Genomic DNA, 227,237 nt, shown 5'->3' on the forward strand with positions numbered 1-227,237 from the left:
CAGATCCGTGGCGTACCGGAGCTCCAGGCGGATCGCGCCGTCGTCGTCGCGCGCCACCAGCGTGAGTTCGAACTTCTCGGTGGCCTCGTCGAGGTCGACCGGCTCGGTGGTGATACCCGGAAGGTCCCACCAGTCCTCGTGGTCGTCCAGGTATTGGAACAACACCTGGAACAGCGGGTTGCGATCCGGCGCGCGTCGCACGTTCAGCGCGCGGACCACCTCCTCGATGCTGACATCGGCATGGTCCAGCGCCCCGGCCACGGTCCGGCGCAGGCGGATCATGAGGTCACGCAGCTCCGGCCCGTCAGCCAGATCGACCGGAACGGCGACGGTGTTGACGAAGAGCCCGACAGTCTCGTCGGTGCCGGCCGTGCCACGGCGCGACATGGGCGTCCCCACCGCGAAACGCGTTTGCCCGCTGTAGCCACCAAGGGTGGCCGCGAGCCCCGCCAGCACCGCGACGAAGGGCGTCACGCCGGCCTCGGCAGCGACCTGCCGTAGCCGGTTCGCCGTGTTCGGGGGCACGGTCATCACGACCCCGTCGCCGCGGTATGTCGGTTCGGGCGGGTGCGGCCGGTCGATGGGAAGTTCCAGGTACGGGTCGACATCCGAGAGGGCCCGGCGCCAATGGTCCAGGTGGGTCTGCCGGCCGTCGGCAGCGCCTTCGAGGGCCCGGCGCGCGTAGTCGGTGTAGCGACCCGGCGCCGCGACGTCCGCGACGCCGCGATAGAGCCGGCTGAGGTCGGTGGCCAGGATCTGGCAGGACCATTCGTCGGCGATCAGGTGGTGCAGGTGCAGCACCAGGAGGTGATCGCCGTCCGCCTCGACGAGAGCAGCGCGGAACAGCGGTCCCGCCTCGAGGTCGAAGCGCCGCGCCAGCTTGGCCCGGACCGAGGCCATCGGGTCGCCTCCGTGCTCGGTCCGGTCCACCACGGTGAAGGCGGCCGGCCCCGGGGCGCGGACGATTTGCATCGGTCCGTCCTCGGTCTCGACGACGACGGTACGTAACGCCTCGTGCCGGGCCACCAGACGATCCAGCGCGGTCCGCAATCTGCTGACCTCTACGGCCCCGTGCAGTCGCACGACCTCATGCACGCTGTAGAGCCCCTCGTGTGCGCCGAGCATCTCTCCGACGAGCCACAGAGAATGCTGCTCCGGCGACAGCGGGACGGGCTCCTCGGGCGACCGTGCGGCGTCCGGTGTCTGCACCGGGCTCGCGGTCGGCGCGGCTCCGCGCAGCAGCCGTTCCGTGACACTGCGCCGTGCCGCGGCCAGCAGATCCTCGCGCTCGTCAGGAGTGATGGTCATGGGCCGACTCTCGGCCGGTCGCCTATCGGCCCGCTGTCCCGCCGTTACCGGTTGGAGGCGCCGGTCCGGGATACGTGGACGATAGGGGGTGTCCACCGCGCTCAGGCCGTAGACTCTGGTCGATGCTCGCGACTCTGCTCCCGGCCGCCGTACGCACCGCTGAGGCGTTCTCCGACATACCCGGCGAGCCGGTGTTCCCTGGCGAGGAGGACCTGGTGGCGAACGTCGTCGACCTCCGGCGCCGGGAGTTCGTCACCGCCCGCCGCTGCGCGCGCGAAGCCCTGCGGCGGCTCGGTGTGGCTCCGGCACCGATCCGGATCGGTGCCGAACGGGCGCCGGTCTGGCTGACCGGGGTGGTCGGCAGCATCACGCACTGCACCGGCTACCGAGCGGCCGCCGTCGCGCGCTCGGCCGACCTGATGTCGGTTGGCATCGACGCCGAGCCGCACCAGACACTGCTGGCCGGAACCCAGGACTACATCGTCGCGCCCGGCGAGGCCGACATGCTGCGCGACCTGCGCAGTGCCCATCCTCGGACGCATTGGGACCGGCTGCTGTTCAGCGCGAAGGAAGCGGTGTACAAGGCGTGGTTTCCGCTGACCGGACGGTGGCTCGGACTGCCGGACGCCCGGCTGACCATCGACCCCACTGCGGGCCGGTTCAGCGCGCAACTGCTCGTCGACGGACCGCGGTCCCGGTTCTCCGGACGCTTCCTGGCGACCGACCGGTTGATCCTGACCGCGGTGGCGGTCGGGTCAGGCGATTGACAAGCCCACCCCGCCCGCTCGACGGACGCCCCGAACGGGCGGCCGGTCGACCTCTGAACGCTCCGGTACGCAGTGATCGACAGTGGGCGCCGGCGGCGGACGTCCGTTGAACAGACACCTGGGCCGACCCGGCGGCTGCCCGTGACACGGCCCTCGCGGCAGGTGACCTGGCGGCGGCCGAGGTGCCGCCGGGCGGCCACCCGAGCGGTCGGTCGCACCTCGGTCGGCGGTGTCGCTGTCGTGCAGCATGCGCGGACCGTCGAGGTACGAAGAGTGGGTCACGACCCGCCTATGGGACTCGGCAACCGATGAACTCGGCTCAGAGCCGCTCCGCGTCGACGGCGGCCAGTCCCGCGGTGTGGTTCGCGTGCCTCTCCACGCACCGCAGCGCGTCCTCCGTGGTGCCGGTCACCGAGCAGAGCGAGCCGAGGTCGGGATCGGTGAAGCCCCAGTCGGTCAGCTCCTGCGCCATTCCGAGGAACCGATCCCAGAACCCGTCGGTGTTGACCAGCACGATCGGCTTGGTCAACACTTTCAGCTGGTTGAGGCTTATCACCTCCAGCACCTCGTCGAGAGTCCCGAACCCGCCGGGCAGGGCGACGAACGCGTCGGCCTGGGTGAGGAACGCCACCTTGCGCTCGCCCAGCGTCGAGGTGACCACCGTCTGCTGCGGTGGTGCCGCGATGCCTCGCTCCTTCTCGACCAGGAACGTGGGAATGACCCCGGTCACGGGCGCACCGTGCCGCTGCGCGGACCACGCCACCTCGCCCATGAGCCCCGAACCACCACCGCCGTAGAGCAACCGGTGACCGCGTCGGCCGATCAGCAGACCCAGGTGCCGGGCCGCCTCGGTGTCGGCCGCCCGCCGGCCCGGCCGGGCGCCGCAGAAGACACAGATGGTCAGGGGACGCGCCGCAGCGCCTCGGGGATCAGGCTCGGTCGGCGCCGCCGACATGACTCGCAGGCTCATGACACTGCATTGGGGACGCCGCGTCTATCACGAAGATATCGACGGCGAGCAGGACGACAAGAGATCGCCGATAGGGCGGCGACAGGTCAGCGGTGGACGGTGATCCCACGATGAAGGAAACCCGACGTCCACGAGCCCCGTCCCTCTCGGGCGCGGTGGAGATCCACTTGGGGATCGCCTCGACTCCTACGCGTTGGCCCTGCCTCGTTGCCGTCGGCATCAGCACGAGACGGGATCCGGCGGCTCGCACCCGATCCGCGCCCCGGGTGGGGAGCTGATCGGGGACGGCCACCGGCTGGACGGCCACCGGCTGGACGGCCACCACGATGCGGACATCGACAGGACGACCGACCGACACGTAGGAGGGACGTCATGGGTACCGTGCTCAGCTTCGACCAGTACGGCAAGGCCGAGAACCGCGTCGTGCGCATCTACCGGGACAACCCGCGACACGAGATCTGGGATCTGAACGTCTCCACGGCGTTACGCGGTGACTTCGCCGCGGCGCACGTCGAGGGAGACCAGCGGGATGTGCTACCGACCGACACCCAGAAGAACACCGCCTTCGTGTACGCCAAGAAGCACGGCGTCACGTCTCCCGAGGACTACGCGATCGCGGTCGGCCAACGGCTGATCGAGGCGTCCCCCAAGGCGTCCGGCGCCCAGGTCCGCGTCGAGCAGTACGCCTGGGACCGAATCGACGTCGACGGGGCCGGCCACGACCACGCGTTCCTCCGCCGCGGCGGAGCCGTCCGGACGACCGTGGTCACGCTCTCCGGGCGGAACGCCGAGCAGCTGGTCCGCGTGGTTTCCGGCCTACGTGACCTGGTCCTGCTCAAGTCGACCGGTTCGGAGTTCAAGGGTTTCCTCCGGGACGAATACACGACGTTGCAGGAGACCGACGACCGCATCCTCGCCACCTCGCTCGTCGCGAGGTGGCGGTACGCGGGTACCGAGGTCGACTGGAACTCGACGTACGGCGCCATCAGTGCGTCGCTGCTGGAGACCTTCGCCACCACCTACAGCCGGGCGCTACAGGAGACCCTCTATCTGATGGGAGCGCACGTGCTCAAGGCTCACGAAGAGGTGGCCGAGATCCGCTTCTCCGCACCCAACAAGCATCACTTCCCCGTTGACCTCGCCCGATTCGGCCTGGAGAACAGCGGCGAGGTGTTCACCGCCACCGACCGGCCGTACGGGCTCATCGAGGCCGCCGTGACCCGCGACGACGCGCCCGAGCCGGGCGACGCCTGGCTCGCCGTGCCGTCCTTCCTGTGAACTGACGAGCGACATGGCCGACTCCGGGCGTCACCGCCTCGCCATCTGTTGTCCGCTGATCGCCGGACGGCCCGACGAGGCGCGATCATGATGCTGGATCTCGTCCTTCGCAGTCGACGCGTGGTCATCGAGGGCACCGAGACCGCGGGTGTGATCGGTGTGCGTGACGGGCGCATCGCCGTCGTGGCACCACTCGACGCGAAGCTGGAAGCCCAGGAGTCGATCACTCTCGCTGATGACGAGGTGCTTCTGCCGGGCCTGGTCGACACCCATGTGCACGTCAACGAGCCCGGTCGTACCGAGTGGGAAGGCTATGCCAGCGCGACCCGGGCAGCCGCAGCCGGCGGAGTGACCACCATCGTGGACATGCCGCTCAACAGCATTCCACCGACGACCACGCCCACCGCGCTGGCCACCAAGCAGGGCTGCGCCCGCGGCCAGACCTACGTCGACGTGGGCTTCTGGGGCGGGGCAGTGCCGGGCAACATCACCGATCTGGCGGCCCTGCACGACGGCGGAGTCTTCGGCTTCAAGTGCTTCCTGCTCGACTCCGGGGTGCCGGAGTTTCCACCGCTGGACGCTGCGGAGTTCGTCGCGACGATGGCAGAGACGGCTCGCCTCGGTGCGATGCTGATCGTGCACGCCGAGGACGCCGAGGTGGTCGCACTGGCGCCACGCCCCACCGGGCCGGAGTACGCGGCCTTCCTGCGTTCCCGCCCGCACCGGGCCGAGGATCGCGCGATCGACCAGGTGATCAACGCCGCGCGCGCGACCGGTGGCCGGGCCCACGTCCTGCACCTGTCCAGCGCCCACGCGCTGTCAGGGCTCACCGCAGCCAGGGCTGCCGGTGTCGATGTCTCGGTGGAGACCTGCCCGCACTACCTGACGTTGTCCGATACCGATATCCCGGATGGAGCGACCCAGTTCAAGTGCTGCCCGCCGATCCGCGACGGCGGCAACCAGGACCGGTTGTGGCAGGCGCTCGCCGCCGGAGACATCGACATGGTCGTCTCGGACCACTCACCCTGTACGCCCGAGCTCAAGCTGCTCGAACACGGCGACTTCGGCAAAGCGTGGGGTGGCATCGCGGGCCTGCAGCTGGGACTGCCGGTGGTATGGACGGCGGCCCGCTCGCGCGGGCACTCGCTGGCCGACGTGACGCGTTGGATGGCGCAGCGCCCAGCCGAGCGCGTCGGGCTGCCGTACAAGGGTCGCATCGCCGCCGGCGCCGACGCGGATCTGTGTGTTTTCGCCCCGGACGCCGATTTCGTGGTCGATCCGGCGAGCCTACTGCACCGTCACCAGCTGACGGCGTACTCGGGTCGACGGCTGGCCGGCATCGTCCGGCAGACCTGGCTTCGCGGGCGGCGCGTACGTACGGAGGGACAGCCGCTCGGGAAGCTGTTGATGAGGGGAAGAAGATGACCGGGACGCACCATGCATTCCGACCGGACCTACCCGGTCGGCAGGAGCCGACCGCGGGCCGAGCGGTGTCGACCGACACGCCCCCGCTGCCTGACGACACCACGCGGAGCGGCGGCGACATCACGGTCAACGGCCGGATCACTCCACTCGGGGATGTCACGCCACACACCACGGCGCTGGAATGGCTGCGTGGACGAGGCCTCACCGGCTGCAAGGAGGGTTGCGGAGAGGGTGAGTGCGGCGCTTGCGCGGTGCTCGTCGCCCGACCCGGCTTTGATTCGCCCACCGAATGGGTGGCGGTCAACGCATGCCTGTTGCCGGTCGCCGCCCTGGATGCCCAGGAGATCCGCACTGCCGAGGGGCTGGGCAGCCCCGACCGCCTGCACCCGGTCCAGCACGAGATGGCCGTCCGCGGTGGATCGCAGTGTGGCTACTGCACACCCGGCTTCGTCTGCAGCATGGCTGCCGAGTACTACCGGGCCGGAAGACGGGCGTCCCCGGACGGCGACGTGACCGGACACGACAAGGGGCCCAACGGCTTCGACCTGGACGCCCTCAGCGGCAACCTGTGCCGCTGCACCGGATACCGGCCGATTCGCGACGCCGCGTTCGCACTCGGTCCACCGGTGCCCGACGACCAGCTTGTGCAACGCCAGCAGGCGCCCACGGCGCCGCCCCGGCCCGTTCGGCTGCGGCACGGGGGCCGGGAGTTCGTCCGGCCGGCCTCGCTGCCCGACGCCCTGCGACGGCTTCGCGAGCAGCCCACTGCCACCGTGGTGGCCGGCTCCACCGATTGGGGTGTGCAGGTGAACCTGCAGGGCGCCCGGGCCGAGTCGGTCCTCGCGATCGACCGCCTCGCGGAGCTGCGGAAGCTGATGATCACGCCGGAGAGCATCGAGGTCGGTGCCGGACTGACCCTCAGCGAGATCGAGCGCCGCCTCGCGGGCCGGGTGCCGCTGCTCGCCCACATGTTCCCCCTCTTCGCCTCCAGGCTCATCCGCAACAGAGCCACCATTGGCGGCAACCTGGGCACCGGATCCCCGGTGGGCGACACCGCGCCGGTGTTGCTCGCGCTTGCCGCCGAGGTCATCCTGGTCAGCGTCGACGGCGAACGCAGGGTGCCGCTGGCGGACTACTTCACCGGGTATCGGCGCAGCGTTCGTCGCTCCGACGAGCTGATCCGGGCAGTGCGGATCCCACGCCCGCTCGCCGGCCTCGTCGCCTTCCACAAGATTGCGAAGCGGCGGTTCGACGACGTCACCAGCGTCGCCGTCGGCTTCGCCCTCGACGTCGTCGGTGGAACGGTCACCCGCGCACGCATCGGCCTGGGTGGGGTGGCGGCCACACCGATCCGGGCCCGGGCGACCGAGGCGGCGCTGGAGGGCAACCCCTGGTCCGCAGCCACCGTCGCTGCCGCCGCTCGGTCTTTGCGCCGCGAGGGCACACCGCAGGACGACCACCGGTCCAGCGCCGAGTATCGAGCCGCGATGCTCGGCCAGAGCCTACTCAAGCTCTACGCCGAGAACCCGGCCCCGTACGAGATCACCGCAGTCCCCGGCGGACGGATCGCCGCGGCCACCGAGCACCAGGCCGAGAGGAGGCCACGGAATGAGCGCGCTGTCTGAGAGGCCGGAGAGTCCCGCGGTGGGTGCAGCGGTCCCGCACGAGAGTGCGCGGCTGCACGTCACCGGTGCGGCACAGTTCACCGACGACCTGATCCCTCGTACCAAGGATGTGCTGCACGCCCACCCGGTACAGGTGCCCCAGGCGCACGCCCGGGTCACCGCGCTGCGAGTCGCCCCGGCGCTCCGCGTGCCAGGTGTCGTCCGGGTGCTCACGGCCGCCGATGTGCCCGGAGTGAACGACGCCGGGATCAAGCAGGACGAGCCATTGTTCCCCGAGGAAGTCATGTTCTTCGGCCACGCCGTCTGTTGGGTGCTCGCCGAGACGTACGAGGCGGCACGTGTGGGCGCGGCCGCCGTGGAGGTCGAGACGGAGCCGTTGCCCTCCTACGTGACCGTGCGGGAGGCGATCGCCGCCGACAGTTTCCAGGGCGCCATGCCGCAACTGGTGCGGGGCGACGTCGAGACCGGTCTGGCCGACGCCGTGCACGTCTTCGGTGGGGAACTCGAAATCGCCGGGCAGGAGCACTTCTACCTGGAGACGCACAGCTCGCTGGCCCACGTCGACGAAGCCGGGCAGGTCTTCGTGCAGAGCAGTACCCAGCACCCCTCGGAGACCCAGGAGATAGTCGCCCACGTGCTGGGCCGGGCCAGCAACGAGGTGACCGTCCAGTGCCTGCGCATGGGCGGCGGCTTCGGCGGCAAGGAGATGCAGCCACACGGCCTCGCTGCCATCGCCGCGCTGGGCGCGACGTGCACCGGCCGCCCGGTACGGGTGCGCCTGACCCGCGCCCAGGACCTGACCATGTCGGGCAAGAGGCACGGGTTTCTCGTCGAGTGGCGGGTCGGGTTCGATGCGGCGGGCCGGCTGCTCGCGCTCGAAGCGACCCTGACCTCGGACGGCGGCTGGAGCCTCGACCTGTCCGAGCCGGTGCTGGCCCGCGCGCTGTGCCACGTTGACAACGCGTACTGGTTGCCACATGTACGACTCAACGGCCGCATCGTGCGCACCCACAAGACATCCAGCACTGCCTTCCGGGGCTTCGGGGGCCCGCAGGGGATGCTGGTCATCGAGGACATCCTCGGCCGCTGCGCCCCACTGCTCGGCATCGACCCGATGGAACTGCGCCGACGCAACTTCTACCGCCGCGGGCAGACCACGCCGTACGGCCAGTTGGTCCGGCACCCGGAACGGCTGGACAGGCTCTGGCGTCAGGTCGTCGACACCGGTGACATTGCCGCCCGGCAGCGGGAGGTCGCGGCCTTCAACGCCGCACATCCGCATGCCAAACGTGGCCTGGCCGTCACGCCGGTCAAGTTCGGCATCTCGTTCAACCTCACCGCGTTCAACCAGGCCGGCGCACTCGTGCACGTGTACCGGGACGGGTCGGTGCTGATCAACCATGGCGGCACCGAGATGGGTCAGGGCCTGCACACCAAGATGCTGCAGGTAGCAGCAACCGAGCTGGGCATTCCACTGGGCCGGGTGCGGCTGGCGCCCACACGTACCGACAAGGTGCCCAACACCTCGGCGACCGCAGCGAGCTGCGGTGCCGACCTCAACGGTGGCGCGGTCAGGCAGGCCTGCGAACAGCTTCGCGAGCGGCTGACCCGGGTGGCCGCCACCATGCTGGGGCTGAACGCCGCCGACATCAGCATCGTCGACGGTGTGGCGCGGGGTACCGGGGCCCCTACCGGCGTCGAGTGGAACGATCTGGTGCGGACCGCGTACTTCCAGCGGGTGCAACTGTTCGCGGCGGGTTTCTACCGCACCGAGGGGCTGTACTGGGACTCAGCGGCGATGCAGGGCTCGCCGTTCAAGTACTTCGCGTACGGGGTGGCCGCCGCCGAGGTCGAAGTCGACGGGTTCACGGGCACGTACCGAACGCGACGGGTGGACATCGTGCACGACGTCGGGGACAGCCTGTCACCGCTCATCGACATCGGACAGATCGAGGGCGGGTTCGTACAGGGCGCGGGCTGGTTGACCCTGGAGGACCTCCGTTGGAACACCGGCACGGGAGCCGCGCGCGGCCAGCTGGCCACGCGAGGGGCCAGCTCGTACAAGCTGCCCAGCTTCTCGGAGATGCCGGAGGTCTTCAATGTGACGATGTTGGCCGACGCGGCCGAGGAGGGGGCGGTCTACGGCGCCAAGGCGGTGGGCGAGCCGCCGCTGATGCTCGCCTTCTCCGTGCGCGAGGCCCTGCGCCAGGCGGCGGCCGCGTTCGGGCCCGCCGGCATCAGCATCGACCTCGCCTCGCCGGCCACCCCCGAGGTGGTCTTCTGGGCGATCGAGCGGGCCCGGGCGTGCGGCGGGCACGGCCCCACGGCGGACGCGGACCTCGCTCCGGGTGGGGCGGCGAACGCCGGGCACCCGACGCCGGAGCGGGCCCTGCGGACGGTGAGTCATGTCTGAGGGAACCTGGCTGGCAGCGGTGGCGCACCTGCGCAGCGTCCGTGAGCCCGGTGTACTCGTCACGCTCGTGACGGTCCGCGGCCATGCCCCTCGCGCGGCCGGCGCGAAGCTCGTGGTGAGCGAAACGCAGACGTGGGGCTCGATCGGCGGCGGCAAGCTGGAAGCGGTCGCGATCGACCGGGCCCGTACGCTGCTGGCCGCAGGCGGCCCGACGCCCGAGCTGTTCACGCTCGCGCTGTCCGACAAAGCGCCCTACGAGCACGGGGTGCAGTGCTGCGGAGGGACCGTCACGGTGTTGCTCGAATCGCTACCCGTGGCGCCGGTGGTGGCTGTCTTCGGCGTAGGGCACGTGGGCCTGGAGCTGGCTCGTGTCCTGGCTCGGCATGATATCGACCTACATCTCATCGACACCCGCCCGGAGCAGCTCACCGAGGACCGGTTGGCGGTCTTCTCCGATGCGGTGGCCCGGGTGCACGTCCACCGGGTGGCAGTGCTGCCGGAGACCGTGCTCGGCGAGCTGCCCACAGGCACCTACGCGTTGATCATGACGCACGACCATGCGGAGGACCTCTCCCTCTGCGACGCGATGCTGCGCGGCGGTGAATTCGGCACCATCGGCCTCATCGGTTCGGCGGGCAAGTGGGCCCGGTTCCGCACCGAACTCGCCGCACAGGGCCACGACGCCACGGCCATCGCCCGCATCACCACGCCCATCGGGCTCGCCGACATCCACGGCAAGGAGCCCGCGACGATCGCCGTCAGCGTCGCCGCCGATCTCCTGGGCAGGATGGAACATCACCAGGCGATGGCCGACGACCGCGCTCCCTCGGCGGCCCGGCCATGACCCTCTACCGCGCTCAGGTCGTCGACACTCCCGACGACCCGTTCCGCGGCGGCGCGCTCCGCTGTGACGGCGATGCGGGGCTGCTCGTCGAGGACGGGCGGATCGTCGAGCGGGATGCCTTTGCCACGCTGCGCTCCCGACACCCGGAGGCACAGCTGGTCGAGCTCTCCGATGGAGTCCTGCTACCCGGCCTGGTGGACGCCCATGTGCACTTCCCGCAGGTCCGCGTCATCGGTGCGCTCGGGATGCCGTTGCTGGAATGGTTGGAACGCTGCGCGCTGCCCGAGGAGGCACGGATCGCCGAGATCGACTACGCGCGCGTGGTAGCCGGCGAGTTCGTCTCGGCCCTCACCTCGGCAGGCACGACCACCGCTCTGGTTTTCGGCTCGCACTTCGCGCCGGCGGTGGACGCACTGTTCCAGGCGGCCGCGGGGCACGGCCTACGGATCACCAGCGGCCTGGTCGTCGGTGACCGGATGCTGCGGCCGGAGCTGCACACGTCCGCAGAGCGCAGTTACGACGAAGGCCGCGAGCTGGCACGGCGCTGGCACGGCGTCGGACGCAGTCGGTACGCGGTGACCCCCCGGTTCGCGTTGTCGTGCAGCGACGAACTGCTCGCGTCATGCGGGGAGTTGCACCGGGATGTGGTGGGCAGCTGGTTCACGTCGCACCTGAACGAGAACCTCGACGAGGTCGCCACGGTCCGGCGACTGTCCGGCACCACCAACTACCTGGACTGCTACGACCGGCACGGACTGGTCGGCCGACAGAGCGTCTTCGCACACAACGTGCATTCGACTGACACCGAGCTGACCCGGCTGGCCGAGGCCCAGGCCAGCGTGGCGCACTGCCCGACGAGCAACGCGGCGCTGGGCAGCGGCATGTTCCCGCTCAACCGCCACCTCGCCCACGGCGTCCTTGTGGCACTCGGCTGCGACGTGGGTGCGGGCACCGGCTTCTCGCTTCTCAAAGAAGGGCTGCAGACGTACCTCCTGCAACGTTTGCGCGGCGCGGACGGCGTGCCACTCACTGCTGCCCATCTGTTGCACATGGCCACGGCGGCGGGGGCACAGGCCCTGGGCCTGCGGGACCAAATCGGCGACCTGAGCGCCGGCAGGCGGTTCGACGCGATCTGGATACGACCCCGTCCGGGCACGGTCCTGGAGATTGGCATACGCCACTCGAACGGACCAGAGGATGCACTTGCGAAGGTATTTGCGCTGGCCACGGCGGACGACCTGGGGCAGGTGTGGATAGACGGAGCACCGGTCAGGGCCAAAGCCATCGACGCTCGCACCCTACGCCCTCGCCCCGTCGGCAACCTGACCATTTTTGCGGCGAACAAGGCAGCCCAGCGCACCGACAGCGACGAGCGGACGCGTCATCGCAGTCGAGCCGGCACCGACGGTGGCGTGAGCCGATGACGACCTGGAGTCTGGATCGGTTAAACACCGCGCCCGAAGACGAGCGCCTCCGGTCGGCCCTACGCCGGTGCTGCTCGGCAGAGGCATGGGTGACCGAGGTCATCGTCGGGCGGCCCTACGCCAATGAGGACGAGCTCTGTGCGGCCTCCGACGCCGGCACCGCCATGCTCGACGAGGCCGGCTTTGCCGAGGCGTTGGCCGGTCACCCACAGATCGGCAAGCCAACGAGCGGCAGCGGTGGACAGTGGTCGCGGCGAGAGCAGGCAGGAGTCGGCACCGCGGACGAGGAGCTGCTGACGAGTCTCGGCCAGGCCAACGCGGCCTACGAAGAGCGCTTCGGGCACCTGTACCTGGTTTACGCGAACGGACGATCAGCGGCGGAGCTGCTCGCCATCTGCCGCTCCCGGTTAGCGAACGACCCGGCGACCGAGCGCCGGGTAGCGCTCACAGACCTGGCCGCGATCAACCGCCTCCGGCTGGGCAAACTCCTGCGATCGGAGGGCTGATGAGTCTCTCGACTCACGTATTGGACATCACCACCGGCCTCCCCGCGCCGGAACTCGCGGTCGTCGTCGAGCGCTGTCATGGCGACGCGTGGCAGCACCTCGCCCGGGCTTGTACCGACGCCGACGGGCGCGTCCGCGAGCTGTACGCACCCCAAGCGGGCGTACACCGACTCCGGTTCGACACTGGGCGGTACTTCGTCGATCGCGGCGTCCATACCTTCTACCCCGAGATCGTGGTCACCTTCCAGGTCGTCAACAAAGGGGCGCACCATCACGTACCACTGCTGCTCGGGCCGTTCGGCTACTCGACCTACCGGGGGAGCTGATGGGCGCGGATGGTCGTCATGAACGACACCTACAACTCAGGAGGTTCCGTGGGCTTCACGACTACTCCGGTGCGATCGTTCTGGCTGACATGGCCAGCAGGAATAATTGCTGCGATCAGCTGGGCCCTCGGCCACTTCACACGAGTTGCGACCTTTGATCTCGCGTTCGTCGCGGGTCTGTCGTGGATGCTCGGCGTGCTCCTAAGCGACGGCGCAAGTCGCTACCTCGTCGCGGGCGACGAGCGTCCTCGCGGCGACACCGACCGTCAGCCGGAGACCGAGCAGTCACCCTGAGCGATCTGGCAGCGCCTGCGGCGGCCGCCCAACAAGTGCCTGTGGGTGGCACCAAGTAGCACGTTGCTCGGCGTGACGCAGCGGACGGCACCCGCACGACCTCGTGAAGCTGTACGCCCGCGAACAGCGGGTCTTGCCGCCTCGATGAGGTAGCTGTGCTCCTCGAGGGCTTCGGGTCGTGGCGCGTAGGCGAGATGGGCGAGATGGGCGAGACCAGCGATGGTGGCCATGTCGGCAGAGGCAACCCAGGCGCCGGCGTTGTGGTCCTGGTCGGCGGCCGCAAATAGTGCGATCGGGATCCAGTGGCAGTGATCGGGATCTTGGCTGGTCTTGGCGAGCGCGGCGAGAAACCCAGGCAGAACGGCAACGCGCCGAGCAACGCCACCAAGCGCCAGCCGAAGAAGAACCCCGCATACCCGCTCGCCTCAACGAGGATCAGATCATCGCCATTGTCGAGGAGCTCGGAGACCTCGTGGACGCCCTGCGGGACGCCGAGCCGGAACACAAGCTGGAGGTCTACCGCAGCCTCGGGTTGCACCTGACCTACGACCCGGAATCACAAACGGTGCGGGCAAATGTCGATCTTGCCACGCACCGTTGGGATTCGGTTCGTGTCCGAGGGGCAACACGAACCGTTACCCCACCGCCGATGACGCTCAGCACAACTCTGAAGCTCGCGCCCCCGCTGCTCAACGAGCGGCCGGTGCCTGACGGCACCGGCCGCTTTTTCACGCCCGCCGGAGCAACCGGCACCGACCAACCCGAGGGACATCTCCCTTGACAACCAACCCATCTGCCACGACAGCGAGTCACCACCCTGGGTCTGATCGGCAGAGTCGACACGCCTGGCAGGGTCCTCGTCGCCGGTCGTGCGGGCGTCGAGGACCCTGCGCTCAGCTTCCCTCTACCGGTGGTGGCTGGCCGGCGGTGGCGGCGACGAGCAGGGACAGCTCCCGGACCAGGTCGTCCATGGACTGGCCGCTGCCCGCGCGGACCAGCCCGAGGGCCAGGTCGGCGAGCAGGTAGAACCCGAGGGTGCAGGCCTGCTCGCCGGGGAACGCGGCGAGCAGCTCCTCGGCGCCGGCGAGGTCACCGCGGTGCTTCGCAGCGATGACCCCGGCGGCGCGTTGGAGGAGTTCCGCCGCGGCGGGGGTGGTCTGATCCACCAGGTCAGATCTTCGGGCTCGTGGCGCGGGCGGCGTCGAAGCGGGCGATCACGTCGGACCAGTTGACCAGGTTCCACAGCCGGTCGACGTAGTCGGGGCGGACGTTGCGGTACTGCAGGTAGTAGGCGTGTTCCCAGGCGTCGAAGACCAGCAGCGGCGTGGTGCCCTGGCCGACGTTGCCGTGGTGGTCGTAGACCTGCTCGACGATCAGTCGCCGCCCGAGCGGTTCCCAGGCGAGGACGCCCCAGCCGGAGCCCTGCACGCCCTTGGTGGCCGCGGAGAGTTGGCCGGCGAACGCGTCGAAGGAGCCGAAGTGCTCGTCGATCGCGGCGGCGAGTTCGCCGTCGGGGCGGTCGCCGCCGTCCGGGGACAGGTTGCCCCAGAAGATCGAGTGGAGCACGTGGCCGGAGAGGTTGAACGCGAATGTCTTCTCCAGGCCGACCAGCGTGCCGAAGTCGCCCTTCTCGCGGGCCTCGGCGAGCTTCTCCAGGCCGTCGTTGGCGCCCTTGACGTACGCGGCGTGGTGCTTGCTGTGGTGCAGTTCCAGGATCTCGCCGGACATGGCCGGTTCCAGCGCGCCGTAGTCGTAGGGCATGTCGGGCAGGGTGTAGAGCGCCATCAGGGATCCCTTTCGGTGATGCTGCCGTAGTTTTGTTGTTGCCAGTATCTTGCAACAAGGTGCCGGTTGTCGTGAGGAGCGGGGATTGATCACATCGCCTGTCGACCGGGTGAGCGCCGTGCTGGATCGGCTCCGCCGTGCCGGTCTCCGCACGACACTCGCGCGTCGCGGCGTCGTCGACGCGCTTGGCGAGGCCGCTGAGGAGCGCCGGCATCTCAGCGCCACGGAGGTGCATCTCCGGCTCACCGGCCGGGGACTGGTGGTGGAGCTGTCCACCGTGCACCGCGTACTCACCCACCTGGTGGACCTCGGCGTGGCCCACGTCGTGCCGGTGGGTGGCGCGGCGACGTTCGGGTTGGCCGACCTGCCGCACCATCACGCGGTGTGTCAGGGCTGCGGCGGCATGCGCCAGCTGACCGCCTCGGCGGTGGCGGGAACGGTCACGGCCGCCCGTGCGGTCGGCGTCGAGGTGGATCCGGACGGGGGTAACGGCGGGGTGGTCGTGTACGGGCGGTGCGCGCCGTGCCGCAGCAGGACCACCTGACCGCGCTGGCCGGTCGCACGGCCGCGCCCCTCCCCCGCAGGCACCGGACGGATCTCACCGACCGCGGTGAGCTGACGGCGCTGGCGGTGTGCCTGGCCAACACGCGGTGGGACGACACCACGCAGATGTGCGCCGCGGTGACCCGGTGGCCGGGCCTGGGCGATGGGCTCACGTCGACCGGCCTCGCGGTGTTGGGGGCGGCGGGCCGGCAGCTTCGCGCGGTCTTCGTCGACGCCGCCGCGGGCCGGGACCGGGAGGCTGTCGGCCGGCTCAACCGGCTGCTCACCCGGCACCGGCTGCGGCCGGTCATCTCCGGCACCGGCCCGTCGGATCGCCATCTGCACGTCGCCGCGGTGGGCAGCGACCCGGCGGTGGAGTATGTGGCGGCGGCGGTGTGGGCGCTCGCGGTGTTCCTCTGCGAGCAGGGCGTCGACCGGTTCAAGGTGTGCGCCGAGCCGGGGTGTGGCGCGGTGTTCCTGGACGGGAGCACGAACCGGCGTCGCCGGTTCTGCTCGCCGCGCTGCGCGACCCGCACGCACGTGCGGGCGCATCGCGCGCGGCGGCGTGTCACCTGACGGCGGTCAGATGATCGCGGTGAGCGCGGTGAGGATCTCCTCGGCGGTGCGACCCGAGGCTCCGCCTTGCGCCAGGCGGGCGGTGCCGCCGCCGCGCCCGTCGAGGGTGGCCTTGACCAGGTGTACGGCGCCGAGCGGGTCCGGCGTCGCCGCGGTGGTGGCAACGACCAGTCGGGTGTTGCGTGACGCGGACGCGGACGCGGCGACCGCGACCACGCCGGGCTGGTCCTGGGGTAGCGCGGCGCGGATCAGCTCGGCGAGCTGCCGTGGGTCCTCGCCGTCGGCGGCGACGACGGCGACGTGGCGGGTGCCGTTGATGCGTACCGCGTCGGCGGCGAGGCGTCGGGCGCGCTGCGCGGTGAGTTCGCGGGTGAGCTGGTCGGCGCGGCGTTCTGCGGTCTTGGCGCGGCCGAGCAGCGCGCCGATGCGTTCGGGTAGGTCCTCGCGCGGTGCCTGCAGCTGCGCGGCGAGCTGGGTGACGAGGTCCCGTTCCCGGGTGAGGTAGCGCAGCCCGTCGAGGCCGACGACCGCCTCGACGCGGCGGTGACCGGCGCCGACGGACGACTCGCCGGTCAGCGCGAGCAGGCCGATCTGGCTGGAGTGGGTCACGTGGGTGCCGCCGCACAGCTCACGGGACCAGGCGCCGCCGATCTCGACGACCCGGACCTGCTCGTCGTAGGTCTCCCCGAACAGGGCCAGGGCACCGAGGTCCCGGGCCCGGGTCAGCGGCATGACCTGCGCGGTGACCGGCAGGTCGTCGCGCAGCGCCTGGTTCGCGACGTCCTCGACCTCGCTGCGCGTGGCCGGGGAAAGGCCGCCGGGCCAGGCGAAGTCCAGCCGCAGGTAGCCGGGCCGGTTGTAGGAGCCGGACTGCAACGCGGTCGGGCCGAGGACCTGCCGCAGCGCGGCGTGCAGCACGTGGGTGCCGGAGTGCGCCTGTCGGGCACCGAGGCGCCAGCTCGCGTCGACGCGCGCGGTGAGGCGGGCGCCGACCGTCAGGTGCCCGGCGGTGACGCGGACCTGGTGGGCGACGAGTCCCTTGACCGGGCGCTGCACGTCGATCACCTCGCCCGCGCCGTCGGGGCCGGTGAGGTGCCCGGCGTCGGCCGCCTGTCCGCCGGACTCGGCGTAGAACGGGGTGACGTCGAGCACCACGGTGACGATCTGCCCCTCGGTCGCGGCGGGCACCGGTTCGCCGTCGGTCAGGATCGCCACGATCGTCGATTCGGTCGTCAGGTCGGTGTAGGCGCGCCAGTGCGTCGGGCCCGTCGTGTCGACGATCCGCCGGTAGGCCGACAGGTCGGTGTGCCCGGTCTTGCGGGCCTGCGCGTCGGCCTTGGCCCGGCTGCGCTGGTCGGCCATCAGCCGGCGGAAGCCGTCCGCGTCGACCTGCAGGCCCTGCTCGGCGGCGATCTCCAGGGTCAGGTCGATCGGGAAGCCGTACGTGTCGTGCAGCTGGAACGCCTTGTCACCCGACAACGCCGGCTGCCCCGCCGACTTCGTCTCGGCGATCGCGGTGTCCAGGATCGTGGTGCCGGCGCGCAGCGTGGCGAGGAACGCGTCCTCCTCGGCGTACGCGTACTGGGAGATCCGGCCGAACTCCTCGGCCAGCTCCGGGTACGACGGGGCCATGCAGTCCCGCGCCACCGGCAGCAGCTCCGGCAGGGCCCGGTCCTGGTAACCCAGCAGCCGCACCGACCGGATCGCCCGGCGCATGATCCGCCGCAGCACGTAGCCACGGCCCTCGTTCGACGGGGTCACGCCGTCGCCGATCAGCATCAGCGCGGTGCGCACGTGGTCGGCGACCACCCGCAGCCGCACGTCGTCCGGGTGCGACTGGTTGGCCGCGTGACCCGAGTGCACGCCGTAGCGCTTGCCGGTCAGCTCAGCCGCCCGGTCCAGGATCGGCTTGACCTCGTCGATCTCGTAGAGGTTGTCCACGCCCTGCAGCAGCGAGGCCATCCGCTCCAGGCCCATGCCGGTGTCGATGTTGCGCGCCGGCAGGTCGCCGAGGATCGGGAAGTCCTCCTTGCCGACGCCCGGGCCGCGCTCGAACTGCATGAAGACGAGGTTCCAGAACTCCAGGTAGCGGTCCTCGTCGACCTCCGGACCGCCCTCCCGGCCGTACTCCGGGCCGCGGTCGTAGTAGAGCTCCGAGCACGGGCCGCACGGGCCGGGGATGCCCATCGACCAGAAGTTGTCGGCCTTGCCCCGGCGCACGATCCGCTCGGTGGGCACGCCGGTGGCCCGCCAGATGTCGTACGCCTCGTCGTCGTCCAGGTAGACCGTCGCCCAGATCCGCTCCGGGTCCAGCCCGAAGCCGCCCGCCTCGACCGACGTGGTGGCCAGGTCCCAGGCGAGCGGGATCGCCCCGTCCTTGAAGTAGTCACCGAAGGAGAAGTTGCCGTTCATCTGGAAGAACGTGCCGTGCCGGCTGGTCTTGCCGACCTCGTCGATGTCCGGCGTCCGGATGCACTTCTGCACGCTCGTCGCCCGCGCGTACGGCGGGCTCTGCTGTCCCAGGAAGTAGGGCACGAACTGCACCATGCCCGCGTTGATGAACAACAGGTTCGGGTCGCTGATGGCGGGCAGCGGAGCGGACGGCACCACGGCGTGCCCGTTCGCCTCGAAGTGGGCGAGGAACCGCCGCTTGATCTCCGCCGTCCGCATACCACCCATCCCTTACTGCAACTGTTTGGCAATTGCATAGTATGGGCAACTGTGCAGACCTCGACCGGCACCCCACGACCCATCACCCGATACGGCACCCCGGTGCTGCACCGCCGCTGCGCCGAGGTGACCGTCTTCGACGACGCCCTCACGCAGCTCGTCGCGGACATGTTCGCCAGCATGTACGCCGCGCACGGCGTCGGCCTGGCCGCCAACCAGATCGGCGTCGACGCCCGGATCTTCGTCCTCGACTGCCCCGACGCCACCGGCGCCCACACCGTCGCCCACGTGATCAACCCGGTCCTGCACCTGCCCGAGCAGCGGGATCTCGTCACCGACAGCGAGGGCTGCCTGTCCGTGCCCGGCCAGTACGCCGAGGTCACCCGCCCGGCCACCGCCGCCGTTTCCGGCCTTGACCTGCACGGCCGGCCGGTGCGCATCGACAGCACCGGCACCCTCGCCCGCTGCCTGCAACACGAGGTCGACCACCTCGACGGCCTCGCCTACGTCGACCGGCTGCCCGCCCGCACCCGCAAACGCCTCCTTGCCGCCGCGGCCGAACACCCCGGCGTCGGCGTCGGACAGGACTGAGCGGTGCCGGTCGTCCTCGGCATCGAAACGTCCTGCGACGAGACCGGCGTCGGCATCGTCGCCGACGGTGTCCTGCTCGGCGACGCCCTCGCCACCAGCATGGACGAACACGCCCGCTTCGGCGGCGTCGTGCCCGAGATCGCCGCCCGCGCCCACCTGCACGCCATCACCCCGATGGTCCGCCACGCCCTCGACCGCGCCGGCCTCGGCTTCGCCGACATCGATGCCGTCGCCGCCACCGCCGGCCCTGGCCTCGCCACCGCCGTACAGGTGGGCCTCGCCGCCGGCAAGGCCTATGCCCTCACCCTCGGCGTCCCCCTCTACGGCGTGCACCACCTGGCCGGCCACGCCGCCGTCGACGTCCTCGACCACGGCCCCCTCCCCGCGCGCAGCGTCGCGTTGATCGTCTCCGGCGGCCACACCAGCCTCCTACTTCTCGGCGACCTCGCCCGCGACCCCGTCGTCCACCTCGGCGACACCGCCGACGACGCCGCCGGCGAAGCCTTCGACAAGGTCGCCCGGCTGCTCGGCCTGCCGTACCCCGGCGGCCCGGCAATCGACGCCGCCGCCCGCCACGGCGACCCCACCGCGATCGCCTTCCCCCGCCCCATGACCGCACCCGGCGACCTGCCCTACCGGTTCTCGTTCTCCGGCCTGAAAACCGCCGTCGCCCGCTGGACCGAACGCCACCACGGCCCGTTGCCCGTCGCCGACATCGCCGCCTCCTTCCAGGAAGCCGTCGCCGACACGCTCACCCGCAAAGCCGTCGCCGCCTGCCGCGGCCACGACATCGACACCCTGCTGCTCGTCGGCGGCGTCGCCGCCAACAGCCGCGTGCGCGCCCTCGCCCAACAGCGCTGTCACGCCGCCGGCATCACCCTGCGCGTGCCCGCACCCCGACTCTGCACCGACAACGGCGCCATGATCGCCGCCGTCGGCGACCTCCTCGTCCGCGCAGGTGTGGGCCCGTCAGCGCTGACTCTCGGCGCCGACCCCAACGCCGTCCTGACCCGCGCCACGATTCCCGGCGCCGCCTTGCAAGGGTGAGAACGACGCCCAGGTCGCCGGCCTGCACGCCACCCTGTCCGGCGGCGTGTCAGCCCAGGGCGAGGCGGACGCCGAGGGCCACGAACGCGACCGCGCAGAGCCTGTTGATCCGCCGCGACCACCGCCGGTCCGCCAGCCTGCCGGCGAGCCGGCCGGCGCCCACGCCGAGAGTGATGTCCACGGCGAGCTGCACGGCGACGAACAGGGCGCCGAGCAGGACGAGCTGCGCCGTCGCGTCGCCGGCACCCGGATCGACGAACTGCGGCAGGAACGCCACGCTGAACAGGATCATCTTGGGGTTGAGCAGGTTCGTCACCAGTCCACGCAGGAAGGCCCGCCCGGGCGACGCGCCGCGGTCCGGATCGTCGGCGGTGACCGGATCGCGCCGACACGCGGCCCGGACCCCCAGGACGATCAGATACGCGGCGCCGGCCCATCGGATGGCGGTGAACAGGACCGGTGACGCGCTGATCACCGTGGCCAGTCCTCCGACCACCGCGGCGACGTGCACGGCTTCCACGGCGGCGACGCCAAGCGCGGCGACGACCCCGGATCGGGCGCCGTAGCGGGTGGCGTTGGCCAGCACGAACATCATGTCCGGGCCGGGCGTGACCATGAGGACGACGATCGCGGCGAGATAGCCGGCGAGCACCGCAACGGACAGTCCGAGCACCGTTCAGCCCTCCCCGGCGCCGTTGAGCAGGGCCCGGCGCAGCGCCAGCCGGTGCTCCCGTCGGATCTGCGCCTCCCGGTAGCGTCGCCGGTCCCCGTCGGTCTGCGGCAGCAGCGGCGGGACGGCGCGGGGATCGCCGTGATCGTCGACGGCCACCATCACCAGGTGTGCCGTGGCCACGTCGACCGGGGGCACCGCGCGGTCCCAGCGGTCCGCGCTGACCCTCACCGCCACCTCCATCGAGCTGCGGCCGGCCCAGGTGATCCGCGCGTCGACGTGGACCACGTCACCGACGCGGACCGCGCGTAGGAAGGCGGTCTCGTCGATGGCTGCGGTGACCGCCGGGCCGTCGGAGTGGCGGGCGGCGACGACCCCGGCGACCGAGTCGATCAGGTTGAGGATCCGGCCGCCGTGCACCGTACCCATCAGGTTGGTGTGGTGCTGGTCCATGATCTGCGACAGGGTCAGGTGCGAGGCCGACGGTGGTCGGCCGGCGAGTGTGATGGTGTCGGGCACTGTGCGGGTCCGTCCTCGATGCAGCGGACCGCCGACCGGAGGGCGCGCGTCGAGGGCACGCCGACGGATCGCGTACGGCGTGTCACCCGCCCGGACCCACCCGCGAGGTCGACGGCAGCGCGCACCGGTGGTGCGCGCGACGCGGGCAGGTCTTCGGACTCGCGGGCCGGACCGGGTTCGGTCGCCTACTGGCCGTCGCTTCCCAGGCCGGTGGCCCAGTGCTGATGACGGCGGTCGTTCCCACTCACCGCTGCGGGGCAGTCCCGGACTTCCACCGGGTTCCCTCTTACGACACCCGGCCGTCGCCGACCGGGTGAACCAGCGCTGCGACCATTTTAGCCAGTCGTCAGGGTGTCGGCGACGCGCCAGGTCGGGGCGGGTGACGTCGGTCTCTCGCGTCCTGATCGGTGCCGTCGACGTGTCCCGCGACTCGGACACGGCCACTCACGCACCGCACCGTCGTCGTACGATCGTGCGCGGTGCTGGTTCGCCTCCCCGCTTCGGCGGGTGGGCGTCGTAAGAGGGAACCCGGTGCGAGACCGGACTGCCCCGCAGCGGTGAGTGGGAACGACCGCCGTCATCGAAGCACTGGACCGGAAAGGTCCGGGAAGCGACGGCCAGTAGGCGACCTCGTGTCATGCCCGCGAGTCCGAAGACCTGCCAGCGCTGCGTGCGCCGTCCGGTGCGCGCCGTCGACGGCCTCTCGGGAGGGCCAGGGCGGAAAGCCGGTACGCCCGCCGTATCCGCTTCTCCCTCCCGGTGGCCGCCAGGCACCTCGAGGGAAGGACCATCAGTGACCACTCCATTCGGCCAGAGCACCGTGCTCGGCTATCCACGCATCGGCGCGCACCGCGAACTGAAGAAGGCGGTCGAGGCCTACTGGGCCGGCACGCTCGACGCCGCCGGCCTGCACGAGACCGCCGCCGGGCTGCGGGCGCAGGTGTGGCGGACGCTGCGCGACGCCCGCCTCGACGCCATCCCGTCGAACACCTTCTCCTACTACGACCAGATGCTCGACACCGCCGTCGCCGTCGGCGCGATCCCCCACCGGTTCACCCGCCTCGGCCTCGACGACCTCGACACGTACTTCGCCATGGCCCGCGGCGTCGACGCCGAACCGGCGCTGGAGCTGACCAAGTGGTTCGACACCAACTACCACTACCTGGTCCCGGAGATCGACGCCGACACCCGCTTCGCCGCCCACCCCGTCAAGGCGCTGAGCGAGTACGCCGAGGCCCGCGCCCTCGGCATCACCACCCGCCCGGTGCTGATCGGCCCGGCCACGTTCCTGCTGCTGGCCAAGGGCGCCGACCCGTTCGCCCGGCTCGACGACCTGGTCGACGCCTACGCCGGCATCCTCACCGCGCTCGCCGGGGCGGGTGTGCCGTGGGTGCAGCTCGACGAACCCGCCTACGTCGCCGACCGCACCGCGGCCGAGATCGATGGTCTCCACCGCGCCTACCGGCGCCTCGGTGACCTGCCGAACCGGCCGCGGATCTTCGTCGCCACCTACTTCGGTGAGCTCGCCGACGCCCTCCCGGCGCTGCTCGACGCCCCGGTCGAGGCCGTCGGGGTCGACCTCGTCGCCGGTCCGGGGAACCTCGAACGGCTGACCGGTGCCGGCCCCTTGGGCGGGAAGACGATCGTCGCCGGCCTCGTCGACGGCCGCAACATCTGGCGTACCGATCTGCGGGCCGCCGTCGCCGCCGGAGCCACCGTCGCCGCGCTGGCCGACCACGTCGCGGTGTCCACGTCCTGCTCCCTGCTGCACGTCCCGGTCGACCTGAGCGCGGAGACCCGCCTGGACCCTCGGCTGTCCGAACGGCTCGCGTTCGCCCGGCAGAAGCTCGACGAGGTCGTCCTGCTCGGGCGCGCATTGCGCGACGGCACCACCGCCCTGCCGGCACCACTGCCGGCCACACCGGCGTCCTGGCGGCGCGACGAGATCCGCGGACGCCTCGCCGCGCTGCGCCCCGAGCACCGGCGACGCGGCGACTACTCCGACCGGGCCGCCCGCCAGCAGCGCCGCCTCGGCCTGCCCGCGCTGCCCACCACCACGATCGGCTCGTTCCCGCAGACCCCCGAGCTGCGCGCGGCCCGCGCCGCCCACCGGGCCGGCACCCTCGACGACGCCGGCTACACCGCGCGGATGCGCGCCGAGGTCGCCCACGTCATCCGCCTGCAGGAGAACCTGGGCCTGGACGTGCTCGTGCACGGCGAGCCGGAACGCAACGACATGGTCCACTACTTCGCCGAGCAGCTCGACGGGTTCGCCGCCACCGACCACGGCTGGGTGCAGTCCTACGGCACCCGCTGCGTACGCCCACCCGTCATCCACGGCGACGTCGCCCGCCGGGCGCCGATGACCGTCGCCTGGTCCACCTACGCCCAATCCCTGACCAGCAAACCCGTCAAGGGCATGCTCACCGGACCGGTCACCATCCTCGCCTGGTCCTTCGTCCGCGACGACCAACCACTCGCCGACACCGCCGACCAGGTCGCCCTCGCCCTACGCGACGAGTGCCGCGACCTGGAGACCGCCGGCATCCGCGTCATCCAGGTCGACGAACCCGCACTGCGGGAAACCCTGCCGCTACGCCGCGCCCACCAGCAGACCTACCTGGACTGGGCGGTCGGTGCGTTCCGGCTGGCCATCAGCGGCGTCGCCGACGACACGCAGATCCACACCCACCTGTGCTACTCCGAGTTCGGAGAGGTCATCGCCGCCATCGACGCCCTTGACGCCGACGTCACCAGCATCGAGGCGTCCCGCTCCAAGATGGAGATCCTCGACGACCTCGCCACCATCGGCTACCACCGCGGCATCGGACCCGGCGTCTGGGACATCCACTCCCCCCGCGTACCGCCGCACGACGAGGTCGCCGACGCGCTGCGGCGCGCCGTCGCCGCGGTGCCCGCCCACCGGCTCTGGGTCAACCCCGACTGTGGCCTGAAGACCCGCGGCTACCCCGAGGTCGAAGCGTCCCTGCGGCGCCTCGTCGCGGCGGCGGCCGAGGTAGGGCAGGGCTGACGTCGTCGCCGGGTGGCCACGCGACAACGGTCACCCGGCCCGGCCGGTGGGCGGCGTCCGGGCTCAACCCGCGAACCCCGCGCCCTGCCCGCACATCCTCACGAAGTCGCGGGAACCACGATCGGGTGGCGTCCGACTACCGGGATGTCGGGTGAGCGCCGTGGCGCGACACGGGGAGGGCCACGCGTGGAGGTTCAGGTGAGGGGCGAAGCCCGGCACGACGCGACGGCCGAATGGGCGGGCGCGCGAGGAAGCTGCGGGCCACCCATTGGGCGCAGCGCGCCACGGCCAGTCGAGTGAGCGCCGCCGCGGTGACATTCCGGGCCGTCACCTGCCGGTACGGCCGCAGGACCGCGGTGGACGCGGTGGATCTGGTCGTCGACCCGGGTGAGCACGTGGCGTTGACCGGCGCCAACGGCTCCGGCAAGACGACCCTGCTGCGCGCGGCGCTCGGCCTGCATCCCCTGGCCGGCGGCGGTGTCGGCGTGGACGGGTTCGAGGCGCGGCGCGGCGCGGAGTGGGCTCGACGCCGGCGGGAGGTGGCCTGGGTGCCGCAGCGCCTCACCGCGGGCCGGTTCCCGCTGCTGGTCGACGAGTTGCTCGACAGCGGCGGCGGGCCCGGGGCCGCGCGGGACGCCGCCGCCGATCTCGGTGTCGCGGGGCTGGGCCGCCGCCCGCTGCACACCCTCTCCGGAGGGCAGTTGCAGCGGGTTTTCCTGGCCCGTGCCCTCGGCGCGGTCGCGGCCGGCGCGCGGGTGCTGTTCGCCGACGAGCCGACCGCCGCTCTCGACTTCGACGGGCAGGAGCAGGTCGCCGCGCTGCTGGCCGCGTTGCCGGTGACGGTGGTCGTGGTGTCCCACGACCGGGCGATGTCCCGTGTCTGTGACCGGGTGGCCGAGATGGCCGCCGGCCGGCTGCGGGTGATCTGAGCCGTGGGCCAGATGCTCGATCTGCTCAGTCTGCCCGCCGTGCAGCGCTCCGGGATCGGCCTGCTGATCGCCGCCGTCGGCCTGCCGGTCGTCGGGGTGTTCATCATCGGCTTGGACATCATCGCCGTTCGCTTCGCGATGATGCACGTGGCGTTGCTCGGCATCGCCGTCGGCCTGCTCACCGGCCTGGACCCGATGCTGTGTGGCCTGGTCGCCTGCGCGCTCGCCGGAGCGGGTGTCGCGCCGCTGGCCCGACGGCCCACCGGACTGCCGGGGGCGATGGGGCTGCTGATGACCTTCGCCATCGCCGCCGCCCTGCTCGTGCTGTCGGTGTCCGGCGTCAACGCCACCGGCGCGTTCGAGCTGTTGTGGGGGTCCATCCTCGCCACCCGCGAGATCGACCTGGTGGTGCTCGGCGGTCTGACGGTGGTCGTCCACGTCCTGTTCTGGCGGTGGCGGCGACACCTCGCACTGCTGCTGTTCGACCGGGAGTTGGCCCTGTGCTCCGGAGTCGCCGCCGGACCGCTGTTGCTCGCCCTGCTCGTGGTCGTCGCCGTGGCCATCGGCGCGTCGATCCGGCTGACCGGGGCGCTGCTGGTCGACGCCCTGACCATCCTTCCCGCCCTGGGCGCCCGCAACCTCGGCCGGTCCCTGCGCTCGATGGTGGTGTGGGCCGTCGCGCTCGGCGTGGTCGGCAACGGCGCCGGGTTCGCCGCCGCGCTGCTGCTCGACCAGCCACCCGGGCCCGTCCTCGTCATCGTCGCCGGGACCCTGACCCTGCTCACCTACCTGATTCCCGAAGGAGCACGTGATGCGATCGATCCGGGCCGCCGCGCTGAGCGCGGTGGCGACCCTGTCCCTGCTGGCCAGCGGATGTGGCAGCACTGACGACCCGGCGCCGGCCGGCAGCGGCGGCGCGTCGACGGCGGTGAAGGGGCCGAGGGTGGTCGCGTCCACCACCTGGGTCGGCGCGCTGGCCAAGGCCGCCGGCGCCACCGACATCACCGTCGTCGCGCCGGCCAGCGTGCAGCACCCGCCGGACTACGACCCGAAGCCGTCCGACCTGACCGCGGTCGCCGGCGCCGACTACATCCTGTTCGCCGAGTTCGACGGCTTCGCCGCCCGGCTCAAGGACGCCGCGGGCGGCGGGGGCAAACTGGTGCCCGTGCAGTTGGAGAACACACCGGCGTCGATCACCTCGGAGGTGAAGCGACTCGCCGCGATGTTCGGCACCGACGCGGCCGCGAGCGCCTGGACCTCCTCGTTCACCGCCGAATACCAGACCCTGTCCAATCAGGCCAAGGCGGCGGCTGCCGGCCGGGCGAGCGCGGTGTCGCACGTGTTCATGGCCTACTGGGGCGACTTCGCCGGCATCCCGGTCGTGGGCACCTACGGACCACAGCCGGTCACGCCCGGCCAACTGGCCGACCTGACCGGAAAGAAGCCGACGCTGGTGCTGGCCAACGCGCACCTACCCGGCGCGAACCCCGACATCGCCGGCGCCGCACGCGTCGACATCGTCAACTATCCCGGCGCCGACCTCGACCTGCTTGCCGTCTTCCGGACCAACACCGAGCGGCTGACCGTGGCGCTCAAGCCCTGAGGGGCCGGCCCGGCAGGGGCTGGTGAGGGGCATCGCGGACGCCCTCACCAGCCCCTGCGCAGGCGGTGGAACGCGCACGCGTCCCGCGACGCCCCGGACCGCTGGGTCCGCCAGCGGCTGCGGAGCGCTCGGTGTGACGTCAGCCGGCGCCGACGAACCGGTTCGGTGCTTCCTTGAACTGCCGCTCGCACCAGGATCCGCAGAAGTACCAGGTGACGCCGTCGTGCTCGGCCGCGAGGGAGGTGTCGGGTGAGACCGCCATCTCGCACACCGGGCACAGCGGCCGGCCCGGTGAGCTTTCCGGGCGCTCGGCGAACTGGCCGTTGCTGCTCGGGTGCATCCAGCCGGTGCCCTGGTATTCGAGTTCGGTGGCGGTCTGCCGTGCGACGTCCCGGCCGAAGTATCGTTCGACGATCCGCAGTGCGAGGTCGATGCCACTGGTGAGCCCGCCGGCGGTGGCGATCCTGCCGTCCTCGACGTAGCGGCGACCTCGGACGACGGTGACGTCCGGGAAGGTGGCCCGGAGCGCGGCGTAGCCGCCGTGGTGGGCGGTCGCGGTCCGGCCGTCGAGCAGGCCGGCCTGCGCGAGCACGAACGAGCCGTTGCAGACGGACATGGTGACCGCGGTGCCGTGGTGGACACGTCGCAGCCACTCCAGCATCCCGGGGGCCAGTTTCCCGGTGTCCATGGCGGGCACCACCACGATGTCCGGCGTCGGCGCACTGTCGAGATCGTGGCCGGGCACCAGGACCATGCCGGCGGAGATGCGGACCGGCTCGGTCGTGGCAGCTACCGTGTGGAGCGTGAACGGGTTGCGCCCGTCGGCGAGGTGGACGTACTCGAAGACGCCCCACGGCCCGGCGAGGTCGACGAGTTCCGTTCCGGGAGAGATGAGGAACGCGACCGTGATGTCACCCGTCGCGGGAGGGTCGAGCGGTGCGGTGAACCGGCCGTCGGGTACGGGCTGATCGTCGGCCCGGTCGGAATCGTCGAACGTCGTACTCATGGTGGTGCCTCCGTTCGCGGATGGAAGGCCGCGCGTCCACTGGGTGCACTTCGTTGACCTCTGGCCAGGCGTTCCGGGCCGAGCCGCCGCTGTCGCCGGCCCGGCCCGGAACCCCGGAATACCGGTGTCGTCTCCGCTCAGCCGGCGGCCTGGACGGCGTCGCTGATCCGCTTGACCGCGACCGCGTTCAGCGGCCCGAGATAGAAGCTGTCGGACACCGACGTGTAGGTCTTCGTCTTCGACGCCGGCCACTGCGGGAACTGCTTGAACAACTGCTCCGCGTACGTCTTGGCGTCGTCGCTCGGCTGGTAGAGGCCGATCACCAGGACGTCCGCGTTCGCGGCGGCGAGGGCCTCGGCGTTGATCGCGGCGAGTTGCTGGTCGGTGCGGCCGGCGAACACGTTGACGCCGCCGGCCCGGTTGACGATGTCGTCGAAGATCCCGCCGGCGAACACCGTCGGCACCTTGAGGCCCATGGCCGCTGACATGCCCGGGTAGACGACCAGCACCCGCTTGCGCTCGCCGTCCGGCGCCGGGAGCGCGGCGAGCGCGGCGCGGGTGTCCTGCACGATCTGCGCCGCCTTGCCCTGGACGTCGAAGATCAGCCCGAGCTGGGTGAGCAGGTCGAACGACGACTCGACCGACCGCTTCGCGTACGTCGTGACGTCCTGCGGTCGCGGTGCGGTGGCACCGTTGGCGCAGTTGGACGGCGTCACGAAGCTGTTGACACCGGCCTTGCCCAACTCGTCCCGGGAGATCGAACCGATCTTGGTGTCGAACCCGCCCGCCCAGGTGGAGATGACCAGGTCCGGAGACTGGGCCAGGACCTGCTCGCGGGGCACCTCGAAGTTCTGGTTGATCTTCACACCACCGGTCGGGATGGCATCGATCTTGGCCACCATCGCCGGGTCGTCGGACACGCCGTACCGCTGGCTGTTCGCCACGATCCGGTCCTGCACGCCGAGTGCGATCAGCGACTCGACCTCCGCGACCGACGCCCCGTTGAGCAGCACGACCCGGCGCGGCGCCTGGGTGAAGGTGACCTCACGGCCGCAGTTGTCGATGGTCAGCGGATAGGTTGTCCGCGCCCCGGTGGGCGCGGTCGCGCCGGACGACGCCGCAGGCGCATCCGGCACCTCCGTCGCGGAGCAGGCCGCGAGCGCGAGCACGCCGCACAGGGCCAGCACCGCCCGGGAGGAACGAGGAATCAGGGATTGGACGGCTCGTAGCATGGGTGGACTCTTGCTCCTCTGTCGTGGGCACATCATGGATCCGGCTGGGCGCTCGTCAGGTCAGACGGTGCCGAAGAAGCTCCGCAGCGCAGGGAGCCGGCGGATCAGGAACTGGTCCAGGGCAAGGACGATCAGCAGGGACAGACCGAACAGGGGCAGGAAGACACCGAGTACGACCATCGCGCCGAGCAGGGTCCAGTTGCCCCAGACCGGAAGTTTCGCCCGGGGCGCGGCAAGGCCGGAGGCGGTACGGCGACGGGTCCACCACATCATCGGACCGGTGACGCACATGAAGATCACCGCGAGGCAGAAGAACGTGGACAGGACCGTGTTGAGCGTGCCGAGGCGTCGCCCCTCGTGCAGCGCGATGCCCTGGGAGACGACCTTCGCCGCGGCGCTGTAGTCGGCGTAGCCGTACTGGCCGACCACGTCGCCGCTGTACTGGTCGACGTGGATGGTCCGCTCCTTGCTGACGTCGGACTCGGCCGGGTTGCCGACGTTGTACCACTGGCTGCTCATCACGCTGAACACGCCTTTGTCGCCCTCGGGGTACATGATCAGGTACGGGCCGGGGGCGCCCTGGGTCTGCGCGGCCGTGACCGCCCGGTCGATGGAGATCGGGGTGCCGGCGCCGGTGCTGGTGCCCTGCGGGGCGTTGCCGGCGGCCCATCCGGCGGGAGCCGACTGGCCGTCGGTGTCCTCGATCTGCTGGCGGATGGTGGACTCCGCGCCGGGATCCTCACCCCAGAGCCCGGAGCCGCCCTGGACCGCCACCTGCTGGGCCTTCGCGCCCCAGAAACCGGTCCACGGAAGGCCGGAGATCACCAACAGCAGGATGCCGAGGCCGACGGGGAGGCCGACGAGGGCGTGCCAGCCGCGCAGCCGGGCTCCCCGCTTGCCCTTGGCCTGCGCGCCGTTGCGCGCGCGTCGACCGAGGAAGAAGATGATGAACCCGGTGATGGTCAGCACGATCGCCCAGGAGGCGCCGAGCTCGACGATGCGGTCACCGACGCCGTCCTCGCCGATGAGCAGGTCGCCGTGGATGCGCTCGGCCCAGGTGGAGACGAGCTGGTCCTGGCGTAGCTCGCCGGTCACGGTGGAGGTGTAGGGATTGACGTAGATGTTCGTGCTGCCGCCGTCCCCGAGCCCGGCGACGAAGAGGGTCGACCGGTCATCGGTGCCGTCCTGCACAGACAGGATGGGGCGGTCCGGGAACGCCGCGCGGACGGCCGCCTCCTGGGCCGACAGCGCCGCGCGTTCGGCGCCGTCGGGCGCCGACACCTTCAGCACTCCGGGGTGGGTCAGGGAGTCCACCTCGTCGCGGAACATGTAGGTCATGCCGGTGACGGCGAGACAGAAGAGCACTGGGATGACGATCAGCGATCCGTAGAAGTGCCAGCGCCAGAACGCGGCGAACCAGTTGGTCCTCCTGGGCCTGGCCGGTGACGACGGCGCCTCGGCGGGGGGCGGCGTGGCGGTTTCGGTGGCGGTCAAGGGGGTCGCCCCTCTCGGTCGGCGTCGTTTTCTTTTTCCAGATCGGCTGGCTAGGTTGTAGTCGTGCTAGAGGCCCCGTGGGTTCCCGTGCTGACGGCTGTGTTCCTGGCGACAGGCCTGGTCTGTGCCGCCGGTCTCCTGATTCGCAGGCGGGGATCCGCCGGCGACCGGGAACTCACCGATGTCGATCTGGTTGACATCAGTCACGGCGTGATGAGCGCGGCGATGATCCTCATGCTGTGGGTGATTGTCGAGGGCGTGGTCGCCTGGGCGCAGGTCGCCATCTTCGCGATCCTCGCCCTCTCGCTGCTGCCCGCCTACCGGCGGGCGCGCGCCACGTCGGGCCGCGTCGACCTGCTCGGCCACATGGCGATGGGCGTGGCGATGATGTGGATGCTCGCGGCGATGCCGACGCTGATGTCGGAGATGGCCGCCGGCGGCTCCGGCTCCGGACACTCGCACGGCGGGGGCAACGCCGCGGCGGGGCCGACGGCGACACCGATGTGGGCGGACGTGGTGAACGTCGTGTTCGTAGTGCTCGCCGCCGGTACGGCGCTGTGGTGGCTGTACCGCGCCGCGACGGTGGCCGGCCACCGGCTGCACCTGACCGGTTACGCGGCCATGGCCGGGGGCATGGCGACCATGCTGGTGCTGATGAACGGTTGACGCGCCCCGCTCACATGAGCAGCGTCCGCCAGTAGAACCAGAACTCGACGCCGATCAGCACCGCGATGACCAGGTACCACACGGCGAGCCCGACGGTGTGCAGCCGCACCAGCGCGGTCGACGCCGCCGGCGCGGGCAGGTGCCGGTGGTGCAGGTTGTGCAGCGTGACGTACCAGAAGATGGCGATCGTGACGACCCAGACCACCATGCAGTACGGGCACAGCGCGCCGATGCGGTAGACGCTCTGGTAGATCAGCCAGTGCACGAACAGCACCCCGAACGTGGCACCCACCTGCAGGCCGAGCCAGCACCAGCGGGGCAGCGTGACGCGGGCCAGGAGCAGCACCCCGATGGTGGTGACCACGCTGAAGCCGACGATGCCGAGCAGCGGGTTGGGGAAGCCGAAGGCCGACGCCTGCGGCGTGACCATGACCGAGCCGCAGGACAGGATCGGGTTGATGCTGCACGACGGGCGGTACGCCGGGTCGGTCAGCAGGTTGACCTTCTCGATGGTCAGCGTCAGCGCGGCCAGCAGCCCGACGCCCCCACCGACGGCCAGGATCCACGGCACGATACGGGCGGCGAACGGCTCCCCGCCTCCGACCGGCCGGTCACCCAGGTCCGGCGCGACGCGGGTGTCGGCGCTCACTCGCTCAGCGCCGCGTCGACGGCGCTCTTGAGCGCGGCGTACGTCGCCGGGCCGTCGAAGCGTTCACCGTTGAGGAAGAACGTCGGGGTGCTCTGGACCCCGGCCGCGGTGCCGTCCTGCTGGTCCTGCCGGATGCGGTCGGCCGTCGACTCGTCGGACACGTCGGCGCGGTAGCGGTTCATGTCGAGTCCGAGTTGCTCGGCGTAGCCGGCGAAGACCGCCGACTGGTCCTGCTGCTGGTTGCCCCAACTGCTCTGGGTCTGGAACAGCTTGACGTACATCTGCTCGAACTTGTCCTGCTTGCCGGCGGCCTCGGCGGCCCGGGCGGCGTTCTCCGCGTTGGCGTGCACCGACAGCGGGAAGTTGCGCACCACGTAGGTGATCCGTCCCGCGTACTCCGTGCGTAGCCGCTCGACCTGGGGGAACGCCTGCCCGCAGGCGGGGCACTCGAAGTCGAGGAACTCGACCACTGTGACTCGGCCATCACCGGCGGTGCTGAGCCGGTGGCTGTCCGCGCGCACCAGGCGCTCGGCGGAGACCTGCCCGGCGTTGCCCGACTGGCGCTGCACGACCACGAACAGCGCGGTGAGGCCGATCAGCACCACCGCGAGCAGACCCAACGTCACCTTGGTGTTGGTGCTCATCCCACGCTTCTGCATCGCGCGCGCCGCTTTGCCACCGGCCCGCCGGTCGCGCTGGGTTCGACGCTCCGGCGCGGCGGCGGATCGCTGGTTGTTCGGGCGGGTCTTCGGCATCGTCCCAACCTTCTCGACGGTCGTCAGTCCGTGCCGGAGTCCGGGTGCGGCACGCCACCGTACGATTGGTCGCTCGGCGACAGTCGTCAGTTCCCGCGGCCGGTCAGGTCCGGACCGTGGTCGTCATCAGCGAGCGACCCCCGTTCCGGGTGCTCACCTCGAAGCGCAGCGTCCAGGTCCGGCCGGCGGCGAGACTGGCGTTACCGAGCGCGGTGCGGCCGGTCAGGGGCACCACCGCCACCCCGGTGGGACTGTCGGTGGTCCTGTCCTGCGCGGTGGCCGCCCACCGCAGCACCTCGTCGTCGCCGCCCGCGCCGCGCCAGCAGAGATGGAGGAACAGGCCGCTGGTGTCGCGCCGGAGCCAGGCGTCCAGGGTCTGTCCCCGGTCGCTGATCGTCACCGACGTACGGCGGGGACAGAAGTCGCGGTCGGCGGTCGGACTCGCCGCGGCGGCGGGCAGCGCGATCACGGCCATCGCGGCGAGCAGGGCCACGCCCGTGCCGATGATCAGCGGCCGGGAGCGGCGCCCGGGTGCAGGAATCGCCTCGCCCGTGCGGGTCGGACGCGGTACGGGGTGTAGGACGTGCTGGAGCCGTCCACCCGTCTCTCGATGGCGCACGGTGAGCCCGGGGGCTGTCCGACGCCCGGCTGGTCGCGCCCGCTCCCGGACGACCGTCGTCGTCGCGCGGGTCCGGCTCCGGCCGGCGGCGAGGGGCACGATCCGGCATTGCAGAGCCACCGTGCCGCTCAGGGCGACGACGTCGGCGTCGACGGCCCGCGGTTCGAGGCCGTCGTCCGGTGATTCGTCGTCCGGTCCGCTCCGGTCCACCGTCCGCACCAGCACGGCGGCGAGGACGATCATGGTTAGGAAGATCGCGAGGCTGGTCACGACAGCCGCCGGGCCGCCGTGACGAGATCGTGCGTAGGGGTCATGCCTGTCCGATCGGAGCAGCCGGCCCGCCCATCGCGGCCGGAGGGACGTCTCTGCTCGGTTAGTCCGCGTTGGGTGGGTGATAGTTCCCGGCAGTCGGCGTCCGGCGGCGGTGTGCGTACCGTTCAGAGCAGGGTGAGTGTCGCGGCGGCCATACCGGCGGACATGAGCAGGTGACTGCCCGCGACGCCGGCCCGGCCGAGCAAAGCCCGAGAGTGCGGCACCCGGAGCGCGGCGACCAGCCGGATCGACCAGACGGCAGCGGCAGCGGCGAGCGACACGAGGAGCACGACCGTCAGCGCGTCCGGCAGGCCGGTGCTCTCCCACCCGCCACCGCCCACGTGTGACTGGTGCGGGCCGTGGTGACCGGGGTGGTCGGCCATCCGCAGCAGCATCCAGGTCATGCCCCCGGCCATCACCGCCTCGTGGACGAGTTCCGACCGCGTGCCCCGGACCGCCGGGCCCAGCGCGGCGCGGGCCGCAAACCCACCGCCGAGCAGGAGGAACAGCGCGGCCTGCACGCCGGCACGGTCCCAGCCGGTGCCGACCCACACCATGGCGATCATCGCGGCGCTCATCGCGAGGTGGGCCGCCTCCACCAGCCAGGCCGTCGCACCCCGAAGCGCACGCCGACGCACCCCCTCGACCCAGCACCGGGCCAGGCAGTGGGCGCCGGTCGCGACGAAGGGCACCGTCAGTGCCCACCGAAGCCAGAGCACGTCGACCATCGGCTCCGCCCTTCCCTGTCGACGGGTTCGCCAGAGAGGTCGGTCACGCGGTCGGTCCGGTTCCCGGCGGCCGGCGCCGGTCAGATAGCCGATACCCCGCAGGCGTCGGTTCCGGGCGCGCTGATCCGGTGCAGTGCCAGGTCACGGGGCAGCGGCGCGACGCCGGGTCCGCCCTCGGCCACCCAGTCGCGGATCCGCGCTGCGGCCTGCTCATCGGTGCAGCCGAACCAGACGGGCCGGCCGCCGCGCCGACGCCCGGTGGGCGAGGGTTGGACGACGACCACGTCGGAGTAGTCGCACCGGCCGAGGCAGGAACTGGTGCGCATCCGGGCGAGGTCGGGTGACGCCTGGCAGAGGGCGCGCAGCGGCGCGGCGCTCTCCGGGTCGGTGCGGCCGCAGCAGCATCCCGCGCAGAGCACGATCCCGACGCGGGTGTCGGTCGTGGAGGTGGTGGGTGGCATCGGCGCGTCCCTCTCACTCGCGGTGACTGCCTCGGCGTCGGACGATGCCCGGCAGCCCGGCGTGGTGATGGTCGCGAAGGACCCGCCGCGGGTTCCACGCGGATCGCGATTTCCCTCGTCCCGGTGACTACCAGCGGTTTCACCCCCGATCTGGTCGCGGTGCGTGCTCACGCCGTCGACAGTTCGTCAACCTCCAAGAGACTGCCACGCTGCGTCACGTTGACGCTGTCGACCGACGACGGCGACAACCCGCAGTCGGGGCACCACGATCGGCGATCATGTCCGGGGAACTCGCACGGCCGGCGGGACGACTAACGGGCAGGGACGGGCATGAGGGTGAATGCCGCCGTCACCGGGCGTCGACGGGAGGAGAGATGACCCTGCTGCTCGGCGGCCGAACGGTGCGGGACTGCTTCCCGGCCCTCGCCGCCAACCCCGGAGTGGCCTACCTGGACTCCGCCTCCACCACACAGAAGCCGGCCGCCGTGATCGAGGCCGCGCGGCGTTACCTCGGTGACCGCACCGCCAACGCCGGCCGGGGCGCCTACCCGTGGGCCACCCGCGCCGCAAGGCAGGTGGAGGACGTCCGGACCCGCCTCGCCGAGATGATCGGCGCCGCCGGCCCGGACGAGGTCGTCTTCACCTCCGGCGCGACGGCGTCATTGAACGCGGTGGCGCTGTGCTGGGGTCTGGCCAACCTCGACGACGGCGACGAGATCCTCTACAACCCGCTCGACCACGCGTCGAACGTGGCGCCGTGGCGCAACCTGCAACGGCACCTCGGACGGCGCGGCGTCACCGTCCACCTCGTCCCCTACACGGTCACCGCGGTCGGCGAGGTCGACATCGCCGACGTCGAGGCCAGGATCGGCCCCCGGACCCGGCTGATCACGACCAGCCACCTGCACAACGTCTTCGGCTCGCTGACCACCCTGGAGGAACTCGACCGACCGGTGCCGCGCTGCTTCGACTGCAGCCAGAGCGCCGGACACGTGCGGGTCGACGTCGGCGCGCTGCGGGCCGACTTCGCGGCGTTCAGCGGGCACAAGATGTTCGCCGCCCCCGGCATCGGCGCGCTCTACGTCGCCCGCCGGCACCACGACACGCTGGCGCCGTTCCTGCCCGGCGGTGACGGCGGCGCGGCCATGCCCGGGCTGCTGGAGGGCGGCACCCCGAACCTGGTGGGCATCGCGACGCTGGGCGCTGCCGTCGACGTCGTCACCGACATCGGCGTCGAGGCGATCGCCGCGCACGACCGGGCGCTGACCCGCCGCCTCGTCGACCGGCTGGCCACCGTCCGCGGGGTCGAGTTCCTGCCCGGGGTGGCCGCGGCGGGGTGCGACGTCGGGTACGGGATCGTCTCGTTCCGCATCGCCGGGATCGAGGCCGCCGACGTGGGGTTCGTGGCCGCCTCGCACGGCCTGTACGTGCGCACCGGCACCCACTGCCTGCCGGGCGCCCCGGCTCACTTGGACTCCGTGCGGGTCAGCACCCACGCCTACACCAGCCCGGACGAGGTCGACCGCCTGGCCGACCTGGTCCGGGACATCGCGAAGGAGGTCCACCGCCCATGACCACCCCTCGTTACGACCGCGCGGGCGCGTCCCGGATCCTGGCGGACCTCGCCGGATCCGATCTGTTCCCGACGGTGCCGTGGGCGGCGCCGCCGCCGGTGTCCTTCCGGTCGCACCGGCTGGCCACCGAGCCGGGCAGTCACTTGACGCTGTCCCAGCGGCTCTACCTGGAACGGTTCATGCGGCCGTGCACCCCGGCCGAGGTCACCAGCGCCACCCACCGGATCACCTGGACCGACTCCGCGGGCGTACCGAACACCGGGCACTTTGTCGACGGCGGGCTCGGTCCGGTCGTGCCGATCGCGGTCCGGGAGACCACGCTCGCGCTGTGGCGGCGCCTGGACGCCAACCCGGGCTTCGCCGCGCGCGTCGCGGCCCTCGGGGACGGCGACCGGGCGGTGTTGGACGGCACCACGACCGACCGGGACCCGCGGGACATCGTCCGCATCGGCGTGGAGGCGGCCGGGCGGGCACTCGCCCAGCACGCCCTGCTGGCGGGGCAGACACCCCACGACGACGCCGGGACCTTCGCCCGGGCGATGGCCCGCGGTGGGCTGTTCACGGCGGTGGCCAGCCAGTGGTACTGGGAGTTGCAGGCCTCCACCTACCGGCGCGGGATGATCCCGGTGCGGCTGGAGGCCACCCCGGATGGCACGCTGCGCTACACCGCAGGCAGCGTCGAGACGCTGCGGCGGATGAAGGAGGCGACCATCGCGCAGGCGCACTCGGTGATGGCGCGGGCCACCGGCGAGGAGGGGCTGAGCGTGGAGGCCGCGGTGCACCGCTACCACGACCAGCTCGACCTGATCTCCCGGCAGTACGCGCTGCTCGACCCGCGCACGCGGCCCCGCTGCCTGGCGCTGCCGACCGTGCTGCCGGCGGTGGTGGACGCCTACGTCGAGACGTTCGTCGCCGTCGTCGCCTGCCTCGACGTCGTCGAGGAGCCGCACGACACATCGGGCGTCGACGGTGACACCGGCGGGGTGTTCCACGTGCCGGACATGAACTGCAAGCACTGCCAGATGACTATCCGCAGTGTGCTCGAAGGCATGGACGTCACCGTCCACGAGGTCGACCTGGAGTCCAAGCGCGTCGTCGCCGACTTCCGCAGCCCCCGCAACCGGCGGCGGGCGCTCGCGGCGATCCGCGACTCCGGCTACACCGTGCTGGCGGACTAGTGGCCGGACTCCGGCCCCGCCTCACCGCTCCGACGAGTGCGCTGCTCGACCGGCCCGACGTGCTGTTCGACCTGACCGCCCGGCACGGCACCCCGGCCAACGTCGTGTTCCCCCAGGTGCTGTCCGACAACGTCGAGGCGTTCCGCCACGCCCTCGACGGCTACCGTCTGCCGTACCGGATCTTCTACGCGCACAAGGCCAACCAGTCGCGGACGCTGGTGCGGGCGGCCCACGACGCGGGGATCGACATCGACGTCGCCTCCGCCGGTGAACTCGCGCACGCGCGGGAGTGCGGCTTCCCCGACGACCGCATCGAGGTCACCGGGCCGAAGGGCGAGCGGTTGCTGCGGCGGCTGGTCGACCCGGCCGGCCCGGTGGTCAACATCGACAACCTGTGGGAGCTGCACCGGGTCACCGAGTTGGCGGCGCGGCCGGTGCCGGTCCTGCTGCGCCTGTCCGGCGGCCGGCGCGTCAGCCGGTTCGGGATGACCCCGGAGCAGTTCGACGACGCGTTCACCCTGATCCGCTCCCGCCTCGACGCGGTTGACCTGCGCGGCGTCTCGTTCCACCTGGACACCGCCGACGTCGACGAGAAGCTGCACACCGTCGACGTCGCCCTGCGTCTGGTCGAGCGCGCCCACACCTACGGGCTGACCCCGCGGGTGGTGAACATCGGCGGGGGGTTCCGGCAGGCGTACCTGGCCGCGCCAGACGAGTTCGACGCCTACGTCGGCGAGCTGCGACGCGGGCTGCTCGGGCGCGGACCCCGGCTCGGGTGGGGCGACTACACCTTCGGCTACCAGGTCGACCGGATCGGCGCGCTGCGCGGCACCCCGGTCTTCCACCGCTACGCCAACGCCACGCCCGGGGTGCGGCAACTGCGCGAGCTGCTGGACCGGCCGCTCACCGGCGGCCGCACCGTCGCGGAGACCATCGGCGAGAGCATGCTGGAGCTGTGGACCGAGCCGGGTAAGGCGCTTGTCGACGGCGCAGGCCTCACCGTCGCCGCGGTCGAGTTCACCAAGCGGGCACCCGACGGCAGCATCCTGGTGACGCTGGACCTGAGCCGCGACATGCTCACCCCGGCCGACCAGGAGGTGATGCTGGATCCGATCGTGCTATACCGGGGCACGCCGGACAACGGTCCCTGTGAGGTGTTCCTCGCCGGCAACCTGTGCCTGGAACGCGACATGGTCAGCAACCACCTCGTCCGGCTGCCCGCGCTGCCCCGCCCCGGAGACCTGATGGTCTTCGTCAACACCGCCGCCTACCAGATGGACCTGTCGGCCGCGCCGGCCCTCATGCACCCCCGCCCACCCAAGGTCGCGGTACGGGTCACCGGCGACGATTTCACGGTCTCGACGGACGGAGACGAGGAATGCTCTACCACGACGTGACCGAACTCATCGGCGACACCCCGCTGCTGCGCCTCGACCCGGCCCGCCACGGGCTGCCCCACGTCGAGCTCTACGCCAAGCTGGAATCCCACAACCCGTTCGGGTCGGTCAAGGACCGGGTCGCCTGGGGCATGCTGCGCGACGAACTCCCCACCGCCGTCGCGCAACGCCGCACCCTGATCGAGGCGTCCAGCGGCAACACCGCCAAGGCGCTGCGGATCCTCGCCGCCATGCACGGGCTCGCCGTACGCGCCTACACCAACCGGGTCCGCGTCGACGAGATCCGCGACCTGCTGCGCTGGCTCGGCACCGACGTCCACGAGCTGCCCGGCCTGTCCGAATGCCCCGACCCGACCGCCCCCGACGACGTGTTCAGCGTCATCGAGAAGCAACTCGCCGCCGACCCCGACGCCTACCTGCACCTGTCGCAGTACACCAACGAACGCAACATCGAGGCCCACCACCACGGCACCGGCGCCGAGATCGCCGCCGACCTCGGCCACGTCGACTACCTCGTCGGCGGTCTCGGCACCACCGGGTCCACCCGCGGCGCCGCCACCGCGCTGCGCGAGATGAACCCCGACCTGCGTACGGTCGGGGTGGTGGCCCGACGCGGCGACTTCATCCCGGGCATCCGCTCCGAGACGGAGCTGTGGGACGTCGGGCTGTTCCAGCCGGAGTTCTACCACGAGATCGTCCCGGTCGATGCCGGCGTCGCCGTCGACGCCACCGTCGAGCTCGCCACCCGCCACGGCGTCCTGGCCGGGCCGACCAGCGGGGCCAGCTACGCGGCCACGCTCGACGTCCTGCGCCGCCGACCGCCGGGCGACGGACCGGTCCGGGCGGTGTTCATCGTCTGCGACCGTATCGAGTCGTACCTGTCCTACCTGCGCAAACGCCGACCCGAACGCTTCGGCGCGACGGCCCGGCACCCGACGGCGGCCGACCTGGACGCGGTGCCCCGGTGGGAACCCGAGGAGCTGCACGCCCGCCGGGAACGGGTCGTCGTGGTGGACACGCGCGGGGGCATGGCCTACCGCATCGGGCACGTGCCCGGCTCGCTGAACATCCGCGACGACCAACTCGAGGACTCACTCGAGCAGGGCTCACCGTTCCCGCCCGACGCCACGGTCGTCCTGGTCTGCCCGGTCGGGGACCGCTCCGTACGGATCGCGGCGCTGGCCCGCCGGCACGGCCAGGACGCGGTGAGCCTCGCCGGCGGCATCGTGGCCTGGCGCGACGCGGGCCTGCCGCTGGCGGTTCGCGGCGCCCGGTGAGCGCGGTGCTGGTCGCAGTGCGGTGCCACCGTGTGCCGGATGCGGGAAAAGTGCCGGGAACCGCCGCCGGGGACGCGCCGACTAACCAGGTGCCGACCCCTTGAGACGCACCGCAGAACGGTGATGCCGGCACGGGCACGGCGCCACCTCGACCTCCGCCGCGGCGGAGGTGACCCGGAAGGCCGAACCTCACATGCTGCGACCGAGCGATCCCGTCGGGCCGCCCCACCCAGTCTCGGTGACACGGATCAGCGATGCCGTCCGCGCCGCCGGTTGAGCGTGCCGGCCGCCGCACCGATCGCCGAGGTCGGGACGCCGCCGTCCGCGCGCCCTATCCCATCTCGGACCGGGCTCTACCGTTCCTGATCGGAGGGCTGCTGGCCGGGCTCGTCCTGGCCACCAGCGTGGCGATCGCGATCGGCACCGTCGCGGTGCCGCTGGCCGACGTCTTCGCGGTCACCTGGGCGCACCTGACCCCCGGCAACAGCGAACAGAACCTGTTGTACGACCAGATCGTCTGGGACTTCCGGACCCCGCGGGTGCTGCTGTCCGCGGTCAGCGGCGCCGGGCTGAGCGTGGCCGGTGTCTGCCTGCAGGCGTTGGTGCGTAACCCGCTCGCCGACCCCTACCTGCTCGGCGTCTCCTCCGGCGCGTCGCTGGGGGCCGTGGTGGCGCTCACCACCGTCACCGCGCTCACCACGACCGTCGGGGTGTCCGGCGCTGCCTTCCTGGGCGCGCTGGCCACCGTCGTCGTGGTGCTCGGCCTGGCACAGCGCTCCGGCCGGGTGTCCGCGACCCGGCTCATCCTCGCCGGTGTCGCGGTCGCCTACCTGGGTTCCGCGCTCACCAGCTACGTCCAGTTGCAGGCCGACCCGACCGAACTGCGGGGCACCATGTTCTGGCTGCTCGGCTCGGTCGCCGGCGCGTCCTGGACAGACCTGCCGGCGCCCACCGTCGCCCTGGTGGCCTGTGCGCTCTGGCTGGCCACCCAGGGTCGACGCCTCAACGCGCTCACCATGGGCGAGGACTCCGCGACCGGCCTCGGCATCGACGTCAACCGGCTGCGGATCGGCCTGCTCCTGGTCGCGTCGCTGCTCACCGCGACCGTCGTCAGCGTCGCCGGTGGCATCGGCTTCGTCGGGCTGATGGTGCCGCACGCGGTGCGGCTGCTCGTCGGCCCCGACCACCGCCGCGTCGTCCCCGTGTCGTTACTGCTCGGCGCGCTGTTCCTGGTGCTGGTCGACCTCTTGTCACGGACCCTCGACCGGCCCAACGAGATGCCGATCGGCATCTTCACGGCCGTGCTCGGCGCCCCGTTCTTCCTGTGGCTGATGCGGCGACGGGCAGGTGCCCTCCGATGAGAGTGACCGCCACGGACCTCCGGGTGACCATCGACGGTCATGTCATCCTCGACGACGCCGCGCTGACCGCCGAGACCGGCGCCGTCATCGGCCTGGTCGGGCCGAACGGATCCGGCAAGAGCACGCTGCTGCGCAGCATCTACCGCGCGATCCGCCCGGATCGCGGCGCGATCCTGATCGGGCAGACCGACGTGTGGCACCTATCCGCCCGCAAGGCCGGCCAACTACGCGCCGTGGTGACCCAGGACCAGGAGCTGCACAACGACTTCAGCGTCCGGGACGTCGTCGCCCTGGGCCGGGTGCCACACCAGGGCCTGCTCGACCGGGAGACCGCGGACGACCGTGCGCTCGTGGCACGCTCGCTCGAACGCGTCGGCATGACCTGGTCGCAGTCCCGGCTGTTCGCCACGCTCTCCGGCGGCGAACGGCAGCGGGTGCTGCTCGCCCGGGCGCTCGCCCAGCAGACGCCTGTCCTCCTGCTCGACGAGCCCACCAACCACCTGGACATCGGCGCCCAACTCGAACTGCTCGACCTGGTCCGCGACCTCGGCCTCACCACCGTCTGCGCCCTGCACGACCTCGACCACGCGCTGGCCTACTGCGACGAACTGGTGCTCCTGCACGGCGGGCGGGTCGTCGCCGCCGGCGGTCCGGCCGACGTGCTGACTCCCCAGCGGCTGACGGACGTCTTCGGCGTCCGGGGGGCGTTCACCACCCACCCGCTGACCGGCCGGCCCCATCTGGTCGTCGCCGCCCTGAACCCGGCCGGCCCGCCCAGCCGCCGCGTCGGCACCGACGCGGGCAGCACGGCCGCCTCGACGGCATGACCCACCAACGGAAGCGCCCGCCGGATGGCCCCGGAACCACCGAGCGCCGCACCTACCGCAGGGCGCGCAGCCCCCACCACCGATGCCGCCTGGGCCCGGCGGCCAACGCGGCCAGGACGACCTCAGTGACATCGACGCTGTCGCGGACCAGCGTCATCCGCGTGCGACGAGTGATCGCCGCGGCATCGTCGTACCACCGACGGCAGGGTTCACACGACGTCAGGTGCCGCTGCGCGACGTCCCACTGCCCGGGCGCGTCCTCGCCGTCGAGCTGGCTCGACAACACCTCACGCCACCGGACACACCCCACATGTCGGTAGTCGCCGCCGACCTCATGATGGTTCCCACCCGCGCCGGCCAATGCCGAGCGCGGTCAGCCCGCCGCGCCTCCGTCGCCCCGCCGCTTCCCCGGCGACCCGGTGGCGAGAACCTCGATGAGGTCCTCGCGGGCCCGGGCGACCCGCGACCGGATCGTGCCCACCGGGCAGCCGCAGACCTCGGCGGCCTCCTCGTACGACATGCCCAGCAACTGGGTGGCCACGAACGCCACCCGCCGCTCGGGGCGCAGCGCGGCGACGAGCTGCTCCACCGCGATCGCCCGGTCGAAGCCGCCGTTGACGTCGACCAGGTCCTCCGGCAGGGTCATCGCCACGGTACGCGGGCGGGTGGCGGCCATCCGCACGTTGTCGACGGCGACCCGGCGGGCGATGCTCAACAGCCACGTCCGCGCCGACGACCGCCCGGCGAACGACGGCAGGGACCGCCACGCCCGCAGGTAGGTCTCCTGGGCCAGGTCGTCGGCCTCCGCCGCCGACGTCAGCGCGGCGAGGAACCGCCACACCGACGTCTGGGTGGCCCGGACGAACGCCGCCGCGGCCTCCCGGTCACCCCGGCCGGCTGCGAGCGCCCACGCGGTGACCTGCGCGTCGTCCATCACCCTCGGCACCTCCGCACGCCCCACACGACAACGTGTAGTAGTAGCTGCTCCGCAGACTACGGCATGAGCCGCGTGCACTGTCCCGTCGCGGCGAGAACCCTGCCGGCCACCGACCGGCCGGCCCGTCGGCACGGTGCGGCATCCACACCAGCCCACCACGACCGACGTGGACCGACTGAAAGGCGAACCAATGGCAGGTCGCACGGCACGCGGCATCGTCCTTCTCCTGGCCGGCCTGGCCGGCGCCGCGGCGGCGGCCGGACCGGCGTACGCGCACGTGTCGGTCAGCCCCGCGCAGGCCGCCCCGGGCACGACCACCACGTTGACGTTCCGGGTGCCCAACGAACGCGCGGACGCCACCACGGTCGGACTGCGTCTCGTCCTGCCCGCCTCGACGCCGATCGACTCCGCCGCCGTGCACGAGTTGGCCGGCTGGCGTGCGGTGGTCGAGCGGACCCAGCCGGGCGGCGGCGGCCGCGTCAGCGCGGTCACGTGGACCGCGCTCACCCCGGACGCGGCGATCGACGGTGACCAGTTCCAGGAGTTCCGGGTCTCGCTCGGCCCGCTGCCCGACGGCGGCGACCGGGTGGTGTTCAAGGCGCTGCAGACCTACTCCGACGGGCAGGTCGCCCGATGGATCGAGGAACCCGAGACGGGGAAGCCCGAGCCGGAGAACCCGGCGGTGGTCCTGCGGCTGGACCGCGACGCCGGCGGCGCGGTGGACGAGCACGGCATGCCGATCGCCAGCGGCACCGCCGCACGCGACAGCGCCCCGCCGGCGGCCGTGTCGCTGGCCGTGGGTGTCGCGGCGCTCGTGCTCGCCGCAGCCGCGCTGCTGCTGGCGCTGGTCAACCGGGCTACCGCCACCGCGGGTCGACGCTGACCGGTGGACTTTCACGCGGGACGGGTGCCGCCGATGACCGACCAGCGAACCGGTCCGCCGCGCGGCCGGTGTCACGTCCACGTCCACCGTCCCCGCACGTCGCCCGAGGTCGGCGCCGGCGCCGACGAGACGGTGATCCTGGACCCCGTCTCCGGCCGCCCGTGGCTGTCCGGGCGGTGGCCGCGCTGGACCGTCCGACAGATCGACACCGACGCGCTGCGGGTGGTGCTGATCGGCGCCTGCGGGTTGCCCGAACGCGCGCTCGCCGAGCAGGTGATCCGATCCGCCGACCGCTACGATCCGGGTGCCCTCGCCCGCCTGCCCGGCAGCTTCCTCACGTTCGTCCGCACGCCGTACGGCAGCTACGCCGCCGGAGACGTCGCCGGCCTGCATCGGCTGCGGCTCACCGCCGGTGAGCTGACCTCATATCCCCACGGCGACGGCGCCGTGCCCAAGGCGAGCGGCGTGCACCTCTACGACGACGGCGCCCACCGGCTCGAACCGTACTGGGCGCCGCCGCGGGCCGACACGCCGGCGACGGTGACCGGCCCGCTGCTCGCGCAACGGCTGCGCACGGCCGTGCGCAGCCGCGTGTCGACGCTCGGCGCCACGATCGACGCCGACGACGCGGCCCGCCGGCTCCTCGACGGTCACCCCGTGCCGATGGACTCACCGCGGGGCCCGCTCACGCTGCTGCCGACCGGCATCGAATCCCTGCTGCCACCCGGCCGGCAGACGCGCCGCCGGATGGGCGTCGACCGCCGCCTACGCGCGCTGCGCGCGAGTGCTGCAGCAGCCGCCGCGGATCCCGACCCGGGCTGGTTGCTGCATCTGCCGATGCTCGACGCGCACGTGCTCCAGGTAGCGCTGGCGACCCGACCGTCCGACCTGTCCCGGGGTCATCTCCGCGCCGAGGCCGCCCAGGCATTGGGCCAATGACAGGCGGCACACAAAATGGCGCACCATTCGGTAATCCGTAGCGCGCCGCAGTCCGTACCATATTCGTGAGCCGGGACACGTCACGCGCGCCGCGAAGGGCTACCGCGGCGCGGCGCTCACCCACGGCGCGAGGGCACGCCGCCGCCCGCCCGATGCTCGGGATCCATCCACCGAAGATGAGGTCTGTCGTGGAGTCCACCTACCACGTGCTCGGCATGAGCTGCGACCACTGCGTCCAGTCCGTCACCGCTGCGCTGAGCGCGCTGCCCGGCGTCCGCGAGGTCACCGTCGGCCTCGCCGCCGCCCTGGTCACCGTCCGCAGCGACACCCTGCCGCCTGCGGACGCGGTGCGCCGCGCCGTGGACGAGGCCGGGTTCGAGCTGACCGCGGCCCGGCCGTGACCGCCCCGGCGCAGCTGACGCTGACCCCGCTCAGTGTCGGCGGGATGACCTGCGCGGCCTGCGCGAACCGGATCGAACGCAAACTGAACCGCATCGACGGCGTACGGGCCACTGTCAACTTCGCCACCGCCACGGCCACCGTCACCCACCCGACCTCCGTGCCCGTCACGGACCTCGTCGCGGTCGTCACCGCGCTGGGCTACACCGCCCAACCGCCGAGCACGCACGCCCCAGACACCGACCAGGACCGCCCGCTGCGCCTGCGGCTCGCCGGCGCGGTGGCGCTCGGCGTCCCCGTCATGGCGATGTCCATGGCGCCCGCGCTGCAGTTCACCGGCTGGCAGTGGGTCGTCGCGGCGCTGAGCGCCCCGGTGGTCGCGTGGGCGGGCTGGCCGTTCCACCGCGCCGCGCTGGCCAACGCCCGCCAGGGCGCCGCCACCATGGACACGCTTGTCAGTCTCGGCGCGCTGGTGTCGTACCTGTGGAGCCTGTGGGCGCTGCTCGCCACCGACGCCGGGCGGCCGGGCCTGACGATGACCTTCTCCCTCACCGGCGGCCACGGCCACGCCCTCTACTTCGAGGTCGGCGCCGGCCTGGTCACCTTCCTGCTCGTCGGGCGCTGGCTCGAGGCCCGAGCCCGCCGGCGCGCCGGTTCCGCGCTGCGCGGCCTGGCCGAACTCGGCGTCCGGGACGTCGCGGTCCTCGACGCCGACGGCGGGGAACACCGGCGGCCGGTGACCGTCCTGCACGTCGGGGACCGCTTCGTGGTCCGGCCCGGGGAGCGGATCGCCACCGACGGTGTCGTGGAGACCGGTGCCGGCGCGGTCGACGCCTCGCTGCTGACCGGCGAGAGCGTACCGGTCGAGGTCGGCCCCGACTCCCCGGTCGCCGGCGGCACTGTCAACACCGGCGGCCGGCTGGTGGTGCGGGCCACCCGTGTCGGCGAGGACACCCGCCTGGCCCAGATCACCCGGCTGGTCGCCGAGGCCCAGGCCGGCAAAGCCCGGGTGCAACGCCTCGCCGACACCATCGCCGGCATCTTCGTCCCGTTCGTGCTGGTGATCGCCGTGGCGACGGCCGCGGCATGGCTGGTCCTCGCCCCCGCCGCCACCGCGGTCGGGGTGGCGGTCGCGGTGCTCATTGTGGCCTGCCCGTGCGCCCTCGGCCTGGCCACCCCGACCGCGTTGCTGGTCGGCACCGGCCGCGGCGCTCAACTCGGCGTGCTCATCCGGGGCGCCGCCGCGCTGGAGTCCGCCCACCGCATCGACACCGTGGTGTTCGACAAGACCGGAACGCTGACCACCGGCCGGATGCGGGTCACCGCGCTGCACCCCGCCACCGGGGTCGACGAGGTGGAGTTGCTCCGCGCCGCCGCGGCGGTTGAGTCCTGCTCCGAGCATCCGCTCGCGCAGGCCGTCGTGATCGCCGCCGGGCAGCGCTGCGGCACCGGCCTGCCGGTCGCGACCGACTTCCACGCCACGCCCGGACGCGGTGCCGCCGGCACGCTCGACGGCGCCCGGATCATCGTCGGCAGCGCCCGGCACCTCGCCGACGCCGGCGTCACCGTGCCCGAGACCACCGGCGCCGACAGTGTCGTGTACGTGGCCCGCGACGGTCACCTGCTCGGATGGGTCACCGTCGCCGACGGCCTGCGCGACACCGCCGCCGCGACCGTGGCCCGGCTGCGCGACGCGGGCCTGCGGCCCGTCCTGCTGACCGGCGACACCCCCGCCGCCGCCGAGGCGGTGGCCGCGCTGGTCGGGCCGATCGAGGTGTACGCCGGGGTCAGCCCGGAGGAGAAGGCCGCCACCGTACGCCGGCTGCGCGCCGAGGGCCGGGCCGTGGCCATGGTCGGCGACGGCGTCAACGACGCGGCGGCGCTGGCCGAGGCCGACCTCGGCATCGCGGTCGCCACCGGCAGCGACATCACCATCGAGGCCAGCGACGTCACCCTGGTGCGCGCCGACGCCGGGACCGTGGACCTGACCGCCGCCGTGGACGCGCTCGCGCTGGCCCGGGCCACCCTGCGCACCATCAAGGGCAACCTGTTCTGGGCGTTCGCCTACAACACGCTCATGATCCCGTTGGCGGCGACCGGGCTGGTCAACCCGATGGTGGCGGGGGCGGCGATGGCCGCGTCCAGCCTCCTGGTGGTGCTCAACAGCCTCCGGCTGACCCGGTGGCAGCCTGCGTTGATCCGTTCGGGCCTGTGAACCGTACGTCTGGAAGACGGTCACACACGATGCCGTAGGCTTCCCGACGGCCTCTACTACAAGCTGTCGTTATCAGTGATCCGGCAGGACACCACCGGGACGGAAGGGAACGGACGTGACGGACGAAGCGCAGGTCACCGCCTGGGCGCTGGCGGCCGGTCAGGGTGACCACGAGGCGGCCACCCAGTTCGTCCGGGCGACGCAGACCTCCGTGTGGCGCTACCTCGCCGCGATCGCCTCCCCCGCCGAGGCCGACGACCTCACCCAGGAGACCTACCTGCGCGCCGTGCGGTCGCTGCCGTCGTTCGCCGGCCGGTCCTCCGCCCGGACCTGGCTGCTGACGATCGCCCAACGGGTCGCGGTCGACCGGGTACGGACCATCACGGCGCGGCCCCGCACGGTGCCGCTGCCCGAGACGCACGAGGTCGCCGACCGTCACCACAGCGGCTTCGACCAACGGGTCGCCCTGGAACACCTGATCGCGGCGCTGCCCGCCGACCGGCGGGAGGCGTTCGTCGCCACCCAACTGCTCGGCATGTCCTACGCCGAGACCGCCGAGCTGTGCGGATGCCCCGTCGGCACCGTCCGCTCCCGCGTCGCCCGCGCTCGGGAGGACCTTGTCGCCGCGATGCGGGCCCGCCCCGGCCGGGGCGACGCCGTCGGATGACCCGCAGGTCACCAGCAGGACGCGGGAACCAGCGACGCCCTCGCGACGACTACCCGACCATGGGGTGTGCGCAGTGGCGTGAGGTGTTGTCAGCTCAACTCGACGGCGAGGAGACCGCCGCCGAGCGGTCGGCCGTCGAGCAACACCTGGCCGACTGTGGGCCCTGCCGCACCTGGTACGACCGCGCCGCCGCGGTGTCCCGCCGCGCCCGGCTCACCCTCACCGACGCCGCGGTGGACCGCACCGACGCGATCCTGGCCGCCCTGCCCGAGCGGCCCCGGCGACCGTGGCGGCAGCGGATCACGCTGGGCCTGCGGGCCACGCTGGGATTGGTGGGCACACTGCAACTGGTGCTCGGTCTCGCCCAGGTCGGGCGCGGGCCGACCGGCGGCCACCAGCACGACGTGGGTGGGGCCCTGACGTCCGGCCACCTCTGGCACGAGTCGGCGGCCTGGAACGTGGCGGTCGGTGCCGGGTTCCTGTTCGTCGCCGCCCGGCGCACCCCGCCCACCGGGCTGGTGCCGATGCTGTCCGCGTTCGTCGGCACGCTGGTGCTGCTGTCGGTCAACGACCTGGCCACCGGCCGGGTCGACCCGGGGCGGCTGGTCAGCCACGCGTTCCTGCTGGCCGGCTACGCCATCGTGGTCGCCCTGACCCGCGTCCGGGTGGAACCGGGTGGCCCCGCCGACCACGGCGCCCGGGAGCACGGTCGGTGGCGGCTGTCCGAGGAGACCGCGGCGGCACCGGGATTGCGGCTGGTGCCCGCGCCCTTTCAGGGCTCGGCGCACCACCGGGGCGACGCGGCGGCGTGACCGCGCTGCCGGGTGAGGTGGCCGATCCCACCGGCTGGAACTTTCCGCCTCCCGGCCCCGACCAACGACAGGAGTACCGATCTTCGAGGGGACACTGTCATGCCCAGCACCACCACCAGCCGGTTCCTGCGTCCGGCGGCCCTGATCGGCGCGGCCCTGCTTGCCGTGTCCGTCGCCGCCTGCGGTTCCGACGAGGGATCGTCGGCCACCACGCCGTCGGCGTCGGCGACCGCTTCGGCGAGCGCGGCGGCCGGCGTGCTCGGCATCAGCGACCCGTGGGTGAAGGCCGCCGACAAAGGCATGACCGCGGCGTTCGGCACGCTGGTCAACGACGGCGACGCCGATGTGACGATCACGAAGGCGGCCACCGAGGTGTCGCCGATGGAGCTGCACGAGATGACCATGAAGGACGGGAAGATGGTCATGCAGCCCAAGGAGGGCGGCATCGTGGTCAAGGCGCACTCCCGCGCCACGCTGGAGCCCGGCGGCGACCACCTGATGCTGATGAACATCGCCAAGCCGGTGAAGGCCGGCGACGAACTCAGCTTCACGCTCACCTTCGCCGACGGCCGCACCCAGACCTTCACCGCCGTGGCGAAGCCGTTCACCGGCGCCCAGGAGTCCTACGCCCCCGGCCACGGCGAATCCCCGATGCCGGAGATGAGCATGAGCCCGGCCTCATGACCGCAAGTTCCCCCACGGGCCGCCGGGTGAGCAGGCGCGGCCTGCTCACCGGCGGCGCCGCCGCCGGGGGCGCGCTGGCCGGCGGCGCCGCGGTCGCCGCGGCCCGCCCCGACGACCCGGGGGTACGCCCCGAGGCGGTGCCGGTGGCGCAGGTCGGCGACGCGATCGAGCCGTTCCACGGCGCCCGGCAGTCCGGCGTCACCACCGAGCCGCAGGCGCACGCCGCGTTCGTCGCCCTCACCCTGAAACCCGGCGTCGACCGGGCCGCGATCGGCCGGATGCTGCGCCTGCTCTCCGACGACGCCGCCCGACTCACCCAGGGCCGCCCGTCGCTCGCCGACACCGAGCCGGAACTCGGCCTGCTGCCCGCCCGGCTCACCGTCACCTTCGGCTTCGGCCCCGGCCTGTACGCCGCCGCCGGACGCGCCGACCGCCGGCCGGCGTCGGTGGCCGAGTTGCCGGCGTTCCGCGTCGACCGGCTGCAACCGCGCTGGTCGGGCGGGGACCTGCTGTTGCAGATCTGCGCCGACGACCCGCTCACGGTCGCCCACGCCCAGCGCGTCCTGGTGAAGGACAGCCGGCCGTTCGCCGCCGTCCGCTGGGTGCAGCAGGGCTTCCGCCGTGCCGCCGGCGCCGAACCGGGACATACCCAGCGCAACCTGTTCGGGCAGCTCGACGGCACCGCCAACCCGAAACCCGGCACCCCGCTGGACACCGCGGTGTGGGTCACCGACGGACCGGACTGGCTACGCGACTCCACCACCCTCGTGCTGCGGCGGATCAGCATGAACCTGGAAACCTGGGACCTGCTCGGCCGCACCGACCGGGAACTCGCCGTCGGCCGGCGCCTCGACACCGGCGCGCCGCTGACCGGCGCCGCCGAGCACGACGAACCGGACTTCGCCGCGCTCGGGCCGGACGGGCTCACCGTCATCCCGGACTTCTCCCACCTGACCCGGGCGCACGTCACCGACGACCGGCAGAAGATCCTGCGCCGCCCCTACAACTACGACGGCGCCCCGACCGCGGAAGGCCACGCCGACAGCGGCCTGGTCTTCGCCGCCTACCAGGCCGACATCACCCGCCAATACCTGCCCATCCAACGCCGGCTCGCCGAACGGGACCTGCTCAACGAGTGGACCACCCCGATCGGCTCGGCCGTGTTCGCCGTACCACCCGGCTGCCCCGACGGCGGCTGGATCGGCCAGCAGGTCCTCACGTGACCACGACCAGGAAGGCCGCTCGCACCATGCGCACCCGTGCCGCCGCAGCGCTCCTCGCCGCGCTGCTCGCCGCCGCCGCGCTGCTGCTGGCGCCGGCCGCGCCCGCCGCGGCGCACAACTCGTTGCAGGCGGCCACGCCGGCCCAGGACGCCCGGCTCACCGCCGCGCCGACCTCGGTGACGCTGCGGTTCCTGCAACGGCTGAACCCGGAGTTCACCACCATCGTGCTCAGCGACGCCGGCCAACAGAAGATCGCGACCGGCGCGCCCGCCGTCGACGGCGCCACCGGCACGATCACCATCGACCAACCGCTGCCCAACGGCACCTACACCGTCGCCTACCGGGTGGTCTCCGCCGACGGTCACCCCGTGCAGGGCTCCTACCGCTTCACCGTCGCCGACCCGACCGCGCCCACGGCGTCGGCCGCAGCCGGGACGGCTGGGACTCCGGTCGGCGCCGACGCGGCAAGCCCCGCATCCGCTGGCGGTAACGGCGACACCGGCCCGCCGGTGGCCCTGATCGCGGGGGGCCTGGTCGCCGCCTTGGCCGTGGCGGGTACGGCCCTGCTCCTCCTGCGGCGTCGTCGCGCCGCCTGATCGCGGGCGAGCGGCCCGCCGGCCAACCGACCCGATGCCAGGCTCCACGTCGTGCACCAGACCGCATCCGGCGTTACTGCCTCCCGACCACAAGCGCACGGCCGCAAGCCACTCCTGCACGCGCCCGCGGGCAGCAGCTCGGTCGATGCCACCGCACCCCGACGGCCTGCGCCGGTCTGAACGACCCGCTGATCGGGCGACACCCATCGCAGCGTTCATCGCGCCGGCGGCGCAAGCGGGCTGGCAGAACCGGGTGCCTCACCGAGACATTCAGTTCAGGATGGACGTGCACGTAGCCGAGGTCGCTCTCCCGGATGACCACCAGGTGTCCGTACGCGCCGAGGTAGCGCTGTAGCGCCACCTCGCCGCCGCCGGCACGGCGGACGGCGAACGCCACCGGCACCGTGGTGCCGGCCATGGTCGCCGTGCACGGCCCCGCCGTCGCCTGCGGTGGCGGTGGCGGCAGGGTGGCCGGGGCATACGCGCCCGGGATGTGGTGGTCGACGCCGAGCACCAGCGGTGTCGCAGCGCCGCCCGGGGCGAGGACGGAGAAGTCCGCGTAGACGCGGTAGGCGCCGGCGCGGAGGAGTCTCAGCGGCACGCTCCAGGTGCCGTCGGGCGCTATGGTGGGGTGCAGGTGCTGGTAGCCGGTGAGGTCGCGGGCCACCACGACGAGATGCAGGGCTTGTCATGCACGACCGCGGAGCGCGTCGCCGGCCGCCCGTCGGTTCCCAGGACGCGGAAGCGGTAGTCCTCGCTCCGGCCGGCGGGCTGCAAGCGCCGCTCGGGCAGCCCGTCCCGTTGGCGGTAGCCGCGCGAGCGTCTGCGACGCGGCCGGTCGCTGTCGTAGGGCGCGGAGAACGAGGTCCTCGGCAGCTCGGGCACCGTGGTCCAAGCCGCGCAGAATCGCATCCGCTGATGCCGGTGGCGCGACAGCACCGGTGAGGAGGCCGTCACGCCACCGCAGGGAGCGTCGTCGCCGGAGGTACCAGTACCGACTGACGTCCGATGCGACGTTAACGGATCTAGTTGCCGTTTGCACCAGCGGCAGACGTCCGGCTTCACCGGATGCCGCAGGCGCAAGAGGCCGGCCGACGTGCGACCCCCGCAGAGGACGCCGCGCCGGCCGGGTCCGCCTCACCTGAGGTACCCCCTACCTCGCGGACGTCTTTACGATAATGATTTCCGCTTCAGATGTCATCGCCTGTTCGTTCCGGCGCAGGAAGCCCAAGCGGAACCCTGGAGCCATCTACGCCTGTTGACTCACCAGGCGACTACGTGGTGTGCTCGCACGGTAACGGTAACGGTAACGATGGTCGTTTCGAGTTCTGAGGAGGATCATGTCTCTCACCGTTCCGCCAACTCTGCTCCAAGCCGCCGAAGCGGGCCCCGTGGACGACGCTGACTTCGTCGCCTGCGTACGCGACTCCCTGCCGTACGCCTGGGAGACCGTCTCCCGGGTGGTCGAGAAGTTGGGGTCCTCCACCGTCGACTTCGCCGACAACGTCGTACCACCGCCCACCGAGACCGAACGCGGTCAGCTGTTGCGGGCGCTGGCCAGCGATGCGATCCGCTCCGGCCTGGAGCGCCACTTCGGGGTGAAGCTGGCCTTCCAGAACTGCCACCGGGTGGCGGCGTTCCGGTTGAGTGCCGTCGACTCCGATACCTACCGCAGGTTCGTCTCGACCCGCGGGCAGTTGCTCAACCAGTCACCCGAGCTGCGCAACTGTTGACCACCACACTGCCGAACGTCCCGGCGGGCAGGTCCAGGCTCACCTGTTCCTGCGCGCCGGGCACGCCGATCCCTGTGGAATGAGCTACTCGCACGGTCCGCCCGACATCGACACCGACGTGCGGGAGCGGGTAGCTCCGCACTCGGTCGATTCGCCGCAACGGTGCCGGGCGGCTGTGGAGGTGGCCGCCGCGCTTGCGGCGTACGCCATCTGCTGTGACTCGTCGAGGCGGCCGGGGACCACCCTGCGCACCAAGAACCGGCTCAGCAGCGAAATGCTGAACGGCCGGTAGGAGGATGCCCTCCGCGCGGGCGTTCCGGCGGCGGCGAGCGCATCCACCGCAGGACGGCGATCAGGCGGCACAGGCGCCGCAGACTCCGAAGATCTCCATGGTGTGGCCGACGTCGGTGAACCCGTGTTGGCTGGCGACCCGGTCGGCCCACCGCTCCACGGCCGGTCCGGCGACCTCGACCGTGCGACCGCACTCGCGGCACACCAGGTGGTGGTGGTGGCGGCTCTGGCTGCACCGCCGGTACAGCTGCTCTCCGCCCGGCAGCTTGGTGGAGTCGAGTTCGCCGGTGTCGACCAGCAGCTGCAGGGTGCGGTAGACGGTGGTCAGGCCCACACGCGCCTGACGATCCAGCAGCATCTGGTGCAGCTGTTGGGCGCTGTGGAAGCCGTCGACCTCGCGCAGCAGCGCCAGCACCTCGGCACGTTGGCGGGTGTTGCGGGTCATGCCGGTCGTCGCCTCGCTCACCGTTCACCGTCTCCGTTCCGTGGCTGACCCGCTGCGGCTGGTTGGTGGCGCGCCTTCTCGTGCCTCGCCGTGGATCATTTGGCACCCGTACCCATTATGCATTGCGCATATATCCAATGGTCTCGCTGACTTTAGCAGTGCTGCGCCGATGCGACCCGGGTGTCCGATGTGGCCTGGGCTGGCATCCCGCACACCCGTTGCACCTCTTCCCGGTCGCCTGTGTAACGCCGAAACGCAGGATGGTCACGGCCTGGTCACAACGTCTCGTGCACTTAGTGACAATGGCTTTCGATGGGCGGAGGATCCCCTTCAGTCGCGCCCGTCACCGGGCGCTTGCTCTGGGAGGAATCCGCCCGTGAGACATCCATCCCCGTGGGGTAGGCGCGGTTTCGCCGCCCTGCTCGCCTCCACCGTCGCCACCAGCGCGGTCGCACTGACCGGCACAAACCCGGCAGCGGCCGAGCCGGCGGCACCGCCGGCACCGGCGGCGGAGGCACCGAAGGAAGCGCCGGCCGAGGCGCTGAGCAGCCACGACGCCGGGCTGCTCGCCGACGCCCAGGCACAGCGCAAGCCGGCGGTCACCGTCATCGTCGCCACCGACAAGGGCAAGGCCGGCCAGGTCACCGCCGAGATCCGCAAGCTCGGCGGCACGGTCACCCACCGGGTCGACCAGGTCGGTTACGTGTTGGCACAGGTCCCGACGGACAAGGTCGTCAAGGCCGCCAAGCTACCCGGTGTCTCGGCGCTGGACCTGAACGAGTCGATCACGCTGCCCGACCCGCGCGCGGAGTCGCTGCCCGGCCGGCGGGTCGCCGCGCAGGCCGCTCCGTCGGGTCCGGGAGCGGCGACTCCGGCGGACAACCCCTACATGCCGACCGGCGAGACCGGCGCGGTGGCGTTCAAGAAGGCGCACCCGACGTGGGACGGCCGCAGCGTGACCATCGGCATCATGGACTCCGGCGTCGACCTGGACAACCCCGCTCTGCAGACCACCTCCACGGGCGAGCGGAAGATCGTCGACTGGGTTACCGCCACCGACCCGCTGCTGGAGGGCGACCTGACCTGGCGCGCCATGCGCACGGAGGTCACCGGCCCGTCGTTCACCGCCGCCGGACGCCAGTGGACCGCACCGGCCGGCACCTGGCTGTTCAACGTGTTCAACGAGAAGATCACCGAAGGCAGTGAGCCCGGTGGTGACGTCAACCGCGACGGCGACACCTCGGACAGCTTCGGCATCCTCTACGACCCGGCCAGCCACGACATCCGGGTGGACTCCGACCAGGACGGTGACTTCACCGACAACCCGGTGATGCGCCCCTACAAGGAGCGCTTCGACGTCGGGCACTTCGGCGCCGACGATCCCGCCACCGCGGTGCGTGAGCAGATGCCGTTCGTGGTCGAGTACCGCGAGGACGTCGACCTCGCACCGGCGGGCCTGCCCGGTCAGACCGCGGACTTCGTCAACATCGGCATCATCGAGGACGCGCACGGGTCGCACGTCGCGGGCATCACCGCGGCCAACGACATGCTCGGCAACACCCGCTTCGACGGCGCCGCGCCGGGCGCGAAGCTGGTCTCCTCCCGGGCCTGCACCTGGGGCGGAGGCTGCACCGCGGCGGCGTTGACCACCGGCATGGTGGACCTCGTGGTCAACCGCAAGGTGGATGTGGTGAACATGTCCATCGGCGGCCTGCCGGCGCTCAACGACGCCAACAATGCCCGCGCCGAACTGTACGACCGGCTGATCAACGACTACGGCGTGCAGATGTTCATCTCTGCCGGCAACTCCGGCCCGGGCGTCAACACCGTGGGTGACCCGTCCGTCGCCGACAACGTGGTCAGCGTCGCCTCGAGCATCAGCCAGGAGACCTGGCTGGCGAACTACGGCTCGGTCACCCGCCGGCCGTACCAGCTGCACCCGTTCTCCTCGCGTGGGCCGCGTGAGGACGGCGGCTTCAAGCCGACCATCAGCGCGCCCGGATCGGCGATCTCCACCATCCCGCTGTGGCAGGCCGGCTCGCCGGCCGCCGAGGCCGGCTACTCGCTGCCGCCGGGCTACGCCATGTTCAACGGCACCTCGATGGCCTCTCCGCAGGCCACCGGCGGCGCCGCGTTGCTGCTGTCGGCCGCGAGGGCGACCGACATCGGGGTCACCCCGGCCGCGTTGCGTCGGGCCGTCGTCAGCTCGGCCTCCTGGATCAGGGGCGAGCCGGCGTACGCGCAGGGTAACGGCCTGCTCGACGTGCCGGGTGCCTGGAAGCTGCTGGCCAAGCCCGTCACCCCGCGCAGCTACACCGCGAGCGCGCCGGTTTGCACCCCGATCTCCGACTTCCTCGCCACCCCCGGCCGGGGCACCGGCGTCTACAACCGCTGCGCCCCCGGGCAGGGCGGCCAGAAGGCTGGTCAGGCGCGCACCTACCAGGTAAAGGTCACCCGCACCAGCGGTCCGGCCGGCGTGATCCGCCACAAGCTGCAGTGGCGGGGCAACGACGGGACGTTCCGCGCCCCGACGTCGGTGGACCTGCCGTTGAACAAGGCCGTCTCCATCCCGGTGACGGCGACCCCGAAGGCTGGCGCCCACGGAGCCATCCTGCGCATCGACGATCCGAAGACCAAGGTGGTCGACTTCGAGGTCCTGAACACCGTCGTCGCCGCCGAGCGGCCCACCAAGCCGGCGTACGCGTTCTCCGGCTCGGGCAGCGTGGACCGCAACTCGACGACCAGTTTCTTCGTCTCGGTCCCCGAGGGGGCGGCGGCACTGCAGGTGAACCTGTCCGGCATCGCCACCGGTTCCCAGACCCGGTTCATCGCCGTCAACCCCTGGGGTGTGCCGGTGGAGAGCACCGCCAGCACCGCCTGCTACACCAACTACTCCGACGCAGCGGCGTGCAAGCCGCAGGAGCGGGACTACGCCAACCCGATGCCCGGAATCTGGGAGATCGAGGTGGAGGCCCGGCGTACCTCGCCGTCGCTGAACAACCCCTTCCAGCTCACGGCGCGCGTGCAGGGTGTGCAGGTGGAGCCGGCCGTGGTGACGCTGCCGAGCGTGACCGCCGGTGAGTCCACGCCGGTCACCTGGACTGTCACGAACATGTTCGGCCCGGTGGTGATCACGGGTCAGGGCGGTCCGTTGGGCAGCTCGGCCTCCTCCCGGGACGGCATCGCCGACGGTGAGCGCAAGACCTACACCGTCGAGGTGCCCGCGGGCGCCACCCGGCTGGACGTCGCCATCGGCAACACCAGCGACCTGGCCGCCGACCTGGACCTGACCGTCCTGCGTGACGGCGTCGAGGTCGGCCAGTCCGCCGACGGCGACTCCGAGGAGTCGGTTTCGATCCCGAACCCCGAGCCCGGCACCTACACGGTGCAGGTCGACGGGTACGCGGTGCCGGCCGGAACCACGCAGTTCGACTACCGGGACGTGTTCTACTCCCCCGCCCTGGGCCAGGTCACCGCACCCGGCACCACGGTGTCCCTGCCCAATGGCGCCAGCGCCACCATCACCGGCGCCGTGACCGTCAACGCGGCGCCGGCCGAGGGTCGGCAGTTGTTCGGTGAGCTGAACCTGGTCACCGACGAGGGCGCGGTCGTCGGCCGCGGCGCGGTGTCCATCGGCACCGTGAACTGATTGATGCGCGCGATGCCCGTCCCCGTCGCCGACGAGGGCGGGCATCGCCGCACCATAGGCGCAATGTAATCGGGCGATCACTGTAGGATACGGCCGTTGAAACTGGGAGGTGATTCGCCTGAGCACCACCGATCCTGCCGCGCCCGTGCGGTCCGAGCCGCAGGCTCCCACCGCGCCGGCCGCTGAACCGGCGGCGCCCGACCGCGAGCGGTGGGTCGGCTCGACCGAGGTGCTGTGCTTCCTGCTCATCCTCGTCGGCGTGCTGCACCGGCAGATCGGTGCGCTGGTCACCGATCCGCGCTTGCAGACCTGGCTGACCGTCTTCGTGTCGGTGATGGTGCAGGCGGTGCCGTTCCTCGTCTTCGGCGTGGTGCTCTCCGCCGTCATCGCGGTGTTCGTGCCCCGCTCGTTCTGGGCGCGGGCCCTGCCCCGTCACCCCGCGCTCGCGGTGCCGGTGGCCGGCATGGCCGGAGTGGTGCTGCCGGGCTGCGAATGCGGGTCGGTGCCGATCGCCGGGTCGCTGATCCGCCGCGGCGTCACCCCCGCCGCGGCGCTGGCGTTCCTGCTCGCCGCGCCGGCGATCAACCCGATCGTGCTCACCGCCACCGCCGTCGCGTTTCCGCGCAACCCGGAGATGGTCGCCGCCCGCGGCGGCGCCAGCCTCCTGGTCGCCCTGCTGATGGGCTGGATGTGGCTGCGGCTGGGCCGCACCGACTGGATCCGCCTGCCGCACCGCGCCCACCTCGACGGGCTGCCCCGGATGGCCGCGTTCTGGACCGCCTGCCGACACGACGTCATTCACGCAGGTGGTTTCCTCGTCGTCGGGGCAATGGCCGCGGCGACGATCAACGTGGTCGTACCTCAGCAGTTCCTGCACGACCTCGCGGCCCGGCCGGTGTTGTCGGTCCTCGCCCTCGCCACTTTGGCGGTGCTGCTGTCCATCTGCTCCGAGGCCGACGCGTTCGTCGCCGCCTCGCTGTCCCAGTTCTCCCTGACCGCCCGGCTGGCCTTCCTCGTGGTCGGTCCGATGGTCGACCTCAAGCTGATATCCATGCAGGCCGGCATCTTCGGCCGGCGGTTCGCCGTCCGGTTCGCCCCGGCCACCTTCGCCCTCGCCGTGCTCGTCGCGGCCGGACTCGGGACGGTGATCTGGTGAGTCGCGGAACGCAGGCGGTGGTGCTGGTCTTCCTCGGCGGCGCGATCCTGCGCGCCAGCCTGACCGATCTCTACCTGCGCTACGTCAAACAGGGACTGCGCCCGTTCCTCATCGCCGCCGGCCTGCTGCTGGTCGTCACCGCGCTGGTGGCGCTCGTGCAGGAGCTGCGCCACCTGAACCGGCCCGAGGACCAGCCGGACGACGACGGGCACGGTCACGGCCGTTCCGGTCCCGCCGTCGGCTGGTTGCTGCTGCTCCCGGCGCTCGCCCTTCTCTTCGTCGTCCCGCCGGCGCTGGGCGCCGACACCGTGGCCCGCGCCGGTTCCGCCCTGACCGACGACCGGGATGTCGCCTATCCTCCGCTGCGTCCCGGAGACCCGGCCGAGTTGTCTCTGCTCGAGTACGGCTACCGCGCCGTCTACGACCACGGTCGCACGTTGCAGGGCCGACGCATCCAGCTGACCGGGTTCCTCGCCCCCGGCCCAGACGGCGAACCGATGCTCGCCCGCATCATGCTGTCCTGCTGCGCCGCCGACGGCATCCCCGTCAAGGTCGGCCTGCGCGGCGACGTTCCCGAAGGCCCGGCGAACACCTGGGTGCGATCCACCGGCCGGTGGATCCCGCACACCGCCAAGGACCCCGTCAACGACGCCGACCTCCCCTACTTCCAGGTGAAGACCTGGGAGAAGATCCCCGCGCCCGCCGAGCCGTACGAGTAGCCGCGACGGTTGCACGAGTGCTGATATCAACATCTGACAGCTAGACGACGCTATTGCACATGACTACCGTTGCGCTCACTTCGAGGAGCGCAAGGAGCGGTCGAGCATGCGCAGAGTTCCACGCCACCCCGTTCCGGCGGTGTCGTGACCCCCGGATCCGGCAGCGTCGAGGAGATCAGTGACCTCCTGCGCGCCATCGCCCACCCGACACGCCTTCGGATCCTGAGGCGCCTCACGGAGGGCGATGCCTGCGTCACGGAGCTGAGCGCCACGTTGGAGGTTCCCATGCCCAACGTGTCACACCAGTTGCGGCTGCTCCGCAACGCCCACCTGGTGCGCCGATACCGCGGCGGCGGCCGCATGTACTACGGACTCACCGGCGTACCGGCCGTCGCTCTCGTGCTGGAGGTCCTGAGGTTCTGCCCCTGACGACGGCGAGGCGCCCGCACGCGCCGAACGCCGCTCCCGGCGGTGCGCCGAGTCCCGTCGGCGGCCGGCGCGGAGCCGGGTGGGCGGGGCTCCGCGCCGGCCGGGATCACTGTTCGGTGGCGCCTCTACCGCAGGAAACTGCCGAACAGTGACGGACATCAGGCGCGTCGATCAGGGCAGCACCTCGAACGTGAACGTCTTCGGTCCCGAGGTGACGGTGCTGCCGGTGGCGGCGAGCTTGCCGGTCACCTCGAAGGTGACGGCATAGGTGCCAGCGGCGTCGAAGCCCCAGTTGGCGTGCGCGTGGGTGTTGCGGTTGACGTTCAGGCTGTCCGGCAGCCCGTTGCCGCTGTCGAACAGCACGCTCGGGGCGCCACCGGAGACGGTGTAGATGCTGAAGCCCGCCGGCCCGGACACGCCGGTGAGCTTGAAGGTGACGCGGTTGTTCTGGAAGACGCCGGTGGGCACCTCAGTGGTGTTCCAGCCGGCCCAGAGCAGCCCGGCGGTGTTGGACTGCGGCAGCACCCAGGCCTGGCCACCGGTGCCGAGGAAGGCCCAGGACGATCCGCCGGGCACGCTGACCTTGGCCGTGTTCGGCACCCGGAAGAGCACGTCGGCGGGGTTGCGCTCGACGTCGGTGGGGCCGGTGCCGTCCAGGACGTTGACGGTGAGCGCGCCGGCGGCGTAGTCGACGTCGATGACGTCGACGTGGCCGCTGGTGAGCACGAGCGGCGCCGCGGCGACGGGCGTGGTGGTGCCGGCGAGCAGTGCGGCGGTCAGGACCAGACCGGCGAGAAGACGGTTGCGGATACGCATCGCGCTCAGGCCTTCACGACGAAACGCAGCGTGGTGAGGGCGGAGGTGACCTGCTGGCCGGTGGCGGCCAGGGTGCCGGTGGCGCGGAAGGTCACGCAGTAGGTGCCGGCCTTGTCGAACGCCCAGTTGGCGTGCGTGTGGTCGCCTGCGTCCACGGTCAGGGCGTCGGGGAGCCCGTCGCCGCTGTCGGCGAGGACGTTCGGCTGACCCACGGCGTTCTCGGTGTAGATGGCGAGCTGACCCGGGCCGGCGACCGACTGGAGGGAGAGCGTCAACGAATCGCCGGTGAAGACGCCGGCCTCGATCTCCTCGGCGGCGATGCCCGGCCAGATCAGATTGTCGTTCTGGATTTCCGGCAGGATCCAGACCTTGGACACGCCCGGCGTGCCGAGGAACGTGAAGGCGGGGTCGGCGGGGACGGTGACCTTGGCCTGGCGCTTGACGACCAGCTTGACCTCGTCGGCGCCGTACTCGACGTCGTTGTCCTCGTCGTGGACGCCGATCTCCAGCGAGCCGTCCTCGTAGGCCACGTCGACGAGGTCGAGGTGGCCGGCGTTGAACGTCACGACCGAGGCGGTGGCGGCCTGCGCGGGCAGTGCCGTCGCGACCAGCGCTACGCCCAGGACACCCGACGCCAGCAGATGACGCACGGTGCTACGCACGTAAAGACTCCTCTCATGACAGTCCTCGGTGGACCGTCAGTTATTGGAAATGATAGTCGTTTTGCTTTGGTGGGGGAAGGCGTCGCGTCCGACTGATCGGCGGCCCCTGGTCACCAGGCCATGTCGGGGGGCGAACAGCCATGCGGTGAGGAAGACGGCGGTGGCGACCAGGACGATGGTGCCGCCGACCGGGGTGTCGTAGCTCCAGGACAGGTACAGCCCGACCAGCGCCGAGGCGCCGCCGATCAGCGGAGCGAGCAGCATCATCACGGCAAGCCGGTCGGTGAGCAGGCGGGCGGCCGCGGCGGGGGTGATCAGCAGCGCCAGGACGAGAATGTTGCCGATGGTCTGCAGGGAGATCACCACGGCCAGCGTCACCAGGACGTAGAGCGCGATGTCGAGCCAGAAGACCGGAAGCCCCATGGAGCGCGACATCTCCCGGTCCAGGCAGACCGCGACGAACTCCTTGTGCAGCGCCAGCACCAGGCCGAGGATGACCAGACCTGTCCCCCCGACGACATACAGGTCCCGGTCCGGGATGCCGGTGATCGAGCCGAACAGGAACTGCTGCAACGATCCGGCGTAGCCGGGCGCCCGCGAGATGATCACGATGCCGAGAGCGAACGCGGCGACCAGGAAGACACCGATCAACGAGTCCTCCTTGACGCGCCGGTTCTGCGAGAAGATCGCGATCAGCAGAGCGGTGGCGACGCCGGCGACGGCGCCACCGAGCACCAGGCTGCCCTGCAGCACGAAGGCGACCGCGATGCCGGGAAAGACCGCGTGGGCCACGGCGTCGCCGATGAAGGCCATCCCGCGCAGCACCACATAGCAGCCGACGACGCCGCAGACGATGCTGGACATCACCGCGATCGCCAGTGCCTTGGGCAGGAACGCGAGGTCGGGATTGAGCAGGTCGGTGAGGAAATCGGTGATCGACATCAGGCCGCCCGCACGAGCTTCAGCAGTGGAGAGGTCGCGCTCACGCCGAAGGTCTCCGTCCACAGCGCGGGGTCTTGGAGATCCGCAGGTCGACCGTCGGCGACGACCCGCCCGTTGAGCAGGACCAGCCGGGTGCAGGAGTCCACCGCGGCGACCAGATCGTGGGTGGTCATCAGCACCGCGTGATCCTCCCGGGCCAGGCTGGTGAACAGCTCGCCCAACAGTTCCTGGGTGGGCATGTCGAGTCCGGTGAACGGCTCGTCGAGCAGCAGGATGCTCGGCGCGAGCGCGAGCGCCCGCGCGACCAGGACGCGTTGGCGTTGCCCACCGGACAGTTCACCGGCGGGCCGGCGGCGCAGGCCGGTGAGCTGCACCCGGTCGAGCGCGTCGCCGACCGCACGCCAGTCGGCCACGCCGGGACGGCGGAGCGGACCGATCCGTCCGGTGCGACCACTCATCACGGCCTGTTCCACCGAGATCGGGAAGTCCCAGTTGAACTCGTGACGCTGGGGGACGTACCCGATCCCCGACCGGCCGGGGCGGGTCGGTTCACCCTCCACCAGCACCCGCCCGCCGCGCTTACGGATCAGGGCCAGGACGGCACGCAACAAGGTGGTCTTGCCGGCGCCGTTGGGCCCGAGCAGCCCCACCAGCTCACCGCGATCCAGCCGCAGCGTCACGTCCCGCAGGACCGGCCGGCCGCCGAGATCCACGTCCAGCCCTTCGATCTCCAGTGCTCTCACCGCCGGCCCTCCGACGAGGCGACGGGGCGTTCCCGCTCGGCCCGCCGTCGGGCGCCACGTCCGCGCAGCAACAGGACGACCAGGCCGACAGCGAGCGCGACCGCCGTCCCGGCCAACGCCGCGATCAGCAGCGTCGGCGAGCCGCCGGCCCGATCGCCGGCTCCGGCCGGGCCCTCGGCGGGCTGCTCCTGACCGGCGGGTACGGGCGTGTCCGCCTTGGCGGCGAAGGCGTCGTCGGCGCTGGTGGCGTCGCCCACCGCGAAACGCAGCGTGCCGGTCGCCGACACCTTCTTCCCGTCGACAAGGTCGGCCGACACCTGCACCGCCAGCAGATAGACACCCGGGGCGGAAAAGACCCAGTTGGCGTGGGTGTGGGTGTTGACCTCCACCCAGAAGGGTTGGGCCTTCGACTCGGCGGATCGCCAGAGCGGCTGCGGCGCCGCGAAGTTGCCCGACTGGAGGTACGTCGTGAGGGTCCCCGGACCGCGCACACCGAGCAGGGTCAGGGTGACGCCGCGGTCGATGGTCCGCAACACCCGCGGGTCCTGGGTGTTCCACCCCAGCCAGACGACGTTCCGGTCCTGGACCTGCGGCACCACGTACGCCCGCGCACCGGCCTCGATGCCGAGAAAGGCGTACGCCGGGTCGTCCGGAACGGTCTGCAGCGCGGCGTCGGACACCCGCAACAGGGTCTCGTCGGGGTCACGCCACACCGGTCGCGCCTGCGTGCCGTCGTGGATCAGCAGCGTCCACCGGTTGTCGACGTAGCGGGGGCCGATGTCGACGTGCCCGGTGGTGAGCGTCGTCCGCCCGGTGGCGAGGGGCTGGTCGGCTGCGATCGACTGGCTGAGGTTCGGCGTCGGCTCGGCCGCCCGCGCCGGGGTCGGTGCCGTCGCCAGCACGAGCAGCGCCGCGAGGGCCCCGCGCAGGATGACTGTGGTCGTGCGGGTGCGGCGGCGCGCCCGTCCTGCCGTCACTGGTTCCTCCATCACTTCTCCGTGGTCAGGCAGTCGCGCAGCGATTCGGCGTTGAACCGCATCATCTCCGCGTAGGTGGTGACGTCGCGGTCGAACGCGTCGCCGTAGATCGGGCACACCCGCAGGTTCTCCTCCCGGGCCACCTCGGTCAGCGTGGCGGACCGAGCCGCCAGGTTCGGCTCCAGAAAGACAGCAGGTATGCGCAGGTTGCGGATCGTCTCGGTGAGCTTGCGGCGGTCGGCGAGGCTCGGCTCGGTGGCCGGGTTGGGTGTGACGAAGCCGGATATCTGTATCCCGTACGCCTGGCCCAGGTAGCCGAACGCGTCGTGCGTGGTGACGAGGTGGCGCCGGGACGGCGGGATCTGCGCGATGGTGCCCCGCACGTACGTGTCGAGCGCCTCCAGTTGCCGGAGGTAGGACGAGGCGTTCGCCCGGTAGGTCGCCGCCCCCTCGGGGTCCACGCCGATCAGCGTGTCCCGGATGAGCTCCGTGTAGGCCATCGCGTTGCGGACGTTCTGCCACAGGTGCGGGTCGATCTCACCGTGCACGTGCTTGCCGAGGACCGCCTGCGGCAACTGGTGGACCTGGGTGCCGGGCCGGCCGAGGAACCGGAAACGCCGGTCGCCGGGCACCTCCAGCAGTGCCTTGTTCGGCACCTCGATCACGGTGTGCGCCGGGTCGTACACCCGTTGGGTCGCCTCGCCGCCACCCTCGGGGTCGGCGAGCAGGTAGAGCCGCCGCTGGTCGAGATCGACGGTGACATCGGCGTGCCCTCCGCTCAGCACCTCCGACGTCCCCGGCACCGAGTGCGGGTCCACCCCGACGGCGAAGGTGAACACCTGCTCACCCATCGGGACGGGCGCCGTCCGCGGGTCGACGGCCAGCCGCGCCCGCATGGTCAGCCGGTAGACACCCGGCTTGGTGAACGCCCAGCTCATGTGGGTGTGCGCGTCCGGCGGCAGCGTCGCCGTGTCGTCCCGGTAGCCGTTGGCGGGGTCGAACCCGTCGCTCGAGTCGACGGAGAACGACGGGTTGCCGAACGACTCGGTGAGGTACGCGAACATCCGCCCCGGCCCGTCCACGGCGGTCGCGCTGAGCAGTACCTCCGAGGACCGGTCCGCTCCCTGCTCCGCACCGGCGCCGCGCACCCGCATGCCCAGCCAGATGGTGTCCAGCGAGACGTCCTCGACCAGCGGGATGATCTCCGCCGCGTACTTCACCGCTCCCTCGGCCAGCGAGATGTTCGGCACGCCGTCGCGCAGGTTCGCGTCCAGCGCCTTGATGACGGCCTGTTCCTCCAGGAGCAGGTAGTTGCTGAAGGCCACGTCGGCGTAGACGACGTCGCGGATGTCCCGCAGCGACGGCTCGTAGCTGTGCGGGTCGGCGCCGTCGGGCACGAGCGAGGTGACGGTCACCCGTTCGCCGCCGACGTTGCGCGCCAGGTCCCGCAGGATCCCGGTGGTCGTCAACACCTGGATCCGCTGGTCGTGCGCGCTGAGCGCCACGTCCGACCGGCAGCCCCCGGCGAGCATCGCGGCCAGTAGCGGCAGCACGGCAAGCCACCGCGGCGGCGCGCGGTGGCTTGCCGTGTTCGGCACGGCCGTCACCGGGTCCGGAGCGCGGCGCGCCGACGGGCCAGCACCATCAGCAGAGCGCCGACCGCCACCAGGACGACGCCGACCGCCAGCGCCGGCAGCACCCAGCCCGCGCCGGTGCGCGGAAGCGGACCGGCGCCGCCCTGGTCGGCGTCGCCGTCGCCGTTCCCACCAGCTCCGGAGCCGGTTCCGGCGCCGGAGGCGAACCCGGTGTTCGGATCGGTGCTGTCGCCGACGGCGATCGTGAGCGTCTTCGTGGCGCTGACCGCCCTGCCCGCCGTGGTGGTGCCGCTCATCTGCACCGCGAGGCGGTACAGACCGGGCTTGCCGAACGCCCAGTTGCCGTGGGTGTGGGTGTTGAGCGGGACGTCCAGCTTCTGCGGGAACGGCTTGGTAGAGTCGAACAGCACGTTCTCGCTGCCGAACGAGCCGGTCAGGAAGAGAGCGAACCGGCCGGGCCCGTTGACCCCCTTCAGCGTCCAGGTGACGTTGCCCTTGACCCCCGACACGACGGACTCGTGCTGGGTGTTCCACCCCGGCCAGACGAGACCCGCCTGCTGGGTCTGCGGCAGCAGCCACACCGTGTCGCCCTGCTTGCCGAGGAAGTCGGCGCCGGCGGGCACCGTGATCTTCGCCTTGTCCTTCACGTGCAGCACCACGTCGGCGGTCTCCCGCCAGACCGGAGGGCTGCTGCGGTCGTCCTTGATCCGGATGGTCCAGGTATCGCCGTTGAGCTGCGGACCCATGTCGACATGCCCGTCACTGATCACCTGACGACCCGTCGCGGGGCCGGCCGCCGCCTGCGGCGCTGCTAGGGGTTTCGGCGCGGCGGCGGCGGGTTTCGGCGCGGCGGCCACTTTCGGCGCGACGAGCGCCCGCGCGGTCGCCCCCACGGCCGGCTCCAGCGGCGCGGGCGCCGACACGCCGGCCGGGGCGATCGTCGGCACCCTCACCCGGTACGTCGCCTCGGCCCGCGCCGTCCCGCCCGAACGCAGGACGGCCGACGCGGTCAGCGTGAGCCGGTAGTCACCGGCGGCGTCGAAGGCCCAGACCACACCACCGGTACGCGTGCCGGCCGGCAGCCGCGTCGAGCCCGGCACGCCCGGACCGTTGCCGAACAGCGGGGTCGCGGCACCCAGGCCGTACAGGGTGTAGGCGGTGAACGTTCCCGGTCCGTCGACCGAGCGCAGCGCGAGGGTCACTCGGTCGTCGACGGCGACGCCGGGACGTACCCCGGTGGTGTCCAGGGCCGGGAAACCGGTGTCACCGGCGGACAGTGCCCACACCGCGTGGCCGGCCCGTCCGAGGAAGGCGAAGGCCGGTCCGTCCGACACCCGGCCGGCCAAGCCGCCCTCCGGCCCGAGCACCACCTCGGCCGGGTCGCGCCCGGCCGCTCGCGCGTCACCGCGGAAGCGCAGCGACATCGTGTCACCGTCGAGCGCCACGGAGACCAGGTCGGCGCCGGCGGAGGTGACGGCGGTGGGTTCGGCAGAGGCCGGCGTTGCCGCGGGAGCCAGCGCCAGCACGACGGCGGCCAGGCTCGCGGCGCCGGCACGCATGCTTCTCATCCTCATTGGTCGCTCCCCCAGGCGTAGCCGATTCACGTGTCGTCCTTCCCCGTGCGGTCGATGGCAGGTTGTCGGTTGTCGTGGCCCGGGCCCGAACGGTCGGCGTCCGGGGCCCGGCCGGCCTCCGCGCGGCCCTCCTCCCGGGCGGCGGCCACCGCCCGGGCGTGCTGGGCCGCCCGGCGGCGCCGGGTCGCGATCAGCGCCCACCCGGCGAGGGCGAGCAGGGCGAGCAGGGCCAGCTGCGGCCAGGGCACGGCCCAGACCGCGGCCTGGGCCGTGCTGGCCCGCGGTGGTGGGTCGAGGACCTGGTCGCCCACGGCGACCGGTGTGACGGTCGCGTCCGCGGTGAGCCGGAACAGCGGCGGGACACCCGACATGCGTACGGTGGTGGCCAGCTCGCCGCCGGGCAGGATCTCCGGCAGGGCCGTACCCGTCACGGACCGCCGGGCCAGGCCGAACGGCCCGGCCACACCGAGCACGGGCTGTCCGGCGAGCCGTACGTTGCCGGTGTTGCGGACGGTGAACGTGGCGGTGACCGTGCCACCGGTCAGCGGATCGACCGACCCGGTGTGCCGCACCCGGAGGTCCTGGATGGTCAGCGTCGGTTGCAGCTCACCGGTCACCCGCAGGTAGATGCGCGCGCCGACCCGGTGGTCGACGGCGACCCGGTTGCCCCGCGCGTCGCTCCCCACGTCGGTCAGCGAGGCGACGATCCCTCCGGCGTGGTCTCCCGGGGTGGCGTTGCGCGGCACGGTGAGCGTGAACGGCACGTCCAGGCGGGACGCCGAGGGGATGGTCACCGTGCGGCGCGGGAGGCGGACCCAGGAGCCCACGTCGGTGGGCTTCTGACCGGCGGCCAGCAGGTCGAACCCGCCCCGGGTCGTGGTGACCGCGTCGCTGGCGTAGAGGTCGAGGGTGAGCGGGCGGCTGGAGTGGTTCGTGACGCCGACGTAGTCGGTCAGGGTGGCGCCCGGGTCGAGCTTGTAGCCGAACGCCGTCCGGCCGTTCGGTCCACGCGCGGTCGACGGAGCCACGCCCCAGGTCGCGGCGGCGGGCGACGGTGCCGGCGACGGCGACGTCCGTTGCGTTGCCGGCGGGCTGGAGGGGGCGGGTGCGGCCAGCGCGGAGGCAGGTGGTGCGGGGACCACGCCGAGCAGGCCGATCCCGACGGCGATGGTGGCGAGCAGGCGCATTGCGGGGACGGGTCCATTCCTGGAGGTGCGAGGGGAGGTGCGGGGTGGGCGGGTCGCGGCAACGACGCACCCACCCCGCGCGGTCGTCCGGTGGCCAGGCTCACGGCCCGGCCACCGGACGGGTTGGTGCGATCAGATGGCGGTGAGGGTCAGGGTCGCGGTGTAGGTCCCCGCCGCCGTCTCGGTGGGCAGACTCAGCCGCAGGTCCGCGCCGAGCTGTGCGGTACCCCGCCCGGTGCCGTCCGGAGCCGAGCCCAGCACCGCGCTGTTGCCGAGACCGCCGCCGACTCCGACGACGTACGGCGCCACCGCCGCGCCGGGCACCACGCCCTGCCCGTCGGCCTGGGCCAGGACACGCGGGGTCCAGCCGAGGTAGCCGGCGCTGAACGTCGCCCCGTCCGGCCCGGCGAAGTCCGCCGGGATCTGCCCGGAGGCGCTCCACCCCGGCTGGCCGGCGCGGGTGTCGGTCACCGTGACCGGCCGCAGCTCACCGTTGCTCTCCCACCGGTCACCGGCGGCGTTGAGCTGCGCGGGCGGCAGCACCACGGCCCGGTCGTCGGCGTTGACGCTGATCACCAGCGAGCCCTGCCTCTCGGCGATCGACGCGGTGATCGTCTGCGAGGCGCCCGGCTCCTGCGGCGGGAACGCCACCCACAGGGTCACCGGCTCACTGGTCGCCACGACCTCGTGGTCGTCGTCGTAGAGCTTGGCCACGTACTCGCAGGCGTTCAGCTCCCGGGTCGCGGTGAACGAGTAACTCGCGCCCGCCTCGCCCGGGATGATGCTCCAGTCGGCCGCGTCCGGGCACTTGCTGAACCAGTGGTAGTGGTCCAGCTCGGTCTGCGGCGTCTGCACCGCGCTGAGCGTGACCGTGTCGTTGGGCTGGTACTCGTCGGCCATCCCGCTGACCGACAGGCTGACCTCCGGTCCGCCGCCGGACAGCTCGCCGACGACGAAGGAGTAGTCGACCGGCCCGGTGCTGACCGTGGTGCCGTTGGTCAGCGTCGCGTCGGCCTGGAACTTCAGCGTGTAGTTGCCCAACGCGCTGAACGCCCAGTTCGAGTGCGCGTGGGTGTGCACCGGCACGTCGATCGCGTCCGGCAGCCCGTCGTCGGAGCGGAACTTGATGATCGGTCCGCCGAACGAGTCCTGGGTGAACAGCGTGACGTTGCCGGGGCCCTCCACGTCGACCAGGCTCAGGCGCACCTTGTCGCCCTCGAACACGCCGGAGTCGAGCGTCGTGGTGTTCCAGCCCGGCCAGAGCAGATCCGGATCCTGCGTCATCGGCAGCAACCACACCTGCGATCCGGCCGGACCGAGAAACGCGAACCTCGAATCGGCCGGCACGGTCATGGCCGACTCCGGCGACGCCTGGAACGTGACGTCCGCCGGGTCCCGCGTCACCGACGGACTGACCGTGTCGTCGTGCACCTTCAACGACAACGCACCACCTTCGTAGTGCACATCGACCGCGTCGGTGTGGCCCTTGGACAGCACCACCTTCTCGGCCGCCGAAGCGGCGGTGGGCGCCAGCGCCGTGCCGGTGACCACCACCGCCCCGGCGAGCAGGGCCGCGAAACCGCGAGCCCTCAATGTCGCATTCATACCTCCCCTTTCCACGCCGCGCGGGTCTGCGCGCGGTGGTACACGACGCCCGGTGCGGGCGGCGGTCGGCGCGCGGCGGTGGCCCACACCCGACCGGTGATGGCAACCGTCACCAGGACGCCTTGCGGACACCCGGCAGCTCACCGCGCAGGGCCAACTCCCGGAACCGGACCCGAGAAAGCCCGAAGCGGGTCAGCACACCTCGCGGACGGCCGTCGATCTGATCCCGCGAACGCAGCCGGACCGGGCTGGAGTCGCGCGGGAGCCGGCTGAGCCAGCGGACCGCGTCAGCGCGTACGACCGGATCGGTGTCCGGGTGGGCGATCAGCCGCTTCAGCTCCGCCCGGCGGTCGGCATGCCGGGCGACCAGGTCCTCCCGGCGGGCCTGCCGGTTGCTCAGGCTCTTCTTCGCCATCAGCGGGCCTCGCGGAACTCGACGTGCCGGCGCACGACCGGGTCGTACTTGCGCAGCACCAGGCGGTCCGGGTCGTTGCGGCGGTTCTTGCGGGTGACGTACGTGTAGCCGGTGCCGGCGGTGCTGCGCAGCCGCACGATCGGACGGACGTCGGTCTGCTTGGCCATCAGAGCTTCACTCCCCGGGCGCGCATCTCGGCGACGACCTTCTCGATGCCCTTGCGGTCCACCGTCTTCAGCGCCTTGGCGGTCAGGGTCAACCGCACCCAGCGACCCTCCGATGGCAACCAGTAGCGGTGGCTCTGCAGGTTCGGGTTCCACCGGCGACGGGTGCGCCGGTGCGAATGGGAAACGGCGTTGCCGAAGCTCGGCTCCGCCCCGGTGACGTCACAGCGTCGGGACACGACTCAACTCCTCCTGGTTCGATCAAACGGTAACGACAACGGTTTTCGTTTCTACATCAGCCAATCGGACATCGTTCAGCCGGGGTCGTTCACCACCTCGACCGACATGGCGGAACCGAGCCGGTAGCCGACGCCGCGCACCGTGGCGATCACCGGCAGGTCGGCGCCGAGCTTCACCCGCAGGCGCCGCACGTGGACGTCGACGCTCCGGGTGCCGGTGAAGGGGTGCCCCCACACCCGATCGAGCAGCTGATCCCGGGTGAACACCCGTCGGGGATGATCGGCGAGGTGCCGGAGCAGGTCGAACTCGCGCCGGGTGAGGAGAATCTCGCGGCCGTCGCAGTAGACCGTGCGCGCGTGCGGGACGACTCGCAGGAGGTGCACGTCCCGCGCGGGCGCGGGCTCCGTCCCGCCATCGGCCTGGCGGGCGGCGATGCGACTCACCAGCCGCAGCAGGCGGGTCGCGTCGGCATCGGGAGGTCCCGCCGAGCCCTCCAGCCGGATGGTGACCACCACGCCACCGTCGTCCTCCATCGACACCCCCACCCGCCGGTCGTCCATCACGTGCCTATAATGACAACCGTTTTCAACTCGTGTCGAGAGGATTGTGATGTCGACGTCACCGCTCGCACCCGCCGATCCCGGCGCTACGACGGCCGATACCGGGCCGTCGTTGACCGTGCTCAGCGGCTTCTGGCCGTCCGCGACGTACGCCGTCGCCCGCACTCTGCTGGCGGCGGACCCGGCGCTGCTGCTGGTCCGGCACGACCTCGCCGACCTGGCCGCCGGCACCGTGCACCGGATCGTGCGCGACGCCGCCGGCGTGCTCGAGGACGAGCGGATCACCCTGGCGCACGGATGTGTCTCCTGCACGCTGCGGGAGGACGTGCTGCCCACCCTCGCCCGGCTGGCCCGCGCCCACCCGCACCGTGACCTGCTGCTGATGCTTCCCGAGGTGGTCGAGCCCGAGGCGGTCGCCGCCGTCTGCGCGCACTGTCTCGTCGACGGCGCCCCGATCACCGATCTGATCCGGGTCGACTCCTACGTCACCGTGGTCGACGCCGAGCACCTGCTCGACGGCCTGGCCAGCACCGACGACCTGAAGACCCTCGGCATCGCGGCGGCGAACAACGACGACCGGGCGCTGGCCGACGTCGTGGTCCGGCAGATCGAGTTCGCCGACACCCTCGTCCTGTGGGGCGAGTCCCGCGAGGGCGCGTACGACACCAGTCGCCTGTCGGTGCTTCTGGAACGGATGGCGCCGTGGGCGGCGCAGGTCCGCGTCGACGGTGACCTCGTCGACGCCGGTACGCTGACCCAGCAACTTCGCCACACCCACCGGCACCGGCCGGAAACCCCGGGGATCCTGAACCACGGCCTGCAGGGCTACACCCTCGGCGCGCACGAGCCGGAGTCCGACTGCGGAGTCGTCTCCGCCGTCTTCCGTGCCCGCCGGCCGTTCCACCCGCAGCGCCTGCACGACGTCCTCGAAGAGGTCAACGCCGAGATGATCCGCTCGCGCGGGTACTTCTGGCTGGCCAGCCAACCCGACACCGTGGTGGCCTGGGAGTTCGCCGGCGGCGGCCTGGCCATGGGTTCTCTCGGCTACTGGCTGGTGAGCCTGCCGGAGCAGCACTGGGAGCACGTCGAGGACCAGCGTCGCCTGGCCGCCGCCCTCGACTGGGATCCCTACTACGGCGACCGGCATCAGCACCTGGTCTTCATCGGCCTCGACATCGACCCCGTCGACCTGCACCGAACTCTCGCCGGATGTCTGCTCACCGACGCCGAACTCGCCGACGGAGAACAGACCTGGCGCACCTACCCCGACCCGTTCGCCGGCTGCTTCCCCCTCGGGGCGGAGGAGCTGACCGACACCGACACCGACACCGACACCGAAGGAGCGCAGCCCGCATGAAACCCGGCATCCACCCCGAGTACCGCCCCGTCGTCTTCCGCGACAAGGGCGCCGACTTTGCCTTCCTCACCCGCTCCACCGCCACCAGCGACCAGACGATCGAGTGGAGCGACGGCAACACCTATCCGGTGATCGACGTTCAGATCTCGTCCGCCAGCCACCCCTTCTGGACCGGGAAGCAACGCCTGCTCGACACCGCCGGCCGCGTCGAGAAGTTCCGCCAGAAGTACGCCCGCCGGGGCCCTCAGCAGTCATGACGACCGAGGCGCGTATCGACTGGGCGGCGCACACGACCCGCCTCGTCGACGCCGCCACGGCCGATCGGGCCTGGTACCAGGCTGTCGCCCGCGAGCTGGTCGCCCCCGGCGACCGGCTCGCGGTCGACGTCGGCTGCGGTGGCGCCGGCATGGCCCTCGCCCTGGCCCGACACATGACCTGTGGCCGGGTCCTCGCCGTCGACGCCGAACCGGCGATCGTGGACGTTGCCCGCGCGCGGATCCACGACGAGTGGGCGGACCCGCGCATCCGTGTCGACGTCGCACTCGTCGACATCGATGACGTCGACAGCCTCGCGGAGACGGTCGGTGGACACGCCGATCTCGTGTGGGCCTCGGGCGTGGTGCACCACCTCGGTGACCAGCAACGCGGCATCGATGCCCTGGCGGCTCTGCTGGCTCGGGGCGGGCGGCTGGCACTCGCCGAGGGTGGTCTTCCCACCCGCCACCTACCCTGGGACCTCGGAGTCGGTGACCCCGGGCTGGAGCTGCGCCTGCACACCGCCGAGGACCGCTGGTTCGCCCGGATGCGCGCCGCGCTCCCCGGCGGCCGGCCCATGCCGTACGGCTGGGACGAGGCGCTGCGCCGTGCCGGCCTGGATCCGGTCACGACCGCCACCACCCTCGCCGAGCTGCCCCCGCCCCTTCCGTCACCCGAGCGGCGCGCCGTCGTGAACCGCCTCGCCAACCGTGTCGGCCGGCTCCGCGACACCGGTCTGCTCACAGCCTCCGACCTGGACACCTGGGCGCGGCTACTCGACCCGGGGGATCCCCGCTGGCTGGGCGGACGTCGGGACCTGTTCCTCCTCGAGGCGCGTAGCATCCACGTCGGCCGGCGCGGGTGACCGGCCATGTCCGAGACCACGCCGCCCGCCGTCACGCCCCTGCGGGCGATCGGCGTACGCACCACCCGGCAGCGGCAGGCCATCCTCGCCGCGCTGACCGGTCGGACCCACCCGATGACCGCCCAAGCCGTGCACACCGCGCTGACCGGCGCCGGTCACCGGATCGGCCTGAGCACCGTGTACCGCGCGCTGCACCGGCTCACCGAGGTCGGCCTGCTGCACTCCTTCGAGGTGGGCGGGGAACGCGCCTACCGGCGCTGCCCGGACACGCCGCACCAACACCTGCTCTGCGACGACTGCGGCCTGGTCACCGAATGCCCGCCGCACCTGGTGGAGGCGTGGCTCCGTGAGCTACGGGAGGCCACCGGCTTCACTCCGCACGCTGACCGGATCGATCTGCACGGGCACTGCGCGGCCTGCCCCACGTCACCGGAGTCGCCGTAGGCCCGCCCGGATCACCGGGCGCAGGCCGCGCAGGTGCCCATGATCTCCAGAGTGTGGTTGACGTCGGTGAACCCGTGCTCGCCGGCTGTGCGGCGGGCCCAGTCCTCCACCGCCGGTCCGGTGACCTCGACGGTGCGCCCGCAGTGCCGGCACACCAGGTGGTGGTGATGGGTGCGGCTGCACCGCCGGAACAGTTGCTCTCCGGTGGGCAGGCGCAGGATGTCCACCTCACCCGCGTCCGCCAGAGCCTGCAGGGTGCGGTACACGGTGGTGAGGCCCACCCCCGCTCCCCTCGCGCGCAGCTCCGCGTGCAGGCGTTGCGCGCTGCGGAACTCGTCCGAGCGGGCGAGTAGTTCGACCACCTCCGCCCGCTGCCGAGTGTTGCGGACCGCCCCGGGAATCGGATTCGTCGTCATCGGCTGTCAACTCCTCACTGCACCGCCGCCCGTGCCGGGCCATCCACCCGGAGCATCGCGACGGTGATGGTAACCGGCCGGATCGCCGTGCCCGCGATCCGCGTGACGGCAGGTCAGCGGGGCGGTCCGTCGGCCTCTCGGATGGCGTCGACGACCGCCTGCCAACGGCGCGCTGTCTCGATCGGCCCGATCAGCGCCGGCCGCCCACCCGTTGCCACGCCGGTGAGCAGGACAGTGGGCGCCCGGTGGCAGGCGCCGAGACAGTCCGCCCTGATGAGCACCGCGTTACGGCTGGACCGTACGGCTGCACGGAGGGCCTCGATGTGGTCCGGTGGGTCCTCCGGGCCCTCGTGCCGTCCCCGTTCGCGAAGCGCGTGGCAGCGATGGCCGTCGCAGTAGACGACGGTGACACCGCTGGGCGGGGTGGCACTCACCGGTGCTCCTCAGGGCGACGGAACGCCATCAGGACGTGGTCCGCCCGCTGGTGGAGCACCCTAGCGTCGCAGAGCCCGCCTCGCCGCGCGGTGTCGCGGTGCCAGCCGATCGGCGCCACGAACTCCGCGCAGGTGGGGCTGGCCAGGGCGGCCGCCCGCGCGCGCCGCAGCGACGCCATCGCCGGTTCGCCGGCCAGCCTGGTCCACCACTCGGCCCAGGGATCGGTCCCCCCGGTCGCCGGTTGCGCCGGCACCACGGACGGAGCGTCCCGCATCGCGTCAGCGACGAGCAACAACCCGCCCGGTCGCAGCAGCTGCCGGGCCTCGGCGTACCACGCACGGACCCGGTCTCCGGGCAGGTAGTGCAGGGTCATCATCGCCAACATCACGTCGTACGGGCCACCGGCCGGCGCCCGCCACCGCTCGGTGGCGATGTCGGCCCGGACAGTACGCACGTGCGGCAACGCGGTGTCGGTCAACGCCAGCAGGACCGGGTCGACGTCCAGCACGGTGACGTGGGCGCCGGGCCACCGCCGCAGCATCGCCTCGGCGGTGGTTCCCGGTCCGCCACCGATGTCGAGGACCCGCTCCGGCGTCCGCCCGTGTGCCTCCTCGACCGCGGCGAGGCCGGTGGCGAGCATCTCGTCCCGGCCCGGTTGGTAGTGCCGCATTGCCGCCTCCCAGTCCCGCCGCCACCGGGCGACGTCGACGCAAGCGGGCATCCTCGACATGGTCAGAGCCGTACCGTCTCGGCGTGGTCGTGTTCGTGCAGGTCGCCGAGGTCCCACTCGGGGAAGGGATCGGGCAGGAGCCGCCACCCGGACTCCCCGAGGGCGACCTCCGCGTCGGTGAGCAGGCAGCCGGTCAGGGCCGCCCGCAGCCCGTCGCCGTCGAGCCCGACGCCGATGAGGACCAGTTCCTGCTGGCGGTCCCCGAAGACCGGGTGCCACCGGGACTCCACCTCCGCCCGCTCGGCGGGATCCTCCGGCCACTCCCCCGACACCGCGACCGGCACGCCGGCCGGGTCGCACCGCCCGGACGGGCCCGCCTGCGACCACAGGGCCACCACGTCCGGGCGGCTCGCCAGCCAGAGGAACCCCTTCGACCGCACCACACCGAAGGCGTCCAGGCCGCCGGCGAGCAGCTCCCACAGGCGCCGGGGATGGAAAGGCCGATGGTCGCGGAACACGATGCTGGAGATGCCGTACTCCTCGGTCTCCGGCACGTGCTCACCGTTGAGTTCGGCCACCCACCCGGGCGCCGTCTCCGCCCGCTCCAGGTCGAACCGGCCGGTGTGCAGGATCTCCGCCGCGTCGACCCGCCCGTGGACCGCCCGGACCTGCCGGGCGGCCGGGTTGAGGCGGGTCAGCAGTGCCTCCACCACCGCCAGGTCCTCCGGGGACACCAGGTCGGTCTTGTTGACCACCAGCACGTCGGCGAACTCGATCTGGTCGACCAGCAGGTCGGCGACGCTCCGGTCGTCCCCCTCGTACGCGGCCACGCCGCGCGCCTCGAGTGTCTCGCCCGCCTCGATCCGGGCCAGCAACCCCGCCGCGTCGACCACGGTGACCGTGGTGTCCAGCCGGGCCAGGTCGTCCAGGACCTGACCGTCCTCGACCCCGAAGGCGAACGTGGCGGCCACCGGCATCGGCTCGGAAATCCCGCTGGACTCGATCAGCAGGTAGTCGAAGCGGCCCAGTCGCGCCAGCCGGGCCACCTCGTCGAGCAGGTCGTCGCGCAGCGTGCAGCAGATGCAGCCGTTGGTCAGTTCGACCAGTCGCTCCTCGGTCCGCGACATCGCGCCGCCGTCGCGGACCAGCGCGGCGTCGATGTTGACCTCGCTCATGTCGTTGACGATCACCGCCACCCGCAGCCCGTCCCGGTTGGCCAGGACATGGTTGAGCAGGGTGGTCTTGCCGGCGCCGAGGAAGCCCGACAGCACCGTCACCGGCAGCCGACCGGTCACGGCTGGTCCACCACCTGACGTCCCTTGTACAGGCCGCAGTGCGTGCAGGCCCGGTGCGGCACCACCATCTCCTTGCGCGGACAGGGGCAGGGGGTCAGCTGCGGTACGGCCGCCTTCCACTGCGCCCGCCGGTGCCGGGTGTTCGACCGCGACATCTTCCGCTTCGGAACGGCCATGGAAACTCCTTCTGCTGGGTGTCACGCCAGACTAGCGGCATCGGTTTTCGTTTTCATAATCGCACCGACGGCTGCGGGCACGTGTCGGTCCCGCACGACGGCCACACCGACTACCTGCACGACGGGCACGTGCACCACGCCCACGACGACCACTACGACGAGTGCGCGTCGAGCGAGCACGTGATCGCCGAGGACCACGTCCACGGGGACGGGTGCGGCCACTCCCCCGTGCTGCACGGCGACCACCTTGACTACGTGCACGACGGCCACCGGCACGCCGCACACGGCGGACACTACGGAGAGCACTGATCCCGTTCCGACCGGTCTCACCCGCCGGTCCGCAGCCGCGGCGCCCAGGTGACCGCCCGGACGACGGTCGCTCGTTGCCGCCACGCCGATCGTGAGCGCGAGGGCCGGCCACCCGGGTGGCCGGCCCTCGCGCTCACGATCAGTGCCCCGCAGCGTCGGTGACGGAGCAGCCCTCGACGCCGGCGAGTCGCACCGTGCGATCGGCGAGGGTGGCGTCGGCGGCGTCGTGGCTGGCGTAGACCACCGCCGCGCCGGCACGGACCCGTTCGGCGAGCAGGTCGTGGACGTTTCGCCGGCTCGTCGCGTCGAGGGCGACCGTGGGTTCGTCCAGCACGTAGATGTCGGCGACCTGGACCAGGGCCTGGGCGATGAGCGTGCGCTGGCGTTGCCCACCGGACAGTTCCCGCAGCCGCCGCCGCGCCAGGTGGGCGAGGTCGAGTCGTTCCATGATCGTGCTCGCGGCGGCGCGGTCGTCGCGGCTCAGGCGTCGGCGCGGCCGGAACCGGCCGATCTGCACGCACTCCGCGACGGTCAGCGGGAGCGCGTCGATGCCGCTGGTGCGCTGCGGGAGCAGGGCCAGCCGGCAGCCGGCCCGCCGCCGGACGCTGCCCTCGGCCGGCTGCTCGACACCGGCCAGCAGGTGCAGCAGCGTGCTCTTGCCGGAGCCGTTCGCACCGGTCACGGCGACCGTGGAGGCGGCCGCCACGCGCAGGCTCACGTTCCGCAGGACAGGGACACCGGCGTATCGAAACGCCACGTGCTCGACGGTCAGAACCTCGGCGCCCACCACTCCCCCTAAATGATAGTGATTGTCAGTTGCACTATAGTCGACCCGGTGATGGCGTCACTCCTCGAACCGTTCACCGTGTCCTTCGTCGTCCGCTCCCTGATCGGCGGCGTCCTGCTGGCCGCGGTGTGCGCCCTGGTCGGCGTGTGGGTGATCGCCCGCGGCATGACCTTCCTCGGCGAGGCGATGAGCCACGGCATGCTGCCCGGTGTCGCCATCGCGTCGATCCTCGGCGGCAACCTCGTCGTCGGGGCCGCCGCGAGCGCGTTCGCCATGGCGGTCGGCGTCAACGCCCTGCGGCACAACCGCGAGTTCGGGCGCGACACCAGCATCGGGCTGCTGTTCGTGGGGATGCTGTCGGTCGGGGTGATCGTCGTCTCGCACTCGCGGTCCTTCGCCACCGACCTCACCGCGTTCCTGTTCGGCGACGTGCTGGCGATCCGGTGGCCCGACCTGCTGCTGCTCGCCGGCGCGGCCGTCGTGGTCGCGCTGGCCTCCGCGGTCTGCTACCGACCGTTCCTGGCGCTCACCTTCGACCCGCGCAAGGCCCGGACCCTCGGCCTCCGCCCCGAGATCGCCAACGCCGTCATGCTGGCCCTGCTCACCATCACGATGGCGGTCGCCTTCAGCGTCGTCGGCACCCTGCTCGCCTTCGGCATGCTGATCGCGCCCTCGGCGGCGGCGATGCTCGTCGCGCGGCGGCTCCCGGCGGTGATGCTCACCAGCTTCGGCATCGGCTCGGCCGCGACCGTGATCGGCCTGTGGATCTCGTGGTACGCGGCGACCGCCGCCGGCGCCACCATCGCCGCCGTCGCCGTACTGATGTTCTTCGTGATTCTCGGCGTGCGCCGGCTCACGACCGCGGTGCGACGCCGCCGGTCGCCGGCCCCCACGCCCAGCCCCAACCCACTACCGGAAGGGAAGTTGTGATCATCGGCACCACCAGACGATTCCTCGGCGTGGCCGCCCTCGGCCTCACGCTCGCGATCTCCGCGTGCGGCGCGCCCAGACAACAACCACAGGACGTCGAGAAGACGCCACACGGCTACGTGGAAGGCGCCGAGGAACTGGCCGAGCCGCAGTCGGCCATCGCGTACGCGGCCCGCGGCGCTCAGCGGTTGCGCCTGCTCGACCTGACCACCGGATCCGAGAAGGAGGTGGGCCTGGCGGTCGGCGCCGAGCGGCTCACCGAGGACGGCCGCTTCGTCTACGTCGACGACGGTGACCGCACCCTGGAGATCGTCGACGCCGGCGTGTGGACCGTCGACCACACCGACCACGTCCACTACTACCGGGCACCGTCCCGGTCGATCGGCACGCTGCCGCTCGACGCACCGGTCCGGACGGTCGCCGGCTTCGGAGCCCACACCACGGTCGGCACCGCCGACGGCAGGGTGACGGTCCTCGACCGACGCGAACTCGAGGCCGGCAAGGTCGCCGAGCTGACCACGATCGACTCGAAGAGCTCCACGCCGCTGGCCGTACCGTACGCGGAGCAGCTTCTCGTCGCCGTGGGCGACGACCCCGGGCGTCCGGCCGACCGGATCGTCGCCATGGACGCGAAGGGCCGGCCGACCGGTGCCTTCCAGGCGCCCTGCGCGGCGCCGCGGGGCTGGGCCGTCCTGCGGGGCGGCGCCGTCATCGCGTGTCAGAACAGTCTCGTCCGGGTCAAGCAGGAGGGCGACAAACTGACCGCCAAGGTGCTGCCCTCGCCACGCACGCCGGTCCCGTCGGACGGGTTCGGCTACCGGCCGCGCAGCAACGAGGCCGCGGTGGCGGATCGCACCGGCATCTGGTCGGTGAACGCCGCCAAGGCCACCCTGCGGTACGTACCGGCCACCGGCCGCGAACTGGTGGCCGCCGCGTCCCCGGCGGACGGCAGCACCGTGCTCGCCCTCGACGCCTCCGACCAGCTGATCAGTTACGACCTCGGAACCGGGAAGGTCCTCGCCGAGAAGCCGCTGCGTGCCGCCGGTCTGACGCTGGACACCGACCGCGCCTACCTCGCCGATCCCGGGAACCGGGTCATCCACGAGATCGACTACCGCGACGGGCTGCGCACCGCCCGCACGCTGAAGGTCGCCGAGCGACCGGATCTGACCGTGCAGGTCGGCCGATGAGGCGACCCAGGCTCCTCGCTGCGCTCGTCGTGGCTGCCCTGCTGACCGGCGCTACCGCCTGCACCTCCCCCGCCCACTCGCGCATCGTGGTCACCACGAACATCCTCGGCGACGTCGTCAACGAGATCGTCGGCGACGAGGCCGGGGTCAGCGTGCTGATGAAGCCGAACGCCGACCCGCACTCGTTCGCCATCTCGGCCCGGGAGGCGCACACGATGCAGACCGCCGACCTGGTGGTCTACAACGGACTGGGGCTCGAAGAGGGCGTTCTGCGCCACGTCGAGGCGGCGAAGGCCGAGGGCGTCCACACCGTCGAGGTGGGGACCAGGATCGACTCGATGGAGTACCGGGACGGCGACGCCGCCGGTCTGCCGGATCCGCACTTCTGGACCGATCCGGCGCGGGTGGCCACGGCGGTACGGGTGCTCGCCGACGAGATCGTCGACCACGTCGACGGAGTGGACACCCGCGTGGTGCGCGAGCGCGCGGACGCGTACGCGAAGAAGCTCGGTGAGCTGGACGCGGACCTCACCCGGCGGTTCGCCGCCATCCCGGCGGAGCGCCGGGTCCTGGTCACCAACCACCACGTGTTCGGCTATCTCGCCGACCGCTACGACTTCCGGGTCGTCGGCGCGATCATCCCGAGCGGCACGACGCTCGCGTCGCCGAGTTCGTCGGATCTCGCCTCGCTGGTCACCGCGATCCGGACCCACCGGGTGCCGGCGATCTTCGTCGACACCTCACAACCGGCCAGACTGGCCGAGGTGCTCGTCTCCGAGGCCGGCATCAGCGTCAAGGTGATCGCCCTGTACTCGGAGTCGCTCAGTGCGGCCGACGGCGGCGCCCCCAGCTATCTGGGCATGATGCGCTCCAACTCCGAAGCGATCATCGGCGGCCTCTCCGCCTGAGACACCCCGCCTGAGACCCCCGGCGTCAGGCCGGGAGGTACCTCCGGTACAGTGAATGAAAATGATTGTCAGTATCAATTGGAGGAAAAGTTCGTGAGGCATCGTGCAATCAGCGGCGCGGCCGCCCTGGTGGCGGCCACACTGGCGCTCACCGCGTGCGGTTCCGGTTCGGACGAGGGCACCGCACCGGCGGCCGGATCGTCCGCAGCGGCCTCGGTGAAGGAGCCGGTGGCGATCACCTACGACGGCGGCGTCCTCGTGCTCGACGGTGAGGCGCTGAAGGTGGCGCACAACGTCACCCTGCCCGGCTTCAACCGGGTGAACCCGGCCGGCAACGACACGGGCGTGTTCGTCTCCACCGAGTCCGGGTTCCAGGTCCTCGACGCGGCCGCCGGCAAGATGACCGACATCAGCTACCCGGGCGCCAAGCCGGGCCACGTGGTGCGGCACGGCGACCGCACCATCCTGTTCACCGACGGCACCGGCGAGGTGCACAGCTTCGACCCGAAGAAGCTCGCCGACGGCAAGCCGGAGGGCCGCCAGTACAAGACCGCGCAGCCGCACCACGGCGTGGCCGTGGAACTCGCCGACGGCACCATGGTGGTGACCCTCGGCACCGAGGAGTCCCGCCCGGGAGCCATCGCGCTGGACAAGGACGGCAAGGAGATCGCCCGCAGCGAGGAATGCCCCGGCGTCCACGGCGAGGCAGTCGCGCAGGGTGAGATCGTGGGGCTCGGCTGCACGGACGGCGTGCTGCTGTTCAAGAACGGCGCCTTCGTCAAGGTCAAGAGCGCGGGTGCGTACGGCGCCGTCGCCACCCAGGTCGGCAGCGAGAAGTCCCCGGTCCTGCTCGGCGACTACAAGATCGAGCCGGACGCGGAGCGCGAGTTCCCCGAGCAGTTCGCGCTCGTCGACACGGCGGCCCAGAAGCTCCAGGTCGTGCCGATGCCCAAGGGTGTCAGCTACAGCTTCCGCTCGCTGGCCCGCGGCCCGCAGGGCGAGGGCCTGATCCTCGGCACCGACGGCAAGCTGCACGTGGTCGACCCCACCTCCGGCAAGCTGACCAGCTCGTGGCCGGTGGTCGGCGCGTGGAAGGAGCCGATGGAGTGGCAGGAGCCACGCCCGGCCCTGTTCGTCCGCGGCGACGACGCCTACGTCACCGAGCCCGCGACCAAGAAGGTGCACCGGCTCGACCTCACCACCGGCAAGGTCGTCGGGTCGGTGACGCTCGACGCGGTCCCGAACGAGATCAGCGGCACGCTCTCGGCGCACTGACGCACCGGTCACCGGCGGTGGAGGCGAACCTCGTCTCCACCGCCGGTGCCGTCACCGGCGCCGTGGCCGGCTCCGGCTACGGTGGCGAACCGGCGCTGGTGGAACACGAGCGGGTCGGCCCGCCGCAGCACCCGTGCCCGGCGCACGCCGGCCACCACGATCCGGTGGTCGCCGGCCGAATGCTCGGCGACCAGGGTGCACTCCAGGCAGGCGAGCGCGTCGTCGATGACCGGCACCCCGTCGCTCGCCCGCCAGGCGACACCGGCGAACTTGGCGGCGCCGGGGCGGGACAGCGCCGCCGCCACGTCCTGCTGCCCGGCGGCCAGCACGTTGACCGCGAAACACGGCGCGGCGCGCACGAGCGGCCAGCTGGTGGAGCTGATCCCGACACAGAAGCCGACCTGGGCGGGGTCCAGCGACACGGAGAAGAACGAGCCGACCACCAGACCCACCGGGCGCTGTCCGGCGAGAGCGGTGACTGCGACGACACGCCGGGCATCCAGTGGTGCACACATCGTCATATCACGACGCAACAATAATAATGGAAATCACTTCCAATAGGCTTGTGACACGCGCGCCCCACCACTACCGTCCTGCTGGTAATGAACCTCTTTTTCAGCTGACCGGACGTGGAAAGGCGGCGGTTCCGGTGTTCGATAAGCGCGCAGGTCTTCTCAGCGCAGCCCTGATCTCGGTGGCGATGCTCGGTGCGGGTTGCGGATCGTCCTCCGACGGCGACGCGGCGACGCCCTCCTCCGGGGCGTCAGGATCGACAGGCGTCTCGGTGGTCGCGTCCACCAACGTCTACGGTGACATCGTGCGGCAGATCGCCGGCGACAAGGCGACGATCACGTCGATCATCAGCGACCCGTCTGCCGATCCGCACTCCTACGAAGCGAACACCCGCACCCAACTCGAGCTGTCGAAGGCCGACCTGGTGATCGAGAACGGCGGCGGCTACGACGACTTCGTCGACACGATGCTCAAGGCCGCCGACAGTGACGCCAAGGTGCTCAACGCCGTCGAGATCTCCGGCAAGGCGGCGACCGGCGGCGAGGAGCTCAACGAGCACGTCTGGTACGACCTGCCGTCGATGGGCAAGCTGGCCGACCAGATCGTCGGCGCGCTGTCCACCGCGGCGCCCGACGACGCCGCGACGTTCACCGCCAACGCGACGACCTTCAAGCAGAAGCTCAAGGATCTGGAAGCCACCGCAGGCGAGATCAAGGCGGCGCACGGCGGCGCCGGGGTAGCGATCACCGAGCCGGTGCCGGGCTACCTGCTGGACGCGTGCGGCCTGGTCAACAAGACTCCGGAAGAGTTCAGCGAGGCCATCGAGGAGGGCACCGACGTCTCCGCCGGCACCCTGAACGAGACCCTCGCCCTGTTCACCCGCAAGCAGGTCAAGCTGCTGGCCTACAACGAGCAGACGACCGGACCGGAGACCGAGAAGGTGCTCCAGGCGGCCAAGGACAACACGGTCGGCGTGGTCCCGGTCACCGAGACGCTGCCGGCCGGCAAGGACTACGTCTCGTGGATGAGCGGGAACCTCGCCGCCGTCAAGACCGCACTGGGCTGATGCCGGACGACCACCGCTCGGTCCCGGTGCTGGAGTTCGAGGATGCCGGGCTGAGTTTCGGCCCGCGGCGGCTCTGGTCGGGGCTCTCCCTGCGCGTCGAGGCCGGCGAGTTCATCGCCGTCCTCGGCGCCAACGGGTCGGGCAAGACCAGTCTGGTCCGCGCGATCCTCGGGCTCCAGCGTCTCAGCGCGGGTCGGCTGCGCGTGTCCGGCCGGCCACCGCGCCGCGGCGCGGACGACATCGGATACGTGCCGCAGCAGCGGCGCATCGATCCGCTGACGCCGCTGCGCGCCCGCGACGTGGTCGGGCAGGGCCTCGACGGACACCGTTGGGGCCTGGGCCGGCGCCCGGGGCGGGACGCGCGGATCACGGCGGCGCTCGGCTCGGTCGACGCCGCAGCGTTCGCCGACATGCCGGTCGGACTGCTCTCCGGCGGCGAACAACAGCGGATCCGCGTCGCGCAGGCACTGGTGGCCGACCCGCGCCTGCTGCTCTGCGACGAACCGCTGCTCTCACTGGACCTGCGCAGCCAGCAGACCATCACCGCGTTGGTCGACCGGCGACGCCGGGAGAAGGGAACCGCCGTCGTGTTCGTCACGCACGAGATCAACCCTGTGCTGCCCTACGTGGACCGCGTTCTCTACCTGGCCGACGGCGGGTTCCGCAGCGGAACGGTGCAGGAGGTGTTCACCTCGGCGACGCTCTCCGACCTGTACGGGGTGCCGATCGAGGTGCTTCGCGTCAACGGACGGATCCTCGTCGCGGGCATTCCGCCGGCCGACGAGTCGCACCATCACCACGACGGCGCCGAGGTCGGGGCGGAGCATGTCTGACCCCGGGCTGTGGGACCGCGTCTTCAACTTCGCCGACTACGGCGAGTTGCTCGGTCTCGTCCACAACTCGATCATCGCCGGCGCGGTGCTGGGTCTCGTCGGTGGGTTGATCAGCACGTTCGTGATGATGCGCGACATGCCGTTCGCCGTGCACGGCATCAGTGAGCTGTCGTTCGCCGGCGCGTCCGGAGCGCTGCTGCTCGGCGCGAACGTCGTGCTCGGATCCCTGATCGGCTCCGTCCTCGCCGCCCTGGTGATCGGGATGCTGGGCAGCCGGGCCCGGGACCGTAACTCCATCATCGGCGTTCTCATGCCCTTCGGTCTGGGTCTCGGCGTGTTGTTCCTCGCGCTCTACCAGGGCCGTTCGGCGAACAAGTTCGGGCTGCTGACCGGTCAGATCGTCGCCGTGGACACACCACAGCTGTCCTGGATGCTGGTGACCTCGACGGTGGTCCTGATCGGCCTGCTGGTGATCTGGCGCCCGCTCGCCTTCGCCAGCGTCGATCCGGAGCTGGCCGCCGGGCGCGGCGTACCGGTCGCGGCGCTGTCGTCGGTGTTCATGCTGCTGCTGGGTCTGACCGTCGCCATGTCGGTGCAGATCGTCGGTGCGCTGCTGGTGCTGAGCGTCGTCGTCACGCCCGCCGCGGCCGCGATGCGGGTCACGGCGTCCCCGCCGCTCGTCACGCTGCTCAGCGTTGTGTTCGCGGTCGGCTCCGTCGTCGGCGGCATCCTGCTCGCCCTGGGCAGCAGCATTCCCATCAGCCCCTACGTCACCACGATCTCGTTCACGATCTACATCGTCTGCCGGATCCTCGGCGCACGACGTCACCGGCGCGGTTGGGCCACCCTCGGGCGCGCCGAGGTCCCGCTGTCCGCGGCGGCGCGCTGAGGTCGGGACCGGCCGCATGGCAGAGAGCGACCGCAGCACCGGGAAGGAGCCGATAGAGACCGCCGCCGCCGTTCTTCAGGCCCTCGCCTCGCCCATCCGCCTGCGGGTGGTCCTGGAGGTCATCGATCGGGAGGCGACGGCCGGCGAACTGGCCGGACGGCTCGGCGTCGGATACACCACGGTCGCCAAACACCTACGGCACCTCCGGGTCGCCGGTCTCGTCCGCCGTCACCGGAGCGCAAACCACGTCCGGTACGTCGCGACCCCGTCGGCCGTCCTGCTGGTGCGCGCCATCCTCGTCACGACCGGGACCGGCGGCGAACCGGGGCACCAGGTCCGCGGAGCCCTGCCACGGCACTGATCCCGCCGACGACCCACCGGGGGTGGGCCCCCGGTGAAGTCGAAACCGCCCGTGACGGGGCCGGGCCGCCGTAGAGACTGTCCCGGAACTCGCATCGATCCGGTTCGCGGCGCTCGTCGGGCGGACGCCTCGTGACCGATCGGACCCTGTCGGGCGACGACGTCACGGTCGCAGGGTCAGCGTCTGGGTCGCCGCATCCGTGACGGCGGCCCGGTCCCAGCGCATCGGCAGGGTCTGGCCGGCGCGCCACAGCGGCAACTGATCGTCGTAGTTGCGGTGGAACGCGTGCCCGGAGTTGCCGGTCAGCTGGATCCACCGGGAGGCGTCGAGGTCGGCCAGGTCGACGATCATCCGCATGGACGGCACGGCGTCGACCTCGTAGCCCGCGGCGGCATTCCAACCCGTCGCGTTGACGATCGCGTCGCCGCCCGACACCCCGACCGGGTCGGCGTTGAACAGCCATTCGACGGGCCCGACACCCGACGAGCCGAAGGTCTGGTTGCGTGCGGTCAGGATGTGCATCCGACCCCACCGCCAGTCGGCGGGCCGGTCGCCCTGATCGCGGCGGAGCTCCGCGGCTGCCTCGGCCGCCGCCGAGCGCAGGATGTCGTCGCGCCGCTCGACGGCCGGGGTGTCCTGGCGATCCCACCACGGGGACCCGGGCTGGGCGAGCAGTCCCCGCACCACTTCGAACCACCGGTCGCCGCCGTCGGGCCGGTAGCTCGCGGGCAGCTCGTCGAAGATGCCGGCGAGCAGGTGGCGCCAGGTCGCGTTGTAGTACGCGGCCGCGGCGGACCGGCGCGCGTCGGCGCTGCCGGAGGGGCCGTCGGCAGGCTGCTGGAAGTCCCAGTCCTTCCACAGACCGGTGGCGGTGACGCGGGCGTCGTCGGACGGGTCGGTCGCCGTGCCGAGAGCGTCGACAACCGCCGGTACGAGGGTCGGCGCGAAGCCGTTGCGGTTGTCGAACTGCATGCGCTGCACGTCCGCCACGGTGATCGCGCCGGGCGCTGACGTGATCATGTCGCGGATGCGCTGGCTGCGGTAGCCGTACGACCAGTCGCTGGTCAGCAGGCGCGGGTAGCCGGGGCCGACGACGGCCTGATTGGCGGTGACCAGGTAGCCGCCGGACGGGTTGAGGACGCTCGGCAGCTCGGCGAAGGGAATGAAACCCTTCCAGTCGTACGCCGAATCCCAGCCCGGGCTCATCCACCTCCCGTCGCCCTTGCCGCGCACCGGGATCCGACCGGGGGACTGGTAGCCGATGTTGCCGGCCACGTCGGCGTACACGATGTTCTGTGCGGGCACCTCGAACAACGCGGCGGCGGCGCGGAACTCGGTCCAGTTCGCCGCGGTGTTGAGGGCGAAGAGAGCCTCCGCGGTCCGACCCGGCCGCAGCGCCGTCCAGCTCAGGGCGATGGCGTAGCCGTCGCCCCGAGTCCCGCTGTCCGGTGCCGGACGCCCGGGAACGAGCTGCGGGCTGGCGGCCACGCCGGCCGGCGAGCCGGCCGGGTCGACCGGAGGCCGGCGGCCGATGTCCCGCAGCGACGCCGACGCGTCCGACAGCAGCGGACCGTGCCGGGACGTGCGTACCGTGATCGACACCGGCTTGCCGCCCGCGACCTCGATGGTCTCGGTGCGGGTCTGAAGGGGCAGCCATTCGCCGTCGACCTGCACCCGGTCGCCGTCCACCCGCTCGAGATACAGGTCGGTCACGTCGGGGTCGAGGTTGGTGAAGCCCCAGGCGATACGGGCGTTGTGGCCGATGACCACGCCGGGGACGCCGGCGAACGTGAACCCGGCGACGTCGAACGCGCACTCGCAGTGCAGACCCATCTGGTACCAGATGCCGGGCATGCTCGGGCTCAGGTGTGGGTCGTTGGCCAGGATCGGCTTGCCGGTGGCGGTCAGCCGTCCACCGATGACCCACGAGTTCGAGCCGATGCCCGAGCCGCCGTTGCCGAGCATGACCGGCAGCCGGGACAGGCCGTCGGCCAGCTCGGTGACGGTCCGCGCGGCGACGGTGCCACCGCCGCCGGTCCCGGCTTCGTCCGGGCCGCCGCCGCCCTGGCCGCCGCCGCTGGTGGGCGCCGTCGAGGCCCCGGACGGGACGGGCCCGGCGTCCTGGTCGAAGACGCCACCTACGACGGCTCCCCCGTCGACGATGGGTGAGTTCCGGTCGTACGGGTAGGCCGGGTAGAGCTGTTCGACCTGCGGACGCGTCAGTCCGGCGGCGAACAGCGCCGCGCGAGCGATCTCGGTGTCCATGTTGCCCCGCAGGTCCCACGCCATCGCCTTGAGCCAGGCGAGACTGTCCACCGGGCTCCACCGCTCGATCGTGTAGCCGGAGTTCTGCAGCCCGAGCACCGTGTACTCCAGGCTCGCCCGACCCCCGTCGTGGTCGGCGAGCCAGGCGTTCACGCCGTCGGCGTACGACTGCAGATGCCGCCGCGCGTCCGGAGACAGGAGCTGCCACTCCTGCTCGGCGACCCGGCGCCAGCCCATCGTGCGCAGGTAGCTGTCGGTCTCGACCTGGCTCTCCCCGAACAGCTCGGCGAGTCGGCCACCGGTGACGTGGCGGCGGAAGTCCATCTCCCAGAACCTGTCCTGCGCGTGCAGGTAGCCCTGGGCGCGGAACAGGTCGTCGCTGGTCTTCGCGTACACCTGGGGAATGCCGTGGCCGTCGCGGTACACGGTGACGGGCGAGGTCAGTCCGGGGAGCCGCAGCGCGCCGTCCTGCTGCGGGAACGAGCGGCGGACCGCCCAGACCGCGGTGAGGGCGAGCACGAGGCACAGCACCAGGAGGACTGCCACCACCCAGAGGGCGACCTTGCGCACCCGGGCCCAGGAAAGGTGTACGGCACTCATGTCGCGAGATGCTAGTGCCCAGCCCCAGCCCCTGCGCCCGACGATCAGGTCGCCCGCGGCGACCGCCCCGATCAGCAGATCGGGGCGGATACCGCGTCGGGGACGCTCGACCGGACCGGGCCGAGCTGGAAGTCGGGGTCGATCTGGGCGGTGAGGTCGACACCGGTGCGGTCGTTGGCCCACGCGGCGGCGTTGCGGCGGTGGAACTCGTGGGGCATGGCGGGTGAAGGCATCCCAGTTCTGCACGGTGCCGTCCACCGCGTCGGCGAGCTGGGCCAGGACCGCCCGGTTGGCCGGCTCCAGCTGTGACAGCGGCTCGACCGCGCCGCGCTCGGCCCGCCGCACGTATGCCGACCGGCTCACCCAGGTGAGGAGATCGGCGCCGACGTGCTCGCGGAGGAAGTCCACGTCCGAGGCGTCCTCGACCTTGTTGCCGACCACGGACAGGGCGACACCGTAGTCGCGGGCGTAGCCGGCGTACTGCCGGTAGACACCGACGCTGCGCAGGGTCGGCTCGCAGACCAGGAAGGTGCGGTCGAAGCGGGTGAACAAGCCGGAGGCGAACGAGTCGGCCCCGGCGGTCATGTCCACCACCACGTACTCCCCCGGCCCGTCGAGCAGGTGGTTGAGCAGCAACTCCACCGCACCGACCTTGGAGTGGTAGCAGGAGACACCGAGGTCCTCCGCGGTGAAGGCCCCGGTCGCCGCGACGCGCACGCCGCCGACGTCTCGGACGCACGCGGCGTAGACGGGGTTGTCCTCCGCCACCCGCAGCAGCCGGGATCCGGCGCCGGGCGGGGTCGTCTTCACCATCTCGGCGGCGGAGCCGATCCGCGGGTTCGTCCCCCGCAGGTACTCCTTGATCTCGGGCAGGTGCTCTCCGAGCGGCGGCAGCTGCGCGGCGACGGAGGCAGGCGCGCCGAGGGCCACCGCCAGATGCTGGTTGATGTCGGCATCGATGGCCAGCACGGGGCCGCGGCCCACGAGGTGGCGGGTGACCATGGCGGCGAGCGTCGTCTTGCCGCTGCCACCCTTGCCGACGAAGGCGACCTTCACCGCTGACCCTCCGGGCACACCCTAGTGATTGCCGTTTTCATGAGCGTTACTGTAGCCGTGGGCCCGCTCGCGGCGGCGGAAGTGGACGCAATGCCATCCGAGCGGCGACACGGAGCCGGCGAGAGCCGGTCCCGGCGCTGATGGCACGCGACGGCGCGGCCGGTGCCCGCCATACCCTCGAAATATCCATCATTTGCTATGTACCTGGAGGGAAAACGACTCCTATGATCGTCACCAATCGGTGTCGGTCGATCGGACTGCTACCGCAGCGCGACGACCCGGCTCCGGCTGGAGGAGGAATGCGATGCGTCCATCGTGCAAGTCCGCACTCGTCGGGGCGGCGGCCCTGACGATGCTGATGGCGGCCACCCCCGCCATGGCGGCCGACCGGGTCGGCGTAGTCCGGGAGGCGGGCGGCGCCACCGCCGTCGCCGACAGCTACCTCGTCGTGTTCAAGGACGCCTCGGTCACCCGGGCCCGCGTCGGAGACACCGCTCGGCGGTTGACCGGCCGGCACGGTGGGGCGGTCGCCCGGACCTGGGGTGCCGCGCTGCGCGGCTTCGAGGTACGGGTCGACGCGCGCGCCGCCGCGCGGATCGCCGCCGACCCGGCCGTGGCGTACGTGCAGCAGAACCACACCGTGTCGATCAGCGCCACCCAGACCAACCCGCCGTCCTGGGGCCTGGACCGGATCGACCAGCGCAACCTGCCGCTGGACAGCTCCTACACCTACCCGAACACGGCCAGCAACGTGCACGCCTACATCATCGACACCGGCATCCGCACCACGCACGGCACCTTCGGCGGGCGGGCCGCCTGGGGCACCAACACCGTCGACAGCAACAACACCGACTGCAACGGCCACGGCACGCACGTCGCCGGCACCGTCGGTGGCTCCGCGTACGGCGTGGCCAAGGGGGTGCAGCTGGTCGCGGTCAAGGTGCTCAACTGCTCCGGCAGCGGCACCACCGCCGGCGTCGTCTCCGGCGTCGACTGGGTCACCGCCAACGCGGTCAAGCCCGCGGTGGCCAACATGAGCCTCGGCGGCGGCGTCGACACCACCCTGGACGCCGCCGTGCGCAACTCCATCGCCTCCGGCGTCACCTACGGCCTGGCCGCCGGCAACGACTCCGGCGCGAACGCCTGCAACACCTCACCCGCCCGGGTGGGCGAAGGGATCACGGTCGGCTCCACCACCAGCAGCGACGCCCGATCGTCCTTCTCCAACATCGGCACCTGCCTGGACATCTTCGCGCCCGGCTCGTCGATCACCTCGGCCTGGAACAGCAGCGACACGGCCACCAACACGATCAGCGGCACCTCGATGGCGACCCCGCACGTGGTCGGCGCGGCCGCACTGGTCGCCAGCGCCAACCCCTCCTGGACCCCGCAGCAGGTCCGCGACTACCTGGTGACCAACGCCACCAGCAGTGTGGTGACCAACCCCGGCAGCGGCTCACCCAACAAGCTGCTCTACGTCGTCAACGGCAGCACCCCGCCGCCCCCGCCCCCGCCGACCGGCTGCACCGGCACCAACGGCACCGACGTGGCGATCCCCGACGCCGGCTCGGCCGTGACCAGCGCCGTCACCATCTCCGGCTGCGGACGCGCCGCCTCCGCGACCGCCACCGTCGCGGTCAGCATCGTCCACACCTACCGTGGTGACCTGGTGATCGACCTGCTCGCCCCGGACGGCACCAGCTACCGGCTGAAGAACAGCAGCGGCTCCGACAGCGCCGACAACGTCAACGCCACCTACACCGTCAACCTCTCCTCCGAGGCGGCGGACGGCACCTGGCGACTTCAGGTGCGCGACGTCTACTCCGCCGACACCGGCTACCTCAACACCTGGACCCTCACCGTCTGACCATCCGCTCACGCCTCACGGAGCGGACACTGTGACGGTGCGGCCGGCTCGCTGCCACGCGAGCCGGCCGCACCTGTCGTTATCTGGCTGTCCGCTCCGCCTCCCGTTCACTCCTTGCGACGGTCGGGTTGTCCTTACTTCCTGCGGTGGTCCAGTCGGACGGCGCGCAGCACGACGTCGTTGACGTGGTGTGTGCTGATCGCCCCCGGGGGGCGCGGGCGACTCTCGTTCACGTCGATGCGCCAGTCGCCCGAAGCCGTGAGGGCGGCGGCGATCTCGTCGATGCCGACGTACGCCTCCGGGTCGTACATGCGGGTCTGCTCGCCGGGGTCCGACGGCTGCTGGAGCCAGGACAGATCGTGGCCGACGACGAGCAGCGTCCCACCGACGGCCACGGCGTCGAGCAGGTTGCGCAGTCCGCGCTGCTCGGGGGTGCGCTGGAACGACCCGTACTGCAGGGAGACGAGGTCGTAGGTCTCGTCTGTGTACGCGGCGGGGTCGTTGGCGTCGCGGTGCAACGTGCGCACGTCGAGCCCGCGACGTTCCGCTTCGGCCCGGATGCGGTCGAGTGCCCTGGCGGAGACGTCGGAGGCGGTCACCTTCCAACCTCGTTCGGCCAACCAGAGCGCGTCGGCTCCCTCACCCGCGCCGACGTCGAGCGCCCGCCCGGGGGGCAGATCCGCCACCTCCGCCGTGAGGGTGCCGTTCGGGTTGGCGCTCCACACGCGTTCCTGATCCCCGTAGCGGCCGTCCCACTCGATCGCGACGCCGGAGGGGCGGACACCCGCCGAGGTGTCCTCGCCGGCGAGGCTGAAGGCGATCTGGGCGCCGATCCAGCTGCCGTTCGCGGCGGACTGCAGGACCTGGGCGCTCGGGTCCGTCAGGTTCCCGGCGGCGAAGACGCCCTCCACGCTGGTACGTCCGGTGGGGTCGACCGCGACGAGGTGACCGAGTCCGCTGGGATGGGCGGTGGTGTCGACGCCGAGCCCGGCGAGCATCTCGACCCGGGGACGGAACCGGCCCCCGGTGAGGATCGCGTCGGCCGGCAGGCTGCGGCCGTCGGCGAGCTCGACGACGAGTGACCCGTCGGGGCCGGCGTCGGCCACCCGGCGCACCGCACCCTCGACCACCGGCACCCCGGAGGCGACGAGGGTCTGCACCGCGGCCGGGTCGATCCCCGTCGCGTCATGCAGCACCACGGTCAACTGGTCGGTCAGGTGCCGCACCAGCGGGGTCGGATGCAGTCCCATCGGCGTCGTGACGATCTGCACGACCCGCAGGTCGCGAACCTCCCAGCCGTGGCAGAACGGACAGTTGAACACCTGAGCGCCCCACCGCTCGGTGAGGCCCTCGATGTCGGGAAGCTCGTCGACGATGCCGGTCGCGGCCAGGATCCGGCGTGCGACGAGGCCGTGGCCGCCTGAGAGGGCGAGGTGGAACCCGTCGTCCTCTTTCCGCACCGCCAGGACACGGCCGGTCAGGACGTTGCCACCGTAGCTGCGGACCTCCTCCCGCCCGATGGCCCGCATCGCCTCGGGTGGGGTGCCCTCGCGTCCGAGGTAGCCGTGCATGTGTGCCGCCGGCGCGTTCCGTGGTGTGCCGTCGTCGACGACGATGACCGAGCGTCGCTGACGAGCGAGCTGCAGCGCGGCCGCCAACCCGGCCGCCGATCCGCCGATGACGGCGACGTCGCACCTGCGCACGAGGCTCTGGTGCGGTGTGTGTTCGGGTGTCTCGTGGGCATGGTCCGTCATGGGTCCAGCGTAGGAACACCTGGCGGCATGTGACAGACGCCTTGCGAAATCCGCAAGAGGCCTCGATGCTGGGGAGATGAACGACCGCAGTGAGGTGGAGCGCCTGGCGCGCACGCGGTTGCGGAGCATCCGCACCACGCTCGGCTACTCCCTGGACGAACTCGCCCAGCGCAGCAACCTCAGCCCGTCGACGATCAGCCGGGTGGAAACGGGGAAACGGACGCTCAGTCTCGATGTGCTCGTGCCCCTGGCCGGCGCGCTGCAGGTCAGCCTCGACGTCCTGTTCGAGGCAACCAGCGACGAGGACGTGGTGATCCGTCCCGTGCAGCACCGTTCGGGTTCACGCACCACGTGGCCACTGAGCCGCGTCGATGGGCGCACCATGGCGATGAAGGTCCGGTTGGAGCCGGAGGCGACGATGCCGGCCCAGCGGGTCCATCCGGGGTACGACTGGTTCCTGGTGCTCGAGGGCAGGGTGCTGCTGTGGCTCGGCGAGCGGAAGATCGAGGTCGAGAAGGGCGAGGCAGCCGAGTTCTCGACGATGACCCCACACTCGATGACAGCGCTCGACGGGCCGGCCGAGCTGATCATGATCTTCGACCGCGAGGGACAGCGCGCACATCTACACCAGTGAGCGCGGACCGGGCAAGCTGCCGCCTCTTCACATCTCGGGTCAAGCGTTGCGCAAGTTCCGGTACGCCAACCGCCGCGTCGGTCAGAAACGACCATGCTCCGGCCGAAATCGCCGACGAAATTCCTTGCCGGGCGGGACGGGATGATCAACAGACACGGCGTCGATGGGGCCCCGACAACGTGAGGACGTGCCCGCTCATCGGCTTCTTATCTACTGGTGCCACGACCGCAGCCCGGCCAGGCTAGGTCGAGGTGACCGGCGGGTCGCTCTCTCATCGGCTGCCCACCGTCGTTCTGGTGTGGCTCTCATTTGGCGTGCGTCCGCCGGTCACCGTGGCGGGGAGAGGCTCAAGAGGGGTCTGCCCAGCTCAAAGAAGCGTTGCCCTCCTCGCTGACATCGGTTCGGTCTGGTGGAGGAGGAAGGCGTGGGAGCAGATGCGTGCACGAGGGCCGGCCTCAACACAGCGTGGGGGCGTCGGCTCCTGAGATGCGTCTTCGGCGCCGCAGTGCCGGATGATCCCTGCGTGGAGATCATCCATTTGCTCCGGGCGGGAGTGACCAAACCGCACCTCGATCAGGCGGCCAGTGCTACCTGGCTGGCCATGGTGTACGCCAGCACCAGGGCAGTCGGCGGTGTGGTCACAACCTCGGTCGAGGAGCCGATGACCGGCCGAAACCACTACAGGGTCGGTGTGCGACTTCGTGATGGCAGGCCCATGAGCATCCTCTTCAACGCTGCGGCATTCCTGGTCGCTGGAGCCCAACGACAAGATCCCCACATGGTCAACGCGGTGTTCGTTGACGTCCCCGACGGGGAGACCTACCGCCGCGCAGCGCTGCGGCTCGCCACCACGGCAGAGCTGAATCAGCCGCTTGAAGACCGACACCTAAATCTTCTTACCGAAGAAGAACGCCAGGATGTCGCCTACCACCAACCGAGTCGACTCGGTGACCTGCTCTTCAACTGGTTCGACTGAGCCGCCCCTCCGCGCTGGCCATGCGGCATGTGCGCGCCTCGGGCGGCTCTACGGTGCCTGCTCGACGAACGTGTCGTCGAACGGCCATTGATCGGTGCCAAGATCGGTTCGGATGCTGCACCGGTACCTGAGTAGGTCGATCCGGTCCGCGTCGTTCAGGTCTCGGTTCGGCTGTCTCGACGGATCGGCGTCGACGTTGTAGTACAGGTGACCTTCGGCGATGTAGTCGCGACGAAAATCAGTACTCCACTGGGAGTTGTGACCCCAGCCGTGAGATGGATCCACCACCCTGCGGTTACGCCGCCACCAGGCCCAGTACAGCGCCGAGCGTGCCGCCACGTCGGCGTCGAGGTGGTGAGCGCCGGCCCGGACCGCCACGCCTGTCCGGGCCACCAGCATGCTGCCGACGATCGCGCCCGGCCAGAACTCGCCGATGACGCTCGGCGGCTCGTCAGCGTCGTCGCTGACCTGCACCGAAACGATCTCATGGAAGAACGGGTGGAATGAAGACTCGGCCAGCAGTGCCGCCCTGATCGCCGCGCGAAACGCCGACCATGCCGACGTCCCCGGAATGGTGCCCCGCCACCACGGCTTGCCGCTGGTCCAGTCCAGCAACTGCGGATCGGAGTTGCCCGGTTGAAAGGCCGACAGCAGCACATCGACGATGCGACTGAACGCGTACAACCCTTCCAGGGCCGTGTAGTGGTTGCCCTCGCGCGGAGCACTCACCCGACGGCTGTCCGGACGGCCCAGCTCGTGCAACTCGGCTACGAGGTGAGGACGCCCATCTAGCCAAGGCTGCAACACCTCGCCACCCCAACCCGCAGCCGGACCATCCCGCAGCTCGACGAACAAGCTCTGGAATTCCCACAGCGTCGACGGCACGCCGCGCACGGTAAGCCACCCGCGCCGCGGCGACAACCGGCTTCTGACAGGACGTGGCCGGCATCGCAAAGCCGGTGCGCGTACGACTGCGACGGCGCAGCCCTTGATCACGCGTGCTGTCATCGGGCGTGATCGCGCGACTCGCGGCAGAAGAGTCAGACCGAAGACTGCCTGAGGCATAGCGCCACCTGCGCTTTGGCGTTCCGGGTCGGGGGTAGCCTTCGCGGATCAACCCATGATCGGGGGCCAGGATGGGTACGAGTTACGAGACGGTGCTGGTCGCGGCGGAGTTCACGGCGGTCGTGGAGGCGGTCACCGCGACCGGACGCAGGGCCCTGGTCGTGCCCGTCGTCGATGACCGGGTAGCCGTCATCCCCCGAGAAGGCGCCTTCGGCGTCGCCGAGCTACGGCCGATCGCCACGCTGGTCGGCAAGCGGCTGGCTTGCCCGGTGCTGACCTCCGCGGTCTTCGATTCGGACGTGGTGCAGTGCTGTGTGTTCCACGACGGTGTCCTGACACATCGGTACGTTTCTGATCTGGCAATGATCGTCGAGTGGTTTGAGGACGACGACGGAGAGTTCAAGCCACGGCTCGACGGCAAGGTGCTCCCGCCCGGCCAACTCCCCGAAGGACCGCTCGGCGACGACGCCGCAGCCTTCGCACCGTTCGCGGTTGGCGCCCCACACCTCGACGGAATCACCGCGGCATTGCGAAACGCAGACGGCGACCGATTCGCCGAGGGACAACACGCCGGAATCATGGAGAGCCTGAAACTGCCGCCGGACGCGCTGACCGTCGGGTTTCGTCATGTCCGACAGGACCGGTTCCCGTCCGCCGTCCTCGTTTCGGCCGGCGCGACCCGCTGAAATCCAGCATGGCCCGGCCTCGCGACGATGCCTCGGACACCGTCATCAGCACGTCCGAACGCCAACGTCCGGCAGCGACGTCACCTTCGCTAACGAGCGCTTCGCGGCATGTGCGGGCGTCTCGGGTCACGGGCGTGCCTGGTTACACTGCTCGGCTATGCGCTCGGTCGAGGTCCTCGAACAGTTCGACGCCGCAGCCGAGGAGTTCCTGTTTCCGGACCTGGGCCACGGCTACAACTACGCTGTTGACGTTCGGCTGCATGGATATCGTGACGATGAGCAGTGGGCCCTCATCGTCGAGGCGGTCGGCTATTCGCCACGGGCCGGCAACCTCACCGACGTGCTCCACGTGTTCGGCAACTGCCTAACCAGCGGCGAACCTGGCTATGGCAACGGTGACTTTCTCGACCGAATCGACAACTGGGACGAGATAGAAGACCCCGACGAGCCCGAGACCTACCGGGGAGGACCGGTAGTGGTTCGTGGCCAGACGATCGCCCTTGCGGCCGAGCCGGGCGAGGACCTGGTCGACGTGCTGCGCCGGCTCGTTCCACGCCATCGCGAGCTTCTCCTAGCCGACGAGGAAGAACTGCGGCGCCGAATCCGGGTCGACATACCCGAGGTGCTCCGGCTGGACCAGTGGAACCACCCCGACCTGGCCGGCGGGCTACGACCCAGCGAGTCTGAGACCTTCCGCCAGATTGCCGATGTCCTGACAACCGGCGACCTCAGGCGATACGCGCCGAGCCTGCCGCCCAACACCCACTGGTCCAACTGGCCGGACTCGGGAAGCCTGTAGCCGGGCCGGACCAAGCCGCTCACCTCGTAGCAGAAGAGCCCATGACTTGTACCGTCTGCGCTCGTGATCCCGCCGCCATGGCTGCGGTGAAACCGGCCGCGCCCGATCGGCGGCAGAAGAGGATGTGCAACGGTAAGGGGCTAGCGTGATTGAATCGTGCGCTGTATCGGTGGGAGTAAGAGGAACTCGGTGACGATGACGGACGCGGAGGATGAGACGTGGAGGTGGGCCGCGTTGGACGATCTCGCAGTCATCTGGAACCGTGTCGCCGACTACGGCGCTGACGGTCAAGCCCTTGAAGGAACACCGCCAGGGATTGCGCACCTTTCCTTCCTGTTACGTGTCTACAACTCGGCCATGGGCGGCGGCTTGGGCTTCGCCGTGGAGGTCAACGAGCCTTTCCGCTTGAGACGGGCGATCGACGCGATGCGATACTTCCGCCTGTCCGAGCTTGCTGACCTCCTGACTGACGTCTTGAACCATGAGTCGGACATCGAATACGCTGGATCGCGGGAACGTCAGTTCTATGACCTTCTCGGCCCAGCGGAGCAGAATCTGGATAAGGCATTCAGGGCCAAAGCGGCCGAGACTCCCAGCGACTTCGGTCTTCGATAGAGCCCGGCTCAGGCCGAATGTTATGTGATCTGTGCACTCATCTCGGTATGACCGCGCGACTCGCGGCTGACTGCGACGGTGGACGGCCGGACCGGCCCGGCTCGCCCGACCTTCCCGCCTGCCTCCGTCGGCGCATCGCGCTCAGCCGACCGGCAGGGCTTTTGTGCCACCGCCCTTGATCGAGCGGGTCACCTTCGGAGCCCCCGACCAGTAGAAGCAGCGGATCCCCCGGTCGCCGCGCGCCCACGCCTCCGCGGACGGCACCAGGTAGGAAGTGCCCGTCCGGTAGCGCAGCGCGCCGTCGACCGGGACCTTCGCATACCGGGCTACGAGGACCCGGCATTTCGCGTGCACGCCGTCCTCGTCGCGGCCCGCATCCGAATACGAGGTGCCGAACGCTGTCCACGAGCCGACGTACTCGAACGTGTGCGGCCGGGTGCAGCCGGTCTGCTCGAAGGCGCCGTACCGGTCCTCGTTCAGGCACCCGAAGGCCAGCGGTGACGGGCCCTTCAGCTCGTCCCGCAGGCTGCCGGAGTGCTGCACCGGGTGGTCGTCCGGATGCCGTCGCGCGGAACCGCCGTCGGCCGTGTCCAGCACGAAGATGTCGCACCGGAACCACCGACTGCCACCGTGCCACCCGCCCGGAGACGGAGGCGCGACCTGCACCGTCAGGCGAGCACCCCGCCAGTCACCACCGACGAACGCGGTCGCCTTCGCGTCGCATTCGGCAAACGCCGGTCGCAGCACCGCCGAGCCCACCAGCGGCGGGGTTTCCCGTTCAGCTACCGCGCCGGTGAACGTGCCCAGGTGAAAGGTCTCCAGCAGGTGCGACCGCGTGCAGTCGACCGGCTGGTAGCTGGCCAGGTAACTCGACGGTTCGGGAATCACGTGGCAGTCGCCCACCTTCGGGGTGAACTGCACAGCCGCCGCGGCGGGCCGCCAGTCGTCGGTCAGGTCCCCGTCCAGCCCGGCCGGGGCCCCGCACCCCGCCATCACCGTCACCGCCCCGGCCAGGGCGGCCACCACCACCCGTACCCGCCACCGCCGCATGCCACCCTCCCCGTCGCGCCGGCGCAGCATATGCCACCCGGAGCCATCGCCAGCGTCCCCATCCGTCGTGCGACATCAGGCGAAGGCCAAGCGCTGAGATGGCGCAGGCGGCCCGTGACGACCCCAGCGGCGAACGGCTCAGGGCGGTCCTAATCTTGCTGCAGTCACTTACCTGGCTGAGCCGATCAGGCCGGCCGTAAGCATCTCCGCTTACTCACGTCGGCGGCTCGAATCATGGCGACCCGCCTCGCCCCGAGGGACTTCCCTGCGCATCACCGAACTTGCCCGGCTGAGCCTGGCGACAGTCAAGAGGTACCGACCGAAGCGGTCCAGGAAGGGCTCGGCGCTCACGCCCATGCTGCACAGTTGCCGCTTCTGAGCCCGTACCAGCATGAGCTGACCAGCGACTGTGCGCCCCACCGCTGATCTGTCGCACCGACCTGTCATGATCACCCACGACTTACCGAGGGCGGCGACGGTTCATCACCGATCACGGCCGCGCCGGCCGGCCTGCACTGCGCCATGACCAGGAGACACACGAATGCGCAAGACCATCATCGCCGTTGGAGCCCTCGGTCTGGCCCTGCTCACCGCCGGCTGCGGCAACGAGGACACCGCCGAGCCGACCACCCCCGCCGCCCCGGGTGCCGCCTCCACCGAGGCCAAGGCCGACAAGCCGCAGGAGCCGAAGACCGTAGAGGCGGCCAAGGCCCTAGCTCAGAAGGAGTACGACACCTACGCGGCCGGCGACTGGAAGGGCGCATGGGACCTCTGGACCAACGAGGGCAAGGCAGCGATCACCCGCGGCGAGTACGCCCGCCTGCACACCGAATGCAAGACCATCACCGGCCTGACCTTCGAGATCACCGGGGCCCGTCTTGAGAGCGAGGACAGGGCAGTCGTGAACTTCAAGCGGTCGATCGCCGCCGGGATGTCCGAGATCCGGTACGAGGATGGGCAGTGGCGGTACCAGCCGGACGCCGAGTCGATGGCGGACTACGCCAAGGGCGTCGACAAGGTCATCGCCGAAGGGCAGGCCAGCGGGCGGTGCCAGAAGTAGGCGAGCAAGCGAGTAGCCCTACGCCTTCCGAGTCTTGAATCAAAAGCCTCGAAAGACGCCATCTACTCCCACTGACATCGCGAACTCGACGTAGTCCATGTTCGCGAGCGACAGGTTGTTCTGGATCGCCTGCACCTGCCGAGGCAGCGCCCGGAACGGTCGCGCGTCCACCGCGCAGTTGAGGTTGATAACCAGCACGGGGTGCTCTGGCCCGGTCACGGCGACAGCATCGATCACGAACAGCACCGGATGCCGGTACTCGTGCGGGTAGATCGGTGGGTAGCCGGCAAGGATCGTGGCTTCGTCCAGGCCGTTCAACGCGCGGTCCTCAACGAAGTCGACGTCCGCGCCGAAGCCCTCCTCGGTCGGCTCAGCGATCCACCGCCGGATCCGGCTCCAGACGGTGTCATCGGTGAAGTCCGCCCGGATCACCAGAACGCTCCTCGTTTGCGGTAGCCCTGCCACCGGCGCAGCGTAACCGCCGATATGGGCGCCGGCACACTGCCGTGCAGATCATGAGGCACGGGCCGGCCGGCCGCCCTTCACTGCGGCCGGCTGCACGGGCCCCGCGATCGATCACGCACTCGGCCGATGTTCACAGGGGGTTCGTGGTGAGCATGGTCGCCGACCACGCCATGGCCCGAATCGAGTCACCCCCATGCGGGCACGGGCGTGATTCATGTGCGGCTGCGGTACCGTCCGCCCAGCGTTGTTCGGTGCCAGGATGGCGTGCTCGATACCGCTCGGCGTAGCTGTGGACGAGATCGAATCGGCCGTGGAAGGCGAGCCATTCCAGAACCGCGACCGGGTCGACGGTGTAGTCGCCGGCGCGGGAGCCGACGATCGAGTCGGGGTCGCTGGCCTCGGCGAACCACGGCAGCACGCCCTCTCGCATCATCGCCATGAACCGATGCAGGTGCCCGACACGCTGCGCGGGATCGGTCAGGTCGATGTCGCCGTCCTGAGCATCGCCGTACACGTAGCCGTTGGCCCGGCCTGACGCGTAGCCCAGCAGGTGGCCGCACACAAGGTCGCGGTCGGCCGGTTCGGCGACCACGTGTGGGTGCGCCAGCCGCCATGTCCGCACTACCGGGTCCCTCACCGCCACGTAGGTGGAGACCGAGATGAGCCCGCCGACGCGGTTGTACGAGCTGGCCTGCAGAGCAACCTGCTGCACCACGTCACCGACCTGCCGTTGCACGATCCGAGACTTCACGAGCCAGCAGAAACCGTGCTCCCCCAACGCCTCGGCGATCCAGCTGCCGGCAACGTCGACCACGTCACGAGGCCGACGAGCGGCCAGCAACTCCTGATCCAACGCCACCCGATCAGTCAACCACCACCGGCAGGCGCCCAGTTCGATCACCTAGACATCCGGACCAGGACCTGGCTGAACGGCACTCGCAACACCGCATCGCGTACCCAACGCAGATCTTCAGAGGGGAAGGCCGCCGAGTTAGGCCTGAGCGAGAAGGTGACGCGAAGGGCTGTAGTCGATCTTCGTGTCGGCGTAGACGCCGAGGGCGCCGTCCATCAAGCACCTGAGGCCGACGCTGATCCAGCGCACCTCGCCCTCGTCGAAAAACGCATAGCCAACCGCGACGGCGAACTCCTCACCCCCGCACGGGCAGGAGCAAGACTCGTGACCGGTCCCGGCCCAGTGATCGGCACTGTCGCCGATGAAAGCGACTCCGCCGCAGGTGAGGCACGCGCGTCGGGTCGCATCCTCCTCATCGATGTCCACCCGGAAGGCGAGACCGTCGCACTCGCCGCATCGCGACTCCGCCACCACGGATACCGAATACCCTCCCGCCCTGAAGAAGCGGATGTACTCGGCCAGGTCAGCGAAGTTGTCCCCACGCCACAACCTCCCGGTCTTCCTCAAGGTCACCTCAGCATTCTGTCTAGCGCCGGCCGTTCGTCGCACCGACACACCGACGTCGTCAGCCCTCGAAGCCCAGCCGGTGCTGCCGCCTGTGGTCATCCCGAACTGGTCAGTCGCGACGCACGCGAAGCGCCCCGGTGACGGCGGTTCCGCTGTGCGTGATGGCTAGGGTGCGTGGATGGCATCAATGGAGGAAGCGCCGGTGGTGTTCCAGCCCCTGGCCGACCGGACGGTGGATCGGTCCGCGGCGTACGCGATTCTGTTGGGCGAGCTTCTCCACCTCGTCGATGCGGAACCTCCGGCGCTCGATCAGCCGGATCTCCGCAGCGGCCGGGCCTGGCGTCACCGCGCTCGCCGTGCTGTCGGCGCAGCCGTCGCTGACCGCGCCATGCTGACCGACGAGGCTGGCCCGGTGCCGGATGCCTGGTTCACACCGCTCATCCGGGCCGCGGTGCATGAGCCTGACCCCAGCTTCGTGCGCGATCTTGTCGGCCCGACAGTGACCGCCTTCGGCCGGCGCCGGGTCAGGCTCGCTCTGCTCGACCATGTCGAGACCGGCATCGCCGCTGATGCCGCGGGAGCGGCCCGCGCCTGGTACTCGACAATCGTTCCACTGCGCTACCGCACCAGCTTGAACACCCCGACCCAGGAGAGCCTCGGCGAACGGGCGAAGTACTACGACCTGGACCGCCGCTACCGCGAGGTCGGGCTACGACGCTTCGTCGCCGACGACGATGTCGACGTTCGTCGCTGCCTGCTTCCCGGACTGCCGCTGAGCCCGGACGCGTACCCCACCGACATGCACCCACTGGTCACCCAGGCCGTCGAGATCGCCCGCTCGTCGGAGGACGAATACCTTCGCCATCGGGTCGAGATCCAGCTCCGCCGCTAAGCAACTGGTTGAGCCGACGTCGCGTAGTGCAAATGCAGGGGTGGATCACGCTTCTGCCGTCTGGTCTGGGATGACGAGGAAGTCAGTGACGTAGCTGCTCACCTCGCCGCCGGCGGCCTACCCGACGAAGGTCGGGTGGAGGCCGTCGCCCCATCCAGAGCTAACGATGATCACGTTCGCTCCGGTCGCTTCATCCGTGATCGCATCGATAGCGGCAGGTGCGGGCGGCACCTGCGCCGGAATGAAGACATCGTCCACCTGGTCGAACTCCCTGCGGGCGAGCGCCCTGACGACAACCGCGTCCGCTGGTGCGCTCACGCCCGCGTCCACCGGATAGCGAACCTGTCCGCTCCCAACTCGACGGGCTCCTGCCGCGTCCGCCAGGCTCCAGAGGTAGGAGCTCTGCGAAGCCCTGCTAGTTGTAGCCAGCGTCGATAGTGCCATCCGAAGCGGGAAGTGAATGTTCCGTGGCTTTCCTAGTAGTGCTTTGTTAGGTCGTTGTGGCGTGTCGCTTGTACGGGCATCGTGGTGGTGTTTGGCTGCGGTGCGTGGATGAGCGGGAACTCGTTCGGGTGCGGGCGCGGTTGGAGGACTTCGCGGCGGGGATCTTCGCGGGGTTGCGGCGCTCGGATCAGCGGGCGACGGGGCTGCGGTATCTGCGGGGGCTGATGCTGGACGGTCGGCGCAAGTCAATGCAGCCGATGGCGCAGCGGCTCGGGGTCGATCATCAGCAGTTGCAGCAGTTCCTGACCTCGTCCACGTGGGACGTCGCTGGCGTGCGGCGGCGGCTGGCCACCGCGGCGGTCGATCTGGTGACGCCCCAGGTGTGGGTGGTCGACGACACCGGATTTCCCAAAGACGGCAAGGCTTCAGCGTGTGTGGCTCGGCAGTACTCCGGCACGCTGGGCAAGGTCGCCAACTGCCAGATCGCCGTCAGCGTCCACGCCGCGGCCGACGCCGCGTCGGCGGTGCTGAACTGGCGGTTGTTCGTGCCGGAGTCCTGGGACGACACCTGCGTGCCCGGCCCGGACGGCAAGCCCGCGAACGCGCACGCCCGCAGGCTGCGCCAGCAGCCGGTCACTCTCGACCAGGCCGGGGCGAAGAAACCACATGTGCGCCAGCAGGTGCCGCCCGCCGAGCAGATCGCGCTGATCCGCCGGCGGCGGGCGGCATCCAAGGTCCCCGACGCCGAGCGGTACCGGCCGAAGTGGCTGATGGCCCTGGAGATGCTCGACGAACTGGCCGCGTGGGGGCTGCGTCCGCCGCTGCTGACCGCTGATGCCGGCTACGGCCAGGTCGCCGAGTTCCGCCAGGGCCTGACCGAACGCGGCATCGGCTACATCGTGGCGACCACCTCGTCCACCACCGCTCAACCCGGCGACGCCCAACCCGTCGAGGTCCCCTACGCCGGAGTCGGCCCCCATCCCACACCGCGCTACCCCCACCCGGCTCGCAGCCTGAAAGACCTGGCCCTCGCCCACGGCGCCGACGCCACGACGTTGGTGCGCTGGCGCGCCCGGCTACCCGCACCCGACCGCACCCCGGACCGGCCAGCCGGTGAACTGTCCGGGCACTTCTTCGCCCTGCGGGTGCGTCCCGCCGGCCGGGTGATCCGACGCGGACCCCACCGCGGTGACGACGGCGTCCTGCCCGAATGCTGGCTGCTCGTGCAATGGCCCCCCGACCAGCACGAACCCAGCGACTACTGGCTGTCCGACCTACCCGCCGACACACCCCTTGCCGAACTGGTCCGCCTGGCCAAAAGCCGCTGGCGCATCGAGCACGACTACCGCGAACTCAAGACCGCCCTCGGCCTCGACCACTTCGAAGGCCGCTCCTGGATCGGCTGGCACCGCCACGTCACCCTCACCGCAGCCGCCCAACTGTTCCTCACCCAACTACGGCTGACACGCCCAAAAGCAGCAGGGCAGACCTGAGCCTCTACGCCGTCCTCCGCGAACTGCAATACCTACTCGCGACCTGGCTCGGGTTCTGCCCCCTCTGCCACCAACTCGTCCCAACCTAACAAAGCACTACTAGTACGGCAGCCGCCGTTTGAGATCTCGCTGCTCGGGTGCGGTGGACGCGAGGCGGCCACCGTGTGATCGTCTGTACGTTGTAAACATAACTTCAGATCTGGCGGCGGCCTCGTGCCACAGCGTAGCTGTTGCTCGTGGGAGCGGGTGCTGACCGAGGTGCTGGGCTGCTTCGCGGGCCGGTTCAGCCGGGTGGAGCCGCGTCGTGCGGCGGGACAGTTCGTGACCGGGCTGCTGTCGGACCTGGAGGTGAAGACGTGCTGGCAGTTGGCCGAGCAGGCCGGGTATGCCCGGCCGGATGCGATGCAGCGACTGTTGTACCGGGCGGTGTGGGACGCCGACGCTGTCCGCGACGACCTGCGGCAACTGATCACCGGCCGGTTCGGTGATCGGGACGCGGTCCTGGTCGTCGACGACACCGGGGACCTGAAGAAGGGCGTTCACACAGTCGGGGTGCAGCGGCAGTACACCGGCACGGCGGGGCGGGTCGAGAACAGCCAGGTCGGGGTGTTCCTGGGCTACGCCGGCGTTGATGGGCACACCTTGATCGATCGGCGGGTGTATCTGCCGGCGTCGTGGACCGAGGACCGGGATCGCTGCCAGGCTGCCGGGGTGCCCGACGAGGTCGGATTCGCTACCAAGCCGGAGTTGGGCGCCGAGATGATCACCGCCGCTCTGGACGCCGGGGTGCCGGCCGGGTGGGTAACCGCGGACGAGGCTTACGGTAACAGCGCCGCCTTCCGCGCTGGCCTGCGCCAACACCAGCTCGGCTACGTCCTAGCCGTGTCCCGCAGCCACCTGGTGCCGATCGACGGCGGTAAGACCCGGCTGCGTGCCGACCGGATCGCCGCTGGCCTGCCCGCCTCGGCGTGGCAGCGCTGCAGCGCTGGCGCCGGGTCGAAAGGCCCGCGCTTCTACGACTGGGCCTGGCTTGATGACGTGTGCACCGACGCCGACCCCGACGACAGCGGCCGACACAGCATCTTGATCAGAAAGAACACCACCACCGGTGAGTCGGCCTTCTACCGCTGCTGAACTCCCAGACCGGCCACCCTCGCCCAGCTCGTCCGGGTCGCCGGGATCCGCTGGACCGTCGACGAAGCCTTCCAGGCCGCCAAGGGCCAGGTCGGCCTGGACCAGCACCAGGTCCGCCGTTGGGACCCATGGCACCGCTTCACCACCCTCGCCCTGGCCGCCCTCGCCGTCCTGACAATCTGCGCCGCCGACGCCACCCACGACGAATGCAGCGACACTAAGCTGATCACGCTGACCGTCAACGAGGTCCGCCGCCTGATCAACGCCTACATCATCCGCCCGATCAGCGACCTCGCCCACCGATTGCACTGGTCAGGCTGGCGACGCCAACATCAAGCCCGAGCCCGACGAGCCCACTACACACGCCGACTCAACCCCGAACCCCACCTTTGATCACGAATGGAAGTCTCGTACTAGGGTGTGCGGGATGACCGGCCGGCACGAACACGACCTCGCCCTGGCACAGGAACTCGCCGACAAGGCGGACCAAATCACGTTGGCACACCTGGCGGCAGGGCCCGCCGCTACCGTTAAGCCGGATCGAAGTCTCGTCACCGAAGCCGACCTGGCGACCGAACGCGCGTTGGCCGCCATAATCGCCGCGCGCCGGCCGACAGATGCCCTCGCGGCCGAGGAGCTCCACGGCGACCGGATAGTCGCAGGCCGTTGCTGGGTGGTCGACCCAATAGACCATACAAACAACTTCGCCCGTGGCCTGCCGTACTTCGGCACGCTGATCGCCCTGCTCGTCGAGGGACGGCCGGTGGTCGCGGTGGTCAGCGCACCTGCCCTGGGGCGCCGGTGGTGGGCCACCCGCGGCGGCGGCGCCTACACCGGCGGGCGCCGCATCCAGGTCTCGGCCGTGGACCGGCTCGCCGACGCTCACCTGAGCTTCGCCGAGCTCGCCGGTTGGCGAGACCGGGGTCTGCTGCACCCACTGGTCGACCTTGTAGGGAAGGTCAGATGGACCTTCGGCTCGGGGGGCTTCCTTGCCCAGATGGCCGTGGCCGAGGGCTCGTTGGACGTGGCGCTAGACCCCAGCGGATACGTCTGGGACCTAGCGCCAAGTCAGCTGATCGTCGAGGAAGCGGGCGGCATCTTCACGGACCTGACGGGTCGCGAAGACCCCACGCGAGGAACGGCCGTGGTGACCAACGGACTGCTGCACCGCGAAGTGCTGACGCGCCTGGCCCGCTCCGCCTAAACCTCGGGCAGCTATGAATCGCCACGATGAGCTAACTCGACCTCGATGAACACCGGTCCGCCACTGAAACTCCTCGCCGCAGGTTCACGATCCTCGTCTTGATCATCCTCGCCGTCCTGACGGGCGAGCCGACATTAAGTCCGAACCCGACGAGCCCACGACACCTACGCCTCGATCTCGAACTGCAGCACAAATCACGAAGAGCGGCTGCCGTACTAGCCTCGGGCGTTGGTCCGCAGCCTTCCGCCCCTGTCCGTAGCGCTCTAACCCCATTGCTGTCACCATTGCTGTCGACAGCACTAGGGCCTTCGGAATTCGCCCTGGTCGGCGGTCGCATCGTGCGTGGGCGTCCTGCGCCTGCCGCTACGGATCGAACCAGCGCTCCCGGGGCGAGCTCGTTATGCTCGGCTCGTGCACCGCTACTACAACCCGGAGTTGACCGAGGGGCAGAAGGCTGCCCTCGACCGGGAGAACATGGCCGTGCTGGCTGCCGCACAAGCCGCCCTGGGCAACATCTCGTCGGACATCCGCGCCCTGTTCGTGGACGCGGGATCAGAGACCTTTTGTCCTCCACTTCGTCGTGGCGGATGGTCAAGCCGAAGCCTGCCGGGAAGATATTGACGACACGGTTTCGGAGTTCCTCGCCCAGACCTGGGGTGACGAAGACCTGGAGGCTGTCGCTCGCGTACACGTCGAGGAGGTGCCCAAGGATTGGAGGAGCCCCGGCTGGCGGCCCGTGTACTGGGCTGCTGGCTGGACCGCTCGGCGGGAGTAGGCGGCCGCGAAGCGGCATGCACAACCTTGAAGCGGAACTACAGGCCGTGATCGGCTCACCAGCGGGAACAGTCTCGGCACCTGCTCACATGGGTCGCAGGCTGCCAGGGCTGCTCACTGATCGGCAACGTTCGACAATGCCTCGTGCCCCTGCGTGCCCCAGATAGCCGCGCGCCACCCAGGCGTGACCGACCTGGCAGGATCAACCCGGTGACCAGGTCCGCCGAATTGCTGCGCTGCGAGGCGATTGCATGGGTCGACGAAGACTGGCCGGGTTGGGTTCGTGTACGGCTGGTCGACGCCGACGGACGAAACTGGTTCTTCGTCGACAAGGTGCCGATCTTCTTCGCAGAGGACGGCACCCTTCCTGGCACTGCTCTGCCCCGGCCGGCGTTCGTGAGGTGCCATGTCGTCGTTCAGCAGGAGGATCAGGTGCTCGTCGTTAGCACTGCTCCCGACCATGTCGAAGCCGAGGACGGCACCACTCAGTTCCGGGTCCGCCCGAATCAGCTAGAGCGGGCAACCTGGTCCTGATCCGACTGAACTGTCAGCTTGGGAATCGGATTTATCTACACGGCGGGTAGTCGCAGCATCAGGGAAATCGCTACGAACGTTGATCATCAGGCAAGTGTCCCCGTCGCCCCGCGTTGACCGCTGTCTCGGGCACCGGTCGGGCACGAGCCTGGCCCAGACGAGACGTGCGTCAGTGGCGTAGCTGCCAGCAGGAACGGGTGAGGCCACGTGCTCTTAGAGATCGACGGCCGCGAGGTGCGCACCGAAGCCGACCTTCACCTGCTCTTGGCCCGTGCACTCGACTTCGGGCCGTACTACGGTGCGAACCTGGATGCTCTGTGGGACCGAATGAGCAGGGATGTTCCCCGCCCGGTCACCGTCGTCTGGACTGACTGGCAGGCCAGCGAGAGGAATCTCGGAGCGGAGCGATTCGGAAGGATCTGCGGGCTCCTGCGGGCAGTGGAAGCCGAGGACCGCGAGGCTGGTCACGAGGAACGCTTCACGTTCGAGCTGCGATGACCCCTTCGTTCCGAAGCAGGACGCGGCACCAACTCTGACCTGCGGACTCCTGCACCGCCAGGAGGGCTCTCACTCGGCCAGCAATCTCACTGCTCCTGCGTCCTGTACCTCTCCTCGGCTTCTTCGGAGTGCGCTGTAGTGCCTCGCTGCGGCTCGCATGGACTCGATAACCGTGAAGCCCGGGTAGTAACGACGGTCGGAGTACAGATGCCGGTGGTAGCAGGCCCAGTAACTCGCCACTCGCTGGCGCGTGACAGCGAGGAAGGACGGGTTCGCGGCGAGAACCCGTCCATAGACAGCGTGCTGCGGCGTCGTGGGATCGTCGAGTTCCACGAGTTCACGGCGGAGGTCGAGCAGGATCTCCAGGACGTACTCCCCGACGAGCCGAACCACGAATGGGACCACCCACGGCTCGTTCAGCCCCAGAATATGCTCAAGCCGTCGTTGCCGTACTCGACCGTCGTGGTGACGCGTATAGAGGCAGTTGAGAATCGCCAACTGCGTCGGCGGCAGGCTGGCCTCCGCACCGGCTGGGGGTTCGGCCTGGTAGATGCGGTAGGGGATGACCAGTGGCTGCTCATCGACGGTTACACCGAAGGGCAGAGCCGGCGCCAAGGGCGCCGACGGTAGGAGATTCAAGACGGTCTGCACGTCCCGCTGAAGGTGGGCCGGGAAGGCAGCCGCCAGTGACGGCCCGGTAGGAATCCTCGGCGCTGGGCTTTGCACGGTCGGACGGTACAGCCTTCCAGCCGTGGGGACAGGCCCACAGCGGGATGGCCCCTTCCGAGAGGCAAGCCGCGACCGACTGAGGTTCCCCCGGTCCGCTCCGGTGACCTAGACACCGGCCGCCCAGCATGGAAATCCTCGGCCACACACCGATCCTCCGCCGTCCATCGACCTCGTGCGGACCAGATGCCGACCGGTCACGGCTAACGGCCGAACACGAATCCTCCAGCCGGCAGCAAGCCACCCACACACCGCCACAAAAAGAGGGTTTACCCCCGACATCGCATATCGGCGCTTCCTGCCACTACCACTTCCCGCACACCCTGCCTGACCACGTGCGCGCCTCCTCTACTCATGCCGGTTGCGCTGCACTGGCCTGATCACGTCTTGCCACAGTCCTCGCATCAGGGCTCGGTGACGGTTGGTTCCGCCGCGTGGCATCAACCGGTCGACCCGCAGCTTGATCACGCCCGCCCAGCAGAGACACACGCCGGCGGCGATCCCCAGCACTGCTACGACGAACAACGTCACCGTCACCGGTAGAGAGCGGACGAACGTCGACAGCAAAACCAACAGACCAAAGACCAACCCGAGGGCAAGGCATCGGTATCCCGAGACCAGGCTGCGGTAGCCGCCGCTGGATCGGATCCGCGCAACAGCCTCGTCGAGTCCTGTCTCCGCCACAACCACCGCCCTCATCCTGGGGCGCCCAGTATGCACCCGCCCAGGTCGATGGGTGTTCTGCTGTCCACGTGCCGCATGCTCGGTGAGCCGCTGTGCGACGACCGGTCCGTGATCCGCCGGGAAAGCTCGCGAGAAGACCGATCTTGGGCGTAATGACACCGCGGGGAAGCGCGAGTCAGGCAGGGTCGGCCTGAGCCACGGCCAGCCACGAGGACCGGTCATTGGGCAGGCGAAGCCGCGAAAACGTCGCCTCCCAGGCTTGAGCGTCCCGCGATGCGCGGTAGCGGTCCGGAGGCGCTAGTGTCCGGAAGTCACGCCCCCAGGCCGGATCGTGCTGCGCGAGCGCCGCGGCGAGTCGGCGCTGCGCGGGCGTGGCCGCCGACGGCAGGCCGTCAGGGAAGACCATCCGCAGGTACGGCTCGCACAGCGCGGCCTGCATCTGGTGCTCCTCGCCGACGTCGAGGTATGTCGCGCCGTACGGCACCGACGCGATCGCTGCGGGTAGGAGGCGGTCGACGTCGTCGATGGCGCGGCACAGCCGCTCGGCGAGCACGGCCGCCGCGTGCGGCAGGACCGTGAGCACCATGCCCTCGAACGCCTGCATGTCGATGACGGCCGGATTCTTAGTCGCCTCCCCCAGCAACACTGCCGTCGCCTCAGAATCGTCGGCGAGCGCTGGAGCGAGCGCGGCGCACACTCGCACGCCGGGGTGGGGGTCGCTCAGCCACTCTCGGGGTGCCCCGTCCAGTTCGCCGGCGCCCAGCAGCATGGAGGCGCGATGATGCGGGTCGTCCGAGACGCACTCCGCTAGGTGGTAGGCCAGCAGCCGAGGCTGGTGCGCCACCAGGTCGGGATGGCGGCTCAGCATCGCCGCGGCCGAGGCGGCAGAGATCCGCAGCCGCGGCTCCGAGGCGGCCAGCATTGGCTCGATCGCCGCGAACACCTCGGGCAGTAGGTCGAAGCAGTCCACGCGCGCCGCGGCCAGCAGCACCTCGCCCGGCGCGTCGGCCTCCGTCCACTCCAGGACCGAACGGGGCCCGCGTAGGTACGCCGCCAGCCACTGCCGTACCTCGGGCTCATCGCGCCGGGACGCCGCCGCCCGGTCAACACCCGCCAGCGCGACACCAGCGACGTCACGTAGGAACCACACGGCTGCCTGGCGCAGGGCCGGGTCGTCGCCGCCGAAACCCGGCTCTCCTATCGTCCGGACGAGGTAGCGCACACCCCCGACCGTGGCCGGGGTCAGCCGCCCGCCGCAATACAGCGCCGACCACAGGAACGAGGACGGCACCCGCCAGAACGGCTCGCCAGGCTCCCGGGAACGGTCGTGACCCTGACGCAGCGCGTCGAGAAGGGCTTCGTCGTCAACCGACGGGCCGTAAGCGTGAAAGGGCATGGCTCAGCCTCACCGGAACGAGCACCACCGCGGGCGGCTCATGCTGAGGAACAGTAACAGCGCGAGAGCCTACGCACCGCTCTGCGCCACCAGCATGATCAGCTGGTCCTGCGGTGTGCGCCCGACCCGCGGCATGAGCGCGCGATACCCCCTGGGTTAACCCCAGCCGTCGGCCGCGAGGGCGTCCAGTTGTGCCTGGATCTCCGATAGAAGGGCAGCGGGTAGAACTACGACAAAGTCGCAGCTCTCGGGGTCTTGGCCCACGCTCAAGGTGAGCTGGCCAGCGTTCACGCTCCACCACACGGGGCGTTTCGCCGATGTCCTGAGGCTGACGTCCAAGCGGTGCGTGTGATCGGCACCGGCAACGCGAGGGAGGTTCTTAGCCCACTCGTCCGGACTCGCATCTGCGTTCAGCAGCCATGAGGATCCGAACAGTGTGAGCATCACGTTGTCGTCGTCGAGTTACGCGTCCGCCCTTACGTCAAACCGCTCCATGCCGAAGAGTGTCGCAGCGGGATCGGACGCAAAGACCGCGCGTCGGCCGGCGCGGGCCTCGGGCGCGCCGCGCCCTGCTCAGCTACGCAAGGAGCACCGTTGGGCAGATGCGGGCGCTCGTCGGCGAGCTGCTATCGCCAGGCCGCGGCACACACCTCTATCCAAGCGGCGAGGTCGGGCACATGGTCGATCGTGAGCAGTGAGTACGGCGGGGAGCCCGCCAGGGGCGTGACATTGGCGAAGGCGTGATCTGGCGCGAAGAGGAGGAGCCGTCCGTCGTCGCGGTGCGCCAACGTCAGATTCCCGTTGGCCTCCACGGCCACGGCGTAGTACTCATCGGGGCTGATGGGGATCTCGACGCCGTGGTCTTCCCACAGCCACGCGTAGTCGGCGAGCACGCCGGCGATTGATACGTGCGCCGCGTCCTCCGTCAGCACCTCGTTCTGGTTGATCCACCAGGTGTCGGGCTCGCCGAACCGTTCGACGATCCCGCCGCACAGCCTCCAGAAGCCTCTGTGAGTCGACGTGATGCAGTCGCTGTCCACGTCGAGAGGTGGACGGCAGAGCCACCCCCGTCGATCATCCGACGGTCCCCATGCCAGCAACTCGAAGGCGTCCCCACCGACCAAGACGGGCGTAAGCGCCGCAGAAGCGAGCAGCGCGGAAAGCTCCGGCAAGCAGTCGACTGATCCGCGAGACCATGACCGCGCCTCGCCCACCACCACGCTCTTCCCTGACGGGAGGAACCACGTGACCTCGTACAGGAACTGATCCCAGTCGCTCATCACCGCGATGATGCCAGGGCCACCCTGCCCGCCAGCCAGCGAGCCGAACGCCTACTCATAGGCACTTGGACACCTGTCAGAACGACTCAAAGTCGATCCTGCGTCTTGTCAGCGCGGCCGGCCGACGTCGCCAATGCGAGTGACGAGCTGCTGTTCTGCCGCGTCCAGCCGGGTCCAGAGGTCAAACCACACCCGGCTTCGTGCTTGCTCGCCACGATCGAGTCCGACGACCGCGATGCTGTAGACCCCCCACAGGATCTCGTGGGGACGCGCTGGCGCATCGACCCCGATCGCGAAAGCTGCGGCCAGAGCGGCACGCGTGACGATCAGGCTGCCCGGGTCATCCGCATCCCGTCGACCAGCGGTGAGGAAACGAGGCTCGTCCGTGATCTTCATCCACCGGACAGCCGCGCCCGACACCTGTTCATCGATTATCTCCGCGACCGACTCCCGGATCGTGGCAGCAGGGTCGTCCCCGAGCCACTGAAAGAAATGATCAGTGCTGAAGAGCTTGGTGAAGTCGTCCTGGGGAGGCCCGTACCTCGGGTTCGGTTGGAACTCGCCAGTAAGTTCGCCGGCGTCGTCGACCTTCCACGCACCATGGATCGCCTCTGCCGGAATGTAGCCGTCCGGGTCACAGATCAGCGCCCGGTCCAGCTCGGCGACCCACCCTCCCGGTTGACGCGCCGCCTCAGCAACGAGCGCGGCCGGTGGCATTCGCTCCGGCTTCTCGCCAGGCGCCGTGTATCCAGCCATGATCACCAACCTTGCACGTCAGAGGCCAGGGTGGCCACATGCAACCTAGATCATTTGTCAATAAGGTACTGGGACGGCTCGCCAAGCCGAGGTTCTCACCTCCGCCACCGAGCGAGGACTGATCGACGACCCGGCCGCCGCCCGCGGCGTCTGGCACGACGCGGTCACCGCGCCTCGGCACGCGCCCTCGGCGGCATCCTCATCGGCGACGCCGGCGTCCACGACCGCCCCGGCGGCAAACCCACCTGGGGCCCACCCGCTCACGCCACTCTGCAACGCCCCATCGCCACCATCCGCTGAGTCCGCGATCACCATGGGGTCGAACAAACGGCATGATCAACCACCCTCACATCGGCGGGTCCGCGCACGCCCGGCCCGGCGCACGTTCACCGGGGGGACTTGCGGCAGAAGCGTGCACTGACCTTGGATAGCCGCAGCGGCGTACGGGGGCGGCGGCCGGATTCGCCGATGATCTTCTGCAAGGATGTCGACGTGATCATCCCTGGCTACCTGGACGGGTATGAGCCGCCATTCCTGCGGTCACCGTTGATCGATGGTTCCCAGGTGATGGCAGACGCTCTGTTCTGGCCGGCTTTCCTCTACACCGTGGGCGGATCCGTTTCGGCGCCGAACGCCTTCGGCGCCGACCTAGCTGACCTCGACGAACTCACCGCCACCCTTCTCAATCCGGACAGCTGGCCGGTGTTTTCTCTCGCGCTTGCTGGACGCAGCCGCCTACGCGTCATCATGCGGAACTTTCCCGGCGACGGCGGCGTCGACTACGTCCTGGATCCTGGCAACGGCGGCGACTCGATCCCGCTCGCCGCCATGGAAGGGCACTTTCGAGGGCCCGCGCTTGCTTGGCCAGAACTTGTTGCCGCTGCGCACCAACCAGACCAGGGACACACCGTGGCTGAACGAATGCTCCTACTGCTGCCAGCCTGCGCAGACCGCGACCGCCCTCGCACAGCCATTGACCTGGTGATGGCGGCCCTGACCTCACTCGGTGCCGGCTCCCATGCGCGTCAGGTAGGCGTCGAGTTGCTCAACAGCCGCCGGTACTGGACCCAAGCGTGTCAGTGGGCTACCGCTGACGGCGTACTGGTCTGTCTCGGATCGCACGCGTACCGGAGCCTCGGAAGCGAGCTTTCACCAAGCGATCTGCTCCTCATCACGGAAGCGTTCGCTGCGCTGGACTCCGGACGGCCGTAGCCGCGACGTCGCACTGTTTCCGGCCATGTCCGGCCGCCAGCCAGCCCGACCCATCGTGGGCAGGCGGCAAGCGGATCGCGACCAGAAGAGAGTGCCGCGCTGATCCTGAGGGCGCTGATGTTGACTCTCACGCCGCCTGAGGCTCGAAGCTTGATGGGTGAACGGTGATGCTCTGCTCAACATCGGTGTGTTCGCTGCGGCGACCGGCCTGACAATCCCTGCGTTACGTCACTACGACGAAGTCGGACTGCTCAAGCCGGCTCAGGTTGATCCAGGCAGTGGCTACCGGCGCTACCACCATGGCCAGCTCGACGACGCCCGCTTGATCTGCGGCCTGCGCGCGGTGGGGGTGCCGATCGACGAGGTTCGTGCGGTGGTGGGCCGACCTGCAGGACAGGTGCGGTCAGCGCTGGACGCACACCGCGAGCGATTGGTTGCTCAGATCCGCGAGGTGTCGCAGCGGATAGTCGCCGTCGACGAATTCATCGAGAAGGGAACTGCAATGCCAGTTTTGCAGACCATTCGTCCTATGCAGATCCGCATCAAGGTCGCAGACGTCCAGGAGGCGGCCGTGTTCTACACGGCTGCGTTCGACGTCGTGTTCAACGAAGCAATCTCGTCGGTGCAGTTCGGCACGTACCGCACCGACCGGTTCTTCCTGATCACGCTAGAGGAGCGGGACGGAGGGATGTCGAGGCATGACGGCACACGATTTGGGCTGCTCGTTGACGACGTCGATGCCGCTCATGACCGTGCGATAGAGGCCGGCGGCGTCGAGGTTCATCCCCCGACCGATTTCGCCTGGAAACCGCGTACGTCCTGTGTCCGTGATCCCGACGGGAACGTCATCGACCTGAGCCATGCATGACCCCGGACCGCACACCCCAACCCACGGCGAACGCACTACCTCCCGCATGAGCGGACGTCGTCGGCCTGCGAACTCGAGCCACGGGTGCTGAAGCTTTCGGGCACGCCGAAGAGGTCATCGCCCAGGAAGCGCTGGTCAGCGCGTTGCTGGTGGGATTCGAGTCTCAGCCCTCGGAATCACATCGACGCGAGCACGGCGGGAGCCAGAGCCATGCGTCGATACAACAGGGCCCTCTTGACCGGCGTCAGCGGGTCCCCGACGGCAGCCGGCACCAGCAGGACGGGGAGCAGCGAACCCTGACCACTTCGGCGTTCTCTGGGAGGTCACTCCGCACCGCTCGGCCGCATCACCGCAGCTCAAAGCCTTGTGCCTGTCCGGTGTCGGTGAGCACTTCGGGCGCGGTGACCACTTCGCCAACCTGCACCCAATCTGCTCCCACTTGAAAGGCTAGGTCATCCAGCGGGGCCTTACCAGGTTGACCTGCGCATACTCCCCGGCCAGGCAAGATAGAGTGGCCTGGATTGCTCCCCAGAATGGCTGAGCGCTCCGGGTGAAGCAGGACGCCGCACCCACTCTGACCTGCAAAAACGCGAAGCCGCAGGCAGGGGTGGGTGCAGTTGCCTGCCGTCCGGTGCCGTTCGGTGCGGTTGAGGGCCGTTCAGTGCAACCTGTTGCTCCCAACCTGCTCCCCCCATCCAGGGCTCACGCGGCTGCTGCGGCCAAGCTGAGACGGACGGTCCTGCAGATCGTTCGTTAGAGATCGTGGCCGCTTGCCCGAGCGGCACTGGCTAACGCCGACGCCCGGCCAGCGACCGTTAGGCTCAGCCGCTCCCGCCCCGCTCCCACCGCCCGGTCGTCGACCGGACTGCTCAGGAATGCCGCGCCTTATCAGCGGCATGTGCGGGCGTCTCGGGTCACCGGCGTGCCTGGTTACACTGCTCGGCTATGCGCTCGGTCGAGGTCCTCCAACAGTTCGACGCCGCAGCCGAGGAGTTCCTGTTTCCGGACCTGGGCCACGGCTACAACTACGCTGTTGACGTTCGGCTACATGGGTATCGTGACGCTGAGCAGTGGGCCCTCATCGTCGAGGCGGTCGGCTATTCGCCACGGGCCGGCAACCTCACCGACGTGCTCCACGTATTCGGCAACTGCCTGACCAGCGGCGAACCTGGCTATGGCAACGGTGACTTTCTCGACCGAGTCGACAACTGGGACGAGATAGAAGACCCCGACGAGCCCGAGACCTACCGGGGAGGACCCGTAGTGGTTCGTGGCCAGACGATCGCCCCTGCGGCCGAGCCGGGCGAGGACCTGGTCGACGTGCTGCGCCGGCTCGTTCCACGCCATCGCGAGCTTCTCCTAGCCGACGAGGAAGAACTGCGGCGCCGAATCCCGGTCGACACACCCGAGGTGCTCCGGCTGGACCAGTGGAACCACCCCGACCTCGCCGGCGGGCTACGACCCAGCGAGTCTGAAACCTTCCGCCAGATTGCCGATGTCCTGACAACCGGCGACCTCAGGCGATACACGCCGACCCTGCCGCCCAACACCCACTGGTCCAACTGGCCGGACTCGGGAAGCCTGTAGCCGGGCCGGACCAAGCCGCTCACCTCGTAGCAGAAGAGCCCATGACCTGTACCGTCTGCGCTCGTGACCCCGCCCTGCCACGGCTGCGGTAAACCGGCCGCGCCCGGTCGGCGGCATGAGCGCGCATCCGATCATGGAGGATCGATGGGCGGGCCGCCTGCACCGATGATTCCTGCCCCTCGTTGGGTCCGATCTGGCGACCTATCGGTTGTCAGCGTCGGCTCACGGCTCACCGCAAGTCGATCTCGACCTTGTGCGCGGTAAGCATGTCAAGCAGGTATTCCATGGTGACCGCCGGACCCAGCCGACGCCGATCGTAGGCGGCGACGAGGTGCGCGCGGGCGACGGCGGAGTCGTGCCACACCAAACGAAACGGTGCCCGCGCGCCGAACCCCCCGCGCAGGCAGTCGTCGAGGGCGTCGAGGTTCCACCCGAAGTATCCGCCCGGGCCGTTGATCGCCTCGCCGATCGCGCAGTAGAACCCCTCGATGTCGGTCACGAACCGGCCGTCGAGGTCGTATGTGATACCGGCCGGCCGGTCCGGCGCACCGGTCCGGTGGGCGAGCGCCACGCCGGCCCAGTGGTGGCGCAACTCCCGGTCGTAGTCGGCCCACAGATTCTTCTCGGCGGGCCGTCGGGCGTACCAATGCTCCAGGATGCCGAGGACACCCGTCGGCAGCGGCTCCCCCGGATCGCTGTCGACAGTGACGTCAAGGAGTCCGGCACCGAGCCGTGATGGCCCGCTCGCGTTGACCGTTCCGGACACTACGGCGCCGATGACCTGGTTTGCCGAACCGTCGGCGGCAACTACGTACACCTCGGCGCGGATGCGCCGGCGACGCAGACCTGCCTTGGTCGACTGGCGCAGCGCACCGAGCGCGGTCAGCAGCGGAGGTTCCGGCCGGCAGCCAAGCAGTCGCACCTGTGGCACTGCTGGTGCGGCCCGATCGCGGAACACGCCGGTGACGTCTCGGCATGTGCCGTAGGGCTGCTCGTCCCGACCATGGATCACGAATTCGATTACTTCGTCGGGACGTACCACGGCGTTCGTGCGGTCGTAGACATGGACGAAGCCGCTGAGATCGACGTCTACGGTTCCCGGCCTGGCGATGCTCGGTCGTCGCGCGAGCACCACGACGTCGCCGAGGTCCTCACCCCACCAGGACGGCGGCGTGCCTGGCGGTGGCGAAGGCGCCGCTATGGAGACGTCGCCCAGCCATGCCGCATCGGTTCCGAGCGCCTCGGCGGGCAGCCGATCGAGCAGATCGGCAAGCGCGCCGGCCGCGGTGCAACCGACGAGCGTGAACCGCTCCCGGGGCCGGGGCGGCAGATCCACGAACAATCCGTCGATCTCCGCGCACAGCGCCAGAGGGGTGTCGTCCTCGTAGGGACCCTCGAAGCCGACGTCGTCTAGAAGCAGCCAGCGTGGGCCGACCAGATGCTCCCACGTCCACCGCCGCTGCTCGGGCGGCAGGACCGCCTCGGGACCGGCGCTCGTCGTCACGCCGAGACCCTACCTGCTCCAGACGCCACGACCGGGCGCGTTCGTGGGACTGCCCAGCATGGCCGACGCAACCTCAAACGCATCCGCTCATCGGCATGAGCGCACGGGCCGGTCTGCAAGCCCTGCCCTGCCCGCGCCGTCATGCGATGATCTGCGCGCTGTACCGTGACCGGTCGTCGCCCTGGGCTCAGGAGATCAATCGTGGGGTTCTTCGGCACCTACCTCTTCAACGGACACCGGTGGACGGCACACCACCCCGCCGAACAACTGACCATCCCGGAGCCGTGGCTGCTCGTCGACATCCATGACAGCGACATCGCCACGATCACCTACCGCCCACCCGGCCCCGGCAGCGGTGTCGCCTACCTCGGTGACACCCCACGCACATACTTCGAAAACCCGGACGCCTCAGCCCCAACCGATGCGGCCCGCGAGGCCGCCGGCCTGGGCGCCTGGTGGGCCCACCAGCACGGTAGGTCGAGCGGGACCGAACGCGAGGCCAAGGATGCCGAGCTGGCCGCCTACCTTGCCGAAGACCTCAACCCAGCAGACATCGATCTCGACCACGACGACGATGACGAAGACGAAGACCTAGACGACGCCGAGGTCTTCGTGGAGGTCAAGACAGCACGGTTCCTCGCGGCGCTTGACCTGCCTGTTCCCGATGACCTACCCCGCTGATCACACGACACCAAAGACACAATCCTCCTCGTCTTCATCGCCGACATCTGACCACTTCAGGCCCGCCGAAGAGGCCACCGTCGAGGAACATCCCATTCTGCTGGTGGGATTCGGGGCTCAAGTGCCGGGAGCAACGGTGCCGTGGCACGATCGATCATGCTCGTGCTTGCTTGCCGATTTCCGTCCCGCTGTCATGGAGGAGCCGCCGATGAGCCCGCTTGGCAGCCTCATATGCATCGGCTTGCTCACCCTCGCAGCATCACTGGCCCTGCTTTGGGTCTGTATCCGCGTCCCTGAGAGCATCCAGCGATTGCGGCACCGTCTGACCAGGAAGCGACCCCGCCGGTTACGAGTTCATCCGGTACTTCAGGCTCCGCCGGAGACAGATCGCAGAGAAGAGACTCTATGGCGGCCTGAGCTCTACGACTAACGGTCAGGCTCCGTTTGACGCCCGCGCGCCGCTACGTGCGGGCGGAGCGGCGGTCCTGCGCAACGGGATGCCCCGCAAGTGAGTGGACAAAAGCCGTTGGTTCGGCAATGGGCGACCACGCTACGGTTCGCGAGTGAGCACCCCGCCCGGCGCGACGAGGCAATCGCTCGTCGGTCGCGATCTTCGGCACCACACCCTCGATGGGCACTCGTTCAAGTTGTGTGACTTCCGTGGCGCCGACCTGCGCGACACCGACCTGTCCTACGCGCGGTTCAGCTACGTCATGACGCACGATCCGGAGTAGGGACGCACAGACGTCACCGGGGCACGGTGGAACGGAGCCGACCTTCGAGGCGTCACCGCCGAACGCGTCATTGGGTGGCCGCACGATCTCTAGATTCCGGGGATACGTCCAGTTGACGTTGGGCCACCGAGCTGTCACCGCGTTCACCCGCCAAAGGCGTGCCGACGGCTTCGAGCTCGCCGAAGAGGTCACCGAGCAGGAAGCCCTGCTCAGAGGTTTGCTGGTGGGATCCGGGTCTCAACTCGCGAGATCCATACCGACGCCGCCACGAAGGCGTTCAGAGCCGTACGTCGATGCGGTACGGCACTGGTGACTGGCGTTGGCGGCCCCAGGCCGACAGCCGGCACCAGCCAGGCGGTGAGCAGCCAACCCTGACCACTTCGGTCTTCTCTGGGAGGTCACACCGATCCGTCCGCCCACATCCCCGCAGCTCAGAACGTTGTGCCCTGCTTGGCTCCGTTGAGCACTTCGGGCGCGTGACCACTTCGCCGCGCTGCACCCAATCTGCACCCACCTGCAAGGCCAGGCCACCCAGCGGCCCCTTACCGCCCTGACCTGCGGATACTGCCCGGCCAGGCTACATAGAGTGCCGTCGACTGCTGCTCAATTCGGCTGAGCACTCCGTGTGAAGCAGGACGCCGCACGCACTCTGAGCTGCGTAAACGAGAAGGCGCAGGTCGTGGTGGGTGCAGTTGAATGCCGTTCGGTGCCGTCGGGTGCCGTTCGACGCCGTTCAGTGCACCTGGTTGCTCCCAACCTGCTCCCCAATCTCAGGCCGCGATACCGGCGGCGCGTTTCGAAGCTCCGACCCCACTCCCCCGGCGTCGGCCAACCGGCTCACCGAAGCTCTGATTCCTCTTCCACCAGGTCCTCGAGGTCGGAGACGATGAACTCGCCGTAGTCGAACTGCTCGCCGAGCCGGACGAGGCGCTCGTACTGACTCCGTTCCGGTGGCCGCATCCAGCGTCGCTCGATGGGCAGCGCCCAGCGGTGGACCAAATCCGGGGAACGGACCCGGACGCACCGAAGTAGGGCGGGCCGTGACCACGCCATCGGGGTTCATCGGTTCCGGTACGGACGCCGTCAGAGCCATGATCTCGGCGGCTACCTGGTGGGCCAACTGCGTCCCTTCGACGACACGGATGCGAACGACCTCTTCGCACTGCACAGCAACGCCTACGTGCCGCGCGCTACTGGGACGCGCCGCAGTGAAGCGAATCCGTGCGCGCCGAGCGGTCCATCACCACTTGCCTCCTCACCTGCCGCGGTCAAATCTCGACCGTTGTCAGCCGTTGGAAGAGGGCACCCGAGTGGCGCCCTGGGACCTCAACCGTCCGGAGATGCTCGAAGCCTTGCGCGAGGTAGTAGCGGTGCAACGCCGTGTTTGTCTTCCAGGCATCCAGCCGGAGGCACCTCCTGCCGGCTCGGGCAGCCATCGTGTCGGCCTGTTTGAGCATCCACGCGCCGATTCCCCGCCCATTGCGCGATCGGTCCACGGCGAGGTGACGCACGTATAGTGCGGCGGACAGCCCGTCTGCAGCCGTCCAGAAGTCTTCGTCCGGCACCGTGCTGATGTCCATCAGGCCAACGATGTGGCGGTGTGCGTCCTCGGCGACATGTGTGGTCTGAGCTTCAACGCCGGGTAGCGGCTCCGAGGAGTGCCATGGAGGCCCGCTCCATTGGTCCGAACCACGCTGCTTCAGCCAGTCGACCGCGCCGTTCAGGATATCGACGAGCGCATCCACGTCGCTGGCTGTTGCGAGACGCAATCGCTGGCTCATCATGACATGATCATGCTTTGCGATTGGTCTGAGGAGCAACCTTGCCGATAGCCGAACGGCCCACCGTGCGCTGCTTCCTGCTCGCCTGCCTTGAGCCAAGGCACAAGTCAGCTTCGGCGAGCAGGCGCGGGTGAGCGTGAGCGGCAGCGACAGGGCAGACTGGCGGATACTCGTACGCGGCCTCGTCCATCGCACGCAGCGGGAGTTACTGGCGGTGCTTGACGGGCTGGAACCCGATCTCCTGGACCGAGCTGCCAAAGCTGGAACCAACTCAATCGGGTGGCTGTTGTGGCACCTCACTCGGAGTCATGATCGCAACATCAGCGAGCTTCGAGGAAGCCAGCAGGTATGGCTCTCCGACGGCTGGCACGCGCGCTTCGGCAGAGGCGCCGACCCCAGCGATACCGGCTACCGGCACAGCCGCGCCGAAGCGGCAGCGTTCCAAAGCCCGGCGCCCGAACTGGTCGTGGCGTATCACCGGGCAGTTGTCGACATGATCGACCATTACCTTGATGCCGCTTCCTTGGACGAGCTGTCGCGCCGGGTGGCAAGCCCAACCCTGGGTGACACAGCGACAGTCCAAGACAGGCTCGTCGGCCTACTCGCGGACGGGCTGCAACACGTGGGTCAAGCTGCCCTGCTCCGCGGCATGCTGGAGCGGCAGCTTCCAAGCTGAAGCCACCCGGCCCAGTCCTGCGGACACGTCACCCATGCAGCAGACCCTCGCCGTCCCTGCTACGGCATTGAAGAGGCCATCAGCATGGCCAGGAGTCCCCGCAACAGGTGATGATCAGAACATGAGTCGCATATGCATGGCACTGGTTGGCGATCGACAATTGGACGCCTCATCGCACGCGCCCGTCACCCGCGCCATCGATGATCTGAAAGAAGCGTTCAGCGGCGCCGAGGTGGAGTCCACCTGGTTCCCTACGACGGCGGTGGACAGGAGCCTGAGCGAGTATGACGGAGTCTGGCTTCTCGGCAGCCCTTACGAGTCCGAGGCAGGAGTCATCACAGCGGCTGGTGTAGCCCGCCGCAACGGTATCCCGCTGCTGGGTACGTGCGGTGGTCTGCAGCTGGCTGTCACCGAATTCGCCACCCAGGTCGCGGGCATGGACGAAGAGGAGGTCCTCGTTCCTCTCTCCTGTTCGGTGGGCAGCAACGAGTGTCTGGTGTTGGCCACGAGCGGTTCTCTGTTCGAGCGAGCGCTCGGCGCGAAGCAGACACGCGAGACCTATCACTGCAGTTATGGCCTGAACCCACTCGCCCTGCAGATACTGACTGAGCACGGCATGAGCTTCACCGGCTTCGACCCGGACGGCGTCGTGCGAGTGGCCGAACTACCCGCACACCCGTTCTTCCTCGGCACCCTGTTCCAACCCGAACTGTCCGTGCGGGCCAATCCCCATCCAATAATCCGGGCCTGGGCGGATGCCGCGTACGAGCGGAATCGCACGAAGGGCTGAGCAGTAGGGGGACCGCGCCCGAATCCACGGCATGAGGTCGCGGTGGCGATGCGTACCGCAGGCACCTGACGTGCCGGCGTCAGCCGGCCCGAGGAGTCACAGCGGCTCCCAGGTACGGCGGCCCGCAGGGCGGTTCGTGTAGCGACGCGGTGTGCCCTTGCGCGTGAAGGGGAGATCCCACACACCTTGGCGCCGCCTCCCCCACCCCGGCCCCGGTGACTCGCGCTACAGGGCGGCGGTGCGACAACCGCCGCGACCGGACGGATGCCAACTCGGTCAGGTCGCCACTGACGACACCTGCCGTCAGGCTCGCCGGACGATCACAGCCCGTCGTACGTGGCCTGTTCGTCGCCGTGGTCGCTGCCGGCGTGGCGGAGCGCCGCGATGGCGGCAGCCACTGCCGGGTGGTCTCCCGCGCCCTTCCGGTACGCGATCCGGGTGCGTCGCCGGATGGCGAGGGGTTCGAGGCGGACCCCCGTGGGCGGGTGCCCGACGGCGAGTTGGGGCACCAGTCCGACGCCTTGGCCGGCCGCCACCAGTGCCAGCATGGCGGTGAAGTCGTCGGCGTGGTGGCGCACGGTCGGGCGGAAGTCAGCCAGCTCGCAGGCGTGGAGGGCTACCGAGTGGCACAGTGTCCCCTGGCTTCCCACGATCCACTCGGCATCGCGCACGGAGCGCATCGGGTCGCCTTGAAGATCGCACTCCATCTCGGTCGGCAGGGCGAGGTAGACCGTCTCTTCCAGCAGAGGCGTCGAGTCCAGCGCCGGGTCCGACTGGACTGCCACGATGTCGTAGTCGTGATCGAGAGCCACATCGAGGCGACGGTCGCGCAGCGCGTTGGGCACGGCGACCGGGTCCAGTTCGGTGACCATCAGGTCGAGCGCGGGATGGTCGCGGGCCAGCGCGACCAGGGCCGGCGCCAACACGGTACGCACGGCGCTCGGATACGCGCCGATGCGTACCGTGCCGGAAAGTCCCCCGCGGGCGGCGGCCAACGTGGCGTCCGCGGCTTCCAAGGCGGCGAGGACCACCTCGGTGTGTCGGACCAGCGCCTCCCCGGTGGGGGTGAGGGTGACTCGGCGGCCGGCGCGTTCCAGTAGCGCGACGCCGGCTTCCCGTTGCAGCGCGGCCAGCTGCTGGGAGACGGCGGATGGCGTGTAGGTGTGCGCCTCGGCGACAGCGGCGATGGTGCCCAGACGGGCCAGGTCGCGCAGCAGGCGCAGGCGGCGGACGTCAAGCATCAGCCGAGCTTACGTATTCGTTGAGCAATCGGAACTGGTCCTTCACAGTCTCTACACGCAGGCTGGAGGCATGACACTGACCGGCCTGTACGTACCGCTGATCACCCCGTTCGACGAGCGGGGTGCTGTCGCCTTCGACGCCCTGACCACCCTCGCCAACCAGATTCTGGAAGGTGGGGCTGCCGGCCTGGTCGCCCTGGGCACCACCGCAGAACCGCACGCTCTCACCGACGCCGAGCAGCGACGCGTGGTCGACGTTGTCGCAGCGGTCTGCCGCGAGCGCGGAGCCCAGCTTCTGGTCGGCGCGCACACCCTCGAGGCGCTGCAGGCGCTCGGCGGACGACCTGAGGTTACGGCGGCGCTCTGCCTGGTGCCGCCGTTCCTGCGGCCCGGCGAGGAGGCCGTACTCGCGCACTTCGCTCGGCTGGCCGAGGAGTCCCCCGTGCCGCTGGTTGCCTACCACGTCCCGTACCGCACCGGGCAACCGCTCTCCGCCGGGGCCCTGCGCCGGCTGGCTGGCCTGCCCGGCATGGTGGGAGTCAAGCACGCTGTCGGCGGCATTGACGCCGACACCCTCGCCTTCCTTGGCGCCGTACCACCGGGTCACTCGGTGCTCGGCGGCGAAGACGCGTACGTCTCGGCGCTGCTCGCTCTTGGCGTGCACGGCGGCATCCTCGCCTCAGCGCACGTCGCCACCACCGACTACGCCTCGCTGATCACGGCCTGGCAGACCGGCGACATCACCCGCGCCCGATCGCTCGGCCACCGCCTCGCCACGCTATCTACGGCGCTCTTCGCCGAACCCAACCCATCCGTGATCAAAGCAGTGCTGCACGCCCACGGACGCATCCCCACGCCGACGGTCCGCCCACCGCTGCTGCCCGCCACACCGGCCGCCACAGCACGGGCCCTGAAGTACGTAAACGAACAGACCAGGACGTCGACGTAGGGCGACTAGTTGGGCCATCCGCTGATCACGCTGGACGCCCTTCGCAATGCCGGGCTCGGATTCGCTGCTGACGATCTCCCCTGAGCCGATGTGCCCGAGGTGTGCCCGGGGGCGATCTTGCCCCGGATACGACGAAGGCCGCTGAGCTGTGTTCTGCCAGCTCAACGGCCTTGCTGCTGCGTGTTCGATCTTGTGTCCGAGGGGGGACTTGAACCCCCACGCCCTATACGGGCACTAGCACCTCAAGCTAGCGCGTCTGCCATTCCGCCACCCGGACCTGCACGTACAGCCTACCCGGTCGGCCGAGGTGATCTTCTCACCGGATCAGCCGGCCGTCGGGCCGCACGGGGGATTACTGTACACGGCCCGGAACGATCATGCACATCACCACTAACGCCCCACGTTTCCCCAGGTCAACACCCCCCACCGGCGGGCGGGTAGCGCGCAACCGACGATTCCGGGCAGCATTGCTCACGTGTCCCACCCCTCCCCGCTGACCGCCGCTCAACACCAGGCCCTCGCGCTGCGCGCCGCGGGCGACCTGACCGCCGCCCGCCGGCTGCTCGCCGACGCGATCGACGCGGCCCGACCGGCGTACGGCGAGGACCACCAGGACGTCCTGACCACCGGCCACCTGCTGGCCCGGCTGCACCGCGAGGCCGACGACCCGGCCGCCGCCCGACGAACGCTCGAGGAGGCGTACGCGGCCGGTGAGCGCCGGCGCGGGGACGCCGACCCGCTGATGCTCGCCCTCAGCTTCGACCTGGCCGCGGTGGCGGAGGAACTGGGCAACCGGCACGAGGCCCGCCGCAACTACAGCCGCGTCGCCACCGCCGGGCCCGCCGTGCTCGGTCCGGACCACCCGGCGGTACGCGCGGCGCGGCACTACCTCGGCGGCTCCGCCGCCGCTCCCGCCGGCTACGGCCCGCCTCCCGGCGGCTCCGCCGCCGCTGCCGGCCCGCGCCCCGATCCGGCGCTGTCCGGGCCCACCGTGTCGTTGCCGGCGGTCACGCCGTCCTATCCGCCCCCGCCCGCCCCGCCGCGGCCCACTCCTGCCGCACCGCCCGCGGCACCGGTTCCGGGCGCCGAGTGGGCCCCGCAGCCGCAGCCGGCGCACCGGGCGCCCTGGCCGGGCCACGGGCCGGGTTCGACGACGCCTCCCGCTGCCCCGCCGCCGGGAACCGCCGCGCCCGCCCGGGGCACACTGCCGCCCCCGCCGGCGGTCCCGGTCTCGTCGCCGCCGGTCGGACCCACCGCGCCGCCCCGAACGTCGAGTCCCTGGGCTCCTCCGCCGGCACCGCGGACCAGCGGCCTTCCGACGCCGCCCGAAGACGTGACCGCACGCTTCCCCGCACCGTCCGACGACGTCACCACACGGTTCACCGCGCCGTCCGCCGCCGGTGCGGACCACCCGGCGCCCCTCGGGACCGCACCGCGACCGACGGCCGGACCGCCGGTACCCGGCGTCACGCCGGTGCCGCCGGTCCACGGCGCCACCCCGGTGCCGCCGGTGCCGCCGGTCCAAGGCGCCACACCGGTCCATCGGACGGGGCCGACTCCGGTCGCGGGCACTGCCGGCCATCACCCGACCGGCGAGGCACCTCCGACCGTCCCTCCCCCTGCCGGTCAGCGGCCGACGCCGGCCCGGCCGCCGGTCGTCCCGCCCGCGCCTCCGCTCCCCGGGCCGCCGGCCGCACCCGCCACCTGGCGCACGACGCCCGGGCCCGGCCCGACGGCGCACACCCCGCACGGGTCCGTGCCACGCAGCCCGGCGCATCCCGTCCCGGTACCGCCCGTGCCACCGACGCCGGTCCCCTCAGCCTCCGCTCTGCCACCGGCCCCGGTCATCCCGCAGCCGCCGGCACGACCCGACGCCGGATCGACTCCTGGCGCCGCCTCTCCCCCGCCACCGCGGCTGCCGGCGCCACCGGTCGCGCCACCGCCACCTGTCGTGCCGCCGCCACCGGCGGCGTCACCCGCCGTCACCTCGATGCCGGCGGCGCCGGTCTCGGGCGCACCGGCACGCGGCGTCCTCCCGCCGCCGCCCGCCCTCGCCCCGATGCCACAGGCGCCGAACCCGCCGGCAAACGGAGTCCTCCCGCCACCGCCGGTCGTGCCCGCCGCGCCGCCGGTCTCCGCACCACCCGTCGCTGCGCCCGCGAGCCCCGCGCCCGCCTCGACTCCGTCCGTCCCGGCGCCACCGGTTCCCGAACCCACCTCGACCCGACCGGTCCCGCCACCACCGGCTCCGGCTCCCGCCCCCACCTCGCACTCGTCGACGCCGCCGGCCGTTGCCGGCCCCGCATCGACCCCGGCGGCACCGGCGGCACCGGCGGCACCGGCAACGGTGTCGGTCTCCACGCCACCAGCCTCGGCGGCGCCGGTCTCCACGCCCCAGCCGTCAGCTCCCTCGTCGTCACCGCCGGCCGTGCCGGTGCCCGTCCCCGGTCAGCCCACGACGAGACGCCCGGACCCGACGCAGGTGGGCGACTCCGACGGCGACCCGGCGGGTTCCGTTCCCGGCGGGCCGGGCTGGGACAAGCCGACCGTCCAGGTTCAGCAGATCGGTCCGCTGCTGCGCGAGGAGGCGGAGCGGGCGGCGGCCGCGGGCCGAGAGTCCCGCCCGGACACCCGGCCCGCCGGCGGTCCACCCACGAGTTCCCGGCCCGTCAGCGGACCGCCCGCGAGCGCGTCCGGGATCGACGCTCCACCCGCCGGCGCGGCGCCCGTCAGCGGACCACCGGTCGGCGCGCCGCCGGGAGGTGCGGCGCCCGTGAGCAGCCCGCCGGCCGCCGGCGAGTCGGCGCGCACACCGTCCGCCCCCGCGCCTCCAGCCGTGGGACCTCCCGTGCCGGCCGTCCCACCCGCCCCACCGGTCAGCGCACCTCCCGCCTTCCCGGTCAGCGGACCACCGGGACACCCCATCGGCGCACCACCGACGATCCCGGGCGGCGCTCCAGCCGCACACCCGGTCAGCGCACCACCGACGGTCCCGGTCAGCGGCATGCCGGTCAGCGCCGCCCCGATCAGCGCCTCCCCGGTCAGTGGGTCACCGGTGCCGCCGTGGGGGATGACCGCTCCACCGTGGAGCAGCGTCGCCCCGTCCCAACCGGTGGACCGGCCCACCGACCCGGAGCCCGAGCCGGCGACCGCGCCGAGGCCGGGACCCGGGACGGATCCCACCGACCCCGACGAGAGGCCGGATGTGGACGCGCCGGCCGACGGGCGGTCACTGCCGGTCTACGACGGGCTGCTCGACTTCCCCGAACCGGCGCGGCCGGAGCCCGCGTACTCGGGGCAGCCCGCATACCCGGCGTCGCCCGCGTACCCGGAGCAGGGCTCGTGGCCGGCGGTGCCGCCGTCGTTCCACCAGCCGGCCGCGTACCCGGAGGTGGAGGAGCCGGAGTCGCGCGGCCGGAACCGTACGGTGCTGGCCCTGCTGGTCGGCGGCGCGGTGCTGGCGGTGGTGGTCGCGGTCGGCGCGGGCGCGGTCTGGCTGAACCGGGACGCGGCGCCGCCGGCGCCGGCGCCGAGTGCGCCGAAGCCGAAGGTGACCGGACCGCCCCCGACCGACCTGCGGTTGCGGGACGACACCACCACGATCACGGTGACCTGGACCGACCCGACGAGCGGCGGGGTGCCGTTCGTCGTGGCCGGTGGTCAGGCCGGGCAGAAGCTCGGGGTGATGGCCACCGTGGACGCCGGGCAGACCCGGTACACGGTGAACGGGTTGAGCGCGCGGCTGGACTACTGCTTCACCGTGCTGGCGGTCTACTCGACCGATTCGTACGCCACGTCCGGTCAGGTGTGCACGGACCGCGATGGCGGCGCCACGCCGAAGTGACGGGGCACCGAGGACACGCTCGGTGTCCACAGGGAGACGGTGCGGGTTTCACCGGCCTCTGCCGGCACCTATGATGGCTCCCGGCTCTGGGGAGGGTCGACCACGCGCGGCGCCCTCCCCCACCGACGCGGGGAGGCAGCCGGCAGTGACCACCATCGAGGACGTCACGAGCACCGGGCCGGAGACGGCCCGCCCCCGGTCGCGGATGCGCGGCGGCCTGGTGACCATCGGCACCGTGGCCGCGTTGCTGGCCGCGATGGGGCTGACCGTGCTCGGGCTGGGCGCCGCCGACAACGCGGTGGCCAACTACGACGCGTCCTCGTGGTTGTGGAGCACCACCCGCAGCGAGCTGGCCCGGGTCAACGGTGTCACCGCCCGGGTGGACACCCGGATGGAGGTGCCCGGCGGGCGGCGGCACCAGATGCAGGTCGCCCAGACCGACCGGCTGCTGATCCTGCGCGACCTCAACACCGGCCAGGTCAGCTCGCTGGACCTGGCGACGTTGCAGATCACCGCCAGCACGCCGACCGCGCCGGGGTTCGGGGTCAGCGTGGCGCTGCACGAGGACGCGGCGTTCGTGGTGGACGCGGTGCAGGGCATCGTCCGGCAGCTCGACCCGCGGGCGCTGACGCCGGTGGGTGAGCCGGTCCGCTACCCGCCGGGCATCGCCGGCGGGACGTTCGACGGCGCCGGCAAGCTGTGGATCGCGGTGCCGAGCGAGGGCACCGTCTCGGCGATCACGGCCGCCGACCTGCCGGACACCCCCGGCGCCGCCCCGCCGGCCGGGCTCAGCCCGAAGCGGGTCGAGACCCACGAGGTGGCCGAGCCCGCGCACGAGCTGGTGGTGTCCACCCTGGACGAGGGTGTGGCGGTGCTGGACCGCACGTCCGCGTCGCTGGTGACCGTGGTCGGCGGCCGGACGCAGCGGGCCGGGCTGACCATGACCGCGCCGGGCAACCTGCCGCCGCGGACCAGCGGGCCGCAGGTGCCGGTCACCGTTCCCGGTGACCGGTCGGTGCACGTGGTCCGCGACGGCGCCGAGGTGAAGCGGTTCACGGTGCCCGGGGCGGGCGCGCGGCTCAGCCCGGCGGTGGCCTGGGCGGGCCGGTTCTACTGCGCCGACGAGAGCACCGGCGCGGTCTACTCGTTCGACGCGGCCGGGCAGCTGGTGGAGACGATCAAGGGTTCCGGCCGGCCCGGCCCGGTGGAGCTGGAGGTCCGCGAGAACCACCTGTTCATCAACCCGCCGGACTCGTCCACCGCCCAGGTGGTCGACGACCGCAACCGGGTCCGCGAGGTGAACAAGTACGCCAACGACGTGCTCGGCGGCGACCCGCCGCCGGTTCCCCCGCCGCCGCCCCCGCCGAAGAAGCCGAAGGTGGGCAAGCCGGGCGCGCCGAAGGCGGTCAGCGCCGCCGCGGGCAACGCGTCGGCGCGGGTGAGCTGGCAGGCCGCCGCGTCCAACGGCGCCGAGATCACCCGGTACGTGGTGGAGGGCGGCGGTCAGACCCACCAGGTGGGCGCGAACCAGCGCGCGTTGGAGGTCACCGGTCTGACCAACGGTGAGACGTACACGTTCTCGGTGCACGCGGTGAACGCGAAGGGTGACGGGCCGGCGCGCCGCAGCAACCCGGTCGTGCCGACCGCCGAGGTGCCCGACCCGCCGGCCTCGGTGACCGCCGAGGCCCGGCCGGACGGCACGGTCCGGGTGAGCTGGCCCGAGGCCGACGGCCAGGGCAACAAGGTCACGAAGTACGCGGTGACCGCGACCTCGGCCGGTGCGAGCGCCCCGGCCGGCGAGTCACCGAAGACCGAGCTGGTGGTGCCGGCCGGCGCGCTGGAGTACGGCACCCAGTACGCGTTCACGGTGACCGCGGTGAGCGAGAAGGGCGCCGGGTCGAAGGCGTCGCCGGTGAGCAACACGGTGGTGCCGTTCACCGTGCCGAAGGCACCGACCGAGCTGCGCGCGTCCACGGTGGCCGACCAGCCGGGGACGATCGCGGTGCAGTGGTCGCCGGCGGTGGAGAACGGCCGCCCGGTGACGAAGTACGTGGTGCAGGCCGGCGGCAAGACCGTCGAGGTGACCGACGTGCGGGCCACCGTGGGCGGGCTCGGCAACGGCCAGAACGTGACCGTGAAGGTCAAGGCGGTCAACGAGGCCGGCGACGGCCCGGAGGCCAGCACCACCGCGCGTACCGTGGCCGCACCCCGGATCACGGTGACCGGCTCGTCGGCGGACGCCACCTCGGTGACGGTGACGTTCACCGTGGACGCGGGCGGCGGAAAGGCCACCTGCACGGCGGCGACCGGCGGGAAGACGGCCAGCGGGAGCTGCTCCAGCCTGCGGGTGACCGGGTTGACGCCGGGCACGGCCTACACGGTGACGCTGACCGCGTCCAACGCCGCCGGCAAGGGCACGGCCACCCGCGCGCAGACCACCGACCCGGTCTACGGCATCGCCACCTGCAAGAACGGCCCGGACGGGGACCAGCGGACGTACTGCAACAAGGACGTGCCGGGTCGTAACGGGAACGAGATCTTCAAGGTCACCCAGCAGGACGACGATCGACAGGCGGGCTGGGTGCCGGACGGCACGCGGCTGCGCACGTACTGCAAGGCCAAGGGCGAGGACGTCGACGCCTGGATCTACAACAACAACAAGCAGAGCACCTGGTGGATCCAGATCGCGTACGAGGGCAAGACGTACATCCCGTGGGCGTGGCTCAACCTGGAGGGCGGCGACAACCTGAACGTGCTGCCCACCTGCTGACGTCGCCCGGACCGAAAGGCACACCGTGAACACGCACGAACCGCTCAGCCAGCCGGAGGTGCAGGGCTTCGCCGCCCTCGCCGCCCGGCTGGCCGACAACGTCAACGCGGTCGTGCTGGGCAAGCCGCAGGTGGTCCGGCTGGCGTTGACCGCGCTGTTCGCGCAGGGGCACGTGCTGCTGGAGGACGTGCCCGGGGTCGGCAAGACCACGCTCGCGCGGGCGGTGGCGGCCACGGTGAAGGGGCAGTGGCGGCGGATCCAGTTCACACCCGACCTGCTTCCCTCCGACGTGTCCGGTGTGACGATCTTCAACCAGGCCAGCCGCGGTTTCGAGTTCCACCCCGGGCCGGTCTTCGCGAACATCGTCATCGCCGACGAGATCAACCGTGCCTCGCCGAAGACGCAGTCGGCGCTGCTGGAGGTGATGGAGGAACGGACGGTCACCGTGGACGGCGTACGCCACCCGGTGCCGCAGCCGTTCCTGGTGGTGGCGACGCAGAACCCGGTGGAGATGGACGGCACCTACCGGCTGCCCGAGGCACAGCTCGACCGGTTCCTGGTGAAGCTCTCCGTCGGCTACCCGGACGAGGCGGTCGAGGTGGAGGTGCTGCGCGGCGCCACGGTCCGCTCCCCCGACTCACTCACCGCGGTCACGGACACCGCCACCGTCGGCGAGATGGTGAAGATGGCCCGGCGGGTGCACATCGCCGAGCCGCTCTACGCGTACGCGGTGCGGCTGGCCGCGGCCACCCGGACCCATCCGCAGGTGCGGGTCGGGGTGAGCCCGCGCGGGGTGATCGCGTTGACCCGGGCGGCGTGCGCGTACGCGCTGATCGACGGCCGGGGCTGGATCATGCCGGAGGACCTGAAGGCGCTGGTCGAGCCGGTCTTCGCGCACCGCCTGCTGCTCACCCCGGACGCGCAGGTGCGGGGCGTCACGCCGGCCGAGGTGCTGCGCCAGGCGGTCGCCTCGGTGCCGGTGCCCCTGCCGTCCGGCCAGCCCGCCCCGGTGCACGGCTGAGCGTGGGGATCACCGCCCGGGGGATCGGGCTGCTCGTCGCCGCCCTGGTGCTGCTCGGCGTCGGCTTCCGGTACGCGTACCCGGAGCTGACGGTGCTCGGCGCGGCGGCGGCCGTGGCGGTGGGCTACGCCGGGGTGACCGCCGCGTGGCGGCCCCGGTTGGCCGTCGAGCGTCGGGCCGACCCGGACCGGGTGGCCCGCGGCGAGCCGGCGGCGATGGAGTTGACGGTGCGCAACACCGGCCGGCTGCGGGCGGCGAACCTGGTGGCCGAGGACCGCTGCGCCGGCGCGCTGGTGCCGGTGCCCCTGCTGCGGCTGCGCCCGGGAGGCGACACGGTGGTGCGCTATGCGGTGCCGACGCAGCGCCGGGGCGTGGTGCCGGTGGGGCCGTTGCGGGTCGTCCGCCGCGACCCGCTCGGCCTGGTGGCGCTGGCCCGCGGCTACGGCGACGCGGTCCCGGTGTGGGTGTACCCGCGGATCCACCCGCTGTCCGCGGTGCCCACCGGCGCGGGGCGCAGCCTGGACGGGCGCACCGACAGCGTGCCGCACGGCTCGATCACGTTCGACTCGTTGCGGGAGTACGTGGTCGGCGACGAGCTGCGCCGGGTGCACTGGCGGACCAGCGCCCGGGTGGGCGAGCTGATGGTGCGGGAGAACGTGGACACCAGCCTGCCGCGGCTCGTGGTGGTGCTGGACAACCGGTCCGCCGCACACCCGGGACGGGTCGCGGGCGTGGCGGAGTCGTTCGAGTCGGCGTGCGAGGCGGCCGCATCGGTGGTGGCCGCCGCCGTGCGCGAGGACCTGCCGGTGTGTCTGCTGCTGGTGGCGCCCGCCGAGGCCGAGCCCGCCGGGGCGGCCGGGCCGCTGGACCGCCTCGCCGCGGTCGAGCTGGCCGAGGGCGGGTCGGAGGTGCTGCCGGCGGCGACCGCCCGGCTGCGCCGCGACCGGCTCGGCGACACGCTGGTGTTCCTCACCGGGCCGGGCGGCCGCGACGACCTGGGTCACGTCGGCGCGCTGCGCGGCGCGTACCCGTCGGTGGTCGTCGGTGTGTTCGGCGCGACGGGACCGACGGCGGCCGGTGGGACGGGCCTGGTGGTGCTGGACGCGGCGGACGGCGCGGCGTTCGCCGCCGAGTGGGACGGGATCCGCCGGTGGTGACGCGGCTGCGCGCCGTGCCGGTGCCGGCGGCGCTGGTCGTGCTGGTCGCGCTGTCCGGTGTGGTGCTGGGCCGGGTGTACGCGGACCCGCTGCCGACCCGGCTGATGGTCGGCGCGGCGGTCGGCTCGGTGCTGGTCAGCGTGGCCGCCCGGCGACTGCCGTCCTGGTTGGTGGCGCCCCTGTCGGTGGCCGCGCTGACCGGCTGGACGCTGTTGTCGCTGCGGCTGGCCGCCAGTCACGCGGCGCTGCCCGGCGGGCTCGGCGAGGTGGCCGTGGACGCCGCGCGCAACGCGATCCCCCGGCTGCTCACCGCGATGATCCCGGTCGAGCCGGCGCCGGACACCGTGCTGGTCCCGGTGGTGGCCGCCTGGCTGGCCGGGCTGACCGCCGCCGAGGTCGCGCTGCGGGCCGGGCGGGTGCTGCTGGGCTACCTGCCGCCGGTGCTGCTCTACGGCGGCGTGCTCTACGTGGTGGGGCCGAACGCGGAGCCGGCGGTCGGGCCGACGGTGCTGTTCGCGGCCGTCGCCGCCGCCGGCCTGGCCGTGCCGGGCCGGCGGGCCGACCCGGCCGCCGGCGACCCGGTGGCCGACCTCCCCCCGACGGTACGCGCGGCGGTGCGGCTGCGGCTGGTCGCCGCGACCGCCGCCGGGCTGGCCGTGGTGGTGGGGCTCGCCGCGCTGCTCGCACCGGTGGTGGCGGGCCAGGTGGAGGACCGTCCGGTCGATCCGCGCCGCTACGTGGAACCGCCGCAGGTCGAGTCGCTGGACGAGAACCCGCTGATCCGGATCTCGGGCTGGGCGTTGAACCCGGACCAGCGGCTGCTCGACGTGCGTACCGTGGCCGGCGCGGGCGACGGCGGGCCGCCGCGGATCCGGCTGGCGGTGCTCAGTGACTACGACGGGGTGACCTGGCGGGTCGGGGCCACGTACCGCAACGCGGGGCGGGTCCTGCCCGCCGCCGAGTCGGCGGCCGGCGCGACCACCGACACGGTCCGCCAGGAGATCACGGTGGGCGACCTGACCGGGCGGCTGCTGCCGGCGGTGCCCACGCCGCGCGAGGTGACCGGCGCGCGGGTCGCCTACGACCCGGAGACCGGCACGGTGATCCGGCCGGAAGGACTGGCCCCAGGGCTGCGGTACGACGTGTCCTCGGTGCGGGAGCGCCCGGACCTGAACCTGGTCACCACCGCGAACGTGCCGGCCGGCGACGCGGTGGCCCGGGTGCTGCGGGTACCGGACGGGGCGCCGGAGCAGCTGCGGCGGCTGGCCACCCAGCTCGCCGAGGAGAACGGCGCCCCGTACGCGCGGGCCGACGCGATCGCCACGTTCCTCGCCGAGCACTATCGGGTCACCGCCGACGCCCCGAGCGGGCACGCCTACCCCAACCTGACGTTCTTCCTGTTCGGGCCGCGCAACGGCGGCGGGCAGCGGGGCACGTCGGAGCAGTTCGCCGCCGCGTTCGCGGTGCTCGGTCGACTCGCCGGCCTGCCCACCCGGGTGGTGGTCGGGTTTGAGCCGAAGGCCGACGGGCCGGTGCGGGCCGCCGACGCGTACGCCTGGCCGGAGGTGCTGTTCGAGGGCGTCGGCTGGGTGCCGTTCGATCCGATGCCGCGCCCGGACTCCGAGCCCCGCCCGGTGGAGGAGGACTTCCGGCCGAAGCCGGAGGACCCACCGCCGTCCGAGGTGCCGGCGCCGACCGAGGAGCCCTCCGCCACTCCCCCGGCCGCCGCGCCCGCGCCGGCCCGGCCCGACCGGGGCCCGGGTACGCCGGTGCTGGTCGCCGGCGGCGTCGGCGGCCTGGTGCTGCTGGTCGGCGCGGTGCTGGCGGTCCTGGCCACGATGCGTCGCCGGCTGAGTCGCTCCCGGCTGGATCGGGGCGACCCGGGCCGGCGGGTGACCGGCGCCTGGCGGGAGCTGACCGACGCGCTGCGGCTGGCCGGCCGGCCCGTGGGGGACGACCTGGCGGCGGAGGAGGTCGCCGAGCAGGCCCGAGCCACGCTCGCGGCGGCCCGGGCGGCGCGGTCGAGCGATGGGGTGGCACAGTCGGACGGCGGTGCGGCATGGTCGGGCGACGGGGTGGGCGAGCTGGCCGACCTGGTGAACCGGGCCGCGTTCGCGCCGGGCAGCGTCGACGCGGCGCAGGCCGCGCGGGCGGCGGAGGTGGCCACCGGCTACGTCACGGCGTTGCGTGCGGCCCGGTCCCGCTGGGCACGGCTGTGGTGGACCGTGCGCCCGGGTCCGCTGCGCTGGCGCCGCTGATCGTGGCCCCCTCGGCGGTTCGCCGCTCACGCCCGGGCGCCCCCGGCGGCACGCCGAGGGCTCCGGGAGCGTAGGCCCCTCGGTCGGCTAGGAACTTGACGACGTAGGTGGATCGGTCACCCCGGCACGTCGGGAGCCCTGACGTCCGCGGCACAACGCGACCGCCTGGCGAACGCTTCCGCGCGACGACCGTCGGTGCACCGAGTCGTTCACGTCATCAAGTTCCTAGTCAGACGACGGAAAAGGTCCGGTCCGCCGGGCGGGGTCCCGCCAGGCGCGGGGGTATCCGGCGAGGCGACGAGGGCCCGCGGCTACGAGTCGGCGGCGCGCAGCTTGCGGACGAGCTTGCGCAGGCCGGCCTGCCAGCCGTCCGGGTCCTCGGCCCGGCGGCGGGCGTAGTCGGCCACCTCCGGGTGAGGCAGGATCAGGAAGCGCTCCTCGGCCAGCCCGGCGACGACGGTGTCGGCGACCTGGTCCGGGGTGAGGATCGCCCCGGACGCGGCGATCACCCGGGCGCCCAGGTGCCCCTCGGCGAGGCCGTCGGCGAGCATCGGCGTGTCCACGCCCTGCGGGCAGAGCGCGCTGACCCGGATGCCGGCGTCGCGGTAGGTGATGGCCAGCCACTCGGCGAAGCCGACCGCCGCGTGTTTGGTGGCGGTGTACGGGGCGTCCCCGACCGCGGTCAGCACCCCGGCGGCCGAACAGGTGAGCAGCAGGTGGCCCTGCCCCCGGCGCAGCATGCCGGGCAGCACGGCCCGGGCGCTGTGCAGGTGACCGAGCACGTTCACCCGCCAGGCCCGGTCCCAGTCGGCGTCCGGCGCGTCGATGCCGCCGCCGGTGGCCACGCCGGCATTGGCGCAGAACAGGTCGATCCGGCCGTGGCGGCGCTCGGTCTCGTCGACCAGCGCGCGTACCGCCGCCTCGTCGGTGACGTCGAGTGCGACCCCGGACGCCACCGGGCCGATCGCCTCGGCCGCCGCGCGGGCCGCGTCGGCGGCCAGGTCGGCCAGCACGACGGCGGCGGCGCCCTCGGCGGCGAACCGCCGGCCCAGCGCCGCGCCGATCCCGCCGGCCCCACCGGTGATCACGACCACCCGGTCGGTCAGGTTCATCTCAGGCCACCTCCGTCTGGTCGACGCCGAGCCGGGGCAGCAGACCGGCCCAGGCGTCCGCGCCACCCTCGGTCGTCTCGGGGGTGGGCAGCACCGCCAGCACCGGCACGTCGACGCCGTGCGCGGCGTACCGGCGGGCGCCGGCCACGCACTGCTCGGGCGAGCCGTGCAGCACGAGCGCGTCGACCACCTCGTCCGGGACCGCGGCGGCGGCGCCCCGGCGGTCCCCCGCCTCCCACGCCCGCCACATCGGGCCCAGCGTCTCCTGCCGACCGAGCCAGCGGTGGAAGGCGGCGTACGCGGGCACGGTGAGGTAGCCGGTGATCAGGCGGCGGCCCAGGGCGCGGGCGTACCCGGCGTCCTCGGTGGGGCAGACGAAGATCCGCGCGGCGACCTCGAAGCCGGGACGGCGATCGCCCAGCTCGGCGACGGCGGTCGGCACGTCCTCGGCGGCGAGCCAGTTGAGGATCACCCCGTCGGCCTCGGCGGCGGCGAGTCGCAGCATGCCGGGGCGCAGCGCGGCCAGCAGGACCGGCGGCGGCACGGCCGGCGGGCGCTCGAGGGTGAACCGCCGGACCGCGAACGTGTCGTACGCCCCGTCGACGGTCTCGCCGCGCAACGCGGCCCGCAGGAAGCGCAGCACGTCCCGGGTCCGCTTGAACGGCTCGTCGTACGCCACCGCGTTCCAGTCCCGCACCACGACCGGCGACGAGGCGCCGATGCCGAGCGCGAACCGGCCCGGCGCGGCCTCGGCCAGGGCGGCGGCGCTCATCGCGAGCAGCCCCGGCCCCCGGGTGAAGGCCGGGGTGATCGCGGTGCCGAGGCGGAGCCGGGGCGCCCAGGCGGCGGCGAGCGCGAGCGGGGTGAACGCGTCGGTCCCGGCCACCTCCGACGACCAGACGTCGGTGAACCCGGCGTGGTCGAGGGCCGCGTAGACGGCGGCGTGGTCGGCGAGCGGGATGCCGCCCAGCGGTACGGTCATGCCCCATCGGTTCGTCACCTGTCGATCGTGCCCGTCCACCACCGCCGGGAGCAAGATCCTCCGCCGATACGACCGATCCGCACCATGGCGCCCGGAAAGAGTGTTACGACTGCCGGGTGAGCGGGATCGGGGACGGGGGACAACGGTGAAGGTCGCCGAGCCCGCCGCGCTGCGTGCGACCGACGGTGACGGGGGCCGGGCGACCTTCCTGGAACTCTTCTTCGACCTGGTCTACGTGTTCGCGCTGACCCGGATCTCCGCGCGCGCCTTCGAGGACCTGGCGCTGGAGGGCGGCCAGACGAACTGGTCCGCGGTGACCGGTGGCGGCAAGACGCTGCTGCTGCTGTTCGCGCTCTGGGCGGTCTGGCAGGGCACGGCGTGGACGACCAGCCGGTACGACCCGTACCACCTGTGGTTGCAGGTCATCGTGATCACCGCGCTGCTCTCGGCGATGGTGATGGGGGTGGCGATCCCCCGCGCGTTCAGCGAGAACGGCCTGCCGTTCGCCGTCGCGTACGTGGTGGCGCAGGTGACCCGGCCGGCGATCCTCATGCTCGTGCTGCGCAAGCTCCAGTACCGCCGGTTGAAGCTGCGCATGTTGATCACGTTCTGCGCCACGGGCGTGCTCTGGCTCGCCGGCGCGGTGCTGCCGGTCGACGCCCGGGTGGTGCTCTGGACGCTCGCGCTGCTGTTGGAGTACCTGGCCGCCCGGTTCGGCTGGCCGGTGCCCGGCCTGGGCCGGTCCACGATCTCCCGGTGGGACATCCACGGCGAGCACCTGTCCGAGCGCTACCAGCAGTTCTTCCTGGTCGCGCTCGGCGAGACGATCCTGCTGGCCGGTTGGACGTTCACCGGCGTGCCGACCGGGGCGACCGCCGTCGCCGCGTTCGCGTTCGCGCTGGCCACCTCGATCCTGCTGTGGCGGATCTACGTGCAGCGGGCCGGGCAGATCCTCGGCGAGGCCGTGACGAGATCCGCGCACCCGGCCACCATCGGCCGCTCCGCCGCCGACACCCACCTGGTCATGGTGGTCGGCGTGGTGGCCACCGCGATCGGTTACGAGTTGGTCATCGAACACCCGACCGGGCACAACGAGCTGCCCTGGCTGGCCATGATCCTGGGCGGCCCGGCGCTGTTCCTCGCCGGCCGGGCCCGGTTCGAGTACGAGGTGTTCGGCCGGGTCTCCCCGTCCCGGCTGGTGGCGATCGCCGCGTTGCTGCTGCCGGCACCGCTGCTGCTCCGCGTCGCACCGCTGGCCGCGTCGGCCCTCGCGGTCGTGGTGCTGGTGGCGGTCGCGGTGGCCGACGCCCGCCGTGCGTGGGGGCGCCCGCCGGAGGCCGCCGCGCCGCCGTTCTGACCGTCGCGCACGCGCTTCGGTCGGTGCGGGACGACGCCCCCACCCGCGGGCTACGATCCGCGCGTGACCTTCTCGCTCGTCGCCCGATCCGCCGACGGGCAGCTCTACGGCGTGGCCGTGGCCAGCCGGTTCCTCGCCGCCGGGGCGTTGGTGCCGGCCGCCGAGGCGCAGGTCGGGGCGGTGGCAACGCAGGCGCACGCCAACCTCGCCTACCGGGCGCAGGCGCTCGCCCTGCTGCGCACCGGCGTCCCCGCCGTGGACGTGGTGGCCGGTCTGGTGGCCGCCGACCCGGGACGCGACGACCGGCAGCTCGGCGTGGTCGGGGCGACCGGCGTCGGGGCCACCTGGACCGGGCCGCGCTGCCACCCGTGGGCCGGCGGGCAGGCCGGCGACGGCTGGGCGGCGCAGGGCAACATCCTGAGCGGCCCGCAGGTGATCGACGCGCTGCGCGACGCCTGGCTCACCGACACCGACCTGCCGTTCCCGCAGCGGTTGTTCGCCGCGCTCACCGCCGGCGACCGGGCCGGCGGCGACCGACGCGGCCGGCAGAGCGCCGCCCTGCTCGTCGTGCAACGGCACGGCGGCTACGCGGGCACCGGCGACGAACTGGTCGACCTGCGGGTGGACGACCACCCGGACCCGGTCGCCGAGCTGGGTCGCCTGCTCGGCATCCACACCATGATCTTCGGTCGCCCCGACCCGGCCACCCTGCGCGACCTGACCGGCCCGCTCGCCGTCGAGGTGGCGGACCTGCTCGCCGCCGCCGGTCACCCGGTCGGCCCGGCGGGCCTGGACGACGCGCTCGCCGCCTGGTCCGGCCTGGAGAACCTGGAGGAACGGTTCGTGCCCGGCCGGATCGACCCGATCGTGCTGGAGCACCTGCGGCGTGCCGCGGCGGCCTGAGCGGCGTCAGCCGCCGAACGCGAGCCGGCGGATGCCGGCCTCGGCCAGCGCCGTCCGCTCGGCGTCGGTCACCGGCAGCCGGCCGGTGGCCTTGCGCAGCACGGTGAGCGCGTCCCAGCCGAGCCGGGCCGGCACCGGCCGCCCGCCGGTGAGCACGTCGACGACCACGGCCGCCGCGGTCGGCGTGGTCCAGGGCGACCGGTCGAGCGCGTCGGCCAGGTCCAGGCCGTGCACCGCGACCTCCACCACCCGGGTACGCAGGAACTCGCCCACCGCCATCGCGTCACCGTGCCGGGTCCGCACCACCCGGCCGGCGGGCGCGTCGGCCACCGCCGTGTCGGTGGCCCGCCAGGCCCGGCCGAACTCCCGCGCCACCTCGGTCACGCCGGGCAGTTCCCGGGCGGCCCGCCGTGCCCCGTCGATCCGCTCCCGGTCGACCGGCGGGCTGAACTTGGCCGCGCCGAAGTAGCCGGCCGCGTCCACCTCGGCGCGAGGTGGCGCGGGTTCGGCGAGCATCCCGGCGAGCCGCCCCACCCCGGTGACCACGTGCGCGAGCAGGTCCCGCACCAGCCAGGGCGGGCACGGTGTGGGCCGGTCCAGCGCCGCCTCGTCGAGGCCGTGCACCACCCGCTCCAGCCGGGCGCACTCGTCCCGGAAGGCCGCCCGCGCCGGTTCCACCGGCGTGCTCAGCCCTTCCACCGGGGCACCAGCCGGTGCACCACGGCCAGCACCAGCGCGGCCACCACGGCGATCGTGCCGGCGATGCCGGCCGCGCTGCCCGCGTACCCGATGAAGAGCGGACGGCGGCCGAGGTCCTCGACGGCGACGGTGGAACGGTCGACCAGCCAGGACAGCGCCAGCGCGGAGCCCAGCAGGGCGACCGCGCCGGCGACGCCGAGCACGGCGGCGCCCAGCCGGTGCGCGTCGCCCCGCTCCACCACCGCCTGCTCCCGCTGGAAGAACAGCAGCACCAGACCGGCCGCCGCGGCCCACGCGCCCACCACCAGATAGGCGGCGATCGCGTCGCTGGGCCGGTGCCAGCCGGCCGAGAGCGTGGCGACCCCGGCGGCGGCGGCGTACCCGGCGCCGAGGAACGCGCCGGCCACCCGCACCTGCCTCGGCAGCACCAGGATCAGCGCGATCGCCACCGACGCCGCCACCGCGGTGTGTCCGCTGGGCAGGCTGTTGCCGGCGGCGGCCCGTTCCGGGTCGATGCCGAAGTCGGGGCGGACCAGGTAGTACTTGAGCAGCTGGGTACTCACGTTCGCCCCGGCGATGAGCAGTGTGGCGGTGACCGCCAGCGCCTTGCGGCCGCGGATCAACGCGATGAAGCCGATCACCGCGGTCGCGACCAGCAGCGACACCACCGACATGGCGTTGAGGAGCGTGTCCACCGGACCGTCGATGCGGTCCTGGCCGATCCGGTTGCCGGTCAACGCGACCGTGTCCAGCCACTGGCCCAGTTCGGTGTGCACGGCGAACCGCCACACCAGCACGAACATCGCTGTCTGGGTCAGGGCCAGTACGACCAACCAGACCGCCGTCCAACCCCTCGCCGTCTCCCGCACCCGCACAACTTAGCGGTCGGCCCGGTCCGGCGCGCGCGGGAGCGCCCCGGATCCCGGCGTAGGTTGAGGCGGGGCGATCGGAGGAGGTGGCAGGTGACCGGCGGACCGGAACGGGAACGGCCCGCCGAGCCGCGCCCGGAGTCGCTGGCCGACCTGCTCGGCGGGCGGCGGGGCGCGGTGGACGCGACGCTGCCCCCGCTCGCGTTCGGGCTCGGCTGGGTGCTCGGCGGGCTGTGGGGAGGCGTGTTCGCCGCGGTGCTGACCGGCGGCGCCGTGGCCGGTTGGCGGTGGCGGCGCGGCGACCGCCCGCGCTCGGTCCTGATCGGTCTGCTCGCGGTCTGCGTGGCCGCGCTGATCGCGGTGCGCACCGGCCGGGCCGCCGACTTCTTCCTGCTCCAGATCGCCTCCAACGCGGCCAGCGCGCTGGCCTGGGCGGTCAGCATCGTGGTGCGCTGGCCGCTGCTCGGCGTGGTGGTCGGCGTGGCGTTGCGCCAGCGGGCCCGGTGGCGCCGTGACCCGGCGTTGCTGCGGGCGTACGGCCGGGGCAGCTGGGTGTGGACGGCCACCTACGTGCTGCGGGTGGCGGTCTTCGTGCCGCTCTGGCTGGACGGGCGGGTGGTGGCGCTGACCGTGACGCGGGCGGCGCTGACCTGGCCGCTGATCGCGGCGGCGCTGGCGGCGAGCTGGGTGGTGGTCAGCCGGTCGCTGCCGCCCGGACACCCGGGGCCACGACACCCGGTGGTCGTGCCCGATCCGGACGGGGAGCCGGCGACGTCCCCGGAAAAGTAGTGGAGAGGCCGCCACGGGGGGAGCGGCCTCTCCGTGAAATACGGTACTCCGTCCGCGCCACGGATGTGATCCCGTGGAGCGCTGATTTTTCCGTGCCTTTTCGCGCCATGGGTGGTCCCCGGGCGGAGTGGTGGGCCGGTCCGTCCGCTGCGTCGTCCGGACGGCCGGCCCACCCGGCCTGACCGTGGGCGTCAGGCCGTCCGCCGACCCGGCCGCTCCGTTCCCCCATCGGCCGGGGCGGCCTCCTCCGTGGGCGGGGCGGACCCCGCCCACGGAGGAGGAGTCACCTCATCCCTGCGGGAAGTAGGTGCCGTAGTCGGCGTACGCCATCGCGACGTCCGCCTGGGCCCAGAACCGGTGGTAGTTGAAGACCGGCTCCGCGCCGCCGTTCAGGTACGCCTGCACCTTCGGCCAGTCCGGGTCGTTCTTGTAGAACGAGCGGATGTCCAGGAAGCTCTTGCCGCTGGCGATCGCGTCGCCGTTGGGCATCTTCCCGGTCCAGCCGGAGGGCACGTAGAGGCCCTGACCGTCGGCGGCGTTGTAGACGTCGTCGAAGCGCTTGTAGTCGCCGCGCTTCTCCGGCATCGAGACGCCCTTGCTGTCGGCGGCCGCCGACAGCGCGTCCAGCAGACCCTTGGCGGTGGTCTTCGCCGCGGTGTTGCCGGACTTGGCCGCGTACGCGATGAGCGTGCGGGCGTAGGCGGCGGCGACGCCGACGTCCTGACCCTTGACCGTCACCTCGACGTGCAGGTTGGTGTTCGGCTGCGGGCTGGTCGGGTTCCAGTTGGCCGGCTGGCCGGTCCACTTCATGTCCGACGGGATCGACCAGTTGGCGCCGGTCGTGGTGTTGGCGATCGCCCACGGCACCCACTTGTCCAGCAGCGCCTTGGCCTTGGCGTTGCCGGTCTGCAGGTACAGCTCGGCGATGCGCTGCATCGACCACGCCTGCATGCCGAACCACTGGTTGGACGGCGGGTCGTTGTAGACCGGGTCGACGTCGTAGAACATGCCGTAGAAGGTGGCGGTGCCGGCCGGCGGCTGGGCGTAGCTGCCGTCCCAGCTGTTGGTGGCGCCACCGGCGATGCCGCCCTCGGCGGACTGCAGCCAGGTGTAGAACTCCAGCTGCCGGTCCAGGCTCTTCTGCCAGTCGGAGACCGCGGTCGGCGACTTCGGCTTCAGCTCGGCGACGTTGGTCATCGCCCACGCCGCGAACGGGTTCTGGTAGCCGAAGTGGTTGTGGCTGGAGCCGATCCGCCACGACCAGTTCTGCGAGGCGTCGTACGCGCCACCCCAGGCGTAGTACCAGGAGAGCAGGTAGTGCGCCGAGTCGCGGCCGCTGCCGGCCGGGCAGGTGGACGCCCCGACGCAGTTGCCGATCTTCTTGAAGTACTTGTCGAACAGCGCGTAGCGCAGGTAGTCGCCCATCTTCGCGGCCTTGGCCACGGTGGCCGCCACGTCGGCCTCCTTGCCCTGCGCCTTGGCCCAGGTGAGCGCCCAGTACGCGGCCTGCACGGCGCGCGCGTCGGCGTCCGGCGCGTTGGTGTACTTCCACTGCTTGGCCGGGGCGTTGGACTCCTTGACGAACAGGTCCAGGTAGCCGTTCGGGCCGCCGTGCTTGAAGGTGTCGCAGGACGGCTGCGGCACGGTCTCCCACACCGACTCCTGGGTGCCCCGCTGGAACGTGTTGATGTACGCGGGCCTGGTGGTGCCGTCGCCGCACCGGCCGAAGCCGTAGGTGTTGTCCACGTCGAGCAGCCAGTGCATGCCGTAGATGTCACCGGTGCCGTAGGTGGACTGCAGCTCCGAACGCAGCGGGTCCTGGCCGACCGGGACGCTGGCCTCCAGCGCCGACGGGTACTGGCTGGGCAGGTTGTGCTCGGCCGCGTACTGCGGGGTGCCCGGCGCGCCCGCCGTCGGCTGGTCTGAATGATTCGGAATGATATATTTTTCCATCACCGTCCAGGCGTTGTTGAACGGGGCCCAGTTCTGGGTGACCCGGCCGTACTGCGCCTCCAGCCAGAGCCAGAAGCTGAACGCCTCGGACGTGGTCTCGTGCCCGTGGTCGGGCGCCTCGACGATCAGCGTCTCGATCGAGTGGTACGGCACGCCCTCGGGGCTGAAGTAGCCCGAGTTCTTGATCTTGCCGTACTGGTCGAGGAACTTCTTGATGTAGGCGTTGTCGCCGCCCGGGGTGTCGTTGTCGACCTCGGTGGCGACCACCGCGACCGGGGCGAAGCCGGTGGCCGACGCGGTCACCGTGGCGGTGCCGCCGGCGGTGTCGGCGTCCTCCGCGGCGGAGACGGTGGCGGTGACGCCGGTGCTCCAGTTGCTCGGGGTGAGCGTCAGCGTGGCCGGCGAGACGGTGATGTCGCTGTCCCCGGTGACGGCGAGGGTCACCGGGACGTTCGCGCTGGGCGCCGCGCTGAGGGTGTACCGCACCGTGGCGCTGCCGCCCTCCTCGACGCTCACCGCCGACGGGGTGGCGACCAGCTTCGGCCCGGTGGCCGCGCTGACCGTGAACGACTTCTCCGCGGTCGCGCTGCCGCCGGCGTTGTCGTACGCCTTGGCCTGCACGGTGTAGCTGCCGGCCGGCAGGTCGAGCAGGTCGTAGCCGTACGGTGCGGTGGTGTCGGTGTTGACCAGCAGGCCGTTGCGGTAGAACTCGATCTTGCTGATGGTCCCGTCGGGGTCGCTGGCGGTCGCGGTCAGCGGGACGTCCGCCGGCGCCTCGAACGGGCCGGCCGGCACGCCGAGGGAGACCGTCGGCGGCTGGTTGGTGGTGGCGCCGTTGCAGGCGACGCCGTTGAGCGTGAAGGCGGTGGGCTTCGGGTTGCTGCCGCTGTAGCTGCCGTTGAAGCCGATGCTGGTGGACGCGCCGGTGGGCAGGCTGCCGTTCCAGGACTCGTTGGTCGCGGTGACCTCGCTGCCGGACTGGCTCCACTTCGCCGACCAGCCCTGAGTGACCCGCTGGCTGCTGTTCGGGAAGGCGAACTTCAGCGACCAGTTGTTCAGGGCGTCACCCAGGTTCTTGATGGTGACGGTGGCGGTGAAGCCGGTGCTCCAGTCGCTGGTCGCGTAGGTCACGTCGCAGGCCGGTGCGGCCTGCGCGGAGCTCGCGGGCAGGGCCACCCCGCCGATGGCGAGGGCGGTGGCGGCGACCATCGCCGTACGGCGACGTCTGGCCAGAAGTCTCATGTGGGCGGTGTCTCCTCGGACCGGGCCGGGACCGGGGTCCCGGCGGGGCGCCTCCACGCGTCGACGGGCGTACGCGGGGGGACGGAGGCGTCCGGAAAGGGGTCGTCCCGGCCGTGCCGGGGATCGGGCGCCGCACCGGTTCTCACCGGGTGCCCTCGGCGGCCCGCGCTCGCGAGCTGGCTCCAACGTCGCGTGTGTCGAGAGTGTGACATGGAAGCGCTCCCACCACAACGGCCAGGGCAGATACCCACGTCCATGTTTCGATCTCGTTTAGGGGCTTTTCCAAAGCCGTGACGGGCGTTACAGTCGCAGCATCGCCGATGGGAGCGCTTCCATCGACGGAGATGTAAGTACTGGATCGTCGGGGACACCCGTGCCCGACGCGTCGGCCCTGTGGCCGACGGCGGACCAGCCCGGACACCGCCGCCGGCCATCACCCGCCAGACGGAGGGAGGTGGAACCAGAGCCACTCGCGTGGCCCGGCTCCCGCGCGACACGCACGACGGACGCCAATTCCACTTCGTGCGTGTGTGCATCACCGGTGGGGACGGGGGTTGCCCTCCCCCGTCCCCACACTAAACCCCCGTTGTCGACGGCAAAAGAGGCCGACGGGACAGGCGCGACACGCCACCCGGACGGCCTTTCTCGCTATCTGCCCCACCCTCGCCGCTCGCCCCCAGCCCCCGAGCGACACCCGCCCACCCCACTTCCGGCCGCCCGCCGGCCGCGCCGCCTCCCGCCGCGACCGCCGGATCGAGGCCGGCCGCCCCTGGCCTATGCTGGGAGCGCTCCCGGCCCCAGGGCGGCCCGTCACTTCGAGGAGAAGTCCCATGTCGTTACTCACCCGACGGCGCCTGCTCCGCCGCGCCGCCCTGTCCGCCACCGCCGCCGGCGCGGCCCGGACCGGGCTCGCCGGCGCCACCCTGGCCGGGACCGCCGCCGTCGCCGTCAGCGGCTGCGACAGCCCACCCGAACGCAACACCGACGCCGACCCGGACGGCGGGCTACGGTTCCCGGACGGCTTCGGCTGGGGCGCGGCGACCTCGGCGTACCAGATCGAGGGGGCTGCCAAGGAGGACGGACGGGGCGAGTCCGTCTGGGACACCTTCAGCCACACCCCGGGGCGCACCCGCAACGGTGACACCGGCGACGTCGCGGCCGACCACTACCACCGGTACGCCCAGGACCTCGACCTGATGCGCGAGCTGGGGCTGCGCAGCTACCGGTTCTCCATCTCCTGGCCCCGGATCCAGGCCGACGGGTCCGGCCGCCCCAACCAGCGCGGGCTGGACTTCTACCGCCGGCTGCTGGACGGGCTGCACGAGCGGGGCATCGCGCCGATGGCCACGCTGTTCCACTGGGACCTGCCGCAGGCGTTGCAGGACGACGGCGGCTGGGAGAACCGCGACACCGCCGAGCGCTTCGCCGACTACGCCGACGCCGTGTTCCGGGCGCTCGGCGACCGGGTGCCGGCGTGGCTGACGATCAACGAGCCGAAGACCGTGGTGCAGAACGGCTACATCTGGGGTCACCACGCGCCCGGCCACCGGGACGAGGCGGCGGCCTACCTGGTGGCGCACCACCTCCAGCTCGCCCACGGCCTCGCCGTGCAGGCGTTGCGCGCCTCCGGCGCGTCCGGACGGATCGGCCCGGCGCTCAACCTGCACCCCTGCTACCCGGCCGACGACAGCGCCGAGGCGGCCGCCGCAACCCGCCTCTACGACGGCTACGAGAACCGCCTCTACCTCGACTCCGTCTTCAAGGGCGCGTACCCGCAGGACGTGCTGGCCGACCTCGGGCCGGACAGCCGGATGGTCCGCGGCGTCCGGGACGGCGACCTGAAAATCATCTCCAGCCCGGTCGACCTGCTCGCGGTGCAGTACTACACCCCGATCTACGTCACCGGCGGCGGCGGGACCGTGCGGAAGTGGCCCACCTCGGAGGCCGAGTGGCAGCAGATCTACCCCGAGGGCATGTACGACATCCTGACCCGGGTGACCCGCGACTACGGGCGGGTGCCGATCACCATCACCGAGAACGGCCTGCCCTGCCCGGACACCCCCGGCCCGGACGGCACCGTCGACGACGCCGGCCGGGTCAGCTTCCTGCGCGACCACTTCGCCGCCGCCCACCGCGCGGTCCGCGACGGCGTGCCGCTGGAGAGCTACCACGTGTGGTCGCTGCTGGACAACTTCGAGTGGGCCGAGGGCTACGACCAGCGCTGGGGCCTGGTCTACGTGGACTACGCGAGCCAGCGGCGGGTGCTCAAGCGCAGCGCCCACTGGTACCGCGAGGTGATCCGCCGCAACGGCCTCTGACCGGGACGGCCCGGCCGGCACCCGCCGGCCGGGCACCCGCGCTCAACGCGTGGTAGCAGCTCAGCGCGGCAGCGCCTGCTGGAGCTCGGCGCGCAGCGCCGGGGTGAGCATCTCGCCGGCCTGCTTGGCCAGCCGGGCCATCTCGTAGCCGACCACGCCGATGTCGGCGTCCGCGCCGGCCAGCGTCGCCAGGATCGAGCCGTCCCGGATCTGCATGACGAGGAAGTAGCCCCGTCCCATCTCGACCACGGTCTGCTTGACGACGTCGCCGTCGAACATCTGCGCCGCGCCCGCGGTGATGCTCATCAGGCCGGAGGTCACGGCGGCGAGCTTGTCGGCGTGGTCGCGCGGCAGGTGCGCGGAGATCGCCACCAGCAGCCCGTCGGAGGACACCACCACGGCGTGCGCCACCCCGGGGACCCGCTCGGCGAACGCGTTCACCAGCCAGCTCAGGTCCCGTGCCTCCTGGCTCAACGTCGTCACTGTCGTCGTCCCCCTTCGTCGCGCGGCAGATACATCTCGGTGGTCTCCTCGGCCTCGGCCCGCCGCACCCCGCCGTAGAAGCGGGACAGCATACCGCCGACCGCCTCCGGGTCCGGCTCCTGCCGCACGGCCGGGCGGGCGGCCGAGGTGACCGAGGTGAGCTGGGCCATCGGCACGCGTACCGGCAGACCCCGCTCGTTGGTCCCCCCGGTCACCGGCGTCGGCGCCGGCGCCGGCGTCACACCGAGCACCGACGACGTCGGTCCCTGCCGGCTGAACCAGCCGCCGCCGGCCGCCGCCGCGGCCCCCGGGGTGAGCACGTCCTCGGCCCGGCCGGGCACCGGACGGGGTCGGGGCACCGCGGCGGGCGGGCCGGTGGGCGTCGGCGGGCCGGTCGGCGCGGCCTCCGCCACGTCACCGAGCGGCCGGCCGGTCAGCGGCGACACCGGCAGCGCCGCCGGCGGGCCCGGCTGCGGCACCGGGTGCCGCCCGGCCACCGGCAGCTCGGCGGTGGCCGCGCCCAACGCCCGGGACGCCGCGGCCACCTGGCTGGTCAGCATCCGCGCCGGAGCGGGCGGCTCCAGCCCGGGGGCGGGGGCCTCGGCCAGCAGGTGGGCCGGGATCCGGACCCGGGTGACCAGGCCCTCCCGGCCGGGGCGCAGCTGGACCCGCACGCCGTGCCGGGCGCCCAGGTGGCTCACCACGAACAGGCCCATCCGCTCCGAGGCGCCCACGTCGGCGGCCGGCGGCTCGGCCAGCACGGCGTTCGCCTCGGCCAGCGCGCCCGGGCTCATGCCGAGCCCCAGGTCGACGATCTCCACCAGCGCGCCCGGGCCGTCCGCCTCGACCACCACCCGTACCACGGTCTCCGGGCGGGAGAACGCGGTGGCGTTCTCCAGCAGCTCGGCGAACAGGTGCACCAGGTCGCCCACGGCGTGCCCGACCACGTGCAGGTCGGTGCGGTTCTGGTGGCGGACCCGCTGATACTGCTCGATCTCCGCGCTCGCCGCGAGCAGCACCGCGCCCAGCCCCACCGGGCGGTTCCACCGTCGCGTGGACTCGGTGCCGGCGAGCACCAGCAGGCTCTCGTCGTTGCGGCGCATGCGGGCGGCGAGGTGGTCGAGCTTGAACAGGTTCTCCAGCTGCTCCGGGTCGCTCTCCTCGCGTTCCAGGTCGTCGAGCAGCTCCAGCTGCCGCTCGACCAGCACCTGGCTGCGCCGGGCCAGGTTGACGAACATGGCGTTGACGTTGCGGCGCATCATCGCCTGCTCGACCGCGACGTCGACGGCACTGCGGTGCACCGCCACGAACGCCTCCGCCAGCTCGCCGATCTCGTCCTGCGAGTCGACCACCGCCGGTGGCACGTCGATCGCGCCCACCGGCCGGTCCACCGTGCGCAGTCGCTCCAGCGTGAGCGGCAGCTCCACCTGCGCGATGCGCAGCGCCTGGCCGCGCAGCTGCCGCATCGCCCGGGCGACGGACCGGCCGACCAGCAGCGAGATCAGCACGGCGATCAGGAGCACCGAGACGATGCCGCCGGCGACCAGCAGCGTCTCGCGCAACTGCCGGGCGCTGGCGTCGTCGGCCCGGCGCACCGCGTCGTCGAGCAGCTCGCCCTCCAACTGGCGGAACAGCTCCTGCCGCTGCTCGCTGGCCGCCCACCACTGCGGCGCGGACAGCAGCGCGGGCTCCGCCGCGCCGGTGGGCAGGGTCCGCTCCTCCAGCCGGGTCGCCGTGACGAAGGCCGGGTCGACCGAGGTCCGGTCGTAGCGGCGGACCTGCTCGGCGGTCGCCGCGACCCGGAACGCGCCCAGCGCGGTGAGCTGCTGGGCCCGCAGGTCGCTCAGCGTCACCTGGTCGTCCTGCTCGTACCGCCCGGCGCGGGACGCCGCGTACAGCTCGCCGCGGATCCGGGAGGACAGCTCCTTGACCCGGGACAGCTGCACGTAGCGCAGCACGGACTCGGTCAACGCCTGCTGGTCGTCGCCGGGCGACGGCTCGGCCAGCAGGTTGAGCAGCGCCGCCACGGCCCGGTGGTAGTTGCTGAGCACGGTGTCGCTGGAGAGCACCGCGGGCGGCACCGCCGCCCGGATGTTCACCACCTGGTCGTACGCCTCCAGCGCCTCGGAGTAGGAGACCCGCCAGGCGGCGTCGGCGTCGGCCAGCGGCTCGGCCGCGACGCGCAGCTCGTCCACCGCCCGGTCGGTGGCCTCCTGCAGCGGCCGTAACGCGGCGACCGCGGCGTCCCGGTCGGCGCCGGTGCCGGCGCGGCGCAACGCGGCCAGCTCGCCGGCGGAACGGTCCCGCTCCTGCTGGAGCCGGTCCACCGCGGCGGTGATCTGCCGGCCGATGCCGACCTGCTGGGCGAAGTCGCTCAGCGCCGTGGTCTGCCCGACCAGCCCCCGGGTCTGGATGCCGGCCAGGACGAGGAACGCCAGCGTGGGGATCACCAGGACGGTGGCGAGCTTGGTGCCCATCCGCCAGTCCCGCAGCCGGAACCCCGAGCGCCGCCGGTGCGGCGGTGGGGCCGCACCGCGGGCCGGGTCGGGAGCTGCGCCCACACTTGCCTCCTCGTTCCGACTCCACCACGGCGGGGAGCGGAGTCCATCCAACCAGGCCCGGAGGCGGTGTCAACGGCCGCCCGGGCGGCATGAGCAGGACGGTCAGCGCGGCGGGTGGGCGGTCACGTGTTCGGCGCGGCGCCCTCGTCCGTCCGGCCGATGCCGCCGATGTCGACCGCCTCGGCGACCCGACCGAGCGCCACCAGCGCGGCGCCGGTCGCCCCGATCTCCGGGTTGCGCTGCCACCGGACCGTACGCGGGGCGAGCACGTCGGCGAACGCCCCGCGCCACCAGGGTGAGGCGGTCAACGCCCCGCCGCCGAGCACCACCTCCATCGGCTCGCCCACGCCGGCCTCGAGCTGGGCCAGGTCGTCGGCGACGAGCCGGCACAGACCGGCCATCAGCGCGGCGAGGATGTCGACGGCGGTGGTGCCGAAGCTCAGCCCGCGCAGCTCACCGGAACCGGCCGGCGCCGTCCCGGGTGGCCGGTCGCCGCCGAAGCGGGGATTGGCCTGCACGACCAGGTCGGCGGCGGCCCGGTGCAGCGCGGCCTCCAGCTCCGCACCCGTGGGCAGCCGCAGCTCCCGGTCGGCCCAGGCGAACAGGTTCCCGCCGCTGGAGTACGCGGCGCCGGTGACGACGTGGTCGTGGTCGACCCGGTAGCGCCACAGCTCATCGGGCAGCGGCGGCAGCTCCGCACCGGCCGGCACCGCCTGGATCATGCGGACCGCGGCGGAGGTGCCGATGGTGACCGCCGCGCGCGACGGGTCGACGCAGCCGGACCCGACGTTGGAGGCGGCCCCGTCGCCGATCGGCGCGGACCAGCGCGCCTCGGTCAGCTGCGGCCAGCGCCTCGCGTAGCCGGGGCCCAGCCGGCCGTGCCAGCCCGGCGGGGCCAGCGGCGGGAGCTGGTCCGGACGGACGCCGGCCAGCGCGCACGCCTCCGCGTCCCAGTCCAGGTCCCGCAGGTCGAGCAGCCCGGTGCCGGAGGCCAGCGACATGGACATCGGCGCCGTGTCGAGCAGCTCGCCGAGGACGTACTCGGCCAGCCCGGCGAACCGCACCGTCCGGTCCCCGCACCGCTCCCGCAACCAGGGCAGCCGCACCGACCAGTAACAGCGGTGCCACCAGGTGCCGGTACGCCGGTGGTAGTCCTCCGGGTCGGCCGGACCACCGTCGCCGTCCGGCGGCGCGGCCCGGGTGTCCAGCCAGGTCAGCACCGGACCGGACGGTGTGCCGTCGGCGGCCAGCGGCAGCACCGAGTGCCACTGCGCGGACGTCGCCACCAGGCCGACCCGCCGCAGGTGCCCACCGGCGGCCAGCTCGTCCAGGCACTCGACCAGGCACGCCAGGTAGGTGGCCGCGTCCAGCGTCCCGGTGCCGTCGTCGCCGGTGGCCAGGTGCACCTTGCGGCGGGCCAGCGCGCCCGGGCGCGGCACGGCGTCCGCGTCCAGCACCAGCCCGCGTACCGAGGAGGTGCCCAGGTCCAGAGCGAGAATGTCCATCGCCGGTCAACCTACCCGGCGGGACCGGCGGCGAAGCCAAGATCCGTACCCGCTCCCGCGCGATCGGGTTCCCCGACGCCGGCCGATCGCGTACAGTGATCGCCATGCCCGCGCACCCGAACTGCTGGTGGCCCGCCGACCCGGCGGCCCACCCCCGCGCGTAGCTTCCCCACGCGGCCGCCCCACGAGGCGGCCGCCGGTCTCCCCCGGCAACCCGGGCCGCCTCACCGGCGGCCACCGGCCCACCGAGGAGACCCGATGACCCGCCCGTCCGACCCGCTCGCCGCTGTCGCCGCCGGCCTCGACCCCGGCCCCTTCGCGCTCGTCCGCCGTGAGGGCGCCGACCACGTCGACCTGTTCGCCGGTCCGGTACGCACCGCCGACCAGCTCGCCGACCTGCCCGTGCCCGAGGGCGCGGCCGGCCCGCGCACGCTCGCCCTGGTGCCGTTCCGGCAGATCACCGAGCGCGGCTTCGACTGCGTGGACGACGGCCTGCCGCTGGAATACCTGGCGGTCGAGCGGCACCGGCGGATACCGCTCGACGAGGTGCTGGACGCGTTGCCCGACGCGCCGGTGCGCACCCGCGACGCCGGCTTCGACATCGCCGACGACGAGTACGCGGCGATCGTCGAGCGGGTGCTGGCCGACGAGATCGGTCACGGCGAGGGGGCGAACTTCGTCATCCACCGCACCCTGCGGGCCACCGTGGAGGGCGACCCGCTGGCCACGGCCCTGGCCGCGCTGCGTCGGCTGCTGGTACGCGAGCGCGGCGCCTACTGGACGTTCCTGGTGCACACCGGCACCCGGATCCTGGTCGGGGCCAGCCCGGAGCGGCACGTCAGCGTCGCCGACGGCCTGGTCGAGATGAACCCGATCAGCGGCACCTTCCGGCACCGGGGCGAGACCGTGGACCGGGACGCGCTGCTGCGTTTCCTGCACGACCCGAAGGAGGTGGAGGAGCTGTACATGGTGCTCGACGAGGAGCTGAAGATGATGGCCGTCGTCGCCGAGCACGGCGGGCAGGTGGTCGGGCCGTACCTGAAGGAGATGGCGCACCTGGCGCACACCGAGTACCTGCTGGCCGGGCGTTGTTCCCGGGACGTGCGGGAGGTGCTGCGGGAGACCATGTTCGCGCCCACGGTGACCGGCAGCCCGATGGAGAACGCCTGCCGGGTGATCGCCCGGCACGAGCGCACCGGCCGCCGCTACTACGCCGGGGTGCTCGCCCTGCTCGGCCGCGACGAGCAGGGCCGGCAGACGCTGGACGCGCCGATCCTCATCCGCACCGCCGAGTTCTCGCCCGAGGGCGCGCTGCGGGTGCCGGTCGGCGCCACGCTGGTCCGGCACTCCACCACCGCCGGCGAGGTGGCCGAGACGCACGCCAAGGCCGCCGGTGTGCTGGCCGCGCTGGGTCTCGGCCCGGAGGCGCCGCACCCGGGCGTCGAGCCGGCCGTCCGCCACGCCGACGACCCGGAGGTACGGGCCGCGCTGGCCGCCCGCAACACCCCGCTGGCGCGGTTCTGGCTGGAGCAGCGGGAGCCGGGAGCGATCGCGCTGCGCGGGTTGGCCGGCCGCCGAGCGCTCATCGTCGACGGGGAGGACACGTTCACCGGGATGCTCGCCCACCAGCTCGGCGCGCTCGGCCTGTCGGTCAGCCGGCGCGACTGGCCGGATCCGGGCCCGCTCGACGGGTACGACCTGGTGGTGGTCGGTCCCGGCCCGGGCGACCCGCGCGACGTGACCGCGCCGAAGATGGCCGCGCTGCGGACGCTCCTGGCCGAGCTGCTGGCCTCGGGCCGGCCGACCCTGGCGGTGTGCCTGGGCCACCAGTTGCTGGCCGGGCTGCTCGGGCTGCCGCTGCACCGCCGGGACGCGCCCTACCAGGGGCTGCCGCAGGACGTGCCGGTGTTCGGGGTGACCCGACGGGTCGGGTTCTACGCCAGCTTCACCGCCCGCGCCGACGCCGACCGGGTGTCCGGCCCGTACGGCCCGGTCGAGCTGTCCCGCGACCCGGGCGACGGCGCGGTGCACGCGCTGCGCGGCGCCGGCTTCGCCGGGGTGCAGTTCCACCCGGAGTCGGTGCTCAGCCAGGACGGCACGGCGGTCCTGGCGGACCTGCTCGGCCATCTGCTGGACCGGCCGGCGCTGAGCGCGCATGGGGCGGCCGATCGGGGGTAGGGCGAAGGACGGCCGGTGGCGCGGACGGGTTCGAGAGCCCCCGTCCGGCCACCGGCCGCCCAGCCGGGTCGGTCAGCCGGCCATGCCCTTCTTCAGCGCGGCGCCCATCAGCACGGCCCGCTTGGCGGTCAACGCGGTGGCGGCCAGGGCCACGTGGTCCGGGGCGACCTCACCGTTGTTGCTGGTGTGCGAGGCGCCGTAGGGGTTGCCGGCGACGAACTGGCTGGGGTCGGTGTATCCGGGGGTCACCACGATGCCACCCCAGTGGTAGAAGACCGTGTACAGCGACAGCAACGTCGCCTCCTGGCCGCCGTGCGAGGTCGCGGTCGAGGTGAAGCCGGTGTACACCTTGTCCGCCAGCGCGCCCTGCGCCCAGAGCGGGCCGGTGGTGTCGATGAACTGCTTGAGCTGCGCGGCGATCATGCCGTACCGGGTCGGCGAGCCCATGATCACCACGTCGGCCCACGACAGGTCGTCCGGCTGCGCCTCCATCACGTCCTGCGTCTCCAGCCGGTGCGCCTGCCAGCCCGAGTTGGAGCGGATCGCCTCGTCGGGCGCCAGCTCACGCACCTTGCGCAGACGCACCTCGGCGCCGGCCTCCCCGGCCGCCTCGACCGCCGACTGCGCCATCTGGTAGGTGATGCCGGTCGCGCTGTAGTAGATCACCGCGACCTTGACCTGGCCATCCATCAGACGTTTCCTCCTCGATTCGGGTCAGCTCCGGCGACTACCCGTTACTTGTCGCGTCAAACTCCGGGCGGGCATGATCGGCGGGTGGAGATCCGCCCCGCGACCGCCGCCGACTGGCCGCTGATCTGGCCGTTCCTCCGGGAGATCGTGGCGGCGGGCGAGACGTACACCTGGCCGCGCGACGTGACCGAGGAGCAGGCCCGCGCGCTGTGGATGGCGGCGCCGCCCGGGCGGACCGTGGTCGCGGTGGACCCGGACGGCACGGTGCTCGGCTCGGCGAAGCTGGGGCCGAACCAGGCCGGCCCCGGGGACCACGTGGCCAACGCCGGCTTCATGGTCGCCCCGGCCGCCGCCGGACGGGGCGTCGGCCGGGCGCTCGCCGCGCACGTGCTCGCGGCCGCCCGCGCGGACGGCTACCGGGCCATGCAGTTCAACGCCGTGGTGGCCAACAACACCCGGGCCGTACGGCTGTGGCGGTCGCTGGGCTTCGCGGTGGTCGGCCGGGTGCCGGAGGGCTTCCGCCACCCGGCCCACGGGTACGTCGACCTGCTGGTGATGTACCGGCGGCTGGACTGAGCGCGGCTCAAGATTTGCGCAAGTTCCGCGGGCAACCGGCCTTCCGCCCGCGCGCGCCGGGGATCCTGGTCGCACCGGCGCCGGCCGACCGCCGCCCCCGCGCCGGGAACCTGAACGGGGGATCGCGCTCCGTCGGCAGCGTGGCCGGCGCAGCGCGATCAGGGGCGGTCCGGTCCGCCCGGTGCTGTCGGACGCCGGGCCTATGCTGACCGTCCACCCGCCGACGGGAGGCCGCCCGTGCCCTTACGTCTCAGCCGCGCCGAGGCCCTCGCCCTGCGGATGACCAGCCTGCTGCTGCGCCCGCATCCCGTCGCCCGGCTCGCTCGCGTGGCCGACGTGGTCGAGTGGTTCGGCGCCATGCAGGCACAGGACGCCGCCAGCGGGCTGTGGTCGCTCGGCGCACGCCTGCCCGGCCGGACCCAGGACGACGTGCGGGCGGCGCTGGAGCGGCGCGAGGCGCTGCGCACCTGGCCGATGCGGGGCACGGTGCACCTGGTGCCGGCGCGCGACGCGCACTGGATGCTGGCGGTCACCGGCGTGCGGGCGCTGGCCACCGTCGCCGGCCGCTGGCGTCAGCTCGGGCTCACCGTCGCCGACGGCGACCAGGCCGGCGACGTGCTCGGCGAGGCGCTGTCCGGCGGCGGTCGGCTCAGCCGCACCGACTGCCTGGCCGCGCTGCGCGACGCCGGGCTGGACACCTCCGGCCAGCGCGGCTACCACCTGCTCTGGTACGCCAGCCAGCGCGGCATCACCTGCATCGCCCCGCACGTCGGCGCCGAGCAGACGTTCGTGCTGCTCGACGAGTGGGTGCCCGACCCGCACCGCCCGGAGCGGGACGAGGCGCTGGCGATGCTGGCCCACCGCTACGTGCGCGGCCACGGTCCGGTGACCCGGCACGAGCTGGCCCGCTGGAGCGGGCTCACCGTCACCGACGCCACCCGGGCCGTCGCGCTGGCCGGTGACCTGCTCGCGCCGGTCGAGGTCGACGGCGAGGCGGCGGTGGTCGACGCCGCGCTGCTCGACGCGCCCCGCGCGCCGGTCGACGACGTGCACACGCTGCCCGGTTTCGACGAGTACCTGCTCGGCTTCAAGGACCGTTCGCTGATGCTCGACCCGGCGCACGGCGACGCCGTGGTGCCCGGCAACAACGGGATGTTCCAGTCCACGGTCGTGCGCGACGGCCGGGTGGTCGGCACCTGGAAGCGCACGCTGGGCAGGAGCGCGGTGACCGTGACGGTGCGGCAGCTCGTGCCGTTCGACGCCGCGTTGCGCGCCCGGGTCGACGCGGCCCTGGCCGGCTACGCCCGCTTCCTCGGGCTGGAGCTGCGCCACTCCTGGTGAGCGGCAGCCGAACGTCCCGCCGCCCACCCCGGATCACGCCGATCTCGGGCCCCTTCGCCCGCGCTCGGGCCGCCGATCTTGGAGTTGTGGTTCCCGGTTCACACCCTTCCGACCCGGTTTGCAAGGTGCCACAACTCCATGATCGGCGGAATTGCCGCAGGGCGGTGCGCCATCGACACCAGACCTGGGAACGCGGCGCTCGCTCTTGAGGCGGACAGCCCCGCCCCGATCCCGGGTTGCGACGATCTTGGGGTTGTGGTTCCTGTTTCGCGGTGATTCGACAGGATTGCGAGAAGGAGGAGGGCCGGGGACGGGCAGCGCAAGGGCCGGCGACGGAAAGCCACCGGCCCTTGCGCGTGAGCGTGCTCAGTCGGCCAGCGCGCCGGCCGCCCGGCCCTCGTGCAGGGTCAGGTTACGGCCGCTGCCCGGGTCGAACAGGTGGATCTTCTCCAGGTTGAACCACACCCGGCGGGTCTCGCCCTCGCGCACCGGCGACTCCGCCGACAGGCGGGTCACCAGGCTCGACCCGGCCCCGGCGAAGTCGGAGGCGCCCGCGTCGGCGGCCAGCTCCTCCAGCTCGGCGGCGCTGGCCCGCTCCCCCTCGACGGTGAAGTAGACGTACTTGTCCGACCCCATCGACTCGACGATGTCGACCGGCGCCTCGAACTCCAGGCCCCGGGCCCGGGTCTCGTCGTCGATCAGCGCGGCGTCCTCGAAGTGCTCCGGCCGGACGCCGAGGATCAGCTCGCGGGGCGCGTCGCCGGCCTCCAGCTCGCGGCGGATCCGCTCGCCGATCGGCACGTCACCCAGCGCGGTGCGCAGCCGCCCCTCCTCCACCGCGGCGTGCAAGAAGTTCATCGACGGGGAGCCGATGAACCCGGCGACGAAGAGGTTGCGCGGGTTGTCGTACAGCTCCTGCGGCGGGCCGACCTGCTGCACCGCGCCACCGCGCATGATGACCACCCGGTCGCCCAGGGTCATCGCCTCGGTCTGGTCGTGGGTCACGTAGACCGTGGTGGTGCCGAGCTGCTTCTGCAGCCGGGACACGACGGTCCGCATCTGCACCCGCAGCTTGGCGTCCAGGTTGGACAGCGGCTCGTCCATCAGGAACGCCTTGGGCTGGCGCACGATCGCCCGACCCATCGCCACCCGCTGCCGCTGGCCGCCGGAGAGGTTGGCCGGCTTGCGGTCCAGCAGCGCGGTCAGCTCCAGCACCTTGGCGGCCTCGTCGACCTTCTGGTTGATGGTCTCCTTGTCCATCTTCGCCAACCGCAGCGGGAACGCCATGTTCTCCCGCACGGTCATGTTCGGGTAGAGCGCGTACGACTGGAAGACCATGGCGATGTCCCGGTCCCGGGGCGCCTTGTCGTTGACCCGCTGCCCCGCGATGCGCAGCTCACCGGAGCTGATGTCCTCCAGCCCGGCGATCATGTTGAGGGTGGTCGACTTTCCGCAGCCCGAGGGGCCGACCAGGATGACGAACTCGCCGTCGGCGATCTCCAGGTCGACGTCCCGCACCGCGGTGGTCCCGTCCGGGAACCGCTTGCTCACCTTGTCCAGCACGATGTCAGCCACTGTTACCACCTATCCCTTGACTGCGCCGGAGGTCAGACCGGAGACGATGCGGCGCTGGAAGAAGAGCACGAACAGGATGATCGGCACGGTGATCACCACGGCGGCGGCGCAGATCGCCCCGGTGGGGTCCTCGAACTGCGACTCGCCGGTGAAGAACTGCAGGGCCACCGGGACCGTGCGGGACCGCTCGGTCGAGGTGAGCGTGATCGCGAACAGGAAGTCGTTCCAGCAGAAGATGAAGACCAGGATGGCCGTGGTGAACACGCCCGGCGCGGCCAGCGGGGCGATCACCCGCCGGAACGCCTGCCCCTGGGTGGCGCCGTCCATCTTGGCCGCCTTCTCCAGGTCCCACGGGATCTGCTTGAAGAACGCCGACAGCGTGTAGATCGCCAGCGGCAGCGCGAACGTGATGTACGGCAGGATCAGGCCGGGCCAGGTGTCGAAGAGGCCGAGCTGACGCTCGATCTCGAACAGCGGCGACACCAGTGACACCTGCGGGAACATCGCGATCAGCAGGGACACCCCGACCAGCAGCTTCTTGCCCGGGAAGTCCAGCCGGGAGATCGCGTACGCGGCCATCGTGCCGAGCACCACCGCGATCAGGGTGGCGATCAGCGCGATGCCGATCGAGTTGACCAGGGCCCGGACGAACTGGTCGGTGTCGAAGATCGTCCGGTAGTTGTCGAGGGTCCACTCCCGCGGCCAGAACTTGCCGTCGGTGAGCGTGGCCGGGGTCTTGAACGACAGCGAGGCGATCCAGAGCACCGGCACCAGCGCGAAGACGACGACCACGAGGTCGAGCACGCCCCAACGCAGCTTCGCCCGTGTGGTGGTTTCCACGGCCATGTCAGCGCCTCTCCCCATCGTCGCTGCCGGGGGCAGCGGTGCCGAACAGCTTCACGAAGACGAAGGCGATGATCGCCACGGTGATGAAGATCAGCACCGACATCGTGGAGCCGATCCCGAGGTTGAGGCCCCGGATCAGGTTGTTGTAGGCGAGCATCGACACCGACGAGGTCTCGTTGCCGCCGTTGGTGAGCACGAAGATGTTGTCGAAGACCCGGAACGCGTCGAGCGTGCGGAACAGCAGCGCGACCAGGATCGCCGGCTTCATCACCGGCAGCATCACCTTGGTGAACCGCTGCCACGCCGTCGCGCCGTCGGTGGAGGCCGCCTTGAGCAGGTCCTCCGGCACCAGCGCCAGCCCGGCCATCAGCAGCAGCGCCATGAACGGGGTGGTCTTCCAGATCTCCGCCAGCATGATGATCGCCAGCGAGCTGGCCCGCTCGGTCAGCGGCGCGCTGCCGTCGAACAGGTTCGCCAGGTAGCCGGTGCCGGGCGTCCAGGCGTACCGCCAGGAGAACGCCGCGACCACCGTGACGATGCCGTACGGGATCAGCGCCGCGGTGCGCACGATGCCGCGCCCGACCAGCGTCCGGTGCATGATCAGCGCCAGGCCCATGCCGAGCGCCAGTTCGACCGCGACGGTGACCACGGTGATCAGGGCGGTCACCCCGAACGCGGTCCACCAGAAGTCGTTGCTCAGCACGGTGACGTAGTTCTCCAGCCCGACGAACTGCCGCTCGTCCGGGAACCGCAGGTCGAAGCGTTGCAGGGAGAGCCAGACCGAGTACAGGATCGGGTACGCGGTGACCGCCACCATGACCAGGGCGGCCGGCGCGCACAGCAGCCAGCCGAGCCGCCGCTCGGCGCGCTTGTTCTCGCTCAACGGGGCGCGGGAGCCGCGTCGGGCCCGCTGGGCCGGCACGGCGGCGTGCCGGCCGGTCGACTCCTCCGCCTCGACGGCGGCCTCGGCGCCGGCCGGGCTCGCGTTCACGCTCATGGCAGAACCCCCTTCGACTCCAGCGCGTCGGCGATCGCCCCGCGCAGTCGGTCGGCGGTCTGCTCGGGCTGGATCGCCGACGGCGGCGACAGGATCGCCGACATCACCGTGGAGATGCTCTGGTACGCGGGCGTCAGCGGTCGCACCGCCGGCTCCTTCAGCTCCTCCAGGATGGTTTCCTTCATCGGGTACGCCTCGTCCATCTCCGGGTCGTCGTAGACCGCCTCGATGGTCGGGGGGACGCCGTCGTTGACCGCAGAGAACTTCTGGTGCTCGGCGTTGCGCAGGCACCGGGCCACCTCGAACGACTCGGTCGGGTGCTTCGAGTAGGTGCTGACCGCCAGGTTGATCCCGCCGATGGTCACCTTGCTCGGGGAGCCCGCCTCGATCCCCGGCACCCGCGCCCACTTCACGTTCTTCGCCAGCTCCGGGGCGGCCTCCTGCAGGGCCGGATACACGTACGGCCAGTTCACCTGGAACGCGCCGCCGCCGGACTGGAACTCCAGCCGCACCGGGTCCTCGACGGCGTTGCTGAACGACGCCGAGGTCACGCCGGAGGTAGCGAACGTCTTGAGCTGCTCCAGCGCGCGCACGGTCCCGGCGTCCATCACCGCCTTCTTGCCGTCGTCGCTGAGGATCTTCCCGCCGGCGCTCTCGGCCAGCGTGTTGTAGAGGACGACCAGCCCTTCGTACTGGGCGCCCATGGTGAGCACCTGGTACGGCTTGCCCTGCTGCTTGAGCTGCTGGGCCGCGGAGATCATCTCGTCCCAGGTCTTCGGCGGTTGCGACACCAGGTCGGACCGGTACCAGAGCAGCTGCACGTTGGTGTTCTTCGGCGCGGCGTAGAGCCTGTCCTCGTACCGGGCGGTGTCCAGCGGGCCCTCGAGCGTGCCCTGCTCCACCTCGGCCTTGTCCTGGCCGGTCCACTCCCGGATCCACTCGGCGCTGGCGAACTCCTGGGTCCAGGTGACGTCCAGGCCGAGCACGTCCATGCCGGTGTCCTGCGCCGCCAGCCGGCGCACCATCTGCACCCGCTGCTCGTCGGCCTCCCGCGGCAGCACCCGGTAGGAGATCCGGTACCGCCCCTGCGCCTGCGCGTTGCAGTCGTCGACCACCTTCTGCAGGTTCTGCTCGGGCGGGTAGTACAGGTTGATCGTGGGCGTGCCGCCGTCGCCGCCGGACCCGCAGGCAGCCAGCGGGGCCACCAACGCCAGCGCGGCGGCGGCGGCCGCCGCGCGTCTCACCGGCCGCCGTGCGGCCGTGTCGGGGACTGTCGTCATCACCCTCCCCCTCTCTTCGGCGAAGAACCGGGGAGGTCACCCGTGCCCCGGCGCACGGCGAGACGGTCGAGGCACCGGCCTGTCCGCCCGACGCCCCGGGCGTTTCGTGCGGCTGAACGTGCCCGACCTGCGACGAAGCGAAACATGACGGTCACGTGACGGTGACCGCCGCGCTGCGGGCCGGCGCCCCCCGCCCTAGGTTGGGGTGATGGACGCCACCTTCTTCTTCGATCCGGTGTGCCCGTGGACCTGGCGCACCTCCCGCTGGCTGGTCGCCGTCGCCGAGGCGCGCGGGCTGGGCGTCGAGTGGCGGGCGTTCAGCCTGGCCATCCTCAACGGGGGGCAGACCGCCCCGGAGTACGCCGAGGCGATGGCGGCCTCCGGGCGGGTGCTGCGGCTGGTGGAGGCGCTGCGCGCGCAGGGCCGCCACCACGACGCGGGCCGCCTGTACACGGAGCTGGGCACGCGCAGCCACGACGCCGGCGACCCGCTCGGCGACCGCGTCGTCGCGGCGGCGGTGGACGCGGCCGGCCTGGCGGACGTGGCGCCGGCGCTCGACGACGAGAGCTGGGACGAGGCGGTCCACGCGTCGCACGCCCTGGCGTACGGCTCGGCCGGCCCGGACATCGGTTCGCCGGTGCTGATGGTGCCGGACGCCCGCCGGGGCATCCACGGCCCGATCCTGACCGAGGTCCCCGGCGTCGAGGACGCCGTGACGATCTGGGACTCGATGCTGCCGCTGCTGCGTCTGGAGACGTTCCACGAGCTGAAGCGCGCGCGCCGCTGACCGCCGTCCCACTCCGTGAGCGGGGAGACTACCCAGCGTCAGTCGACTCGACTAGCGTTTCCCTAGCTCCGTAGCCAGCGCGTCGCCGCCGATGTCGATACGCCGCCGGCCGTCCCCCACCGCCCGCCCGATCGGTTGGTTCTCGCGGGAACTGCCGTCTGCTCGCGTACCGGTTGGGCAGGATTCCCCCCGAGGAGGTGCCGTCGTGCAGGACACCCGCGCTCTCGCCCTGACGTTCGAGGTGAGCGGCCTGCCCCCGGTCAAGACCGAGGCCCTGTCCATCTTCGCCGCCGGGCACCGGCAGGCGACGAGGGTCCGCGCGCTGCTCCAGGCCGCCTGCACGGCGGCCCAGCGCACCGGGTGGACCCCGCTCGCCGGTCCGATCGAGGTGGACCTGACCCTGCGTTGCCCGCCCGGGCACCGCACCTCCGACGCCAGCACGTTGCTCGGCGGGGTGTGCGCGGTGCTGCAGGACAAGAAGCGGGTGGCCAACATCGGCCTCGCCCACCTCGGGGTGCTGGTCGACGTCGCCCTCTGGGCCGACGACCGGCAGATCCGCCGGCTGTCGTACGCCGAGGAGCCGGCGGAGGAGTTCTCCTACCAGGTCCGGGTCGCGGCCGTACCGACGATGGTTTGACCGACGCCCGCGGTGGGGTACCGCGGACGCCGACGAAGGGAGCGCCGATGTCGGAGCCACATGTCACGCTCGATCCGAGCGGGCTCGACCCTGTGCAGCAGAAGCTGCGCGGCCCGCTGGAGGATCAGCTGACCTCGGCCCTGCAGGCGGCCGCCGACCGGGTCCGTGCCAGCTACGCGGGCGAGCCGGTCGAGGACGTCTGCCGTCGGTTGCTCGACGAGACCCGCGCCGGCCTGCACCCGGACATCGCCGCCGGCTTCCAGCCCGACATGGACGAGTTCTGTCGGGTCGCGGTGGCGATCGTCCGGGGCGAGGCCGGCTGAGCCGGCGGTCCCGCCGGCGAAGGTGAGTACGCGTACCGATGGCGGACGCGCGCGGGGCGACGAGAATTCTCCGCGTGCGAACTCGAATCGTGGTCGTCCTCGCCACCGTCGGGCTGAGCGTGCTCATGCTCACCACCGGGTGCTCCTACCGGGAGAGCATCTGCGCCGACGGTGAGTACCCGGTCATCGCGGTCGGCCCGGGCGGCGGCCGGGCGTGTCTCCCCGACGGGGAGGAGCCGACCGCCCCGTACGTGCGCTTCCCGCCGGACAAGGTGCCGCGGCACGTCGACGACGAGTGGGACGTCTACTGGCGGACCCACGGCATCGACGAGAACGGCGCCGTCATCGAGACCTGAGCCGACCGGCGGGTCCGGCGGTCAGGCCCGCCGGACGTCGACGGAGACGACGTGGGTGCCGTCCGGCCGGGTCGACTCGCTTAGCCGCACCGGCAACCGCCCACCGTCCGGCGGCCGCAGGCCGAGCCCGAAGCTCAGGTGCCCCTCGAAGTCGCCGGCCGCCGCCCATCCGAGCAGCGTCGGGTAGCCGATCGCCGCCGGCGGCACGTCGGCCGTCCCACCGCCCCGGGCGTCGTGCGCCTGCGCCGGTTCGAACCGCACCGACAGGTACGCCGTGCCGGGCAGGGTGACCGGCGCGCCACGCCCTTCGGTCACCACCTGCGGGACGTAGCCGACCTGGTACGACGGGGTGGGCCCGCGGAAGGCGAAGGTGATCCGGCTGAACCCCTCCGCGGGGTGGTCGCCGGTCTGCACCGACACCAGCACGGGCAGCGGTTCGCCGGGGGCCGGGGTCACCGGGACGCGCACCGGATGCGTCACCCGGGCGGGCGAGCCGGGCACCGCCCAGCCCCAGGTCACCCGCCAGGAACCGGCGGTCGCCGACGGGTCGGTCGCGGTGGGTGGGGTGGTCGCCGCGGGAGGGGACGCGGCGGCGGTCGTGACCGGCGACGCCGCGGTGGCGGACGTCGCCGGGGGCGCCGGGTTCGCGCCGTCGTGGCCGGTCGAGGTGCAGGCCGCCGCGAGCAGCACGACCAGCCCGGCGAGCAGCGGTACGCGCTGAGGTGTCATGACTCAGTGTCGCTCCGTGACCGGCGCGCGCACCAGAGGCGTCCCGCCCGGATTCCGGTCGGCCGGACGGGTCAGGACCGGGTCCGCAACTCCCCGGCCCTGACCCCGGCCGTCCGGCGTGGTAACGGTCTACGCCGTGGGAACACGACGGGCGTGGCACGCCGCCCACGCCGGGCTCCGCACGGCGAGCCGGTCTGCCCGCACTCAGCTCCACGGTGCTCACACCACCGGACTCCGGTGCGCCCCCGACTCACCCCGACGAGGCGTGGACGCCGGCTCAGGTTAGGCAGGTCCGCGCAGGTCGGACAAGCTTCGACCGCACCCCTGCGGCTGTGATTGATGTCAATGCCGAAATGCGGCATGTCGACGTAACAGGGTCAGCCGACCGGGCGCTGTTCGTCTTCGAGACGCCGACCGCGATCGGCCCGCCGCGGCGGCGCGGACCGGGCCGCCGCCGCGCCGGCGACGAGAGCCAGCGCCCCCAGGTGCAGCACCCGCACGCCGGCCGGGGCGGGGATGGTGGCCGCCGGCAGCCCGGGCAGCAGCAGCGCCCCCAGACCGGTGACCGCCAGGGCCACCCGCCAGAACACGAGCCGGTTCGTCGGCGGCGCGGGCGGGGGCACGCCGTCGAAGATCGCGCCGCGACGCGCGTCGTGCAGCGCCAGGACGACCACCAGCAGGCCGCCGCCGAGGCTGGCGAACACGTCCGCGAACTGCCACCAGTACATCCCGGTCAGGGCGTGGAAGTCCGCGACGCCGAACAGGCGGGGCAGGCGCTCGGTGTGGCTGATCCGGTCCCACGCGACGTGGCTGAACGCGCCGATCAGGGCTGAGCAGACGGTGACCTGCCAGGGATGCCGCACGCCGGCCAACGCGGCGTACTGCGGCCAGCCGAAGAACCTCGGCGCGGGCAGGTGCGCGGCGATGCCGGCGACCACCCGGCGGACGATCCAGGCGTACGCGAGCGCGACCGGCAGGCACCACCAGAGCAGCCCGCCCAGCGTGTGCGTGCGCAGGCCGAGGTCGAGGCGGGTGCCGCTGAACAGGTAGGCGACGTCCGGCGCCACCGCGCCGGTGGCTAGCGCCACCCCGTCGAACCAGTGCGGCCGCCACCGCTTCAGCGGCAGCACCGGCGCGAGGTGCGACGGGAAGGTGAGCGGCACCTGTCGGACGTTACCGGCCGGGTCAGAAGTGCCGGACCAGGTCCGGGAACGTGGCCAGCCGAATCACCCCGGGGTCGGTCGGGTCGAGTTCCTCGTGCTCCAGCACCCAGGTGTTCTCGTTCGGGATGAAGACGGCGTTCATCCCGGCGGCGCGCGCGGGCAGGATGTCCGAGCGCGGGGAGTTGCCGATCATCCACGCCGCCGTCGGGTCGAACGCGTGTTGGCGAGCCAGCCACCGGTAGGTGTCCGCGTCCTTCTCCGCCACGATGTGCGCCGCCCGGAAGTGGTGCAGCAGCCCGCAGGCGTCGAGCTTGCGCTGCTGCTCCTCCCGCTCGCCCTTGGTCAGCAGCAGCAGGTCGTGGCGGGTCGCCAGGTCGTCCAGCGTCTCCGCCACGCCCGGCATCAACTCGACCTGGTGCCCGACCAGCGCCGCCGCGAGCTGCTCGATCTCGGCGCGTTCCGGCCCGGTGGCCGGACGTTCGCGCAGCTTCTCCAGGCACTCGCCCAGGCTGCGCAGGAACACCTTGCTGCCGTAGCCGTGCGCCACGGCGTTGGCCCGCTCGATGTCGTCGAGCACCGCCCGGATCTGCGTCCGGTCCAGGGTGGGGTGGTCGAGCCAGGTGAGGAAGTCGTCGATCACCCGCTCGAAGAGGACGTTGTTCTCCCAGAGCGTGTCGTCGGCGTCGAAGACCAGCACGGCGGCCTCCCGGCGCGGTCGCGTCACACCACCCTCCCCTCGTGGACCCGCACACCCTACTCCGGCCCACCCCGGGCCACACCCGAGTTGAACGGGGCCTCGCCCCACCACCGGTCGGGCACGCGGACCGGCCGTTCGGCGGCCGGTCAGGGGCGGCTACCCGACTGCGGAACGCCTGCTCGGGCGGCATGCTTCGGCGATGACGACCGCATCCGCCCCAGCACCACCGTCCCGCACCCGTCGCCGGCGACGCGCGGTCGTCGCCGTGGCGGCCACGATCGCCGCCGTGGTCGGCGCGCTCCCGACGACTCCGGCGCTCGCCGTCAACGCCGCGCACACCACCGTGGTCGGCGCCGACCCGGTCGACTGGACCCCGCACGCGCTCGACGGCACGGTGAACCGGATCCTGCAGATCGGCAACCGGGTCTACCTCGCCGGCACCTTCACCACGGTCCGCAACGCCGGGCAGTCGGCCCAGCTGGCGATGCCCCGGCTGGTGGCCCTCGACGCGACCACCGGTCGGATCGACACCACGTTCCGGCCGCGGGTCAACGGCGCGGTGCGGGCGCTGGCCGCCGCCCCGGACGGCCGCTCGCTCTACGTCGGTGGCGCGTTCACCACCGTCGGCGGCGTGGCCGCGTCCCGGCTGGCCCGAATCGACGCGGCCACCGGCGCCCGGGTCGCCGGGTTCACCCCGCCGGCCCTCAACAACCAGGTCAACGACGTACGCCTGGTCGGCGGTCGGCTGGTCGTCGGCGGCGCGTTCCAGACCGTCGGCGGGGTGACCCGGCGTGGCCTGGCGGCGGTGGACGCCACCACCGGCGCCGCGGACCCGTCGGTGGACCTGCGCCTGGCCGGACCCCGGGTGACCAGCTCCGGGGCGACCGCGCCGGTCAAGGTCGAGGCGCTGGACGTTTCCCCCGACGGCCGGAAGCTGGTCCTCGCCGGCAACTTCAGCACCGTGGCGGGCGTGGCGCGGCACCAGCTCGCGGTGGCCGACCTGACCGCCGCCGGGGCCACGCTCTCCGGCTGGTCCACCGACCGCTACCAGCCGCCGTGCGCCAGGACGATGCCCGCCTACCTGCGCGGCGTCGACATCGCGCCGGACGGCAGCTGGTTCGTCGTGGTCACCACCGGCGGGCCGTTCCCCGGCACGCTCTGCGACACCGCGGCCCGGTTCGAGTTCGGCGCCGCCACCGCCGGCAAGCAGCCGACCTGGGCCAACTACACCGGCGGCGACACGCTGCTCTCGGTGGCGGTCACCGGCGCCGCGGTCTACGTGGGCGGGCACCAGCGCTGGCTGGACAACCCCCTGGGCCGCAACTCCGCCGGCGCCGGCGCGGTGTCCCGGCCCGGCATCGGCGCGATCCACCCGACCACCGGCCGGGCGCTGCCGTGGAACCCGACCAAGGCGCGGGGCGTCGGCACCGCCGAGCTGTACGCCACCGACCGGGGCATGTGGGTGGGCAGCGACACCGAGACGTTCGCCCGCGAGTACCACGCCCGGGTGGCGTTCCTCCCGCTGCCCTAGCCGGCGCGGGGCGCGCCGGAGCCGGCGCGTCCCGCGCTCAGCGGCGCAGCGTGAGGATCAGGTCGGCGACCAACGCCGTCCACCCGGTCTGGTGCCAGGCGCCCAGACCGGCGCCGTTGTCGCCGTGGAAGTACTCCGGGAAGCAGATCAGGTCCCGCCAGTCCGGGTGGGTCTGGAACAGCTGCGCGGCGCCGTAGATCGGCCGCCGGCCCCACCCGTCCCGGGTGAACAGCGAGATCAGCCGGGCCGACAGGTCGTCGGCGATCTCGTCGAGGGTGCGCTTGACCCCGGACCGGGTCGGATATTCCACCTGGAGGTCGTCGCCGAAGAACGCGGCGTAGTCGCGCAGCGCGCTGATCAGCAGGAAGTTCGTCGGCATCCAGATCGGGCCGCGCCAGTTGGAGTTGCCGCCGAACAGCCCGCTGGTGGACTCGGCCGGTTCGTAGCCGACGCTGAACTCCTGCCCGCCGAGCGTGACCGTGAACGGCTTGTCCAGGTGGGCGCGGGAGAGCGTGCGCAGGCCGTACTCGGAGAGGAACTCGTCGGTGTCGAGCATCCGGGCCAGCAGCCGCACCACCTGCTCCGGGCCGACCATCGACAGCAGGCGCTGCTGACGGCCGTCCGGGCCGAGCCGGCGGGCGCCGATCACCTCGGCGTACTCGGGACGGTTGGTGAGGAACCAGCGCAGCCGGGCGCCCAGCTCGGGCAGGCGGCGCATGGTCCGGGCGGTGAGCCGGGTCACCGCCGCCAGCGGCAGCAGCCCGACCACCGAGCGCACCTTCAGCGGCACCTGCGTGCCGTCGGCCAGCCGCAGCACGTCGTAGAAGAACGCGTCCTCGTCGTCCCACAGCCCTTGGTCGAACGCGGCCGCGGCGATGTACGCGAAGTGCTCGAAGAACTTCGTCGCGGTGTCGACGTAGGCCCGGTCGTGCTCGGCCAGCACGATCGCCATGTCGAGCAGGTTGAGCGCGTACATGCCCATCCAGCCGGTGCCGTCGGACTGCTCCAGCACCCCGGCCACCGGCAGCGCGGCCGAGCGGTCGAACGGGCCGACGTTGTCCAGCCCGAGGAAGCCGCCCTCGAAGACGTTGTTGCCTCCGGTGTCCTTCCGGTTGACCCACCAGGTGAAGTTGAGCAGCAGCTTGTGCATCACCCGGGCGAGGAACTCGTGGTCCCGCGAGCCGTCGATCTCGAACACCTTCAGCGCGGCCCAGGCGTGCACCGGCGGGTTCACGTCCCCGAACGCCCACTCGTACGCCGGGATCTGGCCGTTGGGGTGCAGGTACCACTCGCGGAGCAGGAGCAGCAGCTGCTCCTTGGCGAAGGCCGGGTCCACCCGGGCGATGGTGACGCAGTGGAAGGCCAGGTCCCAGGCCGCGTACCAGGGGTACTCCCACGGGTCCGGCATGGAGATCACGTCGAAGCTGTTCATGTGCCACCAGGCGCTGTTGCGCCCGTGCCGGCGGCCGGCCGGCGGCGGCGACGAGCCGGGATCGCCCTCCAGCCACCGCTTGACGTCGAAGTGGTAGAACTGCTTGCCCCACATCAGCCCGGCGATCGCCTGACGGGCGACCAGGGCCTCGTCGGCGGTGGCGGCGGCCGGGATCAGGCTGTCGAAGAACCGGTTGGCCTCGGCCCGCCGGGCCCAGAGCACGGTGTCGAAGCCGTCGCCGAGGTCGGCCGGGGCGGGCGGGTCGCCGGCCGGCGGCGGCGCGGTGCGGGTCAGCCGCAGCCGGATCTGCCGCTGCCCGCCGGCCGGCACGTCGAGCACGTAGTGCAGCGCGCCCTTGGTGCCGGTGCGCTCCGGGTTGACGGTGGCGGCGCCGGCCACCACGTGGTCGTTGATGCCGTCCTTCGGGTACGCGGACCGCCCGGCCAGCCCCCACAGCCGCTCGGCGTTGGTCTCGTTGTCGCAGAGCAGCGGGGTCGGGTCGCCGTCGCCCTCCAGCAGCAGCTGGCCCAGCACCCAGTGCTCGCCGACCAGCCGGGAGCCGGAGCCGACCAGCCGCGGGACCCGCTCGCCGCCGGGCAGCCCCCAGGCCCAGGTGTTGCGGAACCAGAGCGTGGGCAGCACGTGCAGGGTGGCGTCCTCGTCACCCCGGTTCGCGACGGTGACCAGGAGGCACATGTCGGTCGGCGACGCCTTGGCGTAGTCGACGGTGACCGCCCAGTACCGGTCGTCGTCGAAGATGCCGGTGTCCACCAGCTCGTACTCGGTGTCGTCCCGGCCGCGCAGCGCGTTCACCGCGACCAGCTCGTCGTACGGGAAGGCGGCCTGCGGGTAGTGGTAGCGCCACCGCATGAAGGAGTGGGTGGGGGTGGAGTCCTCGTACCACCAGTACTCCTTGACGTCCTCGCCGTGGTTGCCGCCGTCGCCGCCGAGGCCGAACATGCGCTCCTTGAGGATCGGGTCCCGCCCGTTCCACAGCGCCAGGCCGAAGCAGAACGTCTGCCGGTCGTCGCAGACGCCCGCCATGCCGTCCTCGTTCCACCGGTAGGCTCGGGACCGCGCATGATCGTGGGGGAAGTAGTCCCAGGCCGTGCCGTGCTCGCTGTAGTCCTCCCGTACCGTCCCCCACGCCCGCTCGGACAGATAGGGGCCCCATGCGCGCCAGTCCTGCTCCCCGGCGTCGGCCTGGGCGAGCCGGTGCCGCTCGGGGTCGGAGGTCGCGGAGGTCGGGCGGTCGGTGATCACCCGCACATCTTCGACGCCTCCGGGGTACTTCTCCACAGCGGCCATTGTCGCCGTGGCATGTCACACCTCGCTGCCGGTGGAGGAAAGTTGATCGACATCCGCTTCGGCCCGCAGGTCTGTGGTGACCTGTCCGCGTCCGCCGGCCGGGAATGGCTGGTCACGGACGGGCGCGGCGGCTACGCCATGGGCACCGTCGCCGGGCTGCGCACCCGCCGCTACCACGGCCTGCTCGTGGTGGCGGGCGAAACACCCGCGTCCCGCAAGGTGGGACTGGCCAGCCTCGACCCGGCGGTGACCCTGCCGTCGGGGCGGCAGGTCCGGCTCGGCGCGCACGAGTGGTCCTCCGGGGTGGTCGACCCGCGCGGCTTCGAGCTGCTGGAACGCTTCGACCTGGCCGACGGGCTGCCGCGCTGGCGGTGGCGGATCGGCGAGGTGGTGATCGAGCGGGAGATCGCCATGACGTACGGCCGGTCGTGCGTCGCCGTGGTGCACCGGCTGGTCTCCGGCGGCCCGGTCCGGCTGGACCTGGCCGCGGCCTGCACCTGGCGGGACGCCCACGGCGAGCGGCGGGCCGACGGTCCGGCGCCCCGGCTGGAGCCGGCGGCCGGCGGCGCGGTGGTCGACGGCGCGTTCCGGCTCGCCGGGCCGGACTGGACGCCGGAGGGCCAGTGGTGGCACGGGGTGCGCCACCGGGAGGAGGCGGTCCGCGGCCTGCACCCGGACGAGGACCTCTGGTACGCCGGTCGGTTCTCCGGCGCGCTGGACGAGCCGGGGGCGACGGTGACAGTGCTGGCCTGGGCGGACGACCTGGCCGAGGAGCCGCCGCCGGCCACCGCCGTCGTCGAGGCGGCCCGGCGGCGCCACCGCGCGGTGGTGGCCGCGGCGAAGCCCGAGGACGCGGTCGAGGCGACGCTCGCGCTGGCCGCCGACGCGTTCGTGGTGCGTGGCGCCACCGGCCCGGACGTGGTGGCCGGCTACCCCTGGTTCGGCGCCTGGTCGCGGGACACGATGATCTCCTACGAGGGGTTGTTCCTCTGCACCGGCCGCGCCGACGAGGGCCGCGAGCTGCTGCGGGCGTACGCGGGCACGCTGTCGGCGGGCATGCTGGCGAACACCGCCGACACCGGCCGGGTCGAGCACAACACGGTCGACGGCACCCTGTGGTTCCTGCACGCGGTCGCCCGGCACGTCACGGTCACCGGCGACACCGACCTCGGCGACGAGCTGCTGCCCGCGCTGCACGGCGTGGTGGAGGCGCACGTGGCCGGCACCCGCTACGGCATCGGCGTCGACCCGGCCGACGGGCTGCTCACCCAGGGCGGCCCGCCGGACGTGGCGCTGACCTGGATGGACGCCCGCGTGTACGGCGTGCCGGTGACCCCGCGCACCGGCAAGCCGGTCGAGGTCAACGCGCTGTGGGTCAACGGGTTGGCCGGGCTCGCCGAGCTGACCGAGCTGGCCGGTCGGGACGCCGGCGCGCTGTGGGACCTGCACTCCCGGGCCATCACGTCGTTCCGCTCCCGCTTCCCCGCGCCGGCCGGCTGGCTGCACGACGTGGTGGACGCCCCGGCGCCCGCCTACCCGCTGGGCGGCGCCGCGCACCACGACGACGACCTGCTGCGCCCCAACCAGCTGCTCGCCTGGTCCCTGCCGTACGCGCCGCTGGAGCCGGACGAGGCCACGCTGCGCCGCGTCGCCGAGGCGCTGGTCACCCCGCTCGGGCCGCGCAGCCTCGCCCCCGACTCCCCCGGTTTCGTCGGGCGGCACCGGGGCGGTCCGGCCGAGCGGGACTCCGCCTACCACCAGGGCACGGTCTGGCCGTGGCTGACCGGGCCGCTGCTGGACGCGTACCGCCGGGCCGGCCTGCCCACCGACGACCTGCTGGTGGGTCTGGAGGGCCACCTCGCCGAGGTGGGCCTCGGCTCGGTCAGCGAGACCGCCGACGGCGCCGCGCCGCACGCCGCCACCGGGTGCCCGTTCCAGGCGTGGTCGGTGGCGGAGCTGCTGCGCGCGCGGCGCGCCCGCCGGTAACGCGTTACAGACCGGCAACCGGCGCGTCGCCGCTGGTTATCGACCCCTGGGCAGGATGGGTGGCGACCCCACCGGAACCCTGCGGCGACGCCGTGGGGCGGGGACACCACAACTCAAAGGGGGCCGCGTGTCAGCTGACGCCGAAGTGATCGACATCCAGCCCGCCCGGCACCTGCGGGTGCTGCTGCTCTCCTGGGAGTACCCACCCGTGCTCGTCGGTGGGCTCGGCCGCCACGTGCACGCGCTCTCCGTCGCCCTGGCCGCCGCCGGGCACGAGGTCACCGTGGTCACCCGGCACGCCGACGGCGTCGGGCTGGAGGAGTACGCCGACGGCGTCCGCATCGTCCGCGCGGCCGAGGACCCGGTCCGGTTCCCGCTGGCCACCGACTCCCTGCTGGCCTGGACGATGGCGTTCAACCACACGCTCACCCGGGCCGCCCTGCGCGCCGCCGGCTCCGGCGGCTACGACGTGATCCACGCCCACGACTGGCTGGTCGCGCACACCGCCGTCACCCTGGCCGAGCACCTCGACGTGCCGCTGGTGACCACCATCCACGCCACCGAGGCCGGCCGGCACCAGGGCTGGCTGCCGGCGGAGATGAACCGCACCATCCACGGCGTCGAGCACTGGCTGAGCAACGCCTCGGCCCGGGTGATCGCCTGCTCCGGTTACATGCGGGAGCAGGTGGCCCGGCTGTTCGACGTGCCGTCCGGCCGGATCGACGTGGTCGCCAACGGCGTGGACGACCGGGCCTGGCGGGCCCGTCCGCACGCGGTCGCCTCGGCCCGGGCGCGCTTCGCCGCCGGCGGGCCGCTGATCGGGTACGCCGGCCGCCTGGTCTACGAGAAGGGCGTGCAGCACCTGGTGCACGCCGTGCCGCACCTGGCCGACCGGCACCCGGGGCTGCGGGTGGTGATCGCCGGGGACGGCCCGTACCGGGACGAGCTGGTCGACCAGGTCGACCGGCTGCGCCTGGGCGACACGGTCCGGTTCGCCGGCTTCCTGGACGCCACCCAGCTCCCGGCGGTGCTCGCCGCCACCGACGCCACGGTGATCCCCAGCCTCTACGAGCCGTTCGGGATGATCGCGCTGGAGGCGGCAGCCGCCGGCGCGCCGCTCGCGGTGGCGCGCACCGGCGGGCTGGCCGAGATCGTCGAACCGGGCGTGACCGGGGTGACCTTCCCGCACGGCGACCCGGACGCGCTGGCCGGCGCGGTCGACCGGCTGCTCGGCGACGAGGTCTTCGCCCGCCGGGTGGCGCGCCGGGCGCGGACCATGGTGACCCGGCGCTACGCCTGGTCGGCCATCGCCGCCCGCACCGCCGGGAGTTACGCCGCCGCCCGCCGGGAGCACCACACGTTCCAGGCCCGCCGGGCCGCCGCGCTGCTGGCCGGCAACCGGTCCGCCATCGCCATTCCGGACGGAAATCTGCTGGCCGGCGCGGCGAGCTAGGGACGCCGCCCCGACGAACGATAGGTACCGTCCGATCCGTTGGCTATTGTGGACCACGACCAGCGGTGAGGAGTGCGGTGCGGGAGGTAGTGATCGCCGGGCGGTACCGCCTGCTCGAGCTGGTCGGCCGCGGCGGGATGGGCCAGGTCTGGCGCGCTCGGGACGAGGAGCTGCACCGCGAGGTGGCGGTGAAGCAGGTGGTGCCGCCGAACTGGCTCGCCGAGCACGAGCGGGACGAGCTGCGCGCGCGCACGCTGCGCGAGGCGCGGACGGCCGCGCGGCTCAGCCACCCCAACGTGGTGCGGGTCTACGACGTGGTCCGGGTCCAGGGCGACCCGTGGCTGATCATGGAGTACGTCCCGTCCCGCTCGCTTCAGGAGATCATCGAGAGCGACGGCCCGCTGCCGCCCCGGCGGGCCGCCGGGATCGGGCTGGCCGTGCTCGCCGCGCTGCGCGCCGCGCACGAGGCCGGGGTGCTGCACCGCGATGTGAAGCCCGCCAACGTGCTGCTGGCCCGCGACGGCCGGGTTCTGCTCACCGACTTCGGGCTGGCCGTGTTCGAGGGCGGCGACGGGGCCATGACCCGTCCCGGGCTGGTCCTGGGCTCCCCGCAGTACGTGGCCCCGGAACGCGCCGCCGAGGGTGCGTCCAGCGTGGAGGCGGACCTGTGGTCGCTGGGCGCCACGCTGCACGCGGCGGTGGAGGGCCGCTCGCCGTACGCCCGCAGCACCGCGATGGCCACGCTGGCCGCGCTGGCCAGCCAGCCCCCGGACCCGGCCCCGCACGCGGGTCCGTTGATGCCGGTGCTGGTCGGGTTGCTGCGCCGCGACCCCCGCAACCGGCTCGGCCACGACGAGACGGCCCGGCTGCTCACCGCCGCCACCGCGCCGGACGCCGACGTGCCGGGCGCCGACGTGGCGGATCGGGCGGCCGCCGGGCGGTCGGCCCGGTCGGCCGGCGAGGCGCCCGGCCGGTCGGCCGGCGCGGACGTGCCGGCGCGGACCGGGTCCGCCGGCGCAGCCGACCCGCCGGGCCGGACCCACGAGCCGGACCGGACCCACGAGCCGGACCGGACCCACGAGCCGGACCGGACCCACGAGCCGGACCGGACCGACGCGGACGGCTGGGACAGCACCGGCACGGCGGCCGGGCCGCCCGTCGACTATCCCGACCTGATGCCGCCCGCCGCCGCCGCGCGCGCCTGGAGTCGGGCGGCCCTGCGCAGCGAATGGGCGCCGCCCGGCGAGGCGGACGCCACCGAGTCGTCGACCGAACCGGTCGAACGGTCCGGGCCGGTCGAACCGGGCCAGCCCGACGGGTCGGCCCGGACGGGTCGTGGCGGGCCGCCCCGGGAGACCACCGACCGTCCGAGCGGCAGCCTCGGCCCCACGGTCCTGACCAGCTTCGTGGACCCGGGCAGCCCGACCGGGCCGGAGGGCCCTCAGGCCCGGGCCGACGCCCTCAGCCCGGTGCACACCGGCGGGCAGGCGTCGCCGCCACCCGGTCCCGCCCCGGTCACCCACAGCGGCCCCGTGGACACCGGCGTGCTGCGCGGCGGCCGTGCGGGAAGCGGCGCGCTCCCCGTACGCCCCGACGACCTCGGTAGGGTGCCCACGCGCGGCGGCGAGGCCGGCCACGGCGGCACATCCGGCGACCCGGTCCTCGGCGGCGGCGTGCGCGCCGGAACCGCTCCCGGTGCTCCCGGGGGCGGTCGGACGGACGGCGGCGCGGGCGCGGCGGCGGCCCGACGCTGGGGCCTGGCGGCGGCGGCCGCGGCGCTGGCCGTGGCCGCCGGGGTCGGCACCGCGCTCGCCGTCACCGACGACCACGCGCACCCGCCGGACGACGACCGGCGCGGCGAGGGCTCCGGCCAGCCCTGGGACCGCCCGCCCGGACCACCCGGCGGGCCCGGCGGCGTGCCGGCCCCGCCGTTCCCCTGCATCCGGCCCGACGTGGCGGGCACCCCCGTGCAGAAGGGCCCGCCACCGGCCGACCCGGCGGTCACCGTGCCCGCCGGCTGGGTCTGGCCGGCCGACACCGGCGGGTTCCACATCGCCCTGCCCGCCGGCTGGCTCCAGCTGCGCTCCGGCGACACCACCTGCTTCCAGGACCCGGCCACCCGTCGCATCCTGGGCGTCGAGCCCTACCCGGGCGGAGACCCGGTCGGCCGGCTGCGGTCGTCCGAGCGGGACCTGACGTCCGCCGGCCGGCTGTTTCAGTACGAGAGGGTGCGGCTGGCCGCCGACGGCGACGGCGCGGAGTGGGAGTGCCGGTGGACCGCGCCGTACGGCGAACGCATGCACGCCTTGCGGGTGCTGCCCGGCGAGGAGGCCGGCTGGACGCTGGGGTGGACCACCTCCGACGCCGACTGGCCCGCCGCCGCCGCGCAGTTCGCGCTGATCCGCGAGAGCATCCGGCCGATCCGGCCCACCCGTACCGCGGGGTGACCGGCAGGCGTCTCATCACCGACAGTCGGGGCCGGCGGGCCGGGCCGGGGCGACATACTTCCTGGTGATCCGGCGGGCGTCACCGGGACGCCCCGGCGCCCCTCCCCAGTGGACCGTCCGGATGATGCCCCGCCGTCGCACGGCCTGACTACAGTGGCGTAGTTTTCTCGATCAAGATCTCTGGGGAGGGCGAGCCGAGATGATGGGACCATCCCACGCGCTGTCCGGCGCGGCGGTGTGGCTGACCGGCTCCTGGGCGCTGGACCAGTTCGCCGACTACCACCAGACGCCGCTGGCACTGGCGGTGGGCACCGCGGTCTGCGCGGGCGGGGCGCTCTTTCCCGACCTCGACCTCTCCGGCAAGGTCACCCGCAACCAGGGCGGCGCCACCGTCGCCCGGACGTTCGGCGTGTTCAGCCTCTTCGTCGCCGAGGTGATGGAGAAGATCTCCCTCGGCGTCTACTACGCCACCAAGCTCAGCAAGGACCCGCGCCGCAACAACGGGCACCGCACGCTGACCCACACGATCCCGTTCACCGTGCTGGTCGGGTGGGGCACCACCGCGCTCTGCGCCCACTACGGCAAGTGGGCGGTGGTCGGCATCCTGTTCTTCATGATCGGCCTGGCGCTGCGCGGGCTCTTCGACGAGTGGGCGGAACGGGCCGGCTGGGTCGTGGTCACGCTGGTGTCCGCCGCCGCGGCCTGGTTCACGTTCGCCAACCTGCCCGGCGACCGGGGCTATCCGATGATCGGCCTCGCCATGGGGGTGGGCTGTTTCGTGCACATCCTCGGCGACATGATCACCCGCGCCGGCGTGCCGATCCTCTGGCCGATCCCGATCAGACGCCGGATGTGGACCATGATCGGGCTGCCCAACAAGATCGCGCTGCGCACCGGCAGCAAGGCCGAGACGGTCGTGCTGCGGGCCGCGCTGACCGTGCTGGCCGTGCTCGCCGCGGTCGGGCTGGTCGCGCCGTCGGTGCTGCAACGCTTCGACATCCAGGTGTGACCGGGGCCTTCCCGGCACCGGTCGAGGACGAGGCGGTGCCGGCGTTCTGGCAGCGGCTCGGGCTGCCCGGCCTGGCCGACGTGCACACCCACTTCCTGCCGCCCCGCCTGCTGGCCAAGGTGTGGGCCTACTTCGACGCGGCCGGCCCGCTGGTCGGCACCGAGTGGCCGATCCGCTACCGCTGGGACGACGACACCCGGGTCGCGTACCTGGGCCGGCTCGGCGTGCGGGCGTTCACCGCGCTGGCGTACCCGCACCGGCCCGGCATGGCCGAGTCGCTGAACCGGTGGACGCTGGACTTCGCGGCGCGTACCCCGGGGTGTCTGCCGTCGGCGACGTTCTTTCCCGAGCCGGACGCCGCCCGGTACGTCGCGGACGCCCTCACCGCCGGCGCCCGGGTGTTCAAGGTGCACGTGCAGGTGGGCGGCTTCCGACCCACCGACCCGGCCCTGGACGCGGTGTGGGGCCTGCTCGCGGACGCCGGCGTGCCGGTGGTCGTGCACGCCGGGCACGCACCGGTGGGCACCGCGCACACCGGGCCGGAGCCGTTCGCCGCGCTGCTCGCCCGGCACCCCCGGCTGGCCACCGTCGTGGCCCACCTCGGCGCGCCCGACTATGTCGCGTTCCTCGACCTGGCCGACCGGTACGCCGAGGTCCGGCTCGACACCACCATGGCCTTCACCTCGTTCTTCGACCGGTTCGTGCCGTTCCCGCCGACGCAGCGACCCCGGCTGCGCGAGCTGGGCCTGGCCGGCAAGGTGCTGCTGGGCAGCGACTTCCCGAACATCCCCTACCCGTACGCCGAGCAGCTCGACGGATTGGCCCGGTTGGACCTGGGCGACGACTGGCTGCGCGCGGTCTGCTGGGGCAACGCGGCCGCGCTGTTCGACCTGGCCTGAGCCGACGCCTCACCGGGCGACGGCGCGCCGCACCCACCCAGGGCGGCTCCGGAGTCGCCCGACGCCACGGGCGGCGAGGGCGTACGCGGCCGTCGGCGGAAGGACCGCGAGCGCGGCGAGCCCCGCCACGACCGGGATCCGGGCGGCGGGAACGTCCGTGGCGACCGACGCGGCGACGGCGTAGCCGACGGCCAGGCCGATCCCGGCGGCCCCGGCGAGCGCCGACGTCGCGACCACTCCCCGGCGCCGGCCCGCCACCTCTGCGACGGCCACCGCGGGCAGGAAGAGCAGCGGCAGCAGGGCCAGGCCGACCACCGCCGCGACCAGCACCAGCAGCGGACCGGCCAGCGGCCCGCCCGGGTCGGCGTCGGTGACCAGCGCGTACGACAGCAGGCCGAGGTAGCCGACGACCGCCTCGCCGAGGACCACGAGCCAGGCGGTGGCCATGCCCACCAGATGACGAGCGACCACGACGCTCCCTCCCCGTCGGGGTGTCGTCCCCCGCGGACGGTAGCGAACGCGAGGCACCTCGCGTCAGTGGGGCGTCAGCACGCAGAACTCGGTGCCGTCGGGGTCGGCGAGCACCACGTCGTCGGCCGTGTGCCGGCCCGTGCCGACCCGGGTCGCGCCGAGCGCGACCAGGCGGTCGACCTCCGCGTCCCGGTCGCCGCCCGACGGGACGACGTCGAGGTGCAGCCGGTCCCGTCCGTCGCTCGGCATCAGCGGCGGGCCGCTCCAGGTGACCTTCGCGCCGCCGCCCGGCGACTGGATCGCGGTCTCCTCGTCCTGGTCCCAGACCAGCGGCCAGCCCAGCGCCGCGCGCCAGAAGTAGCCGACCGCCCGGGTGCCGTCGCAGTTGACCGCGCCGATCGGCCCGCAGCCGGCGAGGAAGGTGTTGTCCGCCTCGATGACGCAGAACTCGTTGCCCTCGGGGTCGGCGAGCACCACCTGCCCGTCGTCGGGGCCCTGCCCGATGTCGATGTGCCGCCCGCCCAGGGCCAACGCCCGGGCCACCGTCTCCCGCTGGTCCCGCGGGGATCCGCTGGTCAGGTCGAAGTGCACCCGGTTCTGCGTGGTCTTCGGAGTGGGGTTCCGGAGGAAGCGGACGCGGAAGCCGGGGTCGCCGTCGGGCAGGAGCGCGACCCCCTCGCGCGGGTCGTCGACGATCTCCCGACCCAGCACCCCCGACCAGAACCGGGCGAGCCGCAGCGGCTCCACCGCGTCGACACTGATCGCGTAGAGGTGACTCGTCATCGCGGTGCTCATCTCCGATCCGCCGTCCGAGCGTCTGTCGACAGGTCGGGAGCGTAGGGCGGAGCGGGGCCATCCGCAGCCGAATATCGGGCGGGCTACTTCGCCGGCAGGGCCCGGGCGGAGCGGACCCCTCGGTCGACCCAGCGGGCCAGGTCGGCGTCGCGCTCGCACGCGGCGGGGTCGACGGTCACCCAGCCCCGCATCGGCCGCCCGCGCATCACGGTCGCCCCGGCGCCGGGCTCGGCCAGCGCCGCCTCGGCGTCGGCCGGATCGACGCGCACCATCAGGCCGCCGGCGCCGCGCACCACCACCGACATGTTGCCGCGCAGCATCATCGCCAAGCCGCCGAACATGCGCCGTTCGGTGACGCCGGGCTCGCGCCCGACCAGCTCCCGCACCCGGTTCGCCAGGTCCTCGTCGTAGGCCACCGTCACATCCTGGCACCGGGGTCCGACACCCACTGTGCGCGCTTGTTAAGAAGGGGCCCTTCCTCTACCGCAGGCGTTAAGAAGGGGCCCTTCCTTACCCCTCAGGCGCCGACGCGCTGCTCGGGGATGGACAGCCCGTAGAGCGCCATCAGTTCCGGGCTGTCGATCCGGCTGCCGTCGGCCACCGCGTCGCAGGCGATGTCGACGATCTGGTCCTTGTGCGCCAGCAGGTAGGGCCGGGCGCCGACGTCGGCGCTGGCCAGCGTGGCGATGCCGGACCAGTGTCGGCGGCCGAAGAGCATCGGGTAGCCGCGCAGGCCGTCGTAGGTCGCGCAGACCAGCACGTCCGGGTACGGCAACGCGGTCACCCGGCGGACCGCCGTCGCGGTGAGCCCGGGCATGTCCACCGGCACCACGACGACCGCCTCGATGCCGTCGTCGGTCAACGCGGCCAGCCCGGCCCGGATCGAGGAGCCCACGCCGGTCCCCCACGCCCGGTTGACCACCACGGTGGCGCCGGTGAGGTCGGTGGTCTGCCGCACCTGTTCGGCCGCCGCGCCCAGCACGACCACGACGTCCGCGCAGCCCGCCTCGGTCATCGTGTCGATCATCTGGCTCACCAGCGGCTTCTCGCCCTGGTGCAGCAACGCCTCGGGGCCGCCGATGCGGCGGCCGCCACCAGCGGCGATGATCATTGCAGCGATCCGGTTCAGCGGTGCCCCCTCGACCAGGGGGACGGACCGGGCACAGCCGCGCCCGGTCCGTCCCGTCGTACGCACACCGGACCCAACGAGCACGATCAGGGCCGGGTAGCGGGGCAAATCGGAAAATTGTGGGACTATGCCGCGTCGGCGTAGCAGTCCACCGTGGACAGATCGAGCGGGAAGCGGACCGGCGTGTCGCCGAACAACAGCCGGGTGGCCCGCTCGCCGGCCGCGGTCACCGCCTCGGCGACGGCGGCGGCCTGACCGTCCGGACAGTGCACCATCACCTCGTCGTGCTGGAAGAAGACCAGCTCCGCCCCGGTGCCGGCAAGCTCGGTGCGCAGCGTGGCCAGCAGCGTCGAGGCCCACTCGGCGGCGGTGGCCTGGATGACGAAGTTGCGGGTGAAGCGCCCCCGCGACCGGGCCGCCCGGGCCGACGGGCTGTGTGGATCCACCTCGCCGTCCGGCGCCGCGTCGTCCCCGTCGGCGAAACCGACCGAACCGGGCGGGCAGGTGCGGCCCAGCCACGACCGGACCAGGCCGCCGGCCTCGCCGGTGCGGGCGGCCGCCTCGACGTAGCCGAACGCGGTCGGGTAGTTCTTCCGCAACACCGCCAACGCCGGCACCGCCGCACCGCCGGTCTGCCCGTACATCGCGCCGAGCAGCGCCACCTTGGCCCGGGGCCGGTCACCGCCGAAGGCATCCCGGGCCAGCGCCGCGTAGAGGTCGCCGGCGCCGCCCGCGGCGGCCAGCCGCTCGTCACCGGAGACCGCGGCGAGCACCCGCGGTTCGAGCTGGCCCGCGTCGGCCACCACGAACGTCCAGCCCGGGTCGGCCACCACGGCCCGGCGGATCACCTTCGGGATCTGCAACGCCCCGCCGCCCCGGGTGGCCCACCGGCCGGACACCACGCCACCCGGCACGTACTCCGGGTGGAACCGGCCGCCGGACACCCAGGCGTCGCGCCAGGCCCAGCCGTGCGCCGTCCAGATCCGGTAGAGCTCCTTGTACTCGAGGACCAGCGGCACCGCCGGGTGCTCCACCCCGCGCAGCACCCAGGCCCGCGTGTTGGGCAGCTCCACACCCGCCCGGGCGAACGCCCGCAACAGCTCCGCGGGCGAGTCGGCGTGCAACCGGCGTACGCCGAACGCGGCGGCGATCCGCGCCTGCAGCTCGGCCAGCCGGCGCGGTGGCCCACCCACCGGGGACGCCTCGCCGAGCAGCTCCGCCAGGATCGCGTCGTGCACGTCGACCCGCCAGGGCAGCCCGGCCGCGCCCATCTCGGCGGCGACCAGCGCACCGGCCGACTCGGCGGCCACCAGGAGCCGGAACCGGCCGGGATGGGCGGTCGCGGCGATCCGGGCGAGCTGGTCGGCGTACACCCGGGTCAGGGCCGGGACGCCCGGGCCCGCGGGGCCGGACGGCGGCTCGAAGAGCGCGGCCTGGCCGTGCCCGGGCGGCTCCGGCGGGCGGGGCGCCGGATCCGGCGGGACCGGCGCGCCGGTCAGCCGGGCCCAGGCGGCGGGCAGCGCCCGCGGCTCGCCCCAGCGGCCGGCGTGCCCGAGCAGCAGCGCCTCGGTCAGCTCCACGTCGTGGCAGCGGTCGAGCCGGACGCCGGCACGCAGCAACCCCGGGTAGACGCCGCCGCCGGTGGCCCACACCCAGCGGGGCCGGTCGGCGGCCTCGCGGGCGGCCACCGCGCCGGCCAGGTCGACGACGTCCTCGGCCGGGCCGGCCGGGCGACCGCTGGCGTCGAGCGGTTGCAGCACGCCGCCGCCCCGCTCGTCCGCCACCACCGCCACCAGCACGGAGGTGATTCTGCCTCGCCCCACCGACATGCTGTGCGGGAAAGGAAGGGCCCCTTCTTAACGCCTCCGGTAGAGGAAGGGCCCCTTCTTAACAACGGCGGTTAAGAAGGGGCCCTTCCTTCCCCCGGGGGGGCGGGCGGGTGCTACTTGCTGACGCCGGCGGTGAGACCGGACTGCACCTGGCGCTGGAAGACGATGTACACGATCAGCACCGGCAGCATCGCCATCGTGACGCCGGCGAACAAGCCGGACCAGTCGGACTTGTAGCCCTGGTTGACCGACAGCTCGATCAGACCCTGCGCGATGACCTGGTGCTTCGGCTCACCGGCGACCGACTGCATGAGCAGCGTCGGCAGGTACCACTGGTTCCACTGGCCGAGCACGTTGAAGATGCCGATGCTGATCAGGCCGGGCTTGGCCATCGGCAGCATCACGCTGAAGAACGTACGGGTGTGCGACGCCCCGTCGACCTGGGCCGCCTCGGCGATCGAGTCGGGCAGCGTCCGGAAGAACGAGTGCATGAAGAAGATCGTGAACGACAGCGACCACGCCACGTAGACGAGGATCAGCATGAGGTGCTTGTTCGGGCCGAGCAGCGGCAGGCTGACCCCGGTGTTGTAGACACCCTTGAACAGCGGCACCGCGGCCAGGTAGATCGGCAGGGTCAACCCGGACAGGAACATCCAGTAGATCAGCCGGTTGCCGCGGAACTCGTAGCGCGCCAGGGCGTACGCGGCCATCGAACCGAGCAGCATCGTCAGGGACACGCTGAAGACGAGCACGAGCAGCGTGTTGAGGAAGAAGCTGTCGATCCCGGCCGTCCAGGCCCGGGCGAAGTTGTCCCACTGCAACGCGGCGGGGATCAGCGACAGCGGCTCGCGGATCACCTCCGAGTCCGTCTTGAGCGCCGACATCACCACCCACAGCAGCGGGTAGACCACCATGATCGCCCAGACCGCGAGGAACAGGTGGGAGAAGCCGTTGAAGAACCGGCCGCCGAGGCCGTTGCCGGCGCCCTTGACCCGCCGCCCCGTCGGCGGGCCGGACGGCGGCTCCGTGTCGGGTCGGGTCCGGCCGGAGGAGTGCGTCACCGTGCTCATCGTCCAAACCTCCTCAGAACTCGATCCGCTCACGGCGGGTGATCCGCAACTGGAGCGCGGCCAGCAGGATGGTGAAGATGGCCAGCGCGACGGCGATGGCGCAGGCGTAGCCGAACTGGCCCTTCTGGAACGCGTTGAACTGGATCACCGAGGCGAAGATCTCGCTGGCGTGGTTCGGGCCGCCCTGGCTCGGCGTCATGACGAAGACCAGCGCGTACATGTCCAGCGCGATGAAGCCGAGGTAGACCCAGGCGACCGAGATGCTGTCCCGCAGCAGCGGCAGGGTCACCCGGAAGAAGGTGTGGAAACGACCCGCGCCGTCGAGGATCGCCGCCTCGTAGATGTCCTTCGGGATCGACTGCATGGCGGCGGAGAACAGCACCATGTAGAAGCCGGCGCCGCTCCACACCGCGATGAGCAGCAACCACCACAGCACCGCGGGCACGCCGAGGAACGGCTCCGGGTCGGCGGTGAACGCGATCGGGTTGTCCGCGTCCACCAGTCCGATCTTGATCAGCAGGCCGTTGATCAGACCCTGCCCGTCGGTCCGGTAGATCTGCTGCCACATGACCGCGATGACGACCAGCGACAACACCTGCGGGAAGAAGAAGATCACCTTGTAGATCCCGGAGCCGAACACCCCGCGGATGCCGGCCCTGTCCTCGCGTCCGCCCACGTTGAGCAGGAACGCGAGGAACAGGGCCAGCGCGATCGTGAACAGCGGCACGGTGACCAGGAAGAACACGTTGTGCCAGAACGCCTTCCGGATCAGCTCGTCGGAGAACAGCCGGACGTAGTTGTCCAGCCCGACGAAGTTCTGGGAATCCGAGTACCCGCCCCAGTCGGTCAGCGAGTAGCCCGCCGCCTGGGCGAACGGCCACACCACGTAGAACAGGTACAGCGCGACGGGCAGGGCCAGGAAGCCCGTGACGAAACGCGCGACTCCGTGCCGCATTGGACTCACTTCCTCGACGATGTCAGGCGGTGCGGGTCTGCTTCTTGATCGACGAGTCCTTGGCGACCTTGTCCGCGGCCACCTGCATCTTGTCGACGAACTGCTGCGCGGTGAGCCGGCCGGCCATCAGCTCCTCGGAGAGGTTCTGGCTCTCCTTGTCCAGGTCGGCGTAGAAGTCCGGGAACTTCACCGAGATCAGCTCTCCGCTGCCGCCCTTGACCAGGTTGTTCGCGCTGGCCAGCGCGCTGTCCTGGACGTTGTCACCGGAGCCCTTGGTGGAGGCCAGCGACTTGGTCAGCTCGGCGAACTTCGCCGAACCGGCCTTGGACAGGATGGCCCGCAGGAACTCCTTCGCGGCCTCCTTGTTCGGCGCCTTGCTGGGCACCACGAAGCCCTCGCCGGAGGAGGCGAAGACGTCCTTGGCGGCCTTGTCGCCCGGCTTGCTCCAGTAGTCGGAGATGGTCAGCTCGAAGCCCGGCGGGATGGTCGCCGACATCTCGTTCTTCAGCCAGGTGCCGACCTGGATGAACGCCGCCTTGCCGTCCAGCCACGCCTGCTGCGACTGGGTGTGGTCCAGCTTGCCCGGCAGGAGCAGCTTGTCCTTGACCAGCTTCTCCCACGGCTCCAGCGCGGCGACGATACCGTCGGCCTTCCAGGCGCCGTCCTTCAGGTTGTCGATGTCGACGACGGCCTGCTTGCCGACGGCCTTCCAGATGCTCGCGAACAGCGCCCACCGGGGGTAGTAGCCGTGCGCCGCGTCGTGCACGTACGGCGCCATGCCCTTGGCCTTGATCTTCGGCGCCAGCGCGAAGAACTCGTCCCAGGTGGTCGGGGCGGTCCAGCCCTCCTTCTTGAAGAGCGCGGCGTTGTACCAGTTGCCCCAGACCGTGTAGGCCACGTTCACCACGTAGAACTTGCCGTTCTGGGTGCCGTCGGCGACGGTGCCCGGCAGCAGCGAGTCGGCCACCGTCCCCTCGCCGTCCCACGCCGGCGCGGTGAGCAGGTCGTCGAGCGGCTCGATGGCGCCCTCGTTGATCAGCGTGCTGCGGTCCATCATGTCGGCGCCCGAGTTCATCACCAGGTCGCTCGGCTGGGTCGCCATCTTCGGCTGCTCTTCGGTCTTGATCTTCTGGGTGGAAGACATGTTGACCGTGACGTTCGCGTGCTTGGCGTTGAAGATGACCTTGTCTTCCTTGGCCCACTGGTCACCCAGGCCACCGTTGAAGACGACCACCTTGACGGCGCTGCCGTCCTTGACGCCGAACGGGTTGTCCTTGCTCTTGGCCGCGCCGCCGCCGTCGGACTTGCTCGGCTCGCTGCCGGCGCAGGCGCTGAGCAGACCGGCGGCCGGGACCGCGATCAGGCCGGCCGCGGCAGCGCGCTGCAACAGGGTCCGGCGGCTGAGGTCGCCGGACTTCTCGGGGGTAACCGACATCTTGTCTCTCCTTGTGGTGTCGGGTCAGGCGGTCCGCCGGAGGCGCCCGGCGTACCGCGACTCGAGGGCGAGGTTGTGCTCGTCCCCACCGGGGACGTTGGCGGAGAGGTAGACAGGGGGTACCTCTCCGGCCTGGTGGAACCGTCGTACGACCTCGGCGGTCAGCAGCTGCGCCAACAGCGCCGCGGTGACCGACGAGACCGCACAGACCGCGCCGCCGCCCTCGAGCGGCAGCAGTGCGTCGCCGTACGGCGCGCCGTTGTCCAGCACGACGTCGGCGAGGTCGGCGAGCCGTTGCCCGGACGGGTGCCGAGGGGCGACCCGGGCGGTGTGCTCGACCGAGGTGACCGCGATCAACGGATGGCCGCCCCGCTTGACCAGCGTCGCCAGCTCCACCACGGAGCCGTTGATGCCGGACTGCGAGGCGACCACGAACACGTCCTCCGGCTGCGGCGCCGCCAGGGCGTAGAGCTGGTGCGCCACCGCCGGGTCGCGTTCCAGCTTGGGGTCGGCGAGCACGTCGCGGGGCGCGTCGCCGTGCAGCACGAGGTCGTGCAGGGAGAGTCGGTTGGTGGGGACCAGGCCACCGGCGCGGGCCACCAGTTCGGCGGCGAACGCCTCCGAGTGGCCGGCGCCGAACGCCTGGAGGACGCCGCCGGCGCGCAGGCCGCCGGCGATCAGGTCGGCCGCCCGGTCCACCACGGCGGCCTGGCTGTCGACCAGCCGGTCGAGCACCGGGCGGACGGCGTCCGCGTACCGCTGGGCACTGATCATGTGTGGGACCCCTTCGCGGCCTTGTGCCCGTCGACGGCCTGGGCGGTACGCCGGAAGGCCGCGTGGGCGCGGTCGTGGGTGCGCTGCGCCACCGCGATGTAGAGCAGGTCGAGCACGACGAGCTGAGGGTGCCGGGCGGAGAGCGCGTCCGGCCGGAACGTGGTCGCCTGGCTGGCGGTGACCAGCACGATGTCGGCCAACTCGGCCAGCGGCGAGCGGGGGAAGCCGGTCAGCGCGACGGTGGTCGCCCCGCGGCTGCCCGCCTCGGCGAGCAGCTCGATGGTCTCGCGGGTCTGGCCGGTGTGCGAGATGCCGAGCGCGACGTCCCCGGCGCCCAGCAGCGCGGCGCTGGCCAGCCCCTCGTGCACGTCGCTCCAGGCCCAGGCGGCGACGCCGATGCGGTGCAGGCTGAACTGCATCTCCTCGCCGACCAGCGCGCTGCCGCTGGCGCCGAAGATGTTCACCCGGCTGGCCCCGGCGATGGCCACCGCCGCCCGCTCCACCTCGTGCAGGTCGAGCAGCGCCGCGGTGTCGTGCATGGCCCGCGTGTCGGCGGCCATGATCTGGTCGAGCACCCGGGACAGCGGGTCGCCGGGCTGGATCTCGCGACCGATGTCGACGGTCCAGCCGGCGGACCGGGCCCGGCCGGTCTCGGCGGCGATGCCGAGTCGCAGGTCGGCGTAGCCCTCGAAGCCCATCGCCCGGCAGAACCGGGTGATGGTCGCCGGTGACGTGCCGCTGCGCTCGGCCAGCTCGACGATGGTGGCCCGGGCCGCCGCCTCCGGGTCGCTGAGCACGTGCTCGGCGACCCGGCGCAACGCCCCCGTCAGCTCCCCCGCGCCGGCCCGGACCCTGGCCAGCACCCCGTCCGAGGAGACGGTCACCGCACCCCGCCGGTCGACCGCGTCGGCGTCGACCACCGCGGTCCCCGCGGGGGTGTCCACCTCGTGATCAACCATCGGACGCCTTTCGGAAAGAGTGTTAACTGTTAGTGGTAAAAGTTCTTACTGAAGGCCCCTCCGTGTCAAGAGCGTGGGCGAAGTTTTCAAACTGTTACCTGACGCACAGCCGCGATCTTGCGTCCGGGAACGTGGCCGACCAGCATGGGAGCCATGTCGGACACCGTCGTGGTCGGCCTCGACGTCGGAGGTACGTCCACCCGCGCCACCGCGCTGAACCTCGACGGCGTACGCCTGGGCGACGGCCGCGCCGGCGGCGGCAACCCGACCAGTCACGGCGCCGAGCGGGCCGCCGCCGAACTGCTCGCCGCCCTCCGCGCGGCGCTCGCCGAGGTCGACCCGACCCGGGTACGCGCCGGCGTGATCGGCCTCGCCGGCGCCGGCCGCCTCCTCGCCGACCCGCACGGCCGGGACGCCTTCGACCGGGCCTGGGCCGAGGCGGGGCTCGCCTGCCCGTACACCGTGCACGGTGACGCCCTGGTGGCCTACGCCTCCGGGACCGCCGCGCCAGAGGGCACCGTGCTCATCGCCGGCACCGGCGCGATCGCCGCCCAGGTACGTGACCTGCGCCTGGACCGCACCGCCGACGGCCACGGCTGGCTGCTCGGCGACGCCGGCTCCGGGTTCTGGCTGGGCCGCGAGGCGGTCCGCCGACTCCTGACCGACCTGGACCGGGCCGACGCCCCGGGAGCGCTCGCCCGCCGCGTGCTCACCGAGCTGACCGGCACGACCGAGGTGGCCGCCCGACCCCGGGCGACCGCCGATGCGGTCGTACAGGCGGTGACCCGGCGGCCACCGGTGGACCTGGCCCGCCTCGCGCCGCTGGTCGTCACGGCGGCCCGGGAGGGCGAGCCGACCGCCGCCGCCCTGATCGGCGAGGCCGCCGCGCTGCTGGCCGAGAGTGTCTCCCGGATCCGCCCGGCCGGCGCGACCGATCCGGTGGTGCTCGGCGGCGGCCTGCTCACCGGCGACACGCCGTTGGCCACCGCCGTCCGGTACGAGCTGACCGTCCGCTGGCCGGACGCCCCGCTGCACAGCGCCGGGGACGGTGCCGCCGCCGCGGCCTGGCTCGCCGCCCGGGACCTGCCCGAGGTGGCCGACCCGGCCGCGCTGCACACCCGCCTCGTCCCGCCACCGGCCTGACCCCCGCGCCCCGCGCCCCGCGCCCCGCGCCCCGCGCCCCGCGCCCCGCGCCCCGCGCCCCGCGCCCCGCGCCCCGCGCCCCGCGCCCCGCGCCCCGCGCCCCGCGCCCCGCGCCCCGCGCCCCGCGCCCCGCGCCCCGCGCCCCGCGCCCCGCGCCGACGGACGATAACCCCCAACGCCCTGTCGAGCTGATAACACCAACGACTCACCCTCACCCACAGCCGCTGTGAGTCGTTCGTGTTATCAGCTCGACAGGCGACGGAAACCACGTCCCGTCCGTGACCGAGAAGTCGATGACGTGAACGACCCAGACTCGCCGGGCACGCAGCTCCACCGGCTCGGTGGAACACCGTAGGCGCCACACCAGCCCGCCCGCACCCACGACGTTCCACCCACCGCGCCGCCGGCAGAGCCCGACCCCTGCTGACGGTGTGCGGCATCCAGGCCTGCAGGCGGTCAGGGCAGTGCGGTCAGCGTGGCGGCGAGACGGGTCCAGACCTGGGTACGCCAGCCGCCGTCGAGCAGGGTGAACGTCCGCCGCTGCAGCGGGTCGTCCGGGTCGAAACCGGCGTGCTCCAGGAACAGCCGGGTGCCCCTGCCCTCGGGGACCAACGTCCAGGTGACCACCGTGTCGAGCGAGCCACCACGCCACGCCCACCGCAGCCGCCGTGGCTCGTCAAGTTCCAGCACCTCGCAGTGGACCACCCCGTCGAACCCCTGACCGGGGCGCGCGACCGTGCGGAAGGTGAAGTGGTGCCCCGGCACCGCCCGGAAGTCGTTCGGCATGAGCCACCGTTCGAGGAGATCGGAATCGGTCAGGGCCCGCCACACCTTGGCCGGGGGGTGGGGCAGGAACTGGTCCACCGCGATACGCGTCGGTTCACTCATCGGGCAGCTCGTCCAGCACCTCGCGCAACCCGGCCAGGCGGGAGCGCCAGAACCGCTCGTACGGGGTGAGCCAGTCGGCCAGTTCGCGCAGCGGCTCGGGGCGCAACGCGTAGAACCGCTGCCGCCCGACCGGCTGCTCGGTCACCAGCCCGGCGTCCTTGAGCACCCGCAGGTGCTCGGACAGGCTGGGTCGGCGCATGTCGAACCGGTCGGCGAGCCGCTGCACCGGCTGCTCCCCCTCCTCGCGGAGCAGCCGCAACAGTTCGCGCCGGGTGGGGTTGGCCAGGGCCGCGAAGACGTCCGGCTCAGACACGGGTCTCCTGCAACGCGATGCCGTTGCCGTCCGGGTCGGCAAGGGTGACGTACCGGCCCCAGGGCGCGACCTGGATCCCGTCCTCGGCGAACACGACCCCCCGCTGGCGCAGCCGGACGACGTCGGCGTCGAGGTCGTCGCTCTCCAGCACCAACCCTCGGAGCGAGCCGGCGGGCATGCTGTCGAACCAGGTGACCAGCGTCAGCGTGGTCGCGGCGCCCTTCGGGGCCACCTGCACCCAGCGGCCGCCGGGCCCCATCGGGTTGTCCCGCACCAGATCCAGACCGAGCACGTCGACGTAGAAGTCGCGGGCCCGGTCCTGGTCGCTGACGGGTACGGAGACGATCTGCACGTGGTTGACGGACATGCCCGCCAGCATAGGTAGGAGATTTCCTACCGGTCAAGCGGAGGAGAGGCCGGCCGCCACGACGGGCGACCGGCCTGCGTACCTGCTCAAGCGGTCGGGTACCCCTGCGGCCCGGAGCCCTGCGGCGGGGTCGGGTATCCCTGCGGGCCCGGAGCGTGCGGCGCGGTCGGGTGCCCCTGCTGGCCCGGACCGTGCGGCGCCACCGGCTGGCCGTGCGGCGGCGCCGCGTGCCCCTGTCCGGCCACGCCGAAGGGGGCGCCCGCCTGACCCGGAGCCGGGTAGCCGGGAGCCGGCTGGCCGTGCGCCGACGGAGCGAACATCCCGGGCTGCGGCGCGCCGGCGAACTGGTGCGCCGCGGCCTGCTCGCGGGCCTCCTTGCGGGCCTTCACCGCCCGCACGGCCAGCAGGATCGGCAGGACGAAGACGTAGAAGAAGATCTGGTAGCGGCCGCCCTCGAAGAGGAAGAACAGATAGAAGCCGTAGGCGAACATGGCGAGCCCGACGACCACGTTGAGGATCCGGGAGCCGGTCCCCTGCTCCTTGACGGCGATGCCGAGGGCGACCATGGCGATGCCGCCGAGCAGCAACAGCAGTGTGTAGATGAGGAAGAACATGGAATTCCTGTCGATGAGGTGAGCGTGCCGGCTCACCCTAGGGGAGCACGGTCATCCGCACTGCCCCGTTGCCTGTGGCAACGACCTCACTTGAGCTGCCCGGCGGTCAGGCCGGCCTGGACCTGCCGCTGGAACGCCACGTAGACCACGAGCACCGGCAGCACGGCGATGGTCAGGCCGGCGAAGAGCTGGGCGTAGTCGCCGGCGTAACCCTGGCTGACCGCGAGCGAACTGAGTCCCTGGGCGAGCATCCGGTCCTGCCCGTCGCCGGGGATGAGCACCTGGGGCAGCAGGAACTGGTTCCAGTGACTGAGGAAGTTGAAGATGCCGACGCTGATCAGTCCCGGTCGCGCCATCGGCAGCATCACCCGGAAGAAAAGCCGGAAGTGCCCGCAGCCGTCGATCATGGCGGCCTCCGCGATCGAGGTCGGCAGCGTCCGGAAGAAGGCGGTCAGGAAGAACACCGTGAACGGCAGCGAGTATGCGGTGTAGACCAGGATCAGGCCCGGCCAGGTGCCGAGCAGGCCGACGCTGCGCACCACGAAGAACAGCGGCACCAGGGCCAGGAACACCGGGAACATCATCCCGCCGACGAACAGGTAGTAGACCACCTGACGGCCGCGGAACTCGTAGCGCGCGAAGACGTACGCGGCGGTGGCGCCGAGCAGCATGGTCAGCGTCAGCGAGCCGGTCACCACCACCAGGCTGTTGAAGAAGAACCGGCCGATGTGGGCGTTGGTCCAGGCCCGCCCCCAGTTGTCGAACCGCAGCGCCTCGGGCAGGCCCCAGGGATCGGCGATGATCTCCCCGTTGCTCTTCAGCGAGCTGAGCACCATCCAGGCCAGCGGCAGGATCGTCATCGCCGCCCAGAGCAGCAGGAAGCCGTGCGAGAAGACGTTCGCCACGCCCAGCTCACGCCGGGGCGGACGGTCGGCCGGGGTGGCCGCGCCGGTCGCGACGGCGGTCGGGGCGCCGGTATCCACTGTGGTCACGAGTACTCGATCCGATCACGCCGGGCGGTCCGCAGCGCCAGCACCGCCACCGAGAGGGTCAGGAAGAACATGGCCACGCCGATCGCGGAGGCGTACCCGAACTTGTTCTCGCTGCCGAACGAGGTGTCGTACATGCGCAGGCCGATCACGTCGGAGGAGAAGTTCGGCCCGCCGTTGGTCATGAGCTGCACCAGGATGAAACCGTCCAGCGCCGCGATGGCCAGGTAGATCCAGGCCACCTGGATGGTGTCCCAGAGCAGCGGGATGGTGATCTTCCGCAGCATGGTGGCGCGGGAGGCGCCGTCGAGCAGCACCGCCTCGTAGATGTCGCGCGGGATGGCCTGCATCGCGGCGCCGAACAGCACCACGTAGAACCCGACGTTGCTCCACACCATCACGGCCAGCACGCACCAGAACGCGAACCTCGGGTCGCCGAGCCAGGCCGGGGTGGCCAGCCCGACCGCCCGCAGCCCGCCGTTGAGCAGACCGCTGGTCGGGCTGTAGATCTCCTTCCACAGCAACGCGATGATCACCACGGAGAGCACCTGCGGGAAGAAGTAGACGAGCCGGTAGACGGCCGTCCCGCGTACCCCGGTGACGCCGGCGCGGCCCTTGCGCCCGCCCATGGTGAGCATGCTGGCGAAGAAGAGACCCAGTGCGATGGTCACCACCGGCACCACCGCGAGCAGGATCGCGTTGTTCTTCAACGCGTTCCAGACGTACCCGTCGTGCAGCAGGGTGCGGAAGTTCGCCAGGCCGACCGGGTCGGCCTCCGCCGAGTAGCCCAGCCAGTCGGTGGTCGAGATCTGGAACGCCTGAAGGTACGGCGAGAGCACGAAGATGCCGTAGAGCGCCAGCGGTGGCAGCAGGAAGCTGAGGATCAGCGGGTATCGGCCGTGTCGCATCCGAGCGTCACGCGGCCCGCTTGTACTTCTTCACCGAGCTGTCCTGCGCGATCGAGTCGGCGCCCTTCTGGCACTGGTCGAGGAACTCCGCCGGGGAGATCCGGCCGCTGAAGAACTCGCCGCAGGCCGCGTCGACCAGGTTGCGCTCCAGCTTGCGGTAGTAGTTGTTGTAGACCCAGTTGAAGCCGTTGGAGCCGGACGCGTCCAGCGCCTTGACCACGGTGCTGAGCCCGTACGGCAGGTCGATGCCCTCGGTGGCGCCGGCGACCACGGGCAGGCTGGCGACCTTCTTCGTGAAGTCCTGGGCGCCCTTGCGCGACAGCATGGTGCGGAAGTACTCCAGCCCGCCGGCCACGTTCTTCGCCTTCGCCGGCACCATGAACGGCTCGCCCGCGGTGCCCCGGATCGCCTCGAACGGCAGCTTGTCGCCGCTGCCCAGGCTCGGCGTCGGCGCGACGGTCATGTTGAAGCCGGCCGGCGTGACGTCCTTCTGCTCGCTCTCCAGCCAGGAGCCGCAGGAGATGAACGCGGCCTTGCCCTGGCACCAGGCGGTCTGCGACTGCTTGTGGTCCAGGCCCGGCGAGCCGTCGAGGATGAACTTGTCCTTGACGATCTGGTGCCAGGCGTCGGCGGCGGTCTTCATGGCGTCCGACTTCCAGGCGTTGGGCTCCAGGTTGTCGATGGCCAGCGCGACCGAGGGACCGCCCAGCTTGATCGCGGTGGAGATCAGCGGCCAGCTCATGTAGCGGGGATGCACGCCGGCGTACGTCCAGGGGGCGATGCCGGCGGCCTTGATCTGGCGGCAGAGCGCGATGTGCTCGTCCCAGGTCTTGGCGTAGGTCCAGCCGCGGTCGGCGAAGAGCTTGGTCGAGTGCCAGATGCCGTAGACCGTGTAGGTGTAGTTGAGCACCAGGAACCGGCCGTCGTAGGAGCCGACCTCGACGGTGCCGGGCAGCAGCGTGTCCTTCACCGTCTTGCCGGGCGTGTCGAGGCTGGGCGCGGCGAGCAGCTCGCCCAGGTCGGCGATCGCGTTCTGGGAGACCAGGCCGTTGAAGTCGATCTGGCCGGCGCCGGAGTTGTTGACCACGTCCGGCGGGCTGCCGTCGACGAAACGGGGCTGGAGCGTCTTGCTGATCTCCGCGGTGGCCGAGTGCTTGATCTCCGCCTTCGGGTACTTCTCCTTGTACATGGCCTCGTGCGCCTTGGCGTACTCCTCGCCGAAGCCGCCGTTGAAGATCACCACCTCCAGTGGCGCGTCCTCCTTCACCCCGAGCGGGTTCTGCTCGCTCTTGGTGCCCTGGTACGCGCCACCCTCGCCCTTGTCGTCGCCACCGGAGGTGGCGCAGCCGGCGAGCAGACCGGCGGCGGGGGTGGCCAGCAGACCGGCGGCGGCGCTGCGCCGGAGGATCTCACGCCTGTTCATCGCAACTCCTCGGTTCGTACGCGGGGTGGCGGATCTGTCGCTTGTCTTCACATCGGCTGTTGTTGCTGAAGAATTTCTACGCTGACGCGACGCGGATCACAAGACTTCTCGACCGATCCGTTATCCGTACCGGTCGCCGACGGCTGGCATAGCCTGGCCCCATGCGCCGCCTGCGGCAGCTCGCCGAGCGCACGCCGCCGGGGCGGGAGCGCTACGTCGACCTGCTCCGGGCGCTGGCCATCACCATGGTCGTGCTCGGCCACTGGGGCGTCACCGTGATCGGGTACGAGCACGGCCGCCCGGCCGGCCGCTCGGCGCTGGCCGACCTGCCCTGGACCTGGCCGCTGACCTGGGTGGCCCAGGTGATGCCGGTGTTCTTCCTGGTCGGCGGCTATGCCAACGCCGCCTCGCTGGCCGCCCGCCGGCGTCGCGGCGGATCTGCGACCGGCTGGCTGGTGGACCGCAGCGCCCGCCTGGTCCGACCGACCACCACGTTGCTGCTGGTGCTCGCCGCCGGCGCCACGGTCGCCACGCTGCGCGGCGCCGAGGCGACGCAGGTGCGCACCGTGGTCTGGTTCGCCACCATCCCGCTCTGGTTCCTGGTGGCGTACTTCGCGGTGGTGGCGCTGACCCCGCCGATGGTGGCGCTGCACCGCCGGTTCGGGCTGGTCGTGCCGGCGGCGCTGGTCGCGCTCGTCGCGCTCGGTGACCTCGGCCGGCTCCTCGGTCCGGCCGGCCTTGCCGACGGCAACTACCTGTTCGCCTGGCTGGCCGTGCACCAGCTCGGTTTCGCCTGGTACGACGCGACCCGACCGGCGCAGCCGACCAGCGACACGCCCGGTGCCGGCCGTCCCGGCAGATCGGCGGCGACGGGCGTCGGACCGCACGACGCCGTCGGCCGCGCCGACGGCCGCCAGGGTCACGAGCGGACCGGGTTACGCCGACGCGAGCTGCCGCTCTCCCCCCGGGCCGGCACGATCCTGCTGGCCGGCGGCCTGGTCGCGCTGGTGCTGCTCACCGTCGTCGGGCCGTACCCGGTGGCGATGCTGCACGTGCCCGGCGAGCGGCTGGACAACGCGGCGCCGCCGAGCCTGGCGCTGCTCGCCGCGGCCGCCGCCCAGCTCGGGCTGATCCTGCTGCTGCGCGGTCCGGCCGGGCGCTGGCTGCGCCGGTCCGGCCCGTGGCAGGCGGTGATCGCGGTCAACGCGGTGGTGCTCACCGTCTTCCTCTGGCACCTGACCGCCGCGATCCTGCTGGTCGGTCTGCTCGACGCGCTCGGCGTGCTGCCCACCGCACCGGTCGGCACGGCGACCTGGTGGGCCTGGCGGATCCCGTGGCTGGCGGCCCTGGCCGTGGTGCTGGCCGTGCTGGTCGCCGTCTTCGGCCCGGTCGAGGCCCGCACCCGCCGCCCGTCGGGCCCGCCCGGCGGCCGTGGCCGAGCCCGCGCGCACGGCCGGGTGTCGACCGCGCTGGCCGTCGCCGGGTACGCCGCCCTCGTCGCCGGTCTGCTGCTGAACAGCCTCGCGCCGAAGGAGGCGGCCGAGCCGCTCGGCCTGCCCGCCCCGGCGCTGGTGGCGTACCTGGCCGGGGCGGGACTGCTGCGGCTGCTCAGGTCTGGGTGGGGAAGCCGAGGTTGACCCCGCCGTGGCGCGGGTCGAGCCAGCGGCTGGTGACCACCTTGCCCCGGGTGAAGAACGCGACCCCGTCGGCGCCGTGCGCGTGCAGGTCGCCGAAGAGCGACGCCTTCCACCCGCCGAACGAGTAGTAGGCCATCGGCACCGGGATCGGCACGTTGATCCCGACCATGCCGACCTCCACCTCGTGCTGGTACCGCCGGGCGGCCCCGCCGTCGTTGGTGAAGATCGCCGTGCCGTTGCCGTACGGGTTCGCGTTGACCAGTTCCACCGCCTCGTCGTACGAGCCGACGCGCAGCACGCTCAGCACCGGGCCGAAGATCTCGTCGGCGTAGATCGACATGTCCGGGGTGACGTGGTCGAACAGCGTCGGGCCGAGCCAGAAGCCGCCCGGCTCGCCGTCCGGCGTGACGTCCCGCCCGTCCACCACCGGCACCGCGCCGGCCGCGATCCCGGACTCCACGTAGGAACGCACCCGCTCGGCGTGCGCGGCGGTGACCAGCGGACCCATGTCGCAGCCACGTCGACCGTCCCCGGTGCGCAGCCGGCCGATCCGCTCGGCGATCCGCTCGACCAGCGCGTCCGCCACCGGCTCCACCGCCACCAGGGCGGAGACCGCCATGCACCGCTCCCCCGCCGAGCCGAACCCGGCGTTGACCGCCGCGTCGGCGGCCAGGTCCAGGTCGGCGTCGGGGAGCACCACCATGTGGTTCTTCGCCCCGCCCAGCGCCTGCACCCGCTTGCCGGCCAGCGCGCCGCGCTGGTGCACGTACCGGGCCACCGGGGTGGAGCCGACGAACGACACGGCCCGTACGCCGGGGTGGTCGAGCAGGGCGTCGACCGCCTCCTTGTCGCCGTTGACCACGTTGAGCACACCGTCGGGCAGGCCCGCCTCGGTGAACCACCCGGCGAGCAGCAGGGCGGCACTCGGGTCCTTCTCGCTCGGCTTGAGCACCACCGCGTTGCCGCAGGCCACCGCCACCGGCACGAACCAGAGCGGCACCATCACCGGGAAGTTGAACGGGGAGATCACCGCGACCACGCCCAGCGGTTGCCGCAGGCTGTAGGAGTCGACCTCGGTGGAGACGTTCTCGCTGAACCCGCCGCGCAGCGCCGAGGGGATGCCGCAGGCGTACTCGATCACCTCGAGCCCGCGTTGCACCTCGCCGGCGGCGTCCGCGAGCACCTTGCCGTGCTCGGCGGTGATCACCTCGGCGAGCCGGTCCCGGCGGGCGTGCACCAGCTCCCGGAACGCGAACAGCACCGCCGTGCGTCGGGCCAGGGAGGCGTCCCGCCAGGCGCGGGCGGCGCGCTCGGCGGCCTCCACCGCGCCGGCCACGTCGGCCGCGCCGGCCAGCGCCACCCGGGCGCTACGGCGGCCGGTGGCCGGGTCGAAGACGTCGCCGCGCCGCTCGGACTCTCCGGCGGTCGGCTTGCCGTCGACGTAGTGCCCGATCACGCTCACGCCGCCTCTCCGACCGACGACCGGATCGCGTCGACCAGGATGGCCAGGCCCTCGCGGGCCTCGTCCTCGGTCAGCGTCAGCGGCGGACCCATCCGCACCACGTTGCCGTACAGCCCGCCCTTGCCGACCAGCAGGCCGCCGGCGCGGCACGCCTCGAAGACCCGGGTGGTCAGCTCCGCGTCCGGCTCGACGGTGCCGGGGCGGACGAACTCGACGGCCAGCATCAGGCCCTTGCCGCGTACCTCGGCGACCTGGTCCAGCTCGGCGGCGGCCGCGCGCAGGCCGTCGGCGAGGATCGCGCCGACCCGGGCCGCGTTGGCCTGCAGGTCGTGGTCGAGCAGGTAGTCGAGCACCGCGTTGCCGGCGGCGGTGGAGATCGGGTTGCCGCCGAAGGTGGAGAAGCTGATCGCCGGCACCGACTCCAGGATCTCGGCCCGGCCGACCACGCCGGCCAGGGCGAAGCCGTTGCCGACGCCCTTGGCGAAGGTGAGCAGGTCCGGTGTCACGCCGTGCGCCTGGTAGCCCCAGAAGTGCTCGCCGGTGCGTCCCCAGCCGGTCTGCACCTCGTCGCTGATCAGCAGGATGCCGTGCTCGTCGAGCACCTTCTTCCAGGCGGCGAGGAGCCCGTCCGGGCCGTGCACGAAGCCGCCGACGCCCTGGATCGGTTCGGCGATCAGGCAGGCCACGTCGCCGGCGGTCTGGGTGGCGAGCACCTCGCGCAGGTCCTCGACCGCGGCGTCGACCCGGTCGTCGGCGTCGAGCCGGGCCAGCAGGCCGCGCAGCCGCTCGCCGGAGTGCAGCCAGGCCACCTGCAACGGGTTGAGCGCGCTGGCCGACCAGCCGCGGTTGCCGGTCACACCCATCGCCGCGTACGACCGGCCGTGGTAGCTGTTGCGCACGGCGAGGATCTGGTGCGAGCGCCGGTGGTTGGTGGCGACCAGCAGGGCGGCCTCGTTGGCCTCGGTGCCGGAGTTGGTGAAGAAGACGCGGGCGTCGGGGATGCCGGAGAGCCGGGCGACCTTCTCGGCCAGTTCCACCTGCTGCCGGATCAGGTAGAGCGTGGAGGTGTGCACGAGGCCGGTGCGCAGCTGCCGCTCGACCGCCTCCCGGATCTCCGGGATGTCGTGGCCGACCATGGTGGTCAGCACCCCGCCGAAGAAGTCCAGGTAGCTGCGACCGGCCGCGTCGGTGACCCGACGACCGGACCCGGCGACGAGTTCCAGCGGTTCGGCGTAGTAGAGGGGCATCCAGGACGGGAGTACGGCCCGGTGCCGGGCGAGGAGGTCGTCGGACGTCATCGGCGCACCCTTCAGCGGCGGTCTGGTCCCCGCACGCTCCCACCGCGCCCGGACAGGGACAACTGCCACTGTGTCGCGCGGCGACGCCCCCGACCTGACACCACGTCAAGCGGTCGTTGCGCTTTCCGGAGCGAAACGGGCCATCTGCCGAGCTTCCCGTCGCCGGTCGACGTGCTCTACCACGCGATCCGCAGCGCGGTCGCGTCACGGCCGCGACCGACAGGCGCCGCCGGTAGCATCCGCCGGGTGCGGACGACTCAGGTGGAGCTGCCGGCCGGCGTGGCGGGGACGAGCCACGCGGAGCTGCTGTCCGGAGTGCGGTCCTGGGTGGAGTCACCGCCACTGCGCGGCCTGGTGGCCCGCTTCGGCGGCGACTGGCCGGCCGGCGACCTGACGGCGGTGCTGGCCGGGCTGGACGTGTTCTCCGCCCGGCGCTGGGACTTCCGCCAGGGGCGGGAACGCCCGGACGCCCGGGAACCGGCGTTCGACCCGGGGACCGCCGGACTGGTGCTGGCCGCGGCCACGGCGCTGGGCCTGGTCCGGGCCACCCCGCCGGCCCGCTCCGGGTACGCGCACCTGCTGGTCCTCGGCGGGCTGGCGCACGCGTGCCTGCGGCGCACCGCGTACGCGGCGCTGCTGGCCCGCACGGCCCGGGTGGCCGGCGAGGTGGCGGTGCTGGGCAGCTTCCGGCCGCTCTCAGAGGCCGAGTCGGCGATGCTGGCCGCGGCCGGGGTGCCCGGGTGCGCCACCGAGGTGGACGTCCTGGACGCCGGCGTACGGCTGGCGTTCGGGGCGGACGAGCCGGCGCGGGAGAGCGGCGGGCCGGCCGACCACCCGCACCGCGCCTGGTCGTCGCGCACCTACCGGCCGGCCGGGCTGCCCCCGGTCCGGGTGCTCGCCGCGCCGTCGAGCGAGCCGGAGCGCCGCCGGGCGCACACCGCCGACACGCAGCGGTTCTGGGCCGAGCACGTCCGGCTGCGCGCCGGTGACCCGGTGCTGATGGTGACCGCGCCGATCTACGTGCCGTTCCAGCACTGCGACGCGCTGCGGACGCTGGCCGTGCCGTACGGGTGCGGCATCGAGACGGTCGGGGTGGACCCGGCGGCGAGCGCGCCGGTTCCGGTGCCGGAGCCGACCCTGACCCCCGGCCGCTATCTGCAGGAGATCCGCTCCGCGCTGCGGTCGATGCGCGCGTTGCACGCGGCGCTGACGACCGGCTGACCGGCCCGGACCGGTGGCCGGCGCCCGGCGAACCGCCGCGCGCCGGCCGATGGGTCGGGTGCTCAGTTGACGTAGACGGCCGGGCTGCCGGTCTTGCTGGTGTCCTTCACCGGCGAGTAGGTCGCGGTGAAGTACGCGGTGCCGAAGCAGAGCGACGGACCGGAGAACTTGGTCAGCGTCTGGTTGGTGAAGGCGATCGAGTTGGTGGCGTTGGCCGCCGTGCCGGTGAGCGTGTTCGTGCTGGTCCGGTAGACGCAGGTGATCGGGCCGAGCAGGGAGTTCAGCACGACCGTGCTCTGGATCGGCGCGGCCGCGGTGCCGGAGATGGTGACCACGCCCGCGCTGGTGACCGAGGTGGTGTAGGGCAGGTTGTTGACGGTCACGCTCTGCACGCCGGTGGTGCCGAAGACGTTCGTGGTGCAGCTGCTGAACGTCTGCGCGGTGAGGCTCTCGGTGGCGGTGCCGGGAGCGGTCGGGTTGCTCAGCACCTTCGCGCTGAAGCTGGACGCGGCGCACTTGATGCCGCTGGTGCCGCTGGCCGACGAGTAGAAGGTGGCGTTGGTGCCGCTCTTCAGGCTGGCCTGGATGACGTCGTTGACCGACACGGCGGTGCCGGCGACGCTCGGGTAGGTCAGCACGGCGCTGGCCAGCGAGGTGGAGGGGGCGGCGGTGGCGGGGGCGGCGCCGACCAGACCGGTCAGCAGCGCCAGGGCGGCGAGGCCCGCGCCGATGCGTCCGTACGTGGGCATGGGGGTTCCTTCCGGGGGTGGGACGGGGACGTGCCGGCGGCGTCCGGGACGGACGGCGCCGGGGGTGGTGAGCCGCCGCGACTCAGCGGGACCGGCGGCGTGGGGCACTGCGGCGACGCCGCGTCACCTGCTTCTCTCCGCCCTTGGGAGGACGCCCGTGGGCGGCGATAATGGCAGCCATTCGGGCCCTCCTTCGACGCGACAGGGGTGACCGTTCGAGAGATCACCGGCGGTGACGGGGCGTGGACTGAGCGTGTCGAAAGTTATAAACCTCAGAGGGTCGTAAAGTCAACGCATCAAGGAAGGCCGATATCTTGACCACGCAGAGCCCGCCACCGCCGGCGCCCGCCCCGCTACCGGGCGCGCGGCACGGCCGCGACCCCGACCGCGCCATCAAGCGCGGCCCGCGGCGGGTGCCGGCCGAGGAGGTGGCGGCGACCCAACGCGACCGCCTCTTCGACGGGCTGGTGCGGGAGGTCGCGACCCGGGGGTACGACGCCGCCCGGGTCAGCGACATCTGCCATGCCGCCGGGGTCACCCGGCCGGCGTTCTACGCGCTGTTCAGCGGCAAGCAGGACGCGTTCCTCGCCGCGTACCGGCACGGCATCTCGGTGGTCTCGCAGCTGATGGAGGGCGCCTACCGGGACGCCGGGCCGGACTGGCCGGACGCCGCCCGGGCGGCGCTGCGCACGCTGCTCGACGTGCTCGCCAGCGTGCCCGCCTTCGCCCGGATGGCGCTGGTCGAGGTGGACGCGGCCGGTCCGGACGCCCGCCGGGAACGGGACGCGCTGCTGCACAGCTTCCGCCGGTTCTTCGCCGACGCGGGTCCCGGGCCGGCGGTCACCGGGGTGGACCGGGACGTGCTGGTGTCCACGGTGGTCGGTGGCATCCACGCCACGATCCGGGGCCGGGTGGCGCAGGGACGGGCCGAGGAGCTGCCGGCGCTGCTGCCGGTGCTCACGTACGCGGCCACCGCGCCGTTCCTGGGGCCCGACGGCGCCCGGCGGGCCACCCGACCGACCCGTCCGGACGACGGTCCGAGCACGACCGCGCCCTGCGCGCCGACCGGCCAACCCTGACCGACCCGGTGGGAAACCGCTGCGGTTTTTCACTTTTGCCGCAATTCACACATGCCGCCCAACTCGCCGCTACGGGCTGTTGACCGCCCCTTTACCCAGCGGTAACTTCGGCCTGCGCCTCCGTGGCGCGGAAACCCCGCAAAGCCAATTCACATCGTCGCGAATGAATTGATCTCGAAAGGGAGCCGCCATGTCGGAGCAGACCGCACCGATCGAGGCCGACCAGCCGAGCAGCGGCGTCCGCTGGCGCCGGTTCGCCGTCACCCTCGGCGCGGTGGCGGCCGGGGCCGCCGGCATGGTGGTGCTGACCGCGCAGGGCGTGCTCGGTGCGCAGTTCGCCATCTCCGGCATGCCGTTCACCGTCACCGCCGACCGGCTGGAGGGCACCGGGTTCGAGCAGTTCGCCACGCTCGACCAGATGATCCCGGACAGCCCGAACCAGGGCGACACCGGCGGTCAGGTGCTCGTCATCGTCTCGGCCATCGACAAGGCCGAGCTGACCAACCTGTGCCAGAGCATCAACCTGGGCGGGACCAACCTGCGGATCACCGCCGGCGGCTCCGGCAAGCCGGTCACCGCCCGCACGCTCGTCGTCGACGGCGACGAGATCGCCGGCAACGCCTCGTTCAAGAAGATCAACGTCGGGCAGGACGCCAGCACGGTCGACCAGGTCCCCGGCGTCACTGGCAACCCGGGCGTCTTCGCCCAGCAGGCCGACACGGTGACCATCACCAACCTGCGGCAGAACAACTACGCCACCACCGCCGCGATCTTCACGCTGCCCAACCTGCGTATGGGCTTCAGCTCCGACGGGTGCTGACGTGACCGGCGGACAGCACGCGGCGCCCGCCACCCGCACCCGTGGGCGCTGGCGCCGCTGGCGACGGGCCCGGCCGTTCACCGCCGGGCTGCTCATCGCGCTCGGCGGCGCGGAGATGCTGGTGACGCTGCGCGCGCCACTCGGGGTGCTGCTGCACGTCGGGCCGCAGGGCCTGGCCGCGTACCTGGTCCCCGCGGTCCTCGTGCTCTGCGGGGTGCTGCTGATCGCCACCCCGCAGCAGCGGGTCTTCTACGCGCTGCTCTCGCTGCTGCTCGGGCTGGTCTCCTGGCTCACCTCGAACCTGGGCGGATTCCTCATCGGCATGCTGCTGACGTTGGTCGGCGGCGCGCTCGCGTTCGCCTGGACACCGGCCAAGCAGCGGTCCGGACGGGCCGCCCCGACCGCCGGGAACCCGCCGCCCGCACCCCGCGAGCCGACCGACGACGCCCTGCCGGCCCACGACGACACGCCACCGGCGCACGACGCACCGGGCCGCGACGCGCTGCCGGCCCACGACGCGGTGCCGGCGGAGTCGCGGGGCGGACCGGCGGACCGGGGCTGACCTCAGCGGGCCGTGTCGGCGACCGCCTGGGCGAACACCTCGGAGCGGTGCTCGAAGTTGCGGAACCGCCCGTAACTGGGCGCCGCCGGGGACAGCAGCACCACCCCGCCGGCGGGGGTGAGCTTGCGGGACAGGCCGACGGCGGCCACCAGGTCCTCGGCCAGCTCGGTGCGGACCGCCGGCAGCCCGGCCAGCGCCTCGACGATGCGGGGACCGCTGTCCGGGATGCCGATCACGGTGATCTCCCGCTCGGCCAGGTGCTCCCGCAGCGGGGTGTAGTCGAGCCCTCGGTCCGTGCCGCCGACGATCACGGTCAGCGGCCGGCCCTCGTACGCGTCGATCGCGTGCATGGCCGCGTACGGGCTGGTGGCGAGCGTGTCGTCGACGAACGTGAGCCCGGACGGGTCGGGGATCTCGGTGAGCCGGTGGGCCAGGCCCTGGAACTCGGCGACCGCCACGGCGAGGCTGTCCCTGTGCGCCACCACGTCGACGCCGAGCGCGTCGAGCACGGCGAGCGCGACGCAGAGGTTGCCCTCGTTGTGCCGCCCGACCAGCGGCAGCACCGCGCGCGGGAACAACGGCGTGTCCCGCAGGTGGAACCAGGGCGTGCCGTCCGGACCGGTGGCCACGTGGGTGGTGTCCGGCGAGCCGGCCCGCACCGCCGCCCGGTCGCCCAGCTCCACGGCCAGCCGCGGGTCGGCGCCGTTGACCACGACCGTGTGCGGGCCGTGCGCGACCAGGTTCAGCTTGTCCCGGTAGTACTCCCGCTCGCCGCCGTGCGCGTCCAGGTGCTCGGGGAACAGCGCGGTCACCACCGCCACCCGGGGCGAGTCGGTCAGGTCGGCGCACTGGTAGCTGGACAGCTCCAGCACGTACAGGTCCGCCTCGGGCAGGTCGAGCAGCGGCACGCCGATGTTGCCGCCGAAGACGTTCGGCCGGTCCATCGCGGTGAGCAGGTGACTGATCAGGCTGGAGGTGGTGCTCTTGCCCTTGCTGCCGGTCACCCCGACGGTGCGGTCCGCGTGGTCGGCCATCCAGAGCGCGCTGCCCTGCGTCACCGGGACGGACCGGCGGCGTAGCTCCACCATCCACGGGTGGGTGTTCGGCACCCCCGGCGACCGGACCACCACGTCGGCGGCGGCCAGCCGCGCGAAGCCCTCCTCGCCGGTGACCAGCGGCGCCGCCGCGGCGAGCGGGCCCTCCCAGGGCAGGGTGAGGAAGTTCGCGCTGTCGTCCACGGCGACCAGGCCGGCCGGACCGTGCGCGGCGATCGCGGTCACCGCGGCCCGGCCCTCGCGACCGGCGCCCCAGACGGCGACGTGACGTCCGCGCAGATCAGACAGGCGCACGGGCTCTCCTCGTACTCGGCGGTGCTCGGCGGGCGGGGTCCGGCCCAGCCGGACACGGGTGGACGAACCAGGGCCTATTATGGCGTGTGCCCAACGAGCAGCTGCGGCGGATGGACGCCTTCACCTTCCCGTCCTACTCGATCGACTTCGCCACCGGCGAGGTCCTGTTCGACTACGCCCTGACCGGTCCCGACGGCGAGCAGCGGTTCACCGAGGTGATCACCCTGCCGCTGCCGGCCGAGCCGGTGCCCGACGCCACCGCGGCCACCCTCGCCCGGGTCCTGGAGCTGCTGCACGTGGTCGCCGGCGTCAGCTACTACAAGGCCGCCGCGCCGCCCCGGCTGGTGCTGCCGGCGCCGCTGGGCGCCGCCGCCGTCGAGCTGGTCACCGCCGTCTACCGCAAGGGCCTCGCCGAGTACGCGTACCGCAACCAGCTGCCGCACGTGCTGGAGCTGCGTCCCGAGGTGCCGTCCGGCACGGTGGACCCGGCCGTGCCGGTGGACAACTCCGACCGCCGCCCGCTGTCCGCCGTCGGCGGCGGCAAGGACTCGATCGTCACGCTGGAGGCGCTGCGCCGGGCCGGCCTCGACCCGGTGCCGTTCTCGGTCAACCCGAACCACGTGATCGTCTCGGTCAACGAGGCGTCCGACCTGATGCCGCTGGCCGCCCGGCGTCGGCTCGACCCGGTGCTGTTCGAGCTGAACGCCGCCGGCGCGCGCAACGGGCACATCCCGGTCACCGCGATCAACTCGCTGATCGCGGTCGCCACCGCCGTGCTGCACGGGCTCGGCCCGGTGGTGATGTCGAACGAGCGGTCCGCGTCCGACCCGAACCTGGTCTGGCAGGGCCACGAGATCAACCACCAGTGGTCCAAGGGCGTCGAGGCGGAGGGGCTGCTGCGGGCGGCGCTGGCCGAGCATGCCGGGCTCACCGAGCCGTACTTCTCGCTCCTGCGCTCCCTGTCCGAGCTGCACATCGCCCGGCTCTTCGCCGAGATCGACCGGTACGACGCGGTGGTGACCAGCTGCAACGCCGCGTTCAAGCTGCGGGACGCGAGCGAGCGCTGGTGCCGCGACTGCCCGAAGTGCCGGTTCGTCTTCCTGGCCATGGCTCCGTTCATGGCCCGCGAGCGGCTCACCGGCATCTTCGGCGGCGACCTGCTGGCCGACGAGTCGCAGATCCCCGGCTACCGGGAGCTGCTCGGCGTCGACGGCCACAAGCCGTTCGAGTGCGTCGGCGAGGTGGAGGAGTCGGTGGTCGCGCTGAGCCTGCTCGCCCAGCAGGACCAGTGGCGCGACGCCCCGGTGGTCCGGGCTCTGGTGACGGCGCTGCCGGACACCGCCTGGCAGGCGGCGTCCACCTCCGACGTCTTCACTCCCGGCGGCCCGAACTTCGTCCCCGCCCCCTACGCCAAGGCCCTCACCGCGCTCGCCTGACCCGCCCCACCCCGGCCCCTGCCGTCGATCATGAAGTTGAGCCGGCGTTACGCCCGATTCGTCCCGGCCAACTTCATGATCGACCGTCGGTCCGCGCGGGCGCGGGGATCGGCGGACGGTCAGGGGGTGCGGACGGCGTCGAGGGCGAGCAGGGCCACGTGCAGGGAGAGGCACTGCTCGACGGAGTCAAGATCGGCGTCGAGAATGCGGCCGATGCGCGCCAGCCGCTCGTAGAAGGCCGGCCGGGACAGGTGCGCCGCCGACGCCGCCGCCGACTTGTTCCGCCCCTGTTCCAGGTACGCCCGCAGCGTGCCGAGCAACTGCTCCCGAGGGTGCTGGGCGTCGTACGCCAGCAGCGGGCCGAGTTCGCGCTCGACGAACGTCTGCAACCGGGGCTCGTCCCGCAGCAGGTGCAGCAGGCCGGCCAGCCCGACGTGCGGCAGCCGGAAGCAGGGCAGGTCGCGAGGGTCCCGCCGGGCCGCCTCGGCGATCTGCCGCGCCTCGACCAGTGACCGGCGCGCCTCGCGCAGGCTGCCCACGCCGGACCCGGCCGCGACGACCACCGACGGGCGGGTGACCGCGTCGACGGACCGCGCCACCGCCCCGGACGATCCGCCCCGGGCACCGGGGTCGCCCTGGCGGGTCGGGCGGACAGCGGGCGGGCGGACCGGGGCGGCGTCGAGGCGTACCCGGCGCAACGCCGCGGCGAACGCGGCGAGTGCCTTCTCCTCGTCGGCCGGGTCGGGCAGCGCCAGCAGCGCGCCCACCGCCTGGTCGTCGACGGCGCTGGTCAGGGCCGCCAGCTTGGCCTCCCGCAGGGCCGCGCCGACCGCCTCGGCCAGGTCGCGCAACCGGGCCGGGCCGGAGTCCTCGGGCAGGTCGGCGGCGTCGCCGGCCGCGTCGTCGGCGCGGTGCCGGACCACCACGCCGACCAGGTGCCGGCGGTCCAGGGTGACGCCGAGCGCCTTGGCGCGCAGGGCCACCTCGTCCACCGGGCGGGAGTGGTCGATCAGCGCGGTCAGCAGGGTGCGGTGGATCTGCCGTTCCAGGCCCTCGGCGTCGCGCCGGATCAGCCGGCCCAGCGCCAGCGTGGAAGCGGCCCGTTCGATCAGGATGGTGAGCCGGGTGGGCGGGGTCGCCTCGGCCGCCGGCCAGCGCAGCAGCAGCCGTCCCCAGTCCTGCCCGCGCGCGCCGACGGTGGTCACCAGCCAGCCGCTGTCCGGGTCGTACGCGGTTCGCCCGGCCGGGCGGATCTGCCGGGAGTGCTGCTCCCAGCCGTCCAGCAGCAGTTCCGCGCTCTCCCCCGCCGGGTCGTACGCGAGCACCTGGCGGGACAGGTTCTCCAGCACGACCGGGCAGCCGGCCAGCTCGGCGGCCTGGCGGAGCACCTCGGTCGGTTCGGCGCCCTCCACGGACAGCTCGGTGAACCGCTGGTGGATCTCCTCGGTGGCGCGCAGCTCGGTGAGCTGGGCGTCCACGATCAGCGCGTGCACCGCCTCGGTGATCCGCACGAACGGGGTGGCCCGGCGCAGCTCGACCAGGGGAAGTCCGCGTCGCTCGGCGGCGGCCGCCATCACCCGGGGCACCCCGCTGACGTAACGGCGGCCCAGCTCGACGACCAGCCCGGAGACCCCGACGTCGGCCAGGTCGCCGATGAACGCGCGCAGCCCCGCGTCGTCGGCGGGCAGCCCGATGCCGGTGGTGAGCACCAGTTCCCCGCCGCCGAGCAGGGTGGCGATGTCCGGCACCTCGGCCACGTGCACCCACCGCACCGGGCGGTCCAGCCCGGCGTCCCCGGCGACCAGGCGGGGCGCGCCGTGGCGCACCGGCACCAGGGCGAGCACCTCACGCACGGTAGGGAACACGGGCGACACGCTACCCTGCGTCACCGCCGCTGCCGAAGGCCCGCCCCGGGAGCCGGTCGCCTCTTCGACGCACCGCGCCCCGCTCAGTCGACGCCGAACTCCATCGCGGCGCGGTCGAGCGCCGCGTCCTCGGCGGAGGGGACGCCCCGGGAGGCGATGGCCTCCGCCCCGCCCTCGGGCATCGCGCCGATCAGGCCGGTCGAGGCCGCCTGGGCGGCGCCGACCATCCGCTGCGGGGCCGCGCCGCCGACCATGCCGAGGGAGGCGTACTGCTCCAGCTTGGCGCGCGAGTCGGCGATGTCCAGGTTGCGCATGGTGAGCTGGCCGATCCGGTCCGCCGGGCCGAACGCCGAGTCCTCGGTGCGTTCCATGGACAGCTTGTCCGGGTGGTAGCTGAACGCGGGACCGCTCGTGTCCAGGATCGAGTAGTCCTCGCCGCGGCGCAGCCGCAGCGTCACCTCGCCGGTGACGGCGGTGCCGACCCAGCGCTGCAACGACTCGCGCAGCATCAGCGCCTGCGGGTCCAGCCAGCGTCCCTCGTACATCAGCCGGCCCAGGCGGCGGCCCTCGGTGTGGTAGTTGGCCAGCGTGTCCTCGTTGTGGATGGCGTTGACCAGCCGCTCGTACGCGGCGTGCAGCAGCGCCATGCCGGGCGCCTCGTAGATGCCCCGGCTCTTGGCCTCGATGATCCGGTTCTCGATCTGGTCGGACATGCCGAGACCGTGCCGGCCGCCGATGGCGTTGGCCTCCAGCACCAGGTCGACCGCGCTGCCGAACTCCTTGCCGTTGATGGTCACCGGGCGGCCCTGGTCGAAGCCGATCGTGACGTCCTCGGTGGGAATCTCCACGGCGGGGTCCCAGAACCGGACCCCCATGATCGGGCTGACCGTCTCGATGCCGGTGTCGAGGTGTTCGAGCGTCTTCGCCTCGTGGGTGGCGCCCCAGATGTTGGCGTCGGTCGAGTAGGCCTTCTCGGTGCTGTCGCGGTAGGGCAGGCCGTGGGCGAGCAGCCACTCGGACATCTCCGTGCGCCCGCCCAGCTCGGTGACGAAGTCGGTGTCGAGCCACGGCTTGTAGATGCGCAGCTGCGGGTTGGCCAGCAGGCCGTAGCGGTAGAACCGCTCGATGTCGTTGCCCTTGAAGGTGGAGCCGTCGCCCCAGATCTGCACGTCGTCGGAGATCATCGCCCGCACCAGCAGGGTGCCGGTCACGGCCCGGCCGAGCGGCGTGGTGTTGAAGTAGGCCCGTCCGCCCGAGCGGATGTGGAAGGCGCCGCAGGTCAGCGCGGCGAGCCCCTCCTCGACCAGGGCGGCGCGGCAGTCGACCAGCCGGGCGACCTCGGCGCCGTAGCTGAGCGCGCGGCCGGGCACCGAGGCGATGTCGGGCTCGTCGTACTGGCCGATGTCGGCGGTGTAGGCGCAGGGCACGGCGCCCTTGTCGCGCATCCACGCGACCGCGACGGAGGTGTCGAGGCCGCCGGAGAAGGCGATGCCGACGCGTTCACCGATGGGCAGGGAGGTGAGAACCTTGGACACAGGAAAGATTATGCGTCAAAGCGCATGGTCATGCAAGCGAATCCTCAGAGCGGATCGTCGCGACCCAGCTCCCAGAACGCCACCGCCGCCGCGGCGGCCACGTTCAGCGAGTCCACCCCGCGCCGCATCGGCAGAACCACCCGCACGTCGCTGGCCGACTGGGCCGCCTCGGTCAGGCCCGGCCCCTCGGCCCCCAGCAGCAACGCGGCCCGCTCCCGCTGCGCCGGGGTCAGCCGCTGGATCGGCACCGCGTCCGGCGCCGGCGTCATGGCCAGCACCGTGAAACCCGCCTTCCGCACCTGGTCCAGGCCCGCCGGCCACCGCTCCAGCTTCGCGTACGGCACCGCGAACACCTCGCCCATGCTCACCCGTACGCTGCGCCGGTAGAGCGGGTCGGCGCAGGTCGGCGACAGCAGCACCGCGTCGACGCCGAGCGCCGCCGCCCCGCGGAAGATCGCACCGAGGTTGGTGTGGTTGTTGACGTCCTCCAGGACCACCACCCGCCGGGCGGCGGCCAGCACCTCGTCGGCCGACGGCAGCGGCCGGCGGTGGAACGAGGCCAGCACGCCGCGGTGCACGTGGAAGCCGGTGGCCCGCTGGAGGACGTCCGGCGTCGCGGCGTACACCGGCGCGTCCCCGGTGTCCAGGTCGGCGAGCTGGTCCACCCGCTTCGCGTCGACCAGGTACGACCGGGCCGGGTAGCCGGCGCGCAGCGCCCGCCGCAGCACCAGCTCGCCCTCGGCGATGAACAACCCGTGCGGGGGCTCCCAGCGGGTCCGCAGCTCCACGTCGGTCAGGGCGCGGTAGTCGGCGATCCGGGCGTCGTCGGGGTCGGTGATCTCGTGGACGGGCACCCGACGATTCTGCCCCGGCCCGCACGTCGGTCAGGCGCGGGTGTAGCGCAGCAGCACCGAGCGGCCGTCGAAACCGCGCGTGTCGACCAGCCGCAGGTCCTGCCGGGCCAGGTCGGGGAGCACCTGTCGTCCGCCGCCGAGCAGCACCGGGTGCACCACCACCTGGAACTCGTCGACCAGCCCGAGCGCGGCCAGCGCGGTCGCCGCGCCGGTGCCGCCGGTGAGCAGCAGATCCCCGTCGAGCTGGTCGCGCACCTCGACCACCTCCGCGGCCAGGTCGCCGCCGCCGACCACCCGGGCGCCGTGGTCGGCCTCGGCGAGCGTGCGGGAGACGACCACCTTCGGGGTACGCCGCCAGATCGGCGCGAACGCCAGGTCGTGCGGGTGGTCGGACATCGACTCGACCCGCGGCCAGTAGGAGGACATCATCTCCCACACCCGCCGCCCGTAGAGGAACGCTGCGGCCCGCTCGGACAGCTCCTGGGAGTACGCGGACAGCTCCTCCCCCATCTCCGGCCAGTCGAACTCGCCGTTCGGCCCCTCGATGAAGCCGTCGACCGACTGGTGCACCCAGTAGATGACCTTGCCCATGGCGTGTTCCTCCGCGTACCGGTGCGCCCCCGACGGGCGCGCTCACCGATGGGTCGGAGCCGGCGTGGCGGATCCGACACCGCCGCGAAGACTCTTTGTCCGCAACCGCTAGCCTCCGGGTGCGTGACCCGTCCTGTGATGATCGCGCTGATCGGTGTTGACGGCTCCGGCAAGACGACGCAGGCGAAGGCGCTCGCCCGACGGCTGTGCGCGCGGGGCGTGCGGGCGCGCTACTTCGAGAACGCCGGCGGCCGGCCGCTGTGGAACCGGCTGGCACGGGCACTCGGCCGCCCGGACGGCGTGGCGCTGTTCGGCCGTCGGGCCTACCCGGCCCTGGAGGCGACGGTGCGCGCGCTGGCCATGGCCCGGACCGTGGCGGCGGCCCGCCTGACCGGCCGCGTGGCGGTGCTGGACCGGTGGACCTGGTGCCAGGAAGTGATCATGGCGGCCCGGGGCGACCGGGGACGGCGGGCGGTCCGGGCCGCGTACGCGGCCTTCCCGCGCCCGACGGTGGTGTGCTTCCTGGCCACCGCGCCGGAGGTGGCCCAGCGCCGGGTCGTTGCCCGGGGCATCGACACCGAGGATCTGGCCCACCTGCGCGCGCTGGACGCCGCCTACCGGGCGCTGCCCGACTTCGGCACGTTCGTGGTGCTCGACGGCGACCGCACCCCCGACGAGGTGGCCGCCGCCCTGGACGCGGCGGTGCGGTGTTAAGCGGGGGCCCCGCCTATACCGGAGGCGTTAACAGGGGGCCCCGCCTTACCCGCGGCCCTGGAGCCAGCGGAGCAGGTCCGACGGGAGGTTGTCGCGGTTCTCGTCGCGCGGGGTGGGCCGCTGGGGTTCCTCGCGCGGTTGCGGGCGCCGCGGGTCACCGGCCAGTTCCCGGCTGGGCGCGGTGAAGTCGCGCACCGGCTTGCCGGCGACGGCCGCCTTGATGGTCCGGGCCACCGCGTCGATCACCTTCGCCTGCACGGCGGAGCCGACCAGGTCGGTGGAGTCGTCCGGGTTGGCCGCGATGCCGGCGACGGCGACCTGCGGGGTGAATCCGACGAACGTCTCGGTGGCGTTCCGCTCCGAGCTGCCGGTCTTGCCGGCCACCGGACGGTCCACGATCCGGTCGACGCCGGTCGCGGTGCCGCCGTTGCACTGCCCGTACGCCGACTGCTGGCCCACCGGGCAGCGGGCCGCGTCGGTGGCCGCCCGGGCCACGTCCGGCTCCAGCACCTTCTTGCAGTTCGGCTGCCCGACGTCGACCTTCCCGCCGTCCGGCGCGGTCACCGAGACCACCGGCAGCGGGGAGCAGTACGTGCCCTCGGCGGCCACCGTCGCGTACGCGTTGGCCAGGTCCAGCGGCGTGGTGGCGGCCACGCCGAGCGTGAACGCGCCCCAGTTCGCGGCGTCGTTGCGGGCGAACGCGGCGTCCGAGTCGGCCCGGAAGGTGATGCCGAGACGCTGCGCCATCTCCACCACCTTGTCCTCGCCGACCTGCTCGGCCAGCCAGACGAAGTACGTGTTGACGGAGCGGCCGAAGCCGTCCCACATCATCCGGTAGCCGTCCATCCACTCCGGGTTGGCGTTGGCCGGGCACCACGTGCCGTCGCAGTTGCCCTCGTCGTCGGAGGCGTAGCGGGTGGGCAGCTTGCTCGGGGCGTCGAAGCCGGTCGCCAGCGGCTTGCCGGCCTCCAACGCGGCCAGCATGGTGAACAGCTTGAACGTCGAGCCGGCCTGGTAGCCGTCGACGCTGGCGCCACCGGAGATCAGCGGGTTGACCGTGTTCGGGTGGTTGGCCTGTCCGGCCGGGTTGTCGGCCAGGCTGTAGTGCCGGTTGACCGCCATGGCGAGCACCCGGCCGGTGCCGGGCTCGACCGCCGCGATCGGCAGCGCGCGCTTGTCGTCGTACCCGTAGACCTTGGTGGCCTGCTGCTGCGCGGTCTGCTGGATTTTCGGGTCGAGCGTGGTGGTCACCCGGTAGCCGCCGCGGCGCAGCGCCTGCTCCCGCTCCTCCGGGGTGCTGCCGAACGCCGGCTGGGTGAGCCACCACTGGCGCAGGTAGTCGCAGAAGAAGCCCCAGTCGTCGCGGCCCTGCGCGGTCGCGGTGCAGCCGTTGGGCTGGGCGGTCGGGCGCAGGGTGAGCGGCGCGGCCTTGGCCGCCGCCGCCTGCTGCGCGGTGATCGCGCCGGTCTCGGCCATCGAGTCCAGCACGTACGCCCGGCGGGCCGTGGCCTGGTTCTTGTCGCCGTCGATCGGGCTGTACGCGTCCGGCGACTGGACCAGGCCGGCGAGCAGCGCCGCCTCGCCGAGCGTCAGGTCGGCCGGGGCCTTGCCGAAGTAGCGCTGGGCGGCGGCGGCCACCCCGTACGCGCCGGAGCCGAAGTACGCGATGTTGAGGTAGCGGTTGAGGATCTCGTCCTTGCTCAGCGACTGCTCCAGCGCGTTCGCGTACCGGATCTCCTGGAGCTTGCGCCCGACGGTCTGCTCGGTGGCGGCCTGCCGCTCCTCGGCCGTGCGGGTCGGGTCGGTCTTGAGCACGTTGCGGACGTACTGCATGGTCAGCGTGGAGCCGCCCTGCTCGGTGCCGCCTCCCTTGACGTTGGCGACCAGCGCGCGGGCGATGCCGCGCAGGTCGGCGCCGCCGTGCGAGTAGAACCGCCGGTCCTCGGCCGCGACGATCGCCTGACGCATCACCGGGGCGATCTCGGCCAGCGGCACGTCGGTGCGGTTCACGTCGTAGAACGTGGTGATCAGGGTCTTGCCGTCGTTCGCGTAGAGGTAGGAGCGCTGCGGCTGGACCGGGGTGCGCAGCGCGTCGGGCAGTTCCTCGTACGCCCCGAGGCTCGCCTTGGCGACGAGCCCGCCGAGCAGGCCGGTCGGCAGCGCGGCCAGCGCGAGGACGAGCCCGGCGAGCACGCCGGCGAGCAGCACGGTGAGGAGCCGCGACAGCGGCGACCGGGGAGACGGCATGGGCTCCAGGATTGCCGCGAAAGCCGCCTACCGGCCACTTCGCCAGGCAACTGTCAGTTACCTCACGGCAACCGCTCAGCTTCCGCCGCCCGCGCCGAACCGGTCATCCGGCGGCAAGCGGGCCGTCCGGTGACGAGGGCGCGGCCGGGGCGGCGGCGACGCTGGCGGTGGCCGCGTCCCGGGCGATCGTCTCCGGGACGAGGCGACCCGAGCGGTAGCCGATGCCGATGCCGGCGACCAGCACGAAGATCGCCCCGAACGTCTGGAGCGAGCCGATCAACGCACCGCCCAGACCGAGCAGCGGAGCGGCGATCATCAGCATGGTGCCGTCGCCGTAGGAGAACATCCCCGAGCGGGCCACCGACCAGCCGGTGAGGAACCACCCCACGCTGTAGCAGGTCGCCCCGAACAGCACGATGCCGCGCGCGGTCAGCCCGAACACCGGCGTCTGCTCGGCCAGCCCGGCGAACGGCAGCATCAGCACCATCCCGCCGATGCTGGCCAGCAGCCCGGCCAGCGCGATCCGGCGGCAGCGGGTGGCGGCGAGCAGGCCGGTGAGCGCGAGCAGGGCGAGCAGCCCGAGCCAGACCGACGCCACCCAGCCGACCAGGTAGAGCGGCTGCCCGTCGGCCGGGTAGGGGTCGTTGCCCACCCCGCCGTCGCTGGCCATCGCCACCACGCCGTAGAGGACCGCGTACGCGGGCAGCAGCCAGACCGCCGCGCGGGCGAACCGGCGTACCGACCAGGCCCAGCTCGCGTCCGTGGCCGGCGCGCCCCGCCCCGGCTCGGAGACGAACGGCAGGACCCCGAACCCACCCCCGGTACGCCGGGAGCCGAGCGGTCCACCGGGATCGTGCGCGCCGGGGACCGGGGTCCGGGAGAAGAGCCGGTTCGCCGGTTCCTTCATGCGTCACCTCGCTCGCGCCACGGGCTGCCCGGGACACGCAAACGGCGCTCCGGGCCTGGTCACCATCCGTCCTCTGCACCGATGGTGGCAGGCGCCGGAGCGCCGTATGAGCGATTCTCGGATTTGCCGGTCAGCCCCGCTCGCGCTGGTCCGACGGGTCGTTGAGCAGGCTCGCCGGGGAGACCGGCTCCGGGGCCGGCAGTCCCTGGGGGGCGTTGCCACCGGTGGCCTGCGCCTCCGCGACGCGTACCTCGTCGTGGATCTCCTGGGCCGCGACGGCCGCGGCCTGGGCGGCCTCGGCGGCCTCCCGCTCGACCTCGCCGGCGGTCTGGCTGGCCCCCGGCGCCGGCGCGTCGCCGGCCATGTTGGCCAGGCCGCCCAGCGCGCCGCCCATGCCCTCCAGGGCCTTGGTCAGCTCGGTCGGGACGATCCACACCTTGTTGGCCGTGCCGTTGGCGATCTGCGGCAGCGCCTGGAGGTATTGGTAGGCCAGCACCTTCTGGCTCGGGTTGGCGGTGTGGATCGCGTCGAAGACGGTGCGGATGGCCTTGGCCTGACCCTCGGCCTGGAGGATCCGGGCCTGCCGGTCACCGTCGGCGCGCAGCACCGCGGCCTGCTTCTCACCCTCGGCGGTGAGGATCTGCGACTGCTTGTGCCCCTCGGCGTTGAGGATGGCGGCACGGCGGTCCCGCTCGGCGCGCATCTGCTTCTCCATCGAGTCACGGATGCTCGGCGGCGGCTCGATCGCCTTGATCTCGACCCGGGTCACCTTGATGCCCCAGCGGCCGGTGGTCTCGTCCAGCACGCCGGACAGGTGCCGGTTGATCTCCTCGCGGCTGGTCAGCGCGCGCTCCAGGTCCAGCGAGCCGATCACGTTACGCAGCGTGGTGACGGTGAGCTGCTCGATCGCCTGGAGGAAGTTGGAGATCTCGTAGGTGGCCCGGACCGAGTCGACCACCTTGAAGTAGAGGACGGTGTCGATCGAGACGACCAGGTTGTCCGAGGTGATCACCGGCTGGGGCGGGAAGCTGACCACCTGCTCGCGCAGGTCGACCTTGGTGCGCACCGCGTCCACGAACGGCACCAGCAGGTTGAGACCCGGGTTCAGCGTCCGCTTGTACTTACCGAGCCGCTCCACCACGTCCTGACGCTGCTGCGGCACGATCCGCACCGCCTTGGCCAGCGTCACCACCACGATGACCGCCACGGCGATCAACAGGATCGCTGCAAACTCCATATGGTTCACCCTCTCGCTTCGGGCAGCTCGCCCGGGGCGGAAATGTCGTCCTGCCAGACCAGGGCGGTCGCGCCCCGGACCTTTATCACCTGCACCCGCTCACCCGGCGCGTAGCGTTGCGTCGCGTCGTACGACCGGGCCGTCCACAGCTCACCATCGATCTTGACCATCCCGTGGTCGGCGTCCACCGGCTCCAGGACCACCGCGCTCGACCCCTCGATCGCCTCGACCCCGAACGGCTGCTCGCCGGTCTCCAGCGCCGAGCGGGCGTTGCGGCGGATCACCGGCCGCGCCACCGCCACCGACAGCGCCGAGACCACGGCGAAGATCACCGCCTGGAGCGCCACCGGCGCGCCCAGCGCCGCGGCGCCGGCGGCGGCGAATGCGCCGACGCCGAACATGATCAGGAAAAGCGTCGTCGTGAAGATCTCGGCGACCGCCAGCACCACACCCAGCACGATCCAGAACACGGCGTCCACGAGACCAATCGTGACACGTCAACGCACGTGTCATCGAACTGTCATGATCGCTAGGCTCGGCCCAGTGCCCGCCGACGAGGAGGACGAGATGGCTCTGCTGCCCGAGACCGCACGCCGGGTGGACCTGCTGGTCGCCCGGGCCCAGGCCGAGGGGCACGCCCCGTCGCTCGCCCTCGGCGTGGTCCGCGACGGCGGGCTGGCACACCTGGCGGTCGCCGGCGAGCAGCCCCGCCCGGACGGCGACCTGCAGTACCGGATCGGCTCGATCACCAAGACCATGACCGCCGTGCTGGTGATGCAGCAACGCGACGCCGGGCGACTGGCGCTGGACGACCCGCTCGACACCCACCTGCCCGGCACCCCGGTCGGCGCGCTCACCGTGCGCCAGCTGCTCGGGCACGCCAGCGGCCTGCAACGCGAGCCGGACGGCCACTGGTGGGAACGCGCCGAGGGCGCCGACCTGGACACGCTGCTCGCCGGTCTGACGCCGGCGAAGATCGCCCACCCGCCGCACCGCGTCTACCACTACTCGAACCTGGCGTACGGGCTGCTCGGCGGCGCGTTGGAGCGGATCACCGGCACGCCCTGGGCGGACCTGGTGCGGGAGCGGCTGCTGGAGCCGCTCGGCATGCGCCGCACCACCTACCACCCGACCGAGCCGTACGCCCCGGGCTACGTCGTGCACCCCTGGCACGACACCCTGCGGGAGGAGCCGCGCACCGACACCGGGGCGATGGCGCCGGCCGGGCAGCTCTGGTCCACCGTCGCGGACCTGGCCCGCTGGGCGACGTTCCTGGCCGACCCGGACCCGGCGCTGCTCGACCCGGCCACCCTGACCGAGATGTGCGCGCCGGTGTCGATCAGCGACCTGGACTCCTGGACCGGCGGGCACGGCCTCGGCGTGGAGCTCTACCGGGTCGGCGACCGGGTCTACGTGGGCCACGGCGGCTCCATGCCCGGCTACGTCGCCGGCCTGACCGTGCACCGGCCCACCGGCACCGCCGTGGTCGACTTCGCCAACTCGTACGGCCTGCGCGGCGGGCACCACGTCTCCGGGCTGGGCCGCGACGTGCTCACCCACGTGCTCGACGCCGAGCCGCCGCTGCCCGCCCCGTGGCGCCCGGCCACGCCGCCCGGCGCCGAGGCGGCCGAGCTGACTGGTCACTGGTGGTGGATGGGCCTGGCGCACGAGTTCCACGTCGACGCCGCCGGCGACCTGGTGGGCGGTCCGGCGGGGCGGGCGCCGTTGCGCTTCACCCCGGAGGGACCGGACCGCTGGCGCGGCCACTCCGGCTCCCAGCACGGCGAGATCCTCACCGTCATCCGCGACGAGGCCGGAACCCCTGTCGCGCTCGACATCGCCACCTTCGTCCTGACCCGCACCCCCCACCAGACCCCCTGACCCGCCCGCGCCTCCCTCGCCTCTTTCCCGAAAGCGGCGATCAAGGGGTTCGTGTCGGTGTGGATCTCCAGGCGGGCGTGAACTCTTGATCACGGAGCAGGGAGGGCGGGGCGGGGATCGTGCCGGCTGAGCGACGGTCTCGTGGTTGACGGAGGCGCTGACCTTTCTCGCGGTGCGGCTCCTGCGCCACGGAGCTGGGCCACCCCCGGGGCGAGCAACCACTACGCGGGCGAGGTCACGAAGTCGATCAACCGCTCCATGGCGTTGATGAGCGGCGTCTCCACGTCGGCGAAACTGTCCACCCGGGACAGGATGTGCCGCCACATGTCCGCCGGCTCGGCCACCCCGAGCGCGGCGCAGACGCCCTCCTTCCACGGCCGGCCGGGCGGCACCACCGGCCACGCCGCGATGCCCAGCGCCGCCGGCCGCACCGCCTGCCACACGTCGACGTAGGGGTGCCCGGTGACCAGCACGTACGGCGAGTCCACCCGCGCCACGATCCGACTCTCCTTGGAGCCGGCCACCAGGTGGTCGACCAGCACGCCGAGCCGCCGATCCGGGCCGGGCGCGAACGCGCGCACCTCCGCGGGGAGGTCGTCGATGCCGTCGAGCGGCTCCACCACCACGCCCTCGATCCGCAGGTCGTCGCCCCAGATCCGCTCCACCAGCGCGGCGTCGTGCACGCCCTCCACCCAGATCCGGCTGGCCTTGGCGACCTGCGCCCGTACGCCGTCCAGCGCGATCGAGCCGGACGCGGTGCGCCGCCGGGCGGCCGGCACCGGCGCGCGGACCGGCCGGCGCAGGGTGACCGGGCGGCCGTCGAGCAGGAACGCGGCGGGCAGCAGCGGGAAGTTGCGCCGCCGCCCGTGCCGGTCCTCCAGCACCACGGCGCCGGACTCGAAGCCGACCACCGCGCCGCAGAACCCGGAGTCGGCGTCCTCGACCACCAGGTCGGGTTCGGCGTCGACCTCCGGGATCGCCTTCCGTCGCCGCCAGTCGCCCGCCAGCACGTCCCCGTCGTATCGCCCCGCCATGACGATCACGCTAACCACCGGCCCGGCGTGTCGCTCGCCGACGCGCCGACCGTGACGCCACCGGGCGACACGAAACGGTGCGAAGGGGGTAGTTGGGGGCAGGTCACGCCGCCGGAGCGGCAGCCGAGACAGCGGCGGCGGGGAGCACGTACCCTTTCCGCATGTCCTCCCCCGCAACGGGCGCGGCCACGCTGGCTCCGCGCCGGTCGAGCCGGTTCGTCGCCTGGGTACGTGCCTGGCGCGCCGGCCTGGTGCCCTTCGACGAGGTCGCCGACGCCATCGCCGGCGACGAGGAGCATCTGGTCGCGGACGCGCCCGGCACCTGGACCGACGTGTCCCTGCGGGAGGCGCTGCCCAGCCTGGCCCGGCACTCCCCGGACGAGATCCGCCTGGTGCTGCCCGCGCCCGGCGACCCGCGCGGCCTGCCCGGCCCCGGTGACTTCACCGGCGCGGCCCTGCTCGCCGGCGAGGCCGTGGTGGCCAGCGGGCTCGGGCTGGTGCCGGAGGTCCGCACCCACACCTCCGGCTCGGGCATGACCTGGGAGACGGTGCTCTGGCGGGTGCACCCGCTGCCCGCCGACGCGCCGAAGGCGTCGCTCACCTCGCCCGGCGCGGCCGAGGCGGAGGCGGAGCTGGCCGCCGCGCTGGCCGAGACGACCGCGGCGCTGACCCGGCTGGACGTCGCCCAGTGGCGCCCGGAGCTGGCCGGCGCGCTCGCCGCGCTGCGCCGCCCCGACGGCACCACCGACCTTCCCCCGGGCTTCGACCCGCGGGCGCGCCGGCTGTTCGCCCGCGCGGCCGTGCTGGACCGGGTGCTCGCCCTGGCCGGGGAGAGCGCCCCCGGCGGCGCGGTGAACACGTTCGAGGCCCAGCAGCGGGACGCGGCGCTGCGGCCGCTGACCACCGCCTGCCGACAGGCCCTGGTGGCCGCCTGCAACGCCCCGCTGCGGCTGTGACGCCCCGTCTCAGATCTCGTCGATGAGGTCCGCCACCGAGTCGACGATCCTGGACGGCCGGTAGGGGTAGCGCTCCGCCTCGACCCGGCTGCTGATGCCGGTGAGCACCAGGATCGTCTCCAGCCCGGCCTCCAGCCCGCAGAGGATGTCGGTGTCCATCCGGTCACCGATCATCGCGGTGGACTCCGAGTGCGCGTCGATGGTGTTCAACGCCGAGCGCATCATCATCGGGTTCGGCTTGCCGACGAAGTAGGGATCCACCCCGGTCGCCTTGGAGATCATCGCGGCCACCGAGCCGGCCGCCGGCAGCGCGCCCTCGACCGACGGGCCGGTGGCGTCCGGGTTGGTGCAGATGAACCGGGCGCCGTCGTTGATCAGCCGGATCGCCTTGGTTATCGCCTCGAAGCTGTAGGTGCGGGTCTCCCCCAGCACCACGTAGTCCGGGGCGAAATCGCTGAGCACGTAGCCCACGGCGTGCAGCGCCGTGGTCAGGCCGGCCTCACCGATCACGTACGCGGTGCCGCCCGGCCGTTGGTCGGCCAGGAACTGCGCGGTGGCCAGCGCGGACGACCAGATCGCCTCCTCCGGCACGTCCAACCCCATCCGGGCCAGCCGGGCCTGGAGGTCGCGCGGGGTGTAGATGGAGTTGTTCGTCAGCACCAGGAACGGCTTGCCGGAGGCGCGCAGCTTCTGGACGAACTCCGGGGCGCCGGGCACCGGCTGCCCCTCGTGCACCAGCACGCCGTCCATGTCGGTGAGCCAGCTCTGCACCGGCTTGCGGTCATGCATCGTGTCGTCCCCAGGGGTGTCGGTGGTCGGTCGGGCTCAGGGCCGGCGGGCCGCGGGCACGCAGCACAGCGCCGGGCAGGTGTCCCAGGCCGGCAGCTCGCCGAGGCGGCGGCGCAGCCGCTCCCCGTCGGGGGCGGTGCGCTCCGCGACCAGCTCGCGGACCATCGCCACGAACCGTGGGTCGGTGCCCGGCGTGCCGGCGCGGACGAAGTCCAGGCCGAGCTGCTTGGCCGTCTCCAGCGCCTCGGTGTCCAGGTCCCAGACCACCTCCAGGTGGTCGGAGACGAAGCCGATCGGGCTCACCACCACGCCGGTCACGCCCTGCTCGGCCAGGCTGGTCAGGTGGTCGTTGATGTCCGGCTCCAGCCACGGCACCTGGGGCGGGCCGGACCGGCTCTGCCAGACCAGGTCGTAGGGCAGGTCCGGGGCCGCGGCGGCGTGCACCAGCCGGGCGGTCTCCTCCAACTGGGCGGTGTACCGGCCGCCGTGCGGGCCGGCGGTGGCGGCGGCCGAGGCCGGGATCGAGTGCGCGGTGAAGACCAGTCGGGTGCTGTCCCGCTTCGCGGGGTCGAGCTGGGCGAGCGCGGCGCGGACCGCGTCGGCGTGCGGCTCGACAAAGCCCGGGTGGTCCCAGAACTGGCGCAGCTTCTCGATCAGCGGGGCGTCCGGGCCGACCGCGGCCCGCGCCGACGCGATGTCCTCCTGGTACTGCCGGCAGGAGGAGTAGCCGCCGTAGGCGCTGGTGACGAACGCCAGCGCCCGGGTGACCCCGTCGTCGCGCATCCGCGCCACCGTGTCGGCGAGCATCGGGTCCCAGTTGCGGTTGCCCCAGTAGACCGGCAGGTCGACGCCGTTGGCGGCGAAGTCCTCCCGGATCGCCGCGAGCAGGTCGCGGCACTGCTGGTTGATCGGGGACACCCCGCCGAAGTGCAGGTAGTGCTCAGCCACCTCGGCCAGCCGCTCCGGCGGCACGCCCCGCCCCCGGGTGACGTTCTGCAGGAAGGCGAGCACGTCCTCGGGTCGCTCGGGACCACCGAAGGAGACCAGCACCAACGCGTCGTACGCCATGGCCCCTATTCTTCCCCGCCCGCCGTGACGCTCGTGCGACGCCCCCGGCTCATGGCGGTAACGCCCGAGCGGGCAATGTTAGGAAGGGCCCCTTGTTATGCAGAATGCGTTAACAAGGGGCCCTTCCTTACACCTCAGGCGCCGATGGCGTGGTAGCCGCCGTCGACGTGCACGATCTCGCCGGTGGTGGCCGGGAACCAGTCGGAGAGCAGCGCCAGGCAGGCCCGCGCGGCCGGCTCCTGGTCGGTGAGGTCCCAGCCCAGCGGGGCCCGCTGGGCCCACGCCTCCTCGAACTGGTCGAACCCGGGGATCGACTTGGCCGCGATGGTGCGCAGCGGCCCGGCGGCCACCAGGTTGCTGCGGATGCCCTGCTTGCCCAGGTGCAGCGCCAGGTAGCGGGAGGCGGACTCCAGGCCGGCCTTGGCCACGCCCATCCAGTCGTAGACCGGCCAGGCCTTGGTCGCGTCGAACGTGAGGCCCACCACCGAGCCGCCGGAGGACATCAGCGGCAGCGCCGCCATGGCGAGGGACTTGTAGGAGTAGGTGGAGACCTGGAGCGCGGTCGCCACGTCCGCCCACGGCGCGTCGAGGAAGCCGCCGCCGAGGCAGCTCTGCGGGGCGAACCCGATCGAGTGCACCACCCCGTCCAGGCCGCCGACGTGCTCGCGTACCCGGTCGGTCAGGCCGGCGAGGTGCTCGTCGTTCGTGACGTCCAGCTCGATCACCGGGGCCGGCTCGGGCAGGCGCTTGGCGATCCGCTCCACCAGGGAGAGCCGGCCGTAGCCGGTGAGCACGACCTGGGCGCCGTTCTCCTGGGCGAGCTTCGCCACGGAGAAGGCGATCGAGGCGTCGGTGATGACGCCGGTGACCAGCAGCCGCTTACCGGCCAGGAGTCCGGACATTGCGCAGTTCCTCCGTGCTCTCTCTCAGTGACCCATGCCCAGGCCGCCGTCGACCGGGATGACGGCGCCGGAGATGTAGCCGGCCGCGTCCGAGGCGAGCCAGGTGACCACGGCGGCCACCTCCTCCGGCTCGGCGAACCGGCCGGCCGGGATGGCCTTGCGGTATTCGGTGCGGCGCTCCTCGGGCAGCGCCGCGGTCATGTCGGTGTCGATGAAGCCGGGCGCCACCACGTTCGCGGTGATGTTGCGGCTGCCCAGCTCGCGGGTGATGGAGCGGGCCACGCCCACCAGGCCGGCCTTGCTCGCGGCGTAGTTGACCTGACCGGCGCCGCCGTAGAGGCCGACCACCGAGGAGATGAAGATCATCCGGCCCCACTTCGCCCGGAGCATCTTCGTGGAGGCCCGCTTGGCGACCCGGAACGAGCCGGTCAGGTTGGTCTCCACGACCCGGGTGAACTGCTCGTCGGACATCCGCATGATCAGCGTGTCGTCGGTGATGCCGGCGTTGGCGACCAGCACCTCGACCGGGCCCAGCTCGGCCTCGACGGCGGCGAACGCGGCGTCGACGGAGTCGGCCTCGGTCACGTCGCAGCGCACCCCGAAGAACCCCTCGGGAGCCTCGCCGCTCCGGTAGGTCACCGCCACCCGGTCGCCCTGCTTGGCGAAGGCCTGCGCGATGGCCAGGCCGATCCCCCGGTTTCCGCCGGTCACCAGCACGGTACGGGCCACGGGTCCCCCCTCTGCTCCTGATCTCTCGGTCGGTCGGAGCCTAGGGGTTACCGACAGGTAAGCGCTAACCCGACCAGGTCAGCGGCGCGCGTGGCCGGCGGGCATCCACCGCTCGGCGGGGGTCACCCAGGGCCGGTCGGCCGAGCGCGCGCCCGACCCGCCCCGGGTGTACGATGATCGCGTCTGCGGGCCGTTCTGCGCCCGCGCTCCGGGCCCCGCCGAACGCAGGAGGTGATCGCTGTGCGAGATAGCGATCCTCCCAGTCGTGGCCGGGCCCACCGTCAGCCCCGCTGAGCCACGGCTCGGTCGACGCGGCTGACCCGCTTCCCGCCCTCCGCACCGCATCCGCTCCCCGGCCCGCGCCGGGGTCGGCCCTGCCGCGCGGCGGAGCACCCGGTCACGACTTCGTGTGCGTCCCTCCCGGTCCACCCTGCGGCCCGCGTCACCGGGCCGACCGTCGCCACGGAGCACAATCATGAGCCGTTACGCCGCCCCGCTGGGCTTCACCCTCGCCGCCGTCTGGGTGGCCGTCCTGTTCGTGCTGGCCGGCGGCGGTCACTGACCGCCGCCGACCCGCGCCCGGCTCAGATCAGCCGGGACGTCCAGAGCAGGCTCAGCCCGCCGGCGCACAGCGCCAGGAGCAACGCGATCCCCGCGTACCACTGGGTGATCTCGCGGGGCTCCGTGCGGTAGCCGATGGAGCTGCCCATGTCCTGGTAGACCTGCTTCAGCTCGCTGACCGACGCGGCCTCGTAGAAGAAGCCCTGGGTGGTCTCCGCCAGTTGGGAGAGCGCGCTGCGGTCCACCGGCACCCGCTGGAGCTGGCCGCCGATGTCGACCTGGCCCGAGTCGGTGCCGAAGGCGATGGTGGAGACCGGCACGTTCGCCGCCTGCGCCGCCGCGGCCGCCTCCTCCACCGAGCGCCCCGACGTGCGGTAGCCGTCGGAGAGCAGCACGATCCGGGCCGGCGGGATGCCGGCGGCGCCGTCGGCCGGCACCGACCGGATCGCCTCCAGGCAGGTGAAGACCGCCTCACCGGTGGCGGTGGCCTCGGCCAGCACCAGCCCGTCGATGGCGGTGGTCACCGCGCCCCGGTCCTTGGTCGGCGGCACCAGCACGTTCGCCGACT

212 protein-coding genes, 1 tRNA gene, 2 pseudogenes and 2 riboswitches (2 of these 217 cut by a window edge) are annotated in these 227,237 nt (G+C 72.0%); of the genes and pseudogenes, 108 read left to right on the forward strand and 107 right to left on the reverse strand.

The window, feature by feature from the left end; genetic code table 11:
• A protein-coding gene (locus tag ACN27B_RS29620) for an amino acid adenylation domain-containing protein (RefSeq protein WP_422742540.1) crosses the window boundary here: on the reverse strand, positions 1-1,308 show its start. Its footprint begins 9,186 nt before the window's first position; only the first 1,308 of its 10,494 coding nucleotides appear in the window; it begins with the start codon at positions 1,306-1,308; the stop codon falls past the left edge of the window.
• Positions 1,309-1,523: 215 nt separating this feature from the next.
• Between ACN27B_RS29620 and ACN27B_RS29625 the strand changes: the two genes are divergently transcribed.
• The gene (locus ACN27B_RS29625; RefSeq protein WP_422742542.1) at positions 1,524-2,075 is read left to right on the forward strand and encodes a 4'-phosphopantetheinyl transferase family protein; all 552 of its coding nucleotides are present in this window, start codon (positions 1,524-1,526) and stop codon (positions 2,073-2,075) included.
• Positions 2,076-2,394: 319 nt separating this feature from the next.
• Here the strand turns inward: ACN27B_RS29625 and ACN27B_RS29630 are convergent, their stop codons facing one another.
• On the reverse strand, positions 2,395-3,045 hold the full coding sequence (locus tag ACN27B_RS29630; protein WP_091606509.1) for a TIGR00730 family Rossman fold protein: 651 nt from the start codon (positions 3,043-3,045) through the stop codon (positions 2,395-2,397).
• 372 nt (positions 3,046-3,417) lie between these two features.
• On the opposite strand from ACN27B_RS29630, the gene pucL reads away from it, so the two are divergent.
• The 10 genes from pucL to ACN27B_RS29680 all read left to right on the forward strand — a co-directional run bounded on the left by pucL (position 3,418) and on the right by ACN27B_RS29680 (position 13,961).
• Entirely contained in the window at positions 3,418-4,323 is a 906-nt protein-coding gene (gene pucL / locus ACN27B_RS29635) for a factor-independent urate hydroxylase (protein ID WP_091606513.1), read from the forward strand.
• 87 nt (positions 4,324-4,410) lie between these two features.
• Entirely contained in the window at positions 4,411-5,748 is a 1,338-nt protein-coding gene (gene allB, locus ACN27B_RS29640) for an allantoinase AllB (RefSeq protein WP_091606516.1), read from the forward strand.
• Positions 5,749-5,813: 65 nt separating this feature from the next.
• Positions 5,814-7,373, forward strand: a complete 1,560-nt coding sequence (locus tag ACN27B_RS29645) for a xanthine dehydrogenase small subunit (RefSeq protein ID WP_422742545.1) — start codon at positions 5,814-5,816, stop codon at positions 7,371-7,373.
• Entirely contained in the window at positions 7,357-9,786 is a 2,430-nt protein-coding gene (gene xdhB / locus ACN27B_RS29650) for a xanthine dehydrogenase molybdopterin binding subunit (RefSeq protein ID WP_422742547.1), read from the forward strand. The genes ACN27B_RS29645 and xdhB overlap by 17 nt, the downstream gene beginning before the upstream one ends.
• The gene (xdhC, locus tag ACN27B_RS29655) at positions 9,779-10,630 is read left to right on the forward strand and encodes a xanthine dehydrogenase accessory protein XdhC (protein WP_281593050.1); all 852 of its coding nucleotides are present in this window, start codon (positions 9,779-9,781) and stop codon (positions 10,628-10,630) included. Before xdhB ends, xdhC begins: the two co-directional genes overlap by 8 nt.
• The gene (locus ACN27B_RS29660) at positions 10,627-12,054 is read left to right on the forward strand and encodes a guanine deaminase (RefSeq protein WP_281593051.1); all 1,428 of its coding nucleotides are present in this window, start codon (positions 10,627-10,629) and stop codon (positions 12,052-12,054) included. Before xdhC ends, ACN27B_RS29660 begins: the two co-directional genes overlap by 4 nt.
• Positions 12,051-12,560: a 2-oxo-4-hydroxy-4-carboxy-5-ureidoimidazoline decarboxylase gene (gene uraD / locus ACN27B_RS29665; protein ID WP_281593052.1), complete on the forward strand. Its 510-nt coding sequence runs from the start codon at positions 12,051-12,053 to the stop codon at positions 12,558-12,560. Before ACN27B_RS29660 ends, uraD begins: the two co-directional genes overlap by 4 nt.
• On the forward strand, positions 12,560-12,886 hold the full coding sequence (uraH, locus tag ACN27B_RS29670) for a hydroxyisourate hydrolase (protein WP_281593054.1): 327 nt from the start codon (positions 12,560-12,562) through the stop codon (positions 12,884-12,886). Before uraD ends, uraH begins: the two co-directional genes overlap by 1 nt.
• Before the next feature lie 18 nt (positions 12,887-12,904).
• Positions 12,905-13,180 (forward strand): hypothetical protein, encoded by a 276-nt coding sequence (locus ACN27B_RS29675; RefSeq protein WP_281593055.1) that lies wholly within the window; start codon positions 12,905-12,907, stop codon positions 13,178-13,180.
• A gap of 472 nt (positions 13,181-13,652) precedes the next feature.
• Positions 13,653-13,961 carry a hypothetical protein gene (locus tag ACN27B_RS29680; protein ID WP_422742551.1) on the forward strand — a complete coding sequence of 103 codons (309 nt, stop codon included), beginning with the start codon at positions 13,653-13,655 and terminating at the stop codon, positions 13,959-13,961.
• Positions 13,962-14,073: 112 nt separating this feature from the next.
• On the opposite strand, the gene ACN27B_RS29685 is transcribed toward ACN27B_RS29680, so the two are convergent.
• Both ACN27B_RS29685 and ACN27B_RS29690 read right to left on the reverse strand, forming a co-directional pair.
• On the reverse strand, positions 14,074-14,346 hold the full coding sequence (locus ACN27B_RS29685) for a superoxide dismutase (RefSeq protein WP_422742553.1): 273 nt from the start codon (positions 14,344-14,346) through the stop codon (positions 14,074-14,076).
• Positions 14,347-14,350: 4 nt separating this feature from the next.
• Positions 14,351-14,965 carry a superoxide dismutase gene (locus ACN27B_RS29690; RefSeq protein WP_422742555.1) on the reverse strand — a complete coding sequence of 205 codons (615 nt, stop codon included), beginning with the start codon at positions 14,963-14,965 and terminating at the stop codon, positions 14,351-14,353.
• Between the two features lie 85 nt (positions 14,966-15,050).
• Here ACN27B_RS29690 and ACN27B_RS29695 point away from each other — a divergent pair, with 85 nt between their 5' ends.
• Both ACN27B_RS29695 and ACN27B_RS29700 read left to right on the forward strand, forming a co-directional pair.
• Positions 15,051-15,509: a Fur family transcriptional regulator gene (locus ACN27B_RS29695; protein WP_422742557.1), complete on the forward strand. Its 459-nt coding sequence runs from the start codon at positions 15,051-15,053 to the stop codon at positions 15,507-15,509.
• Complete coding sequence (locus tag ACN27B_RS29700) at positions 15,488-16,084, forward strand: CGNR zinc finger domain-containing protein (protein WP_422742559.1); 597 nt, start codon at positions 15,488-15,490, stop codon at positions 16,082-16,084. The genes ACN27B_RS29695 and ACN27B_RS29700 overlap by 22 nt, the downstream gene beginning before the upstream one ends.
• Before the next feature lie 6 nt (positions 16,085-16,090).
• On the opposite strand, the gene alaS is transcribed toward ACN27B_RS29700, so the two are convergent.
• Complete coding sequence (gene alaS, locus ACN27B_RS29705) at positions 16,091-18,754, reverse strand: alanine--tRNA ligase (protein ID WP_422742561.1); 2,664 nt, start codon at positions 18,752-18,754, stop codon at positions 16,091-16,093.
• A gap of 51 nt (positions 18,755-18,805) precedes the next feature.
• On the opposite strand from alaS, the gene def reads away from it, so the two are divergent.
• Together def and tsaD are read left to right on the forward strand one after the other, a co-directional pair.
• Complete coding sequence (def, locus tag ACN27B_RS29710) at positions 18,806-19,345, forward strand: peptide deformylase (protein ID WP_422742563.1); 540 nt, start codon at positions 18,806-18,808, stop codon at positions 19,343-19,345.
• 3 nt (positions 19,346-19,348) lie between these two features.
• On the forward strand, positions 19,349-20,392 hold the full coding sequence (gene tsaD, locus ACN27B_RS29715; protein WP_422742565.1) for a tRNA (adenosine(37)-N6)-threonylcarbamoyltransferase complex transferase subunit TsaD: 1,044 nt from the start codon (positions 19,349-19,351) through the stop codon (positions 20,390-20,392).
• 49 nt (positions 20,393-20,441) lie between these two features.
• Here tsaD and ACN27B_RS29720 read toward each other — a convergent pair whose 3' ends face one another.
• Both ACN27B_RS29720 and ACN27B_RS29725 read right to left on the reverse strand, forming a co-directional pair.
• Positions 20,442-21,065 carry a LysE family translocator gene (locus ACN27B_RS29720; protein WP_422742567.1) on the reverse strand — a complete coding sequence of 208 codons (624 nt, stop codon included), beginning with the start codon at positions 21,063-21,065 and terminating at the stop codon, positions 20,442-20,444.
• A 3-nt stretch (positions 21,066-21,068) separates the two neighbouring features.
• Positions 21,069-21,581 (reverse strand): acyl-CoA thioesterase, encoded by a 513-nt coding sequence (locus ACN27B_RS29725; RefSeq protein WP_422742569.1) that lies wholly within the window; start codon positions 21,579-21,581, stop codon positions 21,069-21,071.
• Positions 21,582-21,708: 127 nt separating this feature from the next.
• Positions 21,709-21,919: riboswitch (cobalamin riboswitch) on the reverse strand.
• Between the two features lie 128 nt (positions 21,920-22,047).
• Positions 22,048-22,260: riboswitch (cobalamin riboswitch) on the forward strand.
• A gap of 114 nt (positions 22,261-22,374) precedes the next feature.
• Here ACN27B_RS29725 and metE point away from each other — a divergent pair.
• The 4 genes from metE (at position 22,375) to ACN27B_RS29745 (ending at position 27,144) form a co-directional block, all read left to right on the forward strand.
• Positions 22,375-24,612, forward strand: a complete 2,238-nt coding sequence (metE, locus tag ACN27B_RS29730; protein ID WP_422742571.1) for a 5-methyltetrahydropteroyltriglutamate--homocysteine S-methyltransferase — start codon at positions 22,375-22,377, stop codon at positions 24,610-24,612.
• Between the two features lie 356 nt (positions 24,613-24,968).
• Positions 24,969-25,541: a metal ABC transporter ATP-binding protein gene (locus ACN27B_RS29735; RefSeq protein WP_422742573.1), complete on the forward strand. Its 573-nt coding sequence runs from the start codon at positions 24,969-24,971 to the stop codon at positions 25,539-25,541.
• A 12-nt stretch (positions 25,542-25,553) separates the two neighbouring features.
• Positions 25,554-26,429 carry a metal ABC transporter permease gene (locus tag ACN27B_RS29740; RefSeq protein WP_422742575.1) on the forward strand — a complete coding sequence of 292 codons (876 nt, stop codon included), beginning with the start codon at positions 25,554-25,556 and terminating at the stop codon, positions 26,427-26,429.
• The gene (locus ACN27B_RS29745) at positions 26,353-27,144 is read left to right on the forward strand and encodes an ABC transporter substrate-binding protein (RefSeq protein ID WP_422742577.1); all 792 of its coding nucleotides are present in this window, start codon (positions 26,353-26,355) and stop codon (positions 27,142-27,144) included. The genes ACN27B_RS29740 and ACN27B_RS29745 overlap by 77 nt, the downstream gene beginning before the upstream one ends.
• A gap of 139 nt (positions 27,145-27,283) precedes the next feature.
• Here the strand turns inward: ACN27B_RS29745 and ACN27B_RS29750 are convergent, their stop codons facing one another.
• The 3 genes from ACN27B_RS29750 to ACN27B_RS29760 form a co-directional block, all read right to left on the reverse strand.
• Positions 27,284-28,150: a DJ-1/PfpI family protein gene (locus tag ACN27B_RS29750; RefSeq protein WP_422742579.1), complete on the reverse strand. Its 867-nt coding sequence runs from the start codon at positions 28,148-28,150 to the stop codon at positions 27,284-27,286.
• Positions 28,151-28,287: 137 nt separating this feature from the next.
• Positions 28,288-29,337, reverse strand: a complete 1,050-nt coding sequence (locus tag ACN27B_RS29755) for an ABC transporter substrate-binding protein (protein ID WP_422742581.1) — start codon at positions 29,335-29,337, stop codon at positions 28,288-28,290.
• 105 nt (positions 29,338-29,442) lie between these two features.
• On the reverse strand, positions 29,443-30,876 hold the full coding sequence (locus ACN27B_RS29760) for a PepSY-associated TM helix domain-containing protein (RefSeq protein WP_422742583.1): 1,434 nt from the start codon (positions 30,874-30,876) through the stop codon (positions 29,443-29,445).
• 87 nt (positions 30,877-30,963) lie between these two features.
• Between ACN27B_RS29760 and ACN27B_RS29765 the strand changes: the two genes are divergently transcribed.
• The gene (locus ACN27B_RS29765) at positions 30,964-31,542 is read left to right on the forward strand and encodes a DUF5134 domain-containing protein (protein WP_422742585.1); all 579 of its coding nucleotides are present in this window, start codon (positions 30,964-30,966) and stop codon (positions 31,540-31,542) included.
• Between the two features lie 10 nt (positions 31,543-31,552).
• On the opposite strand, the gene ACN27B_RS29770 is transcribed toward ACN27B_RS29765, so the two are convergent.
• From ACN27B_RS29770 to ACN27B_RS29790, 5 genes are all read right to left on the reverse strand, one after another.
• Positions 31,553-32,161, reverse strand: coding sequence for a vitamin K epoxide reductase family protein (locus ACN27B_RS29770; protein ID WP_422746104.1), 609 nt, complete (start codon positions 32,159-32,161; stop codon positions 31,553-31,555).
• Between the two features lie 26 nt (positions 32,162-32,187).
• Positions 32,188-32,946 (reverse strand): DsbA family protein, encoded by a 759-nt coding sequence (locus tag ACN27B_RS29775; RefSeq protein ID WP_422742587.1) that lies wholly within the window; start codon positions 32,944-32,946, stop codon positions 32,188-32,190.
• Positions 32,947-33,049: 103 nt separating this feature from the next.
• Positions 33,050-33,835, reverse strand: coding sequence for a hypothetical protein (locus ACN27B_RS29780; protein ID WP_422742589.1), 786 nt, complete (start codon positions 33,833-33,835; stop codon positions 33,050-33,052).
• Between the two features lie 167 nt (positions 33,836-34,002).
• A complete protein-coding gene (locus ACN27B_RS29785; RefSeq protein ID WP_422742591.1) occupies positions 34,003-34,605 on the reverse strand; it encodes a DUF5134 domain-containing protein in 603 nt (200 codons plus the stop codon).
• A gap of 80 nt (positions 34,606-34,685) precedes the next feature.
• Positions 34,686-35,066: a (2Fe-2S) ferredoxin domain-containing protein gene (locus tag ACN27B_RS29790; RefSeq protein ID WP_422742593.1), complete on the reverse strand. Its 381-nt coding sequence runs from the start codon at positions 35,064-35,066 to the stop codon at positions 34,686-34,688.
• A 374-nt stretch (positions 35,067-35,440) separates the two neighbouring features.
• Between ACN27B_RS29790 and ACN27B_RS29795 the strand changes: the two genes are divergently transcribed.
• The 6 genes from ACN27B_RS29795 (at position 35,441) to ACN27B_RS29820 (ending at position 42,680) form a co-directional block, all read left to right on the forward strand.
• Positions 35,441-36,640, forward strand: a complete 1,200-nt coding sequence (locus tag ACN27B_RS29795; RefSeq protein WP_422742595.1) for an aminotransferase class V-fold PLP-dependent enzyme — start codon at positions 35,441-35,443, stop codon at positions 36,638-36,640.
• Positions 36,637-37,818: a heavy-metal-associated domain-containing protein gene (locus ACN27B_RS29800; RefSeq protein WP_422742597.1), complete on the forward strand. Its 1,182-nt coding sequence runs from the start codon at positions 36,637-36,639 to the stop codon at positions 37,816-37,818. Before ACN27B_RS29795 ends, ACN27B_RS29800 begins: the two co-directional genes overlap by 4 nt.
• On the forward strand, positions 37,818-39,215 hold the full coding sequence (locus tag ACN27B_RS29805; protein ID WP_422742599.1) for an alanine racemase: 1,398 nt from the start codon (positions 37,818-37,820) through the stop codon (positions 39,213-39,215). The genes ACN27B_RS29800 and ACN27B_RS29805 overlap by 1 nt, the downstream gene beginning before the upstream one ends.
• Positions 39,197-40,492 carry a pyridoxal-phosphate dependent enzyme gene (locus ACN27B_RS29810; RefSeq protein ID WP_422742601.1) on the forward strand — a complete coding sequence of 432 codons (1,296 nt, stop codon included), beginning with the start codon at positions 39,197-39,199 and terminating at the stop codon, positions 40,490-40,492. Before ACN27B_RS29805 ends, ACN27B_RS29810 begins: the two co-directional genes overlap by 19 nt.
• A gap of 254 nt (positions 40,493-40,746) precedes the next feature.
• Complete coding sequence (locus ACN27B_RS29815; protein ID WP_422742603.1) at positions 40,747-41,853, forward strand: FecCD family ABC transporter permease; 1,107 nt, start codon at positions 40,747-40,749, stop codon at positions 41,851-41,853.
• A complete protein-coding gene (locus ACN27B_RS29820; RefSeq protein ID WP_422742605.1) occupies positions 41,850-42,680 on the forward strand; it encodes an ABC transporter ATP-binding protein in 831 nt (276 codons plus the stop codon). The genes ACN27B_RS29815 and ACN27B_RS29820 overlap by 4 nt, the downstream gene beginning before the upstream one ends.
• Before the next feature lie 373 nt (positions 42,681-43,053).
• Here the strand turns inward: ACN27B_RS29820 and ACN27B_RS29825 are convergent, their stop codons facing one another.
• On the reverse strand, positions 43,054-43,617 hold the full coding sequence (locus ACN27B_RS29825; RefSeq protein WP_422742607.1) for a sigma-70 family RNA polymerase sigma factor: 564 nt from the start codon (positions 43,615-43,617) through the stop codon (positions 43,054-43,056).
• Between the two features lie 190 nt (positions 43,618-43,807).
• Here ACN27B_RS29825 and ACN27B_RS29830 point away from each other — a divergent pair, with 190 nt between their 5' ends.
• From ACN27B_RS29830 to ACN27B_RS29870, 9 genes are all read left to right on the forward strand, one after another.
• Entirely contained in the window at positions 43,808-44,500 is a 693-nt protein-coding gene (locus tag ACN27B_RS29830) for a YcnI family protein (RefSeq protein ID WP_422742609.1), read from the forward strand.
• A 33-nt stretch (positions 44,501-44,533) separates the two neighbouring features.
• A complete protein-coding gene (locus ACN27B_RS29835) occupies positions 44,534-45,439 on the forward strand; it encodes a hypothetical protein (protein WP_422742611.1) in 906 nt (301 codons plus the stop codon).
• Between the two features lie 176 nt (positions 45,440-45,615).
• Positions 45,616-45,840 (forward strand): heavy-metal-associated domain-containing protein, encoded by a 225-nt coding sequence (locus ACN27B_RS29840; protein ID WP_422742613.1) that lies wholly within the window; start codon positions 45,616-45,618, stop codon positions 45,838-45,840.
• A gap of 44 nt (positions 45,841-45,884) precedes the next feature.
• The gene (locus ACN27B_RS29845; protein ID WP_422746106.1) at positions 45,885-48,053 is read left to right on the forward strand and encodes a heavy metal translocating P-type ATPase; all 2,169 of its coding nucleotides are present in this window, start codon (positions 45,885-45,887) and stop codon (positions 48,051-48,053) included.
• Positions 48,054-48,168: 115 nt separating this feature from the next.
• Positions 48,169-48,720, forward strand: coding sequence for a sigma-70 family RNA polymerase sigma factor (locus ACN27B_RS29850; protein WP_422742615.1), 552 nt, complete (start codon positions 48,169-48,171; stop codon positions 48,718-48,720).
• Positions 48,721-48,779: 59 nt separating this feature from the next.
• Positions 48,780-49,532, forward strand: coding sequence for a zf-HC2 domain-containing protein (locus tag ACN27B_RS29855; RefSeq protein ID WP_422742617.1), 753 nt, complete (start codon positions 48,780-48,782; stop codon positions 49,530-49,532).
• 99 nt (positions 49,533-49,631) lie between these two features.
• A complete protein-coding gene (locus ACN27B_RS29860; protein WP_422742619.1) occupies positions 49,632-50,216 on the forward strand; it encodes a copper chaperone PCu(A)C in 585 nt (194 codons plus the stop codon).
• Positions 50,213-51,439, forward strand: a complete 1,227-nt coding sequence (locus tag ACN27B_RS29865) for a Dyp-type peroxidase (RefSeq protein WP_422742621.1) — start codon at positions 50,213-50,215, stop codon at positions 51,437-51,439. Before ACN27B_RS29860 ends, ACN27B_RS29865 begins: the two co-directional genes overlap by 4 nt.
• Positions 51,440-51,465: 26 nt before the next feature.
• Positions 51,466-52,035 carry a copper resistance CopC family protein gene (locus ACN27B_RS29870; RefSeq protein WP_422746108.1) on the forward strand — a complete coding sequence of 190 codons (570 nt, stop codon included), beginning with the start codon at positions 51,466-51,468 and terminating at the stop codon, positions 52,033-52,035.
• Between the two features lie 73 nt (positions 52,036-52,108).
• Here the strand turns inward: ACN27B_RS29870 and ACN27B_RS29875 are convergent, their stop codons facing one another.
• Complete coding sequence (locus ACN27B_RS29875; RefSeq protein WP_422742623.1) at positions 52,109-52,705, reverse strand: hypothetical protein; 597 nt, start codon at positions 52,703-52,705, stop codon at positions 52,109-52,111.
• A gap of 670 nt (positions 52,706-53,375) precedes the next feature.
• Between ACN27B_RS29875 and ACN27B_RS29880 the strand changes: the two genes are divergently transcribed.
• A complete protein-coding gene (locus ACN27B_RS29880) occupies positions 53,376-53,768 on the forward strand; it encodes an SCO5389 family protein (protein WP_422742625.1) in 393 nt (130 codons plus the stop codon).
• Positions 53,769-54,120: 352 nt separating this feature from the next.
• Here the strand turns inward: ACN27B_RS29880 and ACN27B_RS29885 are convergent, their stop codons facing one another.
• A complete protein-coding gene (locus ACN27B_RS29885) occupies positions 54,121-54,504 on the reverse strand; it encodes a Fur family transcriptional regulator (protein ID WP_422746110.1) in 384 nt (127 codons plus the stop codon).
• 376 nt (positions 54,505-54,880) lie between these two features.
• Between ACN27B_RS29885 and ACN27B_RS29890 the strand changes: the two genes are divergently transcribed.
• From ACN27B_RS29890 to ACN27B_RS29905, 4 genes are all read left to right on the forward strand, one after another.
• Positions 54,881-58,153: a S8 family serine peptidase gene (locus ACN27B_RS29890; RefSeq protein ID WP_422742627.1), complete on the forward strand. Its 3,273-nt coding sequence runs from the start codon at positions 54,881-54,883 to the stop codon at positions 58,151-58,153.
• 145 nt (positions 58,154-58,298) lie between these two features.
• The gene (locus ACN27B_RS29895; RefSeq protein WP_422742629.1) at positions 58,299-59,309 is read left to right on the forward strand and encodes a permease; all 1,011 of its coding nucleotides are present in this window, start codon (positions 58,299-58,301) and stop codon (positions 59,307-59,309) included.
• Positions 59,306-60,028 (forward strand): TIGR03943 family putative permease subunit, encoded by a 723-nt coding sequence (locus ACN27B_RS29900; RefSeq protein ID WP_422742631.1) that lies wholly within the window; start codon positions 59,306-59,308, stop codon positions 60,026-60,028. Before ACN27B_RS29895 ends, ACN27B_RS29900 begins: the two co-directional genes overlap by 4 nt.
• A 144-nt stretch (positions 60,029-60,172) precedes the next feature.
• On the forward strand, positions 60,173-60,457 hold the full coding sequence (locus ACN27B_RS29905; RefSeq protein ID WP_278104872.1) for an ArsR/SmtB family transcription factor: 285 nt from the start codon (positions 60,173-60,175) through the stop codon (positions 60,455-60,457).
• A gap of 171 nt (positions 60,458-60,628) precedes the next feature.
• On the opposite strand, the gene ACN27B_RS29910 is transcribed toward ACN27B_RS29905, so the two are convergent.
• From ACN27B_RS29910 to ACN27B_RS29970, 13 genes are all read right to left on the reverse strand, one after another.
• Entirely contained in the window at positions 60,629-61,282 is a 654-nt protein-coding gene (locus ACN27B_RS29910) for a choice-of-anchor M domain-containing protein (protein WP_422746112.1), read from the reverse strand.
• Entirely contained in the window at positions 61,279-61,935 is a 657-nt protein-coding gene (locus ACN27B_RS29915; RefSeq protein ID WP_422742633.1) for a choice-of-anchor M domain-containing protein, read from the reverse strand. The genes ACN27B_RS29910 and ACN27B_RS29915 overlap by 4 nt, the downstream gene beginning before the upstream one ends.
• Before the next feature lie 36 nt (positions 61,936-61,971).
• Positions 61,972-62,877, reverse strand: coding sequence for an anchored repeat-type ABC transporter permease subunit (locus tag ACN27B_RS29920; RefSeq protein WP_422746114.1), 906 nt, complete (start codon positions 62,875-62,877; stop codon positions 61,972-61,974).
• Positions 62,877-63,590, reverse strand: a complete 714-nt coding sequence (locus tag ACN27B_RS29925; RefSeq protein ID WP_422746116.1) for an anchored repeat-type ABC transporter ATP-binding subunit — start codon at positions 63,588-63,590, stop codon at positions 62,877-62,879. Before ACN27B_RS29925 ends, ACN27B_RS29920 begins: the two co-directional genes overlap by 1 nt.
• 26 nt (positions 63,591-63,616) lie before the next feature.
• Positions 63,617-64,609 (reverse strand): choice-of-anchor M domain-containing protein, encoded by a 993-nt coding sequence (locus ACN27B_RS29930; RefSeq protein ID WP_422742635.1) that lies wholly within the window; start codon positions 64,607-64,609, stop codon positions 63,617-63,619.
• Positions 64,609-66,129, reverse strand: coding sequence for an anchored repeat ABC transporter, substrate-binding protein (locus ACN27B_RS29935; RefSeq protein ID WP_422746118.1), 1,521 nt, complete (start codon positions 66,127-66,129; stop codon positions 64,609-64,611). The genes ACN27B_RS29930 and ACN27B_RS29935 overlap by 1 nt, the downstream gene beginning before the upstream one ends.
• Before the next feature lie 71 nt (positions 66,130-66,200).
• Positions 66,201-67,751 (reverse strand): TIGR03773 family transporter-associated surface protein, encoded by a 1,551-nt coding sequence (locus ACN27B_RS29940; RefSeq protein ID WP_422746120.1) that lies wholly within the window; start codon positions 67,749-67,751, stop codon positions 66,201-66,203.
• Positions 67,752-67,792: 41 nt separating this feature from the next.
• A complete protein-coding gene (locus tag ACN27B_RS29945; RefSeq protein WP_422742637.1) occupies positions 67,793-68,953 on the reverse strand; it encodes a WxL protein peptidoglycan domain-containing protein in 1,161 nt (386 codons plus the stop codon).
• Between the two features lie 132 nt (positions 68,954-69,085).
• The gene (locus ACN27B_RS29950; protein ID WP_422742639.1) at positions 69,086-70,558 is read right to left on the reverse strand and encodes a choice-of-anchor M domain-containing protein; all 1,473 of its coding nucleotides are present in this window, start codon (positions 70,556-70,558) and stop codon (positions 69,086-69,088) included.
• A gap of 109 nt (positions 70,559-70,667) precedes the next feature.
• A complete protein-coding gene (gene rpsN / locus ACN27B_RS29955) occupies positions 70,668-70,973 on the reverse strand; it encodes a 30S ribosomal protein S14 (RefSeq protein ID WP_422742641.1) in 306 nt (101 codons plus the stop codon).
• The gene (gene rpmG, locus ACN27B_RS29960; RefSeq protein WP_018783846.1) at positions 70,973-71,140 is read right to left on the reverse strand and encodes a 50S ribosomal protein L33; all 168 of its coding nucleotides are present in this window, start codon (positions 71,138-71,140) and stop codon (positions 70,973-70,975) included. The genes rpsN and rpmG overlap by 1 nt, the downstream gene beginning before the upstream one ends.
• Positions 71,140-71,376, reverse strand: coding sequence for a 50S ribosomal protein L28 (rpmB, locus tag ACN27B_RS29965; protein WP_216935083.1), 237 nt, complete (start codon positions 71,374-71,376; stop codon positions 71,140-71,142). The genes rpmG and rpmB overlap by 1 nt, the downstream gene beginning before the upstream one ends.
• 75 nt (positions 71,377-71,451) lie before the next feature.
• The gene (locus tag ACN27B_RS29970) at positions 71,452-71,937 is read right to left on the reverse strand and encodes a winged helix-turn-helix domain-containing protein (RefSeq protein ID WP_422746122.1); all 486 of its coding nucleotides are present in this window, start codon (positions 71,935-71,937) and stop codon (positions 71,452-71,454) included.
• A gap of 49 nt (positions 71,938-71,986) precedes the next feature.
• On the opposite strand from ACN27B_RS29970, the gene ACN27B_RS29975 reads away from it, so the two are divergent.
• The 4 genes from ACN27B_RS29975 to ACN27B_RS29990 are packed head-to-tail and all read left to right on the forward strand — an operon-like array spanning position 71,987 to position 74,858.
• Entirely contained in the window at positions 71,987-73,294 is a 1,308-nt protein-coding gene (locus ACN27B_RS29975) for a CobW family GTP-binding protein (RefSeq protein ID WP_422742644.1), read from the forward strand.
• A complete protein-coding gene (locus ACN27B_RS29980; RefSeq protein WP_278104858.1) occupies positions 73,291-73,551 on the forward strand; it encodes a type B 50S ribosomal protein L31 in 261 nt (86 codons plus the stop codon). Before ACN27B_RS29975 ends, ACN27B_RS29980 begins: the two co-directional genes overlap by 4 nt.
• Positions 73,548-74,414, forward strand: coding sequence for a class I SAM-dependent methyltransferase (locus ACN27B_RS29985; protein ID WP_422742646.1), 867 nt, complete (start codon positions 73,548-73,550; stop codon positions 74,412-74,414). Before ACN27B_RS29980 ends, ACN27B_RS29985 begins: the two co-directional genes overlap by 4 nt.
• Positions 74,415-74,420: 6 nt before the next feature.
• Positions 74,421-74,858 (forward strand): Fur family transcriptional regulator, encoded by a 438-nt coding sequence (locus tag ACN27B_RS29990; protein ID WP_278104856.1) that lies wholly within the window; start codon positions 74,421-74,423, stop codon positions 74,856-74,858.
• An 11-nt stretch (positions 74,859-74,869) separates the two neighbouring features.
• Here ACN27B_RS29990 and ACN27B_RS29995 read toward each other — a convergent pair whose 3' ends face one another.
• From ACN27B_RS29995 to rpmF, 4 genes are all read right to left on the reverse strand, one after another.
• On the reverse strand, positions 74,870-75,274 hold the full coding sequence (locus ACN27B_RS29995; protein WP_422742649.1) for a Fur family transcriptional regulator: 405 nt from the start codon (positions 75,272-75,274) through the stop codon (positions 74,870-74,872).
• Positions 75,275-75,704: 430 nt separating this feature from the next.
• The gene (locus ACN27B_RS30000) at positions 75,705-76,430 is read right to left on the reverse strand and encodes a class I SAM-dependent methyltransferase (protein WP_422742651.1); all 726 of its coding nucleotides are present in this window, start codon (positions 76,428-76,430) and stop codon (positions 75,705-75,707) included.
• 11 nt (positions 76,431-76,441) lie between these two features.
• A complete protein-coding gene (locus tag ACN27B_RS30005; RefSeq protein ID WP_422742653.1) occupies positions 76,442-77,674 on the reverse strand; it encodes a GTP-binding protein in 1,233 nt (410 codons plus the stop codon).
• On the reverse strand, positions 77,671-77,850 hold the full coding sequence (rpmF, locus tag ACN27B_RS30010; protein ID WP_216935120.1) for a 50S ribosomal protein L32: 180 nt from the start codon (positions 77,848-77,850) through the stop codon (positions 77,671-77,673). Before rpmF ends, ACN27B_RS30005 begins: the two co-directional genes overlap by 4 nt.
• An 81-nt stretch (positions 77,851-77,931) precedes the next feature.
• Between rpmF and ACN27B_RS30015 the strand changes: the two genes are divergently transcribed.
• Positions 77,932-78,159 (forward strand): hypothetical protein, encoded by a 228-nt coding sequence (locus ACN27B_RS30015; RefSeq protein ID WP_422742655.1) that lies wholly within the window; start codon positions 77,932-77,934, stop codon positions 78,157-78,159.
• Between the two features lie 139 nt (positions 78,160-78,298).
• Here the strand turns inward: ACN27B_RS30015 and aztA are convergent, their stop codons facing one another.
• Positions 78,299-78,949, reverse strand: coding sequence for a zinc ABC transporter ATP-binding protein AztA (aztA, locus tag ACN27B_RS30020; protein ID WP_422742657.1), 651 nt, complete (start codon positions 78,947-78,949; stop codon positions 78,299-78,301).
• Positions 78,950-78,997: 48 nt separating this feature from the next.
• Between aztA and aztB the strand changes: the two genes are divergently transcribed.
• From aztB to aztD, 4 genes are all read left to right on the forward strand, one after another.
• Positions 78,998-79,876, forward strand: a complete 879-nt coding sequence (aztB, locus tag ACN27B_RS30025) for a zinc ABC transporter permease AztB (protein WP_422746124.1) — start codon at positions 78,998-79,000, stop codon at positions 79,874-79,876.
• Positions 79,873-81,066: a hypothetical protein gene (locus tag ACN27B_RS30030; protein ID WP_422742659.1), complete on the forward strand. Its 1,194-nt coding sequence runs from the start codon at positions 79,873-79,875 to the stop codon at positions 81,064-81,066. The genes aztB and ACN27B_RS30030 overlap by 4 nt, the downstream gene beginning before the upstream one ends.
• On the forward strand, positions 81,063-81,974 hold the full coding sequence (gene aztC / locus ACN27B_RS30035) for a zinc ABC transporter substrate-binding protein AztC (RefSeq protein WP_422742661.1): 912 nt from the start codon (positions 81,063-81,065) through the stop codon (positions 81,972-81,974). The genes ACN27B_RS30030 and aztC overlap by 4 nt, the downstream gene beginning before the upstream one ends.
• A 93-nt stretch (positions 81,975-82,067) precedes the next feature.
• The gene (gene aztD / locus ACN27B_RS30040; RefSeq protein ID WP_422742663.1) at positions 82,068-83,249 is read left to right on the forward strand and encodes a zinc metallochaperone AztD; all 1,182 of its coding nucleotides are present in this window, start codon (positions 82,068-82,070) and stop codon (positions 83,247-83,249) included.
• 8 nt (positions 83,250-83,257) lie between these two features.
• Here aztD and ACN27B_RS30045 read toward each other — a convergent pair whose 3' ends face one another.
• Positions 83,258-83,770, reverse strand: a complete 513-nt coding sequence (locus ACN27B_RS30045; RefSeq protein WP_422742665.1) for a flavin reductase family protein — start codon at positions 83,768-83,770, stop codon at positions 83,258-83,260.
• A gap of 44 nt (positions 83,771-83,814) precedes the next feature.
• Between ACN27B_RS30045 and ACN27B_RS30050 the strand changes: the two genes are divergently transcribed.
• Genes ACN27B_RS30050 through ACN27B_RS30065 form a run of 4 tightly spaced genes read left to right on the forward strand, consistent with a single transcriptional unit; the run spans position 83,815 to position 86,911 of the window.
• Complete coding sequence (locus ACN27B_RS30050) at positions 83,815-84,828, forward strand: metal ABC transporter solute-binding protein, Zn/Mn family (protein WP_422742667.1); 1,014 nt, start codon at positions 83,815-83,817, stop codon at positions 84,826-84,828.
• Complete coding sequence (locus ACN27B_RS30055) at positions 84,828-85,661, forward strand: metal ABC transporter ATP-binding protein (protein WP_422742669.1); 834 nt, start codon at positions 84,828-84,830, stop codon at positions 85,659-85,661. The genes ACN27B_RS30050 and ACN27B_RS30055 overlap by 1 nt, the downstream gene beginning before the upstream one ends.
• Positions 85,654-86,550, forward strand: coding sequence for a metal ABC transporter permease (locus tag ACN27B_RS30060; RefSeq protein WP_422742671.1), 897 nt, complete (start codon positions 85,654-85,656; stop codon positions 86,548-86,550). Before ACN27B_RS30055 ends, ACN27B_RS30060 begins: the two co-directional genes overlap by 8 nt.
• Positions 86,551-86,566: 16 nt before the next feature.
• On the forward strand, positions 86,567-86,911 hold the full coding sequence (locus tag ACN27B_RS30065) for an ArsR/SmtB family transcription factor (protein WP_422742673.1): 345 nt from the start codon (positions 86,567-86,569) through the stop codon (positions 86,909-86,911).
• Between the two features lie 162 nt (positions 86,912-87,073).
• Here ACN27B_RS30065 and ACN27B_RS30070 read toward each other — a convergent pair whose 3' ends face one another.
• A complete protein-coding gene (locus ACN27B_RS30070; RefSeq protein ID WP_422746126.1) occupies positions 87,074-89,776 on the reverse strand; it encodes a penicillin acylase family protein in 2,703 nt (900 codons plus the stop codon).
• A gap of 1,360 nt (positions 89,777-91,136) precedes the next feature.
• Here ACN27B_RS30070 and ACN27B_RS30075 point away from each other — a divergent pair.
• Positions 91,137-92,699, forward strand: coding sequence for a S8 family serine peptidase (locus tag ACN27B_RS30075; RefSeq protein ID WP_422742675.1), 1,563 nt, complete (start codon positions 91,137-91,139; stop codon positions 92,697-92,699).
• A 134-nt stretch (positions 92,700-92,833) separates the two neighbouring features.
• Here the strand turns inward: ACN27B_RS30075 and ACN27B_RS30080 are convergent, their stop codons facing one another.
• Complete coding sequence (locus ACN27B_RS30080; RefSeq protein WP_422742677.1) at positions 92,834-94,453, reverse strand: FAD-dependent oxidoreductase; 1,620 nt, start codon at positions 94,451-94,453, stop codon at positions 92,834-92,836.
• A 76-nt stretch (positions 94,454-94,529) separates the two neighbouring features.
• On the opposite strand from ACN27B_RS30080, the gene ACN27B_RS30085 reads away from it, so the two are divergent.
• Both ACN27B_RS30085 and ACN27B_RS30090 read left to right on the forward strand, forming a co-directional pair.
• Complete coding sequence (locus ACN27B_RS30085; RefSeq protein WP_422742679.1) at positions 94,530-95,087, forward strand: helix-turn-helix domain-containing protein; 558 nt, start codon at positions 94,530-94,532, stop codon at positions 95,085-95,087.
• Between the two features lie 523 nt (positions 95,088-95,610).
• Positions 95,611-96,063 (forward strand): hypothetical protein, encoded by a 453-nt coding sequence (locus tag ACN27B_RS30090; RefSeq protein ID WP_422742681.1) that lies wholly within the window; start codon positions 95,611-95,613, stop codon positions 96,061-96,063.
• Positions 96,064-96,111: 48 nt separating this feature from the next.
• Here ACN27B_RS30090 and ACN27B_RS30095 read toward each other — a convergent pair whose 3' ends face one another.
• Positions 96,112-96,948, reverse strand: coding sequence for a hypothetical protein (locus tag ACN27B_RS30095; RefSeq protein ID WP_422742683.1), 837 nt, complete (start codon positions 96,946-96,948; stop codon positions 96,112-96,114).
• Between the two features lie 251 nt (positions 96,949-97,199).
• Here ACN27B_RS30095 and ACN27B_RS30100 point away from each other — a divergent pair, with 251 nt between their 5' ends.
• The 3 genes from ACN27B_RS30100 (at position 97,200) to ACN27B_RS30110 (ending at position 99,228) form a co-directional block, all read left to right on the forward strand.
• Entirely contained in the window at positions 97,200-97,814 is a 615-nt protein-coding gene (locus ACN27B_RS30100) for a hypothetical protein (RefSeq protein ID WP_422742685.1), read from the forward strand.
• Between the two features lie 157 nt (positions 97,815-97,971).
• Positions 97,972-98,613, forward strand: coding sequence for a DUF7003 family protein (locus tag ACN27B_RS30105; protein ID WP_422742687.1), 642 nt, complete (start codon positions 97,972-97,974; stop codon positions 98,611-98,613).
• Between the two features lie 234 nt (positions 98,614-98,847).
• Positions 98,848-99,228 carry a hypothetical protein gene (locus tag ACN27B_RS30110; protein ID WP_422742689.1) on the forward strand — a complete coding sequence of 127 codons (381 nt, stop codon included), beginning with the start codon at positions 98,848-98,850 and terminating at the stop codon, positions 99,226-99,228.
• A 141-nt stretch (positions 99,229-99,369) separates the two neighbouring features.
• Here ACN27B_RS30110 and ACN27B_RS30115 read toward each other — a convergent pair whose 3' ends face one another.
• Complete coding sequence (locus tag ACN27B_RS30115) at positions 99,370-100,278, reverse strand: septum formation family protein (RefSeq protein ID WP_422742691.1); 909 nt, start codon at positions 100,276-100,278, stop codon at positions 99,370-99,372.
• A 541-nt stretch (positions 100,279-100,819) separates the two neighbouring features.
• Here ACN27B_RS30115 and ACN27B_RS30120 point away from each other — a divergent pair.
• Positions 100,820-101,338 (forward strand): hypothetical protein, encoded by a 519-nt coding sequence (locus ACN27B_RS30120; protein ID WP_422742693.1) that lies wholly within the window; start codon positions 100,820-100,822, stop codon positions 101,336-101,338.
• A gap of 39 nt (positions 101,339-101,377) precedes the next feature.
• Here the strand turns inward: ACN27B_RS30120 and ACN27B_RS30125 are convergent, their stop codons facing one another.
• The 3 genes from ACN27B_RS30125 to ACN27B_RS30135 all read right to left on the reverse strand — a co-directional run bounded on the left by ACN27B_RS30125 (position 101,378) and on the right by ACN27B_RS30135 (position 103,229).
• Positions 101,378-101,770, reverse strand: a complete 393-nt coding sequence (locus tag ACN27B_RS30125) for a DUF6924 domain-containing protein (RefSeq protein WP_422742695.1) — start codon at positions 101,768-101,770, stop codon at positions 101,378-101,380.
• 163 nt (positions 101,771-101,933) lie between these two features.
• Positions 101,934-102,704: a hypothetical protein gene (locus ACN27B_RS30130; protein WP_422742697.1), complete on the reverse strand. Its 771-nt coding sequence runs from the start codon at positions 102,702-102,704 to the stop codon at positions 101,934-101,936.
• Between the two features lie 90 nt (positions 102,705-102,794).
• Complete coding sequence (locus ACN27B_RS30135) at positions 102,795-103,229, reverse strand: hypothetical protein (RefSeq protein WP_422742699.1); 435 nt, start codon at positions 103,227-103,229, stop codon at positions 102,795-102,797.
• A gap of 172 nt (positions 103,230-103,401) precedes the next feature.
• On the opposite strand from ACN27B_RS30135, the gene ACN27B_RS30140 reads away from it, so the two are divergent.
• A complete protein-coding gene (locus ACN27B_RS30140) occupies positions 103,402-104,115 on the forward strand; it encodes a hypothetical protein (RefSeq protein WP_422742701.1) in 714 nt (237 codons plus the stop codon).
• Positions 104,116-104,232: 117 nt separating this feature from the next.
• Here ACN27B_RS30140 and ACN27B_RS30145 read toward each other — a convergent pair whose 3' ends face one another.
• Positions 104,233-104,559, reverse strand: coding sequence for a DUF4241 domain-containing protein (locus ACN27B_RS30145; protein ID WP_422742703.1), 327 nt, complete (start codon positions 104,557-104,559; stop codon positions 104,233-104,235).
• A gap of 104 nt (positions 104,560-104,663) precedes the next feature.
• Here ACN27B_RS30145 and ACN27B_RS30150 point away from each other — a divergent pair, with 104 nt between their 5' ends.
• The 6 genes and pseudogenes from ACN27B_RS30150 (at position 104,664) to ACN27B_RS30175 (ending at position 110,196) form a co-directional block, all read left to right on the forward strand.
• A complete protein-coding gene (locus tag ACN27B_RS30150; protein ID WP_422742705.1) occupies positions 104,664-106,052 on the forward strand; it encodes an IS701 family transposase in 1,389 nt (462 codons plus the stop codon).
• Positions 106,053-106,313: 261 nt separating this feature from the next.
• Positions 106,314-107,579: pseudogene (locus ACN27B_RS30155) on the forward strand (IS701 family transposase).
• Positions 107,580-107,613: 34 nt separating this feature from the next.
• Positions 107,614-108,390 carry an inositol monophosphatase family protein gene (locus ACN27B_RS30160; protein WP_422742707.1) on the forward strand — a complete coding sequence of 259 codons (777 nt, stop codon included), beginning with the start codon at positions 107,614-107,616 and terminating at the stop codon, positions 108,388-108,390.
• 411 nt (positions 108,391-108,801) lie between these two features.
• Positions 108,802-109,011: a hypothetical protein gene (locus ACN27B_RS30165; protein ID WP_422742709.1), complete on the forward strand. Its 210-nt coding sequence runs from the start codon at positions 108,802-108,804 to the stop codon at positions 109,009-109,011.
• 363 nt (positions 109,012-109,374) lie between these two features.
• Positions 109,375-109,698, forward strand: a complete 324-nt coding sequence (locus ACN27B_RS30170) for a hypothetical protein (RefSeq protein ID WP_422742711.1) — start codon at positions 109,375-109,377, stop codon at positions 109,696-109,698.
• Between the two features lie 207 nt (positions 109,699-109,905).
• Positions 109,906-110,196, forward strand: a complete 291-nt coding sequence (locus ACN27B_RS30175; RefSeq protein WP_422742713.1) for a barstar family protein — start codon at positions 109,906-109,908, stop codon at positions 110,194-110,196.
• 69 nt (positions 110,197-110,265) lie between these two features.
• Here the strand turns inward: ACN27B_RS30175 and ACN27B_RS30180 are convergent, their stop codons facing one another.
• From ACN27B_RS30180 to ACN27B_RS30200, 5 genes are all read right to left on the reverse strand, one after another.
• On the reverse strand, positions 110,266-110,811 hold the full coding sequence (locus ACN27B_RS30180) for a hypothetical protein (protein WP_422742715.1): 546 nt from the start codon (positions 110,809-110,811) through the stop codon (positions 110,266-110,268).
• Between the two features lie 459 nt (positions 110,812-111,270).
• Positions 111,271-111,612 (reverse strand): hypothetical protein, encoded by a 342-nt coding sequence (locus ACN27B_RS30185; protein WP_422742717.1) that lies wholly within the window; start codon positions 111,610-111,612, stop codon positions 111,271-111,273.
• A 169-nt stretch (positions 111,613-111,781) separates the two neighbouring features.
• Positions 111,782-113,002, reverse strand: a complete 1,221-nt coding sequence (locus ACN27B_RS30190; protein WP_422742719.1) for a hypothetical protein — start codon at positions 113,000-113,002, stop codon at positions 111,782-111,784.
• Between the two features lie 626 nt (positions 113,003-113,628).
• A complete protein-coding gene (locus ACN27B_RS30195; RefSeq protein ID WP_422742721.1) occupies positions 113,629-114,282 on the reverse strand; it encodes a hypothetical protein in 654 nt (217 codons plus the stop codon).
• 108 nt (positions 114,283-114,390) lie between these two features.
• Positions 114,391-115,038: a hypothetical protein gene (locus ACN27B_RS30200; RefSeq protein ID WP_422742723.1), complete on the reverse strand. Its 648-nt coding sequence runs from the start codon at positions 115,036-115,038 to the stop codon at positions 114,391-114,393.
• A 468-nt stretch (positions 115,039-115,506) separates the two neighbouring features.
• Here ACN27B_RS30200 and ACN27B_RS30205 point away from each other — a divergent pair, with 468 nt between their 5' ends.
• The 3 genes from ACN27B_RS30205 to ACN27B_RS30215 all read left to right on the forward strand — a co-directional run bounded on the left by ACN27B_RS30205 (position 115,507) and on the right by ACN27B_RS30215 (position 118,705).
• On the forward strand, positions 115,507-116,250 hold the full coding sequence (locus tag ACN27B_RS30205; RefSeq protein WP_422742725.1) for a hypothetical protein: 744 nt from the start codon (positions 115,507-115,509) through the stop codon (positions 116,248-116,250).
• Between the two features lie 157 nt (positions 116,251-116,407).
• Entirely contained in the window at positions 116,408-117,118 is a 711-nt protein-coding gene (locus ACN27B_RS30210; RefSeq protein WP_422742727.1) for a MerR family transcriptional regulator, read from the forward strand.
• A 945-nt stretch (positions 117,119-118,063) separates the two neighbouring features.
• On the forward strand, positions 118,064-118,705 hold the full coding sequence (locus ACN27B_RS30215) for a DUF7003 family protein (protein ID WP_422742729.1): 642 nt from the start codon (positions 118,064-118,066) through the stop codon (positions 118,703-118,705).
• A 229-nt stretch (positions 118,706-118,934) separates the two neighbouring features.
• On the opposite strand, the gene ACN27B_RS30220 is transcribed toward ACN27B_RS30215, so the two are convergent.
• Positions 118,935-120,209 (reverse strand): barstar family protein, encoded by a 1,275-nt coding sequence (locus ACN27B_RS30220; protein ID WP_422742731.1) that lies wholly within the window; start codon positions 120,207-120,209, stop codon positions 118,935-118,937.
• Between the two features lie 201 nt (positions 120,210-120,410).
• Here ACN27B_RS30220 and ACN27B_RS30225 point away from each other — a divergent pair, with 201 nt between their 5' ends.
• Both ACN27B_RS30225 and ACN27B_RS30230 read left to right on the forward strand, forming a co-directional pair.
• Positions 120,411-120,890: a hypothetical protein gene (locus tag ACN27B_RS30225; protein ID WP_422742733.1), complete on the forward strand. Its 480-nt coding sequence runs from the start codon at positions 120,411-120,413 to the stop codon at positions 120,888-120,890.
• A gap of 563 nt (positions 120,891-121,453) precedes the next feature.
• Positions 121,454-121,624 (forward strand): pentapeptide repeat-containing protein, encoded by a 171-nt coding sequence (locus ACN27B_RS30230; RefSeq protein WP_422742735.1) that lies wholly within the window; start codon positions 121,454-121,456, stop codon positions 121,622-121,624.
• 837 nt (positions 121,625-122,461) lie between these two features.
• Here the strand turns inward: ACN27B_RS30230 and ACN27B_RS30235 are convergent.
• Both ACN27B_RS30235 and ACN27B_RS30240 read right to left on the reverse strand, forming a co-directional pair.
• Positions 122,462-122,584, reverse strand: a complete 123-nt coding sequence (locus ACN27B_RS30235; RefSeq protein WP_422742737.1) for a hypothetical protein — start codon at positions 122,582-122,584, stop codon at positions 122,462-122,464.
• 308 nt (positions 122,585-122,892) lie between these two features.
• The gene (locus ACN27B_RS30240; protein ID WP_422742739.1) at positions 122,893-123,408 is read right to left on the reverse strand and encodes a GNAT family N-acetyltransferase; all 516 of its coding nucleotides are present in this window, start codon (positions 123,406-123,408) and stop codon (positions 122,893-122,895) included.
• Between the two features lie 127 nt (positions 123,409-123,535).
• Here ACN27B_RS30240 and ACN27B_RS30245 point away from each other — a divergent pair, with 127 nt between their 5' ends.
• Positions 123,536-124,081, forward strand: coding sequence for a DinB family protein (locus tag ACN27B_RS30245; protein ID WP_422742741.1), 546 nt, complete (start codon positions 123,536-123,538; stop codon positions 124,079-124,081).
• 136 nt (positions 124,082-124,217) lie between these two features.
• Positions 124,218-124,871 carry a glutamine amidotransferase-related protein gene (locus ACN27B_RS30250; RefSeq protein WP_422742743.1) on the forward strand — a complete coding sequence of 218 codons (654 nt, stop codon included), beginning with the start codon at positions 124,218-124,220 and terminating at the stop codon, positions 124,869-124,871.
• Positions 124,872-125,191: 320 nt separating this feature from the next.
• Here the strand turns inward: ACN27B_RS30250 and ACN27B_RS30255 are convergent, their stop codons facing one another.
• Positions 125,192-126,112 carry a LysR family transcriptional regulator gene (locus ACN27B_RS30255; RefSeq protein ID WP_422742745.1) on the reverse strand — a complete coding sequence of 307 codons (921 nt, stop codon included), beginning with the start codon at positions 126,110-126,112 and terminating at the stop codon, positions 125,192-125,194.
• Between the two features lie 70 nt (positions 126,113-126,182).
• Between ACN27B_RS30255 and ACN27B_RS30260 the strand changes: the two genes are divergently transcribed.
• Complete coding sequence (locus tag ACN27B_RS30260) at positions 126,183-127,061, forward strand: dihydrodipicolinate synthase family protein (protein WP_422742747.1); 879 nt, start codon at positions 126,183-126,185, stop codon at positions 127,059-127,061.
• A gap of 193 nt (positions 127,062-127,254) precedes the next feature.
• Here the strand turns inward: ACN27B_RS30260 and ACN27B_RS30265 are convergent.
• Positions 127,255-127,338 (reverse strand) — tRNA-Leu (locus tag ACN27B_RS30265).
• Between the two features lie 198 nt (positions 127,339-127,536).
• On the opposite strand from ACN27B_RS30265, the pseudogene ACN27B_RS30270 reads away from it, so the two are divergent.
• The 6 genes and pseudogenes from ACN27B_RS30270 to ACN27B_RS30295 form a co-directional block, all read left to right on the forward strand.
• Positions 127,537-127,710: pseudogene (locus ACN27B_RS30270) on the forward strand (hypothetical protein); the annotation flags it as partial.
• Positions 127,711-130,131: 2,421 nt separating this feature from the next.
• Positions 130,132-130,905 carry a fibronectin type III domain-containing protein gene (locus ACN27B_RS30275; RefSeq protein ID WP_422746128.1) on the forward strand — a complete coding sequence of 258 codons (774 nt, stop codon included), beginning with the start codon at positions 130,132-130,134 and terminating at the stop codon, positions 130,903-130,905.
• A gap of 205 nt (positions 130,906-131,110) precedes the next feature.
• Positions 131,111-133,675: a fibronectin type III domain-containing protein gene (locus ACN27B_RS30280; RefSeq protein WP_422746130.1), complete on the forward strand. Its 2,565-nt coding sequence runs from the start codon at positions 131,111-131,113 to the stop codon at positions 133,673-133,675.
• A gap of 25 nt (positions 133,676-133,700) precedes the next feature.
• The gene (locus ACN27B_RS30285) at positions 133,701-134,696 is read left to right on the forward strand and encodes an AAA family ATPase (protein ID WP_091573541.1); all 996 of its coding nucleotides are present in this window, start codon (positions 133,701-133,703) and stop codon (positions 134,694-134,696) included.
• A 2-nt stretch (positions 134,697-134,698) separates the two neighbouring features.
• Positions 134,699-135,853 carry a DUF58 domain-containing protein gene (locus ACN27B_RS30290; RefSeq protein WP_422742750.1) on the forward strand — a complete coding sequence of 385 codons (1,155 nt, stop codon included), beginning with the start codon at positions 134,699-134,701 and terminating at the stop codon, positions 135,851-135,853.
• Positions 135,829-138,111, forward strand: a complete 2,283-nt coding sequence (locus tag ACN27B_RS30295) for a transglutaminaseTgpA domain-containing protein (RefSeq protein WP_422742752.1) — start codon at positions 135,829-135,831, stop codon at positions 138,109-138,111. Before ACN27B_RS30290 ends, ACN27B_RS30295 begins: the two co-directional genes overlap by 25 nt.
• A 311-nt stretch (positions 138,112-138,422) precedes the next feature.
• Here the strand turns inward: ACN27B_RS30295 and ACN27B_RS30300 are convergent, their stop codons facing one another.
• Entirely contained in the window at positions 138,423-139,223 is an 801-nt protein-coding gene (locus ACN27B_RS30300) for an SDR family oxidoreductase (RefSeq protein WP_422742754.1), read from the reverse strand.
• A gap of 1 nt (position 139,224) precedes the next feature.
• Positions 139,225-140,205 carry an LLM class F420-dependent oxidoreductase gene (locus ACN27B_RS30305; protein ID WP_422746132.1) on the reverse strand — a complete coding sequence of 327 codons (981 nt, stop codon included), beginning with the start codon at positions 140,203-140,205 and terminating at the stop codon, positions 139,225-139,227.
• Between the two features lie 145 nt (positions 140,206-140,350).
• Between ACN27B_RS30305 and ACN27B_RS30310 the strand changes: the two genes are divergently transcribed.
• Positions 140,351-141,562, forward strand: a complete 1,212-nt coding sequence (locus tag ACN27B_RS30310; RefSeq protein WP_099164484.1) for a low temperature requirement protein A — start codon at positions 140,351-140,353, stop codon at positions 141,560-141,562.
• 63 nt (positions 141,563-141,625) lie between these two features.
• A complete protein-coding gene (locus ACN27B_RS30315) occupies positions 141,626-142,465 on the forward strand; it encodes a DUF1028 domain-containing protein (RefSeq protein WP_422742756.1) in 840 nt (279 codons plus the stop codon).
• Between the two features lie 6 nt (positions 142,466-142,471).
• Here ACN27B_RS30315 and ACN27B_RS30320 read toward each other — a convergent pair whose 3' ends face one another.
• Together ACN27B_RS30320 and ACN27B_RS30325 are read right to left on the reverse strand one after the other, a co-directional pair.
• Entirely contained in the window at positions 142,472-143,143 is a 672-nt protein-coding gene (locus ACN27B_RS30320; protein WP_099164482.1) for a maleylpyruvate isomerase N-terminal domain-containing protein, read from the reverse strand.
• 8 nt (positions 143,144-143,151) lie between these two features.
• Positions 143,152-144,039, reverse strand: a complete 888-nt coding sequence (locus tag ACN27B_RS30325; RefSeq protein ID WP_172967970.1) for a phosphatase PAP2 family protein — start codon at positions 144,037-144,039, stop codon at positions 143,152-143,154.
• Positions 144,040-144,126: 87 nt separating this feature from the next.
• Here ACN27B_RS30325 and ACN27B_RS30330 point away from each other — a divergent pair, with 87 nt between their 5' ends.
• The gene (locus ACN27B_RS30330; protein WP_099164481.1) at positions 144,127-144,822 is read left to right on the forward strand and encodes a DUF3159 domain-containing protein; all 696 of its coding nucleotides are present in this window, start codon (positions 144,127-144,129) and stop codon (positions 144,820-144,822) included.
• A 288-nt stretch (positions 144,823-145,110) separates the two neighbouring features.
• Here ACN27B_RS30330 and ACN27B_RS30335 read toward each other — a convergent pair whose 3' ends face one another.
• Complete coding sequence (locus tag ACN27B_RS30335) at positions 145,111-148,008, reverse strand: glycoside hydrolase family 48 protein (protein WP_422746135.1); 2,898 nt, start codon at positions 148,006-148,008, stop codon at positions 145,111-145,113.
• A gap of 839 nt (positions 148,009-148,847) precedes the next feature.
• On the opposite strand from ACN27B_RS30335, the gene ACN27B_RS30340 reads away from it, so the two are divergent.
• Entirely contained in the window at positions 148,848-150,335 is a 1,488-nt protein-coding gene (locus ACN27B_RS30340; protein WP_422742759.1) for a GH1 family beta-glucosidase, read from the forward strand.
• A 60-nt stretch (positions 150,336-150,395) separates the two neighbouring features.
• Here ACN27B_RS30340 and ACN27B_RS30345 read toward each other — a convergent pair whose 3' ends face one another.
• The 3 genes from ACN27B_RS30345 to ACN27B_RS30355 all read right to left on the reverse strand — a co-directional run bounded on the left by ACN27B_RS30345 (position 150,396) and on the right by ACN27B_RS30355 (position 154,884).
• Positions 150,396-150,809 carry a roadblock/LC7 domain-containing protein gene (locus ACN27B_RS30345; protein ID WP_196806755.1) on the reverse strand — a complete coding sequence of 138 codons (414 nt, stop codon included), beginning with the start codon at positions 150,807-150,809 and terminating at the stop codon, positions 150,396-150,398.
• Positions 150,810-150,814: 5 nt separating this feature from the next.
• Positions 150,815-153,379, reverse strand: coding sequence for a nitrate- and nitrite sensing domain-containing protein (locus tag ACN27B_RS30350; protein WP_422742761.1), 2,565 nt, complete (start codon positions 153,377-153,379; stop codon positions 150,815-150,817).
• A 122-nt stretch (positions 153,380-153,501) separates the two neighbouring features.
• Positions 153,502-154,884, reverse strand: coding sequence for an FGGY family carbohydrate kinase (locus ACN27B_RS30355; RefSeq protein ID WP_422742763.1), 1,383 nt, complete (start codon positions 154,882-154,884; stop codon positions 153,502-153,504).
• A 258-nt stretch (positions 154,885-155,142) separates the two neighbouring features.
• Between ACN27B_RS30355 and ACN27B_RS30360 the strand changes: the two genes are divergently transcribed.
• Entirely contained in the window at positions 155,143-157,062 is a 1,920-nt protein-coding gene (locus tag ACN27B_RS30360) for an anthranilate synthase family protein (RefSeq protein WP_422742765.1), read from the forward strand.
• 72 nt (positions 157,063-157,134) lie between these two features.
• Here ACN27B_RS30360 and wrbA read toward each other — a convergent pair whose 3' ends face one another.
• Positions 157,135-157,752, reverse strand: a complete 618-nt coding sequence (gene wrbA, locus ACN27B_RS30365) for an NAD(P)H:quinone oxidoreductase (protein ID WP_091573528.1) — start codon at positions 157,750-157,752, stop codon at positions 157,135-157,137.
• Positions 157,753-157,836: 84 nt separating this feature from the next.
• Here wrbA and ACN27B_RS30370 point away from each other — a divergent pair, with 84 nt between their 5' ends.
• Positions 157,837-158,328 carry a GNAT family N-acetyltransferase gene (locus tag ACN27B_RS30370; protein WP_422742768.1) on the forward strand — a complete coding sequence of 164 codons (492 nt, stop codon included), beginning with the start codon at positions 157,837-157,839 and terminating at the stop codon, positions 158,326-158,328.
• A 237-nt stretch (positions 158,329-158,565) separates the two neighbouring features.
• Positions 158,566-159,669 (forward strand): winged helix DNA-binding domain-containing protein, encoded by a 1,104-nt coding sequence (locus ACN27B_RS30375; protein ID WP_422742770.1) that lies wholly within the window; start codon positions 158,566-158,568, stop codon positions 159,667-159,669.
• Between the two features lie 366 nt (positions 159,670-160,035).
• Here ACN27B_RS30375 and ACN27B_RS30380 read toward each other — a convergent pair whose 3' ends face one another.
• From ACN27B_RS30380 to ACN27B_RS30395, 4 genes are read right to left on the reverse strand one after another with little or no spacing between them, the layout of a single operon-like run.
• Positions 160,036-161,244 carry an ABC transporter ATP-binding protein gene (locus tag ACN27B_RS30380; RefSeq protein WP_099164474.1) on the reverse strand — a complete coding sequence of 403 codons (1,209 nt, stop codon included), beginning with the start codon at positions 161,242-161,244 and terminating at the stop codon, positions 160,036-160,038.
• Between the two features lie 9 nt (positions 161,245-161,253).
• Complete coding sequence (locus tag ACN27B_RS30385; RefSeq protein WP_099164473.1) at positions 161,254-162,090, reverse strand: carbohydrate ABC transporter permease; 837 nt, start codon at positions 162,088-162,090, stop codon at positions 161,254-161,256.
• Between the two features lies 1 nt (position 162,091).
• Complete coding sequence (locus ACN27B_RS30390) at positions 162,092-163,087, reverse strand: carbohydrate ABC transporter permease (protein ID WP_422742773.1); 996 nt, start codon at positions 163,085-163,087, stop codon at positions 162,092-162,094.
• The gene (locus tag ACN27B_RS30395; protein ID WP_099164471.1) at positions 163,084-164,367 is read right to left on the reverse strand and encodes an ABC transporter substrate-binding protein; all 1,284 of its coding nucleotides are present in this window, start codon (positions 164,365-164,367) and stop codon (positions 163,084-163,086) included. The genes ACN27B_RS30390 and ACN27B_RS30395 overlap by 4 nt, the downstream gene beginning before the upstream one ends.
• A gap of 208 nt (positions 164,368-164,575) precedes the next feature.
• Here ACN27B_RS30395 and ACN27B_RS30400 point away from each other — a divergent pair, with 208 nt between their 5' ends.
• The 4 genes from ACN27B_RS30400 (at position 164,576) to ACN27B_RS30415 (ending at position 166,470) form a co-directional block, all read left to right on the forward strand.
• Positions 164,576-165,154, forward strand: a complete 579-nt coding sequence (locus ACN27B_RS30400; RefSeq protein ID WP_422742775.1) for a DsbA family protein — start codon at positions 164,576-164,578, stop codon at positions 165,152-165,154.
• A gap of 205 nt (positions 165,155-165,359) precedes the next feature.
• A complete protein-coding gene (locus tag ACN27B_RS30405) occupies positions 165,360-165,791 on the forward strand; it encodes a hypothetical protein (protein ID WP_091573521.1) in 432 nt (143 codons plus the stop codon).
• A 47-nt stretch (positions 165,792-165,838) separates the two neighbouring features.
• Positions 165,839-166,114: a hypothetical protein gene (locus ACN27B_RS30410; protein ID WP_099164469.1), complete on the forward strand. Its 276-nt coding sequence runs from the start codon at positions 165,839-165,841 to the stop codon at positions 166,112-166,114.
• A 74-nt stretch (positions 166,115-166,188) separates the two neighbouring features.
• Positions 166,189-166,470 carry an SCO0607 family lipoprotein gene (locus ACN27B_RS30415; protein ID WP_422742778.1) on the forward strand — a complete coding sequence of 94 codons (282 nt, stop codon included), beginning with the start codon at positions 166,189-166,191 and terminating at the stop codon, positions 166,468-166,470.
• Between the two features lie 21 nt (positions 166,471-166,491).
• Here ACN27B_RS30415 and ACN27B_RS30420 read toward each other — a convergent pair whose 3' ends face one another.
• The 3 genes from ACN27B_RS30420 to ACN27B_RS30430 all read right to left on the reverse strand — a co-directional run bounded on the left by ACN27B_RS30420 (position 166,492) and on the right by ACN27B_RS30430 (position 169,059).
• Positions 166,492-167,199, reverse strand: coding sequence for an AMIN-like domain-containing (lipo)protein (locus tag ACN27B_RS30420; RefSeq protein ID WP_422742780.1), 708 nt, complete (start codon positions 167,197-167,199; stop codon positions 166,492-166,494).
• 377 nt (positions 167,200-167,576) lie between these two features.
• On the reverse strand, positions 167,577-168,362 hold the full coding sequence (locus ACN27B_RS30425) for a DUF4184 family protein (protein WP_422742782.1): 786 nt from the start codon (positions 168,360-168,362) through the stop codon (positions 167,577-167,579).
• Positions 168,363-168,384: 22 nt separating this feature from the next.
• Positions 168,385-169,059 carry an HAD family hydrolase gene (locus ACN27B_RS30430; RefSeq protein ID WP_422746137.1) on the reverse strand — a complete coding sequence of 225 codons (675 nt, stop codon included), beginning with the start codon at positions 169,057-169,059 and terminating at the stop codon, positions 168,385-168,387.
• A 199-nt stretch (positions 169,060-169,258) separates the two neighbouring features.
• Here ACN27B_RS30430 and ACN27B_RS30435 point away from each other — a divergent pair, with 199 nt between their 5' ends.
• Positions 169,259-170,590, forward strand: a complete 1,332-nt coding sequence (locus ACN27B_RS30435) for a hypothetical protein (protein ID WP_422742784.1) — start codon at positions 169,259-169,261, stop codon at positions 170,588-170,590.
• A gap of 37 nt (positions 170,591-170,627) precedes the next feature.
• On the opposite strand, the gene ACN27B_RS30440 is transcribed toward ACN27B_RS30435, so the two are convergent.
• The gene (locus tag ACN27B_RS30440; protein WP_422742786.1) at positions 170,628-173,330 is read right to left on the reverse strand and encodes an MGH1-like glycoside hydrolase domain-containing protein; all 2,703 of its coding nucleotides are present in this window, start codon (positions 173,328-173,330) and stop codon (positions 170,628-170,630) included.
• Positions 173,331-173,372: 42 nt separating this feature from the next.
• Between ACN27B_RS30440 and ACN27B_RS30445 the strand changes: the two genes are divergently transcribed.
• From ACN27B_RS30445 to ACN27B_RS30465, 5 genes are all read left to right on the forward strand, one after another.
• Positions 173,373-175,316, forward strand: coding sequence for an amylo-alpha-1,6-glucosidase (locus ACN27B_RS30445; RefSeq protein WP_422742788.1), 1,944 nt, complete (start codon positions 173,373-173,375; stop codon positions 175,314-175,316).
• 127 nt (positions 175,317-175,443) lie between these two features.
• Positions 175,444-176,769 carry a glycosyltransferase family 4 protein gene (locus ACN27B_RS30450; RefSeq protein WP_172967969.1) on the forward strand — a complete coding sequence of 442 codons (1,326 nt, stop codon included), beginning with the start codon at positions 175,444-175,446 and terminating at the stop codon, positions 176,767-176,769.
• Positions 176,770-176,846: 77 nt separating this feature from the next.
• Positions 176,847-179,216 carry a protein kinase domain-containing protein gene (locus ACN27B_RS30455; protein ID WP_422742791.1) on the forward strand — a complete coding sequence of 790 codons (2,370 nt, stop codon included), beginning with the start codon at positions 176,847-176,849 and terminating at the stop codon, positions 179,214-179,216.
• Between the two features lie 199 nt (positions 179,217-179,415).
• Positions 179,416-180,225, forward strand: coding sequence for a metal-dependent hydrolase (locus ACN27B_RS30460; RefSeq protein ID WP_091573510.1), 810 nt, complete (start codon positions 179,416-179,418; stop codon positions 180,223-180,225).
• On the forward strand, positions 180,222-181,124 hold the full coding sequence (locus ACN27B_RS30465) for an amidohydrolase family protein (RefSeq protein ID WP_253866284.1): 903 nt from the start codon (positions 180,222-180,224) through the stop codon (positions 181,122-181,124). The genes ACN27B_RS30460 and ACN27B_RS30465 overlap by 4 nt, the downstream gene beginning before the upstream one ends.
• 9 nt (positions 181,125-181,133) lie before the next feature.
• Here the strand turns inward: ACN27B_RS30465 and ACN27B_RS30470 are convergent, their stop codons facing one another.
• The 10 genes from ACN27B_RS30470 to ACN27B_RS30515 all read right to left on the reverse strand — a co-directional run bounded on the left by ACN27B_RS30470 (position 181,134) and on the right by ACN27B_RS30515 (position 190,541).
• Positions 181,134-181,595 (reverse strand): hypothetical protein, encoded by a 462-nt coding sequence (locus ACN27B_RS30470; RefSeq protein ID WP_422742794.1) that lies wholly within the window; start codon positions 181,593-181,595, stop codon positions 181,134-181,136.
• A gap of 63 nt (positions 181,596-181,658) precedes the next feature.
• Complete coding sequence (locus tag ACN27B_RS30475; protein ID WP_422746139.1) at positions 181,659-182,378, reverse strand: VOC family protein; 720 nt, start codon at positions 182,376-182,378, stop codon at positions 181,659-181,661.
• A gap of 95 nt (positions 182,379-182,473) precedes the next feature.
• Complete coding sequence (locus tag ACN27B_RS30480; RefSeq protein WP_422742796.1) at positions 182,474-182,806, reverse strand: TfoX/Sxy family protein; 333 nt, start codon at positions 182,804-182,806, stop codon at positions 182,474-182,476.
• Between the two features lie 101 nt (positions 182,807-182,907).
• Positions 182,908-183,501: a nucleotidyltransferase family protein gene (locus ACN27B_RS30485; RefSeq protein ID WP_091573508.1), complete on the reverse strand. Its 594-nt coding sequence runs from the start codon at positions 183,499-183,501 to the stop codon at positions 182,908-182,910.
• Positions 183,502-183,644: 143 nt separating this feature from the next.
• Positions 183,645-185,348 carry a bifunctional 3'-5' exonuclease/DNA polymerase gene (locus ACN27B_RS30490; protein ID WP_422742798.1) on the reverse strand — a complete coding sequence of 568 codons (1,704 nt, stop codon included), beginning with the start codon at positions 185,346-185,348 and terminating at the stop codon, positions 183,645-183,647.
• 113 nt (positions 185,349-185,461) lie between these two features.
• Complete coding sequence (locus ACN27B_RS30495) at positions 185,462-186,418, reverse strand: carbohydrate ABC transporter permease (protein ID WP_099164459.1); 957 nt, start codon at positions 186,416-186,418, stop codon at positions 185,462-185,464.
• A 13-nt stretch (positions 186,419-186,431) separates the two neighbouring features.
• On the reverse strand, positions 186,432-187,373 hold the full coding sequence (locus ACN27B_RS30500) for a carbohydrate ABC transporter permease (RefSeq protein ID WP_091573506.1): 942 nt from the start codon (positions 187,371-187,373) through the stop codon (positions 186,432-186,434).
• 22 nt (positions 187,374-187,395) lie between these two features.
• Positions 187,396-188,808, reverse strand: a complete 1,413-nt coding sequence (gene ngcE, locus ACN27B_RS30505; protein ID WP_091573505.1) for an N-acetylglucosamine/diacetylchitobiose ABC transporter substrate-binding protein — start codon at positions 188,806-188,808, stop codon at positions 187,396-187,398.
• A 24-nt stretch (positions 188,809-188,832) separates the two neighbouring features.
• Positions 188,833-189,582 carry a sugar isomerase domain-containing protein gene (locus ACN27B_RS30510; protein ID WP_098747937.1) on the reverse strand — a complete coding sequence of 250 codons (750 nt, stop codon included), beginning with the start codon at positions 189,580-189,582 and terminating at the stop codon, positions 188,833-188,835.
• Positions 189,579-190,541 (reverse strand): MurR/RpiR family transcriptional regulator, encoded by a 963-nt coding sequence (locus ACN27B_RS30515; RefSeq protein WP_098747939.1) that lies wholly within the window; start codon positions 190,539-190,541, stop codon positions 189,579-189,581. The genes ACN27B_RS30510 and ACN27B_RS30515 overlap by 4 nt, the downstream gene beginning before the upstream one ends.
• A gap of 153 nt (positions 190,542-190,694) precedes the next feature.
• Here ACN27B_RS30515 and ACN27B_RS30520 point away from each other — a divergent pair, with 153 nt between their 5' ends.
• Complete coding sequence (locus ACN27B_RS30520) at positions 190,695-191,684, forward strand: N-acetylglucosamine kinase (protein WP_099164458.1); 990 nt, start codon at positions 190,695-190,697, stop codon at positions 191,682-191,684.
• Positions 191,685-192,140: 456 nt separating this feature from the next.
• On the opposite strand, the gene ACN27B_RS30525 is transcribed toward ACN27B_RS30520, so the two are convergent.
• From ACN27B_RS30525 to ngcE (ACN27B_RS30555), 7 genes are all read right to left on the reverse strand, one after another.
• Entirely contained in the window at positions 192,141-192,572 is a 432-nt protein-coding gene (locus ACN27B_RS30525) for an SRPBCC domain-containing protein (protein ID WP_396825050.1), read from the reverse strand.
• Entirely contained in the window at positions 192,565-192,885 is a 321-nt protein-coding gene (locus ACN27B_RS30530; RefSeq protein ID WP_091573500.1) for an ArsR/SmtB family transcription factor, read from the reverse strand. Before ACN27B_RS30530 ends, ACN27B_RS30525 begins: the two co-directional genes overlap by 8 nt.
• Positions 192,878-193,252, reverse strand: a complete 375-nt coding sequence (locus ACN27B_RS30535) for a glyoxalase superfamily protein (protein WP_422742804.1) — start codon at positions 193,250-193,252, stop codon at positions 192,878-192,880. The genes ACN27B_RS30530 and ACN27B_RS30535 overlap by 8 nt, the downstream gene beginning before the upstream one ends.
• A gap of 86 nt (positions 193,253-193,338) precedes the next feature.
• Positions 193,339-193,866, reverse strand: coding sequence for a hypothetical protein (locus tag ACN27B_RS30540; protein ID WP_396825047.1), 528 nt, complete (start codon positions 193,864-193,866; stop codon positions 193,339-193,341).
• 86 nt (positions 193,867-193,952) lie between these two features.
• The gene (locus ACN27B_RS30545) at positions 193,953-194,858 is read right to left on the reverse strand and encodes a carbohydrate ABC transporter permease (protein ID WP_371682256.1); all 906 of its coding nucleotides are present in this window, start codon (positions 194,856-194,858) and stop codon (positions 193,953-193,955) included.
• Positions 194,855-195,763 (reverse strand): carbohydrate ABC transporter permease, encoded by a 909-nt coding sequence (locus ACN27B_RS30550; RefSeq protein WP_091573498.1) that lies wholly within the window; start codon positions 195,761-195,763, stop codon positions 194,855-194,857. Before ACN27B_RS30550 ends, ACN27B_RS30545 begins: the two co-directional genes overlap by 4 nt.
• Positions 195,764-195,770: 7 nt before the next feature.
• Positions 195,771-197,186 (reverse strand): N-acetylglucosamine/diacetylchitobiose ABC transporter substrate-binding protein, encoded by a 1,416-nt coding sequence (gene ngcE, locus ACN27B_RS30555; protein ID WP_099164455.1) that lies wholly within the window; start codon positions 197,184-197,186, stop codon positions 195,771-195,773.
• A gap of 161 nt (positions 197,187-197,347) precedes the next feature.
• Here ngcE (ACN27B_RS30555) and ACN27B_RS30560 point away from each other — a divergent pair, with 161 nt between their 5' ends.
• Positions 197,348-198,823: an acyltransferase family protein gene (locus ACN27B_RS30560; RefSeq protein WP_422742807.1), complete on the forward strand. Its 1,476-nt coding sequence runs from the start codon at positions 197,348-197,350 to the stop codon at positions 198,821-198,823.
• On the opposite strand, the gene ACN27B_RS30565 is transcribed toward ACN27B_RS30560, so the two are convergent.
• Positions 198,795-200,285 (reverse strand): CoA-acylating methylmalonate-semialdehyde dehydrogenase, encoded by a 1,491-nt coding sequence (locus ACN27B_RS30565; protein ID WP_099164453.1) that lies wholly within the window; start codon positions 200,283-200,285, stop codon positions 198,795-198,797. The two genes, ACN27B_RS30560 and ACN27B_RS30565, sit on opposite strands and share 29 nt — an antisense overlap.
• Entirely contained in the window at positions 200,282-201,583 is a 1,302-nt protein-coding gene (locus tag ACN27B_RS30570; protein WP_099164452.1) for an aspartate aminotransferase family protein, read from the reverse strand. Before ACN27B_RS30570 ends, ACN27B_RS30565 begins: the two co-directional genes overlap by 4 nt.
• A 261-nt stretch (positions 201,584-201,844) precedes the next feature.
• Between ACN27B_RS30570 and ACN27B_RS30575 the strand changes: the two genes are divergently transcribed.
• Positions 201,845-202,804, forward strand: coding sequence for a hypothetical protein (locus ACN27B_RS30575; RefSeq protein WP_422746141.1), 960 nt, complete (start codon positions 201,845-201,847; stop codon positions 202,802-202,804).
• A gap of 62 nt (positions 202,805-202,866) precedes the next feature.
• Here ACN27B_RS30575 and ACN27B_RS30580 read toward each other — a convergent pair whose 3' ends face one another.
• Positions 202,867-203,553, reverse strand: coding sequence for a Tat pathway signal sequence domain protein (locus ACN27B_RS30580; protein ID WP_422742810.1), 687 nt, complete (start codon positions 203,551-203,553; stop codon positions 202,867-202,869).
• A gap of 314 nt (positions 203,554-203,867) precedes the next feature.
• Here ACN27B_RS30580 and ACN27B_RS30585 point away from each other — a divergent pair, with 314 nt between their 5' ends.
• The 3 genes from ACN27B_RS30585 to ACN27B_RS30595 all read left to right on the forward strand — a co-directional run bounded on the left by ACN27B_RS30585 (position 203,868) and on the right by ACN27B_RS30595 (position 206,014).
• Positions 203,868-204,632, forward strand: a complete 765-nt coding sequence (locus ACN27B_RS30585; RefSeq protein ID WP_099164450.1) for a TetR/AcrR family transcriptional regulator — start codon at positions 203,868-203,870, stop codon at positions 204,630-204,632.
• A gap of 190 nt (positions 204,633-204,822) precedes the next feature.
• Positions 204,823-205,452, forward strand: coding sequence for a DUF6230 family protein (locus ACN27B_RS30590; RefSeq protein ID WP_091573490.1), 630 nt, complete (start codon positions 204,823-204,825; stop codon positions 205,450-205,452).
• 1 nt (position 205,453) lies between these two features.
• Entirely contained in the window at positions 205,454-206,014 is a 561-nt protein-coding gene (locus ACN27B_RS30595) for a DUF6114 domain-containing protein (protein WP_253866278.1), read from the forward strand.
• Between the two features lie 2 nt (positions 206,015-206,016).
• Here ACN27B_RS30595 and murD read toward each other — a convergent pair whose 3' ends face one another.
• Positions 206,017-207,363, reverse strand: coding sequence for a UDP-N-acetylmuramoyl-L-alanine--D-glutamate ligase (gene murD / locus ACN27B_RS30600; protein ID WP_422742813.1), 1,347 nt, complete (start codon positions 207,361-207,363; stop codon positions 206,017-206,019).
• Positions 207,364-207,449: 86 nt separating this feature from the next.
• Between murD and ACN27B_RS30605 the strand changes: the two genes are divergently transcribed.
• Positions 207,450-208,799, forward strand: coding sequence for a hypothetical protein (locus ACN27B_RS30605; RefSeq protein ID WP_422742815.1), 1,350 nt, complete (start codon positions 207,450-207,452; stop codon positions 208,797-208,799).
• Positions 208,800-208,918: 119 nt separating this feature from the next.
• Here the strand turns inward: ACN27B_RS30605 and ACN27B_RS30610 are convergent, their stop codons facing one another.
• The 4 genes from ACN27B_RS30610 to ACN27B_RS30625 form a co-directional block, all read right to left on the reverse strand.
• On the reverse strand, positions 208,919-210,673 hold the full coding sequence (locus tag ACN27B_RS30610) for a PucR family transcriptional regulator (protein ID WP_422742817.1): 1,755 nt from the start codon (positions 210,671-210,673) through the stop codon (positions 208,919-208,921).
• Between the two features lie 74 nt (positions 210,674-210,747).
• Positions 210,748-212,199 (reverse strand): argininosuccinate synthase, encoded by a 1,452-nt coding sequence (gene argG, locus ACN27B_RS30615; protein ID WP_099164446.1) that lies wholly within the window; start codon positions 212,197-212,199, stop codon positions 210,748-210,750.
• A gap of 44 nt (positions 212,200-212,243) precedes the next feature.
• Positions 212,244-213,053: a TrmH family RNA methyltransferase gene (locus ACN27B_RS30620; protein WP_099164445.1), complete on the reverse strand. Its 810-nt coding sequence runs from the start codon at positions 213,051-213,053 to the stop codon at positions 212,244-212,246.
• A gap of 30 nt (positions 213,054-213,083) precedes the next feature.
• Entirely contained in the window at positions 213,084-213,644 is a 561-nt protein-coding gene (locus tag ACN27B_RS30625) for a dihydrofolate reductase family protein (RefSeq protein WP_099164444.1), read from the reverse strand.
• Positions 213,645-213,767: 123 nt separating this feature from the next.
• Here ACN27B_RS30625 and ACN27B_RS30630 point away from each other — a divergent pair, with 123 nt between their 5' ends.
• The gene (locus ACN27B_RS30630; protein WP_396825038.1) at positions 213,768-214,358 is read left to right on the forward strand and encodes a dTMP kinase; all 591 of its coding nucleotides are present in this window, start codon (positions 213,768-213,770) and stop codon (positions 214,356-214,358) included.
• A gap of 45 nt (positions 214,359-214,403) precedes the next feature.
• On the opposite strand, the gene ACN27B_RS30635 is transcribed toward ACN27B_RS30630, so the two are convergent.
• The 4 genes from ACN27B_RS30635 to ACN27B_RS30650 all read right to left on the reverse strand — a co-directional run bounded on the left by ACN27B_RS30635 (position 214,404) and on the right by ACN27B_RS30650 (position 219,228).
• Positions 214,404-216,605, reverse strand: coding sequence for a transglycosylase domain-containing protein (locus ACN27B_RS30635; protein WP_422742820.1), 2,202 nt, complete (start codon positions 216,603-216,605; stop codon positions 214,404-214,406).
• A 103-nt stretch (positions 216,606-216,708) separates the two neighbouring features.
• Positions 216,709-217,512, reverse strand: a complete 804-nt coding sequence (locus tag ACN27B_RS30640) for a hypothetical protein (protein WP_091573481.1) — start codon at positions 217,510-217,512, stop codon at positions 216,709-216,711.
• 130 nt (positions 217,513-217,642) lie between these two features.
• Positions 217,643-218,749: an SPFH domain-containing protein gene (locus tag ACN27B_RS30645; RefSeq protein ID WP_091573480.1), complete on the reverse strand. Its 1,107-nt coding sequence runs from the start codon at positions 218,747-218,749 to the stop codon at positions 217,643-217,645.
• 5 nt (positions 218,750-218,754) lie between these two features.
• Positions 218,755-219,228, reverse strand: coding sequence for an NfeD family protein (locus tag ACN27B_RS30650; RefSeq protein ID WP_098747961.1), 474 nt, complete (start codon positions 219,226-219,228; stop codon positions 218,755-218,757).
• Between the two features lie 88 nt (positions 219,229-219,316).
• Here ACN27B_RS30650 and ACN27B_RS30655 point away from each other — a divergent pair, with 88 nt between their 5' ends.
• A complete protein-coding gene (locus ACN27B_RS30655) occupies positions 219,317-220,630 on the forward strand; it encodes a serine hydrolase domain-containing protein (RefSeq protein ID WP_099165020.1) in 1,314 nt (437 codons plus the stop codon).
• 221 nt (positions 220,631-220,851) lie between these two features.
• Here ACN27B_RS30655 and ACN27B_RS30660 read toward each other — a convergent pair whose 3' ends face one another.
• Positions 220,852-221,664 (reverse strand): DUF3097 domain-containing protein, encoded by an 813-nt coding sequence (locus ACN27B_RS30660; protein ID WP_422742823.1) that lies wholly within the window; start codon positions 221,662-221,664, stop codon positions 220,852-220,854.
• 161 nt (positions 221,665-221,825) lie between these two features.
• On the opposite strand from ACN27B_RS30660, the gene ACN27B_RS30665 reads away from it, so the two are divergent.
• Positions 221,826-222,620, forward strand: coding sequence for a hypothetical protein (locus tag ACN27B_RS30665; RefSeq protein ID WP_091573478.1), 795 nt, complete (start codon positions 221,826-221,828; stop codon positions 222,618-222,620).
• Between the two features lie 9 nt (positions 222,621-222,629).
• On the opposite strand, the gene ACN27B_RS30670 is transcribed toward ACN27B_RS30665, so the two are convergent.
• The 5 genes from ACN27B_RS30670 to ACN27B_RS30690 form a co-directional block, all read right to left on the reverse strand.
• Complete coding sequence (locus ACN27B_RS30670) at positions 222,630-223,409, reverse strand: HAD-IIA family hydrolase (protein ID WP_091573477.1); 780 nt, start codon at positions 223,407-223,409, stop codon at positions 222,630-222,632.
• Between the two features lie 36 nt (positions 223,410-223,445).
• Positions 223,446-224,477 carry a ferrochelatase gene (locus ACN27B_RS30675; protein ID WP_422742826.1) on the reverse strand — a complete coding sequence of 344 codons (1,032 nt, stop codon included), beginning with the start codon at positions 224,475-224,477 and terminating at the stop codon, positions 223,446-223,448.
• Between the two features lie 134 nt (positions 224,478-224,611).
• Positions 224,612-225,379 (reverse strand): enoyl-ACP reductase FabI, encoded by a 768-nt coding sequence (gene fabI, locus ACN27B_RS30680; protein WP_422742828.1) that lies wholly within the window; start codon positions 225,377-225,379, stop codon positions 224,612-224,614.
• 24 nt (positions 225,380-225,403) lie between these two features.
• Positions 225,404-226,108 (reverse strand): beta-ketoacyl-ACP reductase, encoded by a 705-nt coding sequence (gene fabG, locus ACN27B_RS30685; RefSeq protein ID WP_099164440.1) that lies wholly within the window; start codon positions 226,106-226,108, stop codon positions 225,404-225,406.
• A gap of 584 nt (positions 226,109-226,692) precedes the next feature.
• Positions 226,693-227,237 carry the 3' portion of a VWA domain-containing protein gene (locus tag ACN27B_RS30690; RefSeq protein ID WP_091573473.1) on the reverse strand. Its footprint extends 406 nt past the window's final position, so the window shows 545 of its 951 coding nt (coding positions 407-951); the start codon falls outside the window, past its right edge — the gene reads right to left on this strand; it ends in the stop codon at positions 226,693-226,695.

The organism is Micromonospora sp. WMMD754 (assembly GCF_049315235.1).
Taxonomy (GTDB): Bacteria; Actinomycetota; Actinomycetes; order Mycobacteriales; family Micromonosporaceae; genus Micromonospora; species Micromonospora sediminicola.

What these genes read in the sequence shown, in the direction of transcription:
- ACN27B_RS29630 (WP_091606509.1), bottom strand. Translation starts at nt 3,045, where the DNA reads ATGAGCCTGCGAGTCATGTCGGCGGCGCCGACCGAGCCTGATCCCCGA.
- pucL (WP_091606513.1), top strand. Translation starts at nt 3,418, where the DNA reads ATGGGTACCGTGCTCAGCTTCGACCAGTACGGCAAGGCCGAGAACCGC.
- allB (WP_091606516.1), top strand. Translation starts at nt 4,411, where the DNA reads ATGATGCTGGATCTCGTCCTTCGCAGTCGACGCGTGGTCATCGAGGGC.
- xdhB (WP_422742547.1), top strand. Translation starts at nt 7,357, where the DNA reads ATGAGCGCGCTGTCTGAGAGGCCGGAGAGTCCCGCGGTGGGTGCAGCG.
- xdhC (WP_281593050.1), top strand. Translation starts at nt 9,779, where the DNA reads ATGTCTGAGGGAACCTGGCTGGCAGCGGTGGCGCACCTGCGCAGCGTC.
- ACN27B_RS29660 (WP_281593051.1), top strand. Translation starts at nt 10,627, where the DNA reads ATGACCCTCTACCGCGCTCAGGTCGTCGACACTCCCGACGACCCGTTC.
- uraD (WP_281593052.1), top strand. Translation starts at nt 12,051, where the DNA reads ATGACGACCTGGAGTCTGGATCGGTTAAACACCGCGCCCGAAGACGAG.
- uraH (WP_281593054.1), top strand. Translation starts at nt 12,560, where the DNA reads ATGAGTCTCTCGACTCACGTATTGGACATCACCACCGGCCTCCCCGCG.
- ACN27B_RS29675 (WP_281593055.1), top strand. Translation starts at nt 12,905, where the DNA reads ATGAACGACACCTACAACTCAGGAGGTTCCGTGGGCTTCACGACTACT.
- ACN27B_RS29690 (WP_422742555.1), bottom strand. Translation starts at nt 14,965, where the DNA reads ATGGCGCTCTACACCCTGCCCGACATGCCCTACGACTACGGCGCGCTG.
- alaS (WP_422742561.1), bottom strand. Translation starts at nt 18,754, where the DNA reads ATGCGGACGGCGGAGATCAAGCGGCGGTTCCTCGCCCACTTCGAGGCG.
- ACN27B_RS29740 (WP_422742575.1), top strand. Translation starts at nt 25,554, where the DNA reads ATGCTCGATCTGCTCAGTCTGCCCGCCGTGCAGCGCTCCGGGATCGGC.
- ACN27B_RS29745 (WP_422742577.1), top strand. Translation starts at nt 26,353, where the DNA reads ATGCGATCGATCCGGGCCGCCGCGCTGAGCGCGGTGGCGACCCTGTCC.
- ACN27B_RS29750 (WP_422742579.1), bottom strand. Translation starts at nt 28,150, where the DNA reads ATGAGTACGACGTTCGACGATTCCGACCGGGCCGACGATCAGCCCGTA.
- ACN27B_RS29775 (WP_422742587.1), bottom strand. Translation starts at nt 32,946, where the DNA reads ATGCCGAAGACCCGCCCGAACAACCAGCGATCCGCCGCCGCGCCGGAG.
- ACN27B_RS29785 (WP_422742591.1), bottom strand. Translation starts at nt 34,605, where the DNA reads ATGGTCGACGTGCTCTGGCTTCGGTGGGCACTGACGGTGCCCTTCGTC.
- ACN27B_RS29790 (WP_422742593.1), bottom strand. Translation starts at nt 35,066, where the DNA reads ATGCCACCCACCACCTCCACGACCGACACCCGCGTCGGGATCGTGCTC.
- ACN27B_RS29795 (WP_422742595.1), top strand. Translation starts at nt 35,441, where the DNA reads ATGACCCTGCTGCTCGGCGGCCGAACGGTGCGGGACTGCTTCCCGGCC.
- ACN27B_RS29800 (WP_422742597.1), top strand. Translation starts at nt 36,637, where the DNA reads ATGACCACCCCTCGTTACGACCGCGCGGGCGCGTCCCGGATCCTGGCG.
- ACN27B_RS29810 (WP_422742601.1), top strand. Translation starts at nt 39,197, where the DNA reads ATGCTCTACCACGACGTGACCGAACTCATCGGCGACACCCCGCTGCTG.
- ACN27B_RS29815 (WP_422742603.1), top strand. Translation starts at nt 40,747, where the DNA reads ATGCCGTCCGCGCCGCCGGTTGAGCGTGCCGGCCGCCGCACCGATCGC.
- ACN27B_RS29820 (WP_422742605.1), top strand. Translation starts at nt 41,850, where the DNA reads ATGAGAGTGACCGCCACGGACCTCCGGGTGACCATCGACGGTCATGTC.
- ACN27B_RS29830 (WP_422742609.1), top strand. Translation starts at nt 43,808, where the DNA reads ATGGCAGGTCGCACGGCACGCGGCATCGTCCTTCTCCTGGCCGGCCTG.
- ACN27B_RS29835 (WP_422742611.1), top strand. Translation starts at nt 44,534, where the DNA reads ATGACCGACCAGCGAACCGGTCCGCCGCGCGGCCGGTGTCACGTCCAC.
- ACN27B_RS29840 (WP_422742613.1), top strand. Translation starts at nt 45,616, where the DNA reads ATGAGGTCTGTCGTGGAGTCCACCTACCACGTGCTCGGCATGAGCTGC.
- ACN27B_RS29845 (WP_422746106.1), top strand. Translation starts at nt 45,885, where the DNA reads ATGACCTGCGCGGCCTGCGCGAACCGGATCGAACGCAAACTGAACCGC.
- ACN27B_RS29855 (WP_422742617.1), top strand. Translation starts at nt 48,780, where the DNA reads ATGGGGTGTGCGCAGTGGCGTGAGGTGTTGTCAGCTCAACTCGACGGC.
- ACN27B_RS29860 (WP_422742619.1), top strand. Translation starts at nt 49,632, where the DNA reads ATGCCCAGCACCACCACCAGCCGGTTCCTGCGTCCGGCGGCCCTGATC.
- ACN27B_RS29865 (WP_422742621.1), top strand. Translation starts at nt 50,213, where the DNA reads ATGACCGCAAGTTCCCCCACGGGCCGCCGGGTGAGCAGGCGCGGCCTG.
- ACN27B_RS29870 (WP_422746108.1), top strand. Translation starts at nt 51,466, where the DNA reads ATGCGCACCCGTGCCGCCGCAGCGCTCCTCGCCGCGCTGCTCGCCGCC.
- ACN27B_RS29880 (WP_422742625.1), top strand. Translation starts at nt 53,376, where the DNA reads ATGTCTCTCACCGTTCCGCCAACTCTGCTCCAAGCCGCCGAAGCGGGC.
- ACN27B_RS29885 (WP_422746110.1), bottom strand. Translation starts at nt 54,504, where the DNA reads ATGACCCGCAACACCCGCCAACGTGCCGAGGTGCTGGCGCTGCTGCGC.
- ACN27B_RS29920 (WP_422746114.1), bottom strand. Translation starts at nt 62,877, where the DNA reads ATGTCGATCACCGATTTCCTCACCGACCTGCTCAATCCCGACCTCGCG.
- ACN27B_RS29930 (WP_422742635.1), bottom strand. Translation starts at nt 64,609, where the DNA reads ATGGAGGAACCAGTGACGGCAGGACGGGCGCGCCGCCGCACCCGCACG.
- ACN27B_RS29935 (WP_422746118.1), bottom strand. Translation starts at nt 66,129, where the DNA reads ATGCTCGCCGGGGGCTGCCGGTCGGACGTGGCGCTCAGCGCGCACGAC.
- ACN27B_RS29940 (WP_422746120.1), bottom strand. Translation starts at nt 67,751, where the DNA reads ATGCGTGCCGGCGCCGCGAGCCTGGCCGCCGTCGTGCTGGCGCTGGCT.
- ACN27B_RS29945 (WP_422742637.1), bottom strand. Translation starts at nt 68,953, where the DNA reads ATGCGCCTGCTCGCCACCATCGCCGTCGGGATCGGCCTGCTCGGCGTG.
- ACN27B_RS29950 (WP_422742639.1), bottom strand. Translation starts at nt 70,558, where the DNA reads ATGAATGCGACATTGAGGGCTCGCGGTTTCGCGGCCCTGCTCGCCGGG.
- rpsN (WP_422742641.1), bottom strand. Translation starts at nt 70,973, where the DNA reads ATGGCGAAGAAGAGCCTGAGCAACCGGCAGGCCCGCCGGGAGGACCTG.
- rpmG (WP_018783846.1), bottom strand. Translation starts at nt 71,140, where the DNA reads ATGGCCAAGCAGACCGACGTCCGTCCGATCGTGCGGCTGCGCAGCACC.
- ACN27B_RS29970 (WP_422746122.1), bottom strand. Translation starts at nt 71,937, where the DNA reads ATGGACGACCGGCGGGTGGGGGTGTCGATGGAGGACGACGGTGGCGTG.
- ACN27B_RS29975 (WP_422742644.1), top strand. Translation starts at nt 71,987, where the DNA reads ATGTCGACGTCACCGCTCGCACCCGCCGATCCCGGCGCTACGACGGCC.
- ACN27B_RS29980 (WP_278104858.1), top strand. Translation starts at nt 73,291, where the DNA reads ATGAAACCCGGCATCCACCCCGAGTACCGCCCCGTCGTCTTCCGCGAC.
- ACN27B_RS29985 (WP_422742646.1), top strand. Translation starts at nt 73,548, where the DNA reads ATGACGACCGAGGCGCGTATCGACTGGGCGGCGCACACGACCCGCCTC.
- ACN27B_RS29990 (WP_278104856.1), top strand. Translation starts at nt 74,421, where the DNA reads ATGTCCGAGACCACGCCGCCCGCCGTCACGCCCCTGCGGGCGATCGGC.
- ACN27B_RS29995 (WP_422742649.1), bottom strand. Translation starts at nt 75,274, where the DNA reads ATGACGACGAATCCGATTCCCGGGGCGGTCCGCAACACTCGGCAGCGG.
- ACN27B_RS30000 (WP_422742651.1), bottom strand. Translation starts at nt 76,430, where the DNA reads ATGCCCGCTTGCGTCGACGTCGCCCGGTGGCGGCGGGACTGGGAGGCG.
- rpmF (WP_216935120.1), bottom strand. Translation starts at nt 77,850, where the DNA reads ATGGCCGTTCCGAAGCGGAAGATGTCGCGGTCGAACACCCGGCACCGG.
- aztB (WP_422746124.1), top strand. Translation starts at nt 78,998, where the DNA reads ATGGCGTCACTCCTCGAACCGTTCACCGTGTCCTTCGTCGTCCGCTCC.
- aztC (WP_422742661.1), top strand. Translation starts at nt 81,063, where the DNA reads ATGAGGCGACCCAGGCTCCTCGCTGCGCTCGTCGTGGCTGCCCTGCTG.
- ACN27B_RS30045 (WP_422742665.1), bottom strand. Translation starts at nt 83,770, where the DNA reads ATGACGATGTGTGCACCACTGGATGCCCGGCGTGTCGTCGCAGTCACC.
- ACN27B_RS30055 (WP_422742669.1), top strand. Translation starts at nt 84,828, where the DNA reads ATGCCGGACGACCACCGCTCGGTCCCGGTGCTGGAGTTCGAGGATGCC.
- ACN27B_RS30060 (WP_422742671.1), top strand. Translation starts at nt 85,654, where the DNA reads ATGTCTGACCCCGGGCTGTGGGACCGCGTCTTCAACTTCGCCGACTAC.
- ACN27B_RS30065 (WP_422742673.1), top strand. Translation starts at nt 86,567, where the DNA reads ATGGCAGAGAGCGACCGCAGCACCGGGAAGGAGCCGATAGAGACCGCC.
- ACN27B_RS30070 (WP_422746126.1), bottom strand. Translation starts at nt 89,776, where the DNA reads ATGAGTGCCGTACACCTTTCCTGGGCCCGGGTGCGCAAGGTCGCCCTC.
- ACN27B_RS30075 (WP_422742675.1), top strand. Translation starts at nt 91,137, where the DNA reads ATGCGTCCATCGTGCAAGTCCGCACTCGTCGGGGCGGCGGCCCTGACG.
- ACN27B_RS30080 (WP_422742677.1), bottom strand. Translation starts at nt 94,453, where the DNA reads ATGACGGACCATGCCCACGAGACACCCGAACACACACCGCACCAGAGC.
- ACN27B_RS30085 (WP_422742679.1), top strand. Translation starts at nt 94,530, where the DNA reads ATGAACGACCGCAGTGAGGTGGAGCGCCTGGCGCGCACGCGGTTGCGG.
- ACN27B_RS30100 (WP_422742685.1), top strand. Translation starts at nt 97,200, where the DNA reads ATGGGTACGAGTTACGAGACGGTGCTGGTCGCGGCGGAGTTCACGGCG.
- ACN27B_RS30105 (WP_422742687.1), top strand. Translation starts at nt 97,972, where the DNA reads ATGCGCTCGGTCGAGGTCCTCGAACAGTTCGACGCCGCAGCCGAGGAG.
- ACN27B_RS30115 (WP_422742691.1), bottom strand. Translation starts at nt 100,278, where the DNA reads ATGCGGCGGTGGCGGGTACGGGTGGTGGTGGCCGCCCTGGCCGGGGCG.
- ACN27B_RS30120 (WP_422742693.1), top strand. Translation starts at nt 100,820, where the DNA reads ATGCGCAAGACCATCATCGCCGTTGGAGCCCTCGGTCTGGCCCTGCTC.
- ACN27B_RS30140 (WP_422742701.1), top strand. Translation starts at nt 103,402, where the DNA reads ATGGCATCAATGGAGGAAGCGCCGGTGGTGTTCCAGCCCCTGGCCGAC.
- ACN27B_RS30145 (WP_422742703.1), bottom strand. Translation starts at nt 104,559, where the DNA reads ATGGCACTATCGACGCTGGCTACAACTAGCAGGGCTTCGCAGAGCTCC.
- ACN27B_RS30160 (WP_422742707.1), top strand. Translation starts at nt 107,614, where the DNA reads ATGACCGGCCGGCACGAACACGACCTCGCCCTGGCACAGGAACTCGCC.
- ACN27B_RS30190 (WP_422742719.1), bottom strand. Translation starts at nt 113,002, where the DNA reads ATGCCCTTTCACGCTTACGGCCCGTCGGTTGACGACGAAGCCCTTCTC.
- ACN27B_RS30195 (WP_422742721.1), bottom strand. Translation starts at nt 114,282, where the DNA reads ATGAGCGACTGGGATCAGTTCCTGTACGAGGTCACGTGGTTCCTCCCG.
- ACN27B_RS30200 (WP_422742723.1), bottom strand. Translation starts at nt 115,038, where the DNA reads ATGGCTGGATACACGGCGCCTGGCGAGAAGCCGGAGCGAATGCCACCG.
- ACN27B_RS30205 (WP_422742725.1), top strand. Translation starts at nt 115,507, where the DNA reads ATGATCTTCTGCAAGGATGTCGACGTGATCATCCCTGGCTACCTGGAC.
- ACN27B_RS30215 (WP_422742729.1), top strand. Translation starts at nt 118,064, where the DNA reads ATGCGCTCGGTCGAGGTCCTCCAACAGTTCGACGCCGCAGCCGAGGAG.
- ACN27B_RS30235 (WP_422742737.1), bottom strand. Translation starts at nt 122,584, where the DNA reads ATGCGGCCACCGGAACGGAGTCAGTACGAGCGCCTCGTCCGGCTCGGC.
- ACN27B_RS30240 (WP_422742739.1), bottom strand. Translation starts at nt 123,408, where the DNA reads ATGATGAGCCAGCGATTGCGTCTCGCAACAGCCAGCGACGTGGATGCG.
- ACN27B_RS30250 (WP_422742743.1), top strand. Translation starts at nt 124,218, where the DNA reads ATGGCACTGGTTGGCGATCGACAATTGGACGCCTCATCGCACGCGCCC.
- ACN27B_RS30255 (WP_422742745.1), bottom strand. Translation starts at nt 126,112, where the DNA reads ATGCTTGACGTCCGCCGCCTGCGCCTGCTGCGCGACCTGGCCCGTCTG.
- ACN27B_RS30260 (WP_422742747.1), top strand. Translation starts at nt 126,183, where the DNA reads ATGACACTGACCGGCCTGTACGTACCGCTGATCACCCCGTTCGACGAG.
- ACN27B_RS30275 (WP_422746128.1), top strand. Translation starts at nt 130,132, where the DNA reads ATGACCGCTCCACCGTGGAGCAGCGTCGCCCCGTCCCAACCGGTGGAC.
- ACN27B_RS30280 (WP_422746130.1), top strand. Translation starts at nt 131,111, where the DNA reads ATGCGCGGCGGCCTGGTGACCATCGGCACCGTGGCCGCGTTGCTGGCC.
- ACN27B_RS30300 (WP_422742754.1), bottom strand. Translation starts at nt 139,223, where the DNA reads ATGAACCTGACCGACCGGGTGGTCGTGATCACCGGTGGGGCCGGCGGG.
- ACN27B_RS30305 (WP_422746132.1), bottom strand. Translation starts at nt 140,205, where the DNA reads ATGACCGTACCGCTGGGCGGCATCCCGCTCGCCGACCACGCCGCCGTC.
- ACN27B_RS30340 (WP_422742759.1), top strand. Translation starts at nt 148,848, where the DNA reads ATGTCGTTACTCACCCGACGGCGCCTGCTCCGCCGCGCCGCCCTGTCC.
- ACN27B_RS30355 (WP_422742763.1), bottom strand. Translation starts at nt 154,884, where the DNA reads ATGGACATTCTCGCTCTGGACCTGGGCACCTCCTCGGTACGCGGGCTG.
- ACN27B_RS30360 (WP_422742765.1), top strand. Translation starts at nt 155,143, where the DNA reads ATGACCCGCCCGTCCGACCCGCTCGCCGCTGTCGCCGCCGGCCTCGAC.
- wrbA (WP_091573528.1), bottom strand. Translation starts at nt 157,752, where the DNA reads ATGGATGGCCAGGTCAAGGTCGCGGTGATCTACTACAGCGCGACCGGC.
- ACN27B_RS30385 (WP_099164473.1), bottom strand. Translation starts at nt 162,090, where the DNA reads ATGGCCGTGGAAACCACCACACGGGCGAAGCTGCGTTGGGGCGTGCTC.
- ACN27B_RS30390 (WP_422742773.1), bottom strand. Translation starts at nt 163,087, where the DNA reads ATGAGCGTGAACGCGAGCCCGGCCGGCGCCGAGGCCGCCGTCGAGGCG.
- ACN27B_RS30395 (WP_099164471.1), bottom strand. Translation starts at nt 164,367, where the DNA reads ATGACGACAGTCCCCGACACGGCCGCACGGCGGCCGGTGAGACGCGCG.
- ACN27B_RS30400 (WP_422742775.1), top strand. Translation starts at nt 164,576, where the DNA reads ATGGACGCCACCTTCTTCTTCGATCCGGTGTGCCCGTGGACCTGGCGC.
- ACN27B_RS30410 (WP_099164469.1), top strand. Translation starts at nt 165,839, where the DNA reads ATGTCGGAGCCACATGTCACGCTCGATCCGAGCGGGCTCGACCCTGTG.
- ACN27B_RS30420 (WP_422742780.1), bottom strand. Translation starts at nt 167,199, where the DNA reads ATGACACCTCAGCGCGTACCGCTGCTCGCCGGGCTGGTCGTGCTGCTC.
- ACN27B_RS30435 (WP_422742784.1), top strand. Translation starts at nt 169,259, where the DNA reads ATGACGACCGCATCCGCCCCAGCACCACCGTCCCGCACCCGTCGCCGG.
- ACN27B_RS30440 (WP_422742786.1), bottom strand. Translation starts at nt 173,330, where the DNA reads ATGGCCGCTGTGGAGAAGTACCCCGGAGGCGTCGAAGATGTGCGGGTG.
- ACN27B_RS30460 (WP_091573510.1), top strand. Translation starts at nt 179,416, where the DNA reads ATGATGGGACCATCCCACGCGCTGTCCGGCGCGGCGGTGTGGCTGACC.
- ACN27B_RS30475 (WP_422746139.1), bottom strand. Translation starts at nt 182,378, where the DNA reads ATGACGAGTCACCTCTACGCGATCAGTGTCGACGCGGTGGAGCCGCTG.
- ACN27B_RS30485 (WP_091573508.1), bottom strand. Translation starts at nt 183,501, where the DNA reads ATGATCATCGCCGCTGGTGGCGGCCGCCGCATCGGCGGCCCCGAGGCG.
- ACN27B_RS30490 (WP_422742798.1), bottom strand. Translation starts at nt 185,348, where the DNA reads ATGTCGGTGGGGCGAGGCAGAATCACCTCCGTGCTGGTGGCGGTGGTG.
- ACN27B_RS30495 (WP_099164459.1), bottom strand. Translation starts at nt 186,418, where the DNA reads ATGAGCACGGTGACGCACTCCTCCGGCCGGACCCGACCCGACACGGAG.
- ACN27B_RS30500 (WP_091573506.1), bottom strand. Translation starts at nt 187,373, where the DNA reads ATGCGGCACGGAGTCGCGCGTTTCGTCACGGGCTTCCTGGCCCTGCCC.
- ngcE (WP_091573505.1), bottom strand. Translation starts at nt 188,808, where the DNA reads ATGTCGGTTACCCCCGAGAAGTCCGGCGACCTCAGCCGCCGGACCCTG.
- ACN27B_RS30510 (WP_098747937.1), bottom strand. Translation starts at nt 189,582, where the DNA reads ATGATCAGTGCCCAGCGGTACGCGGACGCCGTCCGCCCGGTGCTCGAC.
- ACN27B_RS30515 (WP_098747939.1), bottom strand. Translation starts at nt 190,541, where the DNA reads ATGGTTGATCACGAGGTGGACACCCCCGCGGGGACCGCGGTGGTCGAC.
- ACN27B_RS30520 (WP_099164458.1), top strand. Translation starts at nt 190,695, where the DNA reads ATGTCGGACACCGTCGTGGTCGGCCTCGACGTCGGAGGTACGTCCACC.
- ACN27B_RS30525 (WP_396825050.1), bottom strand. Translation starts at nt 192,572, where the DNA reads ATGAGTGAACCGACGCGTATCGCGGTGGACCAGTTCCTGCCCCACCCC.
- ACN27B_RS30535 (WP_422742804.1), bottom strand. Translation starts at nt 193,252, where the DNA reads ATGTCCGTCAACCACGTGCAGATCGTCTCCGTACCCGTCAGCGACCAG.
- ACN27B_RS30540 (WP_396825047.1), bottom strand. Translation starts at nt 193,866, where the DNA reads ATGTTCTTCCTCATCTACACACTGCTGTTGCTGCTCGGCGGCATCGCC.
- ACN27B_RS30550 (WP_091573498.1), bottom strand. Translation starts at nt 195,763, where the DNA reads ATGCGACACGGCCGATACCCGCTGATCCTCAGCTTCCTGCTGCCACCG.
- ngcE (WP_099164455.1), bottom strand. Translation starts at nt 197,186, where the DNA reads ATGAACAGGCGTGAGATCCTCCGGCGCAGCGCCGCCGCCGGTCTGCTG.
- ACN27B_RS30560 (WP_422742807.1), top strand. Translation starts at nt 197,348, where the DNA reads ATGCGCCGCCTGCGGCAGCTCGCCGAGCGCACGCCGCCGGGGCGGGAG.
- ACN27B_RS30570 (WP_099164452.1), bottom strand. Translation starts at nt 201,583, where the DNA reads ATGACGTCCGACGACCTCCTCGCCCGGCACCGGGCCGTACTCCCGTCC.
- ACN27B_RS30580 (WP_422742810.1), bottom strand. Translation starts at nt 203,553, where the DNA reads ATGCCCACGTACGGACGCATCGGCGCGGGCCTCGCCGCCCTGGCGCTG.
- ACN27B_RS30590 (WP_091573490.1), top strand. Translation starts at nt 204,823, where the DNA reads ATGTCGGAGCAGACCGCACCGATCGAGGCCGACCAGCCGAGCAGCGGC.
- ACN27B_RS30625 (WP_099164444.1), bottom strand. Translation starts at nt 213,644, where the DNA reads ATGGGCAAGGTCATCTACTGGGTGCACCAGTCGGTCGACGGCTTCATC.
- ACN27B_RS30635 (WP_422742820.1), bottom strand. Translation starts at nt 216,605, where the DNA reads ATGCCGTCTCCCCGGTCGCCGCTGTCGCGGCTCCTCACCGTGCTGCTC.
- ACN27B_RS30640 (WP_091573481.1), bottom strand. Translation starts at nt 217,512, where the DNA reads ATGAAGGAACCGGCGAACCGGCTCTTCTCCCGGACCCCGGTCCCCGGC.
- ACN27B_RS30645 (WP_091573480.1), bottom strand. Translation starts at nt 218,749, where the DNA reads ATGGAGTTTGCAGCGATCCTGTTGATCGCCGTGGCGGTCATCGTGGTG.
- ACN27B_RS30655 (WP_099165020.1), top strand. Translation starts at nt 219,317, where the DNA reads ATGGCTCTGCTGCCCGAGACCGCACGCCGGGTGGACCTGCTGGTCGCC.
- ACN27B_RS30660 (WP_422742823.1), bottom strand. Translation starts at nt 221,664, where the DNA reads ATGGCGGGGCGATACGACGGGGACGTGCTGGCGGGCGACTGGCGGCGA.
- ACN27B_RS30665 (WP_091573478.1), top strand. Translation starts at nt 221,826, where the DNA reads ATGTCCTCCCCCGCAACGGGCGCGGCCACGCTGGCTCCGCGCCGGTCG.
- ACN27B_RS30670 (WP_091573477.1), bottom strand. Translation starts at nt 223,409, where the DNA reads ATGCATGACCGCAAGCCGGTGCAGAGCTGGCTCACCGACATGGACGGC.
- ACN27B_RS30675 (WP_422742826.1), bottom strand. Translation starts at nt 224,477, where the DNA reads ATGGCGTACGACGCGTTGGTGCTGGTCTCCTTCGGTGGTCCCGAGCGA.
- fabI (WP_422742828.1), bottom strand. Translation starts at nt 225,379, where the DNA reads ATGTCCGGACTCCTGGCCGGTAAGCGGCTGCTGGTCACCGGCGTCATC.